The organism is Edwardsiella sp. A.80236, assembly GCF_044540725.1.
GTDB lineage: Bacteria > Pseudomonadota > Gammaproteobacteria > Enterobacterales > Enterobacteriaceae > Edwardsiella > Edwardsiella tarda.
Map to the genome: position 1 here is coordinate 1 of NZ_JBIUCY010000002.1, position 230,686 is coordinate 230,686.

The 230,686-nt window shown below is 58.2% G+C and carries 194 protein-coding genes, 3 tRNA genes, 2 rRNA genes, 1 pseudogene, 1 riboswitch and 1 other annotated feature (1 of these 202 cut by a window edge); of the genes and pseudogenes, 128 read left to right on the plus strand and 72 right to left on the minus strand.

The window, feature by feature from the left end; genetic code table 11:
- A 23S ribosomal RNA gene (locus tag ACEQFP_RS02215) occupies positions 1 to 363 on the plus strand; the annotation flags it as partial.
- 90 nt (positions 364 to 453) lie between these two features.
- Positions 454 to 569 (plus strand): 5S ribosomal RNA (gene rrf / locus ACEQFP_RS02220).
- An 82-nt stretch (positions 570 to 651) separates the two neighbouring features.
- Here rrf and ACEQFP_RS02225 read toward each other — a convergent pair.
- The 5 genes from ACEQFP_RS02225 to trxC form a co-directional block, all read right to left on the minus strand.
- Entirely contained in the window at positions 652 to 2,313 is a 1,662-nt protein-coding gene (locus ACEQFP_RS02225; protein ID WP_097364134.1) for a mechanosensitive ion channel family protein, read from the minus strand.
- Positions 2,314 to 2,423: 110 nt separating this feature from the next.
- A complete protein-coding gene (pssA, locus tag ACEQFP_RS02230) occupies positions 2,424 to 3,779 on the minus strand; it encodes a CDP-diacylglycerol--serine O-phosphatidyltransferase (protein ID WP_005282390.1) in 1,356 nt (451 codons plus the stop codon).
- 133 nt (positions 3,780 to 3,912) lie between these two features.
- Positions 3,913 to 6,585 (minus strand): bifunctional acetate--CoA ligase family protein/GNAT family N-acetyltransferase, encoded by a 2,673-nt coding sequence (locus tag ACEQFP_RS02235; protein ID WP_370546982.1) that lies wholly within the window; start codon positions 6,583 to 6,585, stop codon positions 3,913 to 3,915.
- A gap of 71 nt (positions 6,586 to 6,656) precedes the next feature.
- Positions 6,657 to 7,349, minus strand: coding sequence for a tRNA-uridine aminocarboxypropyltransferase (locus ACEQFP_RS02240; RefSeq protein WP_005294789.1), 693 nt, complete (start codon positions 7,347 to 7,349; stop codon positions 6,657 to 6,659).
- 96 nt (positions 7,350 to 7,445) lie between these two features.
- Complete coding sequence (gene trxC / locus ACEQFP_RS02245) at positions 7,446 to 7,877, minus strand: thioredoxin TrxC (protein WP_005294791.1); 432 nt, start codon at positions 7,875 to 7,877, stop codon at positions 7,446 to 7,448.
- A 206-nt stretch (positions 7,878 to 8,083) separates the two neighbouring features.
- Here trxC and ACEQFP_RS02250 point away from each other — a divergent pair, with 206 nt between their 5' ends.
- Positions 8,084 to 9,175, plus strand: coding sequence for a tRNA/rRNA methyltransferase (locus ACEQFP_RS02250; protein ID WP_005294794.1), 1,092 nt, complete (start codon positions 8,084 to 8,086; stop codon positions 9,173 to 9,175).
- Between the two features lie 74 nt (positions 9,176 to 9,249).
- Here the strand turns inward: ACEQFP_RS02250 and arcA are convergent, their stop codons facing one another.
- Entirely contained in the window at positions 9,250 to 9,966 is a 717-nt protein-coding gene (arcA, locus tag ACEQFP_RS02255) for a two-component system response regulator ArcA (RefSeq protein WP_005282404.1), read from the minus strand.
- Between the two features lie 102 nt (positions 9,967 to 10,068).
- On the opposite strand from arcA, the pseudogene ACEQFP_RS02260 reads away from it, so the two are divergent.
- The 6 genes and pseudogenes from ACEQFP_RS02260 to thrC all read left to right on the plus strand — a co-directional run bounded on the left by ACEQFP_RS02260 (position 10,069) and on the right by thrC (position 16,370).
- Positions 10,069 to 10,211 (plus strand): annotated as a pseudogene (locus tag ACEQFP_RS02260) (hypothetical protein).
- Between the two features lie 403 nt (positions 10,212 to 10,614).
- Complete coding sequence (locus tag ACEQFP_RS02265; RefSeq protein ID WP_005282408.1) at positions 10,615 to 11,331, plus strand: tRNA/rRNA methyltransferase; 717 nt, start codon at positions 10,615 to 10,617, stop codon at positions 11,329 to 11,331.
- Between the two features lie 206 nt (positions 11,332 to 11,537).
- Complete coding sequence (thrL, locus tag ACEQFP_RS02270; RefSeq protein ID WP_071523905.1) at positions 11,538 to 11,609, plus strand: thr operon leader peptide; 72 nt, start codon at positions 11,538 to 11,540, stop codon at positions 11,607 to 11,609.
- Positions 11,545 to 11,667, plus strand: a sequence feature (Thr leader region). Its footprint overlaps the gene before it by 65 nt.
- A gap of 22 nt (positions 11,668 to 11,689) precedes the next feature.
- Positions 11,690 to 14,149 carry a bifunctional aspartate kinase/homoserine dehydrogenase I gene (thrA, locus tag ACEQFP_RS02275; protein WP_370546981.1) on the plus strand — a complete coding sequence of 820 codons (2,460 nt, stop codon included), beginning with the start codon at positions 11,690 to 11,692 and terminating at the stop codon, positions 14,147 to 14,149.
- A 1-nt stretch (position 14,150) separates the two neighbouring features.
- Complete coding sequence (gene thrB / locus ACEQFP_RS02280) at positions 14,151 to 15,080, plus strand: homoserine kinase (protein ID WP_068872288.1); 930 nt, start codon at positions 14,151 to 14,153, stop codon at positions 15,078 to 15,080.
- A gap of 3 nt (positions 15,081 to 15,083) precedes the next feature.
- Positions 15,084 to 16,370: a threonine synthase gene (thrC, locus tag ACEQFP_RS02285; RefSeq protein WP_005282418.1), complete on the plus strand. Its 1,287-nt coding sequence runs from the start codon at positions 15,084 to 15,086 to the stop codon at positions 16,368 to 16,370.
- Between the two features lie 47 nt (positions 16,371 to 16,417).
- Here the strand turns inward: thrC and yaaA are convergent, their stop codons facing one another.
- A complete protein-coding gene (gene yaaA / locus ACEQFP_RS02290; protein ID WP_005282421.1) occupies positions 16,418 to 17,194 on the minus strand; it encodes a peroxide stress protein YaaA in 777 nt (258 codons plus the stop codon).
- Between the two features lie 115 nt (positions 17,195 to 17,309).
- The gene (locus ACEQFP_RS02295) at positions 17,310 to 18,743 is read right to left on the minus strand and encodes a sodium:alanine symporter family protein (RefSeq protein WP_005294798.1); all 1,434 of its coding nucleotides are present in this window, start codon (positions 18,741 to 18,743) and stop codon (positions 17,310 to 17,312) included.
- 431 nt (positions 18,744 to 19,174) lie between these two features.
- Between ACEQFP_RS02295 and tal the strand changes: the two genes are divergently transcribed.
- The 5 genes from tal (at position 19,175) to ACEQFP_RS02320 (ending at position 24,539) form a co-directional block, all read left to right on the plus strand.
- On the plus strand, positions 19,175 to 20,128 hold the full coding sequence (tal, locus tag ACEQFP_RS02300) for a transaldolase (protein WP_035594308.1): 954 nt from the start codon (positions 19,175 to 19,177) through the stop codon (positions 20,126 to 20,128).
- Positions 20,129 to 20,256: 128 nt separating this feature from the next.
- Positions 20,257 to 21,705, plus strand: a complete 1,449-nt coding sequence (gene gabD, locus ACEQFP_RS02305; RefSeq protein ID WP_035594763.1) for an NADP-dependent succinate-semialdehyde dehydrogenase — start codon at positions 20,257 to 20,259, stop codon at positions 21,703 to 21,705.
- A 161-nt stretch (positions 21,706 to 21,866) separates the two neighbouring features.
- Positions 21,867 to 22,523 (plus strand): HAD-IA family hydrolase, encoded by a 657-nt coding sequence (locus ACEQFP_RS02310; RefSeq protein ID WP_370546980.1) that lies wholly within the window; start codon positions 21,867 to 21,869, stop codon positions 22,521 to 22,523.
- Positions 22,520 to 23,107 carry a molybdopterin adenylyltransferase gene (gene mog / locus ACEQFP_RS02315; RefSeq protein WP_370546979.1) on the plus strand — a complete coding sequence of 196 codons (588 nt, stop codon included), beginning with the start codon at positions 22,520 to 22,522 and terminating at the stop codon, positions 23,105 to 23,107. Before ACEQFP_RS02310 ends, mog begins: the two co-directional genes overlap by 4 nt.
- A gap of 121 nt (positions 23,108 to 23,228) precedes the next feature.
- Positions 23,229 to 24,539 carry an MFS transporter gene (locus ACEQFP_RS02320; RefSeq protein ID WP_370546978.1) on the plus strand — a complete coding sequence of 437 codons (1,311 nt, stop codon included), beginning with the start codon at positions 23,229 to 23,231 and terminating at the stop codon, positions 24,537 to 24,539.
- A 76-nt stretch (positions 24,540 to 24,615) separates the two neighbouring features.
- Here ACEQFP_RS02320 and satP read toward each other — a convergent pair whose 3' ends face one another.
- Entirely contained in the window at positions 24,616 to 25,185 is a 570-nt protein-coding gene (satP, locus tag ACEQFP_RS02325; RefSeq protein WP_005282454.1) for an acetate uptake transporter, read from the minus strand.
- A gap of 317 nt (positions 25,186 to 25,502) precedes the next feature.
- On the opposite strand from satP, the gene dnaK reads away from it, so the two are divergent.
- The 4 genes from dnaK (at position 25,503) to nhaR (ending at position 31,156) form a co-directional block, all read left to right on the plus strand.
- On the plus strand, positions 25,503 to 27,410 hold the full coding sequence (dnaK, locus tag ACEQFP_RS02330; RefSeq protein ID WP_005282457.1) for a molecular chaperone DnaK: 1,908 nt from the start codon (positions 25,503 to 25,505) through the stop codon (positions 27,408 to 27,410).
- A gap of 110 nt (positions 27,411 to 27,520) precedes the next feature.
- Positions 27,521 to 28,654 (plus strand): molecular chaperone DnaJ, encoded by a 1,134-nt coding sequence (dnaJ, locus tag ACEQFP_RS02335; protein ID WP_035596100.1) that lies wholly within the window; start codon positions 27,521 to 27,523, stop codon positions 28,652 to 28,654.
- Between the two features lie 219 nt (positions 28,655 to 28,873).
- The gene (gene nhaA, locus ACEQFP_RS02340) at positions 28,874 to 30,049 is read left to right on the plus strand and encodes a Na+/H+ antiporter NhaA (protein WP_172460016.1); all 1,176 of its coding nucleotides are present in this window, start codon (positions 28,874 to 28,876) and stop codon (positions 30,047 to 30,049) included.
- Between the two features lie 204 nt (positions 30,050 to 30,253).
- Complete coding sequence (gene nhaR, locus ACEQFP_RS02345; RefSeq protein WP_005294807.1) at positions 30,254 to 31,156, plus strand: transcriptional activator NhaR; 903 nt, start codon at positions 30,254 to 30,256, stop codon at positions 31,154 to 31,156.
- 71 nt (positions 31,157 to 31,227) lie between these two features.
- On the opposite strand, the gene rpsT is transcribed toward nhaR, so the two are convergent.
- Positions 31,228 to 31,491, minus strand: a complete 264-nt coding sequence (gene rpsT, locus ACEQFP_RS02350) for a 30S ribosomal protein S20 (RefSeq protein ID WP_005294808.1) — start codon at positions 31,489 to 31,491, stop codon at positions 31,228 to 31,230.
- A gap of 391 nt (positions 31,492 to 31,882) precedes the next feature.
- Between rpsT and ribF the strand changes: the two genes are divergently transcribed.
- From ribF to ispH, 5 genes are read left to right on the plus strand one after another with little or no spacing between them, the layout of a single operon-like run.
- Positions 31,883 to 32,845, plus strand: coding sequence for a bifunctional riboflavin kinase/FAD synthetase (gene ribF, locus ACEQFP_RS02355; RefSeq protein ID WP_370546977.1), 963 nt, complete (start codon positions 31,883 to 31,885; stop codon positions 32,843 to 32,845).
- A gap of 24 nt (positions 32,846 to 32,869) precedes the next feature.
- Entirely contained in the window at positions 32,870 to 35,716 is a 2,847-nt protein-coding gene (gene ileS / locus ACEQFP_RS02360) for an isoleucine--tRNA ligase (RefSeq protein ID WP_035596097.1), read from the plus strand.
- Positions 35,716 to 36,213: a signal peptidase II gene (gene lspA / locus ACEQFP_RS02365; protein ID WP_035594766.1), complete on the plus strand. Its 498-nt coding sequence runs from the start codon at positions 35,716 to 35,718 to the stop codon at positions 36,211 to 36,213. Before ileS ends, lspA begins: the two co-directional genes overlap by 1 nt.
- Positions 36,213 to 36,674 (plus strand): FKBP-type peptidyl-prolyl cis-trans isomerase, encoded by a 462-nt coding sequence (gene fkpB, locus ACEQFP_RS02370; protein WP_005282484.1) that lies wholly within the window; start codon positions 36,213 to 36,215, stop codon positions 36,672 to 36,674. The genes lspA and fkpB overlap by 1 nt, the downstream gene beginning before the upstream one ends.
- Entirely contained in the window at positions 36,655 to 37,608 is a 954-nt protein-coding gene (gene ispH, locus ACEQFP_RS02375; RefSeq protein ID WP_005282487.1) for a 4-hydroxy-3-methylbut-2-enyl diphosphate reductase, read from the plus strand. Before fkpB ends, ispH begins: the two co-directional genes overlap by 20 nt.
- Positions 37,609 to 37,746: 138 nt before the next feature.
- On the opposite strand, the gene ACEQFP_RS02380 is transcribed toward ispH, so the two are convergent.
- From ACEQFP_RS02380 to xdhA, 4 genes are all read right to left on the minus strand, one after another.
- On the minus strand, positions 37,747 to 38,301 hold the full coding sequence (locus ACEQFP_RS02380) for a YbhB/YbcL family Raf kinase inhibitor-like protein (protein ID WP_035596094.1): 555 nt from the start codon (positions 38,299 to 38,301) through the stop codon (positions 37,747 to 37,749).
- Positions 38,302 to 38,465: 164 nt separating this feature from the next.
- Positions 38,466 to 38,960 carry a xanthine dehydrogenase iron sulfur-binding subunit XdhC gene (gene xdhC / locus ACEQFP_RS02385; protein WP_005282492.1) on the minus strand — a complete coding sequence of 165 codons (495 nt, stop codon included), beginning with the start codon at positions 38,958 to 38,960 and terminating at the stop codon, positions 38,466 to 38,468.
- Positions 38,957 to 39,835 (minus strand): xanthine dehydrogenase FAD-binding subunit XdhB, encoded by an 879-nt coding sequence (gene xdhB, locus ACEQFP_RS02390; protein WP_370546976.1) that lies wholly within the window; start codon positions 39,833 to 39,835, stop codon positions 38,957 to 38,959. Before xdhB ends, xdhC begins: the two co-directional genes overlap by 4 nt.
- Before the next feature lie 6 nt (positions 39,836 to 39,841).
- The gene (gene xdhA, locus ACEQFP_RS02395) at positions 39,842 to 42,133 is read right to left on the minus strand and encodes a xanthine dehydrogenase molybdenum-binding subunit XdhA (RefSeq protein ID WP_035596088.1); all 2,292 of its coding nucleotides are present in this window, start codon (positions 42,131 to 42,133) and stop codon (positions 39,842 to 39,844) included.
- A 450-nt stretch (positions 42,134 to 42,583) separates the two neighbouring features.
- Between xdhA and dapB the strand changes: the two genes are divergently transcribed.
- The 6 genes from dapB to folA all read left to right on the plus strand — a co-directional run bounded on the left by dapB (position 42,584) and on the right by folA (position 50,341).
- Positions 42,584 to 43,402, plus strand: a complete 819-nt coding sequence (dapB, locus tag ACEQFP_RS02400; RefSeq protein WP_005282506.1) for a 4-hydroxy-tetrahydrodipicolinate reductase — start codon at positions 42,584 to 42,586, stop codon at positions 43,400 to 43,402.
- Between the two features lie 466 nt (positions 43,403 to 43,868).
- On the plus strand, positions 43,869 to 45,026 hold the full coding sequence (carA, locus tag ACEQFP_RS02405; protein ID WP_005294819.1) for a glutamine-hydrolyzing carbamoyl-phosphate synthase small subunit: 1,158 nt from the start codon (positions 43,869 to 43,871) through the stop codon (positions 45,024 to 45,026).
- A gap of 19 nt (positions 45,027 to 45,045) precedes the next feature.
- Positions 45,046 to 48,267 carry a carbamoyl-phosphate synthase large subunit gene (gene carB, locus ACEQFP_RS02410; RefSeq protein ID WP_005282515.1) on the plus strand — a complete coding sequence of 1,074 codons (3,222 nt, stop codon included), beginning with the start codon at positions 45,046 to 45,048 and terminating at the stop codon, positions 48,265 to 48,267.
- A 199-nt stretch (positions 48,268 to 48,466) separates the two neighbouring features.
- Positions 48,467 to 49,267 (plus strand): threonine/serine exporter ThrE family protein, encoded by an 801-nt coding sequence (locus ACEQFP_RS02415; RefSeq protein ID WP_047060431.1) that lies wholly within the window; start codon positions 48,467 to 48,469, stop codon positions 49,265 to 49,267.
- Positions 49,267 to 49,731, plus strand: a complete 465-nt coding sequence (locus ACEQFP_RS02420; protein ID WP_005294825.1) for a threonine/serine exporter — start codon at positions 49,267 to 49,269, stop codon at positions 49,729 to 49,731. The genes ACEQFP_RS02415 and ACEQFP_RS02420 overlap by 1 nt, the downstream gene beginning before the upstream one ends.
- A 127-nt stretch (positions 49,732 to 49,858) precedes the next feature.
- A complete protein-coding gene (gene folA, locus ACEQFP_RS02425; protein ID WP_005282524.1) occupies positions 49,859 to 50,341 on the plus strand; it encodes a type 3 dihydrofolate reductase in 483 nt (160 codons plus the stop codon).
- Positions 50,342 to 50,400: 59 nt separating this feature from the next.
- Here folA and apaH read toward each other — a convergent pair whose 3' ends face one another.
- The 6 genes from apaH to lptD form a co-directional block, all read right to left on the minus strand.
- On the minus strand, positions 50,401 to 51,240 hold the full coding sequence (apaH, locus tag ACEQFP_RS02430; protein ID WP_005282527.1) for a bis(5'-nucleosyl)-tetraphosphatase (symmetrical) ApaH: 840 nt from the start codon (positions 51,238 to 51,240) through the stop codon (positions 50,401 to 50,403).
- Positions 51,241 to 51,243: 3 nt separating this feature from the next.
- Positions 51,244 to 51,621 carry a Co2+/Mg2+ efflux protein ApaG gene (gene apaG / locus ACEQFP_RS02435; protein ID WP_005282530.1) on the minus strand — a complete coding sequence of 126 codons (378 nt, stop codon included), beginning with the start codon at positions 51,619 to 51,621 and terminating at the stop codon, positions 51,244 to 51,246.
- Between the two features lie 24 nt (positions 51,622 to 51,645).
- A complete protein-coding gene (gene rsmA / locus ACEQFP_RS02440) occupies positions 51,646 to 52,461 on the minus strand; it encodes a 16S rRNA (adenine(1518)-N(6)/adenine(1519)-N(6))-dimethyltransferase RsmA (RefSeq protein ID WP_005282534.1) in 816 nt (271 codons plus the stop codon).
- Positions 52,454 to 53,446, minus strand: a complete 993-nt coding sequence (gene pdxA, locus ACEQFP_RS02445; RefSeq protein ID WP_005282537.1) for a 4-hydroxythreonine-4-phosphate dehydrogenase PdxA — start codon at positions 53,444 to 53,446, stop codon at positions 52,454 to 52,456. The genes rsmA and pdxA overlap by 8 nt, the downstream gene beginning before the upstream one ends.
- Before the next feature lie 4 nt (positions 53,447 to 53,450).
- A complete protein-coding gene (surA, locus tag ACEQFP_RS02450; RefSeq protein ID WP_370546973.1) occupies positions 53,451 to 54,755 on the minus strand; it encodes a peptidylprolyl isomerase SurA in 1,305 nt (434 codons plus the stop codon).
- A gap of 120 nt (positions 54,756 to 54,875) precedes the next feature.
- Positions 54,876 to 57,263, minus strand: a complete 2,388-nt coding sequence (gene lptD / locus ACEQFP_RS02455) for an LPS assembly protein LptD (protein WP_005282543.1) — start codon at positions 57,261 to 57,263, stop codon at positions 54,876 to 54,878.
- 160 nt (positions 57,264 to 57,423) lie between these two features.
- Between lptD and djlA the strand changes: the two genes are divergently transcribed.
- The gene (gene djlA / locus ACEQFP_RS02460) at positions 57,424 to 58,263 is read left to right on the plus strand and encodes a co-chaperone DjlA (RefSeq protein WP_005282547.1); all 840 of its coding nucleotides are present in this window, start codon (positions 57,424 to 57,426) and stop codon (positions 58,261 to 58,263) included.
- 79 nt (positions 58,264 to 58,342) lie between these two features.
- Here the strand turns inward: djlA and rluA are convergent, their stop codons facing one another.
- From rluA to sgrR, 7 genes are all read right to left on the minus strand, one after another.
- Positions 58,343 to 59,050, minus strand: a complete 708-nt coding sequence (rluA, locus tag ACEQFP_RS02465; protein ID WP_005282549.1) for a bifunctional tRNA pseudouridine(32) synthase/23S rRNA pseudouridine(746) synthase RluA — start codon at positions 59,048 to 59,050, stop codon at positions 58,343 to 58,345.
- The gene (gene rapA / locus ACEQFP_RS02470; RefSeq protein ID WP_047060427.1) at positions 59,050 to 61,956 is read right to left on the minus strand and encodes an RNA polymerase-associated protein RapA; all 2,907 of its coding nucleotides are present in this window, start codon (positions 61,954 to 61,956) and stop codon (positions 59,050 to 59,052) included. Before rapA ends, rluA begins: the two co-directional genes overlap by 1 nt.
- A 264-nt stretch (positions 61,957 to 62,220) precedes the next feature.
- Positions 62,221 to 64,572, minus strand: a complete 2,352-nt coding sequence (locus ACEQFP_RS02475) for a DNA polymerase II (protein WP_370546971.1) — start codon at positions 64,570 to 64,572, stop codon at positions 62,221 to 62,223.
- Between the two features lie 95 nt (positions 64,573 to 64,667).
- A complete protein-coding gene (gene thiQ, locus ACEQFP_RS02480) occupies positions 64,668 to 65,372 on the minus strand; it encodes a thiamine ABC transporter ATP-binding protein ThiQ (RefSeq protein ID WP_068871912.1) in 705 nt (234 codons plus the stop codon).
- Positions 65,369 to 66,976 carry a thiamine/thiamine pyrophosphate ABC transporter permease ThiP gene (gene thiP, locus ACEQFP_RS02485; protein ID WP_047060421.1) on the minus strand — a complete coding sequence of 536 codons (1,608 nt, stop codon included), beginning with the start codon at positions 66,974 to 66,976 and terminating at the stop codon, positions 65,369 to 65,371. Before thiP ends, thiQ begins: the two co-directional genes overlap by 4 nt.
- On the minus strand, positions 66,952 to 67,947 hold the full coding sequence (thiB, locus tag ACEQFP_RS02490; RefSeq protein WP_370546969.1) for a thiamine ABC transporter substrate binding subunit: 996 nt from the start codon (positions 67,945 to 67,947) through the stop codon (positions 66,952 to 66,954). Before thiB ends, thiP begins: the two co-directional genes overlap by 25 nt.
- 40 nt (positions 67,948 to 67,987) lie before the next feature.
- Positions 67,988 to 68,087: riboswitch (TPP riboswitch) on the minus strand.
- Positions 68,088 to 68,129: 42 nt separating this feature from the next.
- Positions 68,130 to 69,809, minus strand: a complete 1,680-nt coding sequence (gene sgrR / locus ACEQFP_RS02495) for an HTH-type transcriptional regulator SgrR (RefSeq protein ID WP_370546968.1) — start codon at positions 69,807 to 69,809, stop codon at positions 68,130 to 68,132.
- A 355-nt stretch (positions 69,810 to 70,164) separates the two neighbouring features.
- On the opposite strand from sgrR, the gene ACEQFP_RS02500 reads away from it, so the two are divergent.
- Positions 70,165 to 71,637: a DASS family sodium-coupled anion symporter gene (locus ACEQFP_RS02500; RefSeq protein ID WP_035598230.1), complete on the plus strand. Its 1,473-nt coding sequence runs from the start codon at positions 70,165 to 70,167 to the stop codon at positions 71,635 to 71,637.
- 72 nt (positions 71,638 to 71,709) lie between these two features.
- On the opposite strand, the gene leuD is transcribed toward ACEQFP_RS02500, so the two are convergent.
- The 4 genes from leuD to leuA are packed head-to-tail and all read right to left on the minus strand — an operon-like array spanning position 71,710 to position 76,403.
- Positions 71,710 to 72,312: a 3-isopropylmalate dehydratase small subunit gene (gene leuD / locus ACEQFP_RS02505; RefSeq protein ID WP_068871898.1), complete on the minus strand. Its 603-nt coding sequence runs from the start codon at positions 72,310 to 72,312 to the stop codon at positions 71,710 to 71,712.
- Entirely contained in the window at positions 72,305 to 73,720 is a 1,416-nt protein-coding gene (gene leuC / locus ACEQFP_RS02510) for a 3-isopropylmalate dehydratase large subunit (RefSeq protein ID WP_068871896.1), read from the minus strand. The genes leuD and leuC overlap by 8 nt, the downstream gene beginning before the upstream one ends.
- 2 nt (positions 73,721 to 73,722) lie before the next feature.
- Positions 73,723 to 74,814, minus strand: a complete 1,092-nt coding sequence (gene leuB, locus ACEQFP_RS02515; RefSeq protein WP_005282595.1) for a 3-isopropylmalate dehydrogenase — start codon at positions 74,812 to 74,814, stop codon at positions 73,723 to 73,725.
- Positions 74,815 to 74,816: 2 nt separating this feature from the next.
- Positions 74,817 to 76,403: a 2-isopropylmalate synthase gene (leuA, locus tag ACEQFP_RS02520; protein WP_370546967.1), complete on the minus strand. Its 1,587-nt coding sequence runs from the start codon at positions 76,401 to 76,403 to the stop codon at positions 74,817 to 74,819.
- Positions 76,404 to 77,053: 650 nt separating this feature from the next.
- Here leuA and leuO point away from each other — a divergent pair.
- From leuO to lpxC, 21 genes are all read left to right on the plus strand, one after another.
- Positions 77,054 to 78,019 carry a transcriptional regulator LeuO gene (gene leuO / locus ACEQFP_RS02525; RefSeq protein WP_005282599.1) on the plus strand — a complete coding sequence of 322 codons (966 nt, stop codon included), beginning with the start codon at positions 77,054 to 77,056 and terminating at the stop codon, positions 78,017 to 78,019.
- A gap of 263 nt (positions 78,020 to 78,282) precedes the next feature.
- Positions 78,283 to 80,085, plus strand: coding sequence for a long-chain fatty acid--CoA ligase (locus ACEQFP_RS02530; RefSeq protein WP_005294841.1), 1,803 nt, complete (start codon positions 78,283 to 78,285; stop codon positions 80,083 to 80,085).
- A 296-nt stretch (positions 80,086 to 80,381) separates the two neighbouring features.
- Positions 80,382 to 82,100: an acetolactate synthase 3 large subunit gene (gene ilvI / locus ACEQFP_RS02535; protein WP_109610390.1), complete on the plus strand. Its 1,719-nt coding sequence runs from the start codon at positions 80,382 to 80,384 to the stop codon at positions 82,098 to 82,100.
- A 2-nt stretch (positions 82,101 to 82,102) separates the two neighbouring features.
- Complete coding sequence (gene ilvN / locus ACEQFP_RS02540) at positions 82,103 to 82,594, plus strand: acetolactate synthase small subunit (protein WP_005294846.1); 492 nt, start codon at positions 82,103 to 82,105, stop codon at positions 82,592 to 82,594.
- Between the two features lie 197 nt (positions 82,595 to 82,791).
- On the plus strand, positions 82,792 to 83,796 hold the full coding sequence (gene cra / locus ACEQFP_RS02545) for a catabolite repressor/activator (protein ID WP_035594775.1): 1,005 nt from the start codon (positions 82,792 to 82,794) through the stop codon (positions 83,794 to 83,796).
- A gap of 956 nt (positions 83,797 to 84,752) precedes the next feature.
- Positions 84,753 to 85,211: a division/cell wall cluster transcriptional repressor MraZ gene (gene mraZ, locus ACEQFP_RS02550; protein WP_005282610.1), complete on the plus strand. Its 459-nt coding sequence runs from the start codon at positions 84,753 to 84,755 to the stop codon at positions 85,209 to 85,211.
- A 2-nt stretch (positions 85,212 to 85,213) separates the two neighbouring features.
- Complete coding sequence (gene rsmH, locus ACEQFP_RS02555; RefSeq protein WP_370546965.1) at positions 85,214 to 86,158, plus strand: 16S rRNA (cytosine(1402)-N(4))-methyltransferase RsmH; 945 nt, start codon at positions 85,214 to 85,216, stop codon at positions 86,156 to 86,158.
- Positions 86,155 to 86,475: a cell division protein FtsL gene (ftsL, locus tag ACEQFP_RS02560; RefSeq protein ID WP_024524057.1), complete on the plus strand. Its 321-nt coding sequence runs from the start codon at positions 86,155 to 86,157 to the stop codon at positions 86,473 to 86,475. Before rsmH ends, ftsL begins: the two co-directional genes overlap by 4 nt.
- Before the next feature lie 38 nt (positions 86,476 to 86,513).
- Positions 86,514 to 88,271, plus strand: coding sequence for a peptidoglycan glycosyltransferase FtsI (locus ACEQFP_RS02565; RefSeq protein WP_005282615.1), 1,758 nt, complete (start codon positions 86,514 to 86,516; stop codon positions 88,269 to 88,271).
- A complete protein-coding gene (gene murE / locus ACEQFP_RS02570) occupies positions 88,258 to 89,745 on the plus strand; it encodes a UDP-N-acetylmuramoyl-L-alanyl-D-glutamate--2,6-diaminopimelate ligase (protein ID WP_116605275.1) in 1,488 nt (495 codons plus the stop codon). The genes ACEQFP_RS02565 and murE overlap by 14 nt, the downstream gene beginning before the upstream one ends.
- Complete coding sequence (gene murF / locus ACEQFP_RS02575) at positions 89,742 to 91,118, plus strand: UDP-N-acetylmuramoyl-tripeptide--D-alanyl-D-alanine ligase (RefSeq protein WP_097364125.1); 1,377 nt, start codon at positions 89,742 to 89,744, stop codon at positions 91,116 to 91,118. The genes murE and murF overlap by 4 nt, the downstream gene beginning before the upstream one ends.
- A complete protein-coding gene (gene mraY / locus ACEQFP_RS02580) occupies positions 91,112 to 92,194 on the plus strand; it encodes a phospho-N-acetylmuramoyl-pentapeptide-transferase (RefSeq protein WP_005282621.1) in 1,083 nt (360 codons plus the stop codon). Before murF ends, mraY begins: the two co-directional genes overlap by 7 nt.
- A gap of 1 nt (position 92,195) precedes the next feature.
- Positions 92,196 to 93,512 carry a UDP-N-acetylmuramoyl-L-alanine--D-glutamate ligase gene (murD, locus tag ACEQFP_RS02585; protein ID WP_005282623.1) on the plus strand — a complete coding sequence of 439 codons (1,317 nt, stop codon included), beginning with the start codon at positions 92,196 to 92,198 and terminating at the stop codon, positions 93,510 to 93,512.
- Positions 93,513 to 93,601: 89 nt separating this feature from the next.
- Positions 93,602 to 94,756 (plus strand): cell division protein FtsW, encoded by a 1,155-nt coding sequence (gene ftsW, locus ACEQFP_RS02590; protein ID WP_230456011.1) that lies wholly within the window; start codon positions 93,602 to 93,604, stop codon positions 94,754 to 94,756.
- A complete protein-coding gene (gene murG, locus ACEQFP_RS02595) occupies positions 94,753 to 95,832 on the plus strand; it encodes an undecaprenyldiphospho-muramoylpentapeptide beta-N-acetylglucosaminyltransferase (protein ID WP_005282646.1) in 1,080 nt (359 codons plus the stop codon). Before ftsW ends, murG begins: the two co-directional genes overlap by 4 nt.
- A gap of 66 nt (positions 95,833 to 95,898) precedes the next feature.
- Positions 95,899 to 97,362, plus strand: a complete 1,464-nt coding sequence (gene murC, locus ACEQFP_RS02600; protein WP_035594318.1) for a UDP-N-acetylmuramate--L-alanine ligase — start codon at positions 95,899 to 95,901, stop codon at positions 97,360 to 97,362.
- A 6-nt stretch (positions 97,363 to 97,368) separates the two neighbouring features.
- Entirely contained in the window at positions 97,369 to 98,289 is a 921-nt protein-coding gene (locus ACEQFP_RS02605) for a D-alanine--D-alanine ligase (RefSeq protein WP_035594780.1), read from the plus strand.
- Between the two features lies 1 nt (position 98,290).
- Complete coding sequence (gene ftsQ / locus ACEQFP_RS02610) at positions 98,291 to 99,154, plus strand: cell division protein FtsQ (protein ID WP_035598297.1); 864 nt, start codon at positions 98,291 to 98,293, stop codon at positions 99,152 to 99,154.
- Complete coding sequence (gene ftsA / locus ACEQFP_RS02615; RefSeq protein ID WP_035598299.1) at positions 99,151 to 100,407, plus strand: cell division protein FtsA; 1,257 nt, start codon at positions 99,151 to 99,153, stop codon at positions 100,405 to 100,407. Before ftsQ ends, ftsA begins: the two co-directional genes overlap by 4 nt.
- Before the next feature lie 69 nt (positions 100,408 to 100,476).
- The gene (ftsZ, locus tag ACEQFP_RS02620) at positions 100,477 to 101,637 is read left to right on the plus strand and encodes a cell division protein FtsZ (RefSeq protein ID WP_005282657.1); all 1,161 of its coding nucleotides are present in this window, start codon (positions 100,477 to 100,479) and stop codon (positions 101,635 to 101,637) included.
- A gap of 105 nt (positions 101,638 to 101,742) precedes the next feature.
- Complete coding sequence (lpxC, locus tag ACEQFP_RS02625; protein ID WP_005282658.1) at positions 101,743 to 102,660, plus strand: UDP-3-O-acyl-N-acetylglucosamine deacetylase; 918 nt, start codon at positions 101,743 to 101,745, stop codon at positions 102,658 to 102,660.
- Positions 102,661 to 102,670: 10 nt separating this feature from the next.
- Here the strand turns inward: lpxC and ACEQFP_RS02630 are convergent, their stop codons facing one another.
- Positions 102,671 to 103,216 carry a DUF721 domain-containing protein gene (locus tag ACEQFP_RS02630; RefSeq protein ID WP_005282671.1) on the minus strand — a complete coding sequence of 182 codons (546 nt, stop codon included), beginning with the start codon at positions 103,214 to 103,216 and terminating at the stop codon, positions 102,671 to 102,673.
- A gap of 46 nt (positions 103,217 to 103,262) precedes the next feature.
- Here ACEQFP_RS02630 and secM point away from each other — a divergent pair, with 46 nt between their 5' ends.
- The 3 genes from secM (at position 103,263) to mutT (ending at position 107,041) form a co-directional block, all read left to right on the plus strand.
- On the plus strand, positions 103,263 to 103,754 hold the full coding sequence (gene secM, locus ACEQFP_RS02635) for a secA translation cis-regulator SecM (RefSeq protein WP_005294861.1): 492 nt from the start codon (positions 103,263 to 103,265) through the stop codon (positions 103,752 to 103,754).
- Positions 103,755 to 103,829: 75 nt separating this feature from the next.
- Positions 103,830 to 106,538: a preprotein translocase subunit SecA gene (secA, locus tag ACEQFP_RS02640; protein WP_005294865.1), complete on the plus strand. Its 2,709-nt coding sequence runs from the start codon at positions 103,830 to 103,832 to the stop codon at positions 106,536 to 106,538.
- A 101-nt stretch (positions 106,539 to 106,639) separates the two neighbouring features.
- A complete protein-coding gene (gene mutT, locus ACEQFP_RS02645; protein WP_109579199.1) occupies positions 106,640 to 107,041 on the plus strand; it encodes an 8-oxo-dGTP diphosphatase MutT in 402 nt (133 codons plus the stop codon).
- Between the two features lie 47 nt (positions 107,042 to 107,088).
- Here mutT and yacG read toward each other — a convergent pair whose 3' ends face one another.
- The 3 genes from yacG to coaE are packed head-to-tail and all read right to left on the minus strand — an operon-like array spanning position 107,089 to position 108,689.
- Complete coding sequence (gene yacG, locus ACEQFP_RS02650; protein WP_035598304.1) at positions 107,089 to 107,289, minus strand: DNA gyrase inhibitor YacG; 201 nt, start codon at positions 107,287 to 107,289, stop codon at positions 107,089 to 107,091.
- A gap of 24 nt (positions 107,290 to 107,313) precedes the next feature.
- Positions 107,314 to 108,066, minus strand: coding sequence for a cell division protein ZapD (gene zapD / locus ACEQFP_RS02655; protein ID WP_005282682.1), 753 nt, complete (start codon positions 108,064 to 108,066; stop codon positions 107,314 to 107,316).
- Complete coding sequence (coaE, locus tag ACEQFP_RS02660) at positions 108,063 to 108,689, minus strand: dephospho-CoA kinase (protein ID WP_035598307.1); 627 nt, start codon at positions 108,687 to 108,689, stop codon at positions 108,063 to 108,065. The genes zapD and coaE overlap by 4 nt, the downstream gene beginning before the upstream one ends.
- A 324-nt stretch (positions 108,690 to 109,013) precedes the next feature.
- Here coaE and ACEQFP_RS02665 point away from each other — a divergent pair, with 324 nt between their 5' ends.
- The gene (locus ACEQFP_RS02665) at positions 109,014 to 110,060 is read left to right on the plus strand and encodes a GMP reductase (RefSeq protein WP_005282692.1); all 1,047 of its coding nucleotides are present in this window, start codon (positions 109,014 to 109,016) and stop codon (positions 110,058 to 110,060) included.
- A gap of 52 nt (positions 110,061 to 110,112) precedes the next feature.
- Here ACEQFP_RS02665 and ACEQFP_RS02670 read toward each other — a convergent pair whose 3' ends face one another.
- From ACEQFP_RS02670 to ppdD, 3 genes are read right to left on the minus strand one after another with little or no spacing between them, the layout of a single operon-like run.
- The gene (locus ACEQFP_RS02670; protein WP_370555193.1) at positions 110,113 to 111,312 is read right to left on the minus strand and encodes a type II secretion system F family protein; all 1,200 of its coding nucleotides are present in this window, start codon (positions 111,310 to 111,312) and stop codon (positions 110,113 to 110,115) included.
- Positions 111,309 to 112,628 (minus strand): GspE/PulE family protein, encoded by a 1,320-nt coding sequence (locus ACEQFP_RS02675; RefSeq protein WP_370546962.1) that lies wholly within the window; start codon positions 112,626 to 112,628, stop codon positions 111,309 to 111,311. Before ACEQFP_RS02675 ends, ACEQFP_RS02670 begins: the two co-directional genes overlap by 4 nt.
- Positions 112,625 to 113,074, minus strand: coding sequence for a prepilin peptidase-dependent pilin (ppdD, locus tag ACEQFP_RS02680; protein WP_005282704.1), 450 nt, complete (start codon positions 113,072 to 113,074; stop codon positions 112,625 to 112,627). The genes ACEQFP_RS02675 and ppdD overlap by 4 nt, the downstream gene beginning before the upstream one ends.
- Positions 113,075 to 113,322: 248 nt before the next feature.
- Here ppdD and ampD point away from each other — a divergent pair, with 248 nt between their 5' ends.
- Together ampD and ampE are read left to right on the plus strand one after the other, a co-directional pair.
- Positions 113,323 to 113,910, plus strand: a complete 588-nt coding sequence (ampD, locus tag ACEQFP_RS02685) for a 1,6-anhydro-N-acetylmuramyl-L-alanine amidase AmpD (protein ID WP_005282708.1) — start codon at positions 113,323 to 113,325, stop codon at positions 113,908 to 113,910.
- Between the two features lie 24 nt (positions 113,911 to 113,934).
- On the plus strand, positions 113,935 to 114,789 hold the full coding sequence (gene ampE / locus ACEQFP_RS02690; protein WP_005282710.1) for a beta-lactamase regulator AmpE: 855 nt from the start codon (positions 113,935 to 113,937) through the stop codon (positions 114,787 to 114,789).
- Positions 114,790 to 114,864: 75 nt separating this feature from the next.
- Here ampE and ACEQFP_RS02695 read toward each other — a convergent pair whose 3' ends face one another.
- Complete coding sequence (locus ACEQFP_RS02695) at positions 114,865 to 116,244, minus strand: amino acid permease (RefSeq protein WP_047060402.1); 1,380 nt, start codon at positions 116,242 to 116,244, stop codon at positions 114,865 to 114,867.
- A gap of 583 nt (positions 116,245 to 116,827) precedes the next feature.
- Here ACEQFP_RS02695 and pdhR point away from each other — a divergent pair.
- The 4 genes from pdhR (at position 116,828) to lpdA (ending at position 123,996) form a co-directional block, all read left to right on the plus strand.
- Positions 116,828 to 117,592 carry a pyruvate dehydrogenase complex transcriptional repressor PdhR gene (pdhR, locus tag ACEQFP_RS02700; protein WP_005282728.1) on the plus strand — a complete coding sequence of 255 codons (765 nt, stop codon included), beginning with the start codon at positions 116,828 to 116,830 and terminating at the stop codon, positions 117,590 to 117,592.
- Positions 117,593 to 117,739: 147 nt separating this feature from the next.
- Positions 117,740 to 120,403 carry a pyruvate dehydrogenase (acetyl-transferring), homodimeric type gene (aceE, locus tag ACEQFP_RS02705; RefSeq protein WP_370546961.1) on the plus strand — a complete coding sequence of 888 codons (2,664 nt, stop codon included), beginning with the start codon at positions 117,740 to 117,742 and terminating at the stop codon, positions 120,401 to 120,403.
- A 13-nt stretch (positions 120,404 to 120,416) separates the two neighbouring features.
- The gene (gene aceF, locus ACEQFP_RS02710) at positions 120,417 to 122,300 is read left to right on the plus strand and encodes a pyruvate dehydrogenase complex dihydrolipoyllysine-residue acetyltransferase (RefSeq protein WP_109610383.1); all 1,884 of its coding nucleotides are present in this window, start codon (positions 120,417 to 120,419) and stop codon (positions 122,298 to 122,300) included.
- Between the two features lie 271 nt (positions 122,301 to 122,571).
- A complete protein-coding gene (gene lpdA, locus ACEQFP_RS02715; RefSeq protein ID WP_005294878.1) occupies positions 122,572 to 123,996 on the plus strand; it encodes a dihydrolipoyl dehydrogenase in 1,425 nt (474 codons plus the stop codon).
- A gap of 62 nt (positions 123,997 to 124,058) precedes the next feature.
- On the opposite strand, the gene ACEQFP_RS02720 is transcribed toward lpdA, so the two are convergent.
- A complete protein-coding gene (locus tag ACEQFP_RS02720) occupies positions 124,059 to 124,316 on the minus strand; it encodes a hypothetical protein (RefSeq protein WP_005282737.1) in 258 nt (85 codons plus the stop codon).
- A 283-nt stretch (positions 124,317 to 124,599) separates the two neighbouring features.
- Between ACEQFP_RS02720 and acnB the strand changes: the two genes are divergently transcribed.
- The 3 genes from acnB to yacL all read left to right on the plus strand — a co-directional run bounded on the left by acnB (position 124,600) and on the right by yacL (position 128,524).
- Complete coding sequence (acnB, locus tag ACEQFP_RS02725; protein WP_005294881.1) at positions 124,600 to 127,197, plus strand: bifunctional aconitate hydratase 2/2-methylisocitrate dehydratase; 2,598 nt, start codon at positions 124,600 to 124,602, stop codon at positions 127,195 to 127,197.
- Positions 127,198 to 127,340: 143 nt separating this feature from the next.
- Positions 127,341 to 128,009, plus strand: a complete 669-nt coding sequence (locus ACEQFP_RS02730; RefSeq protein ID WP_370546960.1) for a tellurite resistance TerB family protein — start codon at positions 127,341 to 127,343, stop codon at positions 128,007 to 128,009.
- A gap of 152 nt (positions 128,010 to 128,161) precedes the next feature.
- Entirely contained in the window at positions 128,162 to 128,524 is a 363-nt protein-coding gene (yacL, locus tag ACEQFP_RS02735; RefSeq protein ID WP_005282745.1) for a protein YacL, read from the plus strand.
- Here yacL and yddG read toward each other — a convergent pair.
- On the minus strand, positions 128,508 to 129,404 hold the full coding sequence (gene yddG, locus ACEQFP_RS02740; protein WP_035596135.1) for an aromatic amino acid DMT transporter YddG: 897 nt from the start codon (positions 129,402 to 129,404) through the stop codon (positions 128,508 to 128,510). The two genes, yacL and yddG, sit on opposite strands and share 17 nt — an antisense overlap.
- Positions 129,405 to 129,690: 286 nt before the next feature.
- Complete coding sequence (locus ACEQFP_RS02745) at positions 129,691 to 130,038, minus strand: YacC family pilotin-like protein (protein ID WP_005282754.1); 348 nt, start codon at positions 130,036 to 130,038, stop codon at positions 129,691 to 129,693.
- A gap of 288 nt (positions 130,039 to 130,326) precedes the next feature.
- Here ACEQFP_RS02745 and hpt point away from each other — a divergent pair, with 288 nt between their 5' ends.
- Positions 130,327 to 130,863 carry a hypoxanthine phosphoribosyltransferase gene (gene hpt, locus ACEQFP_RS02750; protein ID WP_005282756.1) on the plus strand — a complete coding sequence of 179 codons (537 nt, stop codon included), beginning with the start codon at positions 130,327 to 130,329 and terminating at the stop codon, positions 130,861 to 130,863.
- A gap of 159 nt (positions 130,864 to 131,022) precedes the next feature.
- On the opposite strand, the gene can is transcribed toward hpt, so the two are convergent.
- Together can and ACEQFP_RS02760 are read right to left on the minus strand one after the other, a co-directional pair.
- Complete coding sequence (gene can, locus ACEQFP_RS02755; RefSeq protein ID WP_005282758.1) at positions 131,023 to 131,685, minus strand: carbonate dehydratase; 663 nt, start codon at positions 131,683 to 131,685, stop codon at positions 131,023 to 131,025.
- A 90-nt stretch (positions 131,686 to 131,775) separates the two neighbouring features.
- The gene (locus tag ACEQFP_RS02760; RefSeq protein ID WP_047060395.1) at positions 131,776 to 132,459 is read right to left on the minus strand and encodes a winged helix-turn-helix domain-containing protein; all 684 of its coding nucleotides are present in this window, start codon (positions 132,457 to 132,459) and stop codon (positions 131,776 to 131,778) included.
- A gap of 212 nt (positions 132,460 to 132,671) precedes the next feature.
- Here ACEQFP_RS02760 and ACEQFP_RS02765 point away from each other — a divergent pair, with 212 nt between their 5' ends.
- The 11 genes from ACEQFP_RS02765 (at position 132,672) to ACEQFP_RS02815 (ending at position 142,639) form a co-directional block, all read left to right on the plus strand.
- Positions 132,672 to 133,598 (plus strand): ABC transporter ATP-binding protein, encoded by a 927-nt coding sequence (locus ACEQFP_RS02765; protein ID WP_005282766.1) that lies wholly within the window; start codon positions 132,672 to 132,674, stop codon positions 133,596 to 133,598.
- Positions 133,595 to 134,365: an ABC transporter permease gene (locus tag ACEQFP_RS02770; protein ID WP_005282769.1), complete on the plus strand. Its 771-nt coding sequence runs from the start codon at positions 133,595 to 133,597 to the stop codon at positions 134,363 to 134,365. The genes ACEQFP_RS02765 and ACEQFP_RS02770 overlap by 4 nt, the downstream gene beginning before the upstream one ends.
- Positions 134,366 to 134,550: 185 nt before the next feature.
- The gene (locus tag ACEQFP_RS02775; RefSeq protein ID WP_005282771.1) at positions 134,551 to 134,985 is read left to right on the plus strand and encodes a PTS sugar transporter subunit IIA; all 435 of its coding nucleotides are present in this window, start codon (positions 134,551 to 134,553) and stop codon (positions 134,983 to 134,985) included.
- A gap of 543 nt (positions 134,986 to 135,528) precedes the next feature.
- Positions 135,529 to 136,302 carry a transcriptional repressor AgaR gene (gene agaR, locus ACEQFP_RS02780; RefSeq protein ID WP_005282778.1) on the plus strand — a complete coding sequence of 258 codons (774 nt, stop codon included), beginning with the start codon at positions 135,529 to 135,531 and terminating at the stop codon, positions 136,300 to 136,302.
- 128 nt (positions 136,303 to 136,430) lie between these two features.
- Positions 136,431 to 137,612 (plus strand): SIS domain-containing protein, encoded by a 1,182-nt coding sequence (locus ACEQFP_RS02785; RefSeq protein WP_370546959.1) that lies wholly within the window; start codon positions 136,431 to 136,433, stop codon positions 137,610 to 137,612.
- A 3-nt stretch (positions 137,613 to 137,615) separates the two neighbouring features.
- Entirely contained in the window at positions 137,616 to 138,098 is a 483-nt protein-coding gene (agaV, locus tag ACEQFP_RS02790; protein ID WP_005282780.1) for a PTS N-acetylgalactosamine transporter subunit IIB, read from the plus strand.
- Between the two features lie 16 nt (positions 138,099 to 138,114).
- A complete protein-coding gene (gene agaW / locus ACEQFP_RS02795; RefSeq protein WP_035596126.1) occupies positions 138,115 to 138,903 on the plus strand; it encodes a PTS N-acetylgalactosamine transporter subunit IIC in 789 nt (262 codons plus the stop codon).
- Entirely contained in the window at positions 138,893 to 139,786 is an 894-nt protein-coding gene (locus tag ACEQFP_RS02800; protein WP_035596120.1) for a PTS system mannose/fructose/sorbose family transporter subunit IID, read from the plus strand. The genes agaW and ACEQFP_RS02800 overlap by 11 nt, the downstream gene beginning before the upstream one ends.
- 9 nt (positions 139,787 to 139,795) lie before the next feature.
- On the plus strand, positions 139,796 to 140,233 hold the full coding sequence (gene agaF / locus ACEQFP_RS02805; RefSeq protein ID WP_005282783.1) for a PTS galactosamine/N-acetylgalactosamine transporter subunit IIA: 438 nt from the start codon (positions 139,796 to 139,798) through the stop codon (positions 140,231 to 140,233).
- Between the two features lie 114 nt (positions 140,234 to 140,347).
- Positions 140,348 to 141,202 (plus strand): tagatose bisphosphate family class II aldolase, encoded by an 855-nt coding sequence (locus tag ACEQFP_RS02810; RefSeq protein ID WP_370546958.1) that lies wholly within the window; start codon positions 140,348 to 140,350, stop codon positions 141,200 to 141,202.
- A 105-nt stretch (positions 141,203 to 141,307) separates the two neighbouring features.
- Positions 141,308 to 142,639, plus strand: coding sequence for a polysaccharide deacetylase family protein (locus ACEQFP_RS02815; protein WP_337977492.1), 1,332 nt, complete (start codon positions 141,308 to 141,310; stop codon positions 142,637 to 142,639).
- Here ACEQFP_RS02815 and ACEQFP_RS02820 read toward each other — a convergent pair.
- The 10 genes from ACEQFP_RS02820 to thpR all read right to left on the minus strand — a co-directional run bounded on the left by ACEQFP_RS02820 (position 142,623) and on the right by thpR (position 151,763).
- Positions 142,623 to 144,116, minus strand: a complete 1,494-nt coding sequence (locus ACEQFP_RS02820) for a glycosyltransferase family 39 protein (protein WP_370546956.1) — start codon at positions 144,114 to 144,116, stop codon at positions 142,623 to 142,625. The genes ACEQFP_RS02815 and ACEQFP_RS02820 overlap by 17 nt on opposite strands.
- Before the next feature lie 142 nt (positions 144,117 to 144,258).
- Positions 144,259 to 144,639, minus strand: coding sequence for an aspartate 1-decarboxylase (panD, locus tag ACEQFP_RS02825; RefSeq protein ID WP_005294898.1), 381 nt, complete (start codon positions 144,637 to 144,639; stop codon positions 144,259 to 144,261).
- 131 nt (positions 144,640 to 144,770) lie between these two features.
- On the minus strand, positions 144,771 to 145,631 hold the full coding sequence (gene panC, locus ACEQFP_RS02830) for a pantoate--beta-alanine ligase (protein ID WP_035597832.1): 861 nt from the start codon (positions 145,629 to 145,631) through the stop codon (positions 144,771 to 144,773).
- Between the two features lie 58 nt (positions 145,632 to 145,689).
- Positions 145,690 to 146,484 carry a 3-methyl-2-oxobutanoate hydroxymethyltransferase gene (gene panB, locus ACEQFP_RS02835; RefSeq protein ID WP_005282805.1) on the minus strand — a complete coding sequence of 265 codons (795 nt, stop codon included), beginning with the start codon at positions 146,482 to 146,484 and terminating at the stop codon, positions 145,690 to 145,692.
- Positions 146,485 to 146,760: 276 nt separating this feature from the next.
- A complete protein-coding gene (folK, locus tag ACEQFP_RS02840) occupies positions 146,761 to 147,273 on the minus strand; it encodes a 2-amino-4-hydroxy-6-hydroxymethyldihydropteridine diphosphokinase (protein ID WP_005282807.1) in 513 nt (170 codons plus the stop codon).
- Positions 147,270 to 148,676: a polynucleotide adenylyltransferase PcnB gene (gene pcnB / locus ACEQFP_RS02845; RefSeq protein WP_206536023.1), complete on the minus strand. Its 1,407-nt coding sequence runs from the start codon at positions 148,674 to 148,676 to the stop codon at positions 147,270 to 147,272. The genes folK and pcnB overlap by 4 nt, the downstream gene beginning before the upstream one ends.
- 139 nt (positions 148,677 to 148,815) lie before the next feature.
- Entirely contained in the window at positions 148,816 to 149,757 is a 942-nt protein-coding gene (gene gluQRS, locus ACEQFP_RS02850) for a tRNA glutamyl-Q(34) synthetase GluQRS (protein WP_370546954.1), read from the minus strand.
- A 107-nt stretch (positions 149,758 to 149,864) separates the two neighbouring features.
- Positions 149,865 to 150,320: an RNA polymerase-binding protein DksA gene (dksA, locus tag ACEQFP_RS02855; protein WP_005282810.1), complete on the minus strand. Its 456-nt coding sequence runs from the start codon at positions 150,318 to 150,320 to the stop codon at positions 149,865 to 149,867.
- Positions 150,321 to 150,503: 183 nt separating this feature from the next.
- A complete protein-coding gene (gene sfsA / locus ACEQFP_RS02860; protein ID WP_370546953.1) occupies positions 150,504 to 151,208 on the minus strand; it encodes a DNA/RNA nuclease SfsA in 705 nt (234 codons plus the stop codon).
- 15 nt (positions 151,209 to 151,223) lie between these two features.
- Positions 151,224 to 151,763, minus strand: a complete 540-nt coding sequence (gene thpR, locus ACEQFP_RS02865; RefSeq protein ID WP_005282812.1) for an RNA 2',3'-cyclic phosphodiesterase — start codon at positions 151,761 to 151,763, stop codon at positions 151,224 to 151,226.
- A gap of 131 nt (positions 151,764 to 151,894) precedes the next feature.
- On the opposite strand from thpR, the gene hrpB reads away from it, so the two are divergent.
- Both hrpB and mrcB read left to right on the plus strand, forming a co-directional pair.
- Positions 151,895 to 154,330: an ATP-dependent helicase HrpB gene (gene hrpB / locus ACEQFP_RS02870; RefSeq protein ID WP_370546952.1), complete on the plus strand. Its 2,436-nt coding sequence runs from the start codon at positions 151,895 to 151,897 to the stop codon at positions 154,328 to 154,330.
- A gap of 84 nt (positions 154,331 to 154,414) precedes the next feature.
- Positions 154,415 to 156,901 (plus strand): bifunctional glycosyl transferase/transpeptidase, encoded by a 2,487-nt coding sequence (mrcB, locus tag ACEQFP_RS02875; protein ID WP_005282816.1) that lies wholly within the window; start codon positions 154,415 to 154,417, stop codon positions 156,899 to 156,901.
- A gap of 62 nt (positions 156,902 to 156,963) precedes the next feature.
- Here mrcB and ACEQFP_RS02880 read toward each other — a convergent pair whose 3' ends face one another.
- From ACEQFP_RS02880 to ACEQFP_RS02890, 3 genes are all read right to left on the minus strand, one after another.
- A complete protein-coding gene (locus ACEQFP_RS02880) occupies positions 156,964 to 158,127 on the minus strand; it encodes a porin (RefSeq protein ID WP_370546951.1) in 1,164 nt (387 codons plus the stop codon).
- A gap of 738 nt (positions 158,128 to 158,865) precedes the next feature.
- Positions 158,866 to 159,657 (minus strand): DUF2076 domain-containing protein, encoded by a 792-nt coding sequence (locus ACEQFP_RS02885; protein ID WP_005282824.1) that lies wholly within the window; start codon positions 159,655 to 159,657, stop codon positions 158,866 to 158,868.
- A 145-nt stretch (positions 159,658 to 159,802) separates the two neighbouring features.
- Positions 159,803 to 160,816: an aminopeptidase gene (locus ACEQFP_RS02890; RefSeq protein WP_005294910.1), complete on the minus strand. Its 1,014-nt coding sequence runs from the start codon at positions 160,814 to 160,816 to the stop codon at positions 159,803 to 159,805.
- A 383-nt stretch (positions 160,817 to 161,199) separates the two neighbouring features.
- Between ACEQFP_RS02890 and ACEQFP_RS02895 the strand changes: the two genes are divergently transcribed.
- The 11 genes from ACEQFP_RS02895 to recD all read left to right on the plus strand — a co-directional run bounded on the left by ACEQFP_RS02895 (position 161,200) and on the right by recD (position 177,150).
- Positions 161,200 to 161,523 (plus strand): DUF3561 family protein, encoded by a 324-nt coding sequence (locus tag ACEQFP_RS02895; protein WP_370547562.1) that lies wholly within the window; start codon positions 161,200 to 161,202, stop codon positions 161,521 to 161,523.
- 218 nt (positions 161,524 to 161,741) lie between these two features.
- Positions 161,742 to 162,611 carry a prolipoprotein diacylglyceryl transferase gene (gene lgt, locus ACEQFP_RS02900; protein ID WP_005282835.1) on the plus strand — a complete coding sequence of 290 codons (870 nt, stop codon included), beginning with the start codon at positions 161,742 to 161,744 and terminating at the stop codon, positions 162,609 to 162,611.
- A 27-nt stretch (positions 162,612 to 162,638) separates the two neighbouring features.
- A complete protein-coding gene (gene thyA / locus ACEQFP_RS02905) occupies positions 162,639 to 163,433 on the plus strand; it encodes a thymidylate synthase (RefSeq protein WP_370546949.1) in 795 nt (264 codons plus the stop codon).
- Positions 163,434 to 163,568: 135 nt separating this feature from the next.
- Entirely contained in the window at positions 163,569 to 164,051 is a 483-nt protein-coding gene (locus ACEQFP_RS02910) for a prepilin-type N-terminal cleavage/methylation domain-containing protein (protein ID WP_370546111.1), read from the plus strand.
- A complete protein-coding gene (locus tag ACEQFP_RS02915; protein ID WP_370546948.1) occupies positions 163,997 to 164,599 on the plus strand; it encodes a peptidase in 603 nt (200 codons plus the stop codon). The genes ACEQFP_RS02910 and ACEQFP_RS02915 overlap by 55 nt, the downstream gene beginning before the upstream one ends.
- On the plus strand, positions 164,596 to 165,078 hold the full coding sequence (locus ACEQFP_RS02920; protein ID WP_370546947.1) for a DUF2509 domain-containing protein: 483 nt from the start codon (positions 164,596 to 164,598) through the stop codon (positions 165,076 to 165,078). The genes ACEQFP_RS02915 and ACEQFP_RS02920 overlap by 4 nt, the downstream gene beginning before the upstream one ends.
- A complete protein-coding gene (locus ACEQFP_RS02925) occupies positions 165,053 to 165,337 on the plus strand; it encodes a prepilin-type N-terminal cleavage/methylation domain-containing protein (protein ID WP_035605771.1) in 285 nt (94 codons plus the stop codon). Before ACEQFP_RS02920 ends, ACEQFP_RS02925 begins: the two co-directional genes overlap by 26 nt.
- Before the next feature lie 73 nt (positions 165,338 to 165,410).
- On the plus strand, positions 165,411 to 168,794 hold the full coding sequence (gene recC / locus ACEQFP_RS02930) for an exodeoxyribonuclease V subunit gamma (RefSeq protein WP_047060374.1): 3,384 nt from the start codon (positions 165,411 to 165,413) through the stop codon (positions 168,792 to 168,794).
- A gap of 67 nt (positions 168,795 to 168,861) precedes the next feature.
- Positions 168,862 to 171,747: a pitrilysin gene (gene ptrA, locus ACEQFP_RS02935; RefSeq protein WP_370546946.1), complete on the plus strand. Its 2,886-nt coding sequence runs from the start codon at positions 168,862 to 168,864 to the stop codon at positions 171,745 to 171,747.
- Positions 171,747 to 175,307 carry an exodeoxyribonuclease V subunit beta gene (gene recB / locus ACEQFP_RS02940; protein WP_370546944.1) on the plus strand — a complete coding sequence of 1,187 codons (3,561 nt, stop codon included), beginning with the start codon at positions 171,747 to 171,749 and terminating at the stop codon, positions 175,305 to 175,307. The genes ptrA and recB overlap by 1 nt, the downstream gene beginning before the upstream one ends.
- Positions 175,297 to 177,150, plus strand: coding sequence for an exodeoxyribonuclease V subunit alpha (gene recD, locus ACEQFP_RS02945; RefSeq protein ID WP_370546943.1), 1,854 nt, complete (start codon positions 175,297 to 175,299; stop codon positions 177,148 to 177,150). Before recB ends, recD begins: the two co-directional genes overlap by 11 nt.
- A gap of 5 nt (positions 177,151 to 177,155) precedes the next feature.
- Here recD and argA read toward each other — a convergent pair whose 3' ends face one another.
- A complete protein-coding gene (argA, locus tag ACEQFP_RS02950) occupies positions 177,156 to 178,481 on the minus strand; it encodes an amino-acid N-acetyltransferase (RefSeq protein ID WP_005282851.1) in 1,326 nt (441 codons plus the stop codon).
- Positions 178,482 to 178,717: 236 nt separating this feature from the next.
- Between argA and amiC the strand changes: the two genes are divergently transcribed.
- Complete coding sequence (amiC, locus tag ACEQFP_RS02955) at positions 178,718 to 179,980, plus strand: N-acetylmuramoyl-L-alanine amidase AmiC (protein WP_005282852.1); 1,263 nt, start codon at positions 178,718 to 178,720, stop codon at positions 179,978 to 179,980.
- Between the two features lie 125 nt (positions 179,981 to 180,105).
- On the opposite strand, the gene ACEQFP_RS02960 is transcribed toward amiC, so the two are convergent.
- From ACEQFP_RS02960 to ACEQFP_RS02970, 3 genes are all read right to left on the minus strand, one after another.
- A tRNA-Met gene (locus ACEQFP_RS02960) sits at positions 180,106 to 180,182 on the minus strand.
- A 41-nt stretch (positions 180,183 to 180,223) separates the two neighbouring features.
- Positions 180,224 to 180,300, minus strand: a tRNA-Met gene (locus ACEQFP_RS02965).
- 41 nt (positions 180,301 to 180,341) lie between these two features.
- A tRNA-Met gene (locus ACEQFP_RS02970) sits at positions 180,342 to 180,418 on the minus strand.
- Positions 180,419 to 180,641: 223 nt separating this feature from the next.
- On the opposite strand from ACEQFP_RS02970, the gene mltA reads away from it, so the two are divergent.
- Together mltA and tcdA are read left to right on the plus strand one after the other, a co-directional pair.
- Positions 180,642 to 181,793 (plus strand): murein transglycosylase A, encoded by a 1,152-nt coding sequence (gene mltA, locus ACEQFP_RS02975; RefSeq protein WP_370546942.1) that lies wholly within the window; start codon positions 180,642 to 180,644, stop codon positions 181,791 to 181,793.
- Between the two features lie 96 nt (positions 181,794 to 181,889).
- A complete protein-coding gene (gene tcdA, locus ACEQFP_RS02980; RefSeq protein WP_005282855.1) occupies positions 181,890 to 182,711 on the plus strand; it encodes a tRNA cyclic N6-threonylcarbamoyladenosine(37) synthase TcdA in 822 nt (273 codons plus the stop codon).
- On the opposite strand, the gene csdE is transcribed toward tcdA, so the two are convergent.
- On the minus strand, positions 182,681 to 183,136 hold the full coding sequence (gene csdE, locus ACEQFP_RS02985) for a cysteine desulfurase sulfur acceptor subunit CsdE (RefSeq protein ID WP_370546941.1): 456 nt from the start codon (positions 183,134 to 183,136) through the stop codon (positions 182,681 to 182,683). The two genes, tcdA and csdE, sit on opposite strands and share 31 nt — an antisense overlap.
- A complete protein-coding gene (gene csdA, locus ACEQFP_RS02990) occupies positions 183,133 to 184,341 on the minus strand; it encodes a cysteine desulfurase CsdA (RefSeq protein WP_370546940.1) in 1,209 nt (402 codons plus the stop codon). Before csdA ends, csdE begins: the two co-directional genes overlap by 4 nt.
- 174 nt (positions 184,342 to 184,515) lie before the next feature.
- Here csdA and ACEQFP_RS02995 point away from each other — a divergent pair, with 174 nt between their 5' ends.
- From ACEQFP_RS02995 to rlmM, 4 genes are read left to right on the plus strand one after another with little or no spacing between them, the layout of a single operon-like run.
- Positions 184,516 to 184,854 (plus strand): hypothetical protein, encoded by a 339-nt coding sequence (locus ACEQFP_RS02995; RefSeq protein WP_005294946.1) that lies wholly within the window; start codon positions 184,516 to 184,518, stop codon positions 184,852 to 184,854.
- A gap of 16 nt (positions 184,855 to 184,870) precedes the next feature.
- On the plus strand, positions 184,871 to 185,818 hold the full coding sequence (locus ACEQFP_RS03000) for a transcriptional regulator GcvA (protein WP_005282864.1): 948 nt from the start codon (positions 184,871 to 184,873) through the stop codon (positions 185,816 to 185,818).
- Between the two features lie 11 nt (positions 185,819 to 185,829).
- Complete coding sequence (locus ACEQFP_RS03005; RefSeq protein ID WP_005294949.1) at positions 185,830 to 186,225, plus strand: DUF423 domain-containing protein; 396 nt, start codon at positions 185,830 to 185,832, stop codon at positions 186,223 to 186,225.
- Positions 186,218 to 187,336 carry a 23S rRNA (cytidine(2498)-2'-O)-methyltransferase RlmM gene (gene rlmM / locus ACEQFP_RS03010; RefSeq protein ID WP_005282870.1) on the plus strand — a complete coding sequence of 373 codons (1,119 nt, stop codon included), beginning with the start codon at positions 186,218 to 186,220 and terminating at the stop codon, positions 187,334 to 187,336. The genes ACEQFP_RS03005 and rlmM overlap by 8 nt, the downstream gene beginning before the upstream one ends.
- Before the next feature lie 49 nt (positions 187,337 to 187,385).
- Here rlmM and xni read toward each other — a convergent pair whose 3' ends face one another.
- The 3 genes from xni to queF all read right to left on the minus strand — a co-directional run bounded on the left by xni (position 187,386) and on the right by queF (position 190,595).
- Entirely contained in the window at positions 187,386 to 188,150 is a 765-nt protein-coding gene (gene xni, locus ACEQFP_RS03015; RefSeq protein ID WP_005282873.1) for a flap endonuclease Xni, read from the minus strand.
- A 54-nt stretch (positions 188,151 to 188,204) separates the two neighbouring features.
- Positions 188,205 to 189,569: a nucleotide 5'-monophosphate nucleosidase PpnN gene (ppnN, locus tag ACEQFP_RS03020; RefSeq protein ID WP_005294951.1), complete on the minus strand. Its 1,365-nt coding sequence runs from the start codon at positions 189,567 to 189,569 to the stop codon at positions 188,205 to 188,207.
- Positions 189,570 to 189,749: 180 nt separating this feature from the next.
- Positions 189,750 to 190,595 carry an NADPH-dependent 7-cyano-7-deazaguanine reductase QueF gene (gene queF / locus ACEQFP_RS03025; protein WP_370546938.1) on the minus strand — a complete coding sequence of 282 codons (846 nt, stop codon included), beginning with the start codon at positions 190,593 to 190,595 and terminating at the stop codon, positions 189,750 to 189,752.
- Positions 190,596 to 190,713: 118 nt separating this feature from the next.
- Between queF and syd the strand changes: the two genes are divergently transcribed.
- The 4 genes from syd (at position 190,714) to ACEQFP_RS03045 (ending at position 193,670) form a co-directional block, all read left to right on the plus strand.
- Positions 190,714 to 191,268 (plus strand): SecY-interacting protein, encoded by a 555-nt coding sequence (gene syd / locus ACEQFP_RS03030; protein WP_005282883.1) that lies wholly within the window; start codon positions 190,714 to 190,716, stop codon positions 191,266 to 191,268.
- Positions 191,269 to 191,937: 669 nt separating this feature from the next.
- On the plus strand, positions 191,938 to 192,267 hold the full coding sequence (locus ACEQFP_RS03035; RefSeq protein ID WP_109579182.1) for a YqcC family protein: 330 nt from the start codon (positions 191,938 to 191,940) through the stop codon (positions 192,265 to 192,267).
- Between the two features lie 140 nt (positions 192,268 to 192,407).
- Positions 192,408 to 193,202, plus strand: coding sequence for a tRNA pseudouridine(65) synthase TruC (truC, locus tag ACEQFP_RS03040; protein WP_370546937.1), 795 nt, complete (start codon positions 192,408 to 192,410; stop codon positions 193,200 to 193,202).
- A 15-nt stretch (positions 193,203 to 193,217) separates the two neighbouring features.
- Entirely contained in the window at positions 193,218 to 193,670 is a 453-nt protein-coding gene (locus ACEQFP_RS03045) for a flavodoxin (RefSeq protein ID WP_005282892.1), read from the plus strand.
- A gap of 71 nt (positions 193,671 to 193,741) precedes the next feature.
- Here ACEQFP_RS03045 and ACEQFP_RS03050 read toward each other — a convergent pair whose 3' ends face one another.
- The 4 genes from ACEQFP_RS03050 to map form a co-directional block, all read right to left on the minus strand.
- The gene (locus ACEQFP_RS03050) at positions 193,742 to 194,128 is read right to left on the minus strand and encodes a DUF3461 family protein (protein WP_005282895.1); all 387 of its coding nucleotides are present in this window, start codon (positions 194,126 to 194,128) and stop codon (positions 193,742 to 193,744) included.
- A gap of 227 nt (positions 194,129 to 194,355) precedes the next feature.
- Entirely contained in the window at positions 194,356 to 195,180 is an 825-nt protein-coding gene (dapD, locus tag ACEQFP_RS03055; RefSeq protein ID WP_005282901.1) for a 2,3,4,5-tetrahydropyridine-2,6-dicarboxylate N-succinyltransferase, read from the minus strand.
- Between the two features lie 75 nt (positions 195,181 to 195,255).
- Positions 195,256 to 197,910: a bifunctional uridylyltransferase/uridylyl-removing protein GlnD gene (gene glnD / locus ACEQFP_RS03060; RefSeq protein WP_005282903.1), complete on the minus strand. Its 2,655-nt coding sequence runs from the start codon at positions 197,908 to 197,910 to the stop codon at positions 195,256 to 195,258.
- A gap of 90 nt (positions 197,911 to 198,000) precedes the next feature.
- Positions 198,001 to 198,807, minus strand: coding sequence for a type I methionyl aminopeptidase (map, locus tag ACEQFP_RS03065; protein ID WP_005282906.1), 807 nt, complete (start codon positions 198,805 to 198,807; stop codon positions 198,001 to 198,003).
- A 337-nt stretch (positions 198,808 to 199,144) separates the two neighbouring features.
- On the opposite strand from map, the gene rpsB reads away from it, so the two are divergent.
- The 24 genes from rpsB (at position 199,145) to ACEQFP_RS03185 (ending at position 228,689) form a co-directional block, all read left to right on the plus strand.
- Complete coding sequence (rpsB, locus tag ACEQFP_RS03070) at positions 199,145 to 199,870, plus strand: 30S ribosomal protein S2 (protein ID WP_005282909.1); 726 nt, start codon at positions 199,145 to 199,147, stop codon at positions 199,868 to 199,870.
- Between the two features lie 162 nt (positions 199,871 to 200,032).
- Positions 200,033 to 200,890, plus strand: a complete 858-nt coding sequence (gene tsf / locus ACEQFP_RS03075) for a translation elongation factor Ts (protein ID WP_005282912.1) — start codon at positions 200,033 to 200,035, stop codon at positions 200,888 to 200,890.
- A 140-nt stretch (positions 200,891 to 201,030) separates the two neighbouring features.
- Positions 201,031 to 201,756, plus strand: coding sequence for a UMP kinase (gene pyrH, locus ACEQFP_RS03080; protein ID WP_005282915.1), 726 nt, complete (start codon positions 201,031 to 201,033; stop codon positions 201,754 to 201,756).
- Positions 201,757 to 201,890: 134 nt separating this feature from the next.
- Complete coding sequence (gene frr, locus ACEQFP_RS03085; protein ID WP_005282917.1) at positions 201,891 to 202,448, plus strand: ribosome recycling factor; 558 nt, start codon at positions 201,891 to 201,893, stop codon at positions 202,446 to 202,448.
- A 241-nt stretch (positions 202,449 to 202,689) separates the two neighbouring features.
- On the plus strand, positions 202,690 to 203,889 hold the full coding sequence (gene ispC / locus ACEQFP_RS03090; RefSeq protein ID WP_005282923.1) for a 1-deoxy-D-xylulose-5-phosphate reductoisomerase: 1,200 nt from the start codon (positions 202,690 to 202,692) through the stop codon (positions 203,887 to 203,889).
- Positions 203,890 to 204,169: 280 nt separating this feature from the next.
- A complete protein-coding gene (gene ispU / locus ACEQFP_RS03095) occupies positions 204,170 to 204,931 on the plus strand; it encodes a (2E,6E)-farnesyl-diphosphate-specific ditrans,polycis-undecaprenyl-diphosphate synthase (protein WP_005294971.1) in 762 nt (253 codons plus the stop codon).
- A gap of 9 nt (positions 204,932 to 204,940) precedes the next feature.
- Positions 204,941 to 205,798, plus strand: a complete 858-nt coding sequence (gene cdsA, locus ACEQFP_RS03100; RefSeq protein ID WP_005294973.1) for a phosphatidate cytidylyltransferase — start codon at positions 204,941 to 204,943, stop codon at positions 205,796 to 205,798.
- Positions 205,799 to 205,816: 18 nt separating this feature from the next.
- Positions 205,817 to 207,172 carry a sigma E protease regulator RseP gene (gene rseP, locus ACEQFP_RS03105; protein WP_370546936.1) on the plus strand — a complete coding sequence of 452 codons (1,356 nt, stop codon included), beginning with the start codon at positions 205,817 to 205,819 and terminating at the stop codon, positions 207,170 to 207,172.
- A 34-nt stretch (positions 207,173 to 207,206) separates the two neighbouring features.
- Positions 207,207 to 209,594, plus strand: a complete 2,388-nt coding sequence (bamA, locus tag ACEQFP_RS03110; RefSeq protein WP_005282937.1) for an outer membrane protein assembly factor BamA — start codon at positions 207,207 to 207,209, stop codon at positions 209,592 to 209,594.
- 202 nt (positions 209,595 to 209,796) lie between these two features.
- Positions 209,797 to 210,294 carry a molecular chaperone Skp gene (gene skp / locus ACEQFP_RS03115; RefSeq protein ID WP_005294976.1) on the plus strand — a complete coding sequence of 166 codons (498 nt, stop codon included), beginning with the start codon at positions 209,797 to 209,799 and terminating at the stop codon, positions 210,292 to 210,294.
- A 3-nt stretch (positions 210,295 to 210,297) separates the two neighbouring features.
- The gene (gene lpxD / locus ACEQFP_RS03120) at positions 210,298 to 211,320 is read left to right on the plus strand and encodes a UDP-3-O-(3-hydroxymyristoyl)glucosamine N-acyltransferase (RefSeq protein WP_005282944.1); all 1,023 of its coding nucleotides are present in this window, start codon (positions 210,298 to 210,300) and stop codon (positions 211,318 to 211,320) included.
- A gap of 109 nt (positions 211,321 to 211,429) precedes the next feature.
- Entirely contained in the window at positions 211,430 to 211,885 is a 456-nt protein-coding gene (fabZ, locus tag ACEQFP_RS03125; RefSeq protein ID WP_005282947.1) for a 3-hydroxyacyl-ACP dehydratase FabZ, read from the plus strand.
- Between the two features lie 3 nt (positions 211,886 to 211,888).
- Positions 211,889 to 212,677 (plus strand): acyl-ACP--UDP-N-acetylglucosamine O-acyltransferase, encoded by a 789-nt coding sequence (gene lpxA / locus ACEQFP_RS03130; protein ID WP_035597744.1) that lies wholly within the window; start codon positions 211,889 to 211,891, stop codon positions 212,675 to 212,677.
- A 3-nt stretch (positions 212,678 to 212,680) separates the two neighbouring features.
- Positions 212,681 to 213,865 (plus strand): lipid-A-disaccharide synthase, encoded by a 1,185-nt coding sequence (gene lpxB, locus ACEQFP_RS03135; RefSeq protein WP_370546935.1) that lies wholly within the window; start codon positions 212,681 to 212,683, stop codon positions 213,863 to 213,865.
- The gene (gene rnhB, locus ACEQFP_RS03140) at positions 213,858 to 214,451 is read left to right on the plus strand and encodes a ribonuclease HII (RefSeq protein WP_370546933.1); all 594 of its coding nucleotides are present in this window, start codon (positions 213,858 to 213,860) and stop codon (positions 214,449 to 214,451) included. Before lpxB ends, rnhB begins: the two co-directional genes overlap by 8 nt.
- 56 nt (positions 214,452 to 214,507) lie before the next feature.
- Positions 214,508 to 217,996 carry a DNA polymerase III subunit alpha gene (gene dnaE / locus ACEQFP_RS03145; RefSeq protein WP_035597737.1) on the plus strand — a complete coding sequence of 1,163 codons (3,489 nt, stop codon included), beginning with the start codon at positions 214,508 to 214,510 and terminating at the stop codon, positions 217,994 to 217,996.
- 12 nt (positions 217,997 to 218,008) lie between these two features.
- Positions 218,009 to 218,968, plus strand: a complete 960-nt coding sequence (gene accA / locus ACEQFP_RS03150) for an acetyl-CoA carboxylase carboxyl transferase subunit alpha (RefSeq protein WP_035597734.1) — start codon at positions 218,009 to 218,011, stop codon at positions 218,966 to 218,968.
- Between the two features lie 151 nt (positions 218,969 to 219,119).
- The gene (locus ACEQFP_RS03155; RefSeq protein WP_068871837.1) at positions 219,120 to 219,506 is read left to right on the plus strand and encodes a VOC family protein; all 387 of its coding nucleotides are present in this window, start codon (positions 219,120 to 219,122) and stop codon (positions 219,504 to 219,506) included.
- Positions 219,507 to 219,620: 114 nt separating this feature from the next.
- Entirely contained in the window at positions 219,621 to 221,264 is a 1,644-nt protein-coding gene (gene cadC, locus ACEQFP_RS03160) for a lysine decarboxylation/transport transcriptional activator CadC (protein WP_068871839.1), read from the plus strand.
- A gap of 416 nt (positions 221,265 to 221,680) precedes the next feature.
- Positions 221,681 to 223,012, plus strand: coding sequence for a cadaverine/lysine antiporter (cadB, locus tag ACEQFP_RS03165; protein ID WP_005282978.1), 1,332 nt, complete (start codon positions 221,681 to 221,683; stop codon positions 223,010 to 223,012).
- Positions 223,013 to 223,150: 138 nt separating this feature from the next.
- The gene (locus ACEQFP_RS03170) at positions 223,151 to 225,295 is read left to right on the plus strand and encodes a lysine decarboxylase CadA (RefSeq protein ID WP_005282982.1); all 2,145 of its coding nucleotides are present in this window, start codon (positions 223,151 to 223,153) and stop codon (positions 225,293 to 225,295) included.
- Positions 225,296 to 225,377: 82 nt separating this feature from the next.
- Positions 225,378 to 226,859, plus strand: a complete 1,482-nt coding sequence (gene dtpD, locus ACEQFP_RS03175) for a dipeptide permease DtpD (protein ID WP_035598494.1) — start codon at positions 225,378 to 225,380, stop codon at positions 226,857 to 226,859.
- A 143-nt stretch (positions 226,860 to 227,002) separates the two neighbouring features.
- The gene (gene tilS / locus ACEQFP_RS03180) at positions 227,003 to 228,322 is read left to right on the plus strand and encodes a tRNA lysidine(34) synthetase TilS (protein WP_005282988.1); all 1,320 of its coding nucleotides are present in this window, start codon (positions 227,003 to 227,005) and stop codon (positions 228,320 to 228,322) included.
- A gap of 37 nt (positions 228,323 to 228,359) precedes the next feature.
- Positions 228,360 to 228,689, plus strand: coding sequence for a cytochrome c (locus ACEQFP_RS03185; protein ID WP_005282990.1), 330 nt, complete (start codon positions 228,360 to 228,362; stop codon positions 228,687 to 228,689).
- 47 nt (positions 228,690 to 228,736) lie between these two features.
- On the opposite strand, the gene rof is transcribed toward ACEQFP_RS03185, so the two are convergent.
- Positions 228,737 to 228,997 carry a Rho-binding antiterminator gene (gene rof, locus ACEQFP_RS03190; protein WP_005282992.1) on the minus strand — a complete coding sequence of 87 codons (261 nt, stop codon included), beginning with the start codon at positions 228,995 to 228,997 and terminating at the stop codon, positions 228,737 to 228,739.
- Positions 228,984 to 229,184, minus strand: coding sequence for a YaeP family protein (locus ACEQFP_RS03195; RefSeq protein ID WP_005282993.1), 201 nt, complete (start codon positions 229,182 to 229,184; stop codon positions 228,984 to 228,986). The genes rof and ACEQFP_RS03195 overlap by 14 nt, the downstream gene beginning before the upstream one ends.
- A 225-nt stretch (positions 229,185 to 229,409) precedes the next feature.
- On the opposite strand from ACEQFP_RS03195, the gene ACEQFP_RS03200 reads away from it, so the two are divergent.
- The 3 genes from ACEQFP_RS03200 to nlpE all read left to right on the plus strand — a co-directional run.
- Entirely contained in the window at positions 229,410 to 229,958 is a 549-nt protein-coding gene (locus ACEQFP_RS03200; protein WP_005282995.1) for a YaeQ family protein, read from the plus strand.
- 1 nt (position 229,959) lies between these two features.
- Positions 229,960 to 230,376: an alternative ribosome rescue aminoacyl-tRNA hydrolase ArfB gene (arfB, locus tag ACEQFP_RS03205; protein WP_005282997.1), complete on the plus strand. Its 417-nt coding sequence runs from the start codon at positions 229,960 to 229,962 to the stop codon at positions 230,374 to 230,376.
- Positions 230,377 to 230,475: 99 nt separating this feature from the next.
- On the plus strand, positions 230,476 to 230,686 hold the 5' end (the start) of the coding sequence (gene nlpE / locus ACEQFP_RS03210; RefSeq protein WP_005283000.1) for an envelope stress response activation lipoprotein NlpE. The gene runs 467 nt beyond the window's last position; 211 of the gene's 678 nt are visible here — the first part of the coding sequence; it begins with the start codon at positions 230,476 to 230,478; its stop codon lies off the right edge, out of view.

Below are 230,686 nucleotides of genomic sequence, written 5' to 3' on the forward strand. Positions count from 1 at the left end.
AGGGTATGGCTGTTCGCCATTTAAAGTGGTACGCGAGCTGGGTTTAGAACGTCGTGAGACAGTTCGGTCCCTATCTGCCGTGGGCGTTGGAAGATTGAGAGGGGCTGCTCCTAGTACGAGAGGACCGGAGTGGACGCACCGCTGGTGTTCGGGTTGTGATGCCAATTGCATTGCCCGGTAGCTACGTGCGGAAGAGATAAGCGCTGAAAGCATCTAAGCGCGAAACTTGCCTCGAGATGAGTCTTCCCTTGGACCTTGAGTCCACTGAAGGAACGTTTAAGACTAAGACGTTGATAGGCTGGGTGTGTAAGCGTAGCGATACGTTGAGCTAACCAGTACTAATGATCCGTGAGGCTTAACCTTACAACACCGAAGGTGTTTTAGAGAGACGAATTTAGCTTGTTCAAGATTGGAACCGATGGCCTGAGAGGGCGGTTGGTGAAACAGAATTTGCCTGGCGGCGATAGCGCGGTGGTCCCACCTGACCCCATGCCGAACTCAGAAGTGAAACGCCGTAGCGCCGATGGTAGTGTGGGGTCTCCCCATGCGAGAGTAGGGAACTGCCAGGCATCAAATAGAGAAAAAGCCCCACGCTGATGCGTGGGGCTTTTTCTTTTTCTATTGTTCCTTATGAAGACCTGCTCTTTGGGCTCATGGGCGATTTGTCGCAGAGGATTTCTCTGCTGATCCCACCTCGTCTGCCGTGGCCGCGTTCGGGGGATGCGCCGGCGCGGAAAACCAGGACTCCGGTTTGACCCACACCGCCTCCTTAGGCTGCATCACGAAATGCGGCGACATAATCTGCACGCCAAACTGATTAAACACATCCAGAATATGGCCGTGCAGCGTACTTTTTACCTGCGCTGGTGCTTCACCCGCGGCGATCTCTGTCTGTAGCTCATAACTGACATACCAATCTTGCAGTTCCGTCTGGCGGATGCGCAGTGCCTCCTCATGCAATATCCCCTCCGTACGTTGTACTGCGAGAGTGAGCATTGCCTGCACCTGGCGCCAGGGGACGTCATAACCAATAGTGACACTGGTCGTGATAATGATGCCGCCTTGGCGGGCATGCGTACTGAGGTTGATGATTTTGCCACTAGCGACGACGGCATTGGGAATGGTGACGTCATAGCCTTCCCGCGTTTTCAGCTTAGTCGCCAGGATCCCGATATCGCTGACAAAACCATCGTACTCCCCGATACGGACATAGTCCCCTTGGTGTAAGGCGCGGGAGTAGATCAAGACCAATCCACTCATGACATGGCTGACCAAACCAGCCGAACCGAGCGTGATCATCAGCCCGAAGAAGACGCTAACTCCCTTAAAGGCGAGTGTATCGGCACCGGGGAAGAAGGGATAGGCGAGAGAGAGGGCGAATAACCAGATGATGACACTCAGTAGACGTCGCGTTGCGCCGACAGTATCGGGATAGAGGCCGGGTAACTTGAGGCGGCCAGTCTCGACGCGTAGGAATAGTAGGCGCAGCATGCGTTGAATCAGTAGTGTCAGAATGAAGATAGCGAGTAGTACCAGGAGATTCGGCATGACGTCCCAGAGCGCCTGTAAAAGCAGACTGGCCTCCGCCAGACTCGAATGGTTCAGGGTATAGCTCCAATAACGCGTCATCGGAAATAGCTTTAAGGCCCAGATTAACCAAATGTAGCTGGCGATGCTGCAGACCACGATGAGCAGCATGGTACTAATGCGTCGTTCGATATGGCCGAGATAGGTACGCAGCTTATAGGGGATCCAGCCGCGGTGCTGGATGATCTGTATCGCGAAGTGGCTCCGTAGACGTTTTTGTAGACGACGGGATAGCCAGAGTAGACCAACGAGTAATGCCGTTCCGCCAGCCAACTTAGCGCCGGCGATCATCAGAGCATGGGGCGATCGCTGTTCGATCAAGGCACTGCGTAGTTGTTCCAAGCGGCGTTGCACACGTTCAGCCGCCTGATCCAGCGTCAGATCGTCGCCGATATCCAGATCCTGCTGAGCCAGCAGTAACAGTGGCTTTCCCTGGATTGAAAAGAGGCGGACGGGTTGCCCGTAACGGGTGGCCGCCGTGATCTGTATTGGATGCCGTAGATCGTCCGGAGTGATAGCACGGAGATGCTGTGCCGTCTGTTTGACCCGTTCTTCGGGGGTATCAAGGCCGAACTTTGCCTGTAGCATTACCACCGGCTGTTGGAGAATGGTCACGGTACGCGCCTCTTGGGCGGGATCCGGATCCAGGCGCGGTTCTGCGGCGTAGAGTAGGCCGCAGTATAACCAGGCGAGTAGTGGTAGGGTAAGGCGGAGTAGCGCGGGCATGGCAACACTCCCCGATGATGGCGGTGGGATGTTGCTAAGTATAAACGAGGACGCGATAGGCGATGGGGGCGGGTAAGAAAAAGGCCTCCTGGAGGAGGCCTGGTCATCGCTTATAAGATGCGGCTAATCAGGCGATCGACGCGGATACGGCGTAGACGGCGGATCAGCTTACGTACCTTTAACGGATAGTGCTGGATATTCTCCAGCTCCTCATAGTGGCGCACCACCTGCGTATGGCGGCGGATACATGCCAACTCATCCTGGCGTTGATGCTGGATTTCACCCTGGGGGTCATGGATCAGGATGGCATTCTCTAGATCCAGGCGCCAAGCGCGCGGGTTGAGGTTATTACCGGTGATCAGTTGCCAGCGATCGTCAACCCACATGCCTTTCAGATGATAGGTATTGTCGTCATCACGCCACAAACGCACCGTGAGCTGGCCATTATCGACGTAGGGCTGCAAACGGCTGAGGAAGCGGCGCAGGTTTATCTCGTAGAGATAAGGCAGGGCGCCGATGATCTTGAACGGTTCATTCTCTGGGATGAAGAAGTCGTTGGCCTTCTTATCCCCCACGATGATCTCGACCTGCTTTCCCTGGCGTAATAGTGAGATGATGTCACGAACCAGTAACGCAGGTAGATTAAAGTAGGGCGTACAAAGGGTCAGCTTGTGCTCGGTGCTACAGATCAGATGATGAATCGTTCTATTCAGGATGTTTTGTTTACCCAGACCCGCCAACGGGGTCACCGCCAACTCGTCATTACTCGCTTCGGCAGGGATGTGGTAACCACTATCGCGCAGGGTATGACGGAATTGACGAGTTTCATTGCGGATCTCTGGATTTTTCGGACGATCGCAACGATCGAGACGTTGCACCGCGGGATTGCTCAGCAGCGTGGACTGTACAAATTGGCACATGACCCCGGCCAGACGCGGGTTACTGATAAAGTGGTAGCGATCGTAACGGTATTTGTCATGACGATGCAGATAGACATCATTAAGACTGGCGCCGCTGTAGATCACCCGATCATCAATGATAAATCCTTTTAGGTGCAGTACTCCCAAGGCTTCGCGGGTGTTGACCGGGACGCCATAGATCGGCACGATGACATCGGGATTCTCGCGGGCCATGTGGCAGTACCAATCGGCATTGGTGTTGCTGGCCTCGGCACCGATACGGCCCCGTTGGGCACGGTGCCAGTCGACTAGCACGAAGATCTCGAGCTGCGGGCGTTGACGTTTGGCCTGATAGAGCGCGTTCAACACATCCCGGCCACCGTCATCATTTTCCAGATACAGCGCAACCAGGTAGATCCGCTGGGTCGCTTGGCCAATGGCCTCAAGCAACGCCTGGCGGAAATCCGCCGGCGCAAACAGCGTTTCCACCTCGCCGACTTGTTGCGGGAGTTTCGGTAGCTGGGCAAGGTGTTGTTGATGTCTGGCTCGCTTAAATTTGGACAACATCACAGTGCGCTTCTTCTCTTGTCATAGTGCAGCGCGGCAGTCGCACACGCTCAGTTTAACCAACGGAATCGGACGATAATAACACTAGTTTTATCTGGTTGCGTATGTTTTGCCACGATTTGCCGAAATTGTCTCAGCATTTTTCGCTGCCTTGCGCGGCATCCGTCGCCAGCGGTAGAGAAAGATTGACGATTCCGTCCTCCAACAGAATTTCCACCTTAAATCCCACCTTACGGGCCAGCGCGATCATGCCGCGATTGGTTGGCATGGTGATGCCGAGCAGTCGTTGTAGTTGGCGTTGGCGAGCATAGCGGATCAATTTATCCAGCAAAATAAACCCTAACCCGAGGCCATTACGATCGCTGCGAACCAGCACGGCAAACTCCGCCTCGATGTTATCGGGATCGATCAGCGCGCGGGTGACACCGAGGATCGCCTCGCCCTGCGGTGTGCTTTGTACGGCAACGAAAGCCATCTCCCGCTCGTAGTCGATCTGGGTCATTTTAGCGAGATCTTCATGAGTAAATTCATTGATCTCGCTGAAGTAGCGGTAATAGAGATCCTCTTTACTGACGCGTTGAATGAACTGCTGCAATAGCGGCTCATCCTCCGGCAGGATCGGCCGTAGCAGGCAAGCACTGCCATCGCGTAGGGTGACGGACTCTTGCAATCGATGCGGATAGGGGCAGATGGCGAGGCGAGCGGGCGGCGTATCGGGCGTGATCAGATGGAGTGTGGCGTCCAACAGGGTAAAGGCCCCGCCACTGGCGAGCAACGGATCGATCTCCAGACGACGAATGACGGGACAGTCGACGATCAGGTTTGACACTTGTACCAGCACCTGGCTTAGGCCGGTGATATCCAGATCGGCTAATGGGGTACCACGGCGGATCTGGCCGTTTTTCTGCGCCTGCACGATCAGGTAGCGCGCCAGATTCATGTTGAGCGGCGGCAGGGCGGCGGCGGCGTCACGTTGGCTATCCCATTGCGCACCACCCTCACCCAGCAGGATCAGCGGGCCGAAGACGGCATCGTGCTCGACACAGATACGCAGCTCCTGCGCGCCGATGCGGTTGGCGCTACTCTGCACCAAGAGACCGAAGATACGGGCCTGGGGATAGGCTTGGCGGGCACGATCGAAGATGGCGTTGGCGGCCTGTTCGACCTCTTGCGCGTTGCGCAGATAGAGCATTACCCCTTGGATCGCCGAGTGATGCGCGATATCCGGTGAGCGTAGCTTGAGGGCGACGGGATAGCCGACTCGCTCGGCGATGTGCACCGCCTCGGCACTGTCGTTGGCAATCCAGCCGGGAAGCGTCTCTAGACCATAACAGGCCAAGATATCGCGGACCTCATGGGTATCGAGGCGGGTGAGGCCGTCGGCCTGAGCCTGGGCTAACAGGCGGTGTGCCAGCGCGCTATTCGCGGGCAATCCTGCCGGTAGCGCGGGGGTTTCCATCAGCTGCTTCTGATTACGCCGGTACTCGACCATATGCATGAAGGCAGTGATGGCGCCCTCCGGTGTACGATAGGTTGGGATGCCCGCCTCGCTAAAGCGTCGGCGCGCCTCCTGCGAGGTGCTCTCGCCGCTCCAGTTGGTCATCAGCGTAATATGCTTGGCGCGCGGATGATCGCGTAGTGTCTCGATCAGTGCTTGTGCCGTTTCGGTCGCGGGAGCGGCGGCGCTAGGTGCATGCTGAATCAATAGCGCATCGTAGCAATGACTATCGAGTACCTGCTGTAGCGTGCTGCGGTAACGTGCTGGTGTGGCGTCATCGCGTAGGTCGATGGGACCCTGTAGATAGGCATCGTCCGGCAGTCCGCCAGACAGCGCGTTGCGTAATGCCTCATCCGTCTCGGCGGGGTGGCCGTTACGCCGTTGTAGTTCGTCCAATGCCATGGCGATCGGTGCCGCGCCATTGCCGATGATCAGGAGTTTCTCGCCGCGTAAGGGGCGCATGTGGCTCAGGGTTTCGACGGCAGAAAACAGCTCATGCGTATTTTGTACGCGTAGCAGGCCAGCGCGTTGAATGGCGGCATCATAGGCGATGTCGAGCCCGGGCGCTTCACCCAGAACGTAGCGTGCCTGTGGCGATCGACCACTCTTGATCACCAGAATCGGCTTATTGCGTGCCGCGCTACGTGCTGCGGACAGAAAGCGTCGGGCGTCGTGCAGATGTTCCAGATAGAGCAGGATAGCGCCGGTCTTCGCATCCCGAGCCAGATAATCCAGCAACTCGTCGACGTCACTATCCAGGCTATCGCCTAATGCCACGAACAGCGAGAAGCCGATCTCACGCTGACGCGCCCAATCGAGGATAGTGTTGGAGACCGCAGCCGACTGAGAGATGAAGGCCAGTCGACCCGGCAAGATTGGGACCGGTGAGAAGCTGGCATTCAGCTTTTGCCACGGGGCTAACACCCCTAGGCTGTTGGGACCTAATAGGCGTACGCCGTGCTGCTGGGCGCACTGCTTCAGCGCCTGTGCCTGGCTCGCCGGTGAGGCGAGTACGATCGCGGCTCGGCAGCCCTTGGCGCCCAACTCGGCGATCAGTGTCAGATTACGTCGGGGGTTGACACACAGGATGGTCAGATCTGGCACCATCGGCAACGCCTCGATCGACGAATAAGCCAGTACACCGCATACCGCCTGATAGCGAGGATTGACGGGCATCACCGGGCCATTGAAGCCCCCCCGCAGCAGGTTCTGCATGACCAGATGGCCGTTGCGGCCAGCCTGATTGGAGGCACCGATGACGGCGATGGATTTGGGACGTAGCAGGGACTCGAGACTGCGCTGACTCATGCCATCCTCCTGAACGGGTAACCCGCTGGTGAGCGTATTAAAACGCACCGGATGGCATGATAGTAGAGGCTTTATTCCGCCTGTGCAGTGTTTCCTGTCGGAGGGTGCGATTTACCTAGCAAATATTGTCGCCGGAAATGGGTGAAGTGTTGTAGTAACCCTTGCGCGGCATCTGCGTCGTCGGCGAGGGCCAACAACGCCGTCGCCACTTCCGCGGTGCAATACTGCTCTGGTCGCTGTGCCTCGCGCAGTAAGTAGCCGGGCGCCTGCGCCATATTGATGGAGAGAACCGGGAAGCCGTCTAGATAAGGGCTCTTACGAAACATCTTACGGGCTTCGGGCCAGGTGCCATCCAGCATGATGAACAGTGGACGGCGTCCCGCCTCGGCGGTGACTTGGGTGACGACGCGCTGTGGTTCGGCATAGCTACCGGGGAAGATGACATAGGGCTGGTAGGCGGGATCGGCGAGCAGAGTCAGGAGGGCCGGATCCGGCTGGGTCCGTGACCAGCCATAGGCCAGGGTATCTGGCAGTACGTCGGCGATGAGGCGTCCCGTGTTACTCGGTTTCAGCGGCTCGGTATCGTACATCATCAGGCAGAAGCGGCTACGTGCCGGGTAGGTCGCCAGGGTCGCACATAGGCAGTGTATCTCAGGCAGTAGACAACGTTGGCAGCGTTGCACACGGCAGCCACGGGCATGAAACGGCCGGGTCGACTGGCGTAGACGCTCGGCCCGTAGGCGCAGTACGGCATTGGGGGACATGATTATCTCGGGAGGATGCGCAAAAGCGCCATTTTAAACAAGCGCCTCCCTTGGGTACAGTGCTAAGCGGCCCGGAGTGTTCCGGGCCGTGTATCATTAGGACTGTTTTGCCAATTGTTCGTCAAGCCAGGCATCGAACGGTGCCTGCGGCATGGCACCGTTGAGCATATCGACCAATTGACCGTTACGGTACAGCATGATGGTCGGAATGCTACGGATGCGGAAACGCGTGCTAAGCGCGGGTTGATCTTCGGTGTTCACCTTCACGCAGCGTACCTGTCCGGCCCGCTCGGCGGCGACGGCGGCGAAGATCGGGGCGAAAGCCTGGCATGGACTGCACCACGGTGCCCAGAAGTCGATCAGCACCGGCATCTCGTCTTGCAGGAGCGTGTCCAACGTTTCGGCTTTAGCTTCAATGACCTTGCCATCGAACAACGGATGAGCACAGCGGCCACATTTCGCCTGTTCGTTACAGCGATCATCGGGGATTCGGTTGGTAGTATGGCAGGCAGGACAAACAGTATTCATGATTACCCTCGGAGAGAAAACGGTGAAACGTCGGGCGTCGTCGCCACCGATGTTCCATAGATGTTAATTATTATTCTTCTGAATGTTCGTTATCACAATCAGATTTATTCAATGACTATAATAGACTAGAGCTTTTATCCTAGGCGTATGGTAACGGGTTCTCACATCAGGTAATCTTCGCGCCCTGCGCGTAGGTGGAGAAAGCAATGAACGACTCTTTGAATGGCAAGAACGGTAAGGTAAAAGTGATGTACGTCCGCGATGCGGATACGACGGACGCGCGTTCGTCGCGCCCATCAGGCAAGGGACGTCAGGGACAAGGTGGACGGGGTGAGCGCCCCGAGCGTGGTCGTGGCGATCGTGATCGTGGTGATCGCCCGCGTAATGATCGCTCGCGTAATGAGCGCGGCGGACGTCCGGCACGTGCGGATAAGCCGAGCGGTGAGCGTTCACCGTGGCGAACCGTTGCGCTGGGTGATAGCCCGGATCAGGGAGTGGGAAGCGACCATGGCGGCATCAGCGGCAAAAGCTTTATCGATCCCGAGCAGCTGCGTCGTCAGCGCGCCGAAGAGACGCGTGTATATGGTGAGAATGCCTGTCAGGCGCTCTTTGCTAGCCGCCCGGAGGCGATCGTCCGCGCCTGGTTCTTGCAGTCGGTTACCCCGCGTTTCCGTGATGCATTGCGTTGGATGGCGGCCAATCGTAAGGCTTACCATGTGGTCGATGATGCCGAGCTGACTAAGGCTTCCGGTACCGATCATCATGGCGGCGTCTGCTTCCTGATCAAGAAGCGTCGCTCTCTCGACGCTCAGCAGTATCTGGCCTCACAGGCTGAGCAGGCGGTCGATTGTGTGTTAGCGCTGGAGAATGTCGCAAACCCGCATAACCTGGGCGGTATCATGCGTACCTGTGCCCATTTCGGCATCCGTGGCATCATGGCGCCAGAAAGTGCTGCATTGGAGTCGGGGGCGGCAGTGCGTACCGCCGAAGGGGGCGCCGAGCATGTCCAGGCCATTGATGCGGAGGATTTTGCCGCTACGCTGGATACCTTCCGTCGTGCCGGTTATACCATCGTGACGACGTCGAGCCATAAGGGAACGACGCAATTACATCGCGCGACGTTGCCGGCGAAGATCGTCTTGGTCGTGGGTCATGAAGGGGATGGTCTGTCTGACGGTACGTTGCGTCAAGGTGATTTGAGCATTTCCATCGGCGGCACCGGTAGCGTAGAGAGTCTGAACGTGTCGGTTGCGACCGGGATTATGCTGGCCGAATGGTGGCGGCAGAATGCGCGTTAATCCGCGCGCTCGATAACAAAAAGGCCGGGATAACCCGGCCTTTTTTCTTGCTATATCGCCTCAGGCGTCGTGGATTACTCTTCCAGATCGCCGCAGAAACGGTAGCCTTCGCCATGGATGGTGGCGATGATCTCTGGCGTATCCGGCGTCGACTCGAAGTGCTTACGGATACGACGGATGGTGACGTCTACCGTACGATCGTGCGGCTTCAGTTCACGGCCGGTCATCTTCTTCAGCAGTTCAGCACGAGACTGGATCTTACCCGGGTTCTCGCAGAAGTGCAGCATGGCGCGGAACTCGCTGCGCGGCAGCTTGTACTGTTCACCGTCCGGGCTGACCAAAGAACGGCTGTTGATGTCCAGCTCCCAACCGTTGAAACGATAGTGCTCGACGCTTTTACGCTCTTCGCTGCCGCTACCCAGGTTCATGGTGCGGGAGAGCAGGTTACGGGCACGGATGGTCAGTTCACGCGGGTTAAACGGTTTAGTGATGTAATCATCGGCACCGATTTCCAGGCCGAGGATCTTATCCACTTCGTTATCGCGACCGGTCAGGAACATCAGTGCGACATTTGCCTGCTCACGCAACTCGCGTGCCAGCAGCAGGCCGTTTTTCCCAGGCAGGTTGATGTCCATGATGACCAGATTGATGTCGAATTCAGACAGAATCTGATGCATCTCGGCACCATCATTGGCTTCATGAACGATATAACCTTCCGCTTCGAAAATACTTTTTAACGTATTGCGAGTGACGAGTTCGTCCTCGACGATCAGAATGTGCGGGGTCTGCATGTTTTGCTACCTAAAATTGCCAACAAAATAGAAAAATAGGGGGTGTACAGCAGTCCGGGAACCCAGATCACCAAATATGGGCGGTTCAACCGCGGGGCTCTAGTGACTAAAGTACGTAAACTCGTTCTTGATGCACTTTCCATCAACGTCAACAACATCGCTAGGTTGGTCAGGGGGTGTCACTCCCTACAGCCCCGGTGGTGCCAAAAGCGGCGCACATCCTAACCCTATTAACAGCAATATAACAGCGCATGCGTCAAATGCCACCTAACAAAACTATCCTTTGTTGACATATATCAAGTCCAATTGTAGCACGTTAACAGATTTGTGAAAAACACTTACAAGTTTGCAAGCTTAATGCCTCTCTCATAGCGATTTCTCCAGCGGGTTCGCCTGGATAGGTCGCGCTTAGCAAACGGAGTTTTTTGCTATTAAATAATAAATAACTTCATGAATATAATAACAATATTGACATATTTTTTGTGAAATTTGCATTTCGATGTTAATGAGTGAGAATTTTTGCAAAGAAGGTTATTTAACAAATGGAAACGTTATTTTTTGTTAAAAATATGTAGTAAAAATGCGGCGTAGAAAAATGGTGTTTGGCGGGGTAGAGTGTGCGCCTCGGTAAAAAAACAGGCACTAAATATGCAAATTCATATTGTACTGGTCGCTCCGGCCAGGGCGGAGAATGTAGGCGCGGCGGCGCGAGCGATGAAAACTATGGGCTTCACTTCGTTACGCATCGTGGATAGTCAGGCGGATCGTGAACCTGCGGCGCGTTGGGTGGCGCACGGGGCTGGCGATATTCTGGATAATGCCTGTCATTTTGCCACCTTGGAGCAGGCATTAGCGGATGTCGAGTTCAGTGTAGCCTCGACGGCGCGCAGTCGCGCCCGTTTCCATTATTACTGCACACCGCCGGAGTTAGTCGGTATCTTGCAGGAAAAGCAGCAGTGGATGGCGAGTTGTGCGTTGGTCTTTGGCCGAGAGGATTCCGGGCTGACCAACGATGAACTGGCGCTGGTGGATTTGTTGACGGGGGTGCCCATGGCCGCCGATTATCCCTCGTTAAATCTGGGGCAGGCCGTGATGGTCTTTTGCTACCAGCTCTCTTCATTGATGCAGGTACACGCGGTCGCGGAGCCGGCGGCGCAAGGAGAGCAGTTGGCTGCTTTACGGGCACGAACGACGCGTCTACTTGAGACGTTAGGCGTCGAGGATGACAGTAAACTGAGCGATTGGCTCGCCCAACGTCTCGGTCTGTTGGCGCAACGGGATACCGCCATGCTGCATCGTTTGCTACATGACATCGAATCTGCTTTGAATAACGGGTTAGCGGCGAAGAAACACGAAAAAGGATAATCCTTGGTTATTTGGTGAGTTGATTGGTGATGTGTGGCGGAGTGCGGCCAATTGACCATGATTTTATTCTAATAATTATGATTTATTAGTTTTTAAAACTGCCGAAAATAGGCTGCGATCGATGTCACAAAATAGAAATAGGTTGACTCACCGTTGGCTTTGCTTTAACCAATATAGGGCAGACACAGGAATAACTTGGACAGACTATGCGTAACTTCAGCCTGAATATCATCACTACAATTACCACCACCGGTACAACCAGTAACGGGGCGGGCTGACGCATACAGAAAAGTGAAAATGAAAAAGCCCGCACTTCACAGTGCGGGCTTTTTTTTCGGCCAAATTCGGAGAGAGTCAGATGAAAGTATTAAAGTTCGGCGGAACATCGGTCGCCAATGCTCAGCGCGTGATCAGCGTGGCCGACATTCTGGAGAGTAACGCCGCCCAAGGACAGGTCGCCGCCGTGCTGTCTGCTCCGGCCCGTATCACCAACCACTTGGTCGCGCTGATCGAGCGCACCATTGCCGGCCAGGATGTACAACCGATCCTAGGCGAAGCCGAGAAGATTTTTACCGATCTGTTGGAGGGCCTGGCTCAGGCGCAGCCGGGATTCGATGCCGCATCGCTGCGTCTGCGGGTGAGCCAAGAGTTCGGCCAGATCCGCCAGGTGTTACATGGTATCTCTCTGTTGGGGCAATGCCCGGATAGCGTCAACGCGGCATTGATCTGCCGGGGTGAAAAGCTCTCCATCGCCATCATGGCCGCGCTACTCCAGGCGCGCGGCCGGCGTGTTAGCGTCATCGATCCGGTCAGTAGTCTACTGGCACGCGGTGGTTACCTCGAGTCGAGTGTCGATATTGCCGAATCCAGTCGTCGTATCGCCGCGCTAGGCATCCCGGCGGATAGCGTAGTCTTGATGGCCGGTTTTACCGCCGGCAATGAGCAGGGGGAGCTGGTGGTCTTGGGGCGTAACGGCTCTGACTATTCTGCGGCGGTGTTAGCGGCCTGTTTACGTGCCGAATGTTGCGAGATCTGGACCGACGTCGACGGCGTGTATACCTGCGATCCCCGCCTGGTGCCGGATGCGCGTTTACTGGATGCCATGTCCTATCAGGAGGCGATGGAGCTTTCCTACTTCGGGGCTAAGGTATTGCACCCGCGAACGATCTCTCCCATCGCCCAGTTTCAGATCCCTTGCCTGATAAAGAATACTGCCAATCCGCAGGCACCCGGTACCCTGATCGGTGCACAGCGGGGTGATGCGGCGTTGCCGGTCAAAGGCATCACCCATCTGAACAATATGGCGATGATCAACGTCTCGGGGCCGGGGATGAAGGGGATGATCGGCATGGCGGCCAGGGTCTTCGCCGTGATGTCGCGCAGTGGCATCTCGGTGGTGCTGATCACCCAATCCTCCTCTGAGTACAGCATTAGTTTTTGTGTTCCGCAGCGTGAGCTGCAACGGGCCTGCCAGGCGCTACAGGAGGAGTTCTATCTGGAGCTGAAAGATGGCCTGTTGGAGCCGCTAGATGTGACGGAGCATCTGGCCATCATCTCCGTGGTCGGCGATGGTATGCGTACCCTACGTGGTATTTCGGCGAAGTTCTTTTCGGCGTTGGCGCGCGCCAATATCAATATCGTGGCCATCGCCCAAGGATCGTCGGAGCGCTCTATCTCCGTAGTGGTCAGTAACGATGTGGCCACCACCGCCGTGCGGGTAACGCACCAGATGCTGTTTAATACCGATCAGGTGATCGAGGTCTTTGTGATCGGCGTCGGCGGTGTCGGTGGGGCGCTGCTGGCACAGATCGAACGCCAGCAAGCCTGGTTGAAGCGTAAACATATCGATCTACGGGTATGCGGCATCGCCAACTCGAAGGCATTGCTGACCAATGTACATGGTATCGACATGGCGCAGTGGCGAGAGTCCCTGGCGCAGGCGTCGGAGCCGTTTAACCTGGGGCGGCTGATCCGTCTGGTCAATGACTACCATTTGCTGAATCCGGTGATCGTCGACTGTACCTCCAGCCAGACGCTCGCCGATCAGTATGCCGACTTCTTGGCTAACGGTTTCCATGTGGTGACGCCCAACAAGAAGGCGAACACCGCCTCGATGGATTACTACCATCTGTTGCGTCAGCGGGCGGCGGGGAGCCGACGTAAGTTCCTGTATGACACGAACGTGGGGGCGGGGCTGCCGGTGATCGAGAGTCTACAAAACCTGTTGAGCGCCGGCGATGAGCTCCAGCGCTTCAGCGGCATTCTTTCCGGCTCGCTCTCGTTTATTTTTGGTCGACTGGAGGAGGGGGCATCCTTCTCCCAGGCTACCGCCGAGGCACGTCAATTAGGCTATACCGAACCGGATCCGCGCGATGATCTCTCTGGTATGGATGTGGCGCGCAAGCTGTTGATCCTAGCTCGCGAAGCGGGCTATACCTTGGAGTTGGCGGACATTCGGGTCGAGCCGGTGCTACCCGCGAGCTTCGATGCGAGTGGGGAGGTCGAGGCCTTTTTGTCTAACCTGGCACGTCTGGACGAGGATTTTGCCGCGCGGGTGGCGGCGGCGCGTGCGCGTGGCTGTGTATTGCGCTATGTCGGCGAGATCGATCAGGGTCGCTGCGTGGTTCGCATCGCCGAAGTGGATGGCAACGATGCACTGTATAAGGTGAAAAATGGCGAGAACGCCCTGGCGTTTTATAGCCATTACTATCAGCCGCTGCCGCTGGTCCTACGTGGTTATGGCGCGGGTAATGAGGTGACGGCTGCTGGCGTGTTCGCCGATCTGTTGCGTACGCTGTCATGGAAACTGGGGGTATAACATGGTGACGATCTATGCGCCGGCCTCGATCGGCAACGTTAGCGTCGGCTTCGACGTGCTGGGCGCGGCCGTTACACCGCTGGATGGTAGCCTATTGGGGGACTGTGTTAGCGTCACCGCCAGCGAGCGTTTCTCCCTGGCGTGTCGTGGCCGCTTCGTCGCGAGCCTGCCTGCGAACGAGCAAGAGAATATTGTCTATCAGTGTTGGCAGCGTTTTTGCGCCGAGATCGGACACGAGTTGGCCGTCGAAATGGTGTTGGAAAAGAACATGCCGATCGGCTCAGGGTTGGGCTCTAGCGCCTGTTCCGTCGTCGCGGCCTTGGCGGCGTTGAATCGCTTTGCCGGTGACCCCCTCACGCCACACCAGCTATTGACTCTGATGGGGGAGTTGGAGGGCCGAATCTCCGGTAGCGTGCATTACGATAACGTCGCCCCCTGCTATCTGGGTGGGGTGCAATTGATGGTCGAGGCTCAGGGGATCATCAGTCAACCGGTACCCTGTTTCGATGAGTGGCTTTGGGTGATGGCCTATCCGGGGATCAAGGTCTCCACCGCCGAGGCGCGCGCCATTCTACCGCCACACTATCCCCGTGCCGACTGTATCCGCCATGGACGCAATCTGGCCGGTTTTATTCATGCCTGCCATACGCGTCAACCCCAGTTGGCTGCGGCCTTGATGCAGGATGTGATCGCCGAACCTTACCGTAGCGGCCTGCTGCCCGGGTTTCTCGAAGCACGCCAGGCGGCGGAGCACCTTGGTGCGCTGGCATGTGGCATCTCGGGTTCGGGGCCGACGCTGTTCGCCGTGTGCGACGATCAGGCCGTTGCCCAACAGGTGGCGCATTGGTTGGCACAACACTACCTGCAAAATGAGCAGGGATTCGTTCATATTTGCCGTCTGGATACGGCGGGCGCACGACAACTGGGATAAGCCATGAAACTGTACAATCTGAAAGATCATAACGAGCAGGTTAACTTTGCCCAGGCGCTGGTTCAGGGACTGGGCCGTCAGCAGGGGTTATTTTTCCCCCATGCATTGCCGTCGTTTGAGCGGAGTGAGATCGATGCCTTACTGGCCCAAGATTTTGTGACGCGTAGCGCCCATATCTTAGCGGCCTACCTGGGCGATGAGTTTCCGTTCGCAACCTTATTGGCGCGGGTACGCGCCGCCTTTACCTTTCCGGCGCCGGTTGTGCCGGTGAGCGATGACATTGCGACGCTGGAGTTGTTCCATGGCCCGACGCTGGCCTTTAAAGACTTTGGCGGGCGCTTTATGGCGCAGATGCTACAACAGGTGGCGGGGGATCGACCTGTCACCATCTTGACGGCGACCTCGGGCGATACCGGCGCCGCGGTCGCGCATGCCTTCTATGGTCTGGATAACGTACAGGTGGTGATCCTCTACCCGCGCGGGAAGATCAGTCCGTTGCAGGAGAAGCTGTTCTGCACCCTGGGCGGTAATATTCGTACCGTGGCGATCGAGGGCGACTTCGATGATTGCCAGGCGTTGGTCAAGCAGGCGTTTGACGATGCGGCGTTGCGTGAGCAACTGGGGTTGAATTCGGCAAACTCGATCAACATCAGCCGCCTGTTGGCGCAGGTCTGCTACTACTTTGAGGCGGTGGCGCAACTCCCACAGGCGGCGCGCAATCAGTTGGTGATTTCGGTACCGAGCGGCAACTTCGGCGATCTGACCGCGGGCTTACTGGCCCAATCGCTGGGATTGCCGGTGAAGCGTTTCATCGCGGCCACGAATGCTAACGATACGGTTCCTCGTTTCCTGGCCAGCGGCGCTTGGCAGCCACACGACACGGTAGCGACCCTCTCTAACGCCATGGATGTCAGCCGCCCCAACAACTGGCCGCGGGTCGAGGAGTTGTTCCGCCGTCGTGAGTGGCCGCTGGCGGCCTTGGACTATGGGGCGTTGGACGATGCGCAGACCGAGGAGGCGATGCGGGCACTGGCTGCCCAGGGCTATGTCAGTGAGCCCCATGCCGCCATCGCCTATCAGGTATTACGCGCAAACCTACGTCCCGGCGAGTATGGTCTGTTCCTAGGGACCGCGCACCCGGCCAAGTTCGCCGAGTCGGTGGAGCGTATCTTGGATCGCGCTCTGCCGTTACCGGCGGCGTTAGCCGAGCGTGCTGACCTGCCGCTGCTGTCACAGACGTTACCGGCGGACTTCTCTCACCTACGGGCATTCCTGTTGACCGACGCGTGAGAGGCCGGCCCCCGCAGGTGGCGGGGGCGGCTTTATCGGGGCGGGCGTTAGTGGCGGCGTTGGAACAGCAGTTCGCGTCCCAGTCGGCCCTGGCTCTCCCCGGCGAAAGCGTATCCCTCCAGATCGAACGCCTTTAGCTGCTCGGGATCCTGCAATCGTTGCTTGATGATAAAGCGACTCATCAGTCCGCGCGCCTTCTTGGCGTAGAAACTGATCACCTTAAAGCTGCCATTCTTTTCATCCATAAAGATAGGTTTGATCAATTCGCCCTCCAGGATGCGAGGGTTGATCGCCTTAAAGTATTCGTCCGATGCCAGGTTAATGACGACCCGATCTCCCTGCTGCCGTAGTTGTTGGTTCAGTTGGCGGGTGATCTGGTCACCCCAGTAGGCATACAGATCATTGCCATAGGGGGTATGCAGCCGGGTTCCCATCTCCAGACGATAGGGCATCATCAGATCCAGAGGGCGTAGCAGTCCATAGAGTCCGGAGAGCATACACAGATGCTGCTGAGCGAAGTCGAAGTCTGCCTCGTTGAAGTTTTCGGCTTGGAGTCCGCTATACACGTCGCCTTTAAATGCCAGTATCGCTTGGCGGGCATTCTCCGGGGTGAAATGGGGTTGCCACTCGGCGAAGCGCGCGGCATTCAACCCGGCCAGCTTGTCACTGATCTTCATCAGCGAGGCCAATTGTGCCGGCGTCAGGGTTCGCACCGTCTGCATCAACGTTTCGGCTTGCGCCAACATTAACGGTTGCGTATAGCGTTGTGTGGCGAGTGGGGAGCAGTAGTCCAACGTTTTAGCTGGGGAGATAATCGTCAGCATGGCGGCATCCTACAAGAGAGAAAAGGGTAACTTCGTCTACTTTAGCAAACTGGCGTGCGGGCGGGAAAAATTGCTGTGATAGGGATAAGGGGGAGTGAAACTCCCCCTGAGTGCCTTACTTACGCGCCGGTTTCTCCCAGATCCCCGGTTCAACTTGCTGTTGAATCTCTGGATACTTACTGAGATCCAAGGTCGGCACCAGCCCCAGACGGCGCTGGTGGTTATAGTCGCGGGCCAGCTTAAAGGCGACGCCCGACAGTAACAGGATGGCGATCAGGTTGGTGATCGCCATCAGCGCCATTGAGAGGTCGGCCATCTTCCACACTAACGGCAGCTCCGCCAAGGCACCGAACATCACCATACCCAGCGTACCTAGACGTAGAAAGATCAAACCACTGGGGTGGTTATGTTCCAGGAAGATCAGGTTACTTTCGGCGTAGGCATAGTTGGCGATGATGGAGGTGAAGGCGAAGAAGAAGATCGCCACCGCAATAAAGGTCCCACCCCAGTCCCCGACGGCCGAAGAGAGCGCTCGCTGGGTGAGTTCAATACCGCTGATGGAACCCGGTGCGGCATCCAATACGCCGGAGGAGAGGATGATGGCGGCGGTCGCGCTGCAGATCACCAACGTATCCATAAAGACGCCTAGCATCTGTACATAGCCCTGAGAGGCGGGATGAGGCGGATAGGGGGTGGCGGAGGCGGCGGCGTTGGGGGCTGAGCCCATGCCGGCCTCGTTAGAGAATAACCCGCGCTGGATCCCCTGGGTCATCGCCTGGGAGATGCCATAGCCGACGGCGCCGGCGGCCGCTTCTTGCAGGCCGAACGCACTCTTGATCACCAGCATCAGTACCTCTGGCAGACGGGCCAGGTTATGCCCCATCACCCAGAAGGCCAGCAGCAGATAGGCGATGGCCATGACCGGTACGATCAGCTCGGCGGTGCGAGCAATCGAGCGTAGACCGCCGAAGATCACCACGCCGCAGATCACTACCAAAGTCATGCCGACATACTGCGGTGAAATATGGAAGGCAACGGCGGTCGCTTGAGCGATGGAGTTGGCCTGTACAGCGTTGAATACCAAGCCGAAGGCGACCAGCAGGAACAGGGAGAACAGGATCCCCATCCAACGCATGCCGAGCCCCTTCTCCATATAATAGGCCGGGCCGCCACGGAAATTACCCTGATCGTCGCGTGTCTTATAGAGCTGGGCCAAGGTGCTCTCGATGAAAGAGGTGGCCATCCCGATCAGCGCGATGATCCACATCCAGAAGATTGCGCCAGGCCCACCGGCGGTCAGTGCGATGGCGACCCCGGTGAGATTTCCGGTGCCGACGCGGGCGGCCAGGCTGGTACACAGTGCCTGAAAGGAGGAGATACCACCGCTGTCGACCTTATTACTGTTTTTCAATACTGAAAACATATGGCCGAAGTGGCGAAACTGAATAAACCCGGTGCGGAACGTGAAATAGAGACCGGCACCGATCAGCAGATAGATCAGTACCGAGCCCCATAGGATGTTGTTGATAAAACTAATGAGATCCGTCAATGCGTAGTCCTCTTTTATTATGTCTTTCCCTGATGACACGAGGCCGCCACTCGTTCGTTGCGCAACGCTGTGCGACACCGTGTCGATAAGGCGGCAAGAATGTAGCATGATTTTTAACAAGCTGGGCAGAATATTCGCGTTAACGCTTGCCCTAGGGTGATTGTCAACAGGGAAACGGTTGCGGTGCAATTTCCTTGATGAATGGGAAAAAACGGCGCATTTACTGGGATGTTTCCTCCATTGCGCAACGCAAACAGCGTGTTATCATCAGACCAGGCACGTCACAAGCTCATGCTCAATTTGTTAGCACCTTCGCCTTTGCGCAAGGCGATGCCCCTGATTACGGCGTGGCGGAGTGGCCATAGATTAAGAGGGGGAGATAACAATTGGCGTATCAAGCTGGTTAATACACCAAAATGGGAACGCTAAAAATGACCGATAAACTGACCTCCCTGCGTCAACTGACTACTGTGGTTGCGGATACCGGCGATATCGCCGCGATGAAGCAGTACCAACCACAGGATGCCACGACAAACCCTTCTCTGATCCTCAATGCCGCGCAGATCCCCGAATACCGTAAACTGATCGATGATGCCATCGCCTGGGCCCGTAGCCAGAGTGGCGATCGCGCCCAGCAGATCGTGGATGCGTCCGATAAACTGGCCGTGAATATTGGCCTAGAAATTCTGAAACTGATCCCGGGTCGTATCTCTACCGAAGTCGATGCGCGTCTCTCTTATGACACCGAAGCCAGCGTGGCCAAGGCGAAGCGCTTGATCAAACTGTATAACGATGCTGGCATCAGCAACGATCGTATCCTGATCAAGCTAGCCTCCACCTGGCAGGGCATCCGTGCCGCCGAGCGTCTGGAGAAAGAGGGCATCAACTGTAACCTGACGCTGCTGTTCTCCTTCGCTCAGGCGCGTGCCTGCGCCGAAGCGGGCGTCTACCTGATTTCTCCGTTTGTTGGCCGTATCCTCGATTGGTATAAGGCGAATAGTGGCAAGAGCGAATTCGCAGCGGCGGAAGATCCGGGCGTCATCTCCGTCACCGAAATCTATAACTATTATAAGCAGCATGGCTATGAGACTGTGGTGATGGGCGCGAGCTTCCGCAACGTCGGTGAGATCCTGGAGTTGGCCGGTTGCGACCGCCTGACCATCTCCCCGTCCCTGCTTAAGGAGCTGTCTGAAAGCACGGGTAGCGTCGAGCGTAAGCTGGCCTATCAGGGGGAGATCAAGGCTCGTCCAGCACGCCTGAGCGAAGCCGAATTCTACTGGCAGCATAACCAAGATCCGATGGCGGTGGAAAAACTGGCCGATGGCATCCGCAAGTTCGCCGTGGATCAGGGTAAACTGGAAAGCATGATCGACGCACTGCTGTAAGTGGGTCTGGTTTACCATCTAACCCCCCGGCCGCGTAAGCGTCCGGGGGGTTATTTTTTTATCGACCGGTTGGGGCGTTCGCTTTCGGGAGCGGGGCGTGGCCGGTATCGCGTAGCGAGGGGAATATGATACAGCTTAATGATAGTGGCCTGTTTCGTCAGCAGGCGCTGATCGACGGTGTCTGGTGTGACGCCGACAGTGGCGACGTCATCAACGTCGTCAACCCGGCAAATGGTGAGAGGCTCGGTAGTGTACCGAAGATGGGGCGTGAGGAGACCCGGCGCGCGATCGATGCCGCCGCCCATGCCCTGCCGGCTTGGCGCGGACATACCGCCAAAGCGCGGGCCCAGATCTTACGACGTTGGTTTGATCTGATCCTGGCTCACCAGGAGGATCTGGCGCGTCTGATGACCTTGGAGCAGGGTAAACCCCTGGACGAATCGCGTGGTGAGATCGCCTACGCCGCTTCTTTCATCGAGTGGTTTGCCGAGGAGGCGAAACGTGTCTATGGCGATACTATCCCGGCTCCCCAGGCTGATAAGCGTCTGCTGGTATTGAAGCAGCCTATCGGGGTAACGGCAGCGATCACGCCGTGGAACTTCCCGGCGGCGATGATCACCCGCAAGGCGGGACCCGCGTTGGCTGCCGGTTGTACGATGGTGCTGAAGCCGGCCAGTCAGACACCCTATTCCGCCTTGGCATTGGCGGAGCTGGCATTGCGTGCCGGTATTCCACAGGGGGTGTTTAGCGTGGTGACCGGGGCCGCGGGCGAGGTGGGCGGAGAGCTTACCGCCAATCCACAGGTGCGCAAGCTGAGCTTTACCGGCTCGACAGAGATCGGGCGACAGTTGATGGCGCAGTGTGCGCATGACATTAAGAAAGTCTCTCTCGAACTGGGCGGCAATGCGCCATTTATCGTGTTCGATGATGCGGATCTGGATCAGGCGGTGGCGGGCGCGTTAGCCAGCAAGTTCCGTAATGCCGGGCAGACCTGTGTCTGTGCCAACCGTCTGTATGTGCAACAGGGGATCTATGCGCGCTTTGCCGAGAAGCTAACCCAGGCGGTGCAGGCATTACGTGTCGGTGATGGCTTGGAGGAGGGGGTAACGGTGGGGCCGCTGATCGACCAACGGGCACGCGCGAAGGTTGAAGAGCATATCGCCGATGCCGTGGCACGCGGCGCCCGCATCGCTTGCGGCGGGGCGGCCGATGCGCGCGGCGGGAACTTCTTCACGCCGACGGTACTATTGGACGTGCCCGCCGATGCCTTGGTGGCGCGTGAGGAGACCTTCGGCCCGCTGGCGCCGTTGTTCCGTTTCCGCGATGAGGATGAGGTGATCGCCTTGGCTAATGCGACAGAGTTTGGCCTGGCTTCCTACTTCTACACCCAAGATCTGGGGCGGGTATTCCGTGTCGGAGAGGCGTTGGAGTATGGCATCGTGGGGGTTAACACGGGCCTTATCTCGAATGAGATGGCGCCTTTCGGCGGCGTGAAGTCGTCGGGGCTGGGTCGCGAAGGCTCGAAGTACGGTATCGACGATTACCTCGAGATGAAATACCTCTGTCTGGGCCTCTAAACGCGCGTGCCGCCGAGACGGCGGCGCGCTGGCAGCTTTCTTTGCCGTTTCACCTTGGGGGAATGGCCGCGATAAATTTTGCCTCTTCGGCGCGATGGCGCTAACGTTTTTCCAGAGCGTCAGTTACGACACAGTACATTGCCGATAGAGGAGTATGCGTCATGTGGAGAAAGCATTTCGCCGCCATCTTTCTGGATATGGATGGCGCGTTGCTCGACAGCGATAGCCATGCCGAACTCGTGTGGGAGCAGTGGGCACAACAGCGGTGCATCGATCGCACGCTATTGCGCCCACGTATCTATAGCCAACGGGTGCAGGAGACACTACGCCAACTGGCTCCGAGCCATAGCGATCGCGCCGAATGTCAACGTCTGGAGCAGGCGCTGTTGGCGGCGGTGCGTCAGCGGCGTAGCGCATTGCGTCAGGACGCGGCGGCATGGTTGGCCGGTTTGAGTGACACCCCCTGGGGTGTGGTCACACAGGCCGGGCAGCAGCGAGCCAGCGAACAGATCGCGCACAGCGGGATGCCGCGTCCGCCACTGGTGGTCGGCGCAGAGCGGGTGAGTTGCGGGCGTCCGGATCCGGAGCCTTACCTTCAAGCCGCCAGCCATTACGGTCTGGACCCGCGTGACTGCCTGGTGATCGAAAGCGACGAAGCGGGGATCCGTGCCGCACAAGCGGCGGGAATGACCGTGATCGCCCTCAGTTACCGTCGCCCGCGTCACTCTTTGCAGCGTGCGGATGTGGTGATCGGCGGCTGGCGTAGTATCATTCTGCATCCACAGCCGGAAGGCATCGTCGTTGAGGTTATTGCATGAATACACTACGCATAGGTTTGGTATCGATCTCTGATAGGGCATCTAACGGTGTCTATCAGGATCAGGGCATTCCAGCACTAGAGGCTTGGCTGGCCACGGCATTGGCTACCCCTTATAGCTTGGAGACGCGCCTGATCCCGGATGAGCAACGCTTGATCGAGCAGACGCTATGTGAGCTGGTGGATGAGCGGGGTTGCCATTTGGTGTTGACCACCGGAGGTACCGGCCCCGCACGGCGCGACGTGACGCCGGATGCGACGCTGGCGGTCGCCGATCGTGAGATGCCGGGGTTCGGCGAACAGATGCGCCAGATTAGTCTGAACTTCGTCCCGACGGCGATCCTGTCGCGCCAGGTTGGTGTGATCCGCAAGCAGGCGTTGATCATCAATCTGCCGGGGCAGCCTAAGTCGATCCGTGAAACGCTGGAGGGGCTGAAGGATGAATCCGGCCAAACGCGGGTCGTGGGGATCTTCGCCAGCGTGCCATATTGTATTCAACTGTTAGATGGCCCCTATGTGGAGACCCACAGCGAAGTGATAGCAGCATTTCGGCCAAAGAGTGCTCGTCGCGAAATAATCAACTGAAGTTACAGTCATTGCAGGATAAGATTTAGAATGACTGGTATGTATACGGCTAACGTTATATCTCTATTTTTGCAACACAACATTATCAATAAGTGTCAAAAAAATAGGGTCGTAACGACATATGGAATTGCATCATCACCGTCAGTTGAATCAGCAGGACTATAAAACGCTGGCGCTGGCCGCCCTGGGCGGGGCGCTGGAGTTTTATGACTTCATCATCTTCGTGTTTTTTGCCGCCGTCGTCGGCGCACTCTTTTTTCCACCGGACATGCCGGAGTGGCTGCGCCTGGTGCAGACCTTCGGTATTTTCGCCGCCGGGTATTTAGCGCGTCCGCTCGGTGGGATCGTCATGGCGCATTTTGGTGACCGGATTGGTCGCAAGCGCATGTTCTCTCTCAGCATTCTGTTGATGGCCTTGCCGACGCTGGCGATGGGGATGCTGCCGACTTATCAAACGCTAGGTATCGCCGCACCGCTGTTACTGTTGCTGATGCGTGTCTTACAGGGCGCCGCCATCGGTGGCGAGGTGCCTGGTGCCTGGGTGTTCGTCGCCGAACATGTCCCGCCGCACCGCATTGGCTTTGCCTGTGGCGTACTGACGGCTGGCCTGACCTTCGGTATCTTACTTGGCTCGCTGGTGGCGACGGGGCTGAATAGTTGGCTGACGTCACAGGCGATCCTCGCCGGTGGTTGGCGAATTCCCTTCTTTCTGGGCGGTGTATTTGGCCTGATGGCGATGTATCTACGCCGTTGGTTGCAGGAGACGCCGGTTTTTCTGGCGATGCAGGCGCGTCGCGCCCTGGCCGAGGAGTTGCCGTTGAAGCGCGTGGTGCGTGACCATCGGCGCTCGGTGGTGATCTCGATGCTGCTGACCTGGCTGCTCTCCGCTGGTATCGTCGTGGTGATCCTGATGACGCCCAGTCTGTTGCAAACACAGTATGGTCTGCCGGCCGCATTGACTCTGCAAGCCAATAGCGTGGCCATTGTCACCCTGACGCTAGGCTGTATTGTGGCGGGGATGTTGGCAGATCGTGTGGGGGCAGGGCGTTTGTTTATTGCCGGTAGCCTGCTGTTGGGGGCGTGTAGCTGGCAATTCTTCAGCCAGTTGTCGCCGCAGATCGAGGTGGGGCAGTTGTTCTGGCGGTACGGTTTGGCCGGTTTTAGTGTCGGTCTGGTCGGCGCGGTGCCGTTTGTGATGGTCTGTGCCTTCCCCGCCGAGGTGCGTTTTAGCGGGATCTCCTTCTCTTATAATCTCGCCTATGCCGTATTCGGCGGTTTGACGCCGATCGCCGTGACGCTGTTACTGGCCCTGACGCCTTTAGCGGCAGGATGGTATGTGTTGGCGCTCTCGTCACTGGGCGTGCTACTAGGCTGTTACTTCCTGCGTGCGCCGCTGCGAGCAGCAGCGCATCAATGTGGCGAAGTGCGTTAGTCTACATGGCGCCAGATGTGCCGGGATAAAAAAGGCCTCCTGAGGGAGGCCTTTATGCGTCAGGGATGCGACTGAGTTAGGCGTGCTTAGCGCCGATGGGCAGCACATCACGGCCATACTGCTCGTTGATCACCTCGGCCATCGCCAGGTAGATGGCGCTGGCACCACAGATGATGCCTTCGATGCCGGCGATGTGCAGCACGCTGGCGTTAGCGGTGATGTTGCCGTAGGCCAGCAGGAAGAACAGTACCGTCAGGCTGGCGAAGACAAACTGCAAGACGCGGTTGCCGCGCAGGGTGCCAAAGAACATGAAGAGGGTAAAGATGCCCCACAGCGCCAGATAGGCTCCGAGAGACAGTGCATCGGTTGCGTCGGCCAGGCCCATCTTTGGCAGCGTCAACAGCGCTACCAGGGTCAGCCAGAAGGAGCCATAGGCGGTAAAAGCGGTCAGCCCAAAGGTATTGCCTTTCTTATATTCCAGCAGTCCGGCCAGGATCTGGGCGATACCGCCAAAGAAGATCCCCATAGCCAAAATGACGGAAGTCAGCGGAAAGAGCCCTGCGTTGTGCAGGTTCAGCAAGACGGTAGTCATCCCAAAACCCATCAGACCCAGGGGGCCGGGATTTGCCAACTTGTTGGTGTGCATAAAGCCTCTGTAATAATAGAATGTAGAAACAGGCTAGTGCCTGTAGGTACGTGCGTCGAGCCGCCCAGAACGGCCGCTTTTCTCGAGCGCGCGGCATAATAAAGAGGCATCGGACAAGAAACAATCTCTGCCAATAAAAAATCTATTTTTTTTTGCCCTCTCCCCCTTGATGCGCATCAGAGCGACCCCATCTTAGTAACATCGAAGTTGTTACCCTGTTCGGTAGATGTAGTGAGAACGGTGGTTGAAAGGCGAAAAGTCGCCCCCACTTAAGGTAACAACGAGCTTGAAAACCGAATTTTTAGTGGAGACGTTCGATGGGTAAAATCATTGGTATCGACCTGGGTACAACCAACTCTTGTGTAGCCATCATGGATGGCGGTCAGCCTCGCGTGCTGGAAAACGCCGAAGGTGACCGTACTACACCTTCTATCATCGCTTATACGCAGGATGGCGAAGTGCTGGTAGGCCAGCCGGCCAAACGCCAGGCGGTCACCAACCCGCAGAATACGCTGTTTGCAATCAAACGTTTGATCGGCCGTCGTTTTGAAGACGCCGAAGCACAGCGCGATAAAGACATCATGCCCTATAAGATCGTGCCTGCCGACAACGGTGACGCGTGGGTAGAAGTTAAAGGCCAGAAGATTGCACCGCCGCAGATCTCGGCTGAAGTACTGAAGAAAATGAAGAAAACGGCGGAAGATTTCCTGGGTGAGCCGGTTACCGAAGCCGTCATCACCGTCCCGGCCTATTTTAACGACGCGCAGCGTCAGGCGACCAAAGATGCCGGTCGTATCGCTGGGTTGGATGTAAAACGTATCATCAACGAACCGACGGCAGCTGCACTGGCCTATGGTCTGGATAAGGGTGCTGGCAACCGTACCATCGCGGTCTATGACCTGGGTGGCGGTACCTTCGATATCTCCATCATCGAAATCGATGATGTCGATGGTGAGAAGACCTTTGAAGTACTGGCAACCAACGGGGATACCCACCTGGGTGGGGAAGACTTCGATAGCCGTCTGATCAACTACCTGGTTGACGAGTTTAAGAAAGAGCAGGGTATCGACCTGCGTAACGACCCGCTGGCGATGCAGCGTCTGAAAGAAGCCGCAGAGAAGGCGAAGATCGAACTCTCTTCCGCTCAGCAGACCGATGTGAACCTGCCGTATATCACCGCAGATGCTACCGGTCCGAAACACATGAACATCAAGGTGACCCGTGCCAAACTGGAATCCTTGGTTGAAGATCTGGTCGCGCGCTCCATGGAGCCGCTGAAGGTTGCCCTGAAGGATGCCGGCCTGTCTGTTTCCGACATCGACGACGTGATTCTGGTCGGTGGTCAGACGCGTATGCCGATGGTGCAGAAACAGGTTGCCGATTTCTTCGGTAAAGAACCGCGTAAAGACGTGAACCCGGACGAAGCCGTTGCTATCGGTGCTGCCGTACAGGGTGGTGTCTTGGCCGGTGATGTGAAAGATGTGCTGTTGCTCGACGTTACGCCGCTGTCTCTGGGCATCGAAACCATGGGTGGGGTAATGACCGCTCTGATTTCGAAGAACACCACTATCCCGACCAAGCATAGCCAGGTGTTCTCTACCGCTGAAGACAACCAGTCTGCCGTGACCATTCATGTGCTGCAGGGTGAGCGTAAACGTGCGGCGGATAACAAGTCTCTGGGTCAGTTTAACCTGGATGGTATCCAGCCGGCACCGCGCGGTATGCCGCAGATCGAAGTCACCTTCGATATCGACGCCGACGGTATCCTGCATGTTTCCGCTAAGGATAAGAATAGCGGTCGCGAGCAGAACATCACCATCAAGGCTTCTTCTGGTCTGAGCGAAGATGAGATCAAGCAGATGGTTCGTGACGCCGAGGCTAACGCTGAGGCCGACCGTAAGTTCGAAGAATTGGTACAGGTGCGTAACCAAGCCGATCAACTGGTACATGGTACCCGTAAGCTGGTTGAAGAAGCAGGTGACAAGCTGCCGGCCTCCGATAAGAGCGCCATTGAAGATGCCTTGAAGGCATTGGAAGCGGCTAGCAAGGGCGAGGATAAGGCGGAGATCGAAGCTAAGATCCAGGCTCTGGTTCAGGCATCCGCTAAGTTGCAAGAACTGGCGCAGCAGCAGGCTCAGTCTGGCGAAGCGCAGGCAGACACCAGCGCCAAGAAAGATGACGACGTGGTCGATGCCGAGTTCGAAGAAGTGAAAGACAAAAAATAATCGCCCTTAAGCGGGCATGGTAACGGCGGTGGCTATCGCCGTTATTCACCGGCACGGGCGTCGAGGAAACTCAACGCCCGTGCCTCTATGTTAGGGGCAAAGTAACCGAGATGGCGAAGAAAGACTACTATGAGATTTTGGGCGTATCCCGTGAAGCGGATGAGCGCGAAATCAAGAAAGCCTATAAACGCCTGGCCATGAAGTATCACCCGGATCGTAATCAGGGGGATAAAGAGGCTGAGGATAAGTTTAAGGAAATCAAAGAAGCTTATGAGATCCTGACCGATGCGCAGAAGCGCGCAGCCTATGATCAGTACGGTCATGCGGCGTTCGAGCAGGGTGGCATGGGCGGCGGAGCCGGCGGTTTCGGCGGTGGTGCTGATTTCAGCGACATCTTCGGCGATGTGTTCGGCGATATCTTTGGTGGTGGTCGTCGTCAGCGCGCGGCTCGTGGCGCAGATCTACGTTACAACATGGATCTGTCCTTGGAGGAGGCGGTGCGCGGCGTCACCAAGGAGATTCGTATTCCGACGCTGGTCGAATGTGATGTTTGCCACGGCAGCGGGGCTAAAAAGGGGAGTGAGCCGATCACCTGCCCGACCTGCCATGGGGCCGGCCAGGTACAGATGCGTCAGGGCTTCTTTACCGTGCAGCAGCCTTGCCCGCACTGCCATGGTCGCGGCACTATCATCAAAGATCCGTGCAATAAGTGTCATGGTCACGGTCGGATTGAAAAGTCCAAGACGCTGTCGGTCAAGATCCCGGCCGGGGTTGATACCGGTGACCGTATTCGCCTGGCGGGCGAGGGTGAGGCCGGGGAGAACGGCGCACCAGCCGGCGACCTGTATGTACAGGTACAGGTGAAGGCGCATCCGATCTTCGAGCGAGAAGACAATAACCTGTTCTGTGAGGTTCCGATCAACTTCGCCATGGCGGCATTGGGTGGGGAGATCGAAGTGCCGACCTTAGATGGTCGCGTCAATTTGAAGATCCCTGCCGAAACCCAGACCGGTAAGATGTTCCGTATGCGGGGTAAAGGGGTGAAATCGGTGCGTGGCGGTGCGCAGGGTGATCTGCTGTGCCGTGTGGTCGTCGAGACGCCGGTCAACCTGAACGAGAAGCAGAAGCAGCTGCTGCGTGAGTTGGAGGAGAGCTTCGGCGGTCCGGCCAGCGATAAGAATAGCCCACGCTCCAAGCGCTTCTTCGATGGCGTGAAGAAATTTTTTGATGATCTGACTCGTTAAATCAGTCAGTTGTCGCATGATACCTCCCCGTACGGCTCGCGCGTACGGGGATTTTTTTATTTAGTGACGTGAATTCAATTCGCTAATGATGTCCCTTTAATGAGTATATTTCATTTTTTTCGAGTTATATGCGAAAAATAAATTACTTTTTTCGAGCTATGAGAGGGAGTATTCTACGACAAGCGTTTTTTTGTTTAAGTTGCTTGGATGAGTGCAATGATAAAGAGTTTGCAACGTTTTGTCGGCAGTGATGCCTTTGGCGGGGTCATTCTGATCATCGCCGCTGCGTTGGCAATGATCTTAGCCAACACGGAGTGGACCAGCCACGTCTATCAGGCGTTCCTTAACACGCCGGTCGAGGTGCGGGTAGGTAGCCTGCATATCAATAAAAATATGTTGTTGTGGGTCAATGACGCCCTGATGGCGATCTTCTTCCTGATGATCGGCCTGGAGGTGAAGCGTGAGTTGGTCTGCGGTTCGTTGGCTAGCGCGCGTCAGGCGGCCTTCCCGGTGATCGCGGCCCTTGGCGGCATGGTGGTACCGGCGCTGATCTACCTGCTGTTCAACGGCCAGGATGCCGTGGCCAGTACGGGCTGGGCCATCCCGGCGGCCACCGATATCGCCTTTGCATTAGGGGTACTGGCACTGTTGGGTAATCGCGTCCCATTGGCGCTGAAGGTCTTCCTGTTAGCCTTGGCGATCATCGATGACCTGGGCGCGATCATCATCATTGCACTGTTCTATACCAGCGATCTGTCTATCCTGTCGCTGGCGGTGGCTGGTGCGGCGATCGTGGTATTGGCGTTGTTGAATCTGTTTAACGTCCGTCGTGTCGGACTCTATATCCTGGTGGGCGTGATCCTGTGGACGGCGGTGTTGAAGTCCGGGGTACATGCGACCTTAGCCGGGGTCGTGATTGGCTTCTTTATTCCGCTGAAAGAGCAGAATGGTAAGTCGCCTGCACGTTCCTTGGAGCATGCGTTGCATCCCTGGGTTGCCTACATGATCCTCCCGCTGTTCGCCTTTGCTAACGCCGGTGTCTCATTGGATGGGGTGACCCTCTCGGGCTTGTTCTCGCTGCTGCCGCTCGGGGTGATCGCGGGCCTATTTATCGGTAAGCCATTGGGCATCAGCCTGTTCTGTTGGCTAGCGGTGAAGATGAAGTGGGCCACCTTGCCGCAGGGGACGACCTTCAAGGAGATCATCGCGGTTGGCGTGCTGTGCGGTATCGGCTTCACCATGTCGATCTTCATCGCCTCGTTGGCCTTCGGTGATGCTGACCCCACCCTGGCGGTCTTCTCGCGCCTAGGGATACTGCTGGGCTCGTCGTTGGCGGCGATCGTCGGTTATCTGCTGCTACGGCGCGTTCTACCGGCGCAGAAAGTCAACGCGTGACGGTACGAGTAGGGTGCTGTGTCTAAACTGCGGGGTCGCTTTTGCGACCCCGCTCTCGTATAGGAGGTGATGACGTGTGGTTAGCAATTTATTGATGGCATCATATTACCCAGTGTTATTGCTAGACTTAAGACACCTTTGCTGCCGCCATGCGGCGAGTCGTCTGGCGGTTTAGGGCGGCAACTCATTTAGGAGAGCGCGTCAGTGCGTTTGTCACATATAAATTTCAATCATCTCTATTACTTCTGGCAGGTGTGTAAAGAGGGGTCGGTGGTCGGGGCCGCCGAAGCGCTATTCCTGACGCCACAGACTATTACTGGCCAGATTAAGGCATTGGAAGAGCGCCTTGGTGGTAAGCTGTTCAAGCGCCAGGGGCGTGGTCTGGTGCCTTCCGAGTTGGGGCAGTTGGTCTTCCGCTATGCGGATCGGATGTTCATGCTGAGCCAAGAGATGCTGGATATTGTGAATTACCGCAAAGAGTCCAGCATGTTGTTCGATGTCGGGGTGGCGGATGCGTTGTCGAAACGCCTGGTGAGTCAGGTGTTGGAGACCGCGGTGGCTGACCACGAGCAGATTCATCTGCGTTGCTTTGAGTCGACGCATGAGTTGCTATTGGAGCAGTTGAGCCAGCATAAGCTGGATATGATCCTATCGGATTGCCCGGTCGATTCTAGCCAGCAGGAAGGCCTGTTCTCCGTTAAGTTGGGTGAGTGTGGTGTCAGCTTCTTCTGCCGTCAACCGTTGCCAGAGATGCCGTTCCCGACCTGCCTCGAGCAGCGTAAGCTGCTGATCCCGGGACGACGTTCGATGCTGGGCCGTAAGTTATTGAACTGGTTTAATAGTCAGGGGCTACAGGTACAGATCCTCGGGGAGTTTGACGATGCGGCGTTGATGAAGGCCTTCGGTCTGTATCATGACGCTATCTTCGTGGCGCCGTCGATCTATGCGCAGGATATGTACGCTAATGCGCAGGATAATATCCGTGAGGTCGGACGCATCGATAACGTGCAGGAGGAGTATTACGTGATTTTCGCCGAGCGCATGATCCAACATCCGGCGGTACAACGGGTGTGCAACAAGGACTTCTCCGCGCTGTTTAGTCGCTAATGCGCAGAAGGCAGGCAATAAAAAAACCGGCCGAAGCCGGTTTTTTTATCACGCTTACAACGTAAGGCAGATTACTGCATTGCGTTGATCTGAGCGGTCAGATTAGCTTTATGACGTGCAGCTTTATTCTTGTGGATCAGGCCTTTGCTTGCCTGACGGTCAACGATCGGCTGCATTTCATTGTAAGCAGCCTGCGCTGCTGCTTTGTCGCCGGTAGCGATAGCTGCGTATACTTTCTTGATGAAAGTACGCATCATGGAACGACGGCTAGCATTGTGCTTGCGACGCTTTTCAGACTGAACGGCGCGTTTCTTAGCTGATTTGATATTAGCCAAGGTCCAACTCCCAAAATATTCTATAGAGGACAATTCAAAGGCCGAGGAATATGCCCTTTCAGCCTTCTTTTGTCAATGGATTTGTGCAAATAAGCGCCGCACATACTGGCGACACCCGTGCGTTTCAATGGCGCCGAATTTTACCAGCTTTGTTGTGTGGAATACAGCGTTTCGCACTATTTTTCCCATTGCGTCGTTCGGCATACGATTTCAGGGAGAAAAAAGGGGGCGCTAAGGCGCGATGTCGCGGGAAAAAGCCGCATTCATGTATTTAATCGTAGCCTTAACTCCGGTATGGTGATTCTATCCCGTTAAACACCTAACAATCGCCGGTTAACCTTAGTCGCTGTACAAGGTATAATCCGTCGATTTTCACTGTTTTGAGCCTGATATGGAGCTAATTCGCGGCATTCATAACCTGCGCGCGCGGCATCGTGGCTGCGTGCTGACCATCGGTAACTTCGACGGCGTGCATCAAGGGCACCGGGCTTTATTGGCGCGATTGCGTCAGGAGGGCGAGCGTCTGGGGCTGCCGGTGATGGTGATGATCTTCGAACCGCAGCCGTTAGAGATGTTTGCGCCACAGAATGCGCCGGCTCGACTGACCCGCCTGCGCGATAAGTGTCGTTACCTGGCCGACGCCGGGGTAGATGCCGTGCTGTGCGTGCGTTTCGACCGCCAGTTCGCCGCCCATTCGGCTCATTATTTTGTGAAACACCTACTGGTCGATCGCCTCGGCGTGAAGTTTCTGATGATTGGCGATGATTTTCGCTTCGGCGCGGGGCGTGAAGGCGATTATCGCCTGTTGCAGGCGGCGGGGAGAACGTATGGATTCACCGTCGCCAACAGTCTCAGTTTCTGTGTCGGCGATCTGCGTGTTAGCAGTACCGCCGTGCGTCAGGCCTTGCGCCATGATGATCTGGCATTGGCGGAAACCCTACTGGGCCACCCTTACCGCATCGCCGGTCGGGTGGTGCATGGCGATGCCTTGGGGAGAACGATTGGTTTCCCCACCGCCAATCTGCCGTTGAAACGGTTGGTCGCACCGGTGAAGGGGGTTTACGCTGTCGATGTTTATGGACTGGGTCCCACGCCGCTGCCCGGCGTGGCTAATATCGGAACCCGTCCGACTGTCGCTGGCATACGCCAGCAATTAGAGGTTTATCTGCTCGATGTGACAATGGATCTCTATGGGCGCCACATTGATGTGGTGCTCCGCGCAAAACTGCGCAATGAACAGCGTTTTGATTCGCTTGATGCACTCAAGCGACAAATCGCCCAAGATGTGGTGGCTGCCCGTAAGTTTTTTGGGCTGACAACACCGGTCCAGAGCCTGATGGCTCAATCCCAATAGCCGAAAACGGAACCGAAATCGAAGATGAGTGACTACAAGAATACCCTGAATTTGCCGGAAACAGGGTTCCCGATGCGCGGCGATCTGGCCAAGCGCGAACCTGGCATGCTGCAACACTGGTATGAGCAGGATCTGTACGGGATGATCCGTAATGCTAAGCAAGGCAAGAAAAGCTTCATTCTGCATGATGGCCCTCCGTATGCGAACGGCAGCATTCATATCGGTCACTCAGTCAACAAGATTCTGAAAGATATTATTATCAAGTCCAAGGGGCTTTCCGGTTATGACTCCCCCTACATCCCGGGTTGGGATTGCCATGGTTTGCCGATCGAACTGAAGGTCGAACAACTGATCGGCAAGCCTGGCGAGAAATACAGCGCCGCCGAGTTCCGTGAGCAGTGCCGCGCCTATGCCGCCGAACAGGTGGCCGGGCAGAAGGCGGACTTTATCCGTCTTGGGGTGCTGGGCGACTGGGAGCATCCTTACCTGACCATGGACTATGGTACCGAGGCCAATATTATCCGTGCCTTGGCGCGCATCGTGGATAACGGCCACCTGATGAAAGGGGCAAAACCGGTGCACTGGTGTCCGGATTGCGCCTCCTCGCTGGCGGAAGCCGAAGTCGAGTATTACGACAAAGTATCGCCCTCCATCGATGTGCGCTTCAGCGCCGTGGATAAGGCGTTGGTATTAGAGAAATTCGGTGTGCAACAGGTCGATGGCCCGGTAAATGTGGTCATCTGGACCACGACGCCGTGGACCCTGCCGGCTAACCGCGCCGTGGCCTTGCATCCGGAGCTGGAGTATCAGCTGGTGCAGATCGACGGTGAATGCCTGATCCTGGCCGCCGAGTTGGTTGAGAGCGTGATGAAGCGCGCCGGTATCACCCACTGGCAGGTGTTGGGCAGTTGCAAAGGTGCCGATCTGGAACTGCTGCGCTTCCAGCATCCCTTCATGGCGTTCGATGTGCCGATCATCATGGGCGATCATGTCACCCTGGATGCCGGTACCGGTGCCGTACACACCGCGCCGGGCCATGGCCCGGATGACTATGTGGTCGGCCAGAAATATGGCTTGGAGATCGCGAATCCGGTCGGCAGCAACGGCTGCTATCTGCCGGGCACGCATCCCGAGCTGGACGGGCTGTTCGTCTTCAAGGCCAACGACGTGGTAGTGGCGATGCTACAGCGTAGCGGGGCGTTACTGCACGTCGAGAAGTTGACGCATAGCTACCCGTGCTGCTGGCGTCATAAGACACCGATCATCTTCCGCGCCACGCCGCAGTGGTTTATCAGCATGGATCGCCAGGGGCTGCGTCGCCAGTCATTGGCCGAGATCGATCGTATTGAACAGCAGGGGCTGGAGCAGAACAACCTGAGCGGTTGGATCCCGGCGTGGGGCAAGGCGCGCATCGAATCGATGGTCGCCAACCGTCCCGATTGGTGTATCTCGCGTCAGCGGACCTGGGGTGTGCCGATGGCGATGCTGGTGCACAAAGAGACGCAAGAGTTGCATCCGCGCACGACGGAGTTGATGGAAGCGGTCGCTCAGCGTGTCGAGCAGTCGGGTATTCAGGCCTGGTGGGATCTGGATATTCGTGAGCTGTTGGGCGACGAGGCCGATCAGTACGAGAAGGTGCCGGATACGCTGGATGTCTGGTTTGACTCTGGCTCGACCAGTTACTCGGTGGTGGACGCTCGTCCGGAGTTTGGTGGACACAGCCCGGATATGTACCTGGAAGGCTCCGACCAGCACCGCGGTTGGTTCATGTCTTCGTTGATGATCGCCGTGGCGATGAAGGGTAAGGCACCTTACCGTCAGGTCTTGACGCACGGTTTCACCGTCGACGGCCAGGGGCGCAAGATGTCCAAGTCGGTCGGCAACGTGGTCAGCCCGCAGCAGGTGATGAACAAATTGGGGGGCGATATTCTGCGTCTGTGGGTCGCCTCGACCGATTACACCGGCGAGATGGCGGTTTCCGATGAGATCCTCAAACGCTCCGCCGACGCCTATCGTCGCATCCGCAATACTGCGCGCTTCCTGCTGGCCAACCTGAACGGTTTCGACCCGCGTAAAGACATGGTGAAGCCGGAAGAGATGGTGGTTCTGGATCGCTGGGCGGTCGGTTGCGCCAAGCAGGCGCAGGACGAGATCATCGCCGCCTATGAAAACTATGACTTCCACGAAGTCGTGCAGCGTCTGATGCAGTTCTGCTCCGTCGAGATGGGCTCCTTCTATCTGGATATCATCAAGGATCGCCAGTACACCGCCAAGTCTGATTCGGTGGCACGTCGTAGCTGCCAGACCGCGCTGTACCATATTGCCGAGGCGCTGGTGCGTTGGATGGCGCCGATCCTCTCCTTCACCGCCGACGAGATCTGGGGCTATCTGCCGGGTGAGCGTGCACAGTTCGTGTTTACCGAGGAGTGGTACCAGGGGCTGTTTGGTCTGGATGCCGCAGAGCCGATGAACGACGCTTTCTGGGCTGAGCTGCTGAAGGTGCGCGGCGAAGTCAACAAGGTCATCGAGCAGGCGCGTAACGACAAGAAAGTCGGTGGCTCGCTGGAGGCGGCGATCACCCTGTATGCCGATGAGGCGCTGGCGACGCAGCTGGATAGTCTGCAGGACGAACTACGCTTCGTGCTGATCACCTCGGCGGCACGCGTACAGCCGTTGGCGCAGGCTTCTGCTGATGCCGTGGCCAGTGATCTGGCCGGGCTGAAGGTGGGGTTGAGCAAGGCGGCTGGCAGTAAGTGCCCGCGTTGCTGGCACTACTCTGATGCCATCGGTGAGGATGCCGCCCATCCGCAGCTATGCCCGCGTTGTGTCACGAATGTGGCAGGCCAGGGCGAAGAGCGTAAGTTTGCATGATGCGTCGGCCTCTTCTCTCAACCGGACTGCGTTGGCTGTGGGTCGTCGTCGCGGTGCTGATTGTGGATTTGGGCAGTAAGCAGCTTATCCTCCAGCATTTTATGCTGGGGGAAACCCTGCCGCTGTTCCCGTCACTCAACCTGCACTACGCACGTAACTACGGCGCGGCGTTTAGTTTCTTGGCGGATAGCGGCGGTTGGCAACGTTGGTTCTTTGCCGCCATCGCCATCGCCATTTGCCTGGCACTATTGGCGATGATGTACCGTAACGCGGCGAGCGATCGCCTGAACAATATCGCCTATGCGCTGATCATCGGTGGCGCCTTGGGAAACCTGTTCGATCGTTTATGGCACGGCTTCGTGGTCGATATGATCGATTTCTATGTCGGTAACTGGCACTTCGCCACCTTTAACCTGGCCGATACCGCCATCTGTATCGGCGCGGCATTGGTGGTGTTGGAAGGCTTTCTGCCGGCGCGCAACAAGGAAAAATCGTGATGCAACAAGCACCGCGTGCACTCCTGGTGCACTTTACGCTGACGCTGGAGGATGGATCGCTGGCGGAGTCGTCGCGTGAACGCGGCCAGCCGGCGTTATTCCGCTTCGGTGATGGGAGTCTATCTCCGGCGTTGGAGAGCGAGCTCGCCTCTTGTGTCGCGGGCGATCGCCGTTGCTTCACGTTAGCGCCGGCCGATGCTTTCGGCGAGCGTAGCGATGATCTGGTGCAGTTTTTCCCCTTGGGGCAGTTCCGCGACAGTGGCGAGCCGCAGGCAGGGGCGGTGATCCTGTTTACCGCCGCCGATGGGGCTCAGATGCCGGGATTGGTGCGCGAAGTGACCGGCGAGTCGGTCACCGTCGATTTTAACCATCCGCTGGCGGGGATACCGGTGACCTTCGACATCGAGGTGTTGGAGCGCGATCCCGTGCAAGAGGTGAATCATGAACATCCTGCTGGCTAATCCACGCGGCTTTTGTGCCGGCGTGGACCGGGCGATTAGCATCGTGGAGCGGGCGTTGTCGATTTACGGCGCCCCGATCTATGTGCGGCACGAGGTGGTACATAACCGCTTCGTGGTCAATAGCCTGCGTGAGCGTGGCGCGGTGTTTATCGAGGAGATCAGCGAGGTGCCCGATGGCGCGATCTTGATCTTCTCTGCGCATGGCGTCTCTCAGGCGGTGCGTGCCGAAGCTAAGGCGCGGAATCTAACCATGCTGTTCGACGCCACTTGTCCGCTGGTGACCAAGGTGCACATGGAGGTCGCGCGTGCCAGCCGGCGCGGCACCGAGGCCATCCTGATCGGTCATGCCGGCCATCCGGAGGTCGAGGGCACGATGGGGCAGTACAGCAATCCGCAAGGGGGGATGTATCTGGTCGAGGCGCCGGAGGATGTCTGGCGCTTGCAGGTCAAGGATGAGCGTAATCTCTGCTTTATGACCCAGACGACGTTGTCGGTTGACGATACCTCGGCGGTGATCGATGCCCTACGCGCTCGTTTCCCGGCGATCATCGGGCCACGTAAGGATGACATTTGCTATGCCACCACCAACCGCCAAGAGGCGGTGCGCTCGCTGGCCGAGCAGGCGGATGTGGTGCTGGTGGTCGGCTCGAAGAACTCCTCCAACTCTAACCGGTTGGCCGAACTGGCCCGTCGGGCGGGTAAACCCGCCTACCTGATCGACAGCGCGGCAGACATCGATGAGGCGTGGCTGAGCGGTGTCGCCTGCGTCGGCGTGACGGCGGGTGCCTCGGCCCCTGACGTGTTAGTCCGCGAGGTTATCGCGCGTCTTCAGGCGTTAGGGGGCGGCGTGACGCAGGAGATGCTGGGGCGCGAGGAGAATATTGTCTTCGAAGTCCCGCGTGAGCTACGTATCGAGACACAACAGGTCGACTGACGATACGCGTTCGGATCCGTATCAGAGCGGGGTGCCTGGGCACCCCGTTTTTTTTTATCGCTTACCCACGCCTTGCCGGCGGCGGTTTTCGCACGCCTCCGGTAAGGCGCGGGCACGTTTAGCGCTGCGCTTCCCGCGTTAACGCATATTGGTCGGCGCGGTCAGGCGCGCTTCACCGATCTTGTGCTGCAGAATAAAGTAGCCGGCATAGGCGGGAGAGGCATGGGCTGGGATGTCGAGTTTTGCCACATTCAGCGCATACACGGTGATCTGGTAGTTATGCGGCTTGGCGCCCGGCGGCGGGCAGGCTCCGCCGAATCCGTTATAGCCGAAGTCGTTACGCAGCTGGATGGCCCCCTTAGGAAGATCCTTGCTGCCCTTCTCGCCGACGTTCAACGCCAGGCTATGGGTTGAGGCCGGAATATCGATCATCACCCAGTGCCACCATCCGCTGCCCGTGGGGGCGTCGGGATCATACATGGTGACGGCGAAACTCTTGGTGCCTGCGGGGATATCGCTCCAGCTTAAGGCGGGTGAGAGGTTCTTTCCGCTGCATCCCCAACCGTTAAAGATCTGGGCATTTTGCAACGACTGACCATTCTCAACCGTCGGGCTGGTGAGTGTCATCGCCTGCGCGCTCATGCTCAACCCACCCGCGATCAGCAAACATAGCAGTGCTTTTTTGGCAAACATACACGGTCTCCCATGGATTATGTGATAGGGCTAGGGTTTGTCACCCTCGCGTCTTGAGCATAGTCGTTGTGTGAAGATCCACCAGTCTCTCGCCGGGATTGGGGGGCGAACGGTGTGGCGTGTCTCCCGCGCAGGCGAGTGGCCGCGCGGGAGGTGTAGGCGGGTTAAGATGAGGATTCGTCCGTCGCCTGCTGGCAGGCGTCAACGGCACGCACGATGGCTTGATAGCCGGTGCAGCGGCACAGGTTGCCGGAGAGGCCGCGACGGATCTCCTCATGGGTCAGTGGGCGGTTACGTGGCTTGGCTAATAGGGCATGGGTCGCGACCACTAACCCTGGGGTACAGAAACCACACTGGACCGCGCCGGCGTCGACATAGGCTTGTTGTACCGGCGACAGCCCCTCCGGTTTACCTAATCCTTCGGCGGTGACGATCTGTTTGCCGTCGGCCCACAACGCCAGATAGAGGCAGCTATCGGTCGCCACCCCATCGATCAGGACGCTACAGGCGCCACACTCGCCGACGCAGCAGCCCTGTTTGACGCTGGTCAAGCCGTGTTCACGCAGCAACTCCAGTAGCGACATGGCTGGCGAGACGCAGAACTGATAGCATTTGCCGTTAATCTGACAGCTGATCTCAACCCACTCTTTGACATTCATACAATCTCTCCTCCCGCACGCTGAACGGCCAGGGTGATGGCCCGCTGCGCCAAGGTACGGATCAGGTGTAAACGGAATTCCTTTTCGGCACGCCAGGATGAACGCGGCGAAACATCGCCCGCGACGGCCTCGCTTACCGCCGCCAGGGTCTGGCGGCTCAGTGGTTGGCCGATGGCACACGCCTCGGCTTGTGGGCAGCGGATCGGTGTCGGCGCTGCGACGCCATAGGCCAGGCGTAGCTCGCTGAAGCGTCCAGCCTCGATGCGGCATAGCGCCGCGCAACCGATGGTGGCGATATCCATGGCGCCACGCATGGCGTACTTGATGTAGGCGCTGCCGCAGTCGCGGTGATCGGCGGGATGGAAGTGGAAGGCCAGTAAGATCTCACCCGGCGTCAAGGCGACCTTGCCTGGACCGGTATGGAAGCCATCGATCGGGCGTAGGATGACGCCGTTGGGCGTGAGGATCTCCAGTTGAGCCTTAAGCGCCACGCTAGGGGCGGCGGAGTCGGCGCTGGTGGCGCCATTACAGATGTTACCGCCGTAGGTGGCAACGTTACGGATCTGTGGCCCGGCGATGGTGGCGGCGGCCTCGGCTAACATCGGCAGCCGTGCCTGGATTAGCGGGTGTTCGATGATTTGAGTAAAGGTTGTGCCGGAGCCGATACGCAGGGTGCCATCCTCCAGCTCACTGATACCGCAGAGCTCGGCCAAGCTGTGGATGTCGACAATGTGGGCATAGTGGGCATTGTGGTGATGCAGCTGGATCAGCACATCGGTGCCGCCGGCTAACAGACGGCTGTCCGGGTTGGCCAGCATCAACTCGCTGGCGTGGCGCGCGCTGGTGGCGCGGAGATAGCGTTGAATATCATACATGAAGCATTACTCCCTGATCAGTCCGGCCTGTACAAACTCGCGATACAGCGTTTTCGGGGTGATCGGCAACGCGTTGATCGCGACGCCGGTCGCCATGCGGATCGCGTTGCGGATCGCTGGCCCCGGCGAGATGATCGGGGGTTCGCCCAACGCCTTATGGCCATAGGCCGACTGCGGCTCGTAGGTCTCGACGAAGGCGCACTCCAGATCCGGCAGATCGACACAGGTAGGGAACTTGTAATCGAGCAGATTGGGGTTACGGACGACGCCACTACGCTCGTCGATGATCATCTCCTCGAACAGCGCCCAACCGATCCCCATCCCCATCCCACCATGGACCTGTCCCTCGGCCAGCTGTGGATTGAGGATGCGTCCAGAGTCATGCAGATTCAGGATACGATTGATGGTGACCTGGCATAGGTCGACGTCGACGCTGAGATCGACGAAGGTACACCCGAAGGCGGGTGGGTTGGTGGTGGTCTTGTGGGAGACCTCCGCCAAGATTTGAGCACCGATCTCCTGGTGATAGTAGGCCTGCATCGATACGTCGGCGACGCTCATCAGCACCTGCTCCGGTTGCATCGCCATCACGACGTTGCCGTCACGTAGGGTCAGTCCCCACTCGGGTTGATGACTGAGCAATGCGGCGTGCGCCAGGATCTTCTGACGTAGCTGCTCGGCTGCCTGGCGGATGGCGGGGGCCGCGACATAACTCTGCCGTGACGCGAAGGCGCCGGGGTCAAAGGCGGTGATATCGGTATCTTGGGTCGAGATCACCCGGATGTGTTTAAACGGGATACCCAGGGTTTCTGCCGCCATTTGAGCGAAGACCGTGTCGGAGCCCTGGCCAATCTCGGTGGCGCCGATCTGCAAGTTGACCGTACCGTCTTGATTCAGCAACATGCGGGCCCCAGCGATCTCGACTCCGACCGGGTAGGTATTGGAGCCGTAACTGAAACAGGCGACGCCAATGCCACGCCGTAGGCGCGCATCGGGATCTTGAGCCAGGCATGCGGCACGGCGTTGATCCCATTCGAATAGGGCTCGCCCCTTCTCAAGACACTCGCTTAGCCCGGCGCTGTAGATCGTCTTACCGTTGACGGGGTTACGATCGCCTTGGCGGGCGACGTTACGCAGCCGGACCTCTAACGGATCTAATCCCAGGTTGGCGGCGGCATCGTCCATCAGGCACTCCAGGGCGAAATCGACCTGTGGGGCGCCATAGCCACGCATCGCTCCGGCGGCGGGGAGGTTGGTGTATACCGTGTCGGCGCAATAACCGAAAGCACTACGTGGGTAGAGGTAGCTGATCTTATTGGCACCGGCAGAGGCGATGGAGTGGCCGTGCGAGGCATAGGCACCAGTATTGGACAGCACATTGAGTCGATACCCTTGTAATACGCCATCGCGCTGCATACCCAGACGTGCATCGATGCTGAAGGCGTGGCGTGTCCGGGTCGCAACGAAACACTCTTCTCGACTCAGGCTGACCTTCACCGGCTTGCCGCCGAGACGCAGCGTCAGGAAGGCGGCCATCGGCTCTTCTAGCACATCCTGCTTATTACCGAAGCCACCGCCGATGTAGGGCTTGATCACCCGGACATGCGACCAGGGCAGACTGAGAGCCTGGGCGACGGTACGGCGCACGATCTGCGGGATCTGAGTACTGGAGACGATAACCACATGGCCGGGTTGCTCCATATAGGCGTAACAGGTGACCCCTTCCATGTGGCAGTGTTGTACCACCGGGGTCTCGTAGTGTCCTTCTAGTTGCAGATCGGCGGCGGCGATACGGGCATCCGGCTCGCCCGCATCGATCTCGCTGTGGCGCAGGAGGTTGCCGTTAGGGTGGATCGCTGGCGCGTCATCCGCCAAGGCGGCCTGTGGCCGGGTAATCACCGGCAACGCCTCGTAGCTGACTTGCACCCGCGCCGCGGCACGCTCGGCACTCAACGCATCGCGCGCCACCACGATGGCCACGCCATCGCCGAAGTGACGCACATGATCAGTAAGCAGGTGGCGATCGGCGACATCGTGTTTCGCCGGATCCAGTGACCAGGCGTGTCCGGCGGTGGGGAAAGGCGTTTGCGGGACGTCATAACAGGTGAAGATCGCCTCGACACCCGGCATCGCCGCCGCCTCGCGGGTATCAATGGCGCTGACCTTACCGTGGGCGATGCGGCTGCGAACATAACAGGCGTGGAGCATGCCGGGCATCATCATATCATCGGTATAACGTGCCTGTCCGGTGACCTTGGCTTCGGCATCAACCCGCCGTAGCGGTGATCCTAAAGACATAGTGTTCTCCTGTGGGGAAATAAGCCTGGGGGATAGTCCAAGGCAGCAAGATACGCGCCAGACTCATTGATAGTAGGAGGAATATCCTCATAACTGTGAGTCGGATCGAGATATACCCAGGAAATTATGCCGTCGTAATGCAGGAAAAAACTGGCTACATATCACTTTGAGAGGATAAGGGGGCATTTTTGATAGTTTTTCTCTCAAAGTGATAGCGTTATCATAGATTGCCATCGTGTATGATTTGCATAATTATGCGTATTGATTTTGGCTATTCCCCGTATGATGGGGAACGGGATAGCGGTGAGTGAATTTTCTAATGATGGCTGATTTTCACTGGCTCAGGGGGCTGAGTGTCGCTAACCTGCAAGAGAGCGTTAGCGCCACGCGATCCGGTATGTAACCATCCCAATAGCGTGATGCGCGAGATAACCATGAGGGATATTGAAGATGGCAGAACAGATTCGGGTGGCCGTGGCGGGAGCCGGCGGTCGTATGGGGCGCCAACTGATCGCGGCGGCGCAGGCGATGCCGGGCGTGACATTAGGTGCTGCCTTGGAGCGAGAGGGGTCGAGCCTGCTCGGCTGCGACGCGGGTGAGTTAGCGGGCTGCGGCACGCTAGGGGTGCCGGTCGAAACTGACCTGGCGCGTGTCGTCGATCGGTTCGATGTCTTGATCGATTTTACCCGTCCGGAGGCCACCTTGGCGCATTTGGCCTTCTGCCAGCAGCAAGGTAAGGCGATGGTGATCGGCACCACGGGCTTCAGTGAGGATGAGAAGGCGGCGATCCATGCCGCGGCGCACGAGATCGCCATCGTCTTCGCCGCTAATTTTAGCGTTGGCGTCAATGTGATGCTACGTCTGCTAGAGAAGGCGAGCAAGGTGATGGGGGACTATTGCGATATTGAGATCGTGGAGGCGCATCATCGCCATAAAGTCGACGCGCCTTCGGGGACGGCGTTGGCCATGGGAGAGACGATCGCTGCCAGTTTGGGCCGTAGTCTTGCCAGCTGTGCGGTGTATAGTCGCCAAGGACATACCGGTGAGCGTGTTCCCGGTAGCATCGGTTTTGCCACCTTACGTGCTGGCGATATCGTCGGTGAGCATTGCGCGATATTCGCCGATATCGGTGAGCGCCTAGAGATCACGCATAAGGCGTCTAGTCGGATGACTTTTGCCAGCGGTGCACTGCGTGCGGCGTTGTGGGTCGCTCGGCAGCCGGTGGGCTTATATGATATGTGTGATGTTTTAGCATTAGATAGCCTGTAAATCGCGTTGAGCGACACTGTTTGTTGTGTTCTTGTGATGGTCAATGCGTTGAAAAATAATTATTTTCAGCGCATTTTTGTTTTGTTGGTCGCGATTTTTATTTTTACTCGCATCCTTGCCGATTGTTTCGTTTTTCCGTTTTTTATCCCTAGGTAAACGGCTTCCTTCTTGATTTTTTCGCTGAAAAAACGCATCATGACGCCATTGCCTTTAATATGTGTCTCTGGCAACCGTTTTCTACTTCCCTAATAAATGTGTTTTTGGACGTTTGAGTTAAAAAACACATCAATAAGCGTAAAAAATACAAAAAAATCCCCCTTTCATCTGGACAATGGCCGGGCGCGTCATTAGAATGCGCGCAATTTGTCAGAAATTCGCCGCAGTGAGTAAGTTTGCCATTGATTCAGTCGATGATATCTGAATTAATATGCAATCATTGTGACTGGATATTCCTTTGGAGGGTGTTTTGATTAAGTCAGCGCTTTTGGTTCTGGAAGACGGGACCCAGTTTCACGGCAGGTCGATCGGGGCAGATGGATCGGCCGTGGGGGAAGTGGTCTTCAATACCTCGATGACCGGCTACCAAGAAATTCTCACCGACCCCTCCTATTCTCGTCAGATCGTTACCCTCACCTATCCCCATATTGGCAATGTCGGCACTAACTCCGCCGATGAAGAGTCCTCCGCCGTCCATGCGCAGGGATTGATCGTGCGTGACTTACCGCTGATCGCCAGTAACTTCCGCAGCCAGGAGACGCTCTCCGACTATCTGCGTCGCCATCAGGTAGTCGCCATCGCCGATATCGATACGCGTAAGTTGACGCGCCTACTACGCGAGAAGGGGGCTCAGAACGGTTGCATCATCACTGCTGAGCCGGGATGTGAGCCGGATGCTACCTTGGCGCTGGAGAAGGCGCGTGCCTTCCCCGGCCTGAAGGGGATGGACTTAGCTAAAGAGGTCACCACCCCCCAGCCCTATGAGTGGCGTCAGGGGAGTTGGACCTTGAGTGAGGGTTTACCGGCCGCACGCGACGTAAGCGAGTTGCCCTATCATGTGGTGGCCTATGACTTTGGCGTCAAGCGTAACATCCTGCGCATGCTGGTGGATCGCGGCTGCCGTTTGACGGTCGTTCCGGCACAGACCTCGGCACAAGCGGTGCTGGACCTCAACCCGGATGGTATTTTTCTCTCCAACGGCCCTGGTGATCCGGCGCCGTGCGAGTATGCCATTGAGGCGATCGCCACCTTCCTACGCGGTGAGATCCCGCTGTTCGGCATCTGTCTGGGGCATCAGTTGCTGGCGTTGGCCAGTGGCGCTCAGACGGTGAAAATGAAATTCGGCCATCACGGGGGTAACCATCCGGTGAAGGATCTGGATCATGATCGGGTGATGATTACGGCGCAGAATCACGGCTTCGCCGTCGATGAGGCGACGCTACCGGCCACGCTGCGTGCGACGCATAAGTCGCTGTTCGATGGCTCGCTACAAGGTATTCATCGTACCGACCGCCCGGCCTTTAGCTTCCAGGGACACCCAGAGGCCAGTCCGGGGCCCCACGATGCCGCGCCGTTGTTTGACCACTTTATCGCATTGATTGAAAACTATCGCCGTAGCGCTAAGTAATCAGGGAGCCTGAACAACCATGCCAAAACGTATTGATATTAAAAGCATCCTGATCCTAGGCGCCGGTCCGATCGTCATCGGCCAGGCGTGCGAATTTGACTACTCGGGTGCACAGGCGTGTAAAGCGCTGCGCGAAGAGGGTTATCGTGTCATCCTGGTCAACTCTAACCCAGCTACCATTATGACCGATCCGGAGATGGCCGATGCCACCTACATCGAGCCGATCCATTGGGAGGTGGTACGTAAGATTATCGAGAAAGAGCGCCCGGATGCCGTGTTGCCGACCATGGGTGGGCAGACGGCGTTGAACTGTGCCTTGGAGCTGGAGCGTCAGGGGGTCCTGGCCGAGTTTGGCGTCACCATGATCGGCGCTACCGCCGATGCTATCGATAAGGCTGAGGATCGTCGCCGCTTCGATCAGGCGATGAAGAAGATCGGCCTGGATACCGCCCGCTCCGGTATCGCCCATAGTATGGAAGAAGCGCTGGCGGTGGCCGAACAGGTGGGCTTCCCTTGTATCATTCGCCCCTCTTTCACCATGGGCGGCACTGGCGGCGGTATCGCTTATAACCGCGAAGAGTTTGAAGAGATCTGCGAGCGTGGCCTGGATCTGTCGCCGACCAACGAGCTCCTGATCGATGAGTCGCTGATCGGTTGGAAAGAGTATGAGATGGAGGTGGTGCGTGATAAGAACGATAACTGCATCATCATCTGCTCCATCGAAAACCTTGACCCGATGGGTATCCATACCGGCGACTCGATCACCGTTGCCCCGGCGCAGACCCTGACCGATAAAGAATATCAAATCATGCGTAACGCCTCGATGGCGGTACTGCGTGAGATCGGTGTGGAGACGGGCGGCTCCAACGTACAGTTCGCGGTCAACCCAAAGAATGGTCGTCTGATCGTCATCGAGATGAACCCGCGTGTGTCGCGCTCCTCGGCGCTGGCCTCCAAGGCGACCGGCTTCCCGATTGCCAAGGTCGCCGCCAAGCTGGCGGTGGGGTACACCTTAGACGAGTTGATGAATGATATTACCGGTGGTCGCACCCCGGCCTCCTTTGAACCCTCCATCGACTACGTGGTCACGAAGATCCCGCGCTTCAACTTCGAGAAGTTCGCCGGTGCCAACGATCGCCTGACCACTCAGATGAAATCGGTGGGTGAGGTGATGGCCATCGGGCGTACCCAGCAGGAGTCCTTACAGAAGGCACTTCGTGGCCTGGAAGTCGGGGCGAGCGGCTTCGATCCTAAGGTGAATCTGGACGATCCGCAGGCGCTGACCAAGATCCGTCGCGAGCTGAAGGACGCCGGTGCCGAGCGTATCTGGTACATCGCCGACGCCTTCCGCGCTGGCCTGTCGGTGGACGGGGTGTTTAACCTGACGAACATCGACCGCTGGTTCCTGGTGCAAATCGAGGAGTTGGTGCGCTTGGAAGAGCGGGTTGCCGAGGTGGGGATCAATGGCCTGACGGCCTCTTTCCTGCGTCAGTTGAAACGCAAGGGTTTCGCCGATGCGCGCCTGGCTCGTTTGGCCGGCGTGGCGGAGAGCGAAATTCGTAAACTGCGTCATAAGTTGGGGCTACACCCGGTGTATAAGCGCGTGGATACCTGCGCCGCCGAGTTCGCCACCGATACCGCCTACATGTACTCCACCTATGAGGAGGAGTGTGAAGCCAATCCGCATCACGATCGCCCGAAGATCATGGTGTTGGGTGGGGGGCCGAATCGTATTGGTCAGGGGATCGAATTCGACTATTGCTGTGTACATGCGGCGTTGGCACTACGTGAAGATGGCTACGAGACCATCATGGTCAACTGTAACCCGGAGACCGTCTCCACAGACTACGATACCTCCGATCGCCTCTACTTCGAGCCGGTGACGCTGGAAGATGTGTTGGAGATCGTCGCCGTCGAGCAGCCGCAAGGGGTGATCGTGCAGTATGGTGGCCAGACGCCGCTGAAATTAGCGCGCGCACTGGAGGCGGCCGGGGTGCCGGTGATCGGTACCAGCCCGGATGCCATCGACCGTGCCGAGGATCGCGAGCGCTTCCAACAGGCGGTCAATCGCCTGGGGCTGAAGCAACCGGCTAACGCCACGGTGACTGCGATCGAGCAGGCGGTAGAGAAGGGCGCCCAGATCGGTTATCCGTTGGTGGTTCGTCCCTCCTATGTCCTCGGTGGACGGGCGATGGAGATCGTCTACGATGAGAGCGATTTGCGTCGTTACTTCCAGACTGCGGTGAGCGTCTCCAACGATGCGCCGGTGCTGTTGGATCACTTCCTGGATGATGCGGTCGAGGTGGACGTCGACGCCATCTGCGACGGTGAGCAGGTGTTGATCGGCGGCATCATGGAACACATCGAACAGGCCGGGGTGCACTCCGGTGACTCGGCCTGTTCGTTACCGGCCTATACGCTGAGCGCGGAAATTCAGGATGAGTTACGCCGCCAAGCGGAGAAGCTGGCACTGGAGCTGTGTGTGCGCGGTCTGATGAACGTGCAGTTTGCGGTGAAGGATAACGAAGTGTACCTGATCGAGGTAAACCCGCGTGCCGCGCGTACCGTCCCGTTCGTCTCCAAGGCGACCGGCGTCCCGCTGGCCAAGGTGGCTGCCCGTGTGATGGTGGGGCAGACGCTGGCGCAGCAGGGCGTCACCGAAGAGGTGATTCCGCCGTACTACTCGGTCAAGGAAGTCGTACTGCCGTTCAACAAGTTCCCGGGTGTCGACCCGATCCTGGGGCCGGAGATGCGCTCAACGGGTGAGGTGATGGGGGTTGGCCGGACCTTCGCCGAGGCTTTCGCCAAGGCGATGCTCGGCAGCCAGTCTCAGATGAAAAAACCGGGACGCGCCCTGCTGTCGGTACGTGAGGGTGACAAGCATCGCGTGGTGGATCTGGCGGCGAAGCTGCTCAAGCAGGGCTTCGAGCTGGATGCGACTCATGGTACTGCCGTCGTGTTGGGGGAGGCCGGGATTAACCCGCGTCTGGTCAACAAAGTACACGAGGGGCGCCCGCACATTCAGGACCGCATTAAGAACGGTGAGTATACCTACATCGTGAATACGACTGCCGGACGCCAGGCGATCGAGGATTCGAAGTTAATCCGCCGCAGCGCGCTGCAGTATAAGGTGCACTATGACACGACACTGAATGGCGGTTTCGCCACGGCGATGGCGCTCAACGCCGACCCGACCGAACAGGTCATTTCGGTGCAGGAGATGCACGCGCGGCTGAAGTAACGCCCGTGTAGATGTGTGAGGCCCGGCGTAGCCGGGCCTTTTTCATGCTAGCGTCTCGCCGGGAGCGGCGTCGGTTCGCCTGATGGCGTGGGCGCAAGAGGTTACGCCGTCTCAGGCATTGTGGCACAATAAATCGCCATGGCGAGGTGAGGGTCGGGCCATGGTGAGCGTCGTGTGCGGTCATACCATACACGGCACAATGACGAGACGGCCCGGACAGGAGTCGATTGTGGAGTCTGATCACCAGCGGGAAGTGACCCGTTTGTGTATTCACTGTGCCCTTTTTCTGCTGCAGCATGGCGCGGAAAGCATGTTGGTCGAACAGCTGTCTACCCGGCTGGGGTTGGCGCTGGGTATGGATAGCGTTGAGAGTTCCATCTCCGCCAACGCGGTGGTGTTGACCACGATTAAGGAAGGACGCTGCCTGACATCGACGCGTAAGAATATCGATCGCGGCATCAATATGCATGTGGTGACGGAGGTGCAGCATATTGTGATCATGGTAGAGCACCAGTTATTGGATATTCGCGATGTGCGCAAGCGCTTCGAGCATATTCGTCCGTTACGCTACCCGCGTGCGCTGGTGGTTCTGATGGTCGGACTATCCTGCGCCTGTTTCTGTAAGCTCAACGGAGGGGGATGGGACGGTTCACTGGTCGCCTTCTTCGCCAGTGCGGTGGCGATGTACTTCCGTCAGGTGATGACGCATCGCCAATTGAATCCACTGATCAACTTTTGTTTCACCGCCTTTATCGCCACCTCGGTCTCTGGCGGTCTGTTACAACTCTCCGCCTTCTCGCAGACATCGGTCATTTCGATGGCGGCCAGCACCCTATTGTTGGTGCCGGGGTTTCCCCTGATCAATGCGGTGGCGGATATGTTTAAGGGGCACGTCAATACCGGCCTGGCGCGTTGGGCGATGGCGACACTGCTGACGCTGGCGACCTGTTTAGGCGTCGTGATGGCGTTGTCGCTGTGGGGGCTACAGGGATGGGCATGATGACGCTGTTGCTACAACTGATACAGGATATGCTCTTGGCGGCGGTGCCGGCGCTCGGCTTCGCCATGGTGTTCAACGTGCCGACGCGGGCATTGGGGTATTGCGCGCTGTTGGGGGCCATCGGCCATGGCTCGCGTTGGGCGATGATGAGCCTGGGGATGAATATCGAGTGGGCCTCGTTACTGGCGGCGATCCTGATCGGCATTATCGGTATTCAGTGGTCACGCTGGTTATTGGCTCACCCGAAGGTATTTACCGTGGCGGCGGTGATCCCGATGTTCCCCGGGATTTATGCTTATCGGGCGATGATCGCGGTGGTGGAGATCTCTCATAGTGGTTACAGCGAACCGCTGTTCGCCAACATGGTGACGAACTTCCTCAAGGCGTCGTTTATCGTCGGTGCGCTCTCCATCGGCCTGTCGCTACCGGGCATATGGCTATATCGTAAGCGTCCTGGGGTGTAAACGGCGTGATGCACCCTGGCAAGATTTTAGCGGAGCCGTGAAGAAAATCCCTCGCCTGGACTATCGACGCTGCTGTGCCCTTTCCGTATAGTGTGCGCACTTTTTCTCCCAGACAGGATAGACAAGCATGATTATCAGCCTGATCGCCGCGCTGAGCGCGGATCGCGTGATTGGCATGGAAAACGCGATGCCATGGCATTTACCCGCCGATCTCGCCTGGTTTAAGCGCAATACGCTGGCGAAACCGGTAGTGATGGGGCGCAAGACCTATGAGTCTATCGGCCGCCCGCTACCGGGACGGCATAATATCGTGCTGAGCCATCAGGTGGGGCAGGATGATCGGGTGACGTGGGTGAGTACGCCGCAGGCAGCCTTGGCGGCAGCGGCGGGCGCTGATGAGGTGATGATTATCGGCGGCGGTACGATCTACCGCCACTTTTTACCGCTGGCCTCTCGCCTCTATCTGACCCATGTGGATGCCGATGTCGCCGGGGATACTTACTTCCCCGACTATGCCTCCGATGAGTGGCAGACTCGCTTCAGCGAGTTCCACGATGCCGATGAGGATAACTCTCACCCTTACTGTTTCGAGATCCTCGAACGCGGCTAATGGGGCGCGATGCCCCGGCATGATCCGCCCCCGGTGAGAGAGCGGCGCGCCTGTGGCGCTTACGCTTCCTTACCATGACGCGCGGCGCGCTGTGAGGGAACATGGAAATAACGGCCATCCTCCCAACGCAGCGCGGTCAGCGTGCCTCCCCAGCAACATCCGGTATCCAAGGCATAGACCTGCGCGGGCGTCCCGCGACCTTCCAGTGAGGCCCAGTGGCCGAAGGCGATGCGGTAACCCGCCGCCAATACCGGGCTATCTAAATCGAACCAGGGACGTAGCGGCGCGGGCGCTTCACCGGGGGCATCCTTACAGATCATATCCAGTTCGCCGCCAGGGAAACAGTAGCGCATGCGGGTGAAGGCGTTGGTGCTGAAACGCAGGCGAGCCAACCCGCTGAGCGATTCGCTCCAATTATTCGGCATGTCGCCGTACATGGCATTCAGGAAATAGGGGTAACTGTCGCTAGCCAGTACCGCCTCCACTTCACGCGCGCAGCGCTGGGCGGTCGCCAGATCCCATTGCGGGCTGATGCCAGCATGGGCCATCGCCAAGCCTAACTCATCATCGACCTGCAACACCGGTTGGCGGCGCAGCCAGTTGATCAGGCTGTCGGCGTCGTCGGCGGCCAACAGTGAGGTGAGCTTATCCTTGGGTTTGTTGCGGCTGATACCCGCATAGACCGCCAGCAGGTGTAGATCGTGATTACCCAGCACCAGGCGCACGCGGTCGCCGAGGGATTTGACATAGCGCAGCACCGCCAGTGAGTCGGGGCCACGGGCCACCAGATCGCCGGTCAGCCACAGGGTATCACGGGCGGGATCGAAATCCGCCAGAGACAACAGGTCGCGCAGTTCCTGGTAGCAGCCATGAACGTCGCCAATAAGCAGTGTCGACATAGATTAGTTAATCAGACTCGGGATGGCTAGACGGAATACCGGGATGGCAATACGGAAGATCTGACCGTGGTGGTCGACCATTTCGTAATGCCCCTCCATGGTTCCGCAGGGGGTTTCGATGATAGCGCCGCTGGTGTACTGAAATTCGCCACTGGGGAGGATCAGCGGCTGCTCGCCGATGACCCCTTCGCCCTGGACTTCAGTCTGACGGCCGTTACCGTTGGTTATCAACCAATAACGGCGCAGGAGCTGTACGTTAAAGCGACCCAGATTCCGCAGCGTCACCGTATAGGCGAAAACGAATCGTGCCTCTTCCGGTAGGGACTGTGACGCGGCATAGACACTCTGTACCTGGACGGTAATACGCGGGGTGTCGATCATAACGTAAGACTCCTGTTTGCACGGTTACTGGACCGGAGGATGCTCACACAGCCAGTTAGCCAGCCGGCAATACTCTGCCACGGACAGCGTCTCCGCTCTGCGTGCAGGATCGATTCCCAGCTCGCTGAGTTGCTCGGCACTGAACAGGTGGCCCAGACTATTGCGGATGGTCTTGCGCCGTTGGTTAAAGGCCTCGGTGGTGATACGGCTCAACACACGCACATCGCTGACCGAATGGGGCAGCTCACGATGCGGAATCAGACGAACCACGGCGGAGTCCACTTTCGGTGCCGGGCGGAAGGCCGATGGCGGGACTTCCAGAACCGGAATCACCTGGCAATAGTATTGCGCCATCACGCTCAGTCGGCCATAGGTTTTGCTATCTGGCCCGGCGACTAAACGGTTAACCACCTCTTTTTGCAGCATAAAATGCATATCGCCGATAGCCGAGGCGTAGCTGAATAGATGGAACATCAGCGGCGTGGAGATGTTGTACGGCAGGTTACCGAAGACACGCAGCGGTTGGCCCGCCTCACGCGCCATCTCACCGAAGTCGACGCTCATGGCGTCCTGCTGGCGAATGGTCAGTTTGCGGCTGATAAACGGGTGGGTCGACAGACGCTCGGCCAGATCGCGGTCCAGCTCAATGACGGTCATCTTATCCATCCGATCGGCGACCGGCTCGGTCAGTGCGCCAAGACCCGGACCAATTTCGACCACCGCCTGACCCGGCTGTGGATTGATGGCAGATACGATGCTGTCGATCACGAACTGATCGGTCAGGAAGTTCTGTCCAAAACGCTTACGGGCCAAATGCCCCTGGTGAACTCTACTATTCATTGCTGTGGTTGGTCATCTCTATGGCAAGATTTAATGCGGTAATGAAACTACCGGGTTGAGCCTGGCCGCTGGCGGCGAGATCCAGCGCGGTGCCGTGATCCACCGATGTGCGGATAAACGGCAAGCCCAGCGTGATGTTGACGGCGTGGCCGAAGCCTTGGAACTTGAGCACCGGCAAACCTTGATCGTGATACATCGCCAATACGGCGTCGGCATGATCCAGATATTTGGGTTGAAACAGCGTGTCGGCGGGGAGGGGCCCGATGAGATCCAGGCCACGGGTACGCAGCTGTTCGAGGGTGGGGATGATCACATCCAGCTCTTCTCGCCCCATATGCCCGCCTTCGCCGGCATGGGGATTGAGCCCACACACGTAGATACGCGGTTGCTGAATGCCGAACTTGCTGCGCAGATCACCATCAAGAATGGTGATCACCTCGCTCAGCGTCTGCGGGGTGATGGCGGCGGGCACCGCCTGCAACGGCAGATGGGTGGTCGCCAACGCGACCCGTAAGCGATCGCTGGCCAGCATCATGACCACGCGCGCACAACCGCTACGCTCGGCGAAAAACTCGGTATGCCCGGTGAAGGGGACGCCGGCATCGTTGATGATCCCTTTATGTACCGGCCCCGTGACCAGGGCAGAGAACTCCCCGTTTAGGCAACCATCACAGGCGCGTGCCAGCGTCGCGACCACATACTGGCCATTAGCGACATTGAGCATACCGGGGACGACATCCCCCTCCAACGGCACGGGCAGTACCGTCAGCGATCCGGGTTGCTGTGCCTGGGCAGGGAGACGGGGATCGTAGTCGCGTAGCGTTAAGGGCGCGCCGAGGAGACGCGCTCGCGCCAGCAATAACACCGGATCGGCGCATACCACCAACTCGACCGGCCAGGCGTGCTGCGCCAGCAGGACGATCAGATCCGGGCCGATCCCGGCGGGCTCGCCGGGGGTGATGACGATACGACGAATCGGTGTCATGAGGTTACTGCGCTCCGTTGGCGTTATTGCCGAGGATCTTCACATAGGCGGCGGCGCGTTGTTCTTGCAGCCAAGTCTGTGCCTCTTCGGCGAACTTACGGTTGAATAGGATGCGATAGGCGCGTTCTTTCTGTGCCTCGTCGGTCCGGTCGACCTGACGCGTACCTAACAGTTGGATCAGATGCCAGCCGAAGTTGGAGTGCACCGGTTGGCTGATCTCCCCCTTGTTCAGTTTCATCAGCGCGTCGCGGAAGGCGGGGTCATACATCGACGGTACCGCCCAGCCGAGATCGCCGCCTTTCTGGGCGCTGCCGGGATCGTCTGAATACTGTTTAGCCGCCTGCTCGAAGGTGATCTGACCGGACTTGATCTGCGCCGCCAGCGCCTCTAGCTTGGCGCGTGCCTGCGCGTCACTCATTACCGGCGAGGTACGCAGCAGGATATGGCGGGCATGAACTTCGGTAACGGCGACATTGGCCTGATCGCCACGCAGATCGTTGACACGCAGGATATGGAAGCCGACGCCGGAGCGGATCGGCCCGACGATGTCGCCCTTCTTGGCGCTTTGTAGTGCTTCGGCAAACAGGGTCGGCAGTTCTTGCAGGCGACCCCAGCCCATTTCGCCGCCCTTCAGCGCCTGCGGATCGGCGGAGTAGGTGGCCGCCAGCTTGGCGAAGTCGGCGCCGTGGCGCAGTTGCTGTACCAGTGACTCAGCTTGTTGCTGAGCCTCACTGACCTGCTGTTGGGTCGGGTTCTCTGGCAGCGGGATCAGGATGTGGCTCAGGTTGACGGCGGTCTCACCGCTATTCTGGCTGCTGATCTGCTTAGCTAAGGCATCGACCTCTTGCGGCAGGATGGTGACGCGGCGGCGCACTTCGTTGTTGCGTACTTCGCTAATCAGCATCTCTTTACGGATCTGGGCACGGTAGGCCTTGTAGTCGAGACCATCGGCGGCCAGACGGCTACGCAGCTGCTGTGGCGTCAGGTGGTTCTGCGCGGCGATGCCGTTGATAGCGTTGTCCAGCTCGCTATCAGAGACTTCCAGTCCCATACGCTTGGCCATCTGTAGCTGAATGTTGTCCATGATCAGGCGCTCGAGGATCTGATGGCGCAGCGTCGCATTGTCCGGTAATTGTTGGCTGGCCTGCTGCGCATTGAGCTTCACCGATTTCATCATGCCGTCGACGTCGCTTTCCAGAACGACGCCATTGTCTACGATAGCCACGACTTTATCGACGACTTGGGGGGCCGCAAAGGCGGTATTAGCGCACAGCACCACGCCGAGGATCAGCGTTCTCCAGTTCTTCATAACTATCCTATAGTAGTAATCCGCCTCTGGCGGGTTTCAAGTTTACCTTACTGCCAGTCCTGCATGGCTAACGGTATTATCTGCATTTTTCTACCGTTAGACCACGCGCGGCGCCAAATGTTAGAAGGCGCGTTGATACGGGAGGATGCCCGTACGCAGCATCTCTTCCGAACCGAGGCTATAGTTCTGGTTCATGCCTCGTAGGGAGAAGCGGAGCGAGAATCGATTATCATATTTGCTGCTCTGGGTCTCTTTATCCCAGCTGTTGATCTTGCGCTCATAGGTTACACCCAGCGACCAACAACAGGTGTTGTACTGCACTCCGGCAATGGCATCGGCGGACTGTTTCGCCTTGGTGTCGTAGTAGTAACCGGCAACCATGGCCCAACGTTCTGCTAAGGGCAGGCTGCCGATGATCCCAGCCTGGCTGATCCCTTGGTTATAGATGGCGTTGTTAGCATAACGCGGCAGCATGGAAGTGATGTACTCCGGGCTGGTATAACGATAGCTCAGCTGCAGTACGCTTTCGGCATCCTTACGGTACTCCATCACCGCGTTACCCAGCGCCACGCTGTTCAGACGGGTATCGTACTGTAGCCCGCCGCGCAGACCCCAATTATCGGTCAGCTTGAGGTAACTGTCGCCGGCCCACACCAGGCTACCGGTGTTCTCGTGGCGATCGATGTTGGTGGTCTCATCGCCGGTACGTGCCGGTGAGAAGTAGTAGATCTGACCGATAGAGGCGTTGAAGCGCTCGTTCTGCTGCTCGTCGTACAGGCGGGTGGTTAAGCCTGTCGTGACCTGATTGGCCGAGGCGATGCGATCCAGGCCGCTGTAGCTGCGATCGCGGAACAGGCCGGTATAATCGGTTTGCAGCAGCGTGGAGTCGTAAGCGTAGATATCGCTCTGATCCCGGTACGGAATATACAGGTACTGAACGCGCGGCTCCAGCGTCTGGGTATAGTCCTTGAGCAGGGTCGTATCACGCTCAAACACCATCTTACCGTCGACCTTAAACTCTGGCATTACTCGGTTGACCGAGTCTTTCAGTAGCGGGAAATTGTTCTGCTTCGGCACATCCTGTTGGTAATGGGTCGCCAGCAGTTTGACTTCCGTGTTGATACTGGCCCAACGATTGGCGAGCGGGAGCGACAGCGTCGGCTCGAGATGGTAGCGATCCGCCTCTGGCATGTTGGGATTTTCGTTGGTGAATTTGACCGCCTGGCCATACAGGGTGAAGTCGAACGGCCCGAGATCATTCTTATAGTAGTTCACGTCTAACTGCGGCTGGGTACGGTAGGCGTTGATATCCCCCGCATTGGCGAACACCTGGAACTGGGTCGTCGACAGCGTGGCGTTCCAGTTGGTTTCCGCATAGCCCAAGGTAAATTTCTGGGTGGCGTAACCGCTGGTACTGGAGCCATAGGCCGAGTTGAGATCGGTAAAGTAGTAGGGGTCACTGACCTTGGTGTAGTCGACGCCGAAACGCCAGTGGTTGAGTACGCCGCTGTGGCGCCAGTAGAACAGCCAGCGATCACGATTCGGCAGATCGGCCAACGCCTGACCGGTGATACCCTGTTCTTTGCGGTCCTGTTGGAACTGACGATCGTTACCTAACCAGTCGAACTCGACCAGGCCCATACCAAATTCGCTCAGGTAGCGAAACTCGTTTTGCAACTGTAGTCCGCGTTTCTCCATATAATGCGGCGTGATGGTGGCGTCCGCCTGCGGAGCGATGTTCCAGTACCAGGGGAGGGAGAACTCCAGCCCATCACTGTTGGAGTAGTTAACATTAGGGATCAGGAAACCTGATCGGCGCGTACTGCCGGTCGGAAACTGGAGATAGGGGCTATAGAATATTGGCACGGGGCCCACTTTAAAGCGGGCGTTCCAGATTTCAGCCACCTGCTCTTGGCGATCCTGGATGATCTCGGAACCGGCGATGCTCCAGCTGTTGTCGCCAGGTAGACAGGAGGTAAAGGTACCGTTTTCCAGGATGGTGTAACGGTTAGCCCCACGCGTCTTCATCAGATCGGCATCGCCACGGCCCTGGCGTCCGACGAACTGGTAATCGCCTCGCCAGACATTGGTATCTTTATTATTCAGGTTAGACCAGGCGCTCGGACCTTGGAGGCGGATCTGATTATCTGCGTAATTGACATTACCGGTCGCGGTGACGGTACGCAGCGGATCGGGTTGCCCACTGATGGTTTTCTGATCCAACTGCACCCGATCGGCGGTCAGGGTGCTGTTACCCTGTTTTATGTCGACGTTACCCTGGAACAGGGCGTTATTCGGGTAGTTGGCCTCGCTCTTATCGGCGGTGATATGCACCGGCAAATCGTTGACATCGCCTGAAACCAGCGGCTTGTCATACGTGGGTACGCCGACCAGGCACTGTTCGGCGAGAGAAGCCAGCGCATGCTGACTGTAGAGCGCTGACCAGACGAGGGTGGCTATCAGCGTGGGTATACTTTTTTTCATACGCGGTGTCAGAAATTCCGTCATCAGGGGCGTCTTGCCGCAATCGGTCAGAGACTATCGTACCCGCCAGCGTGGCGCTAGTGCTAAATTGGGGCACAGCGATGCCGCTGCCATTAGGCGTCCGAATAAATGACAGGTATGATAAAGCAAATTATGTCCCACGACATGATGAATTGAGGACGATATGCGCTATTGGGGTAAATTAGTAGGGGTGCTGCTGGGCCTGATGTCCGGGATCGGTTTCTGGGGCGTGGTGTTGGGCTTTCTGGTCGGCCATATGTTCGATAAGTCGCGCGAGATCAAACGGCGTGGCTATTTTGCCAATCAGCAGCAGCGCCAGGAGCTGTTTTTCCGCACCACTTTCCAGGTGATGGGGCACCTAACCAAATCGAAAGGACGGGTGACGGAGGCGGATATTCAGGTAGCGTCCATGTTTATGGATCGCCTGAATCTACATGGCGAGGCCCGCATGATGGCGCAGCAGGCTTTTCGCGAGGGCAAGGAGCCGGGCTATCCGCTACGCGAGCGTCTGCGCGAGTTGCGTAGCGTCTGCTTCGGCCGTATCGACCTGATTCGTATCTTTTTGGAGATCCAGTTGCAGGCGGCGTTTGCCGACGGTCAACTGCACCCGAATGAGCGGGCGGTGCTGTATGTGATCGCCGAGGAGCTCGGCTTCTCACGTGCCCAGTTCGATCAATTCCTGGGCATGATGGAGGGGGGGCGTCAATTCGGCGGTGGCTACCATCAATCGGGGGGGCAGCAAGGCTATTACCAGCAGCAGGGGGGCTTCTATGCGCCGCCGCAGGGGCCGACGCTGGAGGATGCCTGCAAGGTGCTGGGCGTAGCGCCGAGTGCCGATGCGACGACGATTAAGCGGGCCTATCGCAAGCTGATGAGCGAGCATCATCCCGATAAGCTGGTGGCGAAGGGATTGCCGCCGGAGATGATGGAGCTGGCTAAGCAGAAGGCGCAGGAGATCCAGGCGGCCTATGATCTGATCAAGAAAGAGAAGGGATTTAAGTAACGGCGCAAGTGAGCGTTGTTGCTTGCCAGTGATAATGGCCCGCCTTAGCGGGCCATTTTTTTATCGTATGTCGCCGTGCTTAGAAGTCCGCCTCGCAGCGGAAATGCATCGGGGTGCCGAAGGCGGGATGGACGATGCGCAGCTCTTGAGCATGTAGCAGCAGACGAGGCGCTAACGCCAATGCCTGCGGCGGGGCGTAGAAGCCATCGCCAAGGATCGGATGGCCGATCGCCAGCAGATGAACACGTAGCTGGTGTGAACGGCCGGTAATCGGCGTCAGTAGGAGACGCGCGGTTCCGTCGTCGTCACGCGCCAGTACTCGATACGCGGTTTGCGCCGGTTTACCCTGTTCGAAACAGACCTTCTGCTTGGGGCGGTTTGGCCAGTCGCAGATCAGCGGCAGATCGATGAGCCCCTCATCCTGCGTGGGGTGGCCCCAGACGCGGGCAACATAGTTCTTCTGCGGCTCGCGCTCGCGGAACTGGCGTTTCAGCTCGCGCTCCGCCTCCTTGGTCAACGCCACGACCAGTACGCCACTGGTGGCCATATCCAGGCGATGTACCGACTCGGCGCAGGGGAATTGCGCCTGAATACGGGTCATGATGCTGTCTTGGTGCGCAGGCAGGCGGCCAGGTACGGACAACAATCCACTGGGCTTATTCACCACCATGATGTGCGCATCCTGGTACAGCACGTGTAGCCAGGGTTCACGCGGTGGATCATAGTGCTCCAGCGCGGGGGTGGCGCTGGGCGGCAGCGAGCCGCCCGCGGGCGTATGGCGGCCCATTACTGATGCGACACCACGATGAGGCGTAAGGCGTCGAGGCGCCAGCTCGCCTGATCCAACGTCTCCAGCACCTTACGTCGGGTGAACTCGAGGGTTTCCAGCTCATCGTCGCGGATGTTGGGGTTGACCGCCTTCAGCGATTCCAGTCGGCTCAACTCGGCGCTCAGCGCCTCGTCAGCTTCGCGCTTGGCCTCGGCGATCAGCTGTTGGGCCTGTTCGCCGATCAGCGTCTCACCTACCTGCAACATGGCATGTACGTTAGGCTGTACCGCGTTGACCAGCTTGCTGGCGGTATGGCGATTGACGGCATTCAGCTGGCGGTTGAAGCTTTCAAACTCCACCTGGGCCGCCAGGTTATTGCCCTTGGCATCGAGTAACATGCGCACCGGGGTCGGCGGTAGGAAACGGGTCAGTTGTAGCTGCTTCGGCGCCTGGGCCTCGACCACATACACAGCCTCTAATAACAGCGTACCGACCGGTAGTGCCTTGTTCTTCAACAAGGAGACGGCGCTGGAGCCAGTGTCACCGGAGAGGATCAGATCTAGCCCATTGCGCATCAGCGGGTGCTCCCAACTGAGGAATTGGGCATCCTCGCGCGATAGCGCCTGCTCACGGTCGAAGGTCACGGTACAGCCATCCTGCGGCAGGCCAGGGAAGTCCGGCACCAGCATATGGTCGGAGGGGGTCAGAACAATCAGGTTATCGCTGCGGTCTTCCTGATTGATACCGACGATGTCGAACAGGTTAAGGGCGAAGTTAACCAGGTTGACGTCGTTGTCCTGTGCGGCGATGGCCTCGGCCAGCGCTTGTGCCGCCTCGCCCCCGTTGGAGTGCATCTCCAATAGGCGGTCACGTCCCTGTTCCAGCTGCGCCTTGAGCGCGTCGTGCTCGGCACGACAACTTTTCAGGAAGTCGTCGAACCCTTCCAACTGAGCCGGTTTAGCCAGATAGCCTATCAGCGTGTCGTAGTAACGATCGTAGATGGTACGGCCGGTGGGGCAGGTATGCTCGAAGGCATCCAGGCCTTGGTGATACCAACGGGTTAAGACCGACTGGGCGGTGTTCTCCAGGCAAGGGACGTAGATTTGGATATCTCGTGCCTGGCCGATACGATCCAGACGGCCGATACGTTGCTCCAGGAGATCCGGGTTAAAGGGCAGGTCGAACATCACCAATTGATTGGCGAATTGGAAGTTACGCCCCTCGGAGCCGATCTCCGAGCAGAGTAGCACCTGGGCGCCCTCCTCCTGGGAGGCGAAATAGGCGGCGGCGCGGTCGCGCTCGATCAGCGACATCCCCTCGTGGAAGACGGCGGCGCGAATGCCTTCACGCTCACGCAGCAACTGCTCCAGATGTACGGCCGTGGCCGCCTGGGCACAGATCACCAGGACCTTCTCATCACGCTGGGCCAGCAGGAAGTCGAGCAGCCATTCGGCGCGCGGATCGAAGTTCCACCAGGTGGCGTTTTCGCCCTCAAACTCTTGGTAGATACGCTCTGGGTAGAGCATGTCGTTAGCCTGGGCTTCGGGGCTCTTCTTGCTGCCCATGATGCCTGAGACCTTGATCGCCGTCTGATACTGTGCCGGCAGCGGCAGGGTGATCTGGTGTAGGGTGCGCTGGGGGAAGCCTTTGACGCCCTGACGGGTGTTACGGAACAGCACGCGGCTCGTGCCGTGACGATCCATCAACATGCGTACCAGCTCGCTACGAGCCTGTTGGCTGCCTGCACCGCCCGCGTTGGCCGCCTTCAGCAAGGGTTCGATGTCTTGTTCGGCCACCATCTCGCTCAGCATGTTCAGCGCTTCCGGCTGGAGATGGCCGTCGTCGAGCAGTAGCGTGACGGCGTCCGCTACCGGGCGATAGCGTTGCTGTTCAGCGATAAATTGGGCGTAGTCGTGGAAGCGATTGGCATCCAGTAGACGCAGGCGAGCGAAGTGGCTCTCCTGACCCAGTTGTTCGGGGGTGGCGGTTAACAGGAGTACCCCAGGGATCTGTTCGGCCAACTGCTCGATCACCTGATATTCGCGGCTGGGCGCCTGTTCACTCCAGGCCAGGTGGTGCGCTTCGTCGACGACCAGCAGATCCCAGCCGGCGTCGGCCAGTTGCTCCAGTCGCTGCTTACTACGGCGCACGAAATCCAGGGAGCAGATCACCAACTGTTCGGTCTCGAACGGATTGCTGCTGTCTTGGGCGGCTTCGGCGTAGCGTTCGTCGTCGAACAGCGCCACGCGCAGGTTAAAGCGGCGCAGCATCTCAACCAACCATTGATGTTGCAGGCTCTCCGGTACCACGATCAGCACGCGTTCGGCACGGCCATTCAGCAGCTGTTGGTGGATAATCATGCCGGCTTCGATGGTTTTCCCCAGGCCGACCTCGTCCGCTAACAGGACGCGAGGCGCATGACGCTGACCGACGTCGCGAGCAATATGTAACTGGTGTGGGATCAGGCTGGCGCGCATGCCACGCAGGCCACTGGTCGGCAGGCGGAACTGCTCGCTCTGATATTTACGTGCCCGATAGCGTAGGGCGAAACGATCCATGCGATCGATCTGGCCAGCGAACAGGCGATCCTGGGGTTTGCTGAAGGTCAGGCGGCTGTCGAGTAACACCTCGCGTACCGCCACCGGGGTTTCATCGTTATCGCAGCGCTTGCCGATGTAGGTCAACAGGCCGTCTTGCTCCTGCACCTCTTCGATGCACAGCTGCCAGCCTTCGTGGGTAGTGATGGTGTCACCGGGGTTGAACATCACGCGGGTGATGGGGGAGTCATTGCGGGCATACAGACGGTTTTCGCCGGTCGCGGGAAACAGTAGCGTGACCATGCGCGCATCCAGTGCGACCACAGTACCCAATCCCAACTCGCTTTCCGTATCGCTGATCCAGCGTTGACCTAAAGTAAAAGGCATAGATTATCGACTCAACTCTTCGTTCTTGGTTTACATGATGATCGGGTGGCTATCTCAATGGACGCGTTGGTCGCCCAGGCCGATTGGGATAGGTTCCGAGACACCCGCCGTGCAGCGAGCGCCTGCATAATTTAGGTATAAACCAACCGCATCACGGCCTAGCGGCAGTGAAGTCGGCGTTGTCGTGGGGAAAGGGCGTTATGGTAATGGATGGCGCCGCATTCGTCACCCCCTGAGTGGGAAGAATCTTATCATTCCGTCACCTTAGAACAGGCCCAGTTGACCGGTTAACAGGGTGTCGAAGTCGGTGCCGAGAAAGGGCAGGATGGCGTCGGCCACCGGTTGGAGCTGACGCTCCAAGTAGTGTTGATAGTCGATCGGCGCGTCGACGCACTCCAAGGGTTGGGGGCCGTTACGGGTGATGACATAGCTGATCCAGCCGCCCTGTTGATACTGCAATGGCCGTCCGAGGCGACGGTTGTAGTCGTCGGCTAATCGGGCGGCGCGGACGTGAGGGGGCACATGACGTTGATAGTCGGCCAGCGGACGACGCAGTCGCTTGCGGTAGACCAGTTGATCATCCAGTTCACCGGCGAGCAGGCGAGCGCTGTAGGTGCGAATGAGATCGCGGTAGGGGTGTTCGAGGAAGACGCGTCGGTAGAGCGCCTGCTGAAACTGTTGGGCCAATGGCGTCCAGTCGCTGCGTACCGTCTCGAGCCCCTTGAACACCAGGCGTTCACCGCACAGTCCGGCGTAGCGTTTCTTGCTACCGAGGTCGGCGCCACGCAGGGTAGGCATCAGAAAGCGGCGGTAGTGGCACTCGTACTCCAGCTCTAGCGCGCTCTCCAGACCATATTCTTGCTGTAAATGAGCCTGCCACCAGGCGTTGACCTGGGCACAGAGTTGGCGGCCGATGGCCTCGGCTTGGGCCTCGTCATGCGCTCGTCCTAGCCAGACGAAGGTCGAGTCGGTGTCACCATAGATCACCGTATAGCCTTGCGCTTCGATCAGGCGGCGTGTCTGATGCATGATCTCGTGGCCACGCAGGGTAATGGAGGAGGCGAGGCGGGGGTCGAAGAACCGGCAGGCATCGGTTCCTAAGACGCCGTAGAAGGCATTCATCAGGATCTTCAGCGCCTGGGCCAGCGGTGCGTTACCCTGCCGCTTGGCGGCGTCGCGCCCGAGCCAGAGCTGGCGGACGATATCCGGCAGGGCATGTTGGGTACGGGAGAAACGGGCGCCGAGAAAGCCGGGTACGCTGTGCTCCTCTCCCGCGTCCTGCTGGGCGGTGATCAAGCCGACGGGATCGATCAGAAAGGAGCGAATGATCGCCGGATACAGACTCTTGTAATCCAACACTAATACCGAATCATAGAGCCCTGGACGCGATGCCATGACAAAGCCGCCGGGGCTGGCCTGAGGCGCAATATCACCCGTTGAGGGCGCGACAAACCCCAGGCGGTGCATGCGTGGCAGATAGAGATGGTAGAAGGCGGCGACAGAGCCGCCGTGGCGATCGGCGGGGAGGCCGGTGACGCTGGCCCGTTCCAGCAGAAAGGGCAGCAGAGCGGTATGGGCGAAGATGCGCGTCACCAGCTCGCAATCCTTGAGGTTGTAGTGCGCCAGCGCCGGCTTATCTTGGCGGAAGCGGCGCTCGATCTCGGCTAAGCGCTGATAGGGGTCATCCAGCGCCTTCCCCTCGCCGAGTAGGGTTTGCGCGACGTTATCCAGGCTGTAGGAGGGGAAGTGCCAGAAGGCGCTCTTCAGCGCCTCGATGCCGTCGATGATCAGGCGACCGGGGGCCGAGGCGAAGAAGTGTCCCGTCTTGAAACCGTGTTCACGCCACGCGAGCGGCGTGCCGTCACGTCCCAGCGAGAGCGGGATGCCATAGCATTCGGCGTGGCGTTGTAGGATACGGAGATCGAACTGCACCAGATTCCAACCGATGATCGCGTCGGGATCGTGCTCGGCCAGCCAACGGTTGAGCGCCTCGATCAGGGCGGGACGGCTGGCGACATAGGTTAGGGTGAAATCGAGTGTCGTCGCATCGCCGTTGGGCGGCCCCAGCATATAGACGATACGCTGGCCGCAGCCATGCAGACCGATCGAGTAGAGCTCTCCCTGTGGGCTGGTCTCGATATCCAACGACACACAGCGGAGCGTCGGCCGGTAGTCGGGGTGGGGTTTGAGGCGGACAAGGTTCTCACCGTGCGTCGTATTCGCCTGCGGGCTGAACCACAGCGGAGCATGGATGAAGCGCTCCATCAGATAACGATCGGCGGGACGAATATCGGCTTCTAACAGGTGGATCCCCTGTTCTTCCAGGTTACGTGCGATCTGTTGAAGCTGACGGTAGCTCTGGCAATAGAGAGCCAGCACCGGTTGATGATGGAAGTCGTGCAACGCGACGGGGCGCAACGTGCAATGGGGGAGTCCGCGCAGCACCGGCGCAGCCTGCTCTTGCTGTGCCGCAGGCAGAAAGGCTACCGCCGGTTGTGGCGCGAGGGTCACGCGGCGTGGCCCATCCGCTGTCGCCAGCCAGAGGGTGATGCTGACGCCTTGCGGCGTATCGCGCCAATGACGGGTAAGGATAAAACCAGGTTGGGCGCTGTTCACACGGCGGACTCCTCGGAGCGGCGGCATTGCCGCCGAGATAGGTTAATTCTGCCGGGGTGTCAGCGGGCTGTCCAATGGCGATGGCACCAATCGTGTTAGGCGGATGCCGAGCAGCCGAGCAAGCTGGCCGCAGGAACACTCCCCGCCAGTAACGCGGCGGTAGTGCCATCGTAGGCGATATGACCTTCATCGACGATCAGCGCGCGTGGGGCGATACGCTGTGCATCGTCCAGATTGTGCGAGACCATTAATAGTGTCAGACGCTGCTGTGCACAGACCTGCTCCAGTAGGGTGAGCATCTCCGCCCGCAGAGCCGGATCGAGGGCGGAGAAGGGTTCATCCAGCAGCAGGATCGGCTGATGACGTAGCAGGCAGCGCGCCAGGGCGGCGCGCTGGCGTTGTCCGCCGGAGAGTTGTCCGGGCAGGCGCGTCAGGTAGGCGCTGATGCCGACCTGTTCGGCGATGAGGGCTAGCTGGCGCTGTTGCTCGGCGCTCAGTCGCAGGCCGGGATCCAATCCCAACCCCAGATTCTGGGCGATGGTCAGATGGGCAAACAGGTTATGGTCCTGAAACAGCATCGACACCGGGCGGCTGGCGGGGGGCGTTTGGCGGCAGTCGCGCCCATTGAGATCGAGCGCGCCGCTGCGTGGCGTCAGGAAGCCAGCGATCAGGCTCAGCAGGGTACTTTTCCCTGCCCCACTGGGCCCGAGGATGGCGATACGCTCGCCGGCGGCGGCGTGCAGTGTAAAGCGCAACGTCTGTTGTTGGTATTGGTAGGTCAGATCATCCAGGCGGATCATGGCGATGTTCTCCCTGCGGGTAGGCGCTCCAGCAGGCTAAAGAGGAGTAGACAGACCGATAACAGCAGCAGGGCGGTAACGGCGCCGTCGGCACTGCGGTAAGCACCGAGCTGTTGATACAGGTAGAAGGGTAGGGTGCGGAACTGTTCATTGCCAAACAGCGCGACGACACCAAAGTCACCCAGCGATAGGACGCAAGCGAAGGCCAGCGCTTGTGCTAACGGACGGCGTAGGGCGCGTAACTCGATCCAGCGTAGTCGGTTGAGCCCCGTGATGCGCAGTGACAGGCACAGCGTATCATAGCGCTCGGCCAGATCGCGCATCGGATACTCCAGCACCTTCATGGCATAGGGGATCGCCATCAACGCATTGGTCGCCATCACCAGTAACGCCGGGGAGTCAGGCAAGCCGATGCTGGCGTTGAGTAACAGGAAGAAACCGGTAGCCAACACGATGCCGGGCATCGCCAGGATCAGCATGCCGCATAGCTCCATACCCTGCGCCCGCCAGCGTAATCCGCGCAAGGTGAGCTCACGACTACTCCACAGCAGCATCATGGTCAGGGTCACCGCCAGCACGCCGGCGCCCAAGGCGATATACAGCGACGTCCATAGCGCTTGCCACAGCGCTGGTTGGTGCAAGACGCTAGCGAATGCCTGATTCACGCCATCGGTGATCACCGCCAGTAGCGGCGGCAGCAACAGCAACAGGGCGAGGCCGATGGTCAGTACATCCGTGAACCTCTGCCAGCCCGAGTCGCGTCCATCGCGCCAGACTAAGCGTTGACTGTGGCCGACGGGCAGGGCGCCGGATAGACGCTGGCTCAATAGGACTAACCCGAGGCAACAACTCAACTGTAACAGCGCCAACTGAGCGGCTCGCGCCGGGTCGTAGTCATAGCTTAACGCCTGATAGATGGCGAGCTCGATGGTGGTAGCCTGAGGGCCGCCGCCGAGGGAGAGAACCGTGGCGAAGCTGGAGAAGCAGAGCATGAAGATCAGCGCCCCAGCCGGGGGGAGTTGGCGGCGTAGATAGGGCCACTCGACCCAGCGTAGGATCTGCCAGGAGGACATGCCGAGTTGGGCCGCTAGCTGGCGTTGCTCGGCGGGTATGGCCTCCTGAGCCTGAAGCAGCAGGCGGGTCGCCAGCGGTAAGTTGAAGAAGACATGCGCCAACAGGATGCCCGTGAGCCCGTACGGGCTGAAGGTGTAGTCGAGGCCTAGCGCGTGACAGATCCGAGCCAACCAACCTTGGTGCCCATAGACGCTCAGTAACCCAAACACCGCCACCAACACCGGCAGCACCAACGTCATGGCGCACAGCCGTAGCAACAGGGTGCGGCCGGGGAAGCGGCGGCGAAACAAGGCGCGGGAAAGCGCAATGGCCGGTAGCAGCGACAGTAGCATCGAGAGCGCGGCCTGCCAGAAGCTGAAGCGCACCACATGCCACAGATAGGCATCGTGCCACAGCGAGCGGGCATGGCTGGCCGGTGCGCTGTGCCATAAGGCGCCGAAGGCCAACAGCGCCACCGCTAATAGCAGCGTGGCGGCCACCATCCCTGGCCATAGCCAGGCGGCGATCAGCGGCTTAGGGCGTTTTGCCATGCGCGGATCCACTCGGCTCGGTGTTGGGCAACCTCAGCGGGCGTAAAGCTGAGCGCTGTCTGCGGCTTGGGCAAGTCCGCGAAGGCGGGGGGCAGCGGTACCGCCGTCACCGGGTACATCCAGTTGCCCGTTGGAATGGCTTCCTGGAAGGCCGGCGTGGTGATGAACTGCATAAATTGATGCGCTAGCGCCGGTTGGGCGCTATGTTTCAGCATGCCAGCCACTTCGACCTGGAGATAGTTCCCCTCGGCGAATGGCGCGGCCGCGTAGCGATCGGTGTGCTCCTCAATGATGTGGTAGGCCGGCGAGGTGGTATAGCTCAGCACCATATCCGCCTCTCCCTTCAGGAATAGGCCGTAGGCCTCGCTCCAGCCTTTGGTGACGGTGACGGTCTTCTGCGCTAGCTTCTGCCAGGCGGCGGGGGCCTGATCGCCATACACCTTCTGCATCCATAGCAGTAGGCCCAATCCCGGGGTACTGGTACGAGGATCCTGATAGATGACGCGCCACTTCTCTGGCCCTTCGACCAGTTGTTTCAGGCTGGTGGGCGGGGTCTTCACCTTCTGGCGATCGTAGACGAAGGCAAAGTAGCCGTAGTCGTAGGGGACGAAGGTCGTATCGTGCCAGCTGCCCGGTACCGTCAGTGCTCGGGTATCGACCTGGCTGGGGACGAACAGTCCACTTTGTTGAGCGGAGGTTAACAGGTTGTTATCTAAACCGAGCACCACATCCGCCGGGCTTTTCTTCCCCTCCATGCGCAGGCGATTGAGGATGGCGACCCCATCCGCCAGTGGCACCAGTTTCAGCTCGCATTGGCAGGATTGTTCGAAGGCTTGCTTGATCTTTGGCCCAGGCCCCCAATCGGCAGCGAATGAGTCGTAGGTATAGACGGTGAGGACGGGTTTATCGGCGGCGTGCGCCAGCAATGGCGCGGCTAATAGGGCCAACAGTGGCCAGATTTTGTTTAACACTTTGCACTCCCTTAATGGTGGTGGCAAAGGTCTTTGAGCAGCAGCAGGCTCTCTCAAATCCCTCCGCCGGTATTAACCGGATCAGGTTCGACGGGTATGCTCTCAGCCCGCATCGATAGCGGGCACCCCGTTGAGACAGGCGCTTATTGTAAAGAGCAGGTGCGGGTTTAGAAAGCCGTTTGTTAATCCTCGGGAGACGGGGGATGCTCCGGCGGGGCGAACCAGGCAGATTTAAAGTCGAACCAGCCTAAGGTATTCATGCGTACGCCGCGCATGCTGTGCTGGCCGTGCAATTTGAGCCAGTGGTGGAATAGGGGGTGAAGCAGATGGCGTTGGATTAATTGTTGGCTCCACTCGGCCATCGCGAGACGTTGCTCCCGCCAACGGCGGGCCTCTTGGGCCAGATCCAGCCCGCTACAGTGGGCGAGCAGCGGCATCTCGTACAGCATGGCGAAGATGGAGAACTCTAGCGGTAGGTAGAAGTTGGCGCTGCCCAGCCACAGATCGCTACAGGCCTCACCCTGGTGCCAGCGCTCATAATCGATTTCCTGCATTTCCAGCGTGACGCCATGGGCGCCCAGCAGCGGTTGTAGTGCCTGATAGATGGCGTGAAACTCGGAGTGATCGCGATAGACGGTGACGCGCAGATGCGTCAGTTGTGGCGGCTTGGGGGCGACAGCGAGCATCTTGTTGTGGTGCCAGCGTGGCAACAGGCCGTAGGCGGGGGACCAATAGCGCTGATGCAGAGGGCTGGCGTTATTGAGCAAGGCGATGGGACTGATGGTCTGGCACAGCCAGGCGCGTACCGCGGGATCGCGTAGCTGCGCGCTGCGCTGGTCGAACAGCATAAAGTAGCAGCCCTCCTCCAGGCGGCTCTCTAACTCGTCACCGCCACCGCCTTCGGCCTGGAGTTGTACCCCGGCATGTACCAATTCCTCGGAGATCTCAGGCAATACCCAGATGTTGACTTCATCGATCAATGCTCGGTAGCCGAAATAGGCGTCGAAGGCGCGGATCTTTAACTGATACGGCGTGTTACGAACTACCTGATAGGGTCCCGTACCACTCGGCAGGCGGGAGAAGTCCGCCATCTGCTGCCATTCCTGTGGCAGGATCATCGCGGGCACGCTGCCGAGTAACCAGGGTAACCAGGCGTCCGCCTCGTGCAGATGGATATCGATCACGTGGGGCGTAGGCGAGTCGATGCGGGCAAAGTGGCGAAACAACGGGAGTGGGCGTAGGCGTTCCAAGGAGGCGATGACATCTGCCATGGTGAGCTCTCGCCCATGATGAAAATGAATCGCCGGGCGTAGGTAGAAGCGCCAGTGACATGGGGTGAGTGCCTGCCAATGGTGGGCCAGATCGGATTCAAGTTCCCCATTTTCCTCATTTATACGCGTCAGGCCGCTGAAGATCTGGCGCGCCAGATGGGTCTCCGAACGGCGTAGCGGCGAGGCGGGTAACAGCCCGAGGAGAGGACGATAGTAGAGGATACGTAGGATATGGCGCCCCTGGCGAAAACTGCGTCCCAGTTGAGCCAGCAGCATCTGGCGCGCACTGTCACGGTCGCCGACCAACTGCACTAATTGCTCGAAGTGGTCCTGTTCCATCAACTCCTCGGCACGCAGTTGCTGCATCTCTAGGGCACTACGTTGGAAGCTAAGATGGGACTGTTTACCGCGACCACTGGCGGCCTGCCAGTGTAACCAACCCTGTTGTTGCATCGTATTGAGCAGGGTACGGACATGGCGACGCGAGCAATTAAGCGCCTCAGCCAGCTGTGCCAGGGTGGTGTGACAACTCTGCCCCTGACAGTGTTGCCACAGACGAATGAATTGGTGTTGCAGCCGGGGTGTCGACATAAATGAGGATCTCTTCGCTAAAAGTCATCCATTTTTCTTTCCTCATATTACGCAGATAATGGCAACAGATGAAAGAGGGTATCTCTCCGATATCGAAGAGTGTTTCTGAGTAAAGGTGCTTTTCACCGGCCGGCGATCGTTGATCGTCGGCATTTTTCTGTTCGGGGCGAGCGGTTGGCAGATAAAAATGTGCCGTACTTCATATGCCCTTCTCCTGCCTGCGCTTTTTTCATCGTCGCCATCGTGAACGCTGCTATGCTAACGCGACACTCGCCCGATAGCTGGATAGGTTGCGGCCGGGCGTGTCCATCGAATCGACAATAAAAAAGTATAAGGATGGCATCGCATGGAAAAAATGGAGCGACTCACGCCGTTAAAACCGTTACCTGCATTGATCGCGTTAGTTATCGGCTTGACGATCTGGTTTATTATTCCCGCCCCCACAGGGGTGAGCCCAAATGCCTGGCAGCTGTTGGCCCTCTTCGTCGGCACCATCGCCGCCATTATCGGTAAGGCGTTGCCCATCGGCGCCGTTTCGGTAGTGGCCATCGCCTTAGTGGCGCTGACCGGGGTCACCAATCCCGGCAAGCCTGCGGCGGCGTTGAATGATGCGCTGAGCGGTTTTTCCAATTCGTTGATCTGGCTTATCGGTATTTCGATCATGGTGTCACAGAGCCTGAACAAGACCGGGTTGGGCGAGCGCATCGGTTATTGGTTTATCGCGCTGTGTGGCAAGCGGACACTCGGCATCGCCTATGGTCTGGCATTGGCGGAGACGTCGTTGGCGCCGGTGACCCCGAGTAATACCGCTCGTGGCGGCGGCATTATTCATCCTATCATGCGTTCCATCGCCGACAGCTTTGACTCGCATCCACGCCCTGGATCGACAGAGAAGATCGGCCGTTATCTCTCTTTGGTTAACTACAACATTAACCCGATCACCTCGGCGATGTTTATCACTGCTACGGCACCCAATCCATTGATTGTCAATCTCATCGCTAAAGGAACGGGCCATGAGTTTGAGTTATCGTGGGGCGCCTGGGCATTGGCAGCATTACTGCCTGCGCTGCTATCGCTGCTGCTGATGCCGCTGGTGGTCTACTGGCTCTATCCACCGCAGATCCGTCATACCCCCGATGCGCCGGGCTTCGCACGAGAACGTCTCCGGGCGTTGGGGCCGATCTCCTTGGCGGAGAAGATCACCCTGGCGGTATTTATCCTGTTGTTGGTGCTCTGGGCCGATATTCCCGCTTGGCTGTTAGGTGCAGGCTGGTCGGTCAACGCCACCACCGCCGCTTTCATTGGCCTGGCTATTCTGCTGTGTAGCGGGGTGCTCAGCTGGGATGACTTGTTGAAGTGTAAAGGTGCCTGGGACACGGTGGTGTGGTTTGCCGCGTTGGTGATGATGGCGACGTTCCTCGGCAAACTCGGCTTGATAGCCTGGCTTTCGCAGAGTGTCAGCCTGTTGATCGATGGTCTGGGGATGCATTGGGTCGGCGCGATGGTGTTGTTGACCTTGGTCTATGTGTACGCGCACTACTTCTTTGCGAGTACCACGGCGCACATTACCGCCATGTTTGCCGCCTTCTTCGCTGCCGGTTTGGCGTTGGGGGTACCGCCGGCACTGTTCGCCTTGGTCCTGGCGTTCTCTTCATCGTTGATGATGTCGCTGACGCATTACGCTACCGGTACCGCACCGATCATCTTTGGATCTGGCTATGTCACGCTAGGCGAATGGTGGAAGACCGGTTTCATTCTCAGCGTGGTGAACCTGACGCTGTGGCTGAGCGTCGGTAGCCTATGGTGGCATTGGCTGGGCTACTGGTAATCGAGCTGGCTATCGAGAGGGCGCTGAACGCGGTATGAGCACGGCGGGTCGGGTTTCCGGCCCGCCGTGTGCTTAACGCAAGAAGGTGGGACGGCGTGCCTCATAGGCGGCGATGTCCGCCTCATGTTGCAAGGTCAGGCCGATGCTGTCCAACCCACGCATCAGGCAATGGCGCCGGAACGGATCGAGATGGAAGGGATAGCGTTGTTCTCCTGCCTGCAGTGTCTGCTGTTCTAGGTCGACGCTGAAGGCGATGCCCGGCGCGGCGTTGACCAGGGCGAACAGCGTGTCGATTTGCGCCTCGCTGAGGGTAATCGGGAGCAGTTGGCTGTTTAAGGCGTTGCCATAGAAGATGTCGGCAAAACTGGGGGCGATGATCACCCGAAAGCCGTAGTCACTCAGCGCCCAGGGGGCGTGTTCGCGTGAGGAGCCACAGCCAAAGTTTTCTCGTGTTAGCAAGATGCTGCCTTGGCGGTAGGCGGCCTGATTAAGGACGAAGTCGGGATGCGGGCGTTCGCCTGCGTCGTCGAGGAAGCGCCAGTCATGGAACAGATGGCGGCCAAATCCGCTACGCGTCACCTTCTGCAGAAACTGCTTGGGAATGATGGCATCGGTATCGACATTGGCGGCATCCAGGGGCACCACGATGCCGGTGTGGCGAATGAATTCAGTCATGGTTCCCCTCCTGGAACTGGCGGATATCGGCGAAGTGGCCACAGATGGCGGCGGCGGCGGCCATGGCTGGGCTGACCAAGTGGGTGCGCCCACCACGGCCTTGACGCCCCTCGAAATTACGATTGCTGGTTGAGGCGCAGCGCTCTCCCGCGCCTAAGCGGTCGTTGTTCATAGCCAGGCACATGGAACAGCCCGGCAGGCGCCATTCGAAACCCGCCTCGGTAAAGATCACGTCTAGCCCTTCCGCCTCGGCCTGCGCCTTGACCGGGCCGGAGCCAGGAACCACCATGGCCTGCACGCCAGGCGCGACACGGCGCCCGCGGGCGATGGCGGCGGCCGCGCGCAGATCCTCGATGCGTGAGTTGGTGCAGGAACCGATGAAGACCCGATCGACGGCGATCTCGCTCATGCGCACGCCGGGTTGCAGATCCATATAGGCTAATGCCTTACAGGCCGAGGCGCGGGCGATCGGGTCGGCCAGCGTATCGGGATGGGGGATCGGCGTATCGATGGCGATTACCTGGCCGGGATTGGTGCCCCACGTTACCTGTGGGGCGATCTCACTGGCCTGCAGGGTGACGACGCGATCGTAATGTGCGTCCGGATCGGCGCGCAGCGTACGCCAGTAGTCGACCGCTTGCCGCCACTGCTCACCTTGTGGTGCGAACGGCTTATCACGCAGGTAGGCGTAGGTCGTCTCGTCCGGGGCGACTAGCCCAGCCTTGGCACCCAGCTCGATCGCCATATTGCACAGCGTCATGCGCCCCTCCATCGATAGCGCCTCCACCGCCGGGCCACAGAATTCCACCACATAACCGGTGCCGCCGGCGTGACCGATGTGGCCGATCACCGCCAGCACCAGATCTTTGGCGCTGATCCCGACGGCACATTCGCCCTCGATCGCGATCTTCATGGTCCGCGCCCGCCCCTGCTTGAGGGTCTGAGTGGCTAAGACATGCTCTACCTCGGAGGTCCCGATGCCGAACGCCAGCGCGCCGAAGGCGCCGTGGGTGGCGGTATGGGAGTCGCCGCAGACGATGGTACTGCCCGGCAGGGTCATTCCCTGTTCCGGCCCAATGACGTGGACGATCCCCTGGAGGGGATGGTGCAGATCGTACAGTTGGATGCCGAATTCGCGGCAGTTAGCGATTAGGGTCTCCATCTGAATGCGTGCCATCTCGCCGCAGGCATGGATATCTCGGCTCTGGGTGGAAACATTGTGATCCATGGTGGCGAAGGTCAGCTCGGGGCGCCGCACACGGCGTCCCTTAGCGCGCAGTCCGTCAAAGGCCTGCGGTGAGGTAACTTCATGTACCAGGTGGCGGTCGATATACAGCAACGGGGTCTCCCCCTCGGCCTGGTGCACCAGGTGAGCATCATACAGTTTTTGATACAGTGTCTGACCCATGGTTAGGCCTCCTGAATGATCAGTCGAGCGATGGCATCGCCCATCTCGTCGGTACTGGCCGCCGTCCCCTGAGGGGTCAGGTCGGCGCAGGCGATGCCTTGGCTCAATGCCTGGTTGACCGCACGCTCGATGGCCGCGGCGGCGTCGGGGGCTGCCAGGCTATGGCGCAACAGCAACGCCAGCGACAGGATCTGGGCGATGGGATTGGCCAGGTTCTTTCCGGCGATGTCCGGCGCCGAGCCGCCTGCGGGTTCATACAGGCCGAAGCCCTGTTCATTCAGGCTGGCTGAGGGCAGCATCCCCATCGATCCGGTCAGCATGGCACACTCATCGGAGAGAATGTCGCCGAACAAGTTGCTGCACAGCAGCACGTCGAACTGGCTAGGATCTTTAATCAACTGCATGGTGGCGTTATCGATATACATATGATTCAGCGTGACCTGGGGATAATCACGCGCGATTTCGCTGACGACCTCACGCCATAACAGCGAGCTTTGTAACACATTGGCTTTATCGATGGAGGTGACCCGAGCGCGGCGTGTCGCTGCCGCCTCGAAGGCGAGACGGGCGATGCGTTCAATCTCAAAGCGATAGTAGACTTCGGTGTCAAAGGCACGCTGATGCATCCCCTGTCCTTCGCGCCCCTTCGGCTGCCCAAAATAGATCCCCCCGGTCAGCTCACGCACACATAAGATGTCAAAGCCACGCGCGGCGATATCGGCACGCAGTGGGCACAGGGCCTCGAGGCCGGGATAGAGGCGCGCCGGGCGCAGGTTGCAGAACAGCTTGAAGTGTTTTCGCAGTGGCAACAGGGCGCCGCGCTCTGGCTGTTCACTCGGCGGCAGGTGCTCCCAACGCGGCCCGCCGACGGATCCGAATAGGATGGCATCGGCCTGTTCACAGCCGTGTAAGGTGGCCTTGGGCAGCGGAGTGCCATGACGATCGATGGCGATACCGCCGATGTCATACTCGCTGGTGGTGATACGCAGACCGAAGCGGCTGCGAATGGCATCCATGACCTTATGGGCCTGTGCCATGACTTCTGGGCCGATGCCGTCGCCGGGCAATACGGCAATATGATGGTGATGGCTCATTGTTACAAGGCTTCCTTAGTCGTCTGTGTGGCGGAGTGAGCGCTGGCATGCAGGCGTTGACGTTCCTGCTCGACCTGACGTGCGCGCCAGATATGGTTCAATACATGGATTAAGGCTTGGGCGGAGGAGTCGACGATATCGGTGGTCAGCCCGACGCCATGGAAGCGTCGACCCTGGTGCTCGGCGACGATATCCACCTGCCCCAGTGCATCGCGGCCTTGCCCCTTGGCCGATAACTGATATTTCACGATATCGACCGGAATGTCGGTGATACGGGTGATCGCCTGGTAGACGGCATCGACGGGACCGTTACCGGTTGCCGCTTCGGCACGGATCTCATCGCCGCAAGCCATCCTTACCGAGGCGGTGGCCATCACACTGCTGCCCGATTGCACGCTGAAGTATTCCAGGCGAAAGTGATCGGCTTCCTCTTGTTGGCGGTCGATAAAGGCCAATGCCTCCAGATCGTAGTCGAAGACCTGGCCTTTTTTGTCCGCCAGGCGCAGGAAGGCTTGATACAACCGCTCCAGATCGAAGTCGTGCCCCTCGCGATAGCCCATCTCTTCCATACGATGCTTGACGGCGGCGCGTCCGGAGCGGGAGGTCAGGTTTAACTGGATCTGTGGTAATCCGATCGATTCTGGGGTCATGATCTCGTAGTTTTCGCGATTCTTCAGTACACCGTCTTGATGAATACCCGAGGAGTGAGCGAAGGCGTTGGCGCCGACCACCGCCTTATTGGCCGGAATCGGCATGTTGCACAGTTGGCTCACCAGTTGGCTGGTGCGATAGATCTCTGGGTGATGGATGGCGGTATGCACCTGCAACAGATCGGCACGGGTGCGGATCGCCATGATCACCTCCTCTAACGCACAGTTGCCCGCGCGCTCCCCGATCCCATTCAGTGTGCCCTCTACCTGGCGTGCGCCAGCCTGGATTGCGCTGATTGAGTTGGCACAAGCCATCCCCAGATCGTCGTGGCAGTGAACGGAGATCACCGCCTGATCGATGTTGGGGACGCGTTCGAACAGGGTATGGATGATGCCGCCAAACTGGTAGGGGGTGGTGTAGCCGACCGTATCGGGAATATTGATGGTCTTAGCGCCCGCCGCGATGGCGGCTTCGACGATGCGGCACAGGTTATCGATAGGGGTACGCCCGGCATCTTCGCAGGAGAATTCGACGTCATCGGTGTAGCGACGGGCCCGTTGGATCGCCTGGCGCGCCATGGCGATGGCATCGTCAAATGAGCGACGCAGTTTAGACTCCAGGTGCAGGGTCGAGGTGGCTAAGAAGGTATGGATGCGGAAGGCTTCCGCGACGCTCAGCGCCTCGGCGGCGGCGTCGATATCGGCCTCGACGCAGCGCGCCAGGGCGCATACTCGGCTGTGCTTGATCTGTTGGGCGATGGCGCGTACAGAAGCGAAGTCGCCGGGGGAGGAGATGGGAAAGCCCACCTCCATCACATCGACCCCCATGCGTTCTAACGCCAGGGCGATCTGCAGTTTCTCTTTAACACTCAGGCTGGCTTGCAAGGCTTGTTCACCGTCGCGCAGCGTGGTATCGAAAATGATTACCTGTTGGCTCATCGTTCCATTCCTCGAAATAGTTCCCTGTCGTAAAGCGCCGCGCCGTGTTTTTACTAAAAAAAAACCCGCGCTATTGCGCGGGTTGGTAGATCGGGTGGGGGATTTACTGGTAACCTCCGCCCATACGCCATCCGCGCAATGCCTCTGCGAGAATAAGTAGTAGTAGGTTCTGGCGTATGAACATCATAACGTTACCCATTGTGAATCACCGATTGATATAAAGTGATACTGGATAGTTTTTGTCTTGTCAACACATCGCTGTTGTGAGACGGCGCATGCTCCGGCTTATCGACAAGAGGTTATTTTGCAAAATTGGATAAAACCAGAAGGATAAATTGTTTCTGCGGCGGCGTTTTGATGTATCGAGAGATAAAAAACATAAAAATTTGTAAATATGTTTAGATAAAAATAAAAACCACCTAAATGAATAATCTGAAATTATTTAATGCTACTTTCTTAATAATTAAGTACAGCTACACTATTAATCTATAGAATATTTGTTTGATAAGTTATTGTAACTATTTTTCTTATACTACAGTCTAATATTTATAACCTTACATAATGGCTTATTTTTTCAAATAATCAGAATAAACGAATTTATATCCGGTAGCTATACCGGTGAACCAGGGTAAACGCGCAGGGAGGTTGCCATGACAGAGACGGAACAGGATACTCAGATGACCTCGGTTGAAGGCCATCATACGGCGGAGAATACTCTGCGAAATGTCGATCTTAACCTGTTGACGGTATTTGATGCCGTGATGCAGGTACAGAGTATTACTCGTGCCGCACGTTCACTTAATATGACTCAACCCGCCGTGAGCAATGCGGTAGCTCGTTTAAAACTGATGTTTAACGATGAACTATTTATGCGCTATGGGCGAGGTATCCGCCCGACTAACCGGGCTTATCAGTTGTTTGGCCCCGTTCGTCAGGCACTGCAGATCGTACGCAATGAGTTACCTGGTGCGCGCTTTAAACCGGAAAGTAGCGAGCGCTTGTTCAATATTTCCATCACGAGTCCACTGGATATCTTACTGACGGCTAAGCTGCTTAAACAGATTAAACAGTATGCGCCGCGGGTACAAGTCAACTTTGATTCACTGGTGAATGAGCAGATTGAGCGTAAATTACGCTACCAGGAGAGTGATTTCCTGATCGATTATCAGGATCTACCTGGTGATGAGTTTTGCCGTGAGGCGTTGTTTGAGGATGAGTTTGTACTCGCCGTGGCTCAAGCACATCCACGTATCGGCGCGGAATGCACACTACGTAATTTATTGCTGGAGTCACATGCCGTGGTCAGTATTAATCAATTCTCCAGTGTCAGCCGCTTTTTTTATGTGCATACCGATCTATTTCGCCAGATGGCTTACCAAGGTACGGACTTAAGTAGTGTATTAAGTATGGTCTCGAAGACGGAAATGGTGGCGATCGCACCACGATGGATGGTGGATCAATATGCCGATTACCTGCAGATTCGCGCCGTTACCCTGGTTGAGCTCGAGACACGGCGCACCTGCTTCTTCAATTGGCACCGAGCCTCCGAGCGTGATAGCGCCCATGTTTGGTTGCGTCAGTTGATGAGCGATTTCGGGCAACAGTGCCGCGGATAGGTAAACGGGCAGCAATCGCTGCCCTATGCACGTTGTATAGAGGATTATTCTGGTCGTTATTCATCGAGCTTTCGCGAAGAATCGTCGCCGGCGATGAGCGAAAATCTATGGTTGCGCACACGTTTCCAGGCGATAACGGTTGATTCATGCACAGGAAACGGTAGACTGCGCGCGAATTTAGTGCACACCTGTAAGCTGAAATCGGCCTAGTTTAGGTGGGCGTATATCGCGGCAGTACCGCGTTCTTACGATGAATGGACCGAATGATCAAAGCGTTAGAGAATTATCACCTGGTAGCCCGCATTCAAGGACAGATTCATAACTCACCGGATCGCATCGCGCTGCGTGATTGGTCGCCAACGGCCGATTTTGCCTATCGCTGGCGTGAAGTGGGGGCGCAGGTTTCGCGTCTAGCCCGCGCGCTACTGGCTTGGGGCGTCGAGGTTCAAGAGCGGGTGGCTATCTTCGCCCATAACTCCGTTGCGTGGTCGCTGGCCGATCTGGCGATCCTCCATCTGCGCGCGGTGACAGTACCGATCTATGCGACCAACACGGCGTCTCAGGCGGCCTATATCCTCAATGACGCCAGTGTCCGAATCCTGTTTGTCGATGGCCAGGCGCAATATGATGCGGTGTTGGCATTACGTAGTGATTGCCCTCAGTTGCGTCACATTATCGTGTTGACGCGTGATGTCGATCTGCGGGGTTGCGAGATAGCCTGTCATCTGGATGAGTTAGCGCATGCCGAGCATGAGATTTATGCCGAGCCATTGGCGCAGCGTATCGCCGAGGCGACACTCGATGATCTGTTTACCTTGATCTATACCTCCGGTACCACGGGTGAGCCGAAGGGGGTCATGCTGGATTACCGCAACTTGGCGGCACAGCTTTACCTGCATGATGCTCGTCTGAACGTCAGCGATCAGGATGTCTCGCTCTGTTTCCTGCCGCTCTCCCATGTGTTCGAACGCGCCTGGAGTTTCTATGTGATGCATAGCGGGGCGCAGAATGTGTATTTGCACGATACCAATCTAGTCCGTGAGGCGATGCAAGCGGTGCGTCCGACGATGATGTGTGCGGTACCACGCTTCTATGAGAAGATCTTTAGCGCCGTGCAGGCCAAGGTGGCTCAGGCCCCCTGGCTGCGTCGTCAACTGTTCCGCTGGGCGGTATGGTGCGGTGAGCAACGTTTTCTGCGTGAGCGGGCGGGGCGTCCATTAAGCGGTATGATGGCCGCGATGCATCGTGCTGCCGATCGTTTGGTGCTCGGTAAGCTGCGCGATATCCTCGGTGGGCGCGTTCGCTTCTTGCCTGCCGCCGGTGCCAAGTTGGATGATCAGGTGATCCTGTTCTTCCAAGCGTTGGGGCTAAATATCAAGTATGGCTATGGGATGACCGAAACGTGTGCCACCGTCTCCTGTTGGGAAGAGCACGATTTCCGCTTCGGCTCTATCGGCCGTCCTCTGCCCGGCATCGAGGTGCGTATCGCCGAAGAGAATGAGATCCAAGTGCGCGGCCCGATCGTGATGCGCGGCTATTTCAATAAGCCGCAGGAGACCGCACAGAGCTTCACCGCCGATGGCTGGTTGAAGACCGGCGATGCGGGGGCGTTGGATGCCCAGGGAAATCTGTTTATTACCGAACGCCTGAAGGATCTGATGAAGACCTCCAATGGCAAGTACATCGCGCCGCAATTGGTCGAGGGGACGCTGGCACGAGATCGCTTTATTGAGCAGGTGGCGGTGATCGCCGATGCCCGTAAGTTTGTTTCGGCGTTGATCGTGCCGTGTTTCGATGCGTTGGAAGAGTATGCGCGTTCGATCAATCTCAAGTATCACGATCGTCTCGATCTGTTGCGTCACAGCCATATCGTGGAGATGTTCGAACTGCGTCTGGCGGAGATGCAAAAAGAGTTAGCCAAGTTTGAACAGGTCAAGCGCTTCACCCTGTTGCCACAGGCTTTCTCCATGGAGTTGGGCGAACTGACGCCGACGCTGAAATTGCGCCGTAAGATCATCCTGAGCCGTTATCATCAGGAGATCGAGTCCATGTATCTGGAACATTGATCGCCGAGGGCGTCGGCGGAGATACGCTGCCGACGCCACTATGATTAACCTCTGAATTTCGCCTCCTTTCAGTCATAAGCAGGGGCTACCTGCTATGACTTTCAGTGTTTTATCTGCCCGATATCCTTCGCCACAGAGTTCTCTGCATCATGCGACTTTTTTGTCCGACGAGGCCGTTTGCTCCGTCGGAAAAGTGACGTTAATGTAACCACATTGCGGCATAACATGATCAGGGTGCCGCTGCGCGCGGCGGTAGCGCCGTCTTTGTTCAGCCACGCAGGCAGGAGTCACAGGCTATGGAGAGATTATCGGGAGCCGAGATGGTGGTTCGCTCGCTGATCGATCAGGGTGTCAAACACCTCTTTGGTTATCCGGGCGGTACCGTACTGGATATTTATGATGCGCTGCATACCCTCGGTGGTATCGAGCATATTCTTGTACGGCATGAACAGGGCGCGGTGCATATGGCTGATGGTTATGCTCGTGCGACGGGGCAGGTGGGCGTGGTGCTCGTTACCTCTGGGCCGGGAGCGACCAACGCTATCACCGGGATTGCCACCGCCTATATGGATTCGGTACCGCTGGTGGTGCTTTCCGGTCAGGTGGCCTCATCGTTGATCGGTAACGATGCTTTCCAAGAGTGCGATATGGTCGGTATCTCGCGCCCTGTGGTGAAGCACAGTTTTCTGGTTAAGCGTAGCGAGGATATTCCCATGGTGCTGAAGAAGGCTTTCTATCTGGCCAGTAGCGGGCGACCGGGGCCGGTGGTGGTCGATTTGCCCAAGGATATCCTCAATCCGGCACAGAAATATCCCTATAGCTACCCAGAGCAGGTAAGCCTGCGCTCCTATAATCCGACTTGCCAGGGGCATCGCGGTCAGATTAAGCGAGGACTACAGACGTTGTTGGCAGCTCGTCGCCCGGTGATCTACGCCGGTGGTGGGGTGATCAGTGCCGAGTGTCATACGGCGTTACGGGCGCTGGCTCAGCAGCTTAACTTACCCGTCGTGACCTCACTGATGGGATTGGGTGCCTTCCCGGCCTCGCATCCGCAGTGTCTGGGAATGCTGGGCATGCACGGCACCTATGAGGCCAATATGGCGATGCATCATGCCGACGTGATCTTCGCCGTCGGGGTACGTTTCGACGATCGTACCACCAATAATTTAGCCAAGTATTGCCCCGAGGCTACGGTGGTACATATCGATATTGATCCCAGTTCGATCTCGAAAACCGTCACCGCCGATGTGCCGATTGTCGGCGATGCTGGCGATGTCTTGGCGGTGTTACTGGCGTTACTGGCACAGGGGGATAATCAACAGGATTTCGACAGTGTGCGTGACTGGTGGCAGCAGATCGCCCAGTGGCGCGAACGCCAGTGTCTGCGTTATGCCTGCGATGGGCAACGGATCAAGCCGCAACAGGTGATCGAGACGCTACACCGCCTAACGAACGGCGAGGCCTATGTTGCCTCCGATGTGGGCCAGCACCAGATGTTTGCCGCGCTCTACTATGGCTTCGATCACCCTCGGCGTTGGATCAACTCGGGTGGGTTGGGCACCATGGGATTCGGCTTGCCTGCGGCGCTCGGCGTACGCCTGGCGTTGCCACAGGCTACGGTGCTGTGTATCACCGGTGATGGTAGTATCCAGATGAATATTCAGGAGTTATCGACGGCACTGCAGTACGATCTGCCGATCGTTGTGGTCAACCTGAATAACCGTTTCTTAGGGATGGTGAAGCAGTGGCAAGATATCATCTACGCCGGGCGTCATTCCCAATCCTATATGCAATCCTTGCCCGATTTTGTTCGCTTAGCAGAAGCCTACGGTCACGTCGGCATTGCTATCCGTCATCCCGATGAGTTGGAAGAGAAGCTGCGCGAGGCATTAGCGATTCGGGATCGTCTGGTGTTTGTCGATGTGACGGTCGATGAGACGGAGCATGTTTACCCGATGCAGATCCGCGGCGGGGCGATGAATGAAATGTGGCTGAGCAAAACCCAGAGGAGCTAATCATGCGGCGGATTTTATCGGTATTACTGGAGAATGAATCCGGCGCCTTGTCGCGAGTGGTCGGACTGTTTTCCCAGCGTGGCTACAACATTGAGAGCCTGACGGTGGCGCCGACGGACGATGCGACCCTATCGCGTATGACCATCCAGACTAAGGGCGATGCGCAAGTCTTGGAGCAGATCGAGAAGCAGTTGCACAAGCTGGTCGATGTATTGCGTGTGAGCGAGTTGGTGCCCGATGCCCATGTAGAGCGTGAGATCATGCTGGTGAAATTGCGTGCCAGCGGCTATGGACGTGAGGAGATCAAGCGTAGTACTGATATCTTCCGTGGCCAGATCGTCGATGTGACGGCCTCGCTGTATACGGTGCAGTTGGCGGGTACCAGCGACAAGCTGGATGCCTTTCTGGCTGCAGTGCGGGAGGTTGCTGAAATTGTTGAAGTGGCCCGCTCTGGGGTGGTTGGCGTGGCGCGCGGTGAAAAAATCATGCGTTGACAGATGGTTACTCTGTCGTCACTGCACGTTTCATGGCCCGGCTTTGTGTCGGGCCTCTTATTTTTCCATTTTTGCTGACGCCTTTCAGCTAAATGGGTTGCTCCGTGAGCATTTATGCGCTTAGATCGTTAGATATTAAGCGAATAAGCCAAGGCATGCGCGGTCACCGCGAGGGGATTGCTTGTAAGGGGGAGAATGTGAAACTGGATGAAATTGCGCGTCTTGCCGGGGTCTCGCGCACTACCGCCAGCTATGTGATTAATGGTAAGGCCAAACAGTATCGCGTGAGCGATAAGACGGTAGAGAAGGTCATGGCGGTGGTCCGTGAACATAATTACCATCCGAATGCGGTGGCTGCCGGGTTACGTGCCGGGCGAACGCGTTCTATCGGATTGGTGATCCCGGATCTGGAGAATACCAGCTATACCCGTATCGCGAATTATTTGGAGCGCCAGGCGCGTCAGCGTGGTTACCAACTGCTGATCGCCTGTTCAGAGGATCAGCCAGATAACGAAATGCGTTGTATTGAGCACCTGTTGCAGCGGCAGGTCGATGCGATCATCGTTTCGACGGCGTTACCGCCGGAGCATCCCTTCTATCAGCGCTGGGCCAACGATCCGTTGCCGATCATCGCCCTCGATCGCGCCCTCGATCCGGAGCATTTCATCAGTGTCGTCGGTGCCGATATGGATGATGCGGAGATGCTGGCGGCCGAACTGCGCCGCTTCCCCGCGCAGTCGGTGCTGTATCTTGGCGCACTCCCGGAGCTTTCTGTTAGCTTCTTGCGTGAGCAGGGGTTCCGTAAGGCTTGGCAGGGCGATGAGCGTCAGGTCAATTATCTGTATACTAACAGCTATGAGCGTGATGCCGCGGCAACGGCATTTAGCCAATGGTTGCAACATCACGCGATGCCGCAAGCGTTGTTTACCACCTCTTTCCCTCTACTGCAGGGGGTGCTGGATGTGACGCTGAAGAAGCAAGGGCATTTACCGAGCGACTTAGCCATCGCGACCTTTGGTGATAATGAATTGCTGGACTTCCTGGATTGCCCGGTACTGTCTGTTGGGCAACGTCACCGCGACATCGCCGAACGGGTGCTGGAGCTGGTGCTGGCGAGCCTGGATGAGCCGAGAAAACCGAAGCCGGGCTTGAGCCGGATGCGGCGAATTCTGTTACGGCGAGGTCGGCTAAACCGACAATAAAGTAGAATAAAAACCGGCTGTTGCCGGTTTTTTTACGCGTGAAGTAGGGGGATAGTCCGATGCCCGTCGTGCGATAACGATGGCCTCGCTGTGGAGTCAAGGGGATAGCCGATACGACATCAGATAATTCTATGGTTTAAAAAGCTAATTGAATCATTTTTGTCGATTAAATATGTTGTATCAAAGTGTATTTGTGGATATTTATATTGCAAAGTGTCTTGTTGTTGGTTTGAACTGTTGCTTGTTGATGCGTTGTGTCGCGGTCGTGGTTATTTTTTTCGAGATTAAAGGAATAGTCTTAAAAAATCAGGTTATTGCTCAAAATAAAAGCAAAAAAATATCGTTCAATGGTTTGGCTTGCACCGTATAGGGGCCTTGTCACGTCGAGAGGGGGATGAGAGAGAAAGATGATTAATTATTTTAACGTATTAGTTTTGATGGGAGGGAGGGGCTGAAAAATCTGGAAAAATATTTAATAGAAGAAAGCCATTATTATTGAGAGTAAAGTAAGAAAAAATACGATAAAATAAAAGGACAGTGATGAATGTAATATAATATCATGAAATTAAAAGATATTTTTAATTTCGATGTTCGCTCGTATTATTCAGAACGTTCTCGTTAGCACACCTCTCTTGGTTTGGGTGATTTGTGTTCAGATTGGTTAAAACGAGAGCTGTATTGCAAAAAATGAGTAAAGTTTAGGATGCGTTAGGTGGGTCATTTTACAGTTATTACCGTGGATTGATTTGAAATTCCTACCATTTATCATGATGTTAATTTGTACACTCTGCGCTCAGATTTTTCTTGCCTATTTTGTTTAAAAGAAGCGTTGACAAAAATATTGCCAAACCGCGTCCGCTCTGGCTTGACAAGGTTTTCCTCCCCTCCGTAAACTTCTTAACGTGGGAATTTGTGGGATAAAGTGGTGATATGGGGCGGCGAGGAGTTACTCCAGCATGTTTCGTGGTGCAACAACCATCAATCTCGACAGCAAGGGACGTCTAGCGGTACCAACCCGCTACCGAGACCTGCTGATCGAAGAGGCGCAAGGTCATATGGTTTGTACCATCGATCTCCATCACCCCTGCCTTCTACTTTACCCCTTGCCACAGTGGGAAGTGATTGAACAAAAATTATCCCGTCTGTCGAGTATGAACCCTGCTGAACGTCGCGTGCAGCGTCTATTGCTGGGTCATGCCAGTGAATGCCAGATGGATGGTGCCGGGCGACTGTTGATCGCCGGTACGCTGCGGCAACATGCCGGGCTGCAGAAACAAGTGATGCTGGTGGGCCAGTTCAACAAGTTTGAGCTGTGGGATGAAGAGACCTGGTATCAACAAGTCAGGGACGATATTGAAGCGGAACAGTCCGCAACGGAGATACTCTCCGAGCGCTTACAGGATTTGTCGTTATAGTCATGTCGGAAAATTTTCAACACAAGACCGTGTTGCTTGATGAGGCGGTAGCAGGCCTTAATCTGCGCAGTGACGGTATCTACATCGATGGCACCTTTGGTCGTGGTGGTCATTCGCGTCTCATTCTCTCCCAGTTGGGGGCGGAGGGGCGACTCATCGCCATTGATCGCGATCCGCAGGCCATCGCCGCCGCCGCTCAGATTAATGATGCGCGTTTCTCCATTGTCCACGGTCCCTTTTCGGCATTGGCGGAGTATGTCGAGGAGTTCGGCTTGGTGGGGCGCATCGATGGCATCCTGCTCGATCTGGGTGTCTCCTCACCGCAGCTCGACGATCCGGAGCGGGGCTTCTCCTTTATGCGTGATGGGCCGTTGGATATGCGCATGGATCCATCTCGGGGGCTCTCGGCGGCCGATTGGCTGATGCAGGCGGAGGAAGAGGATATCGCCTGGGTACTGAAGACCTTCGGCGAAGAGCGTTTCGCTAAGCGCATCGCTCGCGCCATCGTCGAGCGTAACCGGACGGAGGCACCGTTGACACGTACGCGTGAACTGGCGGCGTTGATCAGCGAGGCCAGTCCGTTTAAAGAGAAACATAAGCATCCGGCGACGCGCAGCTTTCAGGCGATCCGTATTTATATCAACAGTGAACTGGATGAGATCGAGCGTGCGCTAGAAGGTGCGCTGGCGGTTTTAGCGCCTGCGGGACGCCTGTCGGTGATCAGCTTCCATTCGTTGGAGGATCGTCTGGTAAAACGCTTTATTCGTCAATATAGCCGTGGGCCTCAGGTGCCGAAGGGATTGCCGTTAACCGAGGCGCAGCTACAGGCGCAAGGCGGGCCGCAGCTGAAGGCGCTGGGGAAACGCATGCCGGGCGAACAAGAAGTCGCCAACAACCCGCGCGCGCGTAGCTCGGTGTTACGTGTGGCGGAAAGGATCGCTCGATGATCGGCAATGAGCGCCATTCGCTGATCTCGATCATCGGGGGCGACTTACTGCGTCACGGTAAGCTACCGGTACTGCTGTTTGTTGCGGTATTGGTGTCGGCGCTGTTGGTGGTGACGACCACCCATAAGACACGCCTGCTGACCGCCGAGCGTGAGCAGCTGGTGTTGGAGCGGGATGCGCTAGATATCGAATGGCGTAACCTGATCTTGGAGGAGAATGCGCTGGGCGACCATAGTCGAGTCGAGCGCATCGCCACGGAAAAACTGCATATGCAACATGTCGATCCTTCTCAGGAAAATATTGTTGTTCAACAGTGAATTAGCTGGATTATGGCGATCAGGTGATTAAGGAATAGATGAAAGCGGTGCGAAAGATACGGCGTCAGGAGGAACAGGCCAGCTTTGTGAGCTGGCGTTTTGCGTTGTTGTGCGGCTGTATCCTCTTGGCATTGCTGGGTCTGCTGGCTCGGGCGGCCTACCTACAGGTCATTAGCCCTGAGCATCTGGTGCGTGAGGGCGACGCGCGCTCTTTGCGTACCCAAGCGATCCCGACGGCCCGCGGCATGATCAAGGATCGTGCCGGACGTCCGTTGGCGGTCAGTGTACCGGTTAATGCGATTTGGGCCGATCCTAAGGAAGTCAACGCGCACGGTGGGATCACGCTGGATACCCGCTGGCAGGCGCTGGCCGATGCGCTGGAGATGCCGTTAGACAAGATGTCGGCCCGCATCAATGCGAATCCACGCGGGCGCTTCGTCTATTTGGCGCGTCAGGTCAACCCGGCGATGGGGGAGTATATCCATAAGCTACGCCTGCCAGGGATCTACTTGAAGCAGGAGTCACGCCGCTATTATCCGGCAGGGCAAGTGACTGCTCACATCATCGGTGTGACCAATATCGACGGTCAGGGGATCGAAGGTGTGGAGAAGAGCTTCGATCGCTGGCTGACGGGGCAACCCGGCGAGCGTACGGTACGTAAGGATCGTTTCGGTCGCGTGATCGAGGATATCTCCTCGGTAGATAGCCTGGCGGCTCATAATCTGTCGCTGAGTATCGATGAGCGTCTACAGGCCTTGGTATACCGCGAGCTAACCAATGCGGTGGCGTTTAACAAGGCAGAGTCGGGGACGGCGGTGTTAGTGGACGTTAACACCGGTGAGGTGTTGGCGATGGCGAACAGCCCTTCCTATAACCCCAATAACTTGACCGATACCCCGCAAGAGGCGATGCGTAACCGTGCCATCACCGATATCTTCGAGCCCGGCTCAACGGTTAAACCGATGGTGGTGATGACCGCCCTGCAACGCGGCATCGTGCGTGAGAATAGCGTGCTCAATACGCTACCGTACTATGTTAACGGCCATGAAATTAAAGATGTGGCGCGTTATGCAGAGCTATCCATTACCGGGATTTTACAGAAGTCGAGTAACGTCGGTGTTTCTAAGCTGGCGTTAGCGATGCCGTCCTCGGCGCTGGTGGAGACTTACTCCAGCTTCGGGTTCGGAAAACCGACCAATTTGGGGTTGGTCGGGGAAAGCAGTGGCATATACCCAAATAAACAACGGTGGTCTGACATAGAGAGGGCCACCTTTTCTTTCGGATATGGGCTGATGGTAACCCCGTTACAGTTGGCGCGTGTCTATGCAACCATCGGCAGCCAGGGCATTTATCGCCCGTTGTCGATCACCAAGGTGGATCCGCCGGTACCCGGAGAGCGGGTGTTCCCCGCCGCGCTGGTACGTAGCGTGATACATATGATGGAAAGCGTTGCGTTGCCCGGAGGGGGCGGCGTCAAGGCGGCAGTGAAAGGTTACCGGGTCGCCGTAAAGACCGGTACGGCCAAGAAGGTTGGGCCCGACGGGCGCTATGTGAATAAATACATCGCCTATACGGCAGGCATTGCGCCCGCCAGCAATCCCCAATTTGCCCTGGTTGTGGTGATCAACGATCCACAGGCAGGGAAATATTACGGTGGTGCGGTATCTGCGCCGGTCTTTGGCGCCATCATGGGCGGGGTACTGCGCACCATGAACGTTGAGCCGGATGCGTTGCCCACGGGTGATAAGAGCGAATTGGTGAACAATAAAAAAGAGGGTTCAGGTGGCAGATCGTAATTTACGCGCGCTTTTGGCTCCTTGGGTGCAACAGGCCCCGGAGCGCGCTTTGCGGGAGATGACATTGGACAGCCGCGTGGCGGCCGCTGGCGATCTGTTTGTGGCCGTGCTCGGCCATTCGGCAGACGGGCGCCGCTTCATCCCGCAAGCCATTGCACAGGGCGTCGCCGCCATCATTGCTGAGGCCGATGGGGTCGCCGAGGATGGCTGCGTGCGTGAGCAGCACGGTGTTCCCGTGGTCTATCTTAGCCGCCTCAATGAGCGTCTGTCGGCGTTGGCAGGGCGTTTCTATGGCCAACCGGGTGATGACGTGCAGTTGATCGGCGTCACGGGGACCAACGGCAAAACCACCACCACTCAACTACTGGCGCAGTGGGCGCAGTTGTTGGGTGAGCGCGGCGCGGTGATGGGAACGGTTGGTAACGGTCTTTTGGGGCAGGTTTACCCCAGCGAAAATACCACCGGCTCTGCGGTCGACGTACAACATATGCTGCGTAACCTGGCCGATGAGGGGGCGACGCTGGTCGCGATGGAGGTCTCCTCCCACGGCTTGGTACAGAATCGAGTATTGGCGTTGCCATTCGTCGCCTCGGTGTTTACGAACCTGAGCCGCGATCATCTGGATTACCACGGCGATATGGCGCAGTACGAACAGGCGAAATGGCGTCTGTTTTCGACGCATCACAGCGGCGAGAAGATCATCAATGCCGATGATGAGGTGGGTCAGCGTTGGTTGGCGAAGTTACCCGATGCGGTGGCGGTTACCCTGGCCGATGCGTTGCCGCAAGCGTGGCCGGGCCGCTGGCTGGCCGCGCGCCGCGTGGACTACCACGACGGCGGTGCCACTATCGATATTGACTCCAGTTGGGGATGTGCGACCTTACACAGCCGCCTGATGGGGGAGTTCAACGTTAGCAACCTGCTGGTGGCGTTGGCGACGCTGTTGGCGCTCGGCTACCCGCTTGAGGCGCTCAGTGCCGTATCCGGTCAGCTACAACCGGTCTGCGGGCGCATGGAGGTGTTCCAGGCCGCAGGCAAACCGACGGTGGTGGTCGATTATGCGCATACCCCGGACGCCTTGGAGAAGGCATTGCTGGCCGCACGCCTGCACTGCCAGGGGCAGTTGTGGTGCCTGTTTGGTTGCGGTGGCGATCGCGATACGGGGAAACGCCCGCTGATGGGCGCCATCGCCGAACAGTATGCCGATCGTGTCGTGGTGACGGATGATAACCCGCGTAGCGAAGAGCCACGCACCATCATCAACGATATTCTGAGCGGTATGCTGGATCCGGGGATGGTGCAGGCTATCCCGGGGCGTGCCGAGGCGGTAACCGCCGCCATCATGCAGGCCGCGCCGCAGGATGTCATCCTGGTGGCCGGTAAAGGGCATGAGGATTACCAACTGGTCGGCAACCGCCGTCTGGATTACTCCGATCGGGTGACGGTAGCGCGCCTGTTGGGGGTGGTAGCATGATTGCGACGACATTACGCACCCTCGCCGATGCCATCGGCGCGACGTTATATGGGGATGATGCTCCGCTCGCGGCGGTGACGACGGATACGCGCAAGTTGACCCCAGGCTGCCTGTTTATCGCCTTGCAGGGGGAGAGCTTCGACGGCCATGACTTTGCGGCTCGTGCCTGTGAGGCGGGGGCTGCCGCGCTGCTGGTAAGCCGTCGCTTGCCGCTTGGCGTGCCGCAACTGCTGGTGGCGGATACGCGTCTGGCGCTGGGGCAATTAGCCGCCTGGGTGCGTAGCCAAGTGCCGGCGCGCGTCGTGGCATTGACTGGCTCGTCGGGCAAGACCTCCGTCAAGGAGATGAGTGCGGCGATCTTGGCGCAGTGTGGCAATGTGCTGTATACCGCCGGCAATCTAAACAATGATATCGGCGTGCCATTGACGCTCCTGCGCCTCGAACCGCAGCACGACTTCGCGGTGATCGAGCTGGGGGCTAACCATGTCGGTGAGATCGCCTACAGTGTGGCGCTGACTCGTCCACATAGCGCGTTGGTTAATAACTTGGCTGCCGCCCATCTGGAGGGGTTCGGTTCATTGGCCGGCGTCGCGCGCGCGAAAGGGGAGATCTTCTCGGGATTGCCCGCGCAGGGAACGGCGATCATCAATGCCGACAGCAACGATTGGGACAACTGGCAACAGGCCTTGCCCACGCAGCGTGTATGGCGGTTCTCGCCGCAGGCGGGGAGCGGTGTCGACTTCTATGCCAGCGAGGTGCGTAGCGAGGTGGATGGAACGCATTTTGTTCTGCATACCCCCACAGGCGAGATCGCCGTTACGCTACCGTTGCCGGGGCGGCATAACATCGCCAATGCGTTGGCGGCGGCGGCACTGACCATGTCGGTCGGTGCCTCGCTGACGCAGGTGCGCCAAGGCTTGGCTGGGCTACACGCGGTGCCGGGGCGATTGTATCCGATCCGCTTGGGCGAGCAGCAATTGCTGTTAGACGACAGCTATAACGCCAACGTCGGTTCAATGAGTGCTGCCGCCGAGGTCTTGGGCGCCATGCCTGGCTACCGGGTGATGGTCGTCGGCGATATGGCCGAGTTGGGCGCAGAGGCCGAAGCCTGCCACCGCCGTGTCGGTGAGGCGGCCCGCGCGGCAGGGATCGATAAGGTGCTGAGTGTCGGCGGATTAAGCCGACTGATCGGCGAGGCCAGTGGTTGTGGCGAACATTACATGGATAAGGGGGCAGTGATTGAGCGCCTGAAACACCTGTTATGCGAACATGCGGCGATCACCATTTTAGTTAAAGGCTCACGTAGTGCCGCAATGGAGCAGGTAGTACGAGGCGTATCTGTGCAGGAAATGCAGGAGAATCAATCATGTTAGTCTGGCTGGCCGAGCACTTGGTCAAATATTTCTCGGGCTTCAACGTCTTTTCCTATTTGACGTTTCGTGCCATCGTCAGCTTGCTGACCGCGTTGTTTATTTCGTTGTGGATGGGGCCGCATCTGATCGCCTGGTTACAAAAACTGCAGATCGGGCAGGTCGTCCGTAACGATGGGCCAGAATCACATTTTAGCAAGCGTGGCACCCCGACTATGGGGGGCCTGATGATCCTGACCTCGATTACTATTTCGGTGTTGATGTGGGCCTATCCCTCTAACCCCTATGTCTGGTGTGTGCTGTTCGTCCTTATCGGCTATGGGGTGGTTGGCTTTGTCGATGACTATCGCAAGGTGGTGCGCAAGAATACCGATGGGCTGATCGCGCGCTGGAAGTATTTCTGGCAGTCGGTGATTGCTCTGGTCGTCGCCTTCACCATGTACAGCATCGGTAAAGATACGCCGGCCACCCAGTTGGTGGTGCCCTTTTTCAAGGACATCATGCCGCAGTTGGGGCTGTTGTATATTCTGCTGAGCTACTTCGTCATCGTCGGCACCAGCAACGCCGTTAACTTGACTGATGGCCTGGATGGTCTGGCGATTATGCCGACAGTCTTCGTCGCCGCCGGTATGGGGTTGGTTGCCTGGGCTACGGGTAACGTTAATTTCGCCGCCTACCTTCACATCCCTTATATCCGCTACGCCGGTGAACTGGTGATTGTCTGTACCGCCATCGTCGGCGCCGGGTTAGGGTTCCTCTGGTTCAATACCTATCCGGCCCAGGTGTTTATGGGCGACGTCGGTTCGTTGGCGTTGGGCGGTGCATTGGGCACCATCGCCGTGTTGCTGCGCCAGGAGTTCCTGTTGGTGATCATGGGGGGGGTGTTTGTGATGGAGACCCTGTCGGTGATCTTGCAGGTGGGCAGTTTCAAACTGCGTGGCCAACGTATTTTTCGGATGGCCCCGATCCATCACCACTATGAACTGAAAGGCTGGCCGGAGCCACGCGTGATCGTGCGCTTCTGGATCATTTCGCTGATGCTAGTGCTGATTGGACTGGCAACCTTGAAGGTACGTTAATATGGCTGACTATCAGGGGAAGAAGGTCGTTATCATCGGGCTGGGGTTGACCGGCCTGTCTTGCGTCGATTTCTTCATCGAGCGCGGCGTCGTGCCGCGAGTGATCGATACCCGTCCGACGCCGCCGGGGCTGGACAAGCTGCCTGCGAGCGTCGAGCGTCATCTGGGCGGCATCGAGCAGTCCTGGTTGATGGAGGCCGATCTGATCGTCGCCAGTCCCGGGATCGCCCTCTCGTCGCCGGCGTTGGATCAGGCGGCGCAAGCCGGCATCGAGATCGTCGGTGATATCGAGCTGTTTTGCCGTGAGGCGCAGGCACCGATCGTCGCCATCACCGGTTCCAACGGTAAAAGTACCGTCACGACGCTGGTCGGCGAGATGGCGCACGCCGCCGGTTGGCCGGTCGGCGTCGGTGGCAATATCGGCGTTCCGGCGTTGACCCTGCTGAAACAAGAGTGCCGCCTCTATGTCCTGGAACTGTCCAGTTTCCAGTTGGAGACGACCCATAGCCTGAAGGCCGCGGCGGCCACGATCCTGAATGTCAGCGAAGATCATATGAATCGCTATCCGCTCGGGTTGCAGCAATACCGTGCCGCCAAGTTGCGGATCTATGAGCAGGCTCGCGCTTGTGTGGTCAATGCCGACGATGCGTTGACCATGCCGATTCATGGCGCCGATGCGCGTTGTGTCAGCTTCGGTGTCGATGTGGGCGACTACCATCTCAATCGTCAACAGGGTGAAATCTGGCTGCGGGTGCGTGGGGAGAAGATCCTCAATACCAGCGAGATGCAGCTCACGGGGATGCATAACTATACCAATGCTCTGGCGGCGTTGGCGTTGGCGGATGCCGTCGGTCTGCCTCGCGCTTCAAGTCTGAGGGCGCTGACCACCTTCCGTGGGTTGGCGCACCGTTTCCAACTGGTGCTTGATCATAACGGGGTGCGTTGGATCAACGACTCTAAGGCGACCAATGTCGGGAGTACCGAGGCGGCGCTGAAGGGGTTGCACCTGAATGGTACGCTGCATCTCTTGCTGGGGGGCGATGGTAAGGCGGCAGATTTCACGCCATTGTTACCCTATTTACAAGGGGAGCGTATTCGCCTGTACTGTTTTGGTCGCGATGCCGACCCGTTGATGCAGCTACGCCCCGAGGTCTCTTTGCGTTTCACAACCATGGAGCAGGCGATGCGCGCCATCACGCCACAGTTGCGCTCTGGCGATATGGTGTTGTTGTCACCGGCTTGTGCCAGCCTGGATCAGTTTAAAAACTTTGAGCAGCGCGGCGATGAGTTCGCCCGTCTGGCACGGGAGTTTGGCTGATGCGTCTGCGTCTCGCGCTACCTCGTCCGCGCCTGCCGCGTCTTTCTCTGCCGTTGCTCGGCGGGATAGCACGCCTGCATGACTGGGTGATGGGCGTTAGAGAATCGGATAACACCGGAGCGGTGTTGTACGATCGCACGTTACTCTGGCTAACCTTTGGCTTAGCGGCGATGGGCTTCATCATGGTGACCTCGGCCTCGATGCCTATCGGCCAACGTTTGGCCGACGATCCGTTTCTGTTCGCCAAGCGTGATGCGATTTACCTGACCTTGGCCTTTGGTCTTGCCATGGTGACGCTGCGGGTTCCGATGGCATTTTGGCAGCGTTGGAGCAATGCCATGTTGCTGTTATCGCTGGTGATGTTGCTAGTGGTCTTGGTCGTTGGTAGCTCGGTTAACGGTGCCTCGCGTTGGATTGCGTTGGGGCCGTTACGTATTCAGCCGGCGGAGTTCTCCAAGCTATCGCTGTTCTGTTACCTCGCCAGTTATTTGGTGCGTAAGGTCGAGGAGGTCCGCAACAATTTTTGGGGCTTCTGTAAGCCGATGGGCGTCATGGTGGTGTTGGCGGTGCTACTGCTGGCGCAGCCGGATCTCGGCACGGTGGTGGTTCTGTTCGTCACCACGCTGGGGTTGCTATTCCTCGCCGGTGCTAAGCTATGGCAATTCTTGGCGATCATCGGATCGGGGATCTTTGCGGTGATCCTGCTGATTATCGCCGAGCCTTACCGTATGCGGCGTGTCACCTCGTTCTGGAATCCCTGGGCCGATCCCTTCGGCAGTGGTTACCAGCTGACTCAGTCATTGATGGCCTTTGGCCGTGGTGAGTTTTGGGGACAGGGACTGGGTAACTCGGTGCAGAAATTGGAGTATTTGCCTGAGGCGCACACCGACTTTATTTTCTCCATTCTCGGTGAAGAGCTTGGCTATTTCGGTGTGGTTCTTACCCTGTTAATGGTATTCTTCGTCGCTTTTCGTGCGATGTCTATCGGACGCCGTGCGTTAGAGGCCGACCAGCGTTTCTCCGGTTTTTTGGCGTGCGCCATCGGGATCTGGTTCAGCTTTCAGGCGCTGGTTAACGTTGGGGCGGCGGCAGGAATGTTGCCGACCAAAGGGTTGACGTTGCCGCTGATCAGCTATGGCGGTTCCAGCCTGATAATCATGTCGACGGCGCTGGTATTTTTGTTACGTATTGATTATGAGACCCGTCTGGCGAATGCCCAGGCGGTCGTTAAGGGGTCACGATGAGCGGTGCGGCGAATCATCAAGGAGCAAAACGCCTGATGGTCATGGCGGGAGGAACCGGGGGGCATGTCTTTCCCGGTTTGGCCGTGGCGCACTATTTGCAGGCTCAAGGATGGCAGATCCGCTGGTTAGGTACCGCAGATCGCATGGAGGCACAGTTAGTTCCGCAGCACGGCATCGAGATCGATTTTATTCGTATCTCCGGCCTGCGGGGCAAGGGGATTAAGGCCCTGCTCGGTGCGCCGTTTCGTATCCTGCGCGCGGTATTGCAGGCGCGCCGTATCATGCGGGCGTATCGCCCCGATGCAGTCTTAGGGATGGGGGGCTACGTTTCCGGGCCGGGGGGATTAGCCGCCTGGTTGTGTGGCATCCCTGTGGTGCTGCATGAACAGAATGGCATTGCCGGTTTGACCAACCGTTGGCTAGCAAAGATCGCTAAGCGTGTGTTGCAGGCATTTCCCGGCGCCTTCCCCGATGCGCCGGTGGTGGGGAATCCGGTGCGTGAGGCGGTGTTGGCCTTGCCCGCCCCTGCTCAGCGCCTGGCTGGACGTAGTGGGCCGATCCGCGTGTTGGTGGTCGGCGGTAGCCAGGGGGCGCGTATCCTGAATCAGACCCTGCCTCCGGTGGCGGCGCGTCTGGGCGATCGTGTCACCCTATGGCATCAGACGGGCAAGGGAGCCCAACAAGAGGTCGAGGCGGAGTATCAGCGTTTAGGCCTGCATGAACATCGGGTCAGCGAGTTTATCGATGATATGGCGGCCGCGTATGCCTGGGCCGACGTCGTGGTATGTCGTTCCGGTGCGCTGACGGTGAGCGAGATCGCCGCCGCAGGCTTGCCGGCATTGTTCGTCCCCTTTATGCATAAAGATCGTCAGCAGTACTGGAATGCCGCCTCGTTGGCGCGCGCCGGTGCGGCTAGCATTATTGAGCAACCCGATTTCAACGTCGAGACAGTGGTGGAGACGTTAGCGGGTTGGGATCGCCCCACCTTGCTGCTGATGGCCGAGAAGGCCCGGGCAGCCGCCATCACCGATGCGACCCAACGTGTCGCTCAGGTGATCTGTGACGTGGCGCGTTAGTTAATCGCAACCGGGACGGTGAGCCGGCTCGGATTAAAGTTAAAACGGATTACAGTGAATAAGACAGTGAATACTCAACAGCTTGCCAAACTGCGTACCATGGTGCCCGAGATGGGCCGCGTCCGCCACATTCACTTTGTCGGTATCGGCGGCGCCGGTATGGGTGGGATTGCAGAGGTGCTGGCGAACGAAGGGTATCAAATCAGCGGTTCCGATCTGGCCCCTAACGCGGTGACGCAGCAACTGAGCGAGTTGGGCGCGCAGATCTATTTTAATCATCGCCCTGAGAATGTGCGCGACGCCAGCGTGGTAGTGGTCTCCACCGCTATCGCGGCCGATAATCCGGAAATTATCGCCGCCCGCGAGGCGCGTATCCCGGTGATCCGTCGCGCCGAGATGCTGGCGGAGCTGATGCGTTTCCGCCATGGTATCGCTATCGCCGGTACGCATGGTAAGACGACGACAACGGCGATGGTCGCCAGCATCTATGCCGAGGCGGGACTGGATCCGACTTTCGTCAACGGTGGATTGGTGAAAGCAGCGGGGACGCACGCGCGTCTCGGCTCTAGCCGTTATCTGATCGCGGAGGCTGATGAGAGCGATGCCTCTTTCCTCCATCTGCAACCGATGGTGGCGATCGTCACCAACATCGAAGCCGACCATATGGATACCTATCATGGCGACTTCGAGAACCTGAAACAGACCTTTATCAATTTTCTGCACAACCTGCCCTTCTATGGTCGGGCGGTGTTGTGTATCGATGATCCGGTGATCCGTGAGCTGTTGCCACGCGTCGGGCGTCACGTGACGACCTATGGTTTCAGCGAGGATGCGGATGTGCGCATCGAAGAGTACCGTCAGAGCGGGGCGCAGGGGGGCTTCTTCCTCTGCCGTCAGGATCGTCCACGTTTGGCGGTGACCCTGAATGCGCCGGGGCGCCACAATGCGCTGAACGCCGCCGCCGCCGCCGCCGTGGCGATGGAGGAGGGGATCGATGATGAGGCGATCCTGCGCGCGCTGAGTGGTTTCCAGGGAACGGGACGCCGTTTCGATTTCCTGGGCGAGTTTAGTCTACAGCATGTGAACAACCAACCGGGACAGGTGATGTTGGTGGATGATTATGGCCACCATCCGACCGAAGTGGATGCGACGATTAAGGCCGCGCGTGCCGGCTGGCCGGATCGTCGCTTAGTGATGGTCTTCCAGCCGCACCGCTTCACCCGTACTCGCGATCTGTACGATGACTTCGCTAACGTGCTGTCGCAGGTGGATGTGTTGCTGATGCTGGATGTCTACCCCGCGGGAGAGAGCCCTATCCCGGGGGCGGATAGCCGCTCGCTGTGCCGGACTATTCGTGGGCGTGGCAAGTTGGATCCGGTGCTGGTTTCGGAGCCGGCAACCCTGGCACAGGTACTGGCTCAGTTCCTACAAGACGGCGATCTGATCCTGACCCAGGGCGCCGGCAATATTGGCCGCGTGGCGCGTGTGTTGGCGGAGCGCCGCCTGCAACCGTCCTCGACAACGGAGTAAGCGATGATGGCGGAAAAAGTAGCGGTATTGCTGGGCGGTACCTCGGCGGAGCGCGAAGTCTCGCTCGAATCGGGCCAGGCAGTAGTGAATGGTCTGAAACAGGCCGGGATCGATGCTTATCCGGTTGATACGCGGGCCTTCCCTGCAACACAATTGCGTGACGCCGGTTTTACGCGCGTCTTTATCGCGTTGCACGGACGTGGCGGCGAGGATGGTACCCTGCAGGGCGTGTTGGAGTTTTTGCAACTCCCCTACACCGGCAGCGGCGTGATGGCCTCGGCATTAACCATGGATAAGCTACGCTCTAAACAGGTGTGGCAGGCGGCGGGATTACCGGTCGCCCCCTATGTGGCGATCAGTCGCGAGCAGTTCGATGAGGGGCTGACCATGGATACGCTGCGTGAGATTAACGATCTCGGGCTGCCGTTGATCGTCAAGCCCAGCCGTGAAGGCTCCAGCGTCGGGATGAGTAAGGTTAACGAGCCGTGCGAGTTCGATCCGGCGTTGGTCGAGGCGTTGCGTCACGACGACGAGATCCTGATCGAGAAGTGTCTGGTGGGGCCGGAATATACCGTGGCGTTTATCGGCGATGAAATTTTACCGTCGATCCGTATCAAAGCGGCGGGGGAATTCTATGATTATGAGGCCAAGTACCTGTCGGATAAGACCGAATACTTCTGCCCCAGCGGCTTGAGCGCCGAGCAGGAGCAGTCATTGGCGACGTTGGTGAAGCGGGCCTACCAGGCGTTAGGGTGTAGCGGTTGGGGCCGAGTGGATGTGATGCAGGATGAGTCTGGCCGCTTCTGTCTGCTGGAGGTTAACACGGCGCCGGGCATGACCAGTCACAGTCTGGTGCCGATGGCCGCACGCCAAGCCGGCATGAGTTTCTCGCAGTTGGTGGTACGCATTTTGGAGTTAGCGGATTGATATGTCTCAGGCAGCCCTGAATTCGCGTGAGCCGAGCGGCTCGCCCCGTAGCCGTAATACTCTGCGGCGTAGCAACGGGATGCGTCTGGCTGGGATGGTGTTTCTGCTGTTGGTATTGGCGGCGATCGCCTCGGGGGGATGGATGGTGGTCAACTGGATGAAAGACGCCAGTCGGATGCCGATGTCCAAGCTCGTGGTGACGGGAGAGCGTCACTTCACGCGTAACGATGATATCCGCCAGGCCATTCTGGCTCTGGGCCCACCGGGGACCTTCATGACCCAGAATGTGGACGTGATCCAGCAGCAGATTGAGCGGTTACCGTGGATCAAGCAGGCCAGCGTGCGTAAGCAATGGCCGAATGAGCTGAAGATCCACGTGGTGGAGTATGTCCCTGTGGCGCGTTGGAATGACTTGCGGTTAGTGGATAGCGATGGCAAGTCGTTCAGCGTTCCGGCCGATAGAACCGGCAAACAGCCATTGCCGTTACTGTACGGACCGGAGGGCAGTGAAATGGACGTCCTGGATGGTTATCGCGCGATGAGCAAGACGCTGGCGAAAGATAACTTTACGCTGAAGATGGTGGCGATGAGTGCCCGTCACTCCTGGCAACTGGGGTTGGCCGACGACATCCGCTTGGAGTTGGGACGCGAAGATGTCACCGGGCGCTTGGCCCGCTTCGAGGAGCTCTATCCGGCATTGCAGCAGCAGGCCGAGGCTACGCATCAGCGTATCAGTTATGTGGATCTGCGTTATGACAGTGGCGCTGCGGTAGGCTGGGCGCCGGCGTACAGCGATACGCCGCCGTCCGCTGCAAATCAGCAACAGAATCAGCAACAGAATCAGGCACAGGCTAAACAACAATGATCAAGTCGACGGACAGAAAACTGGTAGTTGGGCTGGAGATCGGTACGGCAAAAGTCGCTGCGCTGGTAGGGGAGGTTCTGCCCGATGGCATGGTCAATATTATCGGCGTGGGCAGTTGCCCGTCGCGCGGCATGGATAAGGGCGGCGTTAACGATTTGGAGTCGGTGGTAAAATGCGTACAGCGTACCATCGATCAGGCCGAGCTGATGGCCGATTGCCAGATCTCGTCGGTCTATCTGGCGCTTTCCGGTAAGCATATCAGTTGCCAGAACGAGATCGGTATGGTGCCGATCTCGGAGGAAGAGGTGACTCAGGAAGATGTGGAAAACGTGGTTCATACCGCAAAATCGGTACGAGTTCGCGATGAACACCGCGTTTTACATGTGATTCCTCAGGAATATGCCATTGATTATCAGGAAGGGATTAAAAACCCGGTGGGGCTGTCCGGTGTGCGCATGCAGGCCAAGGTCCACCTGATTACCTGTCATAATGATATGGCGAAAAATATTGTTAAGGCGGTAGAGCGCTGTGGGTTAAAGGTCGATCAGTTGATTTTTGCCGGCCTGGCCTCCAGCTATGCGGTCTTGACCGAAGATGAGCGTGAGCTTGGCGTCTGCGTGGTCGATATCGGTGGTGGCACCATGGATATGGCGGTCTATACCGGTGGTGCCCTACGCCATACCAAGGTGATCCCTTACGCGGGTAACGTGGTGACCAGTGACATCGCCTATGCCTTCGGTACTCCCCCGACGGATGCCGAGGCGATCAAGGTGCGTTATGGCTGCGCCCTCGGCTCGCTGGTAAGTAAAGATGAAAACGTCGAAGTTCCGAGCGTGGGAGGACGTCCGCCACGGAGCTTACAGCGTCAGACGCTAGCCGAGGTGATCGAGCCGCGTTATGCCGAGCTGCTAAACCTGGTAAACGATGAGCTATTGCAGTTGCAGGAGCAGTTACGTCAACAGGGCGTGAAGCACCACTTAGCGGCGGGAATTGTGCTGACGGGCGGTGCTGCACAGATCGAAGGGTTAGCCGAATGTGCTCAGCGTGTCTTCCATACCCAGGTGCGTATCGGACAGCCATTGAACATCACCGGCCTGACGGATTACGCTCAGGCGCCGTACTACTCTACGGCGGTTGGGTTGTTACATTACGGCAAAGAGTCTCACCTGAGCGGTGAGGCCGAAGTCGAAAAGCGTGCCTCAGTTGGCAATTGGTTTAAGAAAATCAATGGCTGGTTGAGAAAAGAGTTTTAATGTTTGAAAAAAGGGATCATTCTACGCGTTAATGATTCCGCAGCGACAGGCACAAGACGGAGAGAAACTATGTTTGAACCAATGGAATTAACCAATGACGCGGTGATTAAAGTCATCGGCGTCGGCGGTGGCGGTGGCAACGCCGTTGAACACATGGTGCGTGAACGCATCGAAGGTGTTGAATTTTTTGCGGTGAATACCGATGCGCAGGCTCTGCGTAAGACGGCCGTTGGCCAGACTATCCAGATCGGGAGCGGTATTACTAAAGGACTGGGCGCCGGCGCCAATCCGGAAGTCGGACGTAACGCGGCGGAAGAGGATCGCGAAGCGCTGCGCTCGGCGCTGGATGGCGCCGATATGGTCTTCATCGCGGCCGGTATGGGTGGCGGTACCGGTACCGGTGCAGCACCGGTAGTGGCGGAAGTGGCGAAAGAGTTGGGTATCCTGACCGTCGCCGTGGTCACTAAACCCTTTAATTTCGAAGGCAAACGTCGTATGGCCTTCGCCGAGCAGGGGATCGCCGAGCTGTCTAAGCATGTCGATTCGCTGATCACCATCCCTAACGATAAGCTGCTGAAGGTGTTGGGGCGCGGTATCTCGCTGTTGGACGCGTTCGGTGCGGCTAACGACGTGTTGAAAGGCGCCGTGCAGGGTATCGCCGAGCTGATCACTCGCCCGGGTCTGATGAACGTCGACTTTGCTGACGTGCGTACCGTGATGTCTGAGATGGGCTACGCCATGATGGGCTCCGGCATGGCCAACGGGGAAGATCGTGCGGAAGAAGCGGCCGAGATGGCCATCTCTTCACCGCTGTTGGAAGACATCGATCTGTCTGGCGCGCGCGGCGTGTTGGTCAACATCACCGCAGGCTTCGATCTGCGTCTGGATGAGTTCGAGACGGTGGGTAATACGATTCGTGCCTTCGCTTCGGATAATGCCACCGTGGTGATCGGTACTTCACTCGACCCGGATATGAACGACGAGCTGCGTGTTACCGTCGTCGCGACCGGTATCGGTATGGACAAGCGTCCGGAGATCACCTTGGTGTCCAACAAACAGGGGCAGCAACCGGTGATCGATCAGCGCTACCAGCAGCACGGTTTGTCGCCGTTGCCGCAGGAGAGCAAGCCGGTCGCCGCTAAAGTGGTTAACGATCAGAGCGTGCCGAGCGGCAAAGAGTCTGACGATTACCTGGATATTCCGGCCTTCCTGCGTAAGCAGGCCGATTGAGTATTGGGGAACTCCGCTCTTTGTGCTAAACTGTCTCGCCACCTTTAATGTATAGTCATTATCATTTAGAGGTGGTTGGACGGATAAACACTGCGAGATAACACGATGATCAAACAACGGACCATAAAACGTATCGTTCAGGCGACCGGGGTCGGGTTACACACCGGCAAGAAAGTCACGCTGACCATGCGCCCGGCGGCAGCAAATACCGGGATCATCTATCGTCGCACTGACTTGAATCCTCCGGTTGATTTCCCGGCCGATGCCAAATCGGTACGTGACACCATGCTCTGTACTTGCCTGGTTAACGAGCATGATGTGCGTATTTCCACCGTGGAGCACCTGAACGCAGCCCTGGCTGGGTTGGGGATCGATAACTTGGTTATCGAGGTCGATGCGGCAGAAATCCCGATCATGGACGGCAGCGCCGCGCCTTTCGTCTTCCTGTTGCTGGATGCCGGGATCGACGAGCTGAACTGCGCCAAGAAATTCTTGCGTATCAAGCAGGCGGTGCGGATCGAGGATGGCGATAAGTGGGCTGAGCTGGCACCGTACAACGGTTTTAGCTTGGATTTCACTATCGACTTCAACCATCCGGCCATTGATGCCAGCACGCAGCGCTACAGTCTGGACTTCTCCGCCGATTCATTCGTGCGTCAGATCAGCCGTGCGCGTACTTTTGGTTTCATGCGTGATATCGAATATCTGCAGTCACGTGGTTTGTGCCTGGGCGGCAGCTTCGATTGTGCCATCGTGGTCGATGACTATCGCGTCTTGAATGAAGATGGTCTGCGTTTTGAGGACGAGTTCGTTCGCCACAAAATGCTGGACGCTATCGGTGATCTGTTCATGTGCGGACATAACATCATCGGTGCCTTTACCGCGTTCAAGTCTGGTCATGCCCTGAATAACCGCTTGCTGCAAGCCGTCCTGGCTAAGCAAGAGGCTTGGGAGCTGGTGACGTTCGAAGATGGCGAGGAGATGCCGCTGGCATTCCGCGCGCCGTCAACCGTGTTGGCCTGACGGGTTTCCCTCAGGAGCGGCGGTTCTTATCGCGACTGGTTGTGTCGGTACTCTCTCCGGCCAATGCAGCCAGTCGTTCCAACTTCTTGCGTAATCCCTCCGGGCTTTGGCTCGCCAACCAACGTAGCTGCTGCGCGCTCTCGGCGCTCAATGAACGGGTGACCGTCACTTCTCGTGCCTTGGCCTCCTGTGCCAGTTGTGAGGCTGTGTTCAACTGCGCATTTTTCCCACATTGACGCATCAGGTCTGGATTAATCCTGGTGTCGATCGATGACAATGATGGTAAAATCTCTCCTCTGAGTGCGGAAAGTAGGCGGCTCTGCTCATAGCGCAGGCGCATTAGCCAACTGGCATTAGCCACTTCCAGCACCAGAACGCCCTGGCGAAAGTTGGCGACGCGACAGAACGGTTGGAGCGGCGTCGGCAGTAGGGCTTGTACTGCCCGATCGAGTCGGAGTAATGCCACTGCGCGTTGCTGAACGTTTTTGAGGATGCCGTCAGCGGCGGCATTGTCATCCAGCAGGGTATCCAGGGATTGTGGGCGACTATCACGCATAAATACGGCTCCGCGGCTATATAGGGCTATTGATTCGGTACGGCATGTGATTGCTATTCTAAAGCGTTGGCGACAGTTTGGCAGACGTTATTTTTGGCCGCATCTCCTGTGGGGGATGGTGGCGGCGACGCTTGGCGTGCCGTCGTTGGCCAATGCCGAACAACCGCGCCCTTCCGCGCAGACCATTACGCTCCAACGCCTGATCGCCGCGCACCATAGCCATGCGACGCTGCAACTGCTCTCCGGCAAGCGGCGAGGTCATAGCGTCGATTACTGGCATCAATATGCCCTGCGTATCGCGATTCGCCAACTGAGCACGCCCAGCGTGGCACTCCGTAGCCTATCACCCGAGCAGCAGTGCCAGCATCTGGTCTTGCTCTCTTCGCTCAGCTCGCTACTGACCCGTCAACCCCCGCGTTATGCACAGCCTCATCCTCAGCCGTTACCACGCGAGGCGTCACAGCCTACGATGCCGCTTCCCGCGCTCTGGTTGGCCCGTATCCAAGGGATCCGGGCGGGACCCGGCATCGCCGTCTAATTTAATTTCTTGCGTTTCTTTTTTGTCCTATTTTGACCCGGGCGGCCGATGCTGCCCATGAGAGATTACATAATTATGTTAATTAAATTATTGACCAAGGTTTTTGGCAGCCGTAACGATCGAACCCTACGCCGCATGCGTAAAGTGGTTGAGCAGATCAACCGCATGGAGCCGGAGATGGAGCAGCTCAGCGACGAGCAGCTCAAGGGCAAGACCGTCGAGTTTCGTGAGCGTCTGGCACAAGGCGCCTCGCTAGAAAGCCTGCTACCGGAAGCGTTCGCGACCGTCCGTGAGGCCAGTAAGCGCGTGTTTGGTATGCGTCACTTTGACGTGCAGCTGCTGGGCGGTATGGTGTTGAACGAGCGTTGCATCGCCGAGATGCGTACTGGTGAAGGTAAGACCCTGACCGCGACCCTGCCAGCCTACCTCAACGCCTTAACCGGCAAAGGGGTTCATGTCGTGACGGTCAACGATTACCTGGCGCAGCGTGACGCCGAAAACAACCGTCCCCTGTTCGAGTTTCTCGGTCTGAGCGTCGGTATCAACCTGCCGGGGATGGCTGCGCCGGCCAAACGCGCCGCCTATGCCGCCGACATTACCTACGGTACCAATAACGAATACGGCTTTGACTATCTGCGTGACAATATGGCATTCAGCCCGGAAGAGCGCGTTCAGCGTAAGCTGCACTATGCGCTGGTGGATGAGGTGGACTCCATCCTGATCGACGAGGCGCGTACCCCGCTGATCATCTCCGGCCCCGCCGAGGACAGCTCCGAGTTGTATATCAAGGTCGACAAGCTGATCCCGCACTTGAAACGCCAAGAGAAGGAGGACTCCGACACCTTCCAGGGCGACGGTCACTACTCCGTCGATGAGAAGACCCGTCAGGTGAACCTGACGGAGCGTGGTCTGGTGCTGATCGAAGAGCTATTGGTCGGCGCGGGCATCATGGATGAGGGCGAGTCACTGTATTCGCCGGCTAACATCATGTTGATGCATCACGTTACGGCGGCATTGCGCGCCCACGCGCTGTTTACCCGCGACGTCGACTACATCGTCAAAGAGGGTGAGGTGATCATCGTCGATGAGCACACTGGGCGTACCATGCAGGGGCGTCGCTGGTCCGATGGTCTGCACCAGGCCGTGGAGGCCAAAGAGGGCGTGCAGATCCAGAACGAGAACCAGACACTGGCCTCCATCACCTTCCAGAACTACTTCCGTCTGTACGAGAAGCTGGCGGGGATGACCGGTACCGCGGATACCGAAGCCTTTGAATTTAGCTCGATCTACAAGTTGGACACCATCGTCGTGCCGACCAACCGCCCGATGATTCGTAAGGATCTGCCGGATCTGGTCTACATGACCGAGCAGGATAAGATCGCGGCGATCATCGAAGATATCCGTGAGCGTACCGCCAATGGGCAACCGATCCTGGTGGGGACCGTCTCGATCGAGAAGTCAGAGACCGTTTCCCATGAGCTGAAAAAGGCGGGCATTGCTCACAACGTATTGAACGCTAAGTTCCACGCCAAAGAGGCGGATATTGTGGCTCAGGCGGGTCAGCCGGGGGCGGTAACCATCGCCACCAACATGGCCGGTCGTGGTACCGACATCATGCTGGGGGGGAGCTGGCAAGCCGAGGTGGCCGAACTGGAGGCGCCGACGCAGGAGCAGATCGATGCCATCAAGGCGGCATGGCAGGAGCGGCACGATGCGGTGTTGGCCGCGGGCGGTCTGCACATCATCGGTACCGAGCGTCATGAATCGCGTCGTATCGATAACCAGCTGCGTGGCCGTTCCGGTCGTCAGGGGGATGCGGGTTCCTCCCGTTTCTACCTGTCGTTGGAAGACTCCCTGATGCGTATCTTCGCCTCCGATCGTGTAGCCAACATGATGCGTAAGTTGGGGATGAAGCCGGGCGAAGCCATCGAGCACCCGTGGGTGACTAAGGCCATCGCCAATGCGCAACGCAAGGTGGAAAGCCGTAACTTCGATATTCGTAAGCAGCTGCTTGAGTATGACGACGTGGCCAGCGATCAGCGCCGCGCCATCTATACCCAGCGTAATGAGTTGCTGGATGGTGGCGATGTGGTCGATACCATCAACAGCATCCGGGAAGATGTCTTCAAACTGGTGATCGACAACTACATTCCGCCACAGTCGCTGGAGGAGATGTGGGATGTGCCGGGGCTGGAAGAGCGCCTGCGTAATGACTTCGATCTGGAGCTACCGATTGCCGAATGGCTGGATAAGGAGCCGGAACTGCACGAAGAGACGCTGCGTGAGCGTATCCTGAATATGGCCATCGAGCGCTACCAGAACAAAGAGGAAGTGGTCGGCAGCGAGATGATGCGTAACTTCGAGAAGGGGATCATGTTGCAGACTCTGGATTCGTTGTGGAAAGAGCATCTGGCGGCGATGGACTACCTGCGTCAGGGGATCCACCTGCGTGGCTATGCGCAGAAAGATCCCAAGCAGGAGTATAAGCGCGAATCTTTCGCCATGTTCTCGGCCATGTTGGAATCCCTTAAGTATGAGGTGATCAGCGTGCTGAGCAAGGTGCAGGTGCGGATGCCGGAGGAGGTTGAGGCGCTGGAGCGTCAACGTCGTGAAGAGGCCGAGCGTCTGGCCCGCCAGCAGCAACTGAGCCATCTGGACGATCAGAGCGCCGCCGCTCAGGAGATGGCCGCGCAGACTGGCGAGCGCAAGATCGGGCGTAACGATCCGTGCCCGTGCGGTTCCGGTAAGAAGTATAAGCAGTGTCATGGCCGTCTCACTGCCTAATGGCGTGAGGGTGTCACTATGACCATCGACAGGGAAGCGCGTCGCGCCTCCCTGTTTTTTTATCTCGCGAGCATGAAGAGAGGAGCGTAGGGGTGAAGCCAATGAATCAGACATTGCAGATCGCCGTCGGGATCATCCGCAATGCGCAGCATGAGATCTTTGTTGCCCGTCGTCAGGCAGGTAGCCACCTTGCCGGGGTGTGGGAGTTTCCCGGCGGTAAGATCGAGGCCGGAGAGAGCGCGCAACAGGGCCTGGCGCGTGAATTGTTTGAGGAGGTGGGCATCGTACCGCAAGCCGACGGCATACGCCTGTTACAGTGTGTCGAGCATGCCTTTAGCGATCGGCGAGTGATGCTGCATTTCTTCTTGGTCAGCGCCTGGCAGGGGGAGCCGTGCGGGCGTGAAGGGCAGGAGACGCGTTGGCTCGCCCAGCGGGCGTTGCGTGTCGAGGATTTTCCCGCGCCCAACCGCGTGATCGTGGAGTGGCTACGGACTCAAGATTAAGCGAAGCCGAAGACAGCGCCGCTGTTGCGGCGCTGGAGGGGGAGCGCTTAACGCTCCGCCCCCTCGCTCCATCCCTCGCTGTCGGAGTGCTCCGCCTCGCTAGCGATGCGTTTCTCCTCATTGGCCCATTCGCCCAGATCGATCAGTTGGCAACGTTTGCTACAGAACGGGCGGAAGGGGCTTTGCTCACCCCAGATAACCGGCTTGCCGCACGTCGGGCAGGCGACGGTGATGATCTCATTTTCCATTGATGACTCCGTGAGGCCCGCCGCTTAGCAGCAGGCCAGATTAAATGATAGGCGATCGGGCACCACACCTTGCTCGCTGTCTAGGGGAAGAAAACGGATGGCGAAGCGAGTCTTGTGGCCGGATACCTGGGGATAGACCTGGAGATCCAGCGCCAACTGGATGCGCAGCAGATCGGCGCCCTCGGCGTTATCTTGGTAGAAGCCGTGTAGGCTGGTCATGGGCTTGAACGCCACGGCCTTACGCAGCAGATCCAGCACCAGCGTGAGGCTATCGTTCAAGGGGGCCAGCGAAGCCAGCCATTGATCGATCTGTGCGTCGCGCGTCGCGGCGCTTTGTTTTAGCCATAAGTAGAGCGTCGGTAGATCGAAGCTACAACAGCCACCGGGAATGCCGAGGCGCTGGCGCACCAAGGCGATCAACCGATCTTCACGCAGCAACTGGCCGATACGCGGTGCCGCCATTAAGGTCGCCGCCTGTTGCTTCAGACGTTGACTCAGCGTGTGGATCATCGCCTGATCGACGCCGGGCGCATTAAACCACTGCATCAATTTACGTTGCTGACGCTCCATCTCCTTGAGCAGATCGGTGCGTACCTCGCCACGCTCAAGCACATCGAGCAGATCGGACAGAATACGGAAGAAGGTGAGTGCCGCACAGGCATCACCTTGCGGACGATTGGGTAACAGCTGCTGCAACAGAAATTCCAGGCGTAGCCAGGTACGCATCTTCTCGTTGAGCGGGTGTTCGAACAGTATAGTCGGAGTGACGTCACTCATGCTGGGGATCCTGTTGGGGATGAGGCCGCCTGTGCCAGCGCTAGATAGTGGCGATGTAACGCGGCGACCTGCGGGATAAGCGCCTCGGCCGACCCGCTGTTATCAATAATATCATCGGCCCAGGCGAGCCGCTGTTGGCGTGTTGCCTGGGCGGCCAAAATGCGCTGGGCCTGCTCACGGCTGACGCCGTCGCGGGCCTGGGTACGAGCCAGTTGCTGCTCGATAGGGAGATCGACCACCAAGATGCGATCGGCCTGCGTTGTGAGCCGATTTTCGACGAGCAGGGGCACCACCCATAGGGCATAAGGTGCGCTGATGTGTGCCAGTTGATGCCGTGTCTCCGCCTGGATCTGCGGATGTAACAGCGCATCAAGCCAGGCCTTCTCGGAAGGATGGGTAAAGATGATTTGCCGCAGTGCCGCGCGATCCAATTGACCATCGGCTTGTAAGAGCGCCGCTCCGAAATGGGCGACGATTTGCGCCAGTACTGGACTACCCGGCGCCACCAGTTGGCGAGCGATGACATCGGCATCGACCAACGGCACGCCGAGACGGGCAAACGCGTCGGCGACGGTCGATTTGCCACTACCGATACCGCCGGTGAGAGCAACTGTATACGCCATGAGGAGATCCTGCGAGAGTAGGCGATGGCACGAAGGCATCGCAAAAAAATTGGCTGACCTGCGGATCATAATGGTCTAGACGGCAAGTGCAAGCCGCAGATACGCGTACGGTGGCCCCGTCGCGGATAAATTTAGACGAGTTTACCTGAAATTTTGTTGAAAAAGCAGACTTGTCGCCAGGTTATTCCTGCGTATGATAGCGTCACTGGAACTGGCGTCATACGGCGAAGCAATCGTTTGTATGATCACATTTTCCCTAGGACGTCTCCCGCCCTTGAGTGGGAGGCGGCTTAAACTTGTCGCCATTAACCAGGGAAGTCCCTCATGCGTATTGAAGAAGATCTGAAGCTGGGTTTTAAAGATGTCCTGATCCGTCCGAAGCGCTCCACCTTAAAGAGCCGTTCGGATGTCGAGTTGGCTCGCGAGTATCGCTTTAAGCACAGTGGTTGGCAGTGGTCTGGTGTGCCGTTGATCGCCGCCAACATGGATACCGTCGGTACCTTCCGTATGGCGCAGGTGTTGGCGACCTTCGATGTTCTCACCGCAGTTCACAAGCACTATAGCGTCGAGCAGTGGCAGGCATTTGTCGCTAGCGTCGGCGAAGAGACGCTGCGTCATGTCATGGTGTCGACCGGGACTTCTGAGGCGGACTTCCTTAAGCTAGGTCAGATCCTGGCGCTCTCTCCGACCTTGAAATTCATCTGTATCGATGTGGCCAACGGCTACTCCGAGCACTTCGTCGATTTTTTGCGTAAGGCGCGTGAGGCGTTCCCCGATAAGGTGATCTGCGCCGGCAACGTAGTCACTGGTGAGATGGTCGAGGAGTTGATCCTCTCCGGCGCCGATATCGTCAAGGTGGGGATCGGGCCCGGCTCGGTATGTACCACGCGAGTGAAAACCGGTGTCGGTTATCCACAGTTGTCCGCCGTGATCGAGTGTGCCGATGCGGCGCATGGTCTGGGGGGACAGATCGTCTCCGACGGCGGCTGTTCTGTGCCGGGCGATGTCGCCAAGGCATTTGGCGGTGGTGCCGATTTCGTTATGTTAGGCGGTATGCTGGCGGCCCATGACGAATGCGAAGGGCGCATTGTCGAAGAGCAGGGGCGCAAGATGATGTTGTTCTACGGCATGAGCTCCGCCTCGGCGATGAACCGCCATGTCGGCGGGGTGGCTGACTATCGTGCGGCCGAAGGTAAGACCGTCAGCCTGCCATTGCGCGGCCCGGTGGAAAATACCGTGCGCGACATCCTGGGTGGGTTGCGCTCGGCCTGTACCTATGTCGGGGCCTCGCGTTTGAAAGAGTTAACCAAACGTACCACGTTTATCCGCGTCGCCGAGCAGGAGAATCGAGTATTCGGTCAGGCGGAGTGATCCCCCTTATTTCCCGCAATCACATCCATCATGACGCCGGCGATTGCCGGCGTCATTGCATCACATCACCTAAGTTTAGGATCGGCAGATACAGTGCCAGTACCAATAAGGCGACCAGCGCCGCACTGAGTAGCAGCATCACCGGTTCGACAAGGGTGGTCAGTGTCTCGCCACGCCGTTGCGCGTGTTGTCGATAATATTCCCCCAGATGGGTACACAACAGGGCGAGGCGTCCCGAGGCCTCGCCCTGGCGAATTAATTGCCGACACTGCGCGGGGAAAAGGTGCCCCTCCGTCAAGGCGGCGGAGAGTAGCTCACCTTGACGCAGACGCCGTCCCGCCTGATACAGGGCGCGGCGATAAGCCTCCAGCCGCTGGGCGTGGCGACAGGCCGTTAATGCCTGTGGTAGGGCGATGCCAGCTTGCAACAACAAGGCCAGGATGTGGAAGAGTTGGGCCAGAGTCGTGTCGCGTAGCAGAGGGCCATAGCCGGGGAGGCGGAGGGCTAGGCGTTGCAGCTGATGTCGTAGCGTTGAGGCGTAGTGACGTGCTAGCCCCACGCACAGGATCGCGAGCACACCGGCGCCCCCCAGCAACGCCGGCCAGATTGATCTTAGCCCTGCCGCTAGCGCTAACAGCCGCTGAGTTAGCCAGGGTAAGGGGGCATCCAGCGAGGCATAGAGGAGGGCGAACTGTGGCAAGAGTGTGAAGAGCATCGCGAGGGTGATCGACAGGGCGACCGTCAACAGGAAGAGGGGGTAGCGCAGGGCGCGTAACAGGCGCTGGCGGAGATCGAGGGCATCGCGTTGTTGCCGAGCTAACTGGCGACAGACGGCCGCCAACTCTCCGCTCTGCTCGGCGGCGACGAGCGTGCGTGCATACAGAGGGGGAAAGATGGTGCCGTGTTCGTGTAGCGCTTGGGAGAAGGACAAGCCCGTAGTAATAGCCTGATGTAGTTGGCGAATCAGTGCCTGCCATTCTGGATACGGATGGCCGCCCGCCATGAGCGCGAGTACCGGTGCTAGCGCCAGTCCCGCATCCAGAAGCTCGGCGAGCTGAGCGATGAAGTCACAACAGACACCGGCTTGCCAGTGGTAGCGCAATGGACGCCAAGCGGGCGTAATGGAGAGAGGCAGGGTGCCGTGCTGTTGGAAACGCTGGCGTAATTGGTGCCGGTTGAGGCCGAGTACCATCCCTTGCCGGAGTGTCCCGTCATGGGTCACGAGACGATAGTGAAATAGGCGGGGAGTCATGTCAATGAACCGGATGGACCGAGTACCCGAATGACTTCCCCCCAGGCGGTGACGCCCTGTTCCGCTAAGCGTTGCGCCGTGGCGCGCAGGGGCTGCATTCCATGCTCTTCGGCCAACTGTTGGAGACGTGTGCTACTGGCGCCATTGCGGATGGCATGACGTAATGCCGGCGTCACAGGCAGCAGTTCGAATAGGGCCCGTCGCCCCCGGTAACCACCATGACAACGCGGACATGTGCCCGGTTGCCAGCGTAACTGAGCCGATTGTGGTGTTTGGCGCCGGCAATGGCGGCAGAGACGACGTACCAGGCGTTGGGCGATAACCAGTGACAGGCTATCGGCCAGTAAATAGGGGGCGATGCCGAGCTGAAGTAGGCGGGTTACCGACTCCGCCGCGCTGTTGGTATGCAGGGTGGAGAGGACCAGATGCCCGGTCTGCGCCGCATCGATCGCGATGTGCGCGGTGGCCTCGTCACGGATCTCGCCGATCATGATCACGTCGGGATCTTGGCGCAATAGGGCGCGTAGCACGGTGGCGAACTGGAGGCCCGCGGCAGGAGCGATGGCCGTCTGGTTGATATTATTCAGTGGTGTCTCGATGGGGTCTTCCACACTACAGATATTGAGTGCCAGCGCGTCTAACCAACGTAGCCCTCCATATAGGGTGGCCGTCTTACCGCTGCCCGTCGGCCCGGTAACCAGGATCAGCCCTTGAGGACGAGTGAGTGCCTGCTCCAGTAGCCGCCGCTGAGCCAGGGTGAGTCCCAGTTGTGCCAAGGCGCGCGGTGCTTGCGTGTCATCCACTTGACGCAGCACGGCCTTCTCGCCATGTAGGGTCGGCAGGGTGGACAGTCGGAAACTGATGTCACGCTCTGCCAGCGTGATACGTAGCTGGCCATCTTGCGGCAGGCGGCGTTGAGCAATATCCAATCCGGCGAGGACTTTCAAGCGGGTGATGAGGCGTGTGAACTGGTTGATAGGATACTGCGCGACTGGGTGTAGCACACCATCGATACGTAGGCGTACACGCCCTTGTTGAGCGAGGGGCTCCAAATGAATATCTGAGGCGCGTCGCGTCAGTGCCTGCGCTAATAGCTGTTCCAGTTGTGGGACGGTGGCTGACTCGTCGAGCATCGGGGCGATATCCGCTTGCTGCGGGCTGAGTGGACGCCAGAGCGGCTCGATGCCGGTGGCGAAGCGGATCGCGGCGCAGAGCGGTTCCGGGGCCTCACCGCTGCCACCGATGATGATGCTGTGTGCGTCCTGGTGCAGCAGGCGGCAGTGGTAGTGCTGACACAGCTGTGTTAAGTCGCTCATGGTTGGTCGTTACCATTATCGCGCAGGATACTGCGGCAAGACGCTAGTAAGGTCGGCTCTGCGCCATCGCTTTGACAGTGTTGCTGCCAGCGTAGCGTGCCCGCATCGCGATTCAGTTCCGGGGTCAGCGTCACCTGTAATCCGGCCAGCGCTTGTTGACCACTGAGGCTGATGACACCCTGAGCGACATCGAGGTTAGCGATATAGGTGGAGGGCGGCAATGTCGCCAGCCCCAGTTGCGCCGCGCTGCATCCGGCAAGGCTGCCTTGCTCTAACGCACAGAGCTCCACTTCGGTCTTATAGGGCGTCACCGCTTGGAGTACGTCGGTCATGGCGGCTTTTTGTAAGTAGCGTTGATAAGCGGGAACGGCGATAGCACCAAGAATGGCGATGATAGCGATGACCACCATCAGTTCGAGTAAGGTAAAACCGTGCTGTGATGACATGGTCGCCTCCAGGGATTGATGCGGGTTAGTGTGCGTTGGCTTGCCGTTGTCGGCGAGTGTAGCGAGGGGGGCTTACGCCCCGCTTCGCAGGCAAGCGGCACAGAGCGACATCATGTTCATCTCGTCTGCGTATGCGTACACAGATGTGGCGGGGCCATTTTGATGGCCATGGATGGGGAGGGGGCGGCGGAGCGTAAGAATCATGCTACCCTGTAGCGTATTTACCTCTGGGAAAAGTGAGTTTGGCGATGCAACTGGAGAATGGGTGGCTATGTGGTGTCAGGCGGGTACCGTCGCCCCATTGCGATGCGCGCCCGCAGGGCGAGTTACCCTCGGTGCTGGTGATCCATAATATTAGTCTTCCGGCGGGGGAGTTTGGGGGGCCCTATATCGATCACCTATTTAGTGGAACCTTGGCGACGGAGGATCATCCCAGCTTCGCCGAACTACAGGGCTTGCGGGTGTCGGCGCATTGCCTGATTCGACGCGATGGTCAGATCGTCCAATATGTGCCGTTCGAGGCGCGCGCATGGCATGCGGGGGTCTCCCGTTACCAAGGGCGTGAGCGGTGTAATGATTTTTCCGTGGGCATCGAACTGGAGGGGACGGATAGCTTGCCGTATACCTCGCAACAGTATCGGGCATTGGCCGAGGTGAGCGCGACGCTCATGCATCACTACCCGATGTCGCCGGCGCGCGTGACGGGTCACAGTGATATCGCACCGGGACGCAAGAGCGATCCGGGCCAGGCCTTCTGTTGGCAGACATTCCACCGCCAATTGCGCGAGGCGCTTGCCGCCCTCGAGGCGGAAGAAATCTCATCCTCCCATCCATAAAATACGAAGAGAGAGCTACCGGAGATGACGTTATTCTCGCTACTACTGGTCCTGGGTTGGGAGCGGTTGTTTAAGTTAGGTAATCACTGGCAAATCGATCAGCGTTTCGCCCCCATTTTTGCCCTGGGCAAAAGGGTCTCGTTGGTGAAAACCCTGTTACTGCTGCTGCTATGGATGCTGTTGCTCGCCTTGGCGCTACAGAGTTTGCGGGGCCTGTTCTTTGGTTTGCCGACACTACTGTTGTGGATTGTCGTCGGGTTGTTCTGCTTCGGCGCTGGTGGTATTCGTCGAGATTATCGTGCCTATATGAAGGCGGCACGGCGCGGGGAACAGGATGCCATGGCGCAGATGGCCGCCGAGTTAGCCTTGATCCCTGGCCTGTCTAAGGATATGCGCCCCGAGGTGCGCCTACGGGAACTGCAGAACGCATTGGTGTGGATCAACTACCGTTTCTATCTGGCGCCGTTGTTCTACTTTGTGGTGGCAGGCCCTTACGGGCCGGTGGCGCTGGGGGGCTACGCGCTGCTGCGCGCTTACCAGAGTTGGTTGACCCGTCAGATCGATCCACTCGCGCGAGCCCAGTCTGGCATCGATCGTCTGCTGCATTGGGTTGATTGGCTACCGGTGCGTGTGGCCGGTATCGCCTATGCGCTGTTGGGGCATGGCGAGCGGGCGTTGCCGGCTTGGCTGGCCTCGCTGGGAGACTGGCGTAGCAGTCCCTACCAGGTGCTGAGCAGTCTGGCGCAGCTTTCGCTGGCGCGCGATCCCCATCTCGATGCATTGAAAACGCCGTTGGCGGCGGTGACATTAGCGCGGCGCATCACGTTGGTATTGATCGTCGTGGTGGCGCTCTTGACCATCTATGGTGCGCTGCTGTAACAGCCGTCTGTTTGCGTGGCAAATAAAACCCCGGTCGATTGACCGGGGTTTTTTATGGTGAGACGAGTGTGTCGTTTAGCCGTGACTGGAGAGGCTACCGTGTTGCCGGTTGCGTTGTTTCTTGATGGCATAACCGATGGCCAAGACCACCAACCACAGCGGGATCAGTAAGACCGAAATCTGGATCCCTGGGGTGAAGAACATGATGACCAGAATCGCGGCCATAAAGATCAGACAGAGATAGTTACCCGCCGGGTACCAGAAGGCACGGAAGCGCGTCACCACCCCCTCGCGATCTTTCTGGGCGCGGAAGCGCAGGTGCGCCACACTGATCATCGCCCAGTTGATCACCAGCGCCGAGACAACCAGCGCCATCAGCAGCTCGAAGGCTTTGCCGGGCATGAGGTAGTTGATCAGGACGCACAGCAGCGTCGCGGCTGCCGATAGACCGATCGCCACCACGGGCACGCCACGGGCATCGACCTTAAGCAGGGCTTTCGGACCATTACCTTGTTGCGCCAGGCCGAACAGCATGCGGCTATTGCAGTAGACACAACTGTTGTAGACCGATAGGGCGGCGGTCAGGACCACGATGTTGAGGATGGTCGCGACCAGGTTGCTGTCCAGGGCGTGGAAGATCATCACGAATGGGCTACCCCCTTCCACGACTTTACCCCACGGATAGAGGGAGAGCAGAATGGCCAGTGAGCCGATGTAGAAGATCAGGATACGATAGATGACCTGATTGGTTGCCTTCGGAATGCTGCGCTGCGGATCATCAGCCTCTGCTGCGGTGATGCCAACCAGTTCCAATCCACCGAACGAGAACATGATCACCGCCATAGCCATGACTAACCCCATGACACCATTGGGGAAGAAACCACCCTGATCCCACAGGTTACTGACCGAGGCCTCGGGGCCACCCTGGCCGCTGAACAGCAGCCACCCGCCGAACAAAATCATCCCGATAATCGCGACCACCTTGATGATGGCGAACCAGAACTCCAGCTCGCCATAGATTTTGACGTTGGCCAGGTTGATGGCGTTGATCAGCAGGAAGAAGACCGCGGCGGAGACCCAGGTCGGGATCTCGGGAAACCAGTATTGCACATAGATACCGACGGCGGTGAGCTCTGCCATGGCGACCAGCACATACAGCACCCAGTAATTCCAGCCGGAGGCAAAGCCCGCGAAGTCTCCCCAATATTTATAGGCGAAGTGGCTGAATGAGCCGGCGACCGGCTCCTCGACGACCATTTCACCCAGCTGGCGCATGATTAAGAAGGCAATGAAACCACCGATGGCATAACCCAGTAGTACGGCCGGCCCCGCCATCTTAATCGTCTGCGCAATGCCGAGAAATAATCCGGTGCCGATGGCCCCGCCCAGGGCGATCAGTTGGATGTGGCGATTCTTCAGGCCGCGCTGTAGCTGCTCGCCGCGTTGCTCACTCATATATCCTTGTCCTCTCCCGCTACGTTCAAACCAGTGCGCGTATCAGGGTGTCATAGTATCGCTACGAATCGTGTAATTTTATATTTACATTGGTTGTTAATCTAAATGCTAACGATGACTACCAATAACAATAGAATAATGGTAGTCGAAAAAAAATTCATCTGATTTCTTGTTCAAGTCGTCAACGTACACAGCCTTGTGTCGCGGGATACGAAGGCGTTTTCCTGGGTAAGGTGGCTATCTTCGGGAGATCTCCCGACATGATAGGACGATGGTGGCCGAGCCGCGGAGAGGCCACGATTAGGCTAGGCTTACACGCTTCAGCCTGGAAAATAGGAGGGGAGTTTGCGTTAATTTATATATTGTCATCGTAAATGGTAATACCATGTCTTGGTTATTTCGATGCTGTAACATTGGTGTTGTTTTGTTAAAAAATGCCCGTTTTATGATTTGCATCAATAGCTGTATGGACAAGTAGTGAAGATTTTGTTACTTTGTCGTCATGTTTTTGAAATTGGTAATACCAATTTACTTTGCGGCTCTCCGATGAGAACGCGTTTACGCTCAGAGAAGACATTGCCACATGGCCTACAGCAAAATCCGCCAGCCTAAATTATCAGATGTGATCGAACAGCAGTTGGAATATCTGATCCTGGAAGGAACGCTGCGTCCTGGCGAGAAGCTGCCGCCGGAGCGCGAGTTAGCGAAGCAATTCGATGTCTCCCGTCCCTCTTTGCGTGAGGCGATTCAACGCCTCGAAGCCAAGGGATTACTGCTGCGCCGTCAGGGGGGAGGCACCTTCGTTCAGACCAATCTCTGGCAGAGCTTTAGCGACCCACTGGCCGAGCTGCTCGCTGCCCACCCCGAATCTCAATTCGATCTGTTGGAAACACGTCATGCCCTAGAGGGGATCGCCGCCTATTACGCCGCGTTGCGGGGGACGGACGAAGATTTCGCGCGCCTGCGTGAGTGCCATCTGGCGATCGAGAGCGCGCAGGCCGCGGGCGATTTGGATCGGGAGGCGGATGCCGTGATGCAGTATCAGGTGGCGGTAACCGAGGCGGCACATAACGTGGTGTTGCTCCATCTGTTGCGTTGCATGGCACCGATGTTGGAACAGAACGTAAAACAAAACTTTGAGTTGCTCTACTCGCGGCGCGAAATGTTAGCGCTGGTGAGCGACCACCGCGCCAGTATCTTTGCGGCTATCGTGGCGCGTGAGCCAGAGCGCGCGCGCGAGGCATCGCACCGCCACTTGGCCTTTATTGAAGACATTTTGCTGGAGATGAGTCGCGAGCATAGCCGCCGCGAGCGTTCGCTACGACTGCTCCAGCAGCGTAAAGATTGAAAATTGGTCCGTGCATGACCCGTAAGGGGTGTACACCGATGTTAATGCTAGGCAACTAACCGATTGGGCCTGTCTTCGTGCGCTTTTGCATGAAAGCGCAGGGAGACAGGCTCCAGATAACCCATTAGACAGATAAGGAATACCACCATGTCAGATCGTTTACTTAATGACGTGGATCCGATCGAAACCCGCGATTGGCTGCAGGCGATAGAATCGGTCATCCGTGAAGAAGGCGTAGAGCGTGCGCAATATCTGATCGATCAGGTATTGAACTCCGCCCGTCAAGGCGGTGTTAACCTGCCTTCCGCCACGCTGGCCCACAATTATGTGAACAGTATTGCCCCGGAAGATGAGCCGGCTTATCCGGGAAACCTGGAGCTGGAGCGCCGTATCCGTATCGCGATGCGTTGGAACGCGGTGATGATCGTCCTGCATGCGTCGAAGAAAGATCTGGAGCTGGGCGGTCACATGGCCTCCTATCAGTCTTCTGCTACCGTCTACGAGGTGTGCTTCAACCACTTCTTCCGTGCGCGTAACCAGAAGGATGGCGGCGATTTGGTCTACTTCCAGGGCCACATCTCCCCGGGGATCTATGCGCGCGCCTTCCTGGAAGGGCGTCTGACGGAAGAGCAGCTGAATAACTTCCGTCAGGAAGTGCACGGCAAGGGCTTGTCCTCTTACCCGCATCCGAAGTTGATGCCGGAGTTCTGGCAGTTCCCGACCGTCTCCATGGGATTGGGGCCGTTGGGGGCAATCTATCAGGCTAAATTCCTGAAGTATCTGAACCACCGTGGCCTGAAAGATACCACGGCACAGCGCGTCTATGCCTTCTTGGGCGACGGTGAGATGGATGAGCCGGAATCCAAGGGTGCCATCACCATCGCCACCCGCGATAAGCTGGATAACCTGTGCTTCGTTATCAACTGTAACCTGCAACGTCTGGATGGCCCGGTTACGGGCAACGGTAAGATCATCAATGAGTTGGAAGGGATCTTCGCCGGTGCTGGCTGGAACGTCATCAAGGTCATCTGGGGTTCCCGTTGGGATGCGCTGCTGCGTAAAGACACCAGTGGCAAGCTGATTCAGCTGATGAATGAGACGCTGGACGGCGATTACCAGACCTTTAAATCGAAGAACGGTGCCTATGTGCGCGAACACTTCTTCGGTCGTTATCCGGAAACGGCGGCACTGGTCAAGGACATGTCCGACGACGAGATCTGGGCGCTGAACCGTGGCGGTCACGATCCGAAGAAAGTCTATGCCGCCTTCAAGAAGGCCGAAGAGACTAAGGGCCAGCCGACGGTGATCCTGGTGCATACCATCAAGGGTTACGGTATGGGCGATACCGCCGAAGGTAAGAACATTGCGCATCAGGTGAAGAAGATGAACATGGAAGGGGTACGCCACTTCCGCGATCGCTTCAATGTACCGGTGGCCGACGCCGATCTGGAGAAACTGCCTTACGTGACCTTCGAGGCTGACTCCGAGGAAGCGCGTTATCTGCATGAGCGCCGTGCGGCGTTGCAGGGCTATGTGCCGACCCGTCTGACGCACTTCAGCGAGAAGTTGGCGTTGCCGACGCTGGAAGACTTCTCTCCGCTGTTGGAAGAGCAGAACAAAGATATCTCGACCACCATCGCCTTCGTCCGTGCGCTGAACGTGATGCTGAAGAACAAATCCATCAAGGATCGCCTGGTACCGATCATCGCCGACGAGGCGCGTACCTTCGGTATGGAAGGTCTGTTCCGTCAGATTGGTATCTATAGCCCGAATGGTCAGCAGTATACCCCGCAGGACCGTGAGCAGGTTGCTTACTACAAAGAAGATGAGAAGGGACAGATCCTGCAAGAGGGGATCAACGAGCTGGGTGCCGGTGCCTCTTGGCTGGCGGCGGCGACCTCCTACAGCACCAACGATCTGCCGATGATCCCGTTCTATATCTACTACTCCATGTTTGGTTTCCAGCGTATCGGCGACCTGTGCTGGGCGGCGGGCGATCAGCAGGCGCGCGGTTTCCTGATCGGCGGTACCTCTGGGCGTACTACCCTGAACGGCGAAGGCTTGCAGCATGAAGATGGTCATAGCCATATTCAGTCGCTGACGATCCCGAACTGCATCTCCTACGATCCGGCCTACGCCTATGAAGTGGCGGTGATCATGCACGATGGCCTGGAGCGCATGTACGGTGAGAAGCAGGAGAACGTCTACTACTACATCACCACCCTGAACGAAAACTACCATATGCCGGCGATGCCGCAGGGCGTCGAAGAGGGCATCCGTCGCGGGATCTACCGTCTGGATACGCTGGCGGGCGACAAGGGTAAGGTTCAGCTGCTGGGCTCCGGCTCCATGCTGCGTCATGTCCGTGAAGCGGCACGCATCCTGTCTGACGAGTATGGCGTAGGCAGCGATGTATACAGCGTCACCTCCTTCACCGAGCTGGCTCGTGATGGTCAGGATTGCGAGCGCTGGAACATGCTGCATCCGCTGGAAACCCCGCGTGTGCCGTATATCGCTCAGGTGATGAACGATGCGCCGGCCGTGGCATCGACCGACTATATGAAACTGTTTGCCGAGCAGGTTCGTACCTATGTACCGGCCAGCGACTATCGCGTGCTGGGGACCGACGGTTTCGGTCGCTCCGACAGCCGTGAGAATCTGCGTCACCACTTCGAGGTCGATGCCTCCTATGTGGTCGTGGCGGCCCTGGGCGAACTGGCGAAACGCGGAGAGATCGCCGCTTCTGTGGTGGCGGACGCCATCAGCAAGTTCAACATCGATCCGGAAAAAGTAAACCCGCGTCTGGCATAAGAGGTACGGAATAATGGCAATTGCAATCAATGTACCGGACATCGGTGCGGATGAAGTTGAAGTCACTGAGATTCTGGTGAAAGTCGGTGACCGCGTCGAGGCGGAGCAGTCGTTGATCACGGTTGAGGGCGATAAGGCCTCGATGGAAGTCCCCTCGCCTCAGGCGGGCGTGGTAAGCGCGCTGAAGGTAGCGGTTGGAGATAAAGTCTCTACCGGCTCCCTGATCATGGAGTTCGAGGCGGCGGATGCGGCCCCGGCTCAGCCGGCTGCCTCGGCCGCGCCGGCAGTTGCACCGGTCGCGGCCAGTGCCGCGGCGCTGCGTGAAGTACAGGTGCCGGACATCGGTGGCGATGAAGTCGAGGTCACCGAGATTTTGGTTAAGGTCGGCGATAGCGTCGAGGCGGAGCAGTCGCTGATCACCGTCGAAGGCGATAAGGCTTCAATGGAAGTCCCCGCCCCGTTCGCCGGCGTGGTGCAGTCAATCACTATCGCCACTGGCGACAAGGTGAAGACCGGCTCGCCGATCATGACCTTCAGTATTGGCGGTAGTGCGCCGGCCGCCGCCGAGCCCGTCGCTGCTGCGGCCTCTAGCGCACCCGCAGCCAGCGCCGAACAGCCGGTCAGCGTGCCGGACATTGGCGGCGATGAAGTGGAAGTGACCGAGATTATGGTGAAGGTCGGTGACAGCATCAGCGCCGAGCAATCCCTGATCACCGTCGAAGGCGATAAGGCTTCGATGGAAGTCCCGGCTCCCTTCGCGGGGATCGTGAGCGCGATTAGCGTCAAGGTGGGCGATAAAGTTAAAACGGGCTCGCCGATCATGACCTTCAGCGTAGCTGGCAGCACGCCGGCAGCGGCAAGCGCCGCCCCGGCGGCGAGTGCCGCCGCCCCTGCCGCTCCAGCCCAGGCTACCCCGTCTGCAGCGGCTCCGCAGAGCAGCAATACGGTGAAGAGCGAGTTTAGCGAGAATGCGGCCTATGTGCATGCGACTCCGGTGATCCGTCGCCTGGCGCGTGAGTTTGGCCTCGATCTGGCGAAGGTGAAGGGCAGCGGACGTAAAGGCCGCATCCTGCGTGAAGACGTGCAGGCCTACGTGAAAGAGCTGGTTAAGCGTGCCGAAAGCGCGCCAGCCGCCGCCGCGGGTGGCGCGTTGCCGGGTCTGTTGCCGTGGCCGAAGGTTGACTTCAGCAAGTTTGGCGAGGTGGAAGAGGTTGAGCTGGGCCGTATTCAGAAGATCTCCGGCGCCAACCTGCATCGTAACTGGGTGATGATCCCGCATGTGACCCAGTTCGACGAGACCGATATCACCGAGGTAGAGGCGTTCCGTAAACAGCAGAACGCCGAGGCTGAGAAGCGTAAGCTGGGCGTCAAGATCACCCCGCTGGTGTTTATCATCAAGGCTGCCGCTAAGGCGTTGGAAGCGATGCCTCGTTTCAACAGCTCGCTGTCGGAAGATGCTCAGCGCCTGACGTTGAAGAAATATATCAACATCGGTGTCGCGGTAGATACGCCGAATGGCTTGGTGGTTCCGGTGCTGCGTGATGTCAACAAGAAGGGCATCATCGAGCTGTCTCGCGATCTGGCTGAGCTCTCCGCCAAGGCGCGTGCAGGCAAACTGACCGCCAGCGACATGCAGGGTGGCTGCTTCACTATCTCTAGCCTGGGCGGTATCGGTGGGACGGCGTTTACGCCGATCGTCAACGCTCCAGAAGTGGCGATCCTCGGCGTCTCCAAGTCGTCGATGAAACCGGTCTGGAATGGCAAAGAGTTTACGCCACGCCTGATGTTACCGCTGGCGTTGTCCTATGATCACCGGGTGATCGATGGGGCCGACGGTGCTCGCTTCATCAGTCTGATCAATAGTGTGATGTCAGACATTCGCCGTCTGGTGATGTAAGCCCTAGGCCGGCCTATGGGCCGGCCTTTTTCTTGAATCGATGGCTGGATTGAGGCTGGCTCGCGTCAGCTTGATAGCCCGCGTCACCTGACGACAGAACATCTCTTTACAGAATTATTAACATCTCTGTAAACTGTGATGCGCGACAGGTGTCCCGGCGGAAGCCGCGCCCTCACCGTGATGATTACGGGTGGGGGAAGGCGGTAGGCGTGCAGGCCAGGATGCCGCCACGGTGCATCCACACCGCCGGAAAAACAATAAAGAGGTCATGATGAGTACTGAAATCAAAACACAGGTCGTGGTACTTGGCGCAGGCCCGGCAGGGTATTCTGCGGCATTCCGCTGCGCGGATTTAGGGTTAGAGACGGTTATCGTTGAGCGCTATGCCACCCTGGGCGGGGTGTGTCTGAATGTCGGTTGTATCCCTTCGAAGGCGCTGCTGCACGTGGCTAAAGTGATCGAAGAGGCTAAGGCGCTGGCGGAGCATGGTATCGTCTTCGGTGAGCCGAAGACGGACATCGATAAGATCCGTACCTGGAAAGAGAAAGTCATCAGTCAGTTGACCGGTGGTTTGGCCGGGATGGCGAAAGGTCGTAAAGTCCGTGTCGTCAATGGATTGGGTAAGTTCACCTCGGCGAATACGCTGACCGTGGACGGCGCCGATGGCCAGACGGTGATCCGTTTTGATAACGCGATTATCGCCGCTGGTTCGCGCCCGATCCAGCTGCCTTTCATCCCGCATGATGATCCGCGCGTATGGGACTCTACCGACGCACTGGCGCTGAAGTCCGTACCGAAGCGTATGTTGGTGATGGGTGGCGGTATCATCGGCCTGGAGATGGGGACGGTTTACCACGCGCTGGGTTCCGAGATCGACGTAGTCGAAATGTTCGATCAGGTGATCCCGGCGGCGGATAAGGATGTGGTGAAGGTTTTCACCAAGCGTATCGGCAAGAAGTTTAATCTGATGCTGGAGACCAAAGTCACCGCCGTTGAGGCGCGTGAAGATGGGATCTACGTCTCGATGGAAGGGAAGAAGGCACCGGCTGAGGCTCAGCGCTATGACGCGGTGTTGGTCGCCATCGGTCGTGTACCGAACGGTAAATTGATCGACGCGGGTATGGCTGGCGTCGAAGTGGATGAACGTGGCTTTATCCATGTCGATAAGCAGCTGCGCACCAATGTGCCGCATATCTTCGCCATCGGCGATATCGTCGGCCAGCCGATGTTGGCGCACAAAGGGGTGCATGAGGGTCATGTCGCCGCCGAGGTGATCGCCGGCATGAAGCACTACTTCGATCCGAAAGTGATCCCGTCCATCGCCTATACAGAGCCGGAAGTTGCATGGGTCGGTATGACGGAGAAAGAAGCGCGCGAGAAGGGTATCAGTTATGAGACCTCGACCTTCCCGTGGGCGGCCTCCGGCCGCGCCATCGCCTCCGATTGCGCGGATGGCATGACTAAGTTGATCTTCGACAAGGAGTCGCATCGCATCATCGGTGGGGCGATCGTCGGGACCAACGGCGGTGAACTGCTCGGTGAGATCGGCCTGGCCATCGAGATGGGCTGCGACGCGGAAGACATCGCCCTGACTATCCATGCTCACCCGACCCTGCATGAGTCGGTTGGCCTGGCGGCGGAAGTCTACGAAGGTAGTATCACCGACCTGCCGAATCCGAAAGCGAAGAAGAAATAATCGCGTGAGATAACGCAAAAACGGCTCCCAGCGGGAGCCGTTTTTTTTGATTGTCGCTGTGCTTAGTCGTGCCGAAAACCGATAAAAAAGGCGATCGCCGGTATGCAGATCCCCAACCCGAGCGCGCCGAGGAAGTAGTTCATTCCCCACAGAAAGCCTTCGTGATCCAACTCATCTTGTCCGAGCAGACAGCGATCCAGCGCCAGCGCATTCATGCTATGGCTGATCTTGATCAGGTAGAACAGCGCGCCGACGGCCAGGATCAACGAGAGGATTTGCAGCAGCGTCAGACAGCGTCGCTTATTGATTGTTAATGACATGGTCGCTCCCAGGCTGGCGAAAGCGAGGCATGATACAGAAAAATTGGCCGAGATAAATACAAAACAGATCAAATCTGTGTATTAATCATCCATAATTGGCCGTATAAAAAGGTTTTTATGGCGTTATGTTGCTTTTTTGTAAAGCATTTAACACTATGGCTAAATACTGATATGCTGGGAAAGCATATCCGGGTATCCGGCGAGCCGCAAGGTTAGCGTCAGGCGGCGGCACTCCACCGGTATCCCGGTACTTACAATGACAATGAGAGCGAGGAGTCGAGTCGTGCTAAAAGAATACCGTGAGCACGTCGCCGAGCGGGCGGCCCTGGGTGTGGTTCCTAAGCCGCTGGATGCGGCGCAGATGGCGGCATTGGTCGAGTTACTCAAGGCACCGCCAGCGGGGGAAGAGGCGCTATTACTGGATCTGTTGATCAACCGTGTGCCGCCGGGTGTCGATGAGGCCGCCTACGTCAAGGCCGCCTTCCTGACCGCCTTGGTGAAGGGGGAGGCGCACTCTCCGTTGATCAACGCGGCGAAGGCATTGGAACTTCTGGGCACCATGCAAGGCGGCTATAACATTCACCCGCTGATTGAGGCATTGGATGATGAGACATTGGCCCCGATCGCCGTACAGGCGCTCTCCCATACCCTGTTAGTCTTCGACAGCTTCCATGATGTCGATCAGCGCGCACGTGCCGGTAATCCTTTCGCTCGCCAGGTGTTGCAATCCTGGGCCGATGCCGAATGGTTCCTGTCGCGTCCGGCCCTGGCAGAGAAGTTGACGGTGACGGTATTCAAGGTCAGCGGCGAGACGAACACCGATGATCTGTCGCCGGCGCAGGATGCCTGGTCGCGTCCCGATATCCCGTTGCATGCTCAGGCGTTTTTGAAAAATCCACGCGAGGGGATCACGCCGGATCAACCCGGTGTTGTTGGGCCCATTAGCCAGATACATGCATTGGCCGAGCAGGGGTATCCGCTCGCCTATGTCGGTGACGTCGTCGGTACCGGCTCTTCGCGCAAGTCTGCCACCAACTCGGTGCTGTGGCTGATGGGGGAAGATATCCCCTTCGTCCCCAATAAGCGGGCCGGTGGGGTGGTACTGGGTGGCAAGATTGCCCCGATTTTCTTTAATACGATGGAAGATGCCGGGGCATTGCCGATTGAGGTCGATGTCAGCCAGTTGCATACCGGCGAGGTGATCGATATCTATCCTTATCGCGGTGAGATCCGCCGCCATGCCGACGATACGCTGCTCGCCAGCTTCACCCTGAAGACAGAGGTGCTGTTGGACGAGGTGCGCGCCGGTGGACGAATTCCGTTGATCATCGGTCGTGCGTTGACGGCGCGGGCCCGTGAGGCGTTGGATCTGCCGCCGAGCGAGGTGTTCCGCCTGTCGAAGGCGGTCGACGAGAGCGACAAGGGTTACACCCTGGCGCAGAAGATCGTCGGACGTGCCTGCGGCGTTGCCGGCGTGCGTCCCGGCCAATATTGCGAACCTCGGATGGCCTCCGTCGGCTCGCAGGATACGACCGGCCCGATGACGCGCGACGAGCTGAAGGATCTGGCCTGTCTCGGTTTCTCCGCCGATCTGGTGATGCAATCCTTCTGTCATACCGCCGCCTATCCGAAGCCGATCGACGTGCAGACACACCACTCGCTGCCGGACTTCATTATGAATCGTGGCGGGGTCGCGCTGCGTCCGGGCGATGGCATTATTCACTCCTGGCTTAACCGCATGTTGCTGCCGGATACTGTCGGTACCGGTGGGGACTCTCATACCCGCTTCCCGATCGGTATCTCCTTCCCGGCTGGCTCTGGCCTGGTCGCCTTCGCCGCCGCGACTGGGGTGATGCCGCTGGATATGCCCGAATCGGTGCTGGTGCGCTTTAAGGGGCAGATGCAACCGGGGATCACCTTGCGAGACTTGGTGCATGCCATCCCCTACCAGGCGATTCAACAAGGGCTGTTGACCGTTGAGAAACAGGGTAAGAAGAATATCTTCTCTGGCCGTATTCTGGAGATCGAAGGGTTGCCACAACTGAAGGTTGAACAGGCTTTCGAGCTGGCCGATGCCTCGGCCGAGCGTTCGGCGGCAGGTTGCACCATTAAGCTGGATCAGGCACCGATCGTCGAGTATCTGGAGTCGAATATCGTATTGTTGCGTTGGATGATTGCCGAGGGGTATGGCGATCGTCGCACCTTGGAGCGTCGTATTCAGGGCATGGAAAAATGGCTGGCCGATCCGCAACTGTTGGCGGCGGATAGCGATGCCGAGTATGCCGCGGTGATCGAGATCGATCTCGACAGCATCAAGGAGCCTATTCTGTGCGCGCCGAATGATCCCGATGATGCTCGGCCATTATCTCAGGTGGCGGGAGCCAAGATCGATGAGGTCTTCATCGGCTCTTGCATGACCAATATCGGTCATTTCCGTGCCGCCGGTAAGCTGCTCGACAGCCATCGGGGGCAGATCCCGACGCGCCTGTGGGTTGCGCCACCGACACGTATGGATGCGGCGCAGCTGACGGAAGAGGGGTATTACAGCGTGTTCGGTAAGAGTGGCGCGCGTATTGAGATCCCGGGGTGTTCGCTGTGTATGGGCAACCAGGCTCGAGTCGCCGATGGGGCGACGGTGGTCTCTACCTCGACGCGTAACTTCCCCAACCGCCTCGGCACCGGTGCCAATGTCTATCTCGCATCGGCTGAATTGGCAGCGGTCGCGGCGCTATTGGGACGCTTGCCGGATGTCGCGGAGTATCAGCAGTTCATGGCGCAGGTCGATGCGTCGGCGGCGGATACTTATCGCTATTTGAACTTTAACCATCTCGCCCCCTATACCGATAAGGCCGGGCAGGTGATCTTCCAGACTGTGGTCTGATCCTGCGTGTATATGGGGAGGGGAGCTAACCGAGTTGGCTCCCCTTTTTTATTGTTGTTACATACTATTGCATAAAGGCGACATAACTTGACGCTTAACTTCTTAATCTCATAGCACTCTATTTGGCGAAGGGGATAACGCGGATGAGCAAGAGCTGGCTGAATCAACTGCAGTCACTATTAGGTGACACGAAGGGGAATAAAGCGGGAGCGGAAGGGCTGAGCAAACTGCTGGCTCCGGCCGCGCTTGGCGGCTTGGCTGGCGTGCTGATGGGCAATAAGTCGGCACGCAAACAGGCCGGGAAGTTGGGGAAGAATGCCTTACTGATCGGTGGTGGTGCGGCTATCGGCGCATTGCTATGGAATCAATATCGTGCGCGGGTGAAGGCGAACCATCGCGACGAACCACAATATGGCCAACAGAGTGCGCCGCCGGACGCACGCGTGCGTCGCCTGGTGCAGGCCTTGGTGTTTGCCGCCAAGAGCGATGGCCACATTGATGAGCGTGAGCAACAGGCCATCGATGAAAGCCTGTCCCGAATGGCGTTGGGCGAGGAAGCCCGTCAGTGGATCGATCAGGCCTTGGCTCAGCCACTCGATCCTAAGCGGTTGGCGCAGGGGGTAGGCGATGAAGAGGAAGCACTAGAGATCTATACCTTGAGCTGTGCGGTAATCGACATCGATCATTTTATGGAGCGTAGCTATCTGGATGCCTTAGCCCAAGCATTGGGCATTCCATCGGATGTGGCCGCCGATCTAGAACGGGAGTTAGCCGCCCGAGCGGAGGCGGCCCCGGCGCGCTTGACCCCTTAAGCGATTTTTGCTGAAATCGCCCGTCAGACAGCGCGGAGGCCATGGCCTCCGCGTTATTTTTTATAGATTGCGACGCGGATTTCAGGCCATCTAACCGCGCTGGTTTACACTAAAAAGAGTCCCCTTGCGGGGTAGTAAAGGAGGGACTGGCTGTGGATTATGAATTTCGCCACGATATTGGCGGCCAGGTGGTCGCCGTATTTTCTATGGGGCATGAGGCCGTGGGCCATTGGCTCAATGAAGAGGTGAAGGGCGATCTGACTCTCGTGACAGAGATCGAGCAGGCGGCTGCCGAGCTAAAGGGCAGCGAGCGGCAATGGCAGCGAGTCGGGCATGAGTACACGCTGTGGCTGGATAGCGAAGAGGTGATGGTGCGCGCCAATCAACTTGCCCTAGAGGGGGATGAGTTGGATGAAGGCATGCGTTACTACGATGAAGAGAGCCTCGCCTTGTGCGGTCTGGAGGACTTTCTACAGGTATTGTCACGCTATCGCAGTTTCATTTTGCGGCGTTAGCCGGCGATGGGCGACTCGCGCTCCAGCATAAGAGCGATCCCACCACGACTAAACCGACACCGGACCATAGGCTAGTCGGGGTTGGCGCCGCCAGCCAAAACGCCGCGATGGCGATGGAGAGTAACGGCGTGAAGTAAGAAAGGGCAGCGACCAGTGTGGCGTTGCCCTTTTTCATGGCCTGATCCCAGCAGAGGTAGGCGGCGGCGGTGCTCCCCCCCATGAGCAACAGTTCGCAGAGGGCGGTCCTATCGAGCCGTATCGTCGGCTGAGGCGTCGCCAGCCATAACCCCCATAGACAGAGGGCGGTCACCAGCAGGAACAGCGGCAGGGCGCTGTGGCTCGGATGATAGTGGCGTAGCAGATTGGAGTAGAGCGCCCAGGCGAAGGCGGCGGCGAAGGCCAGGCTATAGGCGATGGGATTACTGCCGAGGTTATGCAGCAGGACGGCGATGGCGATGCCATCATTGCCTGCGACCACCCACACGACGCCGGAGAAGGCCAGCAGGACGCCGGGCCACAGCCACCAACGCACGCGTAACCCTAAGAGTGGCACGGCGAACAGTAGGGTGAGGCTGGGCCACAGGTAGTTGATCAGTCCCAGCTCCAGGGTCTGGCTATGGCTGTGCGCCAGGCCGATAGCGAGGGCAAAGGCCACCATATAGAACACGAAGAGCGCACCACACCCCCAGAGATAGCCGAGCGGTTGGCCGCGGACGCGCGGTGCTCCCGTCGTACACCACACCAGGATGCCGCTGAGGGAATAAATCGCCGCCCCGGCGCCGGTCGGCCCGAATGCCTCGGCGAGACTACGCGTCAGGGCGACGCTCATACTCCAAAGTAGAATGGCGCAAATCCCCCATAATGTGGCGCGTTGTTGCATGACGATCCTCCCTGTCCTCTGCCGCGTCGATGACTGTAACATGTTTCGTGCAGAGCGATAGACGATGGGTGATGAAATGATTTCACCTGGCGTTTAGGAGGCGTCGGGATGATGAGGGCGTCGCTACTGGCGAGGCTGTGTCGAGTGCCGATATGGCGAGATCTGGGTTGGTGTTAGCGACTATGAGCGCAGGCCCCTCTGTTGGGTGAGCTACGGCTCACTTATCCCCAATAGGGCAACGTGCCTGCGCTATTTGCTGCACGGGTCTACGGGATGGCGGAGGGCGCTAGTTAGCGTAGGCGAGCAAGCCTAAGGAGTCACGGGCCAGGTATTTGCATTTGGTCTCTATCGGCATGGCGATACGACTTAAATCGTGGTAGCTCTCTTCACCCAGTTTCTTCATCTTTTTGGTATTGTAATTACTCATATCCCAGCCGTTGCGGCTGGCGAAAAAGACAATCGCGCGCTTAATCTGGCTATTGGGCAACTCGTGATAACCACAATCATTTTTTAAATAGACAAATATCGCGGTCAAATCAGCCAAGTCCTCCGCCTGCATCTCATCAAGCGCGCGACTGGATGTGGTAAAACTTAATAAGCCCAACAGCAGTAACAGTAGCGAGGATTTTTTCATACCGGGAAACACAGTTTGTTATTGTATTAGGACGGTACCATATTTCACCGCCTAGGCTACAGCCTGATATTCATTTTTAATATGAAATCAGAGTAATTTATTAAATAAGAATATCGCTACCCGCGCGGTCAGGTGACGCGCAACCGTTTAAGAAGCCCCCTTAGCCTGCTATACTCTGCGCCCTTAACAAGCCGCGCTGTTTTGTGCCCTTGGGCGGGAAGGCCCGTCGGCGCAGGGCAGGTTGATTTTGCCGTCCACGCGCGACGGCACATACGCAAGGTAAAAGCGATGAAACATACCGTAGAAGTCATGATCTCGGAAGATGAGATCAAGGCACGCGTAGCCGAACTGGGACGCCAGATTTCCGAACGTTACCGTAACAGTGGCAAAGAGCTGGTGTTGGTGGGGCTGCTGCGCGGCTCCTTCATTTTTATGGCCGACTTGTGCCGCCAGATCAGCGTACCGCATGAAGTCGACTTCCTGACGGCCTCCAGCTATGGCAATGCCATGAACAGCTCACGCGATGTGAAGATCCTCAAAGATCTGGATGAAGATATCCGCGACAAAGATGTACTGATCGTTGAAGACATCATTGATTCCGGTAATACCCTGAGTAAGGTGCGTGAGCTATTTAGCCTGCGTGGCCCGAACTCGTTGGCGATCTGTACCTTGTTGGATAAGCCGAGCCGCCGTGAAGTCGAGGTCCCGGTCGAGTATATCGGTTTCTCGATCCCGGATGAATTCGTGGTTGGCTTTGGTATCGACTACGCTCAGCGCTATCGTTACTTGCCTTATATCGGCAAAGTCATCATGCAGGATGAGTGATAGGCCGTAACGGGTATCACCATCGGATGAGATAAAGGCGGCCTAGGCCGCCTTTTTGCTTTATGTTTCCCCCGATCGTATAGGGGATAGTCTATGGTTGGCGCACAATCAATCCGTTGACCGGACAGCGTTTTTTTATTGACCTAGACGATGGCCGCCTCAACCTTCTTGCGCTTGCTGTTGTAACAGCTTCGCCATCGCGTTGCGATAACGCAACTCCAGGCTCTCGCGGCTGGTGGTCGTGATGTCCAGATCGTGTAGGCGTCCATCCTGTAAGCCATAGACCCAGCCGTGGATCATCACCTTCTGGCCGCGCGTCCAGGCCGATTGCAGGATCGTGGAGTGACCCAGGTTATACACCTGTTCAATGACGTTAAGCTCGCACAGGGTATCCATACGTTTCTCCGGCGGCAGCTCGCCCAGCAATGTGCTGTGTTTGTACCAGATATCGCGGATATGCAGCAGCCAGTTATTGATCAGCCCTAACTCTGGGTTAGTGATGGCGGCCTCAACGCCCCCGCAGCCTAAGTGACCGCAGATGATGATGTGCTCAACCTGTAGCACATCGACGGCATACTGTACCACGGAGAGGCAGTTTAGGTCGGTATGGATGACCAGGTTGGCGACATTACGGTGTACAAACAACTCCCCCGGTTGTAGACCGGTTAACTGCTCTGCCGGGACGCGGCTATCCGAGCAGCCGATCCACAGAAAGCGTGGACGCTGGGATTCGGCCAGTTTAGTAAAGAAGTGAGGATTGTCCTCCTTTACCTGCTGCGACCAGGCCTGGTTATTCGCGATCAGTCTCTCGATTTCTTTCATCAGGGTTAATCATCTGTAACAGGAAAGACGCTAATATAGGCCAATCCGCTCGCTTTGGAAATCGGAACAGTGGGGCGAGCCGCGCCGGTATCACTCGATGCTAAACCCGACGCCATGATGCGTTTTTAAGGGAATAGCGTGCGGAGTAATGCGTTGTAGCTTGGCGCGAAGCGTCTTGAGATGGCGATCGACGCAGCGTTCGCCACTCTTCTCATTCAACGGTCGTAGCAGGTCATTCAACTGGCGGCGCGTGAATACCTGGCCCTGGTTTTGTAACAAGGTTTTTAACAACAGGTATTCCGCCCGCGTTAACTGTAAGGCATGGCCATAATAATGGGCACAGTTACGCGCCTCGTTAAGGGTGAAGTCGCCGTAGCACTCCAGGCGGGTAGCTCGGGCATGCGTTTTATCCGGGTGTTGTAGCAGGGTGCGTAATCGAGCACAGACTTCGCGTGCGGAGAAGGGGGCGACGATAGCCGTGCTGTGCGGCGGGGCTTCGCTACTGAGTTGTGTCAGTTGCTCGCTGTTGTCGGCGAAGAAGAGCAAAGGGAGGGCGGGATGGCGTGTTTGTAGCACGCGCCCAAGCGCGATGCCTGAGCCGTCGGGGAGGACGGTGTGTACGATAGCTAACTGAGGAGTTTGTTGTTTCAGGGCGTCAAGGGCGGGCTGGCTGTGGCTAAACCAGCATACGTTAAACCCTTCCGTTTCCAGCGTATAGATCAGCGAGTCGGCGACGTCGGCCCGATCTTCGATAAGCCAAATTAACGGTGGCACAGGATGTCTTCCACGACAGCAATGAATCATTGCATCATAGCAAAGTAAGCCCGCCCGTGGCAGCAGCGTGATTTCACCCGACACGCCATGTAACATATAATTATACCGTCTTCGCCTACGGGGCGCGCCGTTTTGCCGCGCTTGCGGAGCGAGTCGGTGCTTACCCAGTCACTTCCAAAGCAAAACGCTTGACGTAAGGTTGACCCATCGCCATGACTAATGCTCTCGAGCTATCACAGCTCACCAAAACCTATGCCGGCGGCGTTCAGGCGCTGCGTGGCATTGATTTAACCGTCGAGGCCGGCGACTTCTATGCGCTGCTAGGACCCAACGGCGCAGGAAAATCGACCACTATAGGCATCATTAGTTCGCTGGTTAACAAAAGCAGCGGGCAAGTGAGTGTATTCGGTTACGATATCGATCGCGATCTGGTCAACGCCAAACGCCAGTTGGGATTGGTGCCACAGGAGTTCAACTTTAACCCGTTCGAGACGGTATTGCAGATCGTGGTAAATCAGGCCGGTTATTACGGCGTGACCCGTCATGAGGCGATGCAACGCGCCGAGCGCTATCTAAGTCAGTTGGATCTATGGCAAAAGCGTAACGAGCGGGCGCGGATGTTATCGGGGGGAATGAAACGTCGCCTGATGATCGCCCGCGCGCTGATGCATCAGCCGAAACTGTTGATCCTCGATGAGCCGACCGCCGGGGTGGATATAGAGCTGCGCCGGGCGATGTGGGGATTTCTCAAGGAGCTGAACGCGCAGGGCACCACCATCATTCTCACCACCCACTATCTGGAAGAGGCGGAGATGCTGTGTCGTAATATCGGCATCATTCAGCATGGTCTGCTGGTGGAGAACACCTCGATGAAGGCCCTGCTGGCCAAGCTTGAATCGGAAACCTTTATCCTGGATCTGGCGCCGAAGAGCCCGTTACCCCGTCTGGAGGGGTATCGGTATCAGTTGTGCGATACCGCCACGTTGGAGGTTGAGGTATTGCGTGAGCAGGGACTGAATGGCCTGTTCAGCCAGCTGAGCGCTCAAGGGATCCAAGTATTGAGTATGCGTAACAAGGCCAACCGGTTGGAGGAGTTGTTTGTGTCATTGCTCAACGATGAACAGGAGAAACAGTCATGAGCCGTTTGTACTGGGTGGCGCTGTGCAGCATCTGGAGTAAAGAGGTTCATCGTTTCGCCCGTATTTGGGTGCAGACGCTGGTACCGCCGGTGATCACCATGACGCTGTATTTCATCATTTTCGGTAATCTGATTGGCTCGCGCATCGGCGAGATGCATGGCTTCAGCTATATGCAGTTTATTGTGCCTGGGTTGATCATGATGTCGGTGATCACCAACGCCTACGCCAACGTGGCCGCCTCTTTTTTTAGCGCTAAATTTCAACGCAGTATTGAGGAGTTGCTGGTCGCGCCGGTGCCGACCCACGTGATCATCGCCGGTTATATCGGTGGTGGGGTAGCCCGTGCCGTATGCGTCGGCTTCCTGGTGACGTTGGTCTCGCTGTTTTTTGTCCCGCTGGTGGTCAACAGTTGGCTAGTGGTCGTAATGACGTTGCTGTGCACCGCGATCCTGTTCTCTCTGGGCGGGCTGATCAATGCGGTATATGCGCGTACTTTCGATGATATCAGCCTGGTACCGACCTTTGTACTGACGCCGTTGACCTACCTGGGCGGGGTATTTTATGCGCTGAGCTTGCTGCCACCCTTCTGGCAGGCGGTCTCCAAGCTCAATCCCATCGTCTACATGATCAGTGGATTCCGCTATGGCTTCCTGGGGATCCATGACGTCTCCTTAACGCAAACCTTTGCCGTCCTGCTGGGTTTTATCGTCGTGCTCTACCTGATGGCTTGGTATCTTATCGAGCGAGGCCGTGGCTTACGTAGTTGATTCTGCGCTATCTTGCAGTGCCTGCCGCTGATCACAGGGCAGGCGCTGTAAAATCCACCATTTCCGCCTAACTTCACACTCCTGATGCGCCGTTGCCTGTGATTGCTGCCAGCCAGGTCATTTCCTGCTACACCATCCTTATTGAGAGGCGCCGCATGGCGCGCAGCGTGCAGGGGTGAAGATCTATGCTGGGTATCGTATTCGCCGGTCATAGCGGCTTTGGTAGCGGGATGATGAAGGCATTGACGCAGCTGCTGGGTGCCCGCCCGATCCAATGTATCGGCGTGGAGTTTAGCGACGGGGTCAGTAGCAATATGCTGAGCCGTATGATGTGCGATGCGCTCCACCAGGTGGATAGCGGCGATGGGGTCGTGATCATCGCAGATATTCTCGGGGCGCCACCCTTTCGGGCCGCGGCGCTGATGTGCCATAAGCATCCACACTGCGAGGTCGTGGTCGGTGTCAGCCTGGCGGCGTTAGCCGAGCAGTGGCCACAGCGCGGAATCGGTGATGCCGTCGCCTTCCGTGAGGCGCTCCTGGCGCAGACGCGCAATCACGTCACGAGTCTATGGCATGAGCAGAGCCGCCAGGCGGCGCTATTTATGCCGCCGGAGTCCTAAGCGCGTAGCCCATAGTGTGATCCGCCCCGCCGCCGATGATGCTTCGCCACTCTTTCTATTCGGTTGCTTTCCCCGTCATATCACCGACTACGCCCATCCTTTGATGGGATGAGTCGCTCCCACGATTTTGCCGCATGGCTGGCCGTGATTACCCATTGTGATCACTGGCAGGGTGATCGACGTCGCCTGCCTCGCCTGCCGCTTACGTTGTGTGCATGATCGCGGGGTAAAAGACAAAAATGTGATCTCCATCGGTTAGACAACGCAACGTTCAGTCACCATTTTCTCCCGATATTTCTTTCGCTTGCTAACGCATCGTGAGTTCGTTAAGGGCATCAATGGGGAATGTGATGACATCTGCGCGCCAGATTGATCGTAGTGAAAACCTTTCGGTTGGCAATTAAGTGAAAGGTTTTTGCCCTTGATCTGACGGAAAAATAAGCTGCAACTGCGATCACACCTTCCTCGCTATTCCTTTGCTGTAATTCTCATACGCCGAATGAAAACGATTACATCTGTGATTGACCGCACTTGGAGGTGGGCATGGGCATCGATACCGTAAAACGCCGCGAGCAGATTATCGATCAGTTGTGCCAGGAGGGCAGCGTGCGGGTTGAGCAGTTGCGTCACCACTTTAGTGTTTCCAGTGTGACTATCCGCAACGATCTGCGCTATTTGGAGCGCAAGGGGTGCGCATTGCGTTCTTATGGTGGCGCGATGTTGAACCAGCAGTTTGTGTTCGATCGGCCATTGCACGATAAGGGGCGCTTGAATCGCGATGTGAAGTCGCGCATCGCTGCCCGAGCGGCTGCGTTGGTGCAGGATGGCGATACCTTGATCCTTGATTCTGGCTCGACAACGGCACAGATCGTCCCGTTTCTTAAGGCGCGTCGAGATCTGGTGGTGATGACCAACGCCCTGAATATCGCCTGTGAATTGACCGGTTATGAGCAAGTTGAGGTACTGGTTTTAGGCGGCAATATGCGGCCTAACTCGTACTCACTGTATGGTCATGCCGCCGAGCAGCAGCTGCGCCAGTATCACTTCGACCGCTTATTCCTCGGTGTCGATGGCTTTGATCTGGAGTGTGGCATTACCACTCCCCATCGCGGCGAGGCACAACTCAACCGAGTGATGTGTGATGTTGCCAGCGAGATTATTGCCGTCGTTGATGCCAGTAAATTCGGGCGAAAAAGCTTTTGTACCATTCGCGGCGCGGCACAGATCCAACGTGTGATCACCGATAGCCGCATCCCGGAGGTGTATCACCGTACGCTGCTTGATTTAGGCGTGGAGGTGATTATCGCCGACGGTTGATGGTGTTTGCCTGCCGTCCCTTTGCCCTATGAGAACGCAGTCGCTTTGCGGCCGTGCGATGGGGAGCCTTTGCTCCGCGTTTGGCCACGAAGCCGTTCACGTCATGAGTCAGTCTGAGGAGTCAGTAGATGTGTGATGATGTTTTAGGCTATTCCCCCGCGTGGTTGCAGGCGCATGGTGCCTGGCATACCGCGCATGAGATAGCGCAACAGCCGCGACTGTGGCAGACCTTACACCGAACGTTGCATGAGGAACAGGCGCGTTGGCAGCCTTTCTTAGCGGCCGTGCTGGCGCAGCCCAATCTTCAGATCGTGCTGTGTGGCGCCGGATCGTCGGCGTTTGTCGGGCGGGCGTTGGCGCCCTGGCTACGAGAACAGTGCGGGTGGGAGGTGGTGGCCTACGCGACGACCGATATCGTACCGTCGCCACGACAATACTTGGATCCTCGCCGGCCGACATTGCTGGTCTCTTTCGGCCGCTCCGGCAACAGTCCGGAGAGCGTGGCGGCGCTGGCGCTGGCCGATCGTTTGTTACCCCGTTGCTTTCACCTGTTGTTGACCTGTAACCCCGACGGTGAGTTGGCTCGTTATGCCGAAGGGCGTGCGAACGCCTGCTCACTGATCATGCCGCAGGGCTCGCACGATCAAAGTTTTGCCATGACCTCAAGCTTCAGTTGCATGATGCTGGCCTGTGCGCTGTTGCTCGGCCCACACGCCTTGGCAGAGAGCCCCGACGGGCTACAACGGATGATGGCGTTGTGCCGCCAGGTGTTACCCGTGTGGCTACCGGCGATCAAACAGCTCGCCGGGCGTGGTTTTCAACGCCTGCTGGTGCTGGGGAGTCGCGCCTTTACCGGTGTGGCCGAGGAGGCGGCGTTGAAAATGTTGGAGCTAACGGCGGGGCGCATCGCGACCCGTTACGACTCCGCCATGGGATTGCGCCACGGCCCGAAGTTTATGGTCGGCCCACAAACGCTGGTGGTGACGATGTTGAGCGCCGAGCCTTACTGCCGTTGCTACGATCTCGACTTGTTGGCTGAGCTGCGTCGGGATGGATTGGCGCAGGAGATCGTGGCGTTGAGCGGTGCCGTAGAACCCGATGCGCTCTCCCTGGCAAGCGACCTTGATGAGGTTTGGCTGTTATTCCCCTTTCTGTTGTATCTGCAAATCTTGGCCTTTGAAACCTCACTGGCCCTGGGCATCACGCCAGATAACCCCTGCCCGAGTGGCGAGGTGAATCGCGTGGTGCAGGGGGTGGTGATCCATGATTATCCGCTAACGCATTCCCCGATAACCGAGATGGAGGTGTGAATTATGTCGCAACCCAACATCCTAATGACCCGGATCGATAACCGCTTGGTACACGGGCAGGTTGGTGTGACCTGGACCAATACCCTGGGCGCCAATCTGGTTCTGGTCGCTAACGATGCCGCCGCTGCCGATCCTGTCCAACAGAACTTGATGGACATGGTGGTTGCCGACGGCGTACAGACGCGTTATTTCACGCTGCAGAAGACGATCGATGTGATCCACAAGGCCGCCGATCGCCAAAAGATCTTCCTGGTCTGTAAGACGCCTCAGGATGTGTTGACCCTGGTACGCGGCGGTGTCCCGATCCAGTTTGTTAATGTCGGCAATATGCATTTCTCCGAGGGAAAACGCCAGATCCACAAGACGGTCTCGGTTGATGACGACGATGTGGCCGCTTTTCAGGCGCTGAGTTCGCTCGGCATCGCATGCGAGATCCGGCGCGTGCCAGATGAGGCCGGCGAACCGATTAACCGGCTGTTGGGCTGACCCCAGGAGGCGAATCATGTTAACCGATGCATTGTTGATTGGACTGCTGGCGGGGATTGCCGGCATCGATCTGTTCGATGGTTTGACCCATATTCACCGTCCGCTGGTGATCGGCCCGCTAGTTGGGCTGATCTTAGGTGATGTCTATACCGGCCTGCTGGTCGGCGGGACATTAGAGCTGGTGTGGATGGGAATGGTGCCGCTGGCCGGTGCCCAGCCGCCTAACGTGGTCATCGGCGGGGTAATCGGCACCGCATTTGCCATCCTGACGCATGCCGACCCCAAAGTCGCTATCGGCGTGGCGGTGCCGTTCTCCATCGCGGTACAAGGGTGTATCACCCTGCTGTTTACCGTCTATTCGCCGATGATGCATCGCTGCGATGAGATGGTGAAAAAACTCAACTGGCGTGGCGTCGAATGGGTGAACTATGCCGGGCTGCTGATCCTATTCTGCTTCTACTTCATCGTCGCCTTCCTGCCGGTCTATCTGGGGGCCGATGCGGCCAGCGCCATGGTCGCAAAGGCACCGACATGGTTATTAGACGGCCTCTCCGTCGCCGGCGGAATGATGCCCGCCATCGGCTTCTCGCTACTGATGAAGATCATGATGAAGAAGACCTATGTGGCCTATTTCATTTTGGGGTTCATCTCGGTCACCTTCCTCAATATGCCGATTATCGCGGTGGCGTTGGGCGCCCTGGCGATCGCCCTGATCGACTTTTTTAACCGTACCCGTCATGACAATACGCCGGAGCCGCGTGCGAACGCCTCCCACAACCAGGAGATGGAAGAAGATGGCATTTAACGAGAGTGATGATGTGCAGCTCGCCAAGGCGGAGAAGCGTATGGCGCAGGCGCTGGCGACCAGCCGCGTGGAGCGTGATGACTATGTCGATCAGACTCCCGGGCAGGCGTTGAGTCGGCGAGATATCAATATCATGGCCTTGCGATCCCTGTTATTGCAAGCCTCCTTTAACTACGAGCGTATGCAGGCGGGTGGCTGGTTGTACACCCTGATCCCAGGGCTGCGCAAGATCCATCGCAATCCGGAGGATCTGGCCAACTCGATGAAGATGCATATGGAGTTTATCAACGTCCACCCATTCGACGTGACCTTCCTCTCCGGTCTGGTGTTGGCGATGGAGCGCGGCAAGGAGCGAATCTCCACCATCCGTGCGGTCAAGGTGGCGTTGATGGGGCCGCTGGGGGGGATCGGCGACGCGTTATTCTGGCTGACGCTGTTGCCAATCTGCGCCGGTATCGGGGCATCGTTGGCGCTCGAGGGGAGCCTGTTCGGACCGGTGGTATTCCTGCTGTTATTTAACGCCGTCCATTTCGCCCTGCGCTTCGGCCTGGCGCACTACGGCTACAGTGCGGGGACCAGCGCCTTGGCGTTACTGAAGACCCACACCAAGAACATCTCCCATGCGGCTTCGATCGTCGGCATGACGGTGATTGGGGCGCTGGTGGCCTCCTATGTGCATCTCTCGACGCCATTGGTGATGCATGCCGGCAAGGCGACGGTCGCGCTACAGAAAGATGTTCTGGATAAGTTGATGCCCAATCTGCTGCCACTCTGCTTCACCCTATTGGTGTACTGGTTGATGAAGCGTGGCTATTCGCCGATCAAACTGATCGGGGTGACGGTATTGATCGGCATCGCTGGCAAATGGGTCGGTTGGCTCTAAGGAGGCCTCATGTTGGGCATCGTGATGACCGGGCATGGTCGTTTTGCCAGCGGCTTGCTACAAGGCGTGGAGCAGGTGGTGGGCCCCCAGATGCAGTGCCAGGCGGTCGACTTTCCCGAGGGGATGAGTACGGTCGCATTGGCGCAGGCGTTAAATGCGGCGTGCCGAGCCTGTGACAGCGGCGAGGGCGTGGTGATCCTCAGCGATCTGTTGGGAGGCTCGCCATTCCGCCAGGCGGCATTGTTGGCAGCACACCATGGCTATGAGTTGTTGACCGGTACCAATATGCAGTTGGCGGCGGAGATGATGCTGGAGCGTGATGGGCTCAGCGTTACTGCATTTCGCGATCAGGCATTGGCGTGTGGTCGTCGGGGGCTGACCAGTTTGTGGCACGAGTGTCAGCATCAGGGGGCGCATCAAGCCCGATCAGATGTCGATGGTATCTAGGCCGTGTGTGATGGGTTGCTTAAGTGGTCGTAGCCCGAAGATGACCCCCACCATGGCGAGGCGAATCGCCGCGCCGTGTGGGAGACATCGGCTAACCGAGAGGGGGAAGTCGTTATGTATCTGATCGCCAATCGTGAGATGTTATACCGTGCGCAGCGCGAGGGGTATGCGGTGCCGGCCTTCAACATTCATAACCTAGAGACGATCCAGGCGGTGACTGAAACCGCCGCCGAGTTGGCCTCGCCAGTGATCCTGGCGGGCACACCGGGGACCTTCAGCTACGCCGGTACCGATAATCTGGTGGTGCTCTGTCGCCAGGCTGCCGCTCGCCATGACTTGCCACTGGCCTTGCATCTGGATCACCATGAATCGCCCACCGACATTGGCGCTAAGGTGCGTGCCGGTGTGCGCTCTGTGATGATCGATGCGTCAGCGTTGCCTTTCGCTCGGAATATCGCGACGGTGGCGGAGGTGGTGCGCTTCTGTCGGCGTTATGGTGTCAGTGTGGAGGCGGAGCTCGGGCGACTCGGCGGGCAGGAGGATGACAGGCAGGTCGATGAGGCGGAGAGTCGGCTGACCGATCCCGAGGCGGCGGCCGAGTTCGTCGAGCGTAGTGGAATCGACTCACTGGCCGTGGCGATCGGATCGGCGCATGGTTTGTATCGGGGTGAGCCACATCTCGACTTTGCTCGCCTGGCGGCGATTCGCCAGCGTGTGGCGATTCCGTTGGTGCTGCATGGTGCATCGGGATTGCCGGCCGAGATGGTACGTGAGGCGATCGCTTTGGGGATCTGCAAGGTGAATGTCGCGACGGAGTTGAAGATCGCCTTCGCCGACGCGTTGAAGCGTTATTTCCACGCGCATCCCGAGGCGAACGATCCCCGTCAATATATGGCCGCCGGGAAGCAGGCGATGCGTGCCGTGGTCGCCGAGAAGATCCGGCTTTGTGGTAGTGCCGGGCGCTTGTAACGCCCCGGGATAAACGTCGGCGGCGGCTTTGGCGAGCGTCGCCAACGCGTGTTATGCTGAAAACATCACTCATTGGGCATTGGATGCCCCATATTGATTGTTTTCATGTATAAGTCTTTCTGCTGGGCGGGATTACTCCTGCTGGTTTCGTTCTCGACGCTGGCGCAGCCATCGTTGCCGTCTGCATCGACATCGGATTCGATCGTTGCCCGCTATATGGTCACCGCACACGCGAGCACGGTCTATTCGCCGGTCGGCGATCGCATCATTCCGGTCGCGCGCCTTCAGGCCGGGACACTGCTCGAAGTGCAGCCGGATGAGACGGGGTACTTTATCTTTCGTTTCGCTAACGCCAGCGGTTTTATTGCGCGCGATGCATTGGTGCCAGCCTCGCCGCCACTGCCCGCCGCGCGCGAGGTGGCATTGCTGCACCGCAAGAGTCGGGACTATCTGCTGACTTTGCATCCTGTGATGATTTATGGCCGTAGCGACCTCCAGTCGCCGCCGTTGGCGACCTTAGCCGCCAATCTACGTTATCCCATCCTGGCGGAAGAGACCGATACGACGGGTCAGCGCTGGATGGTGATCAACCTGGGCGGGCGCTTAGCCTATGTGCGTGCCGATAAGGTTGAGCTGGATAACGGTATTCCGATCCTCACCTACCATCACATCCTGCGTAACCAGGATAACCATCGTTTCCGTCATACCTCGACAACCACCTCGGTCGAGGCATTTGACAGCCAGATGGCCTACCTGCGCCAGGCCGGCTATCTGACCATCTCCCTCTATCAGTTAGAGGGGTATTTGCGCGGCAATGAAAACCTTCCGGCGCGAGCCGTGGCGTTGACCTTCGACGATGGGCTAAAGTCGGTTTACCGCTACGCCTATCCGATTCTGAAGAAAAACGGTCAGCGGGCGACCGCGTTTATCGTCTCCTCGCGTATTAAGCGCCACCCACAGCCGTGGAACCCTAACGGCTTGCAGTTTATGAGCCTGTCGGAGCTCCGCGCCATCCAGTCGGTATTCGATATTCAGTCGCATACCCATTTTCTGCATCGCCTCTCGGCAGATAAGCGGCCGATCCTGCTGCAACGCAGCCAACACAATATTCTGTTCGACTTCGCCCGTTCGCGTCGTGCGCTGACACAGTTTAATCCGCATGTGCAATACCTCTCTTATCCTTTTGGCGCCTTCAATCGTAAGGCGATCGAGGCGGCGCACCAGGCAGGCTACCACATGGCGGTGACCACCATGCGCGGTAAGGTACGGCGTGGCGATAATCCCTACACCTTGAAGCGACTGTATGTATTGCGTACCGACTCGGTACAGACCATGGCGCGCTTGATCGCCAATCGGCCACAGGATGTGCCACCGGTCGATACGCCGGTTCCGATCCGCCTCCCTCCGCTCATGCAGAGCGTTATTCCGCTGGATTAGTCCCGCGGCGCGGGGGAACGATCGCCAGGCAGAGCGGCTGATGCGGCGCGCCGGGCTGGGCGACGAAGTCGATTTGACGGTAGGCATGTGGCTGGAGTTCCGGCCAATCGCGCCAGACGGCACGGAAAGCGGCCGGGGAGCAGGGGGCTCCCAGTCGGCCAACCAGTAATACGCCATCACGCTCGATACGCGCCTGGGTGATCCCCGGCGTATAGATATTGGGTGGGGTAGGGGTGTCTCTCTGCCAGGGTTGAATGGTGCGTGGGCGCGCTATGGCATAGACCAATAACCATTGATGCAGATAGTCGCCGCCCACCAGGCGTAGTGGTGTCGGGCTCTGCTGGCGCCAGAATGTCTCCGCCTGTCGCGCGAAGGGCTTCAACCCGCTCCACTCCTGCCCACAGCCGCGTAGATCCAGCAGGTAGACTACGGCATAACCGCATAGTACCAGCGGCGCGAGCAGAGATAACCCTCGGCTGAGACGGCGAATCTGCCGTGAGGATACGCCGCGCAGGCTGGCGCAGAGCAGTGCGATGGCGGGTATGACGAAGGGCTGTAGCCATTCGGTGATGCGACCGCCACGATAGAGCGTCAGCCACAGTAGGATCAGCGCTAAGGGGATCAGCAGCATAAGCATGGATAGGCGTAGCGCCCCCGGTGCTGGCCAATGTAGCCGCCCCCCGCTCAGATACACCAGTAGGGTCATGATGAGCAGAGGGTAAAATACAGTCAGCATCGCGAGGCTGGCATGTAGATTCGGTTCAGGATGCAGTTGACCGCTCACCCAGTGGATAGCGGCGAACTGGTGCTGGGTGAGCCATAGCGCGTTAGGCGTGACTAAGGCGAAATAGATCGCGATCGCCAGCCAAAAACGGCATTGGCGGTAGAGGGGGCGAAGCGGGGGGCTGATGAGGGTGGCGAGCAACAGTAACAGCAGCAGCGCCACGGTGGAGTATTTTGCCATCGTCGCGAGTCCGGCGAGCAGGGCGAATAATGGCCACCCCCAGCGGGGTGAGTCGGTAGCTAATGCTCGCGCCAGCGCCCAGAATAGCCAGGGCCACAGGCCGACTAATAGATAATTGTCGTTATACGGCAGCATGTCGATGTTAATGCTGCCTGAGAGATTCAGACTCATCAAGGCCAGCCAGGCGAGATCGGCTCGGCCGGTGAGGCGGCGAGTCAACATCCAGACCCCTAGCATACCGCCAGCGATGACGACAAAGTGGCAGAGATACCAGTAGTGCTCGGGAGATAAGGCGGGAAAGTAGAGCAGTGACCGCATCATCGCGCCGACTAGCCAGGGATTTTTCGGCGATCCCCATTCACCGTTCTGCCCCCAGTTCATCGCCTCGACGGCATCATAGGGGAGCGCCGGGTCTAGGTATTGCGTTACCCCCGTCCAGAGAAGGATATAGAGCAGTAGCCACCCTAGCAGGCGGCCTGGCGGGGCGCGCTGTGGCCAACGGCAAATCGTCATGCCTGGCTATCCTTAGCGGCGTCATCGGGGTAAGCGAAGGGCTTAGGGGGCGGGGGATGCACGTCACCAGAGTATGAACGATAGCGCGAGAAATGCGAGGTAGCGGCGTACTAGAGCGGGACGTTAGCCCCGCAGCCGGCGATCAGGCGACCTGGACCGGGACAGACTTGGCCAGGCGTTTCATCTGGTTGTCCCCATCGAAGTAGGCCACCCTCGGATGGTGTGTCCGGGCCTGTTCGTCGGGCATCTGCACATAGCTACAGATGATCAGTTTGTCGCCGACGCAGGCGCAGCGAGCGGCGGCGCCATTGACGGAGATGATCTTCGAGCCGGGTTCGGCGGCGATGGCGTAGGTGGAGAAGCGCTGACCATTATCGACGTTGTAGATGTCGATGGCCTCATATTGCAGGATACCGGCCGCGTCCATAAAGTCCTGATCGATGGCGCAGGAGCCTTCATAATTCAGGTCGGACTGGGTGACTTTCACGCGGTGCAGTTTGCCCTGCAGCATTGTACGTACCATAGTGTAATACCTGTAATCATCGTAATGGAGCCGCCGAGCGGCCCGGTAAAAATATGACGTAAACCATCCATTCGTATAGACGGTTTACGTCATGGTTGCGCATTTTGCCGTCGCTGTCTAGCCGTTACGCATTATGCGTCGGCACTAAACGCAACGCGGACGTTATCGATCAGGCGTGCCTGGCCCAACCAGGCGGCCATTAATATGATCGCCGAGCGGGTGTCCAGCGTCACCTCACCGAGGGTATCCGCGTCACGAATGAATAGAACGTCGGGGCGGAAGCCCGCTTGGCGCAGGCGGCCAGCGGTCTGTTCTAGCAGCTCATCCAGATTGCGCTCGCCATTTTCTAGCTGGGTGGCCAGCTGCATCATGATGTTATATAAGCGTGGGGCGAGGCGGCGTTCATCGCTGTCGAGGTAGCCGTTACGCGAGCTCAGCGCCAGGCCATCCTCGCCGCGGACGATCGGCACGCCGACGATCTCGATACCGTAACCCAGATCCGCCACCAGCTTGCGGATCAGTTGGAGCTGCTGATAATCCTTCTCGCCGAAGCAGGCCAGATCCGGCTGCACCAGGTTAAATAGCTTGCTGACGATGGTGGCGACGCCGCGGAAGTGGCCCGGGCGGCTCTCACCCTCGAGGATGGTGGAGAGGGCGGGGACATCGACATAGGTCTGTTGCCCGACACCCTGCGGGTAGATCTCGTCGGCGGCCGGGGCGAAGACCAGATCCACGCCGTTGCGGTTGAGCTTTTCGCAGTCCTCTTGCAGGGTGCGTGGGTAACGCGCCAGATCGTCGGGGCGATCGAACTGCATGGGATTGACGAATACCGATACGATCACCACATCGGCCCGGGCGCGCGCCTCGCGTACCAGCGTCATGTGCCCTTCATGCAGGTTTCCCATGGTCGGGACCAGCGCAATACGTTTCCCCTCCTGGCGCCAGCGGCGTACTTCGCGGCGCAACAGCGGGATAGTCTCGATAATCAGCACAGCTTGTTCTCCAGCAGATAAAAGGGGCGGTCCGTGGAGCCGCCCGACAGGATCTTGCTCAGTTAAAGGTATGTTCGTCGGCGGGGAATTGCCCCTGCTCGACGGCGTCGACGTAACGGCGCACCGCCGCGCGGATGTCACCGCCGTCGGCCAGGAAATTCTTCACGAAGCTGGGCATGCGCCCGCTGCTGATCCCCAGGGCGTCATGCATCACCAGGATCTGGCCGTCGGTCTCTCGGCCAGCACCGATGCCGATGACCGGGATACGTAGTGCCTGCGTGATGGTCTTGGCGACCACGGACGGGACGCACTCCAAGACCAGCAATTGGGCTCCGGCTCCTTCCAGCGCCAAGGCATCGGACAATAACTGGTCAGCCGTATCCTGATCGCGTCCTTGTATGCGGTAGCCGCCGAGAATATTGACGGACTGGGGCTGTAGCCCGAGATGGCCGCATACCGGCACCGCCCGCTCGGTCAGCATCCGCACGGTATCGCTTAACCAGGCGCCGCCTTCCAGCTTGACCAGGTTCGCCCCGGCGCGCATCAGTTCGGCGGCGTTGGCGCAAGCCAGCTCCGGGGTGGCATAAGACATGAAGGGCATGTCGGCCATCAATAGGCAGTTTGGCGCGCCACGGCGTACCGCTCGGGTGTGGTAGGCGATGTCCGCCACCGTCACCGGCAGGGTGGTGTCATACCCTTGTAGGGTCATCCCCAGAGAGTCTCCGACCAGCATCACATCGATGCCCTGCTCGGCGAATAGCCGGGCGAAGCTGGCATCGTATGCGGTGATCGTAGCGAACTTATGCTTGTCCTGCTTGTACTTGCGCAGGCGTGATAGCGTGGTTGGCGTCATCACTGTCTCCCATTGTCGACCGGCCAATGACCGGGCAAATAAAGTTGGGCGCTACGCTGTCATCGCATCCGGCAGCGTTCGCCATGGTGTACGGCTCCGTCGCAGACGGACACCCTGCTGGCGTATTCTACTGCAAGAAAAACGATTGCGGTGGAGATGAGATCAAGCAAATACATCACATCGTGTTTTGTTTTGGCGTCGAGAGCGGAGCCGAGGAGGGGGCGCGTCGGGAAGATCGTGGGCATAGCCCGCGCCGTCAGGCGGCGGGCCGAGGGATCAGGTCGCTGGCGTGGCGTCATCCTGGGCGGGCAACACCTGGAGATCTCCGGCATCAGCGAGACGCGCGATGGCCGCACGCAGTGTCCCTCCCGTGGGGAGACAGAGGTCGGGGGCGATCTCGGCTAACGGGACCAGCATGAAGCTGCGATTCAACAGGTCATAGTGCGGCACGATCAGCCGTTCGCTGGCGATCACCTGATTACCGAACAGCATGATGTCGATATCCAGGGTACGCGGCCCCCAACGTTCGGCCTTACGCTCGCGACCATGCGCGAGCTCGATGCGTTGAGTGCAATCCAGCAGTGCCTCCGCCGTCAGCGTGGTATCCAGCGCGACGGCGGCATTGACATAATCCGGCTGATCCTGCGGCCCGAGCGGGCGGGTGCGATACAGCGAGGAGACCGCCACGAACTGGCAGTCTGGCAGTGCCGCCAGTGCCTGAACGGCCTGACGCACCTGGTGACGCGGATCGGCCAGATTGCTGCCCAATGCCAGATAGACGCGGGTCATGCGCCGCTTCCCTCGCGGCGAGGCGCGCGACGACGTGGTCGACGACGACGACGGGCGCCGGCATTGCTGTCACCCTCATCATCCAGCGTGTTGACCATGGCCTTCTGCTGCGAGGCGCTGGCGAGTTGGAAGGAGCCCCACCACTCGGCCAGACGTTGCAGCTCGGCGCTCCGCTCGGCTTCGGCGCGCAGCGCCAACAGATCGTAGGCGGCGCGAAACTTGGGTTGCTCCAACAACTTGTGGGCCCGCTTGCCCTGACGGCGTGATAGGCGCAGTTGTAAGGTCCAGATATCGCGGATCAGCGCGGTGATGCGTTTGGGGATCGCCAGGGAACGGCATTGCTCGTCCAGAATGTCGTTCATCGCCAGGGCGAAGGCATCGTGATAGGTCAACCCGCCCTCCTGGGTGATCTTCTGCGCCAACTCGATCAGCGGATACCACAGCATGGCGGCGAACAGGAACGCCGGATTGACGCGCATGTCGTTCTGGAGGCGGTGATCGGTATTCTTCAGCACCTGCGCCAGGATGTTCTCCATCGGGCTGTCGCCGTTGGGGGTAAAGTGGCGGCAGATCACCGGAAACAGCGGTTGGAACAGCTGGTATTCACGCAGCTTGAGATAGGTCTCATAGCCATAGCCCGCTTGCAACAGTTTCAGCGCCTCCTCGAACAGGCGAGCCGCCGGGATGTCGCGCAGCAGCGGCGCCAGGCGGGCGATCGGCGCGGCGGTCTCTGGGCTGATATCCATCCGTAGCTTGGCGGCAAAACGCACCGCGCGCAGCATGCGTACCGGATCCTCGCGGTAACGCGTCTCGGGATCGCCGATCAGGCGGATCAGGCCGGCCCGCAGATCGTTGAGGCCGCCGGTATAGTCACGTACCGTGAAGTCGGCCACGCTGTAGTACAGGCTGTTAATGGTGAAGTCGCGGCGTTGAGCGTCTTCTTCGATGTTGCCGTAGACGTTATCGCGCAGCAGCATGCCGTTCTTACCCTGCTGGGAGATATTCTTGCCCTCATCGGCGTGTTCGTGATGACCCCGGAAGGTGGCCACTTCGATGATCTCCGGGCCGAACATGACGTGGGCCAGACGAAAGCGGCGTCCGACCAGGCGACAATTGCGGAATAACTTACGCACTTGTTCCGGAGTGGCGTTGGTGGTCACGTCGAAATCTTTCGGGCGCTTGCCCAACAGGAGATCGCGTACACCGCCGCCGACCAAGTAGGCGTCGAAGCCTGATTTATTCAGGCGATACAGAACTTTCAGCGCATTTTCGCTGATCTGCTGGCGTGAGATCGTGTGTTGATCGCGCGGGATCACGCTCAGATGGGAAGATTCCTGCTCCGGTGCGCTGTCCGCCTCGCGGTTTAACACTCTACGGCAAAAGTTGGCGACTCGGGTAAAAATGGTACACCTCGATAGTGTCTGGTAAATCGCTCCGTCATCGCTCGGGTGGTCGTGTAGCTACACGGGCCGACAGGCCCATTCCGGGCATCCCGCAGGCGATGGGGCATGATATGCAGAAAAATAAGCGGCTAATCATAGCTCACGGAGGGGAATTTGAGAATGGTGCAGACGGAATCGTTGTCGGCATTGTGGCATTCAGCGGCACATTTTCCAGGCGCCAGGCCGCGACGGCATGAGCTAATAGCGCCTCGGTGGACACATCGCGCAGCGCCACCGGATGCGGTTGGCCGAGGAAGGCCAGGGCCTGCAACAGCAACGGACGGGGATCATCCAACGGGATCGGTTGAGCATGATTCTGCTTGGAGAGCTTATTCCCCTGGTTGTTGAGCGCCAATGGTAGATGCAGGTAGGCCGGCTCTTTCCAGTCTAACTGGCGATACAAGGCGATCTGGCGCACCGTCGGCTCGATCAGATCGGCACCCCGCACGATCTCGTTGACGCCTTGCTGGTGGTCATCCACCACCACCGCCAAGTTATAGGCGAACAACCCATCCTTGCGGTGGATGATGAAGTCCTCGCGAGCCAACGCCGCGTCGGCATCGATCCAGCCACGCAGTTGGTCGTAGAAGCGGTAGACCGGTTGGGTCTGGTGCAGGCGTAACGCTGCCTGCTGTGGCCCGAGGCCTCGCGTGCGACAGTGGCCGTCATAGACGCCGCCCAACGCGTGAATGCGTTGGCGGGTACAGGTGCAGTAGTAGGCCAGGCCTTGCTGATGCAGACGCGCGAGGATGGCGCGGTAAGCCTCATGGCGCTGTGACTGATACAACACCTCGCCATCCCAATGGAGGCCATAGTGCTCCAAGGTGCGTAGGATGCGTCCGGCGGCGCCGGGGACTTCGCGGGGGGGATCGATGTCTTCGATGCGAACCAGCCAACGGCCACCACAGGCGCGAGCGCGCAGGTAGCTACCGAGAGCGGCAATCAGGGAACCAAAGTGCAGATCGCCAGAGGGAGAAGGCGCGAAGCGGCCTACATAGCCTGGCTGAATAGATTGAGAATATGACATTTTTTGCAACGGCATACGCGCCGGAAAAACTCCCGGATCGTCAATGCGCACTCCGCCAGCCAATCGGTGATTAGCCAGCGGAGCGCCAGGATAAAACACCGGCTGATGGTGTTTCGGCGGGGTTAGCCCGCCATCTGTTTTTCGCGAATTTCGGCCAGCGTCTTACAGTCGATGCACAGATCGGCGGTCGGACGCGCTTCTAGGCGGCGGATACCGATCTCGACGCCACAGGATTCACAGAAACCGAAGTCGTCATCTTCGATTTTCTGCAGTGTCTTCTCGATTTTTTTGATCAGCTTACGCTCGCGATCGCGGTTACGCAGTTCCAGGCTAAACTCCTCTTCCTGGGTCGCGCGGTCGGCGGGATCCGGGAAGTTGGCAGCCTCTTCCTGCATATGGGATACGGTACGATCCACTTCGTCCCTGAGCTGGTTACGCCATGCCTCAAGAATTCGCTTGAAGTGCGCCAACTGGGCTTCGTTCATGTACTCTTCGCCCGGTTTTTCTTGATACGGCTCCACCCCAGCAATGGCGAGAATGCTCAAGGACGACGGTTTACGGTTTTGCCCTTCTTGCATGCTGCTTCTCCTAATAACACGCATTAGCGATCCCCAAATGGGGGAAAAAATCAGGCCGCTATAAATAACAGATGCGGTAGAGGTTGGCAATTATTCCTGCCTACGGCTTGACAAGGGTGTGAAGGGCGGCGTATTTAGCCGCGTTTCCCCCTTTTCAGCGCGATTCTCCGTTCGATAGCCCCCTTACGACTCGAACGGTAGCGGCTGCGTCAAGGTGATGCCGCCCGGCGTTATCCGTGCCGTGTAACAGATCACTTCTACCCCGAGATCGCTTGCTTGGGCCAATAATTGCGCATAGTGAGCATCGATGTGGCGGGCCGCCCGTACACGCTCGATGCCGCTGTGCAGCACGGCGAAAAACAGCACCGCGCGTGCACCACTCTGCACCTGTTGCTGCAACTCACGCAGATGCTTCTGCCCACGGGTACTGACCGCGTCGGGAAAGTATCCGCACCCCTGTTGCAGCAGGGTGACCGACTTCACCTCAATATAGCAGTCGGGGCGCTCCTCCGCCTGTAATAACAAGTCGATGCGGCTATTTTCTGTACCGTAACGCACCTCGCTGCGTATTTTTGTGTAACCGGACAATTCCACGATGCGTTGCTGGGCGATCGCCTCGTGAACTAAGGCGTTGGCGCGTTGGGTATTGACACAGATCCACGCCCCCGTCTGGCTCTCGGTCAGCTCCCAGGTCGAGGGATACTTACGCCGTGGATTATCCGACGTGGAGTACCACACCGTGTCGCCCGGCGTGGCGCAGCCCGTCATGGCGCCGGTATTGGCGCAGTGTAGCGTGAAGATCTGGCCGTCGGGGCGACGTACATCGGCCAGGAAACGTTTGTAACGTTTGATCAGGGGGGCGGATTGTAGGGGCGCGGTGAACTGCATAAGGCTTCCTGTCGGTTATTCTGCGGCGGTGTGGCGTAGTAGGGGCCAACTGGCCAGTGATTGATAGTGGGTCCGTCCCTGAATGCGCTGTGAGCGGAAGAGGGCAAACTGTGTGATCTCAACCTGCCAATGGAAATTAGCCGGAGGAATGGCGACCGGCTGGTAGGCGTGGCGCAGCAGGGTAATGTGCGGGTGAAAGGGTAAGGTGCTTTGTTGGCAGCCGCAGCGTGCCGCTTGCGAGCGCAGCAGTTCGGCCAATTGAATTAATCCACGCGGAGCTCGGCGTAGCCCGAGCCATACCACGCCAGCACGCGGCCACTGTCCGGCATCATCCAGCGTTAGGCTAAAGGGGGCCTGGCGAATACGTTCGGCTCCGGCGATGAGTTGCCGCTGTTGCGCCGGTCCGACGTCGCCGAGAAAGGCCAGGGTGAGGTGCAGGTTAGCGGCGGCGATCGGTCGCCCTGCCTCGGCTGGAAAGTGCTGGGCACGCCATTGGATGAGCGATTGCTGTAGCGTCGCCGGCAGGGCGAGGGCGAAAAAAAGGCGTTGCGACATGATGGTTTCCCGTTAACGGCATCGCCCGATGCTACAATGCGCGGCAGTAATTGTTAATAGGTGTGAGGGGGCGTCGCCAGGTGGTGAGCACGCCATTTGCCTCACTCCCCCAGAAGAGAGTGGAGTTCCGCGTGTCCTTATTACCCGTCGCAGCCGTCTTGCCCGAGTTACTCGCCGCCTTGCAATCGGCTCCTCAGGTGCTGCTTAACGCCCCGACCGGGGCGGGTAAATCTACCTGGCTGCCATTGCAGCTATTGCGCCATCCGGCGCTGGACGGACGCATCATCATGTTGGAGCCACGGCGATTGGCCGCGCGCAGTGTGGCGCATCGTCTGGCGCAGCAGCTGGGTGAGCCGCTGGGCGAGACGGTCGGTTACCGTATGCGTGGCGAGAATCGCGTAGGGCCGAACACCCGCCTGGAGGTGGTGACGGAAGGCGTGTTGACCCGCATGCTGCAGCGTGATGCGATGCTGGACGGAGTGGCGCTGGTGATCCTGGACGAGTTCCATGAGCGCAGCCTGCAGGCGGATCTGGCCTTGGCCTTATTGCTCGATGTACAGGCCGGACTACGCGACGATCTCCGCCTGCTGATCATGTCGGCGACCCTCGATGACGCCCGTCTGCGTACGCTGTTGCCTGCTGCACCGACGATCGTCTCCGCCGGGCGCAGTTACCCGGTGACGCGTCATTATCATCCCGTCTCGCCCCATGAGCGTATCGAGCAGGCCGCGGCGAACGCAGTGTTAAGCCTGATGAACCGTGAGTCCGGCTCGTTACTCCTATTTTTGCCCGGCGTCGGCGAGATCCGTCGTTGTGCGGCATTGTTGCAGGAGAGCGTGGCGGCGGATACCGATATCTGTCCGCTGTATGGCGCCCTATCGCTGGCCGAGCAGCAGCGCGCCATCGATCCCGCCCCCGAGGGGCGGCGTAAGATCGTGCTGGCGACCAATATCGCTGAGACCAGTCTGACCATCGATGGTATCCGTCTGGTGGTCGACAGCACCTTGGAGCGCACCAGTCAGTTTGACGTACGCAGTGGCTTGACGCGCCTGGTCACCCAACGGGCCAGTCAGGCGGCGATGACCCAGCGCGCCGGGCGCGCCGGACGTCTGTGCGCGGGGATCTGTTGGCACCTGGTGTCGGCGGAGCAGGCGGAGCGAGCCAGCGACTACGCGCAGGCGGAGATCTTGCGTAGCGATCTCAGCATGCTATGGCTGGATCTGCTCAATTGGGGATGCCGCGATGCCGGGCAGCTCGCCTGGTTGGATACGCCGCCAAGCGCGGCAGTGGGGGCGGCGCAACGTCTGCTCCAACAGTTGGGCGCCTTAGACGCCCAGGGCGCATTGAGTCCCTTGGGGCGGGAGATGGCGCGCGCCGGTAGCGAACCACGCCTGGCGGCGATGCTGTGCGCCGCGCGGGAGGCCGGCGATGCGGCATTGGCCTGTGCCGCCTTATTGGCGGCGATCATCGAAGAACCACCGCGTCAGGGGAGTCGTGATCTCCGTCAGGCGCTGTACCACCCATTACCGCACTGGCGTCAGCGCGCGGCTCAGTTGGTGAAGCGTCTCGGTGGACGAACGGCGGCGGCGGATCTTGATGCGGCGGCGTTGTGGCTGGCGCATGCTTACCCCGATCGTATTGCCGCGGCCCGCGGCCAGGATGGACGCTATCTGTTAGCGAATGGTCTGGGGGCGGCGTTGGAGGCGGATGATCCCTTAGGGCGCATGCCGGGCGTGATCGCCGCCAGCCTGTTGCAGGGGGCGGCCGGTGGCGAGGCGCGTATTCTACTGGCGTTGCCCTGCGATATCGACCAGTTGGCGTGCCAATTGCCCCAGCTGGTCAGCGAGGAGACCGGGGTCGAATGGGACGAGGCTAAGGGCACGCTACGTGCCTGGCGCCGCGTCCAACTGGGACGCCTGGTGTTGCGTGCTCAGCCATTAGCGCGCCCCGATGAGGTGACGCTGGCGCAGGCGCTGTTGGAGTGGGTCCGCGCACAGGGGATCGCGGCGCTAGGTTGGGACGAGGCGGCGACACAGCTGCGTCTACGCCTGAGTTGTGCCCGGCAATGGTTAGCGGAGCAGAATTGGCCAGCGGTGGATGACGACAGTCTGTTGGCGTCGCTGGAGCAGTGGTTGCTCCCGTCGCTACACGGAGTGCGGGATCTGCGCGCCTTACGCCAGATCGATCTGGCGGCGGCGCTGCTGCGCCTACTCGACTGGAACACGCGTCAGCGGCTGGATAGTGAGCTGCCGACTCATTACACTGTGCCGACTGGATCGCGCCTGGCGATCCGCTACTTTAGCGATAAGCCGCCGGTGTTGGCGGTGCGCCTGCAGGAGATGTTCGGCGAACGCGAGAGTCCGCGCATCGCCCAGGGGCGGGTGGCCTTGGTATTGGAGTTGCTGTCACCCGCGCAGCGCCCCTTGCAGATCACCCGCGATCTGGCGGGATTCTGGCAAGGCGCCTATCGTGAAGTACAGAAAGAGATGAAGGGGCGCTATCCCAAGCACGTCTGGCCGGATGATCCGGCCAACGCACAGCCAACGAGGCGTACCAAACGGCATTAAATTCAGAGCTTTCCCCTGTCATCGGCGGGGGAGATGCGCGCACATTAGGCGGTTTACGCCATAGCACAGCCGGAGAAACAGGATATGTCTGGGGACGATCGCCAGCCAATCGGGCGTAAAGGAAAAAAACGAGCTCCCTTGCCGCCGCGCAAGGAGCCCTCTCGCCGTCGCCGCCGTTACCAGGAGGATGACTATGACGAGGATGATGAGGCGCTCGATGAGCGCGATAACGATGAGTATGACGATGACGAGGATAATGTGGCGCGCAAACAGCTAAAACGTTCACGCCGACGCCGCGTGTTGTGGCTACTATTCCGCTTGGCGCTGGTGGCACTGGTGGTAATCGGCGCCTACGGCGTCTATCTCGATCAGCAGATCCGCAGCCGTATCGACGGTAAGGTCTGGCAGCTGCCGGCGGCGGTGTATGGCCGGATGGTGAGCCTCGAACCGGGGATGAACTACAGCAAGAAAGAGATGGTTAACCTGCTGGAAGGTATGCAGTACCGAGAGGTTAACCGCATCACGCGTCCCGGCGAGTTCACCGTGGCGGGCAACAGCATCGACATGTTGCGCCGTCCTTTCGACTTCCCCGATGGTAAGGAGGGGCAGATCCATGCTCGCCTGCTGTTTGACGCCAGTGGCTTGAGCGAAATTATCAACCTGGAGAATAAACGCCAGTTTGGTTTCTTCCGTCTCGACCCTCGGCTGATCACCATGCTGCAATCGCCCAACGGCGAGCAGCGTCTGTTCGTGCCGCGCGATGGTTTCCCGACGCTGTTGGTCGATACCCTGCTGGCGACAGAGGATCGTCATTTCTACCAGCACGACGGTATCAGCCTCTACTCCATTGGCCGTGCGTTGTTGGCTAACCTGACCGCCGGGCGCACGGTGCAGGGGGGCAGCACGCTGACGCAACAGTTGGTCAAGAACCTGTTCCTGAGCAACGAGCGCTCCTTGTGGCGTAAGGCGAACGAGGCCTATATGGCGTTGATCCTCGACTATCGCTACAGCAAGGATCGCATCCTCGAGCTATACCTCAACGAGGTCTATCTCGGCCAGAGCGGCAACGATCAGATCCGCGGCTTCCCGCTGGCGAGCCTCTACTACTTTGGTCGTCCGGTGGAGGAGTTGAGCCTGGATCAGCAGGCGTTGTTGGTTGGCATGGTTAAAGGTGCCTCGCTGTATAACCCGTGGCGTAATCCCAAGCTGGCGTTAGAGCGACGCAATGTGGTGCTGCATCTGTTGCTGGAGCAGAAGATCATCGATCAGGATCTGTACAACATGCTCAGCGCTCGCCCGCTCGGCGTACAGCCGAAGGGCGGGGTGATCTCGCCGCAACCGGCCTTTATGCAGTTGGTGCGTCAGGAGTTGCAGGCCAAGCTGGGCGACAAGGTACAGGATCTCTCCGGCGTGAAGATCTTTACCACCCTCGATCCGGTGTCGCAGGATGCGGCAGAGAAGGCGGTCGAGGCCGGTATTCCAGCGCTACGCGCCGCGCGGCATCTGGATGATCTGGAGGCGGCGATGGTGGTGGTCGACCGCTTCAGCGGCGAGGTACGCGCCATGGTGGGCGGTGCCCAGACGCAGTTCGCTGGCTTTAACCGCGCGATGGATGCCCGCCGCTTGATCGGCTCGCTGGCGAAGCCGCCAACCTATCTGACGGCGTTGGGTGAGCCGGACCAGTATCGTCTCAATACGCCGTTACAGGATCAGCCGCTGTCGATCAAACTCTCCAACGGCACCTATTGGGAGCCGAAGAACTACGATCGCCAGTATCGTGGCCAGGTGATGTTGATGTCGGCGTTAGCGCAATCCCTCAACGTGCCGACGGTGAACCTGGGGATGGCTTTGGGACTGGATAAGATCAGTGCGACCTGGCAGCTGTTGGGGGTACCGAAGGCGGTTATCGATCCGGTCCCGGCGATGCTGTTGGGGGCCATTAACCTGACCCCGATGGAGGTGGCGCAGGCTTATCAGACCATCGCCGCCGGTGGTAATCGGGCGACCCTGTCGGCGCTGCGCTCGGTCATCGCCGAGGATGGCACGGTGCTGTACCAGAGTCTGCCACAGGCGCAGAGCGTGGTGGCGCCGCAGGCCGCCTACCTGACGCTGTACGCGATGCAGCAAGGGGTGGTGAGTGGGACTTCGCGCTCGCTGGCGGGTAAGTTTGGCCGTTATCATCTGGCGGCCAAGACTGGGACCACGAACGATCTGCGTGATAGCTGGTTCGCCGGTATCGATGGCAAAGAGGTAGCGATCACCTGGGTTGGGCGCGACAATAATGGCCCCTCCAAGTTGACCGGGGCCAGTGGCGCCTTGACGCTGTATCGCCGCTATCTGGAGAACCAGACACCGCTGGCGCTGGATCTGGTGCCGCCGCAAGGGATTAGCATGGTGGGTATCGATGCCGCCGGTAACTTCCAGTGCGGCAGCGCACAGACCATTCCGGTCTGGAGCGACGATCCGCAGGCGTTGTGCCGTGCGCCGGCGACACCGGCCTCGGGTAGCGCGCCGGCACAGAGTGGTGATGGCGTGGCTAGCTGGATCAAGGAGATGTTCGGCAGTAATTGAGCCGCCGTGCGACGTACTAGAAAGGGCCTCCGATGGGAGGCCCTTTTTGATGGCATACCGGATCAGAAGCGGTACTTCAGGCCCAGACCGAGGATGTTGTCGGTAGGGACGCCATTGGTTCGCGTGAACTCGCTGTCATCCAGCAGGTTTATCTTGTAGTCGATATAGGTCACCATATTCTTGTTCAGATTATACTCGGCACCGATATCGACATAGTTGACCAGGTCGCCGTCGGTAACGCGGTCGTCTGCCGTTTGCAGATCGATGCCGCGTGAGTAGAGGTAACCGATGGAGGGGCGCAGTCCAAAGTCGAACTGATACTGGGCGACCACCTCGAAGTTTTGCGTCTTATTGGCGGTCTGCTTATAGTCCTCTCCCCAAGGTGTCATGTTGTGCGTCTCGGCATACATGGCGGCCAGGTAGAGCGAATTAGCATCATACTTGACCCCGAGCGTCCAGACCTCTGCCCGCTCACCATTCGCGCCGCTGGCGCCGCTCGACTGGTAGAAGCTGCGATCCGATCCGCTGTAGGCCGCGGCCAGCGATACCCCGAACTCGCTGTCGTAGCTGACGGATAAGCCGACGCCGTCGCCGTTATCTTTATTGGCGCTGGCCTCTTTACGGTTTTGGGTGCCGGTTTGCTCGACGATTTCGATCTTGCCGGTGGCTGGATTTTCCCGCTCAATAGTACCCGAACCTTCATTTTTTCCTTGGTATTGCAGGGCAAAGTTTAACCCCTCGAGCAGACCGAAGAAGTCGCTGTTACGGTAGGTCACCAGGTTGTTGGCACGACCGTTCATAAAGTTGTCATTGAAGGTGTAGCTGTCGCCGCCGAAGATCGGCATCATATCGGTATAGGCCTCGACATCGTAGACCACGCCGAAGTTGCGCCCATAATCCAGGCTGCCGACGTTGTTGAGCTTAAAGCCGGCGAAGGCGATACGGGTCTTCCCTCCTTGGTCTCCCTCGATGCTGCTGGCATTGGCCTGAAATTCCCATTGACCATAACCGGACAGGTTTTCGCTAATCTGGGTCTCGCCGAGGAAGCCGATACGGGCGTAGGTGTCATTCCCCTTGTCATCTTTCGCGTTGGCGAAGAAGAAGCGGGTATTGACCTGACCATATAGCTCCAGTTTATTGCCATCCTTGTTATACATCTCTGCCGCGTTCACGCTACCCATCGCCAACAGGGCGGGAATAACCACTGCAAGGTATTTATATTTCATATCATATCCTTGATATACATAATCAATTATTATGGGGAAGGTTTATAATGAAACGGGTCGTAACCAAGGGCAGAATAATCGCACGACACTAAAAATGGCACGATTGCTCACTATAAACTTATTACACGATGTGATTTTTCCTGACTTCGTTATGAGTAGATTGATTATTTTTAATAATTAATCTGATAATCGATTTTAAATATAAATAAAATATAATTTTTATATCTTTTAGTGTTGTGGGTTAGATCTGGGTATTGATTTTTATTTATTGATTTTATTGTGTTTTATTTATCACGACGCTGACTTATATTGTATTTTTATTCTCTCGTTTTTATTTATTTTTATCGCTTCGCTTATTTGCTGGATATGATCATAGCTAATGCGGATTTGAATGATTGATGAGATTTTTACTTTAAATCATGGCGTCTTAAATAAAAATATCATGGCGATGAAAATGGAGTGGATGCCATATATCATCATGCAAAGATCCTTCTTCTTTACTTATTATGCTAGTGTGAGGTGAAATATCGTCTGGACGAATCTATTTCAAGTTACATTTTGTTACATTGGTGATAAGTGATAAGTGATAAGTGATAAGTGATAAGTGATAAGTGATAAGTGATAAGTGATAAGTGATAAGTGATAAGTGATGGGGGACTGGCGGTGGGAGATTCGCTGTGAGTGACGGGGGGAGAGAGAAGGGAGGCCCCTTCTCTCTGAGTGTGCTGCACCATGGCATTAGAAGAACGAGGAGTCGTCGTCGTCCCCGCCACCAAAGAAGCTACCATCTTGCTGATCGGCGAAGCCATCGTCTTGCCCGAAGCCGCCGTTGTTATCCTGGCGCCAATCGGCATTCTGCCAGTCGGCGTCGTTCTGGCCATTATCCTGGTTATTATTTTGGCTCTCGTCCGGGGCGTTATTGGCCTGGTCCGTGTTATCACCGTTATTGGTATTATCGGCGGCTGGCGTCTCATCGATGATGTTGACGATCTCTTCGGGTCGGCTCTGATGGAACAGACCGGTCAGCATGTTAGCCATCACCATCCCGCCAGCAACGCCGGCGGCGGTCTGCAAGGCGCCCCCGAGGAAGCTCCCCGCACGTGAGGGTGCCGCAGGTTGGGCGGGTTGGGCATAGCCCGGTGCCGGTTGCCCGTAGCCTGGTTGCCCGTAGTTAGCGGCGCCGGGGATCGGTTGGCTGCCTAAGTTGCTGCGCGTCGCGGTGGGGGCACTGTTCTGCGGAGCACTCTGCCCGCCACCGAACAGACCGGACAGGAAACCGCCACTACTGCGCGGTTGACTTTGCAATTGGTTAACTTGTTGCTGCAACTGCTCGACCTGTTGATTCAGGCGCTTGAGCGCCGCCTCTTGGATCAGCATGGCTTGTGCCATGTAGTAGGGCGCGGCAGGCTGCTTGGTCAAGCACGCCTGGATCAGGCGTTCCGCCTCGACATCGCGCGGGCCGCTACCCGCTTCGGCCTGTTGCAGACGGGAAAAAAGACCTTCAATGATACGTTGTTCTTCAGTTTGCATAATCTGCCTCGATACTGCGCCTAGAATTGGGCACGGACCTCTGCCGCGCCTTTTGGATCATAATGTAGGGATGCTTTACGCCAATGCAATCCCCCTTTACGCAAAGCGACACAGTTTGCGGTTTCTCGACAATCGATGGGGATGATCAGTCGGCCAATTGTTCCAGCAACGGCAATAGGATCTTGACGCCCTCCCGAGTGCGGGCGCGGATCCGCCCCGGCAAATGCCGATCCAGGTAGCTCATGCTGTCATATTGCGGTTGGTGCCAACTGATCCCCTGGCTGAACAGGCGATCGTGCCGGGTCTGGCGCGCCGGATGTTGAGTGTCGATGGCGGAAAGTAGTAGCAGCGGCAGCCCGGCTTGAGAGAACAGCGCCAAGCCTTCATTTTGGCTGTTCGGCTGGCTGAGCGTACTGCCATTGGTATGGCAGAGGCTGACCCCTACACGTTTCGCCACTTTGAGCAGTCGAGCGCGGCTCTGTTCGGCAAAGGGTTGGCTACTGCTGCTGACACATAGTCGATCGCCGCTAATCAATGAGTCTAATCCAATGACTAGCAGGGTATTTTTCTTCTGCTCCGGGCTCATACGCGCGAGGTAGTTTTCGATGCCTTTCCCCCCCAGCTCTTGGGCGCTGAGTGCCAGGAAGCGAATGCTGGCATCGGTCTTCACCGTACGTAGGCGTTCGGCCAGCTCCAGCATCACGCCGACACCGGAGGCGTTGTCATCGACTCCTTGTAGCGTCAGCCCACCCAGGTTACGGTTGACGTCATCGTCACTCTGCGGCGTGAAGGTGTCCAGGTGGGCGACGATCAGGATCTGTTTATCGCTGCGTCCCGTTTTGGCGGCGATCACCGAGGTGGCGGTGACGTTATGCCAACTGCTCTTGCCGTTGCTGTCGCGGTAGTGGTAGCGGGTCTTAAAATCGCGCAGGTTGCTGTCGTAACCCATTTGGCGAAAGCGTTGATTGACATAATCGGCCATCATGAGTTCGGCGGGACTCCCCGCCATACGCCCAGGGAAATAGGTCGCAATATGACGTACCTCCTGCTCGGCGATCTTGCCGATAGGCTGATGCGTTTGTGCCATGGCCGGCGCGCAGAGCAGCGCTCCCAGGCAGAGAGCGGCCAGGGAAAGGGAGTGTGAGCAACGGGAAAACATCAGTCGGGCATCCTTTGTATCTGCCGCGGGAGCGTCGCCCAGGGGCAGGGAGAGTCATCTGACGCTATTATCTCCCGCGCACGGGGAGGAAACAATTGTTACGGCCTAAATTCAGACTCGTGCTAGTCGCGCAGCGCGCTCCGACGCACATTATCGACACGCGTTACTCTAGGGCGTGGTGACCAACAATTGGTAACAAATTCGAACGCGCAAATGTTAGACGTTTTTACCGCCACGGTTATCATCAATGCCACATGCTGGCGTGATAGCCGTAAGGGCTGGCATCGGGCGTCCCGTGCCAGGCAGATACAGCCTGGCGTGTGACTGAGTGGCCGCATCTGGCCACTCGACTAAAGACTTTGCTGCCGCAGGATTCGGGTATGCTGATGAACGCCACCAACAGGCCAGTCGATGAACTGAGTCGCGCCGACTATGACGAGCCCTCCTACGCCTTGAGTGGCGGGGTGGCGGGCTTTCTCTTCTATTGGTTGGCGTTTGCCTTGCCGTTTGCGGTGTATGGCACCAACACCCTGCTTTTCCTGCTCTATACGTGGCCCTTTTTCTTGGCGTTATTACCGGTATCGGTATTGATCGGTATCTTATTAAACCGCTGGTTATCTGGGCGCCTGCTGTTTAGCCTGCCGCTCTGCGCTCTGCTGGTGGTGACGCTATTTTGGCAGACCTTTATTGCCTTGAGCGGTTGGTAAGTTGCCGGATTCTCTCCCCTCTTGCCCTCACGCCCTATTCCGGTAGCGCCTACCATCGCATCGCGAGTGTCACGCCAATTCGACGCAGATGGTTGCGCTACGATATGATTTTTTACACAACTTTATCGTCACGCATACACCGGTCATCCCGCCTTCCTATGCTATGATGCGCCTCTTGAGCGTATTTCCCCGTTTTTTAGACAGTATTGTGGTGACAGATGACGAACTATCTGCATTTCCCCAGTTTTAATCCGGTGATTTTCTCCATCGGTCCAGTCTCCTTGCACTGGTATGGATTGATGTACCTGGTGGGTTTTGTCTTTGCCATGTGGCTGGCGGTGCGTCGTGCTAACCGTCCCGGTAGTGGCTGGACCAAGGATGAAGTCGAAAACTTGCTATATGCCTGCTTCCTCGGAGTGTTCCTCGGTGGACGTATCGGCTATGTGCTGTTCTATAATCTGCCGTTGTTTCTCGATAACCCATTGTATCTCTTCAAGGTCTGGGACGGCGGTATGTCCTTCCATGGTGGCCTGATCGGGGTGATCGTGGCCATGTTGTGGTTCGCCCGTCGCACCAAACGCACTTTCTTCCAAGTTTCTGATTTTATTGCACCATTGGTACCATTTGGTCTGGGCGCCGGGCGTCTGGGGAACTTTATCAATGGCGAGCTGTGGGGGCGTGTCACGCTGGATACCCCTTGGGCGATGCTCTTCCCGGGGTCGAGCAGCGAAGATATGCAGCTGGCGGCCACCCATCCACAATGGCAAGCGGTGTATAACCACTTCGGCATGCTGCCGCGTCATCCTTCTCAGCTGTATGAGTTGTTATTAGAGGGGGTTGTGCTGTTTATCATCCTGAACCTGTTCATCCGCAAGCCGCGTCCAATGGGCAGTGTCTCGGGGCTGTTCCTGGTGGGTTACGGCGCCTTCCGTATCATCTGCGAATTCTTCCGCCAGCCGGACGCGCAGCTGGGTCTATTTGACGGGGTGATCAGCATGGGGCAGATCCTCTCCATCCCGATGATCCTGGCCGGCATCATCATGATGGTTTGGGCCTACCGCCGCCAACCGCGCGCGCAGATATCCTGATTTTTTACGTAGAGAGTTAGAGGTGACATGAAACAGTATCTGGATTTGATGAGAAAAGTGCTGGATGAGGGGACACCCAAGGCCGATCGTACCGGCACCGGCACCCTGTCGATTTTTGGCCATCAGATGCGTTTCAATCTGCAACAGGGCTTCCCGCTGGTGACCACCAAGAAGTGCCATCTGCGCTCCATCATTCACGAGCTGCTGTGGTTCCTCAAGGGGGAGACCAACGTCAACTACCTGCACGACAATAACGTCACCATTTGGGACGAGTGGGCCGATGAGCAGGGTGATCTTGGACCGGTGTATGGCAAACAGTGGCGTGCCTGGGGATGTGCCGATGGCCGTCAGGTGGATCAGATCAGCCAGGTGATGGCGCAGCTGCGTCAGGATCCCGATTCGCGGCGTATTATCGTCTCCGCCTGGAACGTGGGCGAACTGGATCAGATGGCGCTGGCGCCGTGTCACGCCTTCTTCCAGTTCTATGTCGCCGATGGTCGTCTCTCCTGCCAGCTCTATCAGCGCTCCTGTGACGTCTTCCTCGGTCTGCCGTTCAACATCGCCAGTTATGCCCTGTTGGTGCACATGATGGCGCAGCAGTTGGATTTAGCGGTGGGCGACTTCGTCTGGACCGGTGGCGATACCCACTTGTACAGCAACCATATGGAGCAGACCGCGTTGCAACTGAGACGCGAGCCGCGCCCATTGCCGCGCTTAGTGTTAGCCCGCCGTCCGGCATCGATCTTCGACTACCGTTTCGAAGACTTTATCATCGAAGGTTACGATCCCCATCCGGCGATTAAGGCCCCCGTCGCCATCTAAGGATGTGCATCACCGTTCATCCCGTTGCAAACGCCGGCCCTGTGCCGGCGTTTTTTATGGCGTCGTACCGCGTTTCGTTGCTCCTGATATTGGTCGCGAGGCTTCGTCCCCCTAGGCTGAGGACGGAGGTGTCGGGTGCGTAGCGTTCAAGAGGGATATACCTTACTGGAGATGATGCTGGTGTGTGTCTTGCTGGCGCTGCTGACCGCCGGTGCGACACCGCTATGGATGGAGCGGCGTGCGGCGCAGCGGTTACTGGATGAGACGCTACGCCTGCAACGCTATCTGCTGGCGTTGCGTGATCAGACGTTTTACAGCAATACGGCGCGTCCGATCGGACTACGGCACACCTCGGGGTGGGATTGTCTGGTGACGCGCCCAGGAGATGATTGCCAGGCCAGCACCGCCTTTGTGCCGGCACCGCCGTTACGCCTGGAGGCACAACTCTCGCCCGCGGCAGGATTCTACGGGCAACGCAATACGGCTCAGCCCGGCCATGTTCGCCTCAGCGATACGCGCCATGCCACGCGAGTGATCTGGTCAGCACAGGGGAGGGTGAGAGTATGCGCCGAGCACGGTTTACCATCGCTGACGCCTTGCAACGCCAGCGGGGAATGAGTCTCTTATCGCTGATGTTATCGCTTACCCTCGGGGCGCTGGTGTTATCGGCGGCGTTACGTCTGGTCGGCGAGCTACGACGTCAGGGGCTGTCCGCACAGCGCGAGCAGCAGCGTAACGCGGAGGGGGAGGCATTACTGGCACGTCTGGAGAAGGATGTGCGGCGCAGTGGTTTCTGTGCGTCGCCTTGTCGCCTTCCCGCGCCGCCCCTCGAAATTGCGGCCGTTAGCGGGGAGGCCCCCGCCTCCTGTATGTTGCTGGCCTATGATGAGGATGGCGATGGGCGTGTGGTACACGCGGAACGCGTCGGCTGGCGCTTACGGCAGGCGGCGTTAGAGACGCGGCGTGGCGTGACCTCGTGCCAGGGGGGCGGTTGGGAGCGGGTCAGCGATCAAGGCCGCTGGCGCGTTAACAGCTTGGTATTTCGTCCCTTACCCATGGGGATCGCCATCACCCTGGCATTGGCGGAACGCGATCGACGCGATCCCATCTGGCAACGACAGGTCTGGTTGGTGACGCCTAATCTGGCCGCGGGACGCGGGCGATGAGAGCACGGAGGTGTCGCCAGCAGGGCGTCATCGTGTTGGCGACGCTATTGGCCGCCTTGACGTTGGCGTTGGGCTGGGTCGTGGCGCAGCAGGCTCAGACGCGCGATCTGTGGCAGCGCCACCTTGCCGGGCGGCGTCATTGGCAGGCCGAGGCGCAGGCCGATCTCTGGTTGGCGCGGGCGCAACGTTTGCCCTGGCGTGCTAGTGCCCGTTGGCGTTGCCGTCGCTTGGCTGAGCATTGGTGGGCCTGCCTGCGTGCCACGGGGCATCAGGAGGCATTGCTCTGCATCGGTGGGCGGCCCGAGTTACTGGGCTACTCGCTCGTGCGTATTCGCTACCTGTGGAGTGAGGCACATGCACGGACACGATACTATCGGGCGCAGCCCGGCGGTTGGCTCGATTACCTCCCCGGCGCAGAGGGGTGCCCGCCAGCGGGGGAGTGGGTTGCTGGAGGTGATGGTGGCGTTGCTGCTGACTAGCGTCGGCCTGTTGGGGCTGATCCAGACGCAGCGCGCGCTGCTACACACCCAACGGTTACAGCTACAGCGTCAGGAGGCTTGGCGCTGCGCACGCGAGGGGCTAGCGCAGGCGGCATTGCATCAACCCTTGTCTCCCATGCCGCCGGGGTGGCGGCGTACGCTTGAGTCGCATCCCGAAGGGGCATGTCAGCGGTTACGCTGCCGGGTCAGCACACCGCTGGGCGATACGGCCAGCCTGGAAAAGTTGATTTGCCCTTGAGCGGCGTTCGCGGTAGCTTGAGCGCAAAATTCCACTGTCCGCATCGCAGGGCGGCGCTCGACCCGGAGAGGCTATGTTTACCGTTTATCACTCCAACCAACTGGATGTCCTAACGCAACTGATGGCGGCCTTGATGCAGGGGCAGCCGCTGGACAATCCCTTCGAGCGCGAGGTGATCCTGGTGCAGAGTCCGGGGATGGCGCAATGGTTGCAGATGGAGCTGGCGCGCAGCTTCGGGATCGCCGCCAATATCGATTTTCCCCTGCCAGCGACCTTCATCTGGGACCTGTTTACGCGCGTGCTGCCGGATATCCCACAGCGTAGCGCCTTCAGCAAAGATGCGATGACCTGGAAGCTGATGTGGCTGTTGCCCCAGTTCCTGATACGTCCCGAGTTTGCGCCGTTGGCCCACTACTTAAGCGACGATGCGGATCGGCGTAAGCAGTTTCAACTGGCGGCACGTATCGCCGACCTGTATGACCAATACCTGGTATATCGTCCCGAGTGGTTGCAGCGCTGGGAGCAGGGGACATTGATTGATGATCTCGACAGTGCCCAGCTGTGGCAGGCTCCTCTATGGGTCGCACTGCGCGACTACACCGAGCGTCTGGGTCAGCCGCAGTGGCACCGCGCCAACCTCTATCAGCGTTTTATCCAGGCGTTGCAGCAGGCTGACCAGCCACCGGCCGGGCTACCGCGGCGGGTCTTCATCTGCGGTATTTCGGCCTTGCCGCCGGTTTATCTGGAGGCATTGCGCGCCCTAGGGGAACACATCGATGTGCATCTGATGTTTACCAACCCCTGTCGCTACTATTGGGGCGATATTCAGGACTATGCTTTCCTTGCCCGGTTACAGAGTCGGCGGCGGCGCGATTACTTGCTGGCCCAGCGCACGCTGGGTGAGAGTCACAGTACGCTGTTCCGTACGCCGGAACAGGCCTCGGCACTTTTTGGCGAGGATGGTGAACAGCAGCTGAGTAATCCGCTGCTCGCCTCCTGGGGGAAGCTGGGGCGCGATCACATGTACCTATTGGCCCAGCATGGGCCACAGGAGGTCAGCGCCTTCGTCGATCTGGATCAAGACACACTGCTGCAGCGTATTCAGCGTGACATGCTGGAGTTAGAGGATCATGCCTGCATCGCCGATTCGCCGCAGACGTTGCAGGACAGCAGCCGGAAGCGTCTGTTGGCGCCCGATGATCGCAGTATTAGCGTCCATGTCTGCCACAGCCCGCAACGTGAGGTCGAGGTACTGCACGATTGTCTACTGGACATGTTCGCCGCCGATCCTACCCTCAGCGCGCGCGACGTGATCGTCATGGTCGCCGACATCGACAGTTATACGCCCTTCATTCAGGCGGTCTTCGGCAACGCCCCCGCGGCGCGCTATTTACCCTTCGCCATCTCTGACCGCAGCGCCCGCCAGTTACACCCGGTGGTGCAGGCGACGCTGGCGTTGCTCGATCTGCCCAACAGCCGCTTCACCGCCGAGCAGGTGCTGGCGTTGCTGGAGGTGCCGGCGCTGGCCGCTCGCTTTGCCATCGACGAGGAGGGCATCCGCCTGTTGCGCCACTGGGTCGAGGACTCTGGCATTCGTTGGGGGCTGGATGACGAGGCGGTGCGCTCGCTGGCGCTCCCTGCGACGGGTCAGCACACCTGGCAGTTCGGCCTGACGCGTATGCTGTTGGGGTATGCCATGGACAGCCGCTGCGGCGACTGGCAGGGCGTGTTGCCCTATGACGAGTCCAGCGGCAGCGTCGCCGAGTTGGTCGGCCATCTGGCGCAATTCTTGGCGGCTCTGCGTGACTGGCGCCAGCGTCTGGGGCAGATGCAGACACTGGCGCAATGGCAGCCATTGTGTCGCGAGTTGCTCGATACCTTCTTTCTTACCGATGCCGACAGCGAGGCGGTCTGCGCGCTGATCGAGCAACAGTGGTTACAGTTGCTCGCCGATGGACTGACATCGAATTACGCCGAGACTCTGCCGATCGCGTTGTTGCGTGACGAGTTGGCGGCGCGTCTGGATACGCAGCGCATCAGCCAACGCTTCCTCGCCGGGCCGATTAACTTCTGTACCCTGATGCCGATGCGCTCCATTCCATTCAAGGTGGTGTGTCTGTTGGGCATGAACGATGGCGTCTACCCGCGCACCCTGGCACCGTTGGGCTTCGATCTGATGGCCGGAAAGGTACAGCGCGGCGATCGCAGCCGGCGTGACGATGACCGTTATCTGTTCCTTGAGGCGTTGCTCTCGGCGCAACAGCGTCTGTATATCAGCTATATCGGCCGTTCGGTACAGGATAATACGGCGCGCTATCCCAGCGTGTTGGTCAGCGAACTGCTGGAGTATATCGCCCAGAGCCACTGCTTGGCCGCCGATCGGCAACGGGATGTCGACAGCAGCGCCGCGCGGGTGATGACACACCTGTGTCATCTCCATCCGCGGGTGCCCTTCGATGCCGAGAACTTCGACCCGGCTAGCGAATACCAGAGTTACGCCAATGAGTGGTTACCGGCCGCCAGCGGGCAGGGGACGGAGCAGCCACCCTTTGCGGTCAGTCTGGCGCCGCAGGCGCTCGAGACGCTGACGCTGGATGCGTTGATCCGCTTCTACCGTCACCCGGTGCGCGCCTTCTTCCAACAGCGTCTGGGGGTGAGCTTCACCCGCGAAGAGAGCGAACTGCCGGAGGAGGAGCCGTTCACCCTGGATGCCCTTAGTCGTTATCAGATCAATCAGTTGCTGCTCAATCGGCTGATCGCCGGTGAAGAGGTAATGCCGCTATACCGTCAGATCCGCGCCGCCGGTACGTTACCCTTCGGGGCTTTTGGCGAGCTGTGGTGGCAGGCGCAACACACGGAGATGGCGCAGTTGGCGCAGCGGGTCGGGGAGGTATTCCAACCGGGCGAGAGCCTGGAGATCGACTGTACCCTGGCGGGCTGCCGTCTAAGCGGTTGGTTGCCCCAGGCGCAAGCCGAAGGGGTGGTACGCTGGCGTCCTGCCGAGCTGGGGGCGACGGATGGCCTGGTCTTGTGGATCGAGCATTTGCTGTTTTGCCTCACCCAGGGGAGGGGCGAGAGCTGGATGTTTGGTCGTAAAAATACGGCCTGGCACTTCAGCGGGATTGAGGCCACCCAGGCGGAACAGGCATTAGAGCAGTTGATCGCCGGTTATCGTCTGGGTATGCAGCAGCCGTTGCTGCTGACGCGTAGCGGATGGCAATGGCTAAAGTGCTGTTATGATAAAGAGACGGCGCAGTTGTTGACGGATGAGGCGGTCCTCGCCAAGGCACGTAGCAGCCTCACTCAATGCTGGAACGGTGATGCCTTCGCCAGTGGCGAGGGGCAGGATGCCTATCTGCAACGGGTGGTGAGGACGCTGGATGAGACGGCGCTACAGGCCATTACGAACCAGGCACAGCGCTTTTATCTGCCGTTGTTACGCCATAACCTAGCGTGACGAGGGGGCGAGGAAGTGAGGCGTTACGCGATGGGCGCCGACGACAGAATTGAGAGGGGGAGAGAGCGTGATACGTAGACAAGGTAGGGTGATAGTCCTCTGGCTATTGCTGCTGTTGTGGGCCCCGTTGGGCATGGCCGCCGTGGGCTGGCAACCGTTGGCCGAGAGCATCAACAAGAGCGCCGGTGATCCGCGCGCTTATCAGGCTATCCGTTTAGATAACGGTATGAAGGTGGTGTTGGTCTCGGATCCGCAGGCGCCGCACTCACTCGCGGCGTTAGCCTTACCGGTCGGATCGCTGGATGATCCCGCGAGTCAGCTCGGGTTGGCACACTACCTGGAGCATATGGTGTTGATGGGGTCGAAGCGTTTCCCACAACCGGATAACCTGTCGGAGTTTCTCAAGAAACATGGTGGCAGCTATAACGCCAGCACCGCCTCGTACCGGACGGCCTACTATCTCCAGGTGGAGAACGATGCCTTAGCGCCGGCGTTGGATCGTCTGGCCGACGCCATCGCCGAGCCGCTACTGGATAAGGGCAACGCCGATCGGGAGCGCCATGCGGTGAACGCCGAGTTGACGCTGGCCCGTTCGCGTGACGGCCTGCGTATGGAGCAAGTCTCCGCCGAGACACTCAATCCGGCCCACCCCAGCGCCCGTTTCTCCGGGGGGAACCTGGAGACGCTGAGCGATAAGCCCGGCAGTAATCTGCACCAGCAGTTGGTGGCCTTTTATCAGCGTTACTATTCCGCCAACCTGATGGTTGGGGTGATCTATGGTGATCAGCCGCTGCCCGCGTTGGCGGCCTTAGCGGTGCAGAGTTTTGGCCGTATCGCCAATCGCCATGCGACGGTGGCACCGATCGACGTACCGGTGGTGACGCCGGCTCAGCAGGGCATCATCATTCATTATGTCCCGGCTCAACCACGCCGTATGCTTCGCATCGAATACCGCATTCCTAACGACAGCGCCGCGTTCCGTAGCAAGACTGACACCTACATCAGTTACCTGATCGGCAATCGGAGTAAGAACACGCTGTCCGACTGGCTGCAACGCCAGGGGCTGGCCGAGTCCATCAGCGCCGGGGCCGATCCGTTAGCCGATCGCAACGGCGGTGTCTTTAACATCAATGTCGCCCTGACGGAGAAGGGGGTCGCCGAGCGGGGACGGGTGATCGCGGCGATTTACGATTACCTACGCCTACTCCGTACCCAGGGCATCAAGCAGAGCTACTTTGACGAGATAGCCCATGTGCTGGCGCTCGACTTTCGTTACCCGTCGATCACCCGTGACATGGGATACGTCGAGTGGATGGTCGATATGATGCTGCGCGTGCCGGTCGCCCATGTATTGGACGCCCCCTATTTGGCCGATCGCTTCGATCCCCAGGCGATCGCCGCGCGTCTCGACAGCATGACGCCGCAGCAGGCGCGTATCTGGTTTATCGGCCCCGACGAGCCGCACAATAAGCTGGCCTATTTCGTCGATGCGCCCTATCAGGTCGACCGCATCACGCCGCAACAACTGGCGCGTTGGCAGCGCGATGGGCGGGATATCTCGCTGTCGTTACCGGCGCTCAATCCCTATATTCCCGATGACTTCGCCCTGATTAAGCCGGTCACGCCCACCCCTAGCCATCCGCAGGCGATCGTCGATCGCCCGGGGGTGCGCGCGTTGTATATGCCGAGTCGCTACTTTGCCGATGAGCCGAAGGCGGACATCACGCTGGCGCTGCGTAACCCGCTCGATGGCGACCAGGCGCGAGGTCAGGTGCTCTTTGCCTTGACCGACTACCTGGCCGGATTGGCGTTGGATCAGTTGGCCTATCAGGCTTCGGTGGGGGGGATCGGCTTCTCGACCGGCTATGACGATGGACTGGTGATCAGCGCCAGTGGTTTCACCCAACGCATGCCACAACTACTCAGCGCGCTGCTTGAGGGGTATCGGGGTTTCACCCCGACCGAGGCGCAGCTGGCGCAGGCTAAGTCATGGTATCGTCAGCAACTCGACGCCGCCGATAAGGCCAAGGCCTTCGAGTTGGCGATGCAGCCGGTGCGGGCACTTTCCCAGGTGCCCTATAGTGAGCGCGCCGCGCGCCGCGCCCTGTTGCCATCGATCACCCTGGCAGACATCGTGGCGTATCGTACACGACTGATCGAGGGAGCCTCACTGGATCTGTTGGCGGTGGGTAACCTCTCCGCCGAGCAGGTGAGCCTGCTGGCCGAGCGCATCAGTAAGCAATTGCATACCCAGGGCACGCGCTGGTGGTATGGTCGCGATGTGGTGATCACCCAGCCGATGGCGGCGACGCTGCATCAGGCGGGTAGCAGCAGCGACTCGGCGTTGGCCGCCGTGTATGTACCGACGGGATACGATGAGGTGGCGGGCATGGCGCGTAGTCAGTTGTTGAGCCAGATCCTACAACCCTGGTTCTACGATCAGCTGCGCACCCAGGAACAACTGGCCTATGCGTTGTTTGCCTTCCCGACCTCGGTCGGGCGTCAGTGGGGGCTGGCCTTCCTGCTGCAGAGTAACAACCGTGCGCCGGATTACGTATATGGTCGCTATCAAGCCTTCTACGCCCAGGCGGAGCGGCGTCTGGCGGCCTTGAGTGCGGCTGATTTTGATCAGTATCGCCAGGCCCTGATCACTCAGCTCCGCCAGCGTCCGCAGACGCTGTCCGAGGAGGCGGGGCGTTTCCAGGGCGACTTTGCCCGCGGCAACCTGGCCTTCGACACGCGAGAGAAGCTGATCGCGGCCTTGGGCGCGTTGACGCGCGCCGATCTGCAGCGCTTCTTCCGTCAAGCGGTCATGGCACCGCAGGGGTTAGCCGTGTTGTCCCAGGTGATGGGGCAGAGCGCCCAAGGGCAATATGCCCAGCCGGCGGGATGGCATAACTACCCTGACGCCAGCGCCCTGCAACGGAGTCTGAAGATCGAGGTCAGCCGTTGATGATGGCGACGCATACGCTGGATCCGCTTACGCTGCCGCTGCGTGGCGCGCGCCTGATCGAGGCCTCGGCCGGTACCGGCAAGACCTTTACCCTGGCGGCGCTCTACCTACGTCTGCTGTTGGGGTTGGGGGAGGAGCATGCCTATCCGCGCCCGTTGGCGGTCGAGGAGATCCTGGTGGTGACCTTTACCGAGGCCGCCACCGAGGAGCTGCGTGGGCGCATTCGCAGCAATATTCACGATCTACGCCTGGCTTGTCTGCGTGGCTACAGCGCGCATCCGTTGCTGAGCGCTCTACTGACGCAGATCGCCGATCTGCCTCAGGCGGCGGCCTTGCTCCTGGCGGCGGAGCGGCAGATGGATGAGGCGGCGATCTACACCATTCATGGCTTTTGTCAGCGCATGCTTAGCCACAACGCCTTCGAGTCTGGGGTTCTGTTTCAGCAGACCTTGTTGCAGGATGAGTCTCAGCTGCAACGCCAGGCCTGTGCCGATTTCTGGCGGCGCCACTGTTACCCCTTGCCCCAGGCGGTGGCGGCGATCGTCAGCCAGCTGTGGAGCGGCCCGGAGGCTCTCTTGGTCGAGTTACGCCCCTACTTGTCGGGCGAGATGCCGCTGCTACGACCGGCCAGCGCGCTTCAGGAGTCGGTGGAGCAGCGCCATCGGGCGCTGATCGCCCGTATCGAGGCGCTTAAGGCGGCCTGGCGCGAGCAGGGCGGGCAGGTGGCCGCGCTGATCGCCGACTCGGGCGTGGATAAGCGCAGCTACAGTAGTCGCCATCTGCCCAAATGGTTGGATGAGATGGCGGCCTGGGCGCAACAGGAGACACTGGACTACCAGTTGCCGGGATCCATCGAACGCTTCGCCCAGGCGACGCTGGAACAGAAGACCACGAAAGGTAGCGCACCGCGTCACGCCCTGTTCGCCGCCGTCGAGGCGTTGCTGGCCGAGCCGCTGTCACTGCGCGATGTGCTGCTGGCGCAGGCGCTGGTCGCCGTCAGGGAGAGCGTGCAGCAGGAGAAACGGCGTCGTGCCGAGCTGGGGTTCGACGATCTACTCAGTCGTTTGGCCCAGGCGCTTGATGCGCAGGCGGGGGAGGCCTTAGCCGCCGCTATTCGCCAGCGTTACCCGGTAGCGATGATCGATGAATTTCAGGATACCGACCCGCAACAATACCGTATCTTCCACCATATTTACGGCGGGGCGGCTCAGGCCGAGACGGCGTTGCTGCTGATCGGCGATCCCAAGCAGGCGATCTACGCCTTCCGCGGCGCGGATATCTTCACCTATCTACAGGCTCGCGCGGCGGTGGAGGCGTGTTACACCCTGGGTACCAACTGGCGTTCGGCTCCCGGCATGGTGCAGGCGGTCAATCGTCTCTTCTCCCTGTCCCCCGCCCCCTTTTTGTTCGACGAGATCCCCTTCTTGCCGGTGGCAGCCGCGCCGAAGAATGCCCATCATCGGCTGCTGATCGACGATGTCGCGCAGGCGGCGTTGGATCTGTGGCTGTACGACGTACCCGGCTGTAGCCAGCAAGAGTACCTGCATGTGATGGCGCAACGCTGTGCGACGCAGATCCGCGATTGGCTCAGCGCCGGGCAACGGGGAGAGGCGCGGTTGATCGGCGAGGATGAGAGTGCGGAGGGGCGGCCGCTGTGCGCCGCCGATATGACCATCCTGGTACGCAGTCGCCATGAGGCGACGGTGATGCGTGATGCCCTGAGTGCCCTCAACATCCCCTCGGTGTATCTGTCGAACCGTGACAGCGTCTTCTCTACCCCGGAGGCCCGCGATCTATTGTGGCTGTTGCAGGCCATCCTGGCGCCAGCGCAGAGCCGTACCCTGCGCAGCGCCTTGGCGGTCGGCCTGTTGGGGCTGAGTGCCGCCGAGCTGGATGCATTGAATCAAGATGAGCGGCGATGGGATGCGGTAGTGGATGAGTTCGATGACTACCGGCGCCACTGGCAGCGGCGTGGCGTCTTACCGATGTTGCGTGAGTTGATCGGCCGCCGTCGCTTGGCCGAGAACCTGTTGGCGACGTCGGGGGGCGAGCGCCGTTTGACCGATGTGTTGCATCTGGGCGAGTTGTTGCAGGAAGCGGCGCAGCAACTGGAGAGCGAGCCGGCGCTGGTGCGTTGGTTGGCGCAGCAGATCGATAGCCCGCAGCCGCAGGCGGAGAGCCAGCAGATGCGCTTGGAGAGCGATCGGCACTTGGTACAGGTGGTGACCATTCATAAGTCCAAGGGATTGGAGTTTCCCGTGGTCTTTTTGCCCTTCGTCGCCACCTTTCGTCGCCAGCGTCAGGGGCTGTATCATGAATCCCACAGCCTACAAGCCGTCTGGGATCTGTGCGCGGACGAGCAGGCGTTGGCTCGAGCCGATCAGGAACGTCTGGCGGAGGATTTGCGCCTGTTGTACGTCGGCGTCACTCGCTCCATCTACTATTGTGCGTTGGGTATCGCCCCGCTGGTGCTCGGCAATCGCAAGAAGCAAGGTGAAAGCGACTTGCACCATAGCGCGTTAGGGTATCTGTTACAGCGCGGCGACGCCTGCGATGCCGAGGGGCTACATCAGGCGTTGCAGGCATTACAGGATGACGATATCCGCCTGACGCGTCTGGCTCCTGTCGACGTCGAGGCCTGGCAAGGCCCACTCGCGACGGCGCGTACCTTGTGCGCTAAGGCCTTCAACCGCTCGCTGCGCGACACCTGGCGCGTGACCAGTTATTCGGCGCTGCAACAACATGGCAGCAGTGGGCGTTACCTGGAGCTGTTGCCCCATCTGGACATCGATGCCGCCGGCGAGCACCGCGCCCCGCCCGCACCGAGCCTGGATGCCCATAGTTTCCCGCGCGGCGCCGCACCGGGCACGTTTCTACACAGCCTCCTGGAGGCGTTGGATTTCACTCAGCCTATCGATGAACTCTGGCTGGCCGAACGTTGCCAGGAGCAGGGCTTAGCGCCCGAGTGGGTGCCCGCATTGGCGCATTGGTTAACGCAAATCCTCCAGGCGCCGTTAGATGCGCAAGGGTTGAGTCTGAGCCAACTGGCGCCGACGCATTGCCAGCCCGAGTTGCAGTTCTACCTGCCGATCGCCCGTCCGCTCGATCCCGCCCGGCTAGATGAGGTGATCCGGCGCCATGACGCGCTGTCGGCCCAGAGCCCCCCGTTGGCGTTTAACGCGGTCGACGGTATGCTGAAGGGGTTTATCGATCTGGTGTTCTGCCATCGTGGGCGTTACTACCTGCTGGATTATAAATCGAACTGGTTGGGGGAGACGGGAAAGGCCTACAGCGATGCGGCGATGGCGGCGGCGATGGTATCGCACCGTTACGACCTGCAGTATCAGCTGTATAGCCTGGCCTTACACCGTTATCTGCGCCACCGTGTGGCTGACTATGACTATCAGCGCCACTTCGGGGGGGTATTTTACTGTTTCCTGCGCGGCATGACGCGTGCGGTGCCGGGGCAGGGCGTCTTCGCCTGCCGACCCTCGCAGGCGTTGGTGACGGCCTTGGATCGTCTGTTCGCTGGGGAAGAAGGAGATGACGATGTGCGATGAGCTGCTTTCCCAGTTGGCGCAACAGCACAGCCTGCGCCCCTTGGATCTGCAATTTGCCCACCTATTGGCTCCGCAACAGCCCCATCTGGCGCTGGCGGCGGCGTTGGTTAGCCTGGAGCTGGCGGCGGGGCATGTCTGCTTGCCCTTGTCGGCGCTGAGCGTCACGGCGTTGAGTCGACGCTTTCCGGAGCAGGCCGATCGTTGGCCTCCCCTTCTTGGCGGTTGGGACGAGGATCGTTGGCAGGCCTATCTGTTGGCGCAACCCTGTGTCAGTCACGGCGAGCGGGCGACCCCGCTGGTGGTTAGCCACGGTAATCTGTATCTGCAACGTCTCTGGCAGGATGAGGGGACGGTCGCGACATTCTTCGCCACGGCCTGCGCGCAGCAGAGCGCGGATAGTCCACGGCTGGCGGCGGTGTTGGCGCAGTTGTTCCCGCGTGCGGATCACGAGGAGCCGGATTGGCAACAGGTGGCGGCGGCGGTGGCGGTGACGCGCCGGGTGGCGGTGATCTCGGGAGGGCCCGGCACCGGAAAAACCACCACGGTGGCGCGCCTGTTGGCGGCCTTGGTCGCGTTGGCGGCCGAGCGTCCGCCGCGGATTCAACTGGCGGCACCGACCGGTAAGGCGGCGGCGCGATTGAGCGAGTCGCTAGGCCAGGCATTGGCGCGATTGGCATTGCCACCGCATCAGGCCGAGGCATTGCCACGTGAGGCGCTGACCCTGCATCGCCTGTTGGGCGCGCGCGCGGACAGCGCCCGTCTGCGTTACCATCGAGACAATCCGCTCCATCTGGATGTCTTGGTGGTCGACGAAGCATCGATGGTCGATCTGCCGATGATGGCGCGCCTGATCGAGGCATTGCCGCCGCGGGCACGTTTGATTCTGCTGGGCGATCGCGATCAATTGGCCTCCGTCGAGGCCGGTGCCGTGTTGGGGGAGTTGTGCCGTTTCGCCGAGTATGGCTTCAGTGCCCCCCGCGCCGCCGAGTTGAGTCGCCTGTGCGCGGCACCGATCCCCGCCGGGCCGGCGCAACCGGCGCTGGCGTTGCGCGACGCCATCAGCCTATTACGCCGTAGCTATCGTTTCGCCGCCGATTCGGGCATCGGCCGCCTGGCACAGGCGGTCAATCAGGGCGAACGACGTGCGGCCTTGGCCTGTCTGGAGGCGGCCTTCGCCGATCTGCGCTGGCGTGAGATGGTGCAGGATGATGACTACCTGGCGTTGTTGGACGCTTGTCTGGCGGGGTATCGCCCGATGCTGGAGGGCATCCGTGCGGGACAGGAGCCCGCCCAGATCCTGGCGGAGTTCGCCCGTTTCCGTCCGTTGTGCGCCCTGCGGGAGGGGCCATTCGGCCTGCATGGCTTGAACGAGCGCATCGCCTTGACGCTACAGCGCGCCGGCCTGTTGCAGCGTGGGGCAGGCGAGAAGGCCTGGTATGCCGGACGTCCGGTGATGATCACCCGTAATGACGCCAGTCAGAAGCTGTTCAACGGCGATATTGGCATCACCTTAGGCGATGAGCAGCAGGGCTGGCTGGTGTGGTTTATCGCGAGCGATGGCCAGACGCGTGCGGTGCAGCCAAACCGGCTGCCGCCTCATGAGACCGCCTGGGCGATGACGGTGCACAAGTCGCAGGGGTCGGAGTTTGACCATACCCTGCTGGTGTTGCCGAGCCACTCCTCGCCGGTGGTGACGCGGGAGCTGGTGTATACCGCCATCACCCGTGCGCGTGACCAATTGACCGTATTCGCCACCCGTGCGGCGTTGGAGCGCGCCATTCGCACCCCGACGGAGCGCCGCAGCGGGCTGATGGCTCGCCTGTTGGCGGCCGCCGCAGCGTGAATCGGTTACAGTTCGGTCAATAAGATCTTAGAGCGGCGCTGGTAGTTATACAGCGCCTTTTTCTGTTGCGGCAGCAGGTCGACCTCCACCGGACGGAAACCGCGCTCCTGAAACCAATGGATGCTGCGTGTGGTCAGCACAAACAGCTTCTCCAAGCCCATCAGGCGCGCCTGGGCGGTGATGCGTTGCAGTAATTGTTCGCCGCGCGCCGAGTTGCGGTATTCCGGATGTACCGCCACACAGGCCATCTCCCCCATGCGCTCCTGCTCGAAGGGATAGAGGGCGGCGCAGGCGATGGTCATGTTGTCGCGTTCGATCAGGGTGAAACGTTCGATCTCGCGTTCCAACTGCTCGCGTGAACGGCGCACCAGGATCCCCTGTTGCTCCAGCGGACGGATCAGCGCCAAGATGCCGCCGATATCGTTGATATTGGCGCGGCGGATCTGCTCGGCGCTCTCCATCACGATCTGGGTGCCGATCCCGTCGCGAGAGAATAACTCTTGCAACAGGGCGCCGTCCTCCCGATAGCTGATGAGATGGCTACGCCGTACTCCGCTCCGGCAGGCGTTGATCGCGCCGCGTAGGAAACGCGCCTCCCCCTCGCCTGCCAACCCCTCACGCTCCAGTACGGCGATGCGCTGCTCTGCCTGGTTGGGCAGCAGTTCAGAGAGAATGACGCCGTCGTCGTCGCGTACCCCTTGTTCGGCACAGAAACCGATCAGTTTCTCCGCGCGTAGCTTAATCGCCAGATGGGTGGCGATCTCCTCACTGGTAAGATTAAAGCTCTCGCCAGTGACCGAGACCGCCACCGGCCCGAGCAACACGATGGCGCCGGCATCCAGCTGATTGCGCAGGGCGGCCTCATCGATGCGACGGATGCGCCCGCTGTGGCAATAGTCGACGCCATCATCCACCCCCAGCGGCTGTGCGATGACGAAGTTGCCGCTGACGACGTTAATATGCGCGCCGGCCAGCGGCGTATTGTTGAGGCTCATCGATAGGCGGGCGGTGATGTCCAGTTGGAGTTGACCGGCGGCCTGCTTGACCAGCTCCAGGGTACGCGCATCGGTGACCCGAGTCTGTTTATGGTAGCGGGCCGGCTGATGTTGCTGCTGGAGCAACGCATCGATCTGGGGGCGGGCGCCATACACCACCACCAGGCGGATGCCGAGACTATGCAGCAGTGCGATGTCGTTGATGATACCGGCGAAGTTATCGTCGGCGATCGCCTCCCCACTCAGCATGATGACGAACGTCTTGCCATGGTGAGCGTTGATATAGGGTACAGAGTGGCGAAACCCCTGAACCAGTTCGGTGCTGCGCTCCTTCATGCTGCTTCCTTTTTGAATTTTTATTCGAATAAAGTGTATTTTTATTCTGTTACTGTACAAAAGGCAAGCGGCAAATGGTCGTCATAGTGTGGATGGCGCGGAGCGAGGACATAGATTGTTAAATTCTCGCCGGGATTTTCTGATGACATCCCTGGAGGGTTTCGCTAAAGTTTCGCCGGTCTTTTCCCGGCGCAGGGGTGCCGGAGCGGTGTTGTAGCGTGATTCCTTGGGGTTACATGACAGATTCCAACCATAGCCTAACGCGTCGTCGCCTGTTGCAGGCCGCGGCGGCCACTTGGTTTCTCAGCGTGAGTCGCGTCGGTTTTGCCGCGGCGGCGCAGGTTATCGCCGTGCGGGTATGGCCGTCGTCGACCTATACCCGTGTGACGCTGGAGTCGAGCCAGCCGCTGAAGTATAAGCAGTTTGCCCTCAGCAACCCCGATCGTATCGTGGTCGATATCCAGGGCGTTCATCTCAACAGTGTGCTTAAGGGCATTGGCCACCAGGTTCAGGGCGGCGATCCCTATCTGAAGCATGCGCGAGTGGGGCAGTTCGATCAGGATACCGTGCGCTTGGTGCTGGAGTTGAAGCAGAACATCAGCCCGAAGGTGTTTACCCTCGCACCATTCGCCGAGTTTAAAAATCGTCTGGTGGTCGATCTCTATCCCGCCGCCGGATCGTCCGCCGCCCGTACGGAGGATGAGGACGATCCCCTGCTGGCCTTGTTGGAAGATTACAACAAGGGCGATCTGGAACGCACCCTACCTAAGGCGGGTCCACAGAAGGGGAAGGCGGGGCGTGATCGCCCGATCATCATCATGCTTGACCCTGGCCATGGCGGCGAAGATCCCGGAGCCATCGGCAAGAGCCGTACGCGCGAGAAGGATATCGTGCTGAAGATCGCCCACCGTCTCAGCGCGCTGATCAAACGTCAGCCTAACATGCGGGTCTATATGACACGCTACGAAGATGTCTTCATCCCCCTCAAGGTGCGGGTCGCCAAAGCGCGCAAGCAGCGTGCCGATCTGTTCGTCTCTATCCATGCCGACGCCTTTACCAGTCGGACGGTACGCGGCTCATCGGTCTTCGCCTTATCGACTAAGGGGGCGACCAGCGCCGCGGCACGTTATCTGGCGCAGACCCAGAACGAGTCGGATGAGATTGGTGGGGTAAGCCGCAGCGGCGATCAATATTTGGACCATACCATATTCGATCTGATGCAGACCGCGACCATCAATGATAGCCTGAAGTTTGGGCGTGAGGTGTTGAATCGTTTGGGTAAGGTTAACAAGCTGCATAAGAATCGCGTCGATCAGGCCGGTTTCGCGGTGCTGAAGGCGCCCGATATCCCCTCGATCCTGGTGGAGACGGCGTTTATCAGCAACGTAGAAGAGGAGCGGCGTCTGCGTACCAGCGCCTTTCAGCAGCAGGTTGCCGAGGCGATCCTGGCCGGGATTAAGGCTTACTTCGCGAATGGCGGACAACTGGCGAAGCGTTAGCGTTGACGATGGGGTGTCACCCAAGGGGCGCGTCAGATAGGTAACGAGAAATCGGAGCCGTGAGAGGTGGCGAACGCCAGATGCAAAAAAACACCCATAAGGGTGTTGATTGATGCTGACGGAATTGGTTGCGGGGGCCGGATTTGAACCGACGACCTTCGGGTTATGAGCCCGACGAGCTACCAGGCTGCTCCACCCCGCGTCCGTCATACTACTATCATATTGTTGCGCTGCGTATCGAATTGGTTGCGGGGGCCGGATTTGAACCGACGACCTTCGGGTTATGAGCCCGACGAGCTACCAGGCTGCTCCACCCCGCGTCCGTCATACTACTATCATATTTTTTCGCTGCGCATCGGATTGGTTGCGGGGGCCGGATTTGAACCGACGACCTTCGGGTTATGAGCCCGACGAGCTACCAGGCTGCTCCACCCCGCGTCCGATGAGGGCGAATAATACACGCCATCTGACGGGATGCAAGAATTTTTTGACAAACCTCACCAATTAGCCCGCCATTCGCCTGAATATCAGGCGTATTGGCTTAATTTCATCCATATCATAGCGTGGCGTGATTTTTTTATTTCCTTCAATTCCTTTCAGGATAGGGGTTTGTTATGGTGCGCCAGTGGTAATCGAGCGACACGGAGCAAGAAGGCGAGAGATGAAAGGGCGTTGGGGAAAATACGCAGTATGTGGGTTAGTGGTGGCGCTGATGGCGGGATGTTCCTCCCGGCCGACGGATCGGGGCCAACAGTATAAGGATGGTACCCTCAGCCAGCCGCTGGAGCTGGTTAATCATCCGAATGCGAAGGGAAAACCGGTCAATGGTAAGGATTTCGTCGAGCAGGTCGATGCCATCCGCCAGGCTTCGCCTTCACTCTATACGCGCCATGTTGACAATTTCGAGGCGGTCACCGAATGGCTGATGGCGGGTGCCGATACGCGCAAACTGGCGCAGTTTGGTCTCAACGCCTACCAGATGGAGGGCGTCGATAACTTCGGTAACGTACAGTTCACCGGTTACTACACCCCGGTCGTCGAGGCGCGCAAGACGCCGCAGGGGGCATTTCAATACCCGTTATACCGTATGCCGCATAAACGTGGCCGCCTGCCAGCCCGCTCGGCGATCTACGACGGCGCCCTGGATAACCGCAACTTGGAGATTGCCTACAGCAACTCGCTGATGGATAACTTCATGATGGAGGTGCAGGGGAGCGGTTATGTCGACTACGGCGATGGTCAGCCGCTGACATTCTTCGGTTATGCCGGTAAGAATGGCCATGCCTACCGTAGTATCGGTAAGGTATTGATCGATCGTGGTGAGGTGGCAAAGGCCGATATGTCGATGCAGGCGATCCGTCAATGGGCGGACAACCACAGTCGATCCGAGGTTCGTGAGCTGTTAGAGCAGAACCCCTCCTTTGTCTTCTTCAAACCGGAACAGTTTGCCCCGGTAAAAGGCGCTAGCGGGGTGCCGTTGGTGGCGCGCGCCTCTGTCGCCTCTGATCGCTCGCTGATCCCGGCCGGTTCGATCCTGCTTGCCGAGGTACCGCTGTTGAACCAGCAAGGTAAATTTACCGGTCACTACCAGATGCGACTGATGGTCGCGCTGGATGTCGGCGGCGCCATTAAGGGGCAGCACTTCGATATCTATCAAGGCATCGGGCCAGAGGCTGGGCACTGGGCCGGTTACTATAACCACTATGGCCGTGTCTGGCTGCTGAAGACGCCGCAGAGCGGCGCTCCGCTCTTTAACGCCTACCATCCTCAGCCTGCTCACCACGGTGATGGGCAGATGTTGGTGCATAACTGAGGTTTGCATCGTGTTAACGGGGGGCGTCGCCCCCTTTTGTTTTTTTCTCCATCCCCTATACTGCCCGGCAGTTTTCATGCTTTGAGGGAGCCGCCCATGACCACACCATTTTCTGACGCCTACTGGCAACGCTTCAGTGGGATTGCCCGGCTGTATGGCCGCCCGGCCTTGGAGACCTTTGCCAACGCTCACTTCTGTGTCATCGGCTTAGGCGGGGTGGGCTCTTGGGCTGTTGAGGCATTGGCTCGCAGCGGGATCGGTGCCTTGACCTTGGTCGATATGGATGATGTCTGTGTGACCAACACCAACCGTCAGATCCAGGCGTTACGCAGCACCGTCGGGCAGCCGAAGGGCGAGGCGTTAGCCGCGCGTATTCGTGAGATCAATCCGGAGTGCCGGGTGACCTGCGTGGATGATTTCATCACCTCGGAGAATGTCGCGACGATCCTTGCGCCCTCTTTCGACTATGTGATCGATGCCATCGATAGCGTCCGTCCCAAGGCGGCGCTGCTGGCCTACTGCCGTCGCAATAAGATCCCCGTGGTAAGCACCGGCGGCGCCGGCGGTCAGATTGACCCGACTTGTATCACGGTCGCCGATCTGGCGAAGACCATTCAGGATCCGTTGGCGGCGAAGGTGCGTGAGCGCCTGAAGGCGGATCATCGCATCGTTAAAAACAGCAAGGGAAAGTTGGGCATCGACTGTGTCTTCTCCAGTGAGGCGCTGGTCTACCCACAAGCGGATGGTAGCGTCTGCGCCCAACGGAGCACCGCCGAGGGACCGAAACGCATGGATTGTAGCGCGGGCTTCGGTTCGGTGACCATGGTGACCGCCAGCTTTGGCTTCGTAGCGGTCTCCCATGCGTTGAAGAAGCTGCTGGCACGCGCTCAGCGTAGGGCTTCATCCCCCAGCATATAACGTCGAGCAATGGCTTGAACGCCCTGCGACAGGGCATTCAAGCCGCTGCTGCGCGAGGCGCTGAGCTGCGCCATAATGTCGAGCTCGGCAAACAGCGCCAAGGGATCGTTGGCTAACACCTGGGCCGGCGTCTTCCCCTCCACCGCCGTTAACAGAATCGCCAACAATCCCTTGACGATGCGTCCTTCGCTATCGCCGTAGAAATGCAGCGTGCCATCCTCCAGCAGCTCACCCTCTAGCCAGACACGATTTTCACATCCCGCCAGCTCCGCCTGCTGAGCGCGTAGCGCCGCGTCTAACGGTGGTAGCTCGCGCGCCAGCATGATCAATTGGCGGTAGCGATCCTCCCATTGGCTAAGCGGAGCGAAACGCTGCTGGAGCATCTGCGTGGTGATCTGGCGACCAAAGGGATGGGGGGCCTTCATAGCGGATCCTCATTAAGTAGTGAGACGGCTCGCGTGACGGCCTGTAGCAATGCCTGCACGTCGTCCGGGGTATTATAGGGGGCGAAGGAGGCGCGTAGTGTGCCGCTGACGCCCAACGCCTGCATCAGCGGCGCGGCACAGTGGGCTCCACTACGTAGCGCGACGCCCTGCTCGGCGATCAGGGTCGCGAGATCGCTGTGATGGATACCGGCGAAATTGAATGCCAATAGTGGGCTGCCGGGGGCTCGGTAGCTGATGAAACCAGGCAATGTGCCCAGCGCCGCTTCGGCCTGCTGCGCCAGTTGTCGGCAATGCTGTTCGGCAGCTTGACGATCGCAGCCCGCTAACCAGTCGAGGACAGCGGCGAAGCCGATTACCCCAGCAATGTTGGGCGTGCCGGCCTCGAAGCGATGCGGGACGGCTTGCTCGGTAAAGCCGCTAAAGTCGGCGTGGGTCAGCATCTTGCCGCCGCCCTGCCAGGCGTGCATGTCGTTGAGTAGGGAGCGTTTGCCATACAGCACGCCTAACCCGCAGGGGCCATATAGCTTGTGGGCCGAAAATGCGTAGAAGTCGATATCGGTGGTGTGGACGTCCAGAGGGTGATGGACGACACCCTGTGCGCCATCGATCAGTACCACACAGCCGTGAGCGTGGGCTTGGGCGATGGCCGACGCCAGATCCGGGCAACCGCCGGTGACGTTAGACATTTGTCCCAGCGCCAGCAGTCGAGTGCGCGGGCTGAGCAAGGTAGGCAGTTGCGCCAGATCGGGCAGACCGCGCGTATCCACCGGCAGCTTGACGACGCGGGCCTGGCACTGCTCGGCGACCATCAGCCAAGGGATCAGATTGGCATGGTGCTCGGCCTCACTGACCAGGATCTCGTCGCCGGGTCGCAGGCGCGGCCGCAGGTAGCTTTGTGCCACCAGGTTGATCGATTCGGTTGCCCCCTTGCTCCAGACGATTTCGTGCGCCTCGGCGCCGATCAACGTCGCGACCTGTTGCCGGGCCTGTTCGAAGCGCTCGGTCAGGCGGCGGGCCGCGGCGTGTTGGCTGCGGTGGACCGTCGCGCCCTCTGCGGCGTAATAGTGTTGTAGGGCCTCCAGCAGCACGCGCGGCTTCAGCGCGGTGGCCGCGCTGTCGAGATAGACCCCCTCTGTTTCCAGGGCAGGGAAGTCGCGGCGCAAGGCCATAAAGTCAAAGGTCATGGGCAGGATCTCAGTAATTCGGCGCGAAAAGGGCGGTGGATCGCCTTGCCAGGATTAACAGGATTAATCCGAGAGCAGGCTCACATTTGGTGCCACTTCTGCGGCGTGGCGCAGCGCGCGGGGCCTCAATGGCCGGCATTTTAAACCGAGGGGCGGCGATGATGAAGCGATTCTGTGGGCTTTTGTCCCAGCGATAGCGGAAAAAAAAGCACCGCAATAGGCGGTGCTACTAAATCACTATGGACAGACAGGGTAAATGTACAGGAAGTGAAAAACGGCAGGGCTTACGCCACCGCCATGTCTGATAACGCGTCAGACAACTTGCAAACACAACATCACAACCACAAAGCCAAAAGCATTCCTGAAACGATTCATTCCTGCTTTTTCGTTCCGGCTTGGGAAGTTGCCGCCACTATAGGTATTTGCTGGTCTATCCTCAACGGACAAATTATAATGGCTCGGATAAAAAAAACTAATATGTTGCAAATTGGTTGGCAAATAGTAACTATTTGATAATAAGCGATCCCATATGTCAAAACGATTACCGCCTCTGAATGCGTTGCGCGTCTTTGATGCCGCCGCACGCCACCTCAGTTTTACCAAGGCGGCCGAGGAGCTGTTTGTGACGCAGGCCGCGGTCAGCCACCAGATCAAATCCTTGGAGGATTTCCTCGGGCTGAAACTATTCCGCCGGCGCAACCGCTCGTTGCTATTGACGGAGGAGGGACAGAGCTATTACTTGGATATTAAGGAGATCTTCTCGGCATTGAATGAGGCAACGCGTAAGTTACAGGCGCGGAGTGCCAAGGGGGCGCTGACGGTCAGCCTGCCACCCAGCTTTGCCATCCAGTGGCTGGTGCCTCGCTTGTCCGGTTTTAACAGCGCCTATCCCGGTATCGATGTGCGCATTCAGGCGGTCGATCGGGAGGAGGGGAAGCTGGCGGACGATGTCGACGTGGCGATTTTTTATGGCCGGGGACACTGGCCGGGGCTACGGGTCGAGCGGTTATATGCCGAGTATCTGATGCCGGTCTGTTCGCCGCAGTTGCTGCTGGGGGAACATCCGCTAAAGGATCCGACCGATCTGGCTTATCATACGCTGCTGCACGATACCTCTCGGCGTGATTGGTTGGCCTATACGCGCCAGCTTGGCTTGCAACACATTAACGTACAGCAGGGGCCGATCTTCAGCCATAGCGCCATGGTGGTTCAAGCCGCCGTACATGGCCAGGGGATTGCGTTGGTCAATAATGTGATGGCGCAGACGGAGATCGAGGCCGGACGTTTAGTCTGCCCGTTTAACGACGTGCTGATCAGCAAGAATGCCTTTTATCTGGTTTGTCAGGACGCACAGGCGGATTTGGGTAAAATAGCCGCCTTCCGTCAGTGGATATTGGCCAGAGCCGCCGGGGAGCAGGAGAAGTTCCGCTTCCGTTATGAATCCGAGGGCGCGGGTGTGCGCCAAGAGAAAGCGTAAAGGGTTGTGTAATGGGTAGTCGCTCCATGATCATGTTCGCCGCGATTAGCGGTTTTATCTTTGTGGCATTGGGCGCATTTGGCGCCCATGTGTTGGGAAATACGCTGGGCGTCAAAGAGATGGCCTGGTTACACACCGGTCTCCAGTATCAGGCGGTACATACGCTGGCGATCTTGGGGTTGGCGGCGTTGATGATGCGTCGCAGTAATCTGTGGTTCTATTGGAGCAGTGCGCTGTTGGCATTGGGGACCGTGCTGTTTAGCGGCAGTCTCTATTGCCTAGCGCTGTCGCAGTTAAAGATATGGGTATATATCACACCGATCGGCGGCACCTGCTTCCTGATCGGCTGGGTATTGATGTTGATTGGCGCGTTGCGCATGGGAAAGAGGGCGGAACGCCATGAATAGACTTGCTTTGTATTGCCGTCCCGGCTTTGAAAAAGAGTGTGCCGCCGAGATCACCGATAAGGCGGCGGCCTTGGAAGTATACGGTTTCGCGCGGGTCAAGGAGAACAGCGGCTATGTGCTGTTCGAATGCTATCAGCCCGAGGAGGCCGATAAGCTGGCGCGTAGCTTGCCATTTCGCGAGCTGATCTTTGCCCGTCAGATGCTGGTGGTGGGCGAGTTGCTCAAAGATCTGCCGCCGGAGGATCGCATCGCGCCGATCTGCGGCATGCTGCTGGGGGTTGTCGAGGGGGCCGGTGAACTCCGCGTCGAGGTGCCGGATACCAACGAAAGCAAGGAGCTGATGAAGTTCTGCCGTAAGTTTACCGTGCCGCTGCGTGCCGCGTTGCGTGAACAGCGCACCCTATTGCGTCAGGAGAATCCTCATCGCCCGGTGGTGCATGTGTTATTTATCGCTCCAGGCTGTTGCTATGTCGGCTACTCCTACAGCAATAATAACTCACCGTTCTATATGGGTATTCCGCGTCTGAAATTCCCGGCCGATGCGCCCAGCCGCTCCACCCTCAAGTTGGAGGAGGCGCTCCATATCTTTATTCCACGCGATGAGTGGGATGAGCGTCTGGCGAGTGGTATGCGGGCCGTCGATCTCGGTGCCTGTCCGGGGGGCTGGACCTATCAGTTGGTGCGACGCAGCATGATGGTACAGGCCATCGATAACGGCCCGATGGCGCCGAGCCTGATGGAGACCGGCCAGGTGACTCATCACCGCGCCGACGGTTTCCGTTTCACCCCGGAGGGGGATAACGACTGGCTGGTGTGCGACATGGTCGAGAAACCGGCCAAGGTGTCGGCGTTGATGGCGCGCTGGTTGGTTAACGGGTGGTGCCGTGAGGCAATCTTTAACCTCAAGCTGCCGATGAAGAAGCGCTATGAAGAGGTGAGCCATAACCTGGCGAATCTGGCGCAAGCGCTGAAGGAGAGCGGTATCAACGCGCAGATTGCCGCCAAACAGCTGTATCACGATCGTGAAGAGGTGACGGTACATGTACGGCGCATCTGGGGCGCGATCCCTGGGCGACGCGATGAGCGTGAATTCCGTCGTAACGAACGCTAGCGCTACCATTCTCCTCGAGGCCGCCACCGTTGGGTGACGGCCTCTCCGCTCAACTCCCCGTTGTACCGAGGCGTAGCTGTTGCAGATTACCGTGTAGGCTGAGCGTGGTTTGCAGTGTAGCGACCCGGCGACAGGTCTCGGCCATTTCCCGTTGCGCCTCCAGGCGGTGACGCCAGCGCTCCGCGACCTGTGGCAAGTGCTGGTAGATCGCCTCCAGCGAGCCGAACTCGGCCAGCAGCGCGGCGGCAGTCTTGGCGCCGATACCCGCGACGCCGGGGATCTTGCTGCTGCTGATCCCCGCCAGTCCCCAGAAATCGGTTAATTGTTGAGGTTCGACGCCGAACTCCTGACGCACGAAGGGCAGATCCAGCCAGCGTTTTTGAAAGTAGTCACGGATTTGGATCTGCGGCGAGAGCAGTTGGCAGTAGCCCTTATCCGTCGAGACGATGGTGACACGATGACCGCTCCGCGCCACCTTATCGGCCAGCGTGGCGGCCAGATCATCCGCCTCATTACCGGGACTCTGCCAGCAGGCGACGCCCAATGCGGCGAAGGCGGCGCGTAAGGCATCCATCTCTGCGACCAGCGAGTCTGGCATCGCCTGGCGTCCGGCCTTATACGTGGGCAACAACCGATGGCGCCAACTGTCGGCGCGATCATCGTCATCAAACACGGCGACGGCGTGGCTGGGGGTCGTATGGCCCAGCAGTTGGCGTAAGGCCGCGCAGCAGGCCTCGTGGCAAGGAGAGCCTTGTACCGCGTGGATGCGGCGGATGAGATTGAGGGCGTCGACGATCAACAGGTGGATGGACATAGGCGTAGAACCGGATTGATGGGGCGGCGTGCCGCCCCTGATGAGAGGGCTGACTCAGCGCACGATTTCATAGCAGGGCACATAGGCCGAGCCGGGGAGTTTCATGCGCTGCTGGGTGACGAAGCCCTGTAGCAGGCGATCCATGTGCTGCATCATCTGTGCATCGCCATGCAGCTTAAATGGCCCATGCTCGGCGATGGCACGGATACCGCCCTCTTTGACGTTACCGGCGACGATGCCGGAGAAGGCGCGGCGTAGCGCGGCGGCCAACTGCTCCGGTGACTGGTTGGGATGCAGGTTTAGATTCGCCATATTCTCGTGGGTCGGCATGAAGGGCATCTGCAGGTCGGCGCTGATCTTCAGCGACCAGTTGAAGCTGTAGAAGTCGCCACTCTGACGCCGGTTCTCTTTCACGCGTGGCATGGCAAACTTCATGCGCCGCGCCACCTCAGCCGCATCGCCGATGATGATTTGATAGTGGCGGCGCGCGGTTTCACCCAAGGTATTGACGATGAAGTCATCCAATACTCGGAAGTAGTCGGCACTCTCCTCCGGGCCGGTCAGGATCAACGGCAAGACCTGATCGCGGTTTTCCGGATCCATCAGGATCCCCAACAGGTAGAGCAACTCCTCCGCCGTTCCCACCCCGCCGGGGAAGATGATGATGCCGTGGCCGAAGCGGACGAAGGCCTCCAGACGTTTCTCGATGTCCGGCATGATGATCAGCTCATTCACCAGCGGGTTGGGGGGTTCGGCGGCGATGATCGACGGCTCGGTCATACCGATGAAGCGTCCCTCATGGTAACGCTGTTGTGCGTGGCCGACGGCGGCCCCCTTCATCGGCGCCTCCATGGCACCGGGTCCGCAGCCGGTGCAGACGTTCAGTTCGCGTAGCCCCAGTTGGTTACCGACCTGGCGGCCATACTGGTACTCGATCTCACTGATGGCGTGGCCGCCCCAGCAGACGATCATGTTAGGCTCATCGCCGACATGCAAAGCCCGGGCGTTGCGCAGTATCGAGAACACCAGGTTGGTGATGATGGTCGGATTTTCCAGATCCACGTGCTGGGTGCGCTGGACGTTCATCAGCTGACCGTTGACGAACAGGATGTCGCGCAACACCGCAAATAAGTTAGCCTGCAAGGCGCGGATGAGGCGCCCATCGACGAAGGCCTCTTCCGGTGGATTGACCAGCTCTAATTTGACGCCACGTTCACGGCGCAGCACGTTGATATCAAAGGATTCAAAGCGAGACAGCAGCTCGTTGCTGTTATCGGTCTTGGCGCCGGAGTTAAGCACGGCAAGGGAGCAGTTACGAAATAGACGGTACAGATCGCTGCTGGCGGTACGCTTCAGCATATCCACTTCCATCTGCGATAGCAGATCCATCGATCCCAACGGGCTGATGTGTGTAATCAAAGTCTCTCCTAGGCATCGAAACGATGCGGTTACCGTGCCGCTAGACGCGGCCCAATCCTCAGCGCTGGACGGCGTGAGGCCGAGCGTGCCGCCGATTTTTTTACCTTACCGCGCGTTTCGCCGTTTTACCAATGCTAGCGGGAAAAAAGACACGCAGAATCAAAGGCTCTCCGCAATTATTTATTGCCGAGCCAAACGTCCGCGTGGCGGCTGGAAGGGGACGTTGCTGCGCCACGGATTAATATCTAGCCCACCCCGTCGGGTATAGCGAGCGTAGACGGTCAGCGCTTGTGGCTGGCAGAAGCGTTGAATATCGTTAAAAATCCGCTCGACGCACTGCTCGTGAAACTCGTTGTGGTGGCGGAAGGAGACCAGATAACGCAGCAAGGCCTCGCGATCGATGGCGCCGCCGCGGTAGCGGATCATCAGTGAACCCCAGTCCGGCTGATGGGTGATCAGACAGTTGGATTTTAGCAGGTGGCTGACCAGCGTCTCGTCGACCTGACGAGCGGGATCGGCGGCATTGGCCAGCAGCGAGGCATCGAAGCAGTAGTGGTCGATGGTGATCGGCTGATCATCAATGCAGACGCCCGGCAGGCCGGCAATCGGCTGGCCTTCGACCTGGTCCAGACGTTGTAGGGTGACTTGTACGCCGCCCTGTGCGCAGTGAGCCAGGTCATGCTGCAGGGTGCGTTGTACGCTCTGCCAGTCGGCGAAACGGGTCTGATTGAAGCTGTTGAGATACAGTTTAAAGCTCTTCGACTCGATCAAATTGGCGCTGTAGGCATCCAATTCGACCTCCGCCAGGGCGACCTGCGGCAAGCCGTTGGCATTCAGCCAAGAGAGTTCGTACAGGGTCCAGATATCGGCACCGTGGAACGGCAGGGCGTCGGGATACAAGCCAAGCGGTTCACGGTTCATGCTGCGAGGGACGGCCTGCAACAGCGTGGCGTCGTACTGGTCGTGGTATTCGGTGGCTTTGCCCAGGGTGAGGGCGGACAATGCCGGGTTCTCTTGGTATGACATACGGTTAACCTGTCGATGAAAGCGGCTGTGCACAGGGCGACAGCAGGGTACAATGGGCGACCGGCAGCGAGGCCGGCCATCGCGGATCACAGTTTACCATCACCGAGAGAGAGAACATATGGAGCATCAGGTTTCCGCCGCTCTGGGCGACTTTACCCAGCGTTACCTGGCGTTATGGCGCCAGCAGCACGGCGATTGGCCGAGCAGTCATGCACTGTACGGCATCCCATCGCCCTGTGTGGTGTATAGCCGCGATGCCTGTGTATTCTGGCGCCCCGAACCGGGGAGCCAAGATGAGCTGGCGGGGATTGGTCGAGCGTTAGATATCTGCCTGCACCCCGATCTGGCCCCATTCTTCACCACCCAGTACGCCGGCGATATGCGCGCGTGTTGGCAGGAGGTCGAGATGGATCTGGTGCAGGTGTGGAGCGCGGACGATCTGCAGCGTTTACAGGAGAATCAGATCGGTCATCTGGTTACCCAGCGGCGCCTGAAGCTGTCACCGACCCTGTTTTTAGCCAGCACGGCGGATGAGCTGAGTCTCGTGACGTTGTGTAATCTGAGCGGTAATGTGTTGTTGGAACAGTTTGGTAGTCCGCAGCGGCGGGTATTGGCGCCGACGTTGGCTGAGTTCCTGGCGGGATTGCAACCGTTGGCGCAAGAGGTAGGGTAACGCCTTATCCGCGTGTGAGAGATCTCTTACACGCACTGTAAGAGATCTCGTTTTATTTTCCGATTGTTTTCCAAAGCCTGCGGGTAAAGTCGATAGTTATCATGAGATTAATGTTTATATATTATCTAAGTACCACATATGTAAGACAATATCCCCATTGCGAAACATGCTGAAATCGGCGAAAGTAATCCCATCGAAAGGGAAGTCGCCAGGATGTCAGGACACATTAGGATGATGTTGTCTCAGGATGAGGCGAGGACCCGCCCAGGATGGGCGATAACGGATGTACCGCAGGATGCCGGTCAGGATATTTCAGGATGAAATAAGGGACACCTCCAGGAAGGAGAGTGAGAGTCGGTTCGGATGACCGATGTGTCAGGATGACTGAAGGATCTCGCCAGGGTGGCGAAGGGACGCAGGCAAAGGAGTGTCCGGTAAAGGAACGCCGTTAGGAAAAGTTTTCAAGGATGAGCAGGGAGCACGTTGTGTAGCGGGACTGCTATAAAACGAATCGGGGGGTATCGCTGAGCGGTACCTCCCTCTCTTTATTGTCTTATTGTCGCCTATTCTTCGCTTATTGTTGTCCGTTCTCCGCGCGGCCATTTCGGCGCCGCGTCGTCGGTGGTATGCTGCGCGCCTTTTCTTCCCCGCTTGTTGAGAGAGTCCGTGATGAGTGATTACGCCATCGTACACACCCACCTACACCAGATCGAAAGTCAGTTGCGTGCGCTCGCCTTGTGGCAGGCGCAGGCACCGAGTGCCGAGGCGCTCGCCAGCCAAGAGCCGTTTTGCGTCGATACCCTCGAGGCGAGTGAATGGCTGCAATGGATCTTTTTGCCGCGCATGCAGGCACTGGTACGTAATCGCGCGCCGCTACCACGCCGTATGGCGATCGCACCTTACCTTGAAATGGCCTATCAGCACGATCTGGTGCGTGTCGCACCGTTGTTAGAGGCGTTGCAACGCCTGGATGCCCACCTGGGCGGTGAGTCGTCGTAAGCGGCCGAGGGCGTACATGCGCGATTGCCTATGGCTCGGGTGTGCGTCGCACGTTGTCGCTGTCGTGTGCGGGGTGCCGATTGTGGTATCGGCGGATTATGCGCTAAGGTGCGCGTTTTTTCTTTTTGTCGGGTAGCGGGATGGAAATTATTTATCAGGATGAGCATCTGGTGGCGATCAACAAGCCTGCCGGGTGGTTAGTGCATCGCAGTTGGCTGGATCGCAAGGAAAAGGTGGTGGTGATGCAGGCGGTGCGCGATCAACTCGGGCGCCATGTGTATACCGTGCATCGTCTGGATCGTCCGACCTCTGGCGTGTTGCTGATGGGGCTATCGAGCGAGGTGGCTCGCGCCTTGGCGCAACAGTTCGAGCAGCACCAGATCCATAAGGTCTATCACGCGGTGGTACGCGGTTATCTGCAAGGTGAGGCGTTACTCGATTACCCTCTAACGCCCGAGTTGGATAAGATCGCCGACCGTTTCCGCTCCGCCGAGCGTGGCCCGCAGCCTGCGCAAACCCACTATCGTGGCGTGGCGACGGCGGAGGTGCCCTTGGCGATTGGGCGTTATCCGACCGCCCGCTTTAGCCTGGTGGAGTTGACCCCCCAGACTGGGCGCAAGCATCAACTCCGTCGCCATATGGCGCATCTGCGTCATCCGATCATCGGCGATACTGCCCACGGCGATTTGCGCCAGAACCGTGGCGTAGCCGCCCACTTCGGTACAGCCGGTTTAATGCTACACGCCAGTGAGTTGCAACTGACGCATCCGGTAACGGGCGAGGCGCTGTGTCTGCGGGCTGGGCTGGATGGGCGCTGGCAGACGCTAATGGCTGGATTGGGCTGGCAGGACTATCTCCCTGAACTTGATCGGGTTGAGTTTACGCCCGATTGCCCTCAGGATAGAGCCGAGACAGACACCGACCAAGAGGCCTGAAATAAGGAGTAGGCGATGGCGCAAGTGGGTATTTTTGTAGGCACCGTATACGGTAACGCCTTGATGGTGGCGGAAGAGGCGCAAGCCATTCTGCAGCAGTTGGGCCATACGGTCGCCCTCTTTGAGGAGGGGACGCTGAGCGATTGGCAGAATTATGCCGACCAGCATGTGCTGGTGGTGACTTCGACCACTGGGCAGGGCGATCTGCCGGATACGCTGGCGCCGTTGTTCAGTGCGCTGCGCGATAGCCTCGGCGAGCAGCGTGCGTTGCGTTATGGGGTGATCGCCTTAGGCGATCGTGGATTTACCCACTTCTGTGGCGCCGGGCATCGGGTCGATAGCCTGTTGCAGGAGCAGGGCGCGACGCGCCTCGGTGAGGTGCTGGAAGTCGATGCGCAGAGTACGCCGGAACCGGAAGCTGTGACCTCACCGTGGGTGAGCGAATGGGCTCGTCGGTTGGTGGCGTGATGACGCCGCATCGCGGCGACATGGCGGGCAGAATCGGCGGCGCTTACCCATCGGCAGCGCCGCTTCGCCCGTTACTTCCCGGCCAGTTTTTCTAAGTCGGCCTCGATCTCGGCGATCTTGTTGGCCACGACACTCTCCAGATGGCGCAGATCGTCGAGGATCTTGCGCTTCAGATCCTCCTCCTGACGATCGCGCAGGCATAGGCGATCCAGCTCTTCGATCACATAACGTAGATTGGGGCTGATCTCGCTGATTTCACGCATGCCCTGACTGTCATTATCGCTCAGTACGGTCTTGCGCTGACGCGGGTACTTAAACTTGACGCTTTTGGCAAAGAACTCGCCCTTATCTTTGCGAAAGTAGATCTTCAGAATGTCGTTGTTGGCCTCCTGACGCAGACTATAGCGGTCGATCTCTTCCGGTTGGGTGATCCCCAGACTTTTCAGGTTGTCATACATAGCGGCACCTTTAATGCGTTACGTGAAATAATGCGTGCGGTGAGTCTGCATTCCCTCCGCCCCGGCACAGGAGCAGGGCGCGGGGAATGAAAACCGTTGACCGCCGGGTGTTGCCCTTTCTTAGCCTAGCGACTATTCGTGAAAAAAATGTGTTCTGTGTGCCGTTATGCGCGCTCTCCCGCACTATGCCTCGGAGAGGGGCGGGAATTTCCCGCCCAGGTGTGCGCTTAGTCGATGGTGCGTAGCAGCTCGTTGATGCCGACCTTGCCGCGAGTCTTGGCGTCAACCTTCTTGACGATGACCGCACAGTACAGGCTGTAGGCGCCGTTCTTGGCAGGCAGGTTACCGGAGACCACCACCGAGCCTGCCGGGACGCGACCATAGTGGATCTCGCCGGTTTCACGATCGTAGATCTTGGTGCTTTGACCGATGAATACGCCCATCGAGATCACCGATCCCTCCTCGACGATCACCCCTTCGACCACTTCCGAACGGGCACCGATGAAGCAGTTGTCTTCGATAATGGTCGGGTTAGCCTGCAGCGGCTCTAACACGCCACCGATGCCGACGCCGCCGGAAAGATGGACGTTCTTACCGATCTGCGCACAGGAGCCGACGGTGGCCCAGGTATCGACCATGGTACCCTCATCGACATAGGCGCCGATGTTGACATAGGAGGGCATCAGCACGGTGTTACGGGCGATATAGGCCCCCTGGCGCACCGAAGCCGGCGGCACGACGCGGAAGCCTTCGCGTTGGAAGCGGGCCTCATCGTAGTCGGCAAACTTCATCGGTACCTTGTCGTAGAAGCGGGTTTCGGCCCCTTCCATCAGGCGGTTATCGTTGATGCGGAATGAGAGCAGTACCGCCTTCTTCAGCCACTGGTGGGTGACCCATTCGCCGTTGATCTTCTCGGCAACGCGCAGAGCGCCGCTGTCGAGCAGCGCGATAACTTGTTCGACGGCTGAACGGGTAAGTGTGTCGGCGTTAGCCGGGGTGATCTCCGCACGGCGTTCAAAGGCATTCTCAATTAACGTCTGTAACTGCTGCATCCTATCTATTTTCCCCTCGTGAGATGAATCCGCCTGCCACACCCGCCGGGCAGGCGAGGCAGGTAAGCAAAAAACTTACTCTTTATCGGCGCTAAGCAGGGTTTCTGTCAACCGTTGCGCCAACTCATGCTGCATTTCAGGCGTTAATGCGCGCCGTTCGCCATCGGCCAGAATAAACAGATCCTCGACCCGTTCGCCGATGGTGGTTATGCGTGCGCCGTGCAGCGAGAGTCCCATTTCGGCGAAGATCTCGCCGATGCGCGCCAGGAGTCCGGGGCGGTCGAGCGCCACCAGCTCCATATAGCTGCGTCGAGTATTATGTGCCGGTAGGAAGCTGACCGCCGTCGGGACGGTGAAGTGGCGCAGCCGCGCCGAGGCGTGACGAACGCGTGGCGGCTGGTAACTCGCTTGGGTGAGCGCCTGCTCCAGCGCGCGTCGGATGGTAGAGTGCCGATCGAGCGCCAGCGGGCTACCGTCTGGCTCCAGTACCACGAAGGTATCCATGGCATAGTTGTCGCGATTGGTAAAGATTTGCGCGTCATGCACGCTGAGATTGCGTCGATCTAACTCGCCAGCAACGGCGGCGAACAGGTAGGGACGGTCGGGACTGTAGATGAAAATCTCGGTACCGCCCCGGCTGGCGTGTTGACTGACAAGCACCAGGGGCCCGCCGCCGTCGTGGTGCAGGAGATGGCGGGCATGCCAGGCCAATTGGTTCGGCGTATGGCGCAGGAAGTAATCGGCGCGGCAGCGGCTCCAGATGCGCATCAGCTTCGGCTCATCGATGTTGTCCATGCGTAGCAACGCCAAGGCCTGTAGGCGATGGTGCTGTACCCGTTCGCGCATGTCTGGGCTGCTGTGTGTACCACGACGCAGCTGTTTCTCGCTGGCGAAGAACAGTTCACGTAGCAGGCTCTGTTTCCAGCTGTTCCACAGGTTCTCGTTGGTGGCGCAGATATCGGCCACCGTGAGGCACAGCAGGTAGCGGAGCCGAGTCTCGCTGTGTACTTCGGCACAGAAGTGGCGGATCACTTCGGGATCCTGGATGTCGCGTCGCTGGGCGGTAACCGACATCAACAGGTGGCAACGTACCAGCCAGGCGACCAGTTGCGTTTCGCGCGTGTTTAACCCGTGTAGACGGGCGAACTCCAACACATCCTCGGCACCGAGTAGGGAATGGTCGCCGCCGCGCCCCTTGGCGATGTCGTGGAATAGGGCGGCGAGCAGCAAGAGCTCGGGCTGGGGGAGGCGAGGGTAGAGCTCGACGCACAGAGGATGGCGCTGGCGATTATCGTGGTCGGCGAAGCTCTCCAACTTGAGCAGGAGGCGCATGGTGTGCTCGTCCACGGTGTAGGCGTGGAACAGATCGAACTGCATCTGGCCGACGATGTTGCCCCACTGCGGCATATAGGCCCACAGCACGCTGTGGTGATGCATCGGCAGTAACGCCCGATGGACTGCGCCGGGATGACGCAGGATGGCCATAAACAGATTACGCGCCTCGGGCAGCGCGCACAGTGGCTGTGTCAGATGCCGGCGCGCGTAGCGTAGCTGACGTAGGGTGGTGGAGTAGATCCCGCTGATCTCTGGATTACGCGCCATGGCATAGAACAACCGGAGGATGATCACCGGATCGTGGCTGAAGGTGTCCGGATCGCGTAGATCGATCAGCGTGCCGCGCAGCTGGAAGTAATCGTCGAGGAGGCGTGGCTTCTCATGGGTATGCAACGCCAAGATCGCCTCATCGAAGAGTTGCAATAGCATTTGGTTCAACTCCCGCACTCGTCGGGTCATGCGGTAGAACGCCTTCATCATTTGCTCGATCGGTTGGTTACCCTCCCCGTGATAACCGAGCAGGTGAGCCACGCTGAGTTGGCGATCGAACAGTAGGCGATTGTCGTAGCGGTTAACCACCAGATGGAGGGCGAAGCGGATACGCCACAGGAAGCTGCGGCACTCGTTCAGTTCGTCGGCCTCGGCCTCTGTCAGGAAACCGAAGCCGACCATCTCATCGAAGGAGGTGGCGCCGAAGTGGCGGTGAGCGACCCACAGCAGGGTATGGATATCCCGGAGCCCCCCCGGGCTGGCCTTGATATCGGGCTCCAGATTATAGCTGGTGCCGTGATAGCGCTGGTGGCGCTCGCGCTGCTCATCCAGTTTGGCGTGGAAGAAGCGTGGTGAGGGCCAGAAGTCGTCGCTGAACAGGCGTTTTTGCAGTTGGAGAAAGAGGGCGACGTCACCGCAGAGTAGGCGAGATTCGATCAGGTTAGTGGCGACGCTGAGATCCGCCAGCCCCTCGCTCAGGCACTCCTCCAGGGTACGTACGCTATGGCCAACCTCCAGGCGCAGGTCCCATAGCAGGGTGATCAACGCGCCGATACGTTGGGCCAGTGCCTCGTCCGGCGTCGCGTGGGTGAGCACCAGTAGATCGATGTCCGACAGGGGGTGGAGCTCGCCACGGCCGTAACCGCCGACGGCGATCAGCGCCAGGCCGGGGTGATGATCGCAGCCATAATGACGCCAGAGACGCACTAATAGGCGATCGAGGTAGTGGGTACGCGCCGCGACCAGTGACTCGGCACTTTCCCCACGCAGGAAGGCATCATGCAGCCATTGGCGTAGCTGCTCCATCTGAGGTTTCAGGCCGGCGCAGTTTAACGCGTCGGCGGGCAGGGCATCCGGCGAGACGGGCGGTAGGGCCTCCGGTGCGCCGTGCGGTAACTCGGCCATAGGCACTCCATCAATAAAAAAGCCGGCATTAAGCCGGCCTGCGTTATCGGTGTGCGGCGCAAAACGGCGCCCGCGGGGCGGGACGCCCCCTTACTGGGCACTCATGTCGTGGGTGATGACCCGCGGCAGATCGTGTTCTTCGGCGCGCAACGTCAAGATTTCACAGCCGTCGTCGGTAACCACGATAGTATGTTCATACTGTGCGGACAAGCTGCGATCCTTGGTTTTTACCGTCCAGCCATCTTTCATCAAGCGGATACGGTAATCACCGGCATTGACCATCGGCTCGATGGTGAAGGTCATGCCCGGCTGGAGCACGACGCCGCCGTCGTCGGCATCGTAATGTAGTACTTGTGGCTCCTCGTGGAACACTTCGCCGATGCCATGACCGCAGTACTCGCGTACGACGGAGAAGCCGTTGCTTTCGACGAACTTCTGGATCGCTTTACCGATGCTGCGCAGCCGAATCCCCGGCTTGACCATCTTCAGGGCCAGATACAGGCTCTCTTGGGCGACGCGGCACAAACGCTCGCCGAGAATGGTCGGTTTGCCGACGATAAACATCTTCGAGGTGTCGCCGTGCCAGCCATCTTTGATCACGGTGACGTCGATGTTGACGATGTCGCCATCCTTGAGCACTTTGTCATCGCTGGGAATACCATGGCACACCACCTCGTTGACGGAGATACAGACCGACTTCGGGTAGCCATGATAGCCCAGACAGGCAGAGATGGCCTGCTGTTGCTGGGTGATATGTGCATCGCATAGGCGATCCAATTCACCGGTGGTGACGCCCGGCACCACGTGCGGGGCGATCATTTCCAGCACCTCGGCGGCCAGGCGGCCAGCGATGCGCATCTTTTCAATGTCTTGTGGGGTTTTCAGTGAAATAGCCATAGGTATTCTGTCCACGGGCGTCGCCGTAGCGACAATGAGAAGCAATGTCTTCTATGGTAACAGCCCCGCCTCGCCCTGCCAAATGGCAGCGAGTGCCGTGGTTCAAAATGCAACAAAAGGTGGAGTCTGACGCGGGTTTATGGTATAAAGCGCGCCGCAGTTCCCGTATGTCTATCAGGCATGCGTAGAGGCTGTAAATCTCACTTTGTGTTATTTGCATAAACAACACACACGTATCGGCACATGTGCCGGGGTGCTGTCGGACGCGTATGCGCACGATGGTCGGCGTCATGGGATACGTGGAGGCATAACCCCAATTTTTAATAGAGGTCTAATCATGGCAACTGTTTCCATGCGCGATATGCTCAAGGCTGGTGTTCACTTCGGTCACCAGACCCGTTACTGGAACCCGAAAATGAAGCCGTTCATCTTCGGTGCTCGTAACAAGGTTCACATCATCAACCTTGAAAAAACCGTACCGATGTTCAACGAAGCTCTGGCTGAGCTGAGCAAGATCGCTTCCCGTAAGGGCAAGATCCTGTTCGTTGGTACCAAGCGCGCAGCAAGCGAAGCGGTAAAAGACGCAGCCCTGAACTGTGATCAGTTCTACGTGAACCATCGCTGGCTGGGCGGCATGCTGACCAACTGGAAAACCGTTCGTCAGTCCATCAAACGTCTGAAAGATCTGGAGACTCAGTCTCAGGATGGCACTTTCGACAAACTGACCAAGAAAGAAGCACTGATGCGTACCCGCGAGCTGGACAAGCTGGAAAACAGCCTGGGTGGTATCAAAGACATGGGCGGTCTGCCGGACGCGCTGTTCGTTATCGATGCCGATCACGAACACATCGCTATCAAAGAAGCCAACAACCTGGGTATCCCGGTATTCTCTATCGTTGATACCAACTCCGATCCGGACGGCGTTGATTTCGTTATCCCGGGTAACGACGACGCCATCCGCGCCGTGACCCTGTACCTGAGCGCTGTGGCTGAAGCCGTACGCGAAGGCCGTTCTCAGGATCTGGCTTCCCAGGCTGAAGAAACCATGGCTGAAGCTGAGTAATAAGGACAGCTCGCAGGAGCCCTTATTAACCAGGTATTCATATGTTGGTTAGGGGGCCTATCATGGCCCCCTTTCTTTGTGGCTCACCCCACGAAGATTCATCTCTAGAACAATCGTCTTGCACAGGGGGCTACCCTGGGTGAGATAACCGAGGAAAATAGAATGGCTGAAATTACCGCCTCCCTGGTAAAAGAACTGCGTGAGCGTACTGGCGCAGGCATGATGGAGTGCAAGAAAGCACTGGTTGAAGCGAACGGCGACATCGAGCTGGCCATCGACAACATGCGTAAATCCGGTCAGGCCAAAGCGGCCAAGAAAGCCGGTCGCGTTGCCGCTGAAGGCGTGATCCTGACCAAGGTTTCCGCTGACGGTAAATACGGCATCATCGTTGAGATGAACTGCGAAACCGACTTCGTGGCTAAAGATGCTGGCTTCAAAGCCTTCGCCGACGAAGTGGCTAACGCCGCGCTGGCTGACAAAATCATCGACATCGACGCGCTGAAAGCGAAGTTCGAAGAACAGCGTACTCAGCTGGTTGCTAAGATCGGTGAAAACATCAACATCCGTCGTGTCTCTGAGCTGAGCGGTGAGCTGCTGGGTACCTACAGCCACGGCGCACGTATCGGCGTTATGGTTGCCGCTACCGGTGCCGACGAAGAGCTGATCAAGCACATCGCCATGCACATCGCTGCCAGCAAGCCGGAATATGTTAAGCCGGAAGATGTACCGGCAGACGTGGTTGCTCACGAGCACCAGATCCAGCTGGACATCGCCATGCAGTCTGGCAAGCCGCGCGAAATCGCCGAGAAGATGGTTGAAGGCCGTATGCGTAAGTTCACCGGTGAAGTTTCTCTGACCGGTCAGAGCTTCGTTATGGATCCGAGCAAGACTGTTGGCCAGCTGCTGAAAGAGCACAACGCTGACGTCACCGGCTTCATTCGCTTCGAAGTGGGCGAAGGCATCGAGAAAGTCGAAAATGACTTCGCAGCCGAAGTGGCCGCGATGTCTAAAGGGGTCTAATCCCCTTTTATTACAGAGCCGCCGTTAGGCGGTTCTGTTTTATTCGGCCAGACTTACTTCAATGAGCGGTCCGGGGTACAGACCGTACATTGAAATACCTCCGACTAATTTATTGACTGTTTCTTTAGGACTCGAACACCATGGCAACCAATTCCAAACCCGTTTACCAGCGTATCCTGCTTAAGCTGAGCGGCGAAGCTCTGCAAGGCTCAGAAGGTTTTGGCATCGACGCGAGCGTGCTGGACCGCATGGCGCAGGAAGTCAAAGAGCTGGTAGAACTCGGCGTTCAGGTGGGTGTGGTGATCGGCGGTGGCAACCTGTTCCGCGGCGCTGGTCTGGCACAGGCAGGGATGAACCGTGTGGTCGGCGACCATATGGGGATGTTGGCGACGGTGATGAATGGCCTGGCGATGCGTGATGCGTTGCACCGCGCCTATGTCAACGCGCGCCTGATGTCGGCCATCCCCCTGAACGGCGTCTGTGACAACTATAGCTGGGCCGAGGCCATCAGCCTGCTGCGCAATAACCGGGTGGTGATCTTCTCCGCCGGTACCGGCAATCCGTTTTTCACCACCGACTCTGCCGCCTGCCTGCGCGGGATCGAGATCGAGGCCGATGTGGTACTGAAGGCGACCAAGGTCGATGGCGTGTTCTCTGCCGATCCGATGAAGGATCCGGATGCAACGTTGTATGAGCAATTGAGCTACCAGGATGTCTTGGAGAAAGAGCTGAAGGTCATGGATTTGGCGGCCTTCACGCTGGCGCGTGATCATAATTTACCGATCCGCGTGTTTAACATGAACAAACCGGGTGCGCTGCGTCGCGTAGTGATGGGCGAAAAAGAAGGTACGCTGATCACCAAGTAATGCGCCGCGTGCGTGTGGGACAGCCGGCCTGCCCGGCTGCCGTATTGTATTGTGCTGGCCGCATTGAAAAGCGCTTGGCCTTTGGTGCACAATTCTCTCTTTAACCACCATCACCGTTTTCAAGGGTTCGCAACGTGATCAACGAAATCAGAAAAGATGCCGAAACACGCATGGAAAAATGCGTCGAGTCATTCAAGGGCAACATCAGCAAAATCCGCACCGGTCGTGCGCATCCTAATCTGCTCGACGGCATTCAGGTCGAGTATTACGGTGCGGCCACGCCGTTGCGTCAGTTGGCGAACATCGTCGCGGAAGATTCCCGTACGCTGGCTGTCACCGTATTCGATCGCAGCATGTCTGGTGCCATCGAGAAGGCCATCCTGACCTCCGATCTGGGTCTGAATCCCTCTTCTGCGGGCACCGTGATCCGTGTTCCGCTGCCGCCGCTGACGGAAGAGCGCCGTAAGGATCTGATCAAGCTGGTACGTTCTGAAGCCGAGTCTGGCCGTGTCTCCGTACGTAACGTACGCCGTGATGCCAACGACAAGGTGAAGGCGTTGCTGAAAGACAAAGAGATCAGCGAAGACGAAGATCGTAAGTCACAGGACGATATTCAGAAGATCACCGATCTGATGATCAAGAAGATCGACGCCGCCCTGGCGGATAAAGAAAAAGAGCTGATGGAGTTCTAATCGCTCCAGCATGATCCACGGCCAACGCTGTGCTGAACCTGGTGGCCATCGCTGGCTACCATGGCAGCCTGCATTCAGGCGTCTGCGGGATCGGTGATAAGCGTCGCTTTAGCGGCGCTTTTGCTTTTTGGGTCACGGATTTCGTGTGTACGCGCGTTGGTGACGGTGTAAAATTCGCTGGGGAGTGGCGCTGGCTTAGCGTATCCTGTAGCGATTTGCTCCAGTTATTCAGAGTATCCTCATGAAGAAACTGACCATTCTAGGTTCAACCGGCTCCATCGGCACCAGTACGCTGGCGGTGGTGCGGGCCAATCCCGGCGCATTCCGCGTCGTGGCGCTGGTAGCAGGCAAGAACGTCGATGTCATGCTGCAACAGTGCCGTGAATTCTCTCCCCGTTATGTCTGTATGGCCGATGAGTGTGCCGCCGCCGCGTTGCGTCAGCGCCTGTTTGAGGCTGGGTTAGATACCGTCGCCGTGATGAGCGGTGAGCGCGCCGCCTGTGAACTCGCCGCCTTGGATGAGGTCGATCAGGTGATGGCCGCCATTGTCGGTGCGGCCGGCCTACTGCCGACATTGGCGGCCATCCGCGCCAATAAACGGGTATTACTGGCGAACAAAGAGGCATTGGTGACCTGTGGTCGCCTGTTTATGGATGCCTTGGCACATAGCCAGGCCGAGTTATTGCCTATCGATAGCGAGCACAATGCGATTTTTCAGAGCCTGCCCGTCGCGGTACAGCGGCAATTGGGCACGGCCTGCCTGCATGAACATGGGGTGACGCGTATCGTGTTAACCGGATCTGGCGGGCCGTTACGTCAACTGTCGCTGGCGGAGTTCGATGCGGTGACGCCGGCGCAGGCCTGCGCCCATCCCAACTGGTCGATGGGGCGTAAGATCTCGGTCGATTCGGCTACCATGATGAATAAAGGCTTGGAGTACATCGAGGCGCGCTGGCTCTTTAACGCGGCGGCAGAGGAGATGGAGGTGATCATCCATCCGCAATCGGTGATCCACTCCATGGTGCGTTATCGTGACGGTAGTGTGATTGCGCAACTGGGTAATCCAGATATGTGTACGCCGATCGCGCATGCGATGGCTTATCCCGAGCGGGTACCTAGCGGCGTCGCCCCGTTGGACTTCTGCCGCATGGGTTCGCTGAGTTTTGAGGCGCCGGATATGGCCCGCTACCCTTGCCTCCAGTTGGCGATCGAAGCCTTTGCCGAGGGGCAGGCTGCGACGACGGCGTTGAATGCGGCGAATGAAGTGGCTGTTGCCGCCTTCCTGGATGGGCGTCTACGCTTTACCGATATCGCTCGCTTGAACCGCGAGGTAGTCGAGCAATTGTGCTGCGAAGAGCCGGATAGTGTGGAGGGGGTGCTGGCGATCGATCAGGTGGCGCGCCAGGCAGCCCAGGCGCTGAGCCAACGTTTTTCCCGTTAATTACGCCGTGCCGAGTGTGCTGATTTGTGGCGCTAACGGCATGATGATATAGTCTGCGCCAGTTTTTTGGCGCAGACGTCTCGTCATTCGAGGGGGCGTCTGGGATTGACCCCTTACGCCAAGCGCCATCGGGCGTATCGCGTAGACAGGATTAGGATTATTGGGTAGCCGTGCTGATACACGGCTTTTTTACGCAGGTAGTATCGTTGCGCCAGGAATAGGCGCGACGATACGGTGCAGTTATGGCCCCTGCTGGCTCGTTGAGGAAATATTTACACGTATGTCATCCACACAACCAACTGTGATGAGCGACGCGGCCTCGGTCCCCCGACATGTAGCAATTATCATGGACGGTAACGGTCGTTGGGCCAAGCGTCAGGGTAAAATGCGTGTATTCGGACATAAGGCCGGCGTGAAGTCGGTACGCTGTGCGGTGCGCTTTGCTGTCGCCCGGGGAATACGGGCTCTGACGCTATACGCCTTTAGCAGCGAGAACTGGAATCGGCCGCAACAGGAAGTCTCGGCATTGATGGAGCTATTTGTCCGGGCACTGGATAGTGAAGTCAAGCGGTTGCATAAGCACCAGGTGCGTCTGCGCGTGATTGGCGATATTAGCCGTTTCTCGCCGCGTCTTCAGGAGCGCATTCGTCGCTCGGAGCAGATGACGGCGGCTAATGAGGGTTTGACCCTGAATATCGCCGCCAACTATGGTGGGCGTTGGGACATCGTGCAAGGCGTTAAAGTGCTGGCGGAGCGGGTTCAGCAGGGAACGTTAGCGCCGGAGGCGATCTCGGAAGCGATGCTGGGCGAGCAGGTATGCCTGCATGACCAGGATGCCGTGGATTTGGTGATCCGCACCGGGGGAGAACATCGAGTGAGTAACTTCTTGTTATGGCAAATTGCCTATTCAGAGTTTTACTTTACCGATGTGCTGTGGCCTGATTTTGATGAAACAACCTTTGAAGGTGCACTGAATGCATTTGCACAACGAGAGCGTCGCTTCGGGGGTACCACGCCTATCAACGCAGCTGCTGCGTCATAGGGGGAACTTTTGCTGAAGTCACGAATTATAACTGCATTAATTTTGGTCCCGGTGGTGATTGCCGCACTCTTTTTGCTGCCGCCGCTGGGCTTCTCGCTGGTGACACTCGCCGTGTGTATGTTGGCGGCCTGGGAATGGGGGCAGCTAGCGGGTTTCGCCAGCCGCCATCAGCGTATCTGGGGGGCTGTCATCTGTGGTTTGGTGCTGGCCGCGATGTTGCTGGGCATGCCCGAATTTAACCGTAGCGTGCATTTACCGCTGATCGCAGGCTCCTTGTGGGCGGCGGCTGGCTGGTGGCTACTGGCGTTATTCCTGGTTTTTTTCTATCCACGATCCGCCCGTTGGTGGCGCCATTCGCGCACGATCAAGGTGCTGTTCGGCATCGTCACCATCCTGCCATTCTTCTGGGGAATGGTTGCGTTGCGTCAATATGGCTACGAGGCGAACCATTACCGGGGCGCTTGGTGGTTGCTCTATGTCATGCTGCTGGTCTGGGGAGCCGATTCCGGCGCCTATATCTTCGGTAAGCTATTCGGTAAGAACAAGCTGGCACCGAAGGTCTCTCCGGGAAAAACCTGGGAAGGATTGATCGGTGGACTGATGACCTCGGCGCTGATCTCTTGGCTGTTTGGCCGCTATGCCCCACTGGATATCGATGTCCGTATCCTGCTGATCTGTTCCGTGATCGCCGCACTGGCCTCGGTATTAGGCGATCTGACCGAGAGCATGTTTAAACGTGAGGCCGGGATTAAGGACAGCAGTCATCTGATCCCCGGTCATGGCGGCGTGCTGGATCGCATCGACAGTTTGACGGCGGCGGTGCCGGTATTCGCCTGCCTGATGCTATTGGTGTTTGGTCAGGCCTAACACAGTGGGGGAGAGGCGATGAGTAATATCCTATGGGGATTACCGGCGTTCTTGGTGGCGTTAGGCGTATTAATCACCGTACACGAGTTTGGTCACTTTTGGGTGGCGCGCCGTTGTGGTGTGCGTGTCGAGCGCTTCTCCATCGGTTTCGGCAAGGCGCTGTGGCGTCGGGTCGATCGCCGGGGTACCGAGTTTGTCGTCGCGCTGATCCCGCTGGGGGGCTACGTCAAGATGTTGGACGAGCGAGTCGAGAGCGTCTCGCCCGAGTTCCGTCATCAGGCATTCAACAATAAGAGCGTGGCGCAGCGCGCCGCGATCGTCAGCGCCGGCCCTATCGCTAATTTCTTATTCGCTATCCTCGCTTATTGGCTGGTGTTCGTCATCGGCGTGCCCAGCGTGCGTCCGGTCATCGCGGAGGTCACGCCGGATTCTATCGCCGCCGCTGCGCATATTGCGCCGGGAATGGAACTGAAGGCGGTTGACGGTGTCGATACACCGGATTGGGAGTCGGTTCGTTTGGCACTGGTCGGGCAGATCGGCGACCGCTCAACCACCTTGGGGGTCGGGCCGTTTGGCAGCGATCGGGTTACGACGAAGACTCTTGACCTCAGCGACTGGCGTTTCGACCCCGAGCGGCAGGATCCGGTGGTATCGCTGGGTATCATTCCGCGTGGGCCGACCATCGAGCCCGTGGTAGCCGCGTTACAAAAGGGATCGGCGGCGGAGAAAGCAGGTTTACAAGTAGGGGACAGGATCGTTAAAGTCAGTGGCGATTCGATTAATGGTTGGCGTGATTTTGCCCTGCTAATTCGTGATAACCCCGGGCATACGTTAGCGCTGTCGGTTGAGCGGAATGGTAGTCCGCTAACGCTGGCGTTAACGCCGGAGAGTCGGCGTGTCGCGCGCGGCCAAGAACAGGGTTTCGCCGGCGTCGTGCCGCAAGTGATTCCCTTGCCGGAAGAGTACAAAACTATTCGTCAGTACGGGCCTTTCGTGGCACTGTATCAGGCGACGGATAAGACTTGGCAGCTGATGAAGCTGACGGTCTCCATGCTGGGTAAACTGATTACCGGTGATGTGAAGTTAAATAATCTGGGCGGTCCTCTCTCCATAGCACAGGGGGCGGGAGCGGCGGCCGAGTATGGCTTGGTGTATTACCTGATGTTTTTAGCGCTGATCAGCGTTAACTTGGGGATCATCAACCTGTTCCCTTTACCGGTTCTTGATGGGGGACATCTGCTGTTTCTTGCGCTGGAAAAGCTCAAGGGCGAGCCGGTGTCCGAGCGAGTTCAGGCTTTCGGCTATCGCATCGGCACGATTCTGCTGATGCTGTTTATGGGGCTTGCACTTTTCAATGATTTCTCGCGACTTTAATGCGCGGGATTGTTAGGAAGAACGCATAACAACGATGGCGATGAAAAAGTTGCTCTTAGCGTCGCTGCTGTTTGGCAGCGCAACCGTATACGGTGCAGATGGTTTCGTAGTGAAAAATATTCATTTCGAAGGACTGCAACGGGTCGCCGTCGGTGCGGCGTTACTTAACATGCCGGTTCGCGTAGGCGATACCGTCTCTGATGAGGATTTGAGTAATACCATCCGCGCGTTGTACGCCACCGGAAACTTCGAGGATGTGCGTGTCCTGCGTGATGGTAATAATCTGATCGTCCAGGTTAAGGAACGTCCGACCATCGCCAGCATTACCTTCTCCGGTAACAAGTCGGTGAAGGATGAGATGCTGAAACAGAACCTGGAGGCTTCCGGGGTCCGTGTCGGCGAGGCGTTGGATCGCACCACCCTGTCCAGCATCGAGAAGGGGCTGGAGGATTTCTACTACAGCGTCGGTAAATATAACGCTACGGTGAAGGCGGTGGTAACGCCGTTGCCACGTAATCGCGTGGATCTGAAGCTGGTGTTTACCGAGGGTAAGTCGGCGCAAATCCAGCAGATCAACATCGTGGGTAACCATGCCTTCAGTAGCGCCGATCTGTTGGGTCACTTCCAACTGCGCGATGATGTGCCGTGGTGGAACCTGATGGCCGACCGTAAGTATCAAAAACAGAAGCTGGCCGGTGATCTGGAGGCTCTGCGCAGTTATTACTTGGATCGTGGTTATGCGCGTTTTGCGATTAACTCGACCCAGGTCAGCCTGACGCCGGATAAGAAAGGTATCTACATCACCATCAACATCACCGAAGGCGATCAGTATAAGCTGCAAGGGGTGGATGTCACCGGCAATATGGCGGGTTACAGCGCCGAGATCGGTCGTTTGACTAAGGTAGAACCGGGCGAGTTGTACAACGGCGCCAAGGTCACCAAGATGGAAGACGAGATCAAGCAGCTGTTGGGTCGCTATGGTTATGCCTACCCACGCGTACAGACGCAGCCGGAGATCAATGACAAGGATAAGACCGTTATCCTGCATATGAATATCGATGCCGGTAACCGCTACTATGTTCGTCAGATCCGTTTCGTCGGTAACGATACCAGCAAAGACTCGGTACTGCGTCGTGAGATGCGTCAGATGGAAGGGTCTTGGCTGGGGAGCGATCAGGTCGAGCAGGGTAAAGAGCGTCTGAACCGTACCGGCTACTTTGAAAACGTCGACGTCGAGACCCAACGCGTGCCGGGTACGCCGGATCAGGTCGATGTGATCTACAAGGTGAAAGAGCGCAATACCGGTAGCTTTAACTTCGGTATCGGCTATGGTACCGAGAGTGGCGTGAGCTTCCAGGTCGGGGTACAGCAGGATAACTGGCTGGGCACCGGCAACGTGGTGGCGATTAACGGTACCAAGAACGACTATCAGACCTATGCCGAGCTGTCGCTGACCGACCCGTACTTTACGGTGAATGGGGTCAGCCTGGGCGGACGCCTGTTCTATAATGACTTTAAAGCCAACGACGCCGATCTGTCTGACTACACCAACAGCAGCTATGGTTTCGATGGCACCTTAGGCTTCCCGATCAACGAAAATAACTCGCTGCGTACCGGCCTGGGTTATGTGCATAACGACCTGTCTGATATGCAGCCACAGGTGTCGATGTGGCGTTATCTGCGCTCCGTGGGTCAGAACCCGAGCGATAGCAACAGCGCCAGCTACAAGGCGAACGATTATACCTGGACCGCCGGTTGGGCTTATAACAACCTGGATCGCGGTTTCTTCCCGACGGCCGGTAATAAGGCGTCGTTGAACGGTAAGATAACCCTGCCGGGCTCCGATAACGAATATTACAAGCTGACCTTTGACAGCCAGAGCTACTTCCCGATTAACCAAGATCGTACTTGGGTCGTGTTGGGGCGGACCCGTCTGGGGTATGGCAACGGCTTCGGCGGCAAAGAGATGCCGTTCTATGAGAACTTCTATGCCGGTGGCTCGGGTACCGTGCGTGGCTTCCAGTCGAATAACATCGGCCCGAAAGCGGTTTATCTGAATAGCAATGGTAGCGTGGATACCAGCAAGACCAGCGACAACGATGCGGTGGGCGGTAATGCCATGGCGGTTGCCAGCCTGGAGTTGATTACCCCGACGCCGTTCGTCAGCGAGCAGTATGCTAACTCCCTGCGAACCTCCGTGTTTATGGATGCCGGTACCGTATGGGATACTAACTGGGATCATGCGGCCTATCCGGCCCTACCGGACTACAGTAAAGCGACCAACGTGCGCATGTCTGCCGGTGTGGCGCTACAGTGGATGTCACCGCTCGGCCCGTTGGTGTTCTCCTACGCTCAACCGGTTAAGAAATATGAGGGTGATAAGTCGGAGCAGTTCCAGTTCAACATCGGTAAGACCTGGTAACCGGCTACGCGCTATCTGAGAGAGGCCTGGCGGACTCATCTGCGCAGGCCTTTAGGTATAAAGGTGCGGGATCGCATCCGTCCCTTTTTTGCATATGCTCCGCTCAGCGCGTTCTTTTCTCTGGACGTGGTGAGACACGATGGGTCGGCGCCTGTGCAGTGACGTGTCATTGACACAACTAGGTGATGGTAAGGAGTTCAAAGTGAAAAAGTGGTTATATGCCGCGGGTTTAAGCGTCGCAATGGCAGTCTCTGCCAACGTACAGGCTGCTGAGAAAATTGCCTTTGTCAACGTTGCTAGCATCTTCCAGCAATTGCCACAGCGTGAAGCGGTGGCGAAGCAGCTGGAGAGCGAGTTCAAGAGCCGTGCGACCGAGTTGCAAGGGATGGAGCGCGATCTACAGACGAAGATGCAACGTTTGCAGCGCGATGGCTCCACCATGAAAGCCAGTGAGCGTACTCGGTTAGAAAAGGAGATCACGGCACAGCGTGAAACCTTCGCCCGTAAGGCGCAAGCCTTCGAACAGGACAATCGTCGTCGCCAGATGGAAGAGCGCAACAAGCTGTTGAGCCGTATCCAAGATGCGGTACGCAGCGTGGCGAAAGATAAGGGCTACGATATGGTGATCGACGCCAACGCGTTGGCCTATTCTCAGCCGTCTGACGATATCACTGCTCAAGTATTGAAACAGGTTAAATAAGGCATGGCTTCAATTCGACTGGCTGACCTTGCTCAGCAGTTGAATGCCGAACTACACGGTGATGGCGATCTCGTCGTCACCGGCGTGGCGTCGATGCATTCAGCACAAGCGAACCAGATTACTTTTCTGTCCAACAGCCGCTATCGTGAGCAATTGGCCGCCTGCCAGGCTGGCGCCGTGGTGTTGACGCAAGCGGATCTGGCCTATTGCCCCTCGTCGGCATTGGTAGTGAAGAATCCCTACCTGACCTACGCGTTGATGGCACAGCTGATGGACAGTACGCCACAACCGGCGAGCGGCATTGCGGCGAGCGCGGTGATCGATCCGACGGCCAAGCTGGCCGCTCATGTCTCTATCGGCGCCAATGCGGTGATCGAAGAGGGCGTGGAGCTGGGCGAAGGGGCGATCATCGGCGCGGGCTGTTTCATCGGTAAGTTTGCCAAGATTGGCGCCGGCACTCGCCTGTGGGCCAACGTCAGCGTCTATCATCAGGTCGAGATCGGCGCACACTGCTTGGTGCAGTCGGGTACGGTGATCGGCAGTGATGGCTTCGGCTACGCGAACGAGCGTGGTAACTGGGTGAAGATTCCGCAGTTGGGCAGCGTGCGTATTGGCGATCGTGTCGAGATCGGCGCCTGTACCACTATCGATCGCGGCGCGTTGGATGATACCGTGATCGGTAACGGCGTGATTATCGACAACCAGTGCCAGATTGCGCACAACGTCATGATTGGCGACAATACAGCAGTTGCCGGTGGTGTTATCATGGCCGGTAGCCTTAAGATTGGCCGTTATTGCCAGATTGGCGGCGCCAGCGTGATCAATGGCCACATGGAAATTTGCGATCAGGCGGTGGTGACGGGGATGGGCATGGTGATGCGTCCGATCACCGAACCCGGCATCTACTCTTCGGGTATTCCGCTACAGCCGAATAAGACCTGGCGTAAGACGGCCGCATTGGTGATGAATATTGACGAGATCAATAAGCGTCTCAAGGCTGTCGAAAAGAAAGTTCACAGCGATTAATGCCCGCCGGGCCACCTGGCCCAATCCGATTTGCGGCCTGCATCACCTTCCCTTGCGGAGTGAGGCAGGCCGTGTTGTTTGACATCCGTTTTTTTACAGGAAGAGTATTTTGACTACTGACACTCATACTCTCAATATTTCAGAGATCTTAGAACTACTGCCGCATCGTTTCCCGTTCCTGCTGGTTGACCGTGTGTTGGATTACCAAGAGGGTAAGTTTCTGCGTGCGGTGAAGAACGTTTCCTTCAACGAGCCGTTTTTCCAGGGCCACTTCCCGGGCAAGCCGATTTTCCCCGGGGTATTGATCCTCGAAGCGATGGCACAGGCCACCGGTATCCTGGCATTTAAGAGCGTGGGTAAACTGGAGCCGGGCGAGCTGTACTATTTTGCCGGTATCGATGATGCCCGCTTTAAACGTCCGGTACACCCGGGCGATCAGATGATTCTGGAAGTCGAGTTTCTCAAGGAGCGTCGTGGTGTGGCGCGCTTCAACGGTGTTGCCAAGGTTGACGGCAAGATCGTCTGCGAGGCGTCCATGATGTGCGCTCGTAACCGTGAGGCTTAATACGTGATAGATCAAACCGCCTTTATCCATCCCAGTGCCATTGTTGAAGATGGCGCGGTGATTGGCGCCGGAGTTCATATCGGCCCCTTCTGCTATATCGGTTCTCACGTCGAGATCGGTGCGGGCAGCGTGCTCAAGTCCCATGTGGTGGTCAATGGGATCACCAAAATCGGCCGCGACAACCAGATCTATCAGTTCGCCACCCTCGGCGAAGTGAATCAGGATCTGAAGTATGCCGGTGAACCGACCCGTGTTGAGATTGGCGATCGTAACCGCATTCGCGAGAGCGTCACCGTTCATCGCGGTACGGCGCAAGGCGGTGGTCTGACACGTATCGGTAGCGATAACCTGCTGATGGTCAATACCCACGTTGCGCACGACTGTGTGATCGGCGATCGTTGTATTCTGGCGAATAACGCGACCTTGGGTGGCCATGTCTCCATCGATGACTATGCGATCATCGGTGGCATGACGGCGGTGCATCAGTTCTGCGTGATCGGTGCCCATGTGATGGTCGGTGGCTGTTCCGGCGTGGCGCAGGATGTGCCGCCGTACGTGATTGCTCAAGGTAACCACGCCACCCCGTATGGCCTGAATCTGGAAGGGCTGAAGCGTCGTGGCTTCGATAAGAGTGCCCTGCAGGCGATCCGTAACGCCTACAAGATCCTCTATCGTAGCGGTAAGACGCTGGAGGAGGCGAAGCCGGAGATCGAGGCCCTGGCGCAGCAGCAGCCGGCGGTGCAGTTGTTTGTTGACTTCTTCGCCCGCTCTACGCGTGGCATCATCCGTTAATCTATGGTGCAGGCAGCATTGGGCCAACGCCCGCTAACCATTGGTTTGGTCGCCGGGGAAACCTCCGGCGATATTCTCGGAGCTGGCCTGATCCGCGCACTGAAGGCGCGTCATCCCGACGCGCGCTTCGTCGGCGTAGCGGGTCCCTTGATGCAGACCGAGGGCTGTGAAGCCTGGTTCGAGATGGAAGAGCTGGCGGTGATGGGGATCGTCGAGGTGCTGGAGCGCCTGCCGCGTCTGTTAACGATTCGGTGGGAGTTAACGCGACGCTTTACGGCGTTGCAGCCCGATGTCTTCGTCGGTATCGATGCGCCGGACTTCAACCTGACTCTGGAGGGGCGCCTGCATCAGCGGGGGATTCGCACCATCCACTATGTCAGCCCCTCCGTTTGGGCCTGGCGTCAGAAGCGGGTATTTAAGATTGGCCGCGCTACCGATCTGGTGTTGGCCTTCTTACCATTTGAGAAAGCCTTCTACGATCGTTTCAATGTTCCCTGTCGCTTCATCGGCCATACCATGGCCGATGCGATGCCGTTGGTGCCGGATCGCGCCGCGGCACGTCAGGCGTTGGGGATCGCCGCCGACGCGCGCTGTCTGGCATTACTGCCCGGCAGTCGTAGCGCCGAGGTGGAGATGCTGAGCGCCGATTTTTTGCGGACCGCATTGCTATTGCGCCAGCATTACCCCGACTTGCAGATCGTGGTGCCGCTGGTCAACGCCCGTCGTCGCGCACAGTTTGAGCGCATCAAGGCCGAGGTGGCGCCGGATCTGACGGCGCATCTGCTGGATGGTCAGGCGCGCAATGCCATGTACGCCAGCGATGCCGCGCTACTGGCGTCGGGGACGGCGGCCTTGGAGTGCATGTTGGCCAAGTGTCCGATGGTAGTCGCCTACCGTATGAAGCCTTTCACCTTCTGGCTGGCGCAACGTCTGGTGAAAACCGAGTTTGTCTCACTGCCGAATCTGTTGGCCGGTCGCGAGTTGGTGCCGGAGCTGTTGCAGCATGACTGTGAACCCACGCGTCTGGCGCAGGCGTTGACGCCGTTGCTGGCCGACGGTGCGCAGAGCGAGGCGCTGAAGCAGACCTTCCTGCAATTGCATCGCCAGATCCGCTGTGGCGCTGACGAGCAGGCGGCCGAGGCGGTGCTGGCGTTGGCCGATAGGCCTCAGGAGTCGATGCATGAGTGATATCTTTATTTATCCTGCCGCCGAGCGTATCGCCGGTGTGGATGAGGTCGGGCGTGGCCCGCTGGTCGGCGCGGTAGTGACGGCGGCGGTGATCCTCGATCCGGCGCGTCCTATCAGGGGGCTCGCGGACTCGAAGAGGTTAAGCGAGAAGCGGCGCAACGCGCTGTATGACGAGATCGTCGAGAAGGCATTGTGCTGGAGCCTTGGCCGTGCCGAGCCGGAGGAGATCGATCGTCTGAATATCCTACAGGCCACCATGGTGGCGATGCAGCGCGCGGTGGCGGGGCTGACGTTGCCGCCGGATTTGGTGCTGATCGATGGCAATCGTTGCCCAGCCTTGCCCATGGCGGCCCAGGCGGTGGTGAAGGGCGATAGTCGCGTCGCGGAGATCAGTGCCGCCTCGATCCTGGCCAAGGTGACCCGAGACCGCGAGATGGCGGCATTGGATCGTCAGTACCCGGCGTATGGTTTCGCCCAACATAAGGGCTATCCTACCGCCTTACATCTGGCGCGTCTGGCGGAGCTGGGCGCGACCGATCAACATCGTCGCAGCTTTGCGCCGGTGAAGCGGGTCTTGGGCCTGTGATGGCTCAGTCCTCCACGGTATGAGTTTGTTTTCTGGTATTAAAGGGTAATCGTTCGATGGCGGAGCCGCGTTTCATACATCTGCATGTGCACAGTGACTATTCGATGATCGACGGGCTGGCAAAGACCAGTCCCCTGGTCAAGAAGGTTGCTGCGCTGGGGATGCCCGCTTTCGCCATCACCGATCATACCAATCTGTGCGGCCTGGTGAAGTTTTATGGTAGCGCGCATGGGGCCGGGATCAAGCCATTGGTCGGTGCCGATGTGCTGGTGCGTAGCGAGATGATGGGGGATGAGCTGGCGTCGTTGACCATCTTGGCTAGCGATAATACCGGCTACCAGAATCTGACCCAACTGATCTCGCACGCCTACCAGCGCGGTTACGGTGCCGAGGGTCCCACCATCGATCGTGACTGGTTAGTGCAATACCGCCAGGGCTTAATCTTGCTGTCGGGCGCCCGTCAGGGTGACGTCGGTAAGCTCCTGTTACGCGGTAATCAGGCGTTGGTCAACGAATGCGTCGATTTTTACCAGCGTTACTTCCCCGATTGTTATTTCCTCGAACTGGTGCGAACCGGGCGTCCCGACGAGGAGAATTACCTTCACATGGCGGTGGAGCTGGCGCAGCAGCGTGATCTGCCGCTGGTGGCCAGCAATGACGTCCGCTTCTTGGAGGCATCGGACTTCGACGCGCATGAGATCCGGGTGGCGATCCATGACGGCTATACCCTGGATGATCCGAAGCGTCCGCGTAACTATAGCGCTCAGCAATATATGCGTAGCGAGGCGGAGATGTGCGAGCTATTCGCCGATCTGCCGGAGGCGCTGCAAAATAGCGTAGAGATTGCTAAGCGTTGTAACGTCACGATTCGCCTCGGCGAGTACTTTCTGCCGCAATTCCCAACTGGGGAGATGACGACGGAAGCGTTCCTGGTGAAGAAGGCGCACGAGGGGTTAGAGGAGCGTCTGACGTTCCTGTTCCCCGATGAGGCGGAGCGCGCGCGGTGCCGTCCGCCGTACGATGAGCGTCTGGAGATCGAGCTGAAGGTGATCAACCAGATGGGGTTCCCCGGCTACTTCTTGATCGTGATGGAGTTTATCCAATGGTCGAAGGATAACGGGGTACCGGTCGGCCCGGGGCGTGGCTCCGGTGCGGGCTCGCTGGTCGCCTATTCGCTGAAGATCACCGACCTGGATCCATTAGCCTTCGATCTGCTGTTCGAACGCTTCCTCAACCCGGAACGTGTCTCGATGCCCGACTTCGACGTCGACTTCTGCATGGAGAAACGCGATCGGGTGATCGATCACGTCGCCGAGATGTATGGTCGCGAGGCGGTGTCGCAGATCATCACCTTCGGTACCATGGCGGCCAAGGCGGTGATCCGTGATGTCGGTCGCGTCCTGGGGCATCCTTACGGCTTCGTCGACCGCATCTCCAAGCTGGTGCCGCCCGATCCTGGCATGACCTTGGCCAAGGCCTTCGAGGCGGAGCCTCAGTTGCCGGAGATCTACGAGGCGGACGAAGAGGTGCGCGCGCTGATCGACATGGCCCGCAAGCTGGAAGGGGTGACACGCAACGCCGGTAAACATGCCGGTGGGGTGGTGATCTCCCCCACCAAGATCACCGATTTTGCGCCACTGTATTGCGATGCCGAGGGGAATCATCCGGTCACGCAGTTCGATAAGAGCGACGTGGAGTATGCCGGGTTGGTGAAGTTTGACTTCCTCGGCCTGCGTACCCTGACCATCATCAACTGGGCGTTGGAGATGATCAACGCGCGTCGCGCTCGCCATGGGCTGGAGCCGGTGGATATCGCTGCCATCCCGCTCGATGATCAGAAGAGTTTCGACATCCTGCAACGCGCGGAAACCACGGCGGTATTCCAGTTGGAATCGCGTGGGATGAAGGATCTGATCAAGCGGCTGAAGCCAGACTGCTTCGAAGATATGATCGCCTTGGTGGCGTTGTTCCGACCGGGGCCGTTGCAGTCGGGGATGGTGGATAACTTCATCGACCGTAAGCATGGGCGTGAGGAGCTCTCCTACCCGGACCGCGAGTGGCAGCATGAAAGCTTGAAGCCGGTGCTGGAGCCGACTTACGGCGTCATCTTGTACCAAGAACAGGTGATGCAGATCGCCCAGGTGCTGGCCGGCTACTCGCTGGGCGGGGCGGATCTGTTGCGCCGTGCGATGGGGAAGAAAAAGCCGGAGGAGATGGCCAAGCAGCGCTCGGTGTTTGAGGAGGGAGCCAGGAACAACGGCGTCGACGGCGAGCTGGCGATGCACATCTTCGACCTGGTGGAGAAGTTCGCCGGTTATGGCTTCAACAAGTCGCACTCTGCCGCCTATGCGCTGGTCTCTTATCAGACCTTATGGTTGAAGACGCACTATCCCGCGGAATTTATGGCGGCGGTGATGACGGCCGATATGGATAACACCGACAAGGTCGTCGGGCTGGTGGATGAGTGTTGGCGCATGGGGCTGAAGATCCTACCGCCGGACATCAACAGTGGGCAGTACCACTTCCACGTCAATGATGAAGGCGAGATCGTCTACGGTATCGGCGCCATCAAGGGGGTAGGGGAGGGGCCTATCGAGGCGATCATCGAGGCGCGTAACCGCGGTGAGCAGGGCTATTTCAAGGATCTGTTCGACCTGTGCGCCCGAACCGACACCAAGAAGCTGAACCGTCGGGTGATGGAAAAGCTGATCATGTCTGGTGCCTTCGATCGTTTGGGGCCGCATCGTGCCGCGTTGATGAGCTCGTTGAATGATGCACTCAAGGCCGCCGAGCAGCATGCGCGCGCCGAGGCTATCGGCCAGGCCGATATGTTCGGTGTCCTGGCCGAGGAGCCGGAGCAGGTCGAGAAGTCCTATGGTAGTGTGCCACCCTGGCCACCACAGATGGTGTTGGACGGTGAGCGCGAGACCTTGGGGCTGTATCTGACCGGCCACCCGATCACTCAATACCTGAAGGAGATCGAACGCTATGCTGGCGGCGGTCGCCTGAAGGATATGCATCCGACGGAGCGTGGTAAGATGACCACCGCCGTTGGCCTGGTGCTGGGCGCCAGGGTGATGACCACCAAGCGTGGTAACCGCATCGGGATGTGTACCCTCGACGATCGCTCCGGTCGTCTTGAGGTGATGTTGTTCACCGATGCGCTGGAAAAATACCAGCATTTGTTGGAAAAAGACCGTATCCTGATCGCCAGTGGACAGGTCAGCTTTGATGACTTTAGCGGCGGCCTTAAAATGATCGCCCGCGAGCTCATGGATATCAGCGAAGCCCGTGAAAAATATGCTCGCGGACTTGCCATCTCGCTGACCGACAGGCAAATTGATGATCAGCTTTTAAACCGTCTCCGTGAAGCGTTGGAACCACATCGTTCGGGGACGATCCCAGTTCATCTCTATTATCAGCGCGCGGATGCGCGAGCCAGGGTCCGTTTTGGCGCGGCCTGGCGCGTGACGCCGACAGATCGTCTGTTGCTCGATCTACGTACGCTGGTGGGGAACGAACAAGTTGAACTGGAATTTGACTAATATAGGAATACTATGAGTCTGAATTTTCTGGATTTTGAACAGCCGATTGCCGAACTCGAAGCGAAGATCGACTCGCTGAACGCACTCAGCCGTCAAGACGAAAAATTGGATATTAATATCGACGAAGAGGTTCAACGTCTGCGTGACAAGAGTGTTGAACTGACGCGTAAGATTTTTTCCGATCTGGGAGCCTGGCAAATTGCTCAGTTGGCGCGTCATCCGCGTCGTCCCTATACCTTGGATTATATTCAGCATATCTTTACCGATTTCGATGAACTGGCTGGCGATCGTGCCTTCGCCGACGATAAAGCTATCGTTGGTGGTATGGCGCGTCTGAATGGCCGTCCAGTGATGGTGATTGGTCATCAGAAGGGGCGCGAGACCAAAGAGAAGATCCGTCGCAACTTCGGCATGCCTGCGCCGGAAGGTTACCGTAAGGCCTTGCGCCTGATGGAGATGGCCGAGCGCTTTAACTTACCGATTATTACCTTTATCGATACCCCGGGGGCTTATCCGGGCGTGGGGGCGGAAGAGCGCGGTCAGTCCGAGGCGATCGCACGCAACTTGCGTGAGATGTCCGGCTTGAAGGTCCCGGTGATCTGCACGGTAATTGGTGAGGGTGGCTCCGGCGGCGCGTTGGCTATCGGGGTGGGCGACAAGGTCAACATGTTGCAATACAGCACCTATTCGGTGATCTCACCGGAGGGGTGTGCCTCGATTCTGTGGAAGAGCGCCGACAAGGCACCGTTGGCCGCGGAAGCGATGGGCATTACCGCCCCGCGTCTACAGGAGCTGAAGCTGATCGACTCGGTGATCCCAGAACCGTTGGGCGGCGCGCATCGTGATCCGCAGACCATGGCGGCTACCCTGAAGACGCAGTTGGTCGCCGATTTGGCTGAACTGGACGCGTTGGAGACCGAAGAGCTCCTCGATCGCCGCTATCAACGCCTGATGAACTACGGCTACTGCTGATCGGGCTTTATTCTCCCGCCTTTCTACTTATCAAGCCCGCCTGTCGGGCTTGATGTCTTTATTTCTTGTATATTTTCCACAGTGAGACGCTAACCTTTTTTGTGCAGACGCGGCATAATCCGCCAAACATTGTCACCCCTTTGGAGATACAGTGAAGCTCAACCGTATCCATCACATCGCCATTATCGCCTCGGATTATGCGCGTAGTAAGGCGTTTTATTGTAACATTCTCGGATTTTCCTTAATCAATGAGCATTATCGCGCCGATCGCGACTCTTGGAAGGGCGATCTGGCACTGGATGGCGTCTATACGCTGGAGTTGTTTTCCTTTCCCTCCCCACCAGCGCGTGTTTCCGCACCTGAGGCATGTGGCTTGCGCCATCTGGCTTTCGGTGTGAGCGATCTGGCGTTCGCGATCGCCGAGCTTGCTGAGCAGGGAGTGGTGTGTGAGCCGGTACGACGCGATGAGAACAGCGGGCGCTGTTTTACCTTTTTGCGCGATCCCGATGGATTACCGTTAGAGTTGTATCAGGATTGATTTACTAACAAAATAGTTACTTTGATAAATTAATAGACGGCGTGTAGGTGTTACTTTAAGCACTATGCTAGTATGACACGTTTTAGACTTTTCTCTCCGGGCAATTAGTACACTATGCAAGAGCAAACTTTCCGCGTAGGCGAGTGGTTAGTACTGGCAGCAGATAACAAAATCACTCGCGAAGGACGCGTGTTGGTACTTGAGCCCAGACTCATCGATATGTTGAGCTACTTTGCTCACCATCCGGATACGGTGCTGAGTCGGGATGAACTGATTGACAACGTATGGAAACGAAATATCGTCACCAATCACGTTGTGACTCAGTGCATCTCTGAATTACGGAAGTACCTTAAGGATGGACGTACCGAAGCCCCCGAGTACATCGTGACCGTGCCGAAGCGCGGCTACAAGTTGGTTGAGCCGGTACTCTGGTGTAACGGGGAGAGTAGTGAACTCGCGCTGGCGAGCGCCACGTCGCTAGAGTCGTCTAGCGCGCCGCTGAGTGGCCGCGTGGAGGCGTCGCCTACGGCAGAGGCACCGCCTCAGACATCCGCGCCTCCCGTGTCGCCACGCACGCCCGTGGAGATGCCGGTGGCGCAAGCGGCCGCACCGGCCTCACCGCTATCCGAGCGAGCGGCAGAGTCAGAGGTTGCGCCACTTACGCGTATTCCGCGTTATAAACGCTCCTCTTTCTGGGTCTGGGTGGCATTTTTGACCGCGTTGCTGCTCTGTGTCAGTTTCGTTGGCTTAGCGGTGTTCAGTAATCGCGTCCCGGTAGCCCCTCAGCCGATGTTGCTCAACCCGCGCGACATCGATATCCGCATCCAGGGCGGGAACAGTTGCAGTAATTGGACCAATCAACTCTCCTATGTCGTGGGGTTGAGTGAGGAGCTGACTCAAGGGTTAAACACCTACTCCACCTTCCTGGTCCACGATCAGACCAACTACAACTATGGCGGCCCCAGTAGCTCGGGTAAGTCGTTGTATATCGAGTTCGTCAACCAACGCCACTATCGGGCGCAACAGTGTTTCCTCTCGGTACGCCTGGTCGATAATGCCGACAACTCGGTGATGCTGGAGAAGCGTTACTTCATCACTCCGGATAATTTGCTGAGTGTGCAGAAGGACTTCGTCGATAGCATTTTCTCCGTTCTCAAGGTCAAGATGCCGCCTTCCTTGGCGTTGCGCTACGATACGCTGGTACCGACTCATAGCCAGATGTTGCAACAGTATTATCAGGCCCATCAATTGTTGCTACAGGGTGATGGCGAGTCGCTGAACCAAGCGAACCGTCTGTTGGCGCAGCTGATCAAACAAGACCCTGATTTCGTCTATGCTAAAGCGGAGAAGGCGTTGGTCGACATTCTGCTTAACTCTTATCAGCCCCTGAGTGCACCACAACTGACGGCGTTGCGTCAGGAGATTAATGAGGTGGAGCAGAATAAGCTGTTGCAGGGAACCCCCATTATTCAGCAGATTTATACTGTCGACTATCTGGGGCAGGGGAAGGTTGAACAAGCGTTTGCCGCCATCAATAAGGGTATCGAGCTGGAGATGTCCTGGCTGAACTATGTCTTGCTGGGTAAAGTGTACGAATTGAAGGGGCAGAATAACCAGGCGGCAGATGCCTATATCACTGCATTTAATCTACGTCCGGGTAACAACACCCTGTATTGGATTAAGAATGGCGTCTTTCAAACGAATATTGAACGCGTCGCCCCCTACCTGCTTAATTATGACGCAGAAAAAACCGAGTAGATTTGTATTATAAATAATCAAGCCCGCCGGCAATGATGTCGGCGGGCTTTTTTATTCCCCTCATCCTGAGTGTTAAATCTCAACTTTGTTCATGTCTCTATGGCTTTTAGTTACTTTTGTGTGACAAATACGGTTAGCCTTTTGTTGCTTTTTTTGTGTTTTTATTGTGCGATTTCTTCATGTCATTTTTATGTCAACAGAATGATTTATAAGGATTTATATGCCTGCTCTTGATGTTTTTTGGGGTGAGGGAGAAAAACATCAAGATGTCATTTATTGCGACACGCTGAGAATTTAACTTTACCTTTAGGACTTTGCTTTACCGGGTCATTACTATGCCTGCCATCAAGTCGACCACTCGCTAGCTATATGCGTAAAGCCGACTTATCTGAAAATTAATCAGGAGCAACTTGACCATGTCATCGAGCAAAAAAATCGGGCTTATCGCCTGTACCGGTGTTGTTGCCGGTAATATGATGGGGAGCGGCATCGCACTTCTGCCTGCAAACCTGGCGAGTTTAGGTTCTATCGCCATTTTCGGCTGGATCATTTCTCTGGTTGGTGCCATGTCTCTGGCGTATGTTTATGCCCGACTGGCTACCAAGAACCCGCAGCAGGGTGGCCCGATTGCCTATGCTGGTGAGGTTGGCCCTGCATTCGGTTTCCAGACCGGTGTTCTTTACTACCATGCAAACTGGATCGGTAACCTGGCGATCGGCATCACCGCCGTCTCTTACCTGTCTACCTTCTTCCCGCTGCTGAACAGCCCGGTACCGGCAGGTATCGCCTGTATCGCCATCGTTTGGATCTTCACCTTCGTTAACATGCTGGGTGGTACCTGGGTGAGCCGTCTGACCACTATCGGTCTGGTTCTGGTACTGATCCCGGTTGTGGGCACCGCCATCGCTGGTTGGGCCTGGTTCGATCCGGCCGTTTATCACGCTAACTGGAACACCTCTGGCGGTACCGATACTCACGCTGTCGTCAAGAGTATCCTGCTGTGCCTGTGGGCGTTCGTTGGGGTTGAATCTGCCGCAGTCAGTACCGGTATGGTGAAGAATCCGCAGCGTACCGTTCCGCTGGCTACCATGATGGGTACCTGCCTGGCCGGTATCGTCTACATCGCCGCGACTCAGGTTATCGCCGGTATGTTCCCGGCCAGTGAAATGGCTGCTTCCGGTGCACCGTTCGCCGTCTCCGCCTCTGCGATGGTCGGTCATTGGGCTGGTCCGGTCGTCTCTGCCTTCACTGCATTTGCCTGCCTGACTTCATTGGGTTCTTGGATGATGCTGGTTGGCCAGGCGGGTGTTCGCGCCGCCAACGATGGCAACTTCCCGAAAGTTTACGGTGAACTGGATAAGAACGGCATTCCGAAGAAAGGCCTGCTGCTGGCTTCCGTGAAAATGACTGTCCTGATGGTACTGATCACCATCCTGAACGCCAGCGGCGGTAAAGCCTCTGACCTGTTCGGCATGCTGACGGGTATCGCCGTACTGCTGACCATGCTGCCGTACTTCTACTCTTGCGTTGACCTGATTCGCTTCGAAGGTGCCAACGTTAAGAACATCATGAGTCTGGTTGCCGCTGTACTGGGTTGCTGCTTCTGCTTCATCGCACTGATGGGTGCGGGCAACATGGAGCTGTCCGGTACCTTCATCGTCAGCCTGATCATCCTGATGTTCTATGCACGCAAGATGAACACCCGCAAGGCACAGAATACTGAAAACAACAGTAACGCCGCGGCATAAGTAAATAAGCTACACGATTTCGTAATCCTAACGATTACACACAGCAAGTAATTTAACGACTTTATCCAGCCTCTCTCTACTATGACGCGTTCCAACGCACGCGGAGAGAGGCCCGCATTTTGCCTGGAGAATTAAAGTATGAATATTATTGCCATCCTTAATCACATGGGTGTTTACTTCAAAGAAGAACCCATCCGTGAACTGCATAAGGCACTGGAAGCTCAGAATTTTCAGATCGTTTATCCGAACGACCGTGAAGACCTGCTGAAGTTGATCGACAATAACGCCCGTCTGTGCGGCGTCATCTTCGACTGGGATACTTATAACCTGGACCTGTGCCGTGACATCAGCGAGATGAACGAGCATCTGCCGGTTTACGCTTTCGCCAACACCCACTCTACGCTGGATGTTAGCCTGAGCGATCTGCGTCTGAACGTTGAATTCTTCGAATACGCCCTGGGTGCAGCCGAAGACATCGCCCTGAAAATCCGTCAGAGCACCGACGCTTACGTAGACGAAATCCTGCCGCCGCTGACCAAGGCGCTGTTCAACTACGTGAAAGAAGGCAAGTACACCTTCTGTACGCCGGGCCACATGGGCGGCACCGCGTTCCAGAAGAGCCCGGTAGGTAGCCTGTTCTATGATTTCTACGGCGCTAACGCCATGAAATCTGACATCTCCATCTCCGTTTCCGAGCTGGGCTCTCTGCTGGACCACACCGGTCCGCATAAAGAAGCCGAAGAGTACATCGCACGTACCTTCAACGCTGAACGCAGCTACATGGTGACCAACGGTACGTCAACCGCCAACAAGATTGTTGGTATGTACTCCGCACCGGCCGGCAGCACCATCATGATCGACCGTAACTGCCACAAGTCTCTGACTCACCTGATGATGATGAGCGACGTTACGCCGATCTACTTCCGTCCGACCCGTAACGCCTACGGTATCCTGGGTGGTATTCCGAAGAGCGAATTCGCTCGTGAAACCATCGAAGAGCGTGTGAAGAACACCCCGAACGCGACCTGGCCGGTACACGCCGTAGTGACCAACTCCACCTACGACGGTCTGTTCTACAACGCGGAATACATCAAGAAGACCCTGGATGTTAAATCCATCCACTTCGACTCAGCTTGGGTGCCTTACACCAACTTCAGCCCGATCTACAAAGGCCTGTGCGGCATGAGTGGCGATCGTGTAGAAGGCAAGGTGATCTATGAAACCCAGTCTACTCACAAACTGCTGGCGGCCTTCTCTCAGGCATCCATGATCCACGTTAAAGGTGACATCAACGAAGAAACCTTCAACGAAGCGTTCATGATGCATACCTCTACCTCTCCGCACTACGGTATCGTGGCTTCCATCGAAACCGCTGCGGCGATGATGAAGGGTAATGCTGGTAAGCGCCTGATTAACGGTTCTATCGAACGTGCTATCCGCTTCCGTAAAGAGATCAAACGCCTGCGTTCCGAGTCTGATGGCTGGTTCTTCGACGTATGGCAGCCGGAGCACATCGACGAAGCGAAATGCTGGAACCTGGATCCGAAAGAATCTTGGCACGGCTTTAAAGACATCGATGAGAACCACATGTTCCTCGACCCGATCAAAGTCACTCTGCTGACTCCGGGGATGAAGGAAGATGGCACCATGGCGGATACCGGTATCCCGGCATCTATCGTGGCTAAGTACCTGGATGAGCATGGCATCATCGTTGAGAAGACCGGTCCGTACAACCTGCTGTTCCTGTTCAGCATCGGTATCGATAAGACCAAGGCGATGAGCCTGCTGCGTGGTCTGACCGACTTCAAACGTGCCTACGACCTGAACCTGCGCGTTAAGAACATGCTGCCTTCACTGTACCGTGAAGATCCGGAGTTCTATGAAAACATGCGTATTCAGGAACTGGCTCAAGGCATCCACGCACTGATTCAGCATCACAACCTGCCGGATCTGATGTACCGTGCCTTCGAAGTTCTGCCGACCATGGTGATGAACCCGCACAACGCATTCCAGATGGAACTGCGCGGTCAGACCGAAGAGGTTTACCTCGAAGAGATGATCGGCAAAGTCAACGCCAACATGATCCTGCCGTACCCGCCGGGAGTTCCGCTGGTAATGCCGGGTGAAATGCTGACCGAAGAAAGCCGTCCGGTACTGGAGTTCCTGCAGATGCTGTGCGAAATCGGTGCTCACTACCCGGGCTTCGAAACCGACATCCACGGCGCTTATCGTCAGGCTGATGGTCGTTACACAGTGAAAGTTCTGAAAACAGAACAGAAGTAATCGCTGATGACCGAGGGCGCCCCAGTAGGGGGCGCCCTTTATTTTTCCCCTTATCGTATCCCCCCGCTTTCAGGGAGACTCTATGAAAACACCCTCACAACCGCGCGCAATCTACTATGTCGTAGCGCTGCAAATCTGGGAATACTTCAGCTTTTACGGCATGCGTGCGTTACTGATCCTCTATCTCACCCACCAACTCGGTTATAACGATACCCACGCCTTCGGCCTGTACAGTGCCTATGCCTCACTGGTCTATGTGACGCCGATCCTCGGCGGCATCTTGGCGGATAAACTGCTCGGTAACCGCGTCGCGGTGATCACCGGCGCCGCACTGATGACCCTGGGACACGTCGTGTTAGGGTTGAGTGCCGTCTCCCCGTTCTCCCTCTATCTCGCCTTGGCCATCATTGTCTGTGGCTACGGTCTATTTAAATCGAATATCAGCTGCCTGCTCGGCGAACTCTACTCTGCAGAGGATCCACGCCGTGACGGGGGCTTTTCCCTACTGTATGCGGCGGGAAATATTGGCTCGATCATAGCGCCGATTGCCTGTGGTCTGGCCGCCGAGCAGTATGGTTGGCACGTCGGCTTCGCGCTGGCGGGGATCGGCATGTGCGCCGGTCTGGTGATTTTTATCTGTGGACACCGCCACTTCCGCCACACCAAGGGAATGAACGGCCCAGCGTTGCGCGCGCGTAAGGCGCTATTACCTAATTGGAGCTGGCTGGTGTTGGTCTTGGCCCTCTCACCGCTGTTGGTGGCCATCCTGTTCTGGCGCGACTGGTCCAGCTATGCCTTGGCCTTGGTATGCGCCGGGGCGATGATCATCCTGACCAATATCTTCCGTCGTGCGGACAGCGAGCAGCGACGTGGGCTGCTACAGATCATGATATTAATGGGGTTGGGTACTCTATTCTGGGCCTTTGCTCAGCAGGGCGGTAGTTCCATCAGCCTGTTTATCGACCGCTTCGTCGATCGCCATCTGTTCTCCTTCACCGTACCGACGGCATTGTTCCAGTCGGTCAATGGCGGTGCGGTGATGATCAGTGGCGTGGTGCTGGCCTGGCTGGTCAGTGAGCGTAGCGGTGGTAACCGTATCTTGCGTATCTGGGGCAAGTTTGCCCTCGGACTGGCGTTGATCGGCGCCGGTTTCGGCATCCTAACGTTCAATGCCCGATGGGCGGCGCTGCATGGTCAAGCCTCGATGGGGCTGACGGTGTTGGGCCTGGCGGTGATGGGATGCGCAGAACTGTTTATCGATCCGGTCGCCATGGCGCAGATCACGCGCCTGAAGATCCCCGGGGTGACGGGCGTCCTCACCGGGATCTATATGCTGGCGACCGGATCGGTAGCCAACTACTTGGCCGGGATCATCGCCAATCAGACCGCCGAGTCCAGTTTTGCCCATGGCGGCGAGGCGTTGACCCATTCGGTGATGGCCTATGCCAAGGTGTTTAGCGACATCGCCTGGGGGGCATTGGGCTGTGTGCTGCTGGTTGCCGTGATTTGGCTGGTCAACCTGTTGCTGCTGCGCCGTAGCGCGCCGCAGGTGGTGTCAGAGTAAAAGGGCTGCCCTCTTGGGCGGCCCAGCGGAGTGTGATAGCCGGCCCGGTCATTCTGTGAGTGGCGGGGCTTGCTTCTCGACGAATTGCTGGTTAACGTGCTGATACTTATCGATGCAGGGCGGTGTAAGCCGCGAATATTTCCATGAATACCCTAGATATCCAGATGCACATCGCCGACAAGCTAGCCGGGCGGCGGCACCTGTTGGTCGCCTTCAGTGGCGGCCTGGACTCCACCGTGCTGTTGCATGCGCTGGTGCAGTTGCGTGCCACGCGCCTGCCTCAGCTCCGCCTGCGGGTGGTACATGTGCATCATGGTCTGAGCGCTTTCGCCGATCAGTGGGTGGAGCATTGTGAGTCGGTCTGTCACCACTGGCAGGTGCCGTTGCATGTGTTACATGTGCAAGTGGACACCCAGCGTAATAGCGTCGAGGCGGCGGCACGCGATGCCCGCTATCGCGCTATCGCGGCGTTGATCGGCAGCCACGAGACGCTGCTGACCGCCCAGCATCTGGACGATCAGTGTGAAACGTTCCTATTGGCACTCAAGCGTGGCAGCGGGCCGACCGGTCTGTCGGCGATGGCCGAAAGCATGCCCTTCTTCGCCACTGAACAGCGGCGCCCTCTGTTAGGATTGTCCCGACGTCAGCTACTGAGTTACGCGCAGGCACACCACCTGACCTGGGTCGAGGATGATAGCAACGCCGATGCCCGCTTCGACCGTAACTTCCTGCGTATGCGCATCGTGCCACTGTTGCGCGCGCGCTGGCCACACTTCTCCGAGGCGGTGGCGCGCAGCGCTAGCCTGTGTGCCGAGCAGGAGCAGTTGCTGGATGAGCTATTGCTGGAGTCGTTACAGGCGTTGATGAGCGAGGATGATTCGCTGAGTGTCGACGGATTACTGCCGTTGTCCGAGGCCAAACGCTATGCGTTGCTGCGCCGTTGGATCGCCTGTTTTGGCGTCACCATGCCGACTCGTGAGCAGTTACAGCGCCTATGGCATGAGGTGGCCTTGGCGCGCGACGATGCCGAGCCACAACTGCATCTGGCGAATAGCCAGATCCGGCGCTTCCGCCGCCGTCTCTACCTATTGCCCGCGATGCGCTCGTTACGTGACGAGGTGTTGTCGTGGGATCCACGCCAACCGCTAAGCCTGCCCGATGGGTTGGGCGAACTGCAGCTGGGCTCTCGCGGGATCGCCGTTCGCGCGCCAGCGGCCGATGAGGCCGTCTCCATCCGTTTCTGTGCACAAGGGGTGCTGCGTATCGTCGGTCGGCGTCATTCTCGACCGATTAAAAAAATCTGGCAGGAGTTGCATATTCCACCTTGGGAGCGTGAACGGACGCCGATGCTGTATTATGGTGAGCATCTGATCGCCGCCTTGGGCGTCTTCGTTACCCAGGAGGGGCAAGCTGTCTCTGAAGATACGGCATGGAATATTCATTGGACGAAGGACTGGATGTAACAGGCGGGAGCAGTGTGCCCCCCAGGAGAAGAGAGCGATGAGAGTGAGATTGGGCGCGGTGCTGGTGTTGGCGTTGGCGACATCCTCCTGGGCGCATGCCGCGGGGGATAGCCTGGCCGGGCAGAAGAAGTCGGCCACCTGTGTGGCCTGTCACGGTGCGCAGGGGCAAGGGTTGCCGCCGATGTATCCGGCGTTGGCTGGACAGAGCGCGAGCAAGCTGGTCGAGGCGATGCAGGGCTATAAAGAGGGTACGCGGCAGGGCGGTCAGGCGGCGATCATGTCGGCCTATCTGGCACCGCTGAATAGCCAGGATATCGAAAACATTGCCGCTTACTATGCGAGTCTGAAACCGGCGGCCAAGCCGTGAGTGGTGGGGCGCATTGGTGCGCCCCGGCTAAGCGGTGAGGGTAGCCGTTACGACAGGCTAATCGTGATGGTGCCTAATTGGGGGTGGCTGAAGCTGGCGATGTGATCCAGGCGCAGCTCACGGCTCTCGCCCTGATGGGTGATCAGCAAATACTCGACATGTTTGCGTGAGATGAGGTCGCTCGCTAGGCCCTCCAGTGTTTCACCACTACGCAGGACAATGTGTAAAACCAGTCGATGCTGGCAGGCGAGTTCGAGGTTGTCGTAATCATCGCAATTGATGGCTTGGTACTCTTCAGTCGTCGACATAATCACTCACCAATAAGTTCGCGGCGGCATAGGCCGCCTGTTCCCTAACGGCTGATGGCAGCTGTTCATCGGCTGCGACCGCATCCAGTGCCTTTAAGGCACACCCTATTGCATCGGGGATATAGCCGAGATCCCCGCTGGCGATCTCGGCATATCTACGCCGAACCAACGCAGAGTACTGTTGCAACGTCTTCTCCTATAGAGCGTAACCCGCTGGTGCTATCAGGCAAGCCCTTCATCGCGATGGCCTGCCCGCATAGATGATCGTGGGTGACTATATCACAGCCCCGAGCACCTCCACAGCGGGGGAGCGGCGGGCATGACGATAAAAATGCGCTTTTCCTTCGGCCTAAATTCGTGCCGCCGGGTAAAAACGGGTAAAATGGCGTAAAGATACGAAACGGGGAAGCCAATGGCACTGAAGGCAACGATTTATAAGGCCAATGTCAACATCGCCGACATGGATCGGCACCATTATCAAGATGCGACACTGACGTTGGCGCAGCACCCTTCAGAGACGGAGCAGCGCATGATGTTGCGCCTGCTGGCCTGGTGTTGCCATGCGGATGAGCGCCTGACCTTCACCAAGGGGTTATGTGCGGATGATGAGCCAGAGCTGTGGCTGCGTAACGATTATAACGGCGTCGAGCTGTGGGTTGAGCTGGGGCTGCCGGATGAGAAACGTCTCAAAAAGGCCTGTGCGCTCTCGCGTCAGGTGGTGCTGTATGCCTATAGTGAGCGGGCGGCGCGCGTCTGGTGGCAACAGAACCAGTCACGGCTAAGTACACTGCGTCCGCTAAGTATCTACTTTATCACCGACGAAGCGTTGAGCCAGCTGGCGGCACTGGCTACCCGAACCATGACGCTGCACGTCACACGTCAAGAGGGGCAGCTGTGGGTTTCCGACAACGAACACAGCGTCGAGATTACGTTTGACGTGTGGCAACAGGGCGCCGCCTGAGATGTTGCAGATCAACGCCCACCTGGTCATCCCCGATCGGGAGATCGTCCTGAGTGCGATTCGCGCCCAGGGTAACGGGGGGCAAAATGTCAACAAGGTCTCCAGTGCCATCCATTTGCGCTTCGATATTCGCGCCTCAAGCCTGCCGCCAGCTTACCAACAGCGGTTACTGGCGTTGCAACATCATTGGATTACGGACGACGGCATGGTGGTGATCAAGGCGCAGTCGTTCCGTACTCAGGAACAGAATCGGGCCGACGCCTTGGCGCGGCTGGCGGCCTTGATCCGCCAGGCGGGCGTGGTGGAAAAGACGCGTCGTCCCACGGCGCCGAGTCGGAGTGCTCGGCGGCGGCGTACTGATGAGAAGAGTCGGCGCGGAGCGGTAAAATCGCTGCGTGCGAAGGTGTCGTTGGAGTAGTCGATACCTTGCCTTTTGGGCCTCGTCGTCCCCCGAGTTGAGCGGGACGGTGAATGCCCCATTTGATATTTTATTCGTTGACACAGTAGGAGATAAACTGTGGGAAAACTGGCTATTTCGCTGCTGTTGGCGGCGGGGGTGATTACGCTATTCGGCTGCCATGCGCGCACACAATATGCCGAGCAACCCCTGGTGCCGATGGCGCAGAGTTTTCAGGGCATGCTACCGTGCGCCGATTGTGGCGGCATGGAGATGTCGTTATTTTTGGATAAGGACGGCAGTTTCGTCCTTAAGTCGACCTATCGCGCGA

Coding starts and splice junctions, on each gene's coding strand:
- ACEQFP_RS02530 (WP_005294841.1), top strand. CDS start 78,283: ATGATCAAAGCGTTAGAGAATTATCACCTGGTAGCCCGCATTCAAGGA.
- recC (WP_047060374.1), top strand. CDS start 165,411: ATGTTTACCGTTTATCACTCCAACCAACTGGATGTCCTAACGCAACTG.
- rnhB (WP_370546933.1), top strand. CDS start 213,858: ATGAGTGATATCTTTATTTATCCTGCCGCCGAGCGTATCGCCGGTGTG.
- xdhB (WP_370546976.1), bottom strand. CDS start 39,835: ATGTATGATATTCAACGCTATCTCCGCGCCACCAGCGCGCGCCACGCC.
- fkpB (WP_005282484.1), top strand. CDS start 36,213: ATGCAACAAGCACCGCGTGCACTCCTGGTGCACTTTACGCTGACGCTG.
- coaE (WP_035598307.1), bottom strand. CDS start 108,689: ATGGCGTATACAGTTGCTCTCACCGGCGGTATCGGTAGTGGCAAATCG.
- ACEQFP_RS02820 (WP_370546956.1), bottom strand. CDS start 144,116: ATGACGATTTGCCGTTGGCCACAGCGCGCCCCGCCAGGCCGCCTGCTA.
- leuB (WP_005282595.1), bottom strand. CDS start 74,814: ATGAGCCATCACCATCATATTGCCGTATTGCCCGGCGACGGCATCGGC.
- lspA (WP_035594766.1), top strand. CDS start 35,716: ATGCGTCGGCCTCTTCTCTCAACCGGACTGCGTTGGCTGTGGGTCGTC.
- ACEQFP_RS03045 (WP_005282892.1), top strand. CDS start 193,218: ATGGCGCAAGTGGGTATTTTTGTAGGCACCGTATACGGTAACGCCTTG.
- ACEQFP_RS02675 (WP_370546962.1), bottom strand. CDS start 112,628: ATGAGCGACTTAACACAGCTGTGTCAGCACTACCACTGCCGCCTGCTG.
- trxC (WP_005294791.1), bottom strand. CDS start 7,877: ATGAATACTGTTTGTCCTGCCTGCCATACTACCAACCGAATCCCCGAT.
- rpsB (WP_005282909.1), top strand. CDS start 199,145: ATGGCAACTGTTTCCATGCGCGATATGCTCAAGGCTGGTGTTCACTTC.
- rapA (WP_047060427.1), bottom strand. CDS start 61,956: ATGCCTTTTACTTTAGGTCAACGCTGGATCAGCGATACGGAAAGCGAG.
- ACEQFP_RS03185 (WP_005282990.1), top strand. CDS start 228,360: ATGAGAGTGAGATTGGGCGCGGTGCTGGTGTTGGCGTTGGCGACATCC.
- ACEQFP_RS02720 (WP_005282737.1), bottom strand. CDS start 124,316: ATGTCATTAACAATCAATAAGCGACGCTGTCTGACGCTGCTGCAAATC.
- lpxB (WP_370546935.1), top strand. CDS start 212,681: ATGGTGCAGGCAGCATTGGGCCAACGCCCGCTAACCATTGGTTTGGTC.
- ftsA (WP_035598299.1), top strand. CDS start 99,151: ATGATCAAGTCGACGGACAGAAAACTGGTAGTTGGGCTGGAGATCGGT.
- folA (WP_005282524.1), top strand. CDS start 49,859: ATGATTATCAGCCTGATCGCCGCGCTGAGCGCGGATCGCGTGATTGGC.
- dksA (WP_005282810.1), bottom strand. CDS start 150,320: ATGCAAGAAGGGCAAAACCGTAAACCGTCGTCCTTGAGCATTCTCGCC.
- arcA (WP_005282404.1), bottom strand. CDS start 9,966: ATGCAGACCCCGCACATTCTGATCGTCGAGGACGAACTCGTCACTCGC.
- accA (WP_035597734.1), top strand. CDS start 218,009: ATGAGTCTGAATTTTCTGGATTTTGAACAGCCGATTGCCGAACTCGAA.
- lgt (WP_005282835.1), top strand. CDS start 161,742: ATGACGAACTATCTGCATTTCCCCAGTTTTAATCCGGTGATTTTCTCC.
- rseP (WP_370546936.1), top strand. CDS start 205,817: ATGAGTAATATCCTATGGGGATTACCGGCGTTCTTGGTGGCGTTAGGC.
- gluQRS (WP_370546954.1), bottom strand. CDS start 149,757: ATGCCGTTGCAAAAAATGTCATATTCTCAATCTATTCAGCCAGGCTAT.
- ACEQFP_RS02890 (WP_005294910.1), bottom strand. CDS start 160,816: ATGTTTTCCCGTTGCTCACACTCCCTTTCCCTGGCCGCTCTCTGCCTG.
- yacG (WP_035598304.1), bottom strand. CDS start 107,289: ATGGAAAATGAGATCATCACCGTCGCCTGCCCGACGTGCGGCAAGCCG.
- rluA (WP_005282549.1), bottom strand. CDS start 59,050: ATGGGCCGCCATACGCCCGCGGGCGGCTCGCTGCCGCCCAGCGCCACC.
- tsf (WP_005282912.1), top strand. CDS start 200,033: ATGGCTGAAATTACCGCCTCCCTGGTAAAAGAACTGCGTGAGCGTACT.
- ACEQFP_RS02670 (WP_370555193.1), bottom strand. CDS start 111,312: ATGACTCCCCGCCTATTTCACTATCGTCTCGTGACCCATGACGGGACA.
- rof (WP_005282992.1), bottom strand. CDS start 228,997: ATGTCGACGACTGAAGAGTACCAAGCCATCAATTGCGATGATTACGAC.
- can (WP_005282758.1), bottom strand. CDS start 131,685: ATGAAAGAAATCGAGAGACTGATCGCGAATAACCAGGCCTGGTCGCAG.
- ACEQFP_RS02225 (WP_097364134.1), bottom strand. CDS start 2,313: ATGCCCGCGCTACTCCGCCTTACCCTACCACTACTCGCCTGGTTATAC.
- recB (WP_370546944.1), top strand. CDS start 171,747: ATGATGGCGACGCATACGCTGGATCCGCTTACGCTGCCGCTGCGTGGC.
- ribF (WP_370546977.1), top strand. CDS start 31,883: ATGGAGCTAATTCGCGGCATTCATAACCTGCGCGCGCGGCATCGTGGC.
- ACEQFP_RS02775 (WP_005282771.1), top strand. CDS start 134,551: ATGCTGGGTATCGTATTCGCCGGTCATAGCGGCTTTGGTAGCGGGATG.
- mrcB (WP_005282816.1), top strand. CDS start 154,415: ATGTCTGGGGACGATCGCCAGCCAATCGGGCGTAAAGGAAAAAAACGA.
- bamA (WP_005282937.1), top strand. CDS start 207,207: ATGGCGATGAAAAAGTTGCTCTTAGCGTCGCTGCTGTTTGGCAGCGCA.
- ACEQFP_RS02605 (WP_035594780.1), top strand. CDS start 97,369: ATGGCGGAAAAAGTAGCGGTATTGCTGGGCGGTACCTCGGCGGAGCGC.
- truC (WP_370546937.1), top strand. CDS start 192,408: ATGGAAATTATTTATCAGGATGAGCATCTGGTGGCGATCAACAAGCCT.
- thiP (WP_047060421.1), bottom strand. CDS start 66,976: ATGGCAAAACGCCCTAAGCCGCTGATCGCCGCCTGGCTATGGCCAGGG.
- ACEQFP_RS02920 (WP_370546947.1), top strand. CDS start 164,596: ATGAGAGCACGGAGGTGTCGCCAGCAGGGCGTCATCGTGTTGGCGACG.
- ACEQFP_RS02420 (WP_005294825.1), top strand. CDS start 49,267: ATGACGCTGTTGCTACAACTGATACAGGATATGCTCTTGGCGGCGGTG.
- hpt (WP_005282756.1), top strand. CDS start 130,327: ATGAAACATACCGTAGAAGTCATGATCTCGGAAGATGAGATCAAGGCA.
- ACEQFP_RS02745 (WP_005282754.1), bottom strand. CDS start 130,038: ATGAAAAAATCCTCGCTACTGTTACTGCTGTTGGGCTTATTAAGTTTT.
- agaR (WP_005282778.1), top strand. CDS start 135,529: ATGGGCATCGATACCGTAAAACGCCGCGAGCAGATTATCGATCAGTTG.
- carB (WP_005282515.1), top strand. CDS start 45,046: ATGCCAAAACGTATTGATATTAAAAGCATCCTGATCCTAGGCGCCGGT.
- dnaK (WP_005282457.1), top strand. CDS start 25,503: ATGGGTAAAATCATTGGTATCGACCTGGGTACAACCAACTCTTGTGTA.
- ACEQFP_RS03005 (WP_005294949.1), top strand. CDS start 185,830: ATGGGTAGTCGCTCCATGATCATGTTCGCCGCGATTAGCGGTTTTATC.
- ampE (WP_005282710.1), top strand. CDS start 113,935: ATGACGTTATTCTCGCTACTACTGGTCCTGGGTTGGGAGCGGTTGTTT.
- tal (WP_035594308.1), top strand. CDS start 19,175: ATGACCGATAAACTGACCTCCCTGCGTCAACTGACTACTGTGGTTGCG.
- djlA (WP_005282547.1), top strand. CDS start 57,424: ATGCGCTATTGGGGTAAATTAGTAGGGGTGCTGCTGGGCCTGATGTCC.
- rsmA (WP_005282534.1), bottom strand. CDS start 52,461: ATGAATAGTAGAGTTCACCAGGGGCATTTGGCCCGTAAGCGTTTTGGA.
- ispC (WP_005282923.1), top strand. CDS start 202,690: ATGAAGAAACTGACCATTCTAGGTTCAACCGGCTCCATCGGCACCAGT.
- ACEQFP_RS02265 (WP_005282408.1), top strand. CDS start 10,615: ATGCAAATTCATATTGTACTGGTCGCTCCGGCCAGGGCGGAGAATGTA.
- panD (WP_005294898.1), bottom strand. CDS start 144,639: ATGGTACGTACAATGCTGCAGGGCAAACTGCACCGCGTGAAAGTCACC.
- thyA (WP_370546949.1), top strand. CDS start 162,639: ATGAAACAGTATCTGGATTTGATGAGAAAAGTGCTGGATGAGGGGACA.
- ftsL (WP_024524057.1), top strand. CDS start 86,155: ATGATCGGCAATGAGCGCCATTCGCTGATCTCGATCATCGGGGGCGAC.
- ACEQFP_RS02770 (WP_005282769.1), top strand. CDS start 133,595: ATGAGCCGTTTGTACTGGGTGGCGCTGTGCAGCATCTGGAGTAAAGAG.
- thiQ (WP_068871912.1), bottom strand. CDS start 65,372: ATGATCCGCCTGGATGATCTGACCTACCAATACCAACAACAGACGTTG.
- cadC (WP_068871839.1), top strand. CDS start 219,621: ATGCAAGAGCAAACTTTCCGCGTAGGCGAGTGGTTAGTACTGGCAGCA.
- murF (WP_097364125.1), top strand. CDS start 89,742: ATGATTGCGACGACATTACGCACCCTCGCCGATGCCATCGGCGCGACG.
- ACEQFP_RS02380 (WP_035596094.1), bottom strand. CDS start 38,301: ATGTTTGCCAAAAAAGCACTGCTATGTTTGCTGATCGCGGGTGGGTTG.
- ACEQFP_RS02880 (WP_370546951.1), bottom strand. CDS start 158,127: ATGAAATATAAATACCTTGCAGTGGTTATTCCCGCCCTGTTGGCGATG.
- leuO (WP_005282599.1), top strand. CDS start 77,054: ATGACAGAGACGGAACAGGATACTCAGATGACCTCGGTTGAAGGCCAT.
- ACEQFP_RS03000 (WP_005282864.1), top strand. CDS start 184,871: ATGTCAAAACGATTACCGCCTCTGAATGCGTTGCGCGTCTTTGATGCC.
- mraZ (WP_005282610.1), top strand. CDS start 84,753: ATGTTTCGTGGTGCAACAACCATCAATCTCGACAGCAAGGGACGTCTA.
- lptD (WP_005282543.1), bottom strand. CDS start 57,263: ATGACGGAATTTCTGACACCGCGTATGAAAAAAAGTATACCCACGCTG.
- dapB (WP_005282506.1), top strand. CDS start 42,584: ATGGCAGAACAGATTCGGGTGGCCGTGGCGGGAGCCGGCGGTCGTATG.
- apaG (WP_005282530.1), bottom strand. CDS start 51,621: ATGATCGACACCCCGCGTATTACCGTCCAGGTACAGAGTGTCTATGCC.
- ilvN (WP_005294846.1), top strand. CDS start 82,103: ATGCGGCGGATTTTATCGGTATTACTGGAGAATGAATCCGGCGCCTTG.
- ilvI (WP_109610390.1), top strand. CDS start 80,382: ATGGAGAGATTATCGGGAGCCGAGATGGTGGTTCGCTCGCTGATCGAT.
- rsmH (WP_370546965.1), top strand. CDS start 85,214: ATGTCGGAAAATTTTCAACACAAGACCGTGTTGCTTGATGAGGCGGTA.
- xdhC (WP_005282492.1), bottom strand. CDS start 38,960: ATGAATGTCAAAGAGTGGGTTGAGATCAGCTGTCAGATTAACGGCAAA.
- ftsQ (WP_035598297.1), top strand. CDS start 98,291: ATGTCTCAGGCAGCCCTGAATTCGCGTGAGCCGAGCGGCTCGCCCCGT.
- xdhA (WP_035596088.1), bottom strand. CDS start 42,133: ATGTCTTTAGGATCACCGCTACGGCGGGTTGATGCCGAAGCCAAGGTC.
- ACEQFP_RS02415 (WP_047060431.1), top strand. CDS start 48,467: ATGACGAGACGGCCCGGACAGGAGTCGATTGTGGAGTCTGATCACCAG.
- ACEQFP_RS02665 (WP_005282692.1), top strand. CDS start 109,014: ATGCGTATTGAAGAAGATCTGAAGCTGGGTTTTAAAGATGTCCTGATC.
- ACEQFP_RS02695 (WP_047060402.1), bottom strand. CDS start 116,244: ATGAGTGAGCAACGCGGCGAGCAGCTACAGCGCGGCCTGAAGAATCGC.
- dapD (WP_005282901.1), bottom strand. CDS start 195,180: ATGCAGCAGTTACAGACGTTAATTGAGAATGCCTTTGAACGCCGTGCG.
- csdE (WP_370546941.1), bottom strand. CDS start 183,136: ATGAAGGCCCCCCATCCCTTTGGTCGCCAGATCACCACGCAGATGCTC.
- ACEQFP_RS02730 (WP_370546960.1), top strand. CDS start 127,341: ATGAGCAAGAGCTGGCTGAATCAACTGCAGTCACTATTAGGTGACACG.
- agaF (WP_005282783.1), top strand. CDS start 139,796: ATGTTGGGCATCGTGATGACCGGGCATGGTCGTTTTGCCAGCGGCTTG.
- thrC (WP_005282418.1), top strand. CDS start 15,084: ATGAAACTGTACAATCTGAAAGATCATAACGAGCAGGTTAACTTTGCC.
- leuD (WP_068871898.1), bottom strand. CDS start 72,312: ATGACTGAATTCATTCGCCACACCGGCATCGTGGTGCCCCTGGATGCC.
- glnD (WP_005282903.1), bottom strand. CDS start 197,910: ATGGCCGAGTTACCGCACGGCGCACCGGAGGCCCTACCGCCCGTCTCG.
- lpdA (WP_005294878.1), top strand. CDS start 122,572: ATGAGTACTGAAATCAAAACACAGGTCGTGGTACTTGGCGCAGGCCCG.
- aceF (WP_109610383.1), top strand. CDS start 120,417: ATGGCAATTGCAATCAATGTACCGGACATCGGTGCGGATGAAGTTGAA.
- ACEQFP_RS03050 (WP_005282895.1), bottom strand. CDS start 194,128: ATGTATGACAACCTGAAAAGTCTGGGGATCACCCAACCGGAAGAGATC.
- tcdA (WP_005282855.1), top strand. CDS start 181,890: ATGACCACACCATTTTCTGACGCCTACTGGCAACGCTTCAGTGGGATT.
- sfsA (WP_370546953.1), bottom strand. CDS start 151,208: ATGCAGTTCACCGCGCCCCTACAATCCGCCCCCCTGATCAAACGTTAC.
- folK (WP_005282807.1), bottom strand. CDS start 147,273: ATGACCCGCGTCTATCTGGCATTGGGCAGCAATCTGGCCGATCCGCGT.
- recD (WP_370546943.1), top strand. CDS start 175,297: ATGTGCGATGAGCTGCTTTCCCAGTTGGCGCAACAGCACAGCCTGCGC.
- panB (WP_005282805.1), bottom strand. CDS start 146,484: ATGACGCCAACCACGCTATCACGCCTGCGCAAGTACAAGCAGGACAAG.
- ACEQFP_RS03170 (WP_005282982.1), top strand. CDS start 223,151: ATGAATATTATTGCCATCCTTAATCACATGGGTGTTTACTTCAAAGAA.
- thrB (WP_068872288.1), top strand. CDS start 14,151: ATGGTGACGATCTATGCGCCGGCCTCGATCGGCAACGTTAGCGTCGGC.
- murD (WP_005282623.1), top strand. CDS start 92,196: ATGGCTGACTATCAGGGGAAGAAGGTCGTTATCATCGGGCTGGGGTTG.
- pdxA (WP_005282537.1), bottom strand. CDS start 53,446: ATGACACCGATTCGTCGTATCGTCATCACCCCCGGCGAGCCCGCCGGG.
- dnaJ (WP_035596100.1), top strand. CDS start 27,521: ATGGCGAAGAAAGACTACTATGAGATTTTGGGCGTATCCCGTGAAGCG.
- arfB (WP_005282997.1), top strand. CDS start 229,960: ATGTTGCAGATCAACGCCCACCTGGTCATCCCCGATCGGGAGATCGTC.
- syd (WP_005282883.1), top strand. CDS start 190,714: ATGGAGCATCAGGTTTCCGCCGCTCTGGGCGACTTTACCCAGCGTTAC.
- ACEQFP_RS03035 (WP_109579182.1), top strand. CDS start 191,938: ATGAGTGATTACGCCATCGTACACACCCACCTACACCAGATCGAAAGT.
- cadB (WP_005282978.1), top strand. CDS start 221,681: ATGTCATCGAGCAAAAAAATCGGGCTTATCGCCTGTACCGGTGTTGTT.
- ACEQFP_RS03200 (WP_005282995.1), top strand. CDS start 229,410: ATGGCACTGAAGGCAACGATTTATAAGGCCAATGTCAACATCGCCGAC.
- ACEQFP_RS02320 (WP_370546978.1), top strand. CDS start 23,229: ATGGAATTGCATCATCACCGTCAGTTGAATCAGCAGGACTATAAAACG.
- ACEQFP_RS02310 (WP_370546980.1), top strand. CDS start 21,867: ATGTGGAGAAAGCATTTCGCCGCCATCTTTCTGGATATGGATGGCGCG.
- mraY (WP_005282621.1), top strand. CDS start 91,112: ATGTTAGTCTGGCTGGCCGAGCACTTGGTCAAATATTTCTCGGGCTTC.
- ACEQFP_RS02815 (WP_337977492.1), top strand. CDS start 141,308: ATGTATAAGTCTTTCTGCTGGGCGGGATTACTCCTGCTGGTTTCGTTC.
- ACEQFP_RS02885 (WP_005282824.1), bottom strand. CDS start 159,657: ATGCAAACTGAAGAACAACGTATCATTGAAGGTCTTTTTTCCCGTCTG.
- surA (WP_370546973.1), bottom strand. CDS start 54,755: ATGAAGAACTGGAGAACGCTGATCCTCGGCGTGGTGCTGTGCGCTAAT.
- xni (WP_005282873.1), bottom strand. CDS start 188,150: ATGTCCATCCACCTGTTGATCGTCGACGCCCTCAATCTCATCCGCCGC.
- ispH (WP_005282487.1), top strand. CDS start 36,655: ATGAACATCCTGCTGGCTAATCCACGCGGCTTTTGTGCCGGCGTGGAC.
- map (WP_005282906.1), bottom strand. CDS start 198,807: ATGGCTATTTCACTGAAAACCCCACAAGACATTGAAAAGATGCGCATC.
- apaH (WP_005282527.1), bottom strand. CDS start 51,240: ATGTCGACACTGCTTATTGGCGACGTTCATGGCTGCTACCAGGAACTG.
- ACEQFP_RS02810 (WP_370546958.1), top strand. CDS start 140,348: ATGTATCTGATCGCCAATCGTGAGATGTTATACCGTGCGCAGCGCGAG.
- ispU (WP_005294971.1), top strand. CDS start 204,170: ATGTCATCCACACAACCAACTGTGATGAGCGACGCGGCCTCGGTCCCC.
- dnaE (WP_035597737.1), top strand. CDS start 214,508: ATGGCGGAGCCGCGTTTCATACATCTGCATGTGCACAGTGACTATTCG.
- ileS (WP_035596097.1), top strand. CDS start 32,870: ATGAGTGACTACAAGAATACCCTGAATTTGCCGGAAACAGGGTTCCCG.
- satP (WP_005282454.1), bottom strand. CDS start 25,185: ATGCACACCAACAAGTTGGCAAATCCCGGCCCCCTGGGTCTGATGGGT.
- murG (WP_005282646.1), top strand. CDS start 94,753: ATGAGCGGTGCGGCGAATCATCAAGGAGCAAAACGCCTGATGGTCATG.
- ACEQFP_RS02240 (WP_005294789.1), bottom strand. CDS start 7,349: ATGTCCCCCAATGCCGTACTGCGCCTACGGGCCGAGCGTCTACGCCAG.
- lpxD (WP_005282944.1), top strand. CDS start 210,298: ATGGCTTCAATTCGACTGGCTGACCTTGCTCAGCAGTTGAATGCCGAA.
- pssA (WP_005282390.1), bottom strand. CDS start 3,779: ATGTTGTCCAAATTTAAGCGAGCCAGACATCAACAACACCTTGCCCAG.
- argA (WP_005282851.1), bottom strand. CDS start 178,481: ATGAAGGAGCGCAGCACCGAACTGGTTCAGGGGTTTCGCCACTCTGTA.
- mutT (WP_109579199.1), top strand. CDS start 106,640: ATGAATCAGACATTGCAGATCGCCGTCGGGATCATCCGCAATGCGCAG.
- ACEQFP_RS02915 (WP_370546948.1), top strand. CDS start 163,997: ATGCGCCGAGCACGGTTTACCATCGCTGACGCCTTGCAACGCCAGCGG.
- pdhR (WP_005282728.1), top strand. CDS start 116,828: ATGGCCTACAGCAAAATCCGCCAGCCTAAATTATCAGATGTGATCGAA.
- ftsW (WP_230456011.1), top strand. CDS start 93,602: ATGGGCGTTAGAGAATCGGATAACACCGGAGCGGTGTTGTACGATCGC.
- ppdD (WP_005282704.1), bottom strand. CDS start 113,074: ATGTCATCACAGCACGGTTTTACCTTACTCGAACTGATGGTGGTCATC.
- ampD (WP_005282708.1), top strand. CDS start 113,323: ATGCAACTGGAGAATGGGTGGCTATGTGGTGTCAGGCGGGTACCGTCG.
- rlmM (WP_005282870.1), top strand. CDS start 186,218: ATGAATAGACTTGCTTTGTATTGCCGTCCCGGCTTTGAAAAAGAGTGT.
- ACEQFP_RS02630 (WP_005282671.1), bottom strand. CDS start 103,216: ATGCGTGATAGTCGCCCACAATCCCTGGATACCCTGCTGGATGACAAT.
- zapD (WP_005282682.1), bottom strand. CDS start 108,066: ATGAGTGACGTCACTCCGACTATACTGTTCGAACACCCGCTCAACGAG.
- amiC (WP_005282852.1), top strand. CDS start 178,718: ATGACAGATTCCAACCATAGCCTAACGCGTCGTCGCCTGTTGCAGGCC.
- leuC (WP_068871896.1), bottom strand. CDS start 73,720: ATGGGTCAGACACTGTATCAAAAACTGTATGATGCTCACCTGGTGCAC.
- sgrR (WP_370546968.1), bottom strand. CDS start 69,809: ATGTCGACACCCCGGCTGCAACACCAATTCATTCGTCTGTGGCAACAC.
- ACEQFP_RS02250 (WP_005294794.1), top strand. CDS start 8,084: ATGAACGACTCTTTGAATGGCAAGAACGGTAAGGTAAAAGTGATGTAC.
- ACEQFP_RS02500 (WP_035598230.1), top strand. CDS start 70,165: ATGGAGCGACTCACGCCGTTAAAACCGTTACCTGCATTGATCGCGTTA.
- ACEQFP_RS02785 (WP_370546959.1), top strand. CDS start 136,431: ATGTGTGATGATGTTTTAGGCTATTCCCCCGCGTGGTTGCAGGCGCAT.
- ACEQFP_RS02565 (WP_005282615.1), top strand. CDS start 86,514: ATGAAAGCGGTGCGAAAGATACGGCGTCAGGAGGAACAGGCCAGCTTT.
- lpxC (WP_005282658.1), top strand. CDS start 101,743: ATGATCAAACAACGGACCATAAAACGTATCGTTCAGGCGACCGGGGTC.
- dtpD (WP_035598494.1), top strand. CDS start 225,378: ATGAAAACACCCTCACAACCGCGCGCAATCTACTATGTCGTAGCGCTG.
- csdA (WP_370546940.1), bottom strand. CDS start 184,341: ATGACCTTTGACTTTATGGCCTTGCGCCGCGACTTCCCTGCCCTGGAA.
- leuA (WP_370546967.1), bottom strand. CDS start 76,403: ATGAGCCAACAGGTAATCATTTTCGATACCACGCTGCGCGACGGTGAA.
- yaaA (WP_005282421.1), bottom strand. CDS start 17,194: ATGCTGACGATTATCTCCCCAGCTAAAACGTTGGACTACTGCTCCCCA.
- ACEQFP_RS02800 (WP_035596120.1), top strand. CDS start 138,893: ATGGCATTTAACGAGAGTGATGATGTGCAGCTCGCCAAGGCGGAGAAG.
- ACEQFP_RS02235 (WP_370546982.1), bottom strand. CDS start 6,585: ATGAGTCAGCGCAGTCTCGAGTCCCTGCTACGTCCCAAATCCATCGCC.
- tilS (WP_005282988.1), top strand. CDS start 227,003: ATGAATACCCTAGATATCCAGATGCACATCGCCGACAAGCTAGCCGGG.
- agaW (WP_035596126.1), top strand. CDS start 138,115: ATGTTAACCGATGCATTGTTGATTGGACTGCTGGCGGGGATTGCCGGC.
- secA (WP_005294865.1), top strand. CDS start 103,830: ATGTTAATTAAATTATTGACCAAGGTTTTTGGCAGCCGTAACGATCGA.
- agaV (WP_005282780.1), top strand. CDS start 137,616: ATGTCGCAACCCAACATCCTAATGACCCGGATCGATAACCGCTTGGTA.
- ACEQFP_RS02765 (WP_005282766.1), top strand. CDS start 132,672: ATGACTAATGCTCTCGAGCTATCACAGCTCACCAAAACCTATGCCGGC.
- mog (WP_370546979.1), top strand. CDS start 22,520: ATGAATACACTACGCATAGGTTTGGTATCGATCTCTGATAGGGCATCT.
- yddG (WP_035596135.1), bottom strand. CDS start 129,404: ATGCAACAACGCGCCACATTATGGGGGATTTGCGCCATTCTACTTTGG.
- queF (WP_370546938.1), bottom strand. CDS start 190,595: ATGTCATACCAAGAGAACCCGGCATTGTCCGCCCTCACCCTGGGCAAA.
- mltA (WP_370546942.1), top strand. CDS start 180,642: ATGAAAGGGCGTTGGGGAAAATACGCAGTATGTGGGTTAGTGGTGGCG.
- thpR (WP_005282812.1), bottom strand. CDS start 151,763: ATGTCGCAACGCCTTTTTTTCGCCCTCGCCCTGCCGGCGACGCTACAG.
- ftsZ (WP_005282657.1), top strand. CDS start 100,477: ATGTTTGAACCAATGGAATTAACCAATGACGCGGTGATTAAAGTCATC.
- aceE (WP_370546961.1), top strand. CDS start 117,740: ATGTCAGATCGTTTACTTAATGACGTGGATCCGATCGAAACCCGCGAT.
- thrA (WP_370546981.1), top strand. CDS start 11,690: ATGAAAGTATTAAAGTTCGGCGGAACATCGGTCGCCAATGCTCAGCGC.
- pyrH (WP_005282915.1), top strand. CDS start 201,031: ATGGCAACCAATTCCAAACCCGTTTACCAGCGTATCCTGCTTAAGCTG.